The following is a 230,686-nucleotide window of genomic DNA, read 5'->3' as shown; positions in this document are numbered from 1 at the left end:
GCCGGATAAGACGCCCATCAAAATCGCGCTGGCCGTCTTGCCGCGCCCGGGGCCACCAACGAACAGGCACTTTTTGCGGGTAACAAAAGTCAGCAAGGGCAGCAGGATAAAGCTGGAATAACTTTGCGCCGATGGTAAAGTCAGGGTGCGCTTGCTGTCGCCCACTGCATAGGTCTGACTGGGCCCTTCGTTATATTCAATATCATAGTGTGGACTGATGATGGCGTTATTGACGATCCAAAAATAAGCCTGCCTTAACTTTTCATCAAGTGCCTGCTCACCCTCTGCCAATGCGGCCCCACTTTGTAACGGCCCTTGATACAGCGCTGCCACATCAAATTGCCGCGGCTTGACGACAGGCTTGGGATTGGTGGGTGCTTGTGAAATACGGTTGAAGATATTAAAAGGCGACATCAGGTATTTCCAGACATGGATTTAATGAATGAACAGCATGCATTTTTCCACACTAAGGATAGACTTGGAGAATATTCTGAGGACTTACCTGCAAACAATATGTATCAATATTGCATTTAAAGTAAGTAAATGAAAGCAAAGTTAAAGCTGCGACCTTGCTGAAGCAAATACCTGGCGTAGCAGGAATGAAAAATAGCAGATTAGTATCAATAAAGACCGAGGGATTGCGGATAGATGTTTTACACATTTTTGTTTCTGCAACCCGCAAAACCAGGATTGTCAGAAACAAAATTTCCGCCAGAAATTGAATCCAATAGCTGCCAGTTGCAGCTCTCAGCGAATTAATTAATAAGTCAGGGTAATGGTGACAGTGTCGCTATACACACCAACGCCTGCCAGTTGACCACTGGGTACACGACCATAGACACTGACAGATTGTGCGGCCCCAGTACCGGTGCCGGTAGCAGTATCAGTACCTATGCTATTGCCCCAGACTACGCTGCGCCCTGCATCTTTATACAAAGAGTAATTCAAGGTACCGGCGATCGAGCCCGTCATTTTCCTAACTGCTGTCGTTGCACCTGAACCACCACCGGCATCCAGTCCAATATTATAGGCAGTGCCATTAGTGCAAGTAATGCTGATGGACGCACTATTGTCTATCTGACTGCTAGCGTAAGTCCCAAAAGCAAGGGATGCGCCTGTCACCGCACAAGCAGACAAAACGGTGGAAGAAACCGCGAGCGTGCCAGTGGAAGTAGTGGCAAAACTGTTAACCGATGTGCACAGGCACAAGGCTGTCAGCAATTTGGCGATTTGGCGACGGTTATTAGCGTTGAACATGATATTTTCCTCTGGCGGTGTGGTCGTGCTTGGTATGTCATCAGTGTTGCTTGTTCATGAATCAGAATAACTCTGCTGCAATAGAACTTTATGCCTGGTCAGCCTGGCTTGATATCAGGGTAAACCTGAGTTTTGTTTTTTCCGACTAAGGGTTTTCCTGAGATGAAAAAATTGCATCACGTAAATATGTCAGATAATCGGGCTCAATAAGTCAGTAAGACTGTGACGGTATCCAGATAATTACCCGCCATGACATTTTGTCTGGCACTGATGCGTCCATACACAGAATAATTATGTACAACCGGGGTCAGTACATTGAGCAGATAGCCGTCATTCACAATGCTGGAGCCAGCCGTGCCATCGCCCCAGACCGTTGTTCGCCCTGAGTTTGTATACAGCTGATAAGCCAGTTGTGAACTACCACTGGTCATCAGGCGCGATGACATGCTGCCCGTCAAACCGGCATTGAGTTTGACACTGTAACTGACCAGTACCGACACTAGCTCAGTACAAGTCACCGTCACCGTACCGCTGATGTCAGAAGGTGTATTCGACTGCGGATCATAGGTACTGAATGTCACCGGCAAGGTCGATACCGTGCATGTCAGGGCATGCGCCTGAAAGCTGGCGCTCAAGATCAGGATAAGGAGTAATTTGCAAAGATGGCGCATGATTATTTACAGGTAAGTGGACCTATGACAGGGATGGTTTCTGTTTTGGGAATAGTGCCAGCGACAAGACGGCATACGGCACCACTAGCTGTCCTGATTTCCAGTGTGTCTTCAATCTGCAGCTCTGGGAAATAGGTTTCACCGTCGTAACCAACGATGGCCTTATGACCGCCTTGCCCGAGTTGCACTGTACTGCCTACTGCCAGGAATTTACCTTGACTGTCTTGCAGGATGACGCGCACGCCCAGCGTCTTGGCCATTTTGAAGTGGACCACGACACCATTGCGGTCTTGTGGCTTGACCGTGTATTCGCTAGCATCAACTTGCACGTCCATTGGCAAATCCCTGAGGTCCAGGGAAATTTTATTAGCTTCATAGGAACGTAAATCAGGGATCAGCAATTTCCCACGCCGGTCAGTCCGCCCAACCATGCGATTTTCAGCAAACACGGCAACATTGCTGATGCCATTGGTATCCACCACCGCAAAGCTGTCCTCCACCCAGTTGGACAGGAACAGGGAGCGGTCTGCCCAGACCAGTGCACCACGGGCATTGACGCGCTCACTAAGCAAATTGGCATTTTGGGATACTGCAAAACCGACACGCGCGGCGTCGGCACGGTAGGTAAATTCGGCCAGCCTTTGTGTATAGTCACCTTCATTGTCCTGCAATTGCCAGCCTATATCTCCTGCCAATATGGCGGGCCGGGCCGCCTGCAAGGAAAAATTACGCAAGCCGCTACCGCTTGTATAAGAGCTGCTGATACTGTCTTTGGTATCCAGGGCCATGAGGAAGCCTACGGTCAGGCCATAACTACGGTCAGTGCGGTTTTTGTATCCCGTCAGGAAAAAATTGGCACGATTGAAAATCGATTTGAAATAAGAAAAAGACAGGATATCCGCATCCAGCGGCCGTATTTCTGGCATGCTGTCCGTACCAGGCAAGATGGTTCTCGCCGAGGTATAAGCCAGGTTGAAGGAGCCGTATTTCTGTGAATACAAACCTATGCTGGCGGTCAGCAGCGACCTGGGCACAGGTGCGCCATAAATGGCACCGATATCGCGATAATTGCGGTCAGCCTGCGTCTTGGAAATAGAAAAACTGACGTCAGCAGCACGTCTTTCAAAGCCCAGCAAATATTGCCGTCCCAGGTTATCTGCTGTCGCACTACCACTGACTGCCGCACTGAGTACCCCCCATTCATGAAAATTCGTGGTCGCGCCAACACCGGCCTGGCGCAAGCCTGTAGTGGCCTCGGCATGCGCCTCTACTGTCAGCGTTGGCGACCAGCCATAGCGTATCGACGCAGATGCCACCCTGCCACCATAATCACTGCTCTGCAAGCCATAACTCTTGCGCAAGGCACCAGCTTCTATGGAATAGGATAGCAAGCCGTCGCTCAGCAATTTCTCGCTGGCATAAAACGGTATATTCCTGAAAGTCTGGCGACCCAAAGCATCGGTCACGGCAATGGAGACGGTGCCCGCCCCTGTGGCGATAGGGGGGCGGCGGATTTCAAAAGGTCCCGGCGGCACGTTCTCGGATAACTGGCGTATGCCATTGAGGAACAAATCCACATTCGACGCCACCACCGCTTCACCACGCAAATCTGGCGTAGGGAAAGTCACCAGGTCAGGGCGCAAGCTAAAGTCGGTAGAGAGTTGTATGCCCCCTATACGTATGGGGCGCGACCAGCTCAGGCCATTACTGATGAAATCTCCCAGGCGATAGCGCTGCAGGCTGGTGGGACTGGAATAGGTATAAGTTGTGTCGAGTCGCAAGGAGTTGCTCTTGCCCTCATGCTGATAACCCAGGCCGGTGTTGCTGAAAACATGGGGTCCGTAAAAAGCCCTGGCCTCGGCCAATGCACTGACAGCCTTGCTACTGCCAGTCTGGGTTGCCAGCACATCATAATTGAGCAAGGCCCCCGCATGTTGCTCCGTCAGCACAGACACTTCGCTTGATGCAGTCGTGCTCAATTTCGTCGTAGCCAGCAAATCCGGGCGTACCTGAATATTAATTTTCTGTGCTCCCATATCCAGCTGAAAATCTTCCGCAACGCTGGACAATTCGACGAGTTCTTTTTGCTGCCGGTTCAGGCGTATGCCCACAGCTTGCAGCTCATCCACGCTGACAAACAACTTGCCATCGCGCCGGCTAAATTGTAGTATCGACTGGGTTTGACGCCCGTTCACACTGACCTCCAGCAATAAGATATCTTCCGCTGGCACAGCCTGAAGCGGGCTTGCCAGACAAACAAACAGGATGCACACCGCCAGCCATCTCATGGCATAACGGTGGTTTCCACTTCAACAGGTCCGGTATCGGCTATCGCATATATTTTTACCGGCAGCCCTGCCTTGAGCGCAATATCTGTTTCAAACTCATACCGTCGTTTTGCGCCTGCCAGGGCATAGGGATTGGCTGCCGCTTTGGGTGCCACGCGTCGCCCGTCTGGCAAACCCAGGCTGATATTGAGCAGCTTGGTTCTTTGCCCGCCCAGGTTTTGCACGACAATGGCCTGCTTGTTGCCAGACTCGACACGCCAGTCTATTTTGGGAGCCTGTTTTTTTTCAGGTTGCAAGAAAACCGGCATGGAAATACGGAACTTGAATTTGACAGTAGTCTGATCACTGTCAGGAATTTCATCGATCAGCAGGCGATAGGCCAGCTCGCTGCTGCTGACTTGCGGTTGACGCGAAACCACACGTATGACTTGTGCCGCACCAGGTTGTATATTGAACATGGGGGGGCTGATCAGCAGGGCTTCGGTACTGTTGAGCTGGTCGTCATTACCCAGTTGCGTCCATTCATAGCCGCGTACTTGCAGGGTGATGGCGTGATCGTCTTTGTTGACGATGCGGATGACGCCTGCGCTGCGGTTCATGCCCAGTTCGAGCACAACGGGAGCAATTTCAAAATTGGAGGCATGGGCAGCAAAGCTGGCTGCCCAAAGACCTAAACCTAGAATTAAAACGCATGCATAAGGAAACATAGGTTTCCTCCATGGCGAGGTTTTACATCAATAGGTCAGGGTAATACTCACTACTTCATTCGAATTAAGAGGTGCTGCTACCTGACCAGCCGGGGTACGACCATATGCAGGCAGATTTTGCAGATTGCCATTACCAGTGCTGGTGATGGCGTGATAGTCCACGGTATTTCCCGACAGCTTGCTATGAGACTGGTCTTGCGCCAGAGCGTCACCCAATGTGATATTGGCCGCCCGCCTTTGTCCGGCATTGGCACCAGCTACCGTGCCAAAACTCAACACATAAGTTGTGCCTTGCGAGCAATTCACACCGATATCGCCATTTTGCTCCACCGCTGCAATTTCATATTTTGACAAAGAAACCGTGGCACCATTTACGGTGCAAGCTGGGACAACCACTGCAGATACTGCCAGGCTGGCAGTACGAGTCTCTGCCAACGCTGGATTTAGTATAGCAAATAAGCCAAGATAAATTGACAAGTTAATTATTGATTTTGGCAAAATTTTTATTTTGTTGAAAAAAATACACATATCCTGAGATAAAGATAGGGACAAAAATGCTTTCCGGTTTTCATGTCGCATACGTCACAGACAGCAGCAGCCTCGCCAGCAATTTTGTGTTTGCCAGTTTGAAAAATATCTATTTTGACAAAAAATTACAATTAATTCTATAATTATTGCTAATATCTAATTAACAATAAAGCTTTTAATTTCATCTTGCTGACTGGGTCACAGCTCGCCTCCAGCATTGATGCTAGATGCTGGAATATCGACATTATCCGTCATTAGCATACTAAATCGCTTTATTCAACAATATTTTTCCTTCTACACTGATACTGGAAGGTAAGACTCTCATGAGCATACCACTGCGTGTATTACTGGTTGAAGATGTCAGCGAAGATGCCGAATTGATCGTCCGGGAACTCAAGCGCGGCGGCTTTGCGCCTGACTGGCTAAGGGTGGACAATGCCCAGGCCATGCAGGACGCCCTCAAGGAAGCGAAATGGGATATCGTCATTTGCGACTATTCCATGCCAGCCTTCAGCGGCCTGAAGGCGCTGGATGTCCTCAAGCGCATGAAGATGCATATTCCCTTCATCATCACCTCAGGCACCATAGGTGAAAATACCGCCATCGAAGTCATGCGTGCCGGTGCTGACGATTTTTTCCTCAAGCAAAATATCACCCGCCTACCCCTGGCGATAGAAAGAGAATTGCGTGATTCTGCTTTGAGACGCAAGAAGCTGGCGAGCGAAACAGCCTTGCGGGAAATGCAGGTGCGCTTTCATGCTTTCATGAACAAGGCGCCCATGCCAGCCTGGATCAAGGACAAGGATTTTCGCTATGTGTATGTGAACGCCGCCCAGGCCAGTTTCTTTGGCATGGCCCCCGCAGAAATGATAGGTTGCAATGATTTTGACTTGATGTCCATAGGTGCGGCACAAAACTCGCGCCATCATGACGAGCAGGTATTGGCCAGCAACGACAGTCTCAGTACCCAGGAAACCATTGCAGATGAAAGTTTGACGGCCAAGATACTCGATATCACCCGCTTCCCTCTGGGTGCTGATGAAGGCGTGCCACTGGTAGCCGGGCTGGCGATAGATGTGACGGAGCAGGTGCATAACCAGGCCAGCCTGAAGGCCGCCAATCAGCGTCTGCAGCTTTTGTCCGGTAGCGTCATCGAAGTGCAGGAAAGAGAACGCCAGCATCTGGCACGCGGCCTGCATGACGATGTAGGGCAATCGCTGACTGCCTTGAAGATCATGCTGCAGGCGGCACAGAAACTCGATGGTGAAGAGCGCCATGTCAGGTTACAGGAAGGGGTGGAACTGGTTGCCAGTATCTTGTCACAGGTACGCACTCTGTCGCTGGAATTGCGCCCTCCTCAGCTGGATAACCTGGGTCTGGTATCAGCCCTGCGCTGGTATGTGGAGAGCAAGACTTCCAGCGATGGCTTGCGCGGCTGGTTTGAGTATGAAGGGCTGATCAGCAAACTGCATCCCGACATAGAAAACACCTGCTTCCGTATCGTCCAGGAAGCCATCACGAATATCCTGCGACATGCCCAGGCCAGGAATATCTGGGTCAGGCTGGACAAGAATGAAAGCAATCTGATCTTGCGCATACGTGATGATGGTAAGGGCTTTGACGTTGATCAGGCGCGCGAACATGCGGTACTTGGCAACAGCTTTGGTCTGTTGAATATGGAAGAGCGTGCACTGCTGGTCGGCGGCACGATGGACATCATTTCATCTCCCGGCGAGGGGGTGAATATTGATGTCGTGCTGCCTTTCACACCGCACATCAGGGGGCTGACATGATGAATATACGGGTTCTACTGGCAGATGACCATGCCCTGGTACGAAGCGGCATCCATTCGGTGCTCAAAACCATGCCGGGCATACAGGTAGTGGCAGAGGCAGCCGATGGTGCCGCGGCGCTGGCAGAAGCAGAAGTGCATAAACCGGATCTGGCGATACTGGATATCGCCATGAAGGGCATGAATGGCATAGAGGCTGTACGTCACTTCCGCGCCCGCTGCCCGGACGTCAAATTACTCATGCTCTCCATGTACAGCAGCGAAGAATACGTGATGCAGGCCCTGAATGCCGGTGCCAGTGGTTATCTCTTGAAAGATTCAGCGACATCAGAACTGGAGCAGGCAATACGCCAGGTCATGCAGGGCACGCGTTATCTGGATTCTTTCCTGTCACCGCAAGCACTGGAACAATACATGCGTCGCGTTGCGGAAAGAGGCAGCAACATGGAGATACTGACGCCCAGGCAAAGACAGATACTGCAACTCATCGCTGAAGGCGATAACACCAAGGAAATCGCCTATCGCCTCAACCTCAGTGGCAAGACGGTGGAAACCCACAGGGCACAATTGATGGAACGCCTGGATATCCATGATGTACCCGGCCTGGTGCGCTATGCCATACGGGTAGGTTTGACCACGGCAGAAAAATAAGCGCTGCCTATACCAGCAGGCGCGGTAGCGACCGCGCCGCCGCTCAGCCCGGGGCCTTGTTGGTCACTGTCCAGTACAGGCCAACCTGGGCTACCACGCTCATAAAGGAATCGAAATCCACAGGCTTGACCAAGTAACTGTTGACACCCAGTTTATAACTTTCGGTCACATCCGTGCATTCTGCCGAAGAGGTCAATATCACGACCGGTATCGACTTGGTTTTATCATCTGCCTTCAAATGTTTGAGTACCTCTATGCCATCCATCTTGGGCATTTTGACATCCAGTAGCACCAGCTTGGGGTTACCACTCCTGCGCTTGGTATAAGGCCCCGCATAGAACAGAAAATCCAGTGCTTCCGCACCATCCTTCACCCAGGTCAGCTGATTGCCAAAATTATGCTTTTTCAGAGCCCGCATGGTCATTTCCGCATCATCTTCACTATCTTCCACCAATAGAATTTCTGCTGCATCCATATCATCCATTCTGCTCTCCCGCTGGTAATGAAAAAAAGAAGCTGGCACCTTCATTCAAGCTGGATTGTGCCCAGATGCGCCCGCCATGTCGCTGCAAGACTCTTTGCGTGATCGCCAGGCCAACACCTGTTCCGGCAAATTCGCTGGCATGATGCAGGCGCTGGAATACCCCAAACAGCTTGTCGTAATATTCCATGTTGAAACCCACGCCATTGTCTTTTACGGTATACACGATTTGATCGCCATCGAGCGCGCCGCTGATCTGCACCACGGCTTGCTCGGTCTTGCTGCTGTACTTGATGGCGTTGGAGATCAGATTGAGCCAGGCTTGCTTTAATAAGGCGCGGTCAGCCTGTGCTGCTGGCAGCTCATCAAGCTTGATGTCCGGTGCTTTTTCTGCTTGTTGCAAGGACTCGTGGATGACTTCTTTGACCAGTGCCGTCATGTCCAGATTATATTTATGCACGTCCTGTCGCCCCAGGCGGGAAAAGGCCAGCAAGTCATCAATCAGCATGCCCATACGCTGGCTATTCTTGCGTATGACAGAAAGATAGCGCAGCGCATCACCATCGAGCTTGTTGCCATAATCTTCTTCCAGCATGCGACCAAAACCATCTATCGCTCGCAAGGGAGCACGTAAATCATGCGAGATGGAATAGCTGAAACTTTCCAGGTCAGCGGTGCGCTCGGCGACACGCTGCTCCAGCGTCGCATTGAATTCACTCAAGCTCTGGTTCACGCTGGCTAACTCATGCGTTCTTTCTTCCACTTTCAACTCCAGCCCCAGATTGGACTGCTGTAATGCCAGTTCCAGTTTTGTGCGGTGCGCATTCAATTTTTTCAATAACCAGAATGCATACAACAACATGGCAAAGCCCGTCATGTTGCCCAGGATGATAATCATGGTCGTGCTGGAAGTACTTTGATCCGACTCTTGTTTTCTTTGCACCAGTAATTGATTTTCAGTATTCTTGAATTGCTGCATCAACTGTATCAAGGGAGAAAATTCCATGGCGACTCTGGCCCGTGTTGGACCACTTATTGGACCACTTACTGAACCACTCAGTTGCCCTGTCTCTGCAGCCGTGGCAAGCGCCTGTCTGGCAGCGCCTATAGCAGGGGGCAAGAGTTTTTCCAGTGTCAGTATCCTGTCACGCTGCAAGACATTGTCACGGATAGCCTGCTTTAACTCATCCATCTTGAGTTGTATATTGCTGAGCATGCCATCCAAGTCATGCAAATCTGTGCTGCTGGCCGCGCGCGTCAGATAATTTGCCATTTCATCAGCCTTGATCCTGACCTCATAGGTATGCTCAACCCAGGTATTGCGTGCATCCATGGCCCGCAAGCTACCATAGGACACAAACATGGTAGTCACCAGCACCGTCACAGCGACACCCAGGAAGACATATAAATCCGACTCGCCTTTGGCCAGTGGGTCCAGCTCGGGGCGTTCCAGCATCAGGGCACAGGCGAACAGGCTCATGGCAAAGCCTGTCATAAAGGCCATGCGCGGAAAACCATACCAGGTGTAAGCCAGATCCAGCAGCAGCATGTAGCCCACCATACCCAGTACACTGATGGTCAGCATCACTCCAGCCACGGCCCGTGGCTTGATATAGAAGCTATTGCGGCTGCCCAGCAAACCTGCACCACCCGCGATTAAAGCCAGGGCGGTGTTGGGTGCCATACGACCAGGAAAAGGATTGGCATCGTCATGCCACTGGTGCAAAAAAGCCAGATCCACACCCAGGCTGATGGAAAAAAGATTCTCGATCAGCATCAGACTGGCAAGGACCAGAATAAGCATGCCGCAGGCATTACGTATCAAGAGCGTATACCTGGAAAAGTAAATGGGTAATAACAAGGCCAGGCCAGCCAGGAAAAAACAGAAGGCAGTGGGAAATACCATGGCGGTACTGCTGGAAAATACCTGCACCAGGTAACGATTCTGGCTTAACCAGGCTGCCATGGTGACCAAACCTATCAGCAGCAAGACCAGGGCAATTAATCCTACCGACTTGAGGCGCGTCATTTTCGACTCCAATCAGATACATATGTGGATGAATACAAATTCACCAGCAAGTTTCACTGTCGGCAGATCTATTGAAGCTGGCAACTCTGCATCTGTAGATACGAAAAAATGGCAGGGCCAGGTTTTTCACAAAAGAGCGCTACTGTCACAAGAGCCCTACTATCACAGCAGATTCAATGCAATTTCAATAATTGACAAAATGAGAATATCAGAAAATCCCGGCATTGCCAAATAATGTATTTACCCACTTAGTGCCCTATGGGAATAGTGTCGCGTCAGATGCTGGCAAGCAATGTTGCAAAGTCGCTGGCCACCAGTTGCAGCTCATCGTCGTCATGTCGGTATAAATAGATCTGCGGGTCGAGTTCAGAATCTTCCATGATTTGAAAACTCAGGCTGTCGCCGCAACCATTGCTGACAAATAAAACAAGCCTGACAGGCAAGCCATAATAGGCTCTTGCCTGCCTGGTTTCATGCACTATGCTGTTGCATGTTCTCTTGATACGCTTTTTATCTGTAGTGTCATAAAAAGGAAGTAAATCAAATACCTCATCAAGAACATGAATGGCGCCGCCATTCATCTGCATCATCTTATTGCGAAAAGATGCAGGAAAGCGCACGCCCAGCTCTGCCTCGGCTTGCTCTATGAATTTTTCATCCAGGGGGAAGGCCATAATTGAGGATTTCCAGCTATTGATGGAAATATGAGCTTAGCAGGGTGCTGCAAATGGATACTGCATCTTCGCCATAAAATGAATAGAAAGAAGCAGAGTTAAAAAATAATTTCGATAAAGAAAAAACCCACCGTTATTGCTAACGATGGGTTTTTAATTTGGTGCCGACTGCCGGAATCGAACTGGCCACCTGATGATTACAAGTCAACTGCTCTACCAAATGAGCTAAGTCGGCGAAACTTTTTTCGTTTTTGCTACGTTGCCGTTGCATTCCCGAAGACCAAGATTATAGGCTACTTTATTATTTTTAGCGAGGGCTTTTCTGATTTTTTTTCAGATTTTTTTGGTTCTTCTTCAGAAATCTGGTTTTCTACTGGGGCGGGCGCACTTTTTACTGATGCCAGGCCCAGTACAGGCTTGCTGATTTCTTCCACTTCGGCGCTAACTTCCTCACCTTCTTCTTCGGTGTCGCTGAGATCGACCTCAAAAGCCATGCCCTGGCCGTTTTCACTGGCATAGACTGCCAGCACATTTTCTACCGGCACGTAGATCTCGCGGGAAACGCCACCAAAACGGGCTTTGAAAACCACGGCATCATTGTCCATCTTCAGGCCGCTGGTTGCACCAAAACTGATATTGAGTACGATTTCACCATTCCTGACGAATTCCATGGGGACACGAGCGGCATGATTGACCTTGACCGCCATATAAGGCGTAAAGCCATTGTCGGTGCACCATTCATAGATGGCACGCATAAAATAAGGTTTGGTGGATATTTCTTGCATGTTTAAACTATCGCTGAAAATGTACTGTAAGAATAGGCGTAGTGCCCAAAAACAACAAGGCTGATATGCATCAGCCTTGTTATCTTATCCTGAAACCGTCTGGCTTATCTGCGCATGACTTTTTCAGAAGGTGTCAGTGCTTCAATGTAAGCAGGACGAGAGAAAATCCGTTCTGCATATTTCATCAAAGGCGCTGCTGTCTTCGACAATTCTATACCGTAGTGATCGAGGCGCCACAATAATGGGGCAACGGCCACGTCGAGCATCGAGAATTCATCACCGAGCATGTATTTGTTCTTGACGAACAAAGGGGCGAGCTGGGTCAGGCGGTCGCGGATTTCTGCGCGTGCCTTGTCCTGTACCTTGACCGACGCGGTGTTCTTGTCGTTTTCCAGGGTATGGACGTGGATGAACAATTCTTTTTCGAAATTGAACAACATCAAACGTGCACGGGCACGTTGCAGCGGGTCTGCTGGCATCAGTTGCGGATGCGGGAAGCGCTCATCGATGTATTCGTTGATGATATTGGATTCATACAATATCAATTCACGTTCAACCAGGATAGGCACCTGACCATAAGGATTCATGGTCGAGATATCTTCAGGTTTATTAAACAGATCAACATCGCGGATTTCAAAATCCATGCCTTTTTCGAACAGAACCAGGCGGCAACGTTGAGAGAATGGGCAGGTTGTACCCGAGTAGAGAACCATCATTTTTATAGTTCCTTAGAAACGATCAGGGCGAGGAGCCAGTTTTGCGCACCTCACCCCAGGGATTACACGTCCGCTTACGACGGAGAAAAACGGACGATCTCAAAAAATTCCTGGCTCATGCCTATAACAGCACGAGCCTGAAACCTAACATTTATTTTACTTCTTTCCAGTAGGATGCGTTCAAACGCCATGCCAGAGTTGCCAGAGTTGCCAGGAACAACAAGACCCAGACGCCCAGGCGTTTGCGTGTACTTTGTGCTGGCTCACCCATCCACTGCAGGTATGCAACCAGGTCGCCAACGGCATTGTCATACTCTATCTTGTTCATGGTGCCAGGCTTGACAGTTTCAAAGCCGGCGAACTTGTGAACCTTTTTCGATTCATCATGCGGATCGCTTTCTTCTACCATCTTGACTGTACGTGTACCTTGCAATTCCCACAGTACATGCGGCATGCCTACGTTAGGGAACACCATATTGTTCCAGCCTGTAGGGCGGGATTCATCCTTGTAGTAAGTACGCAGATAAGTATAAATCCAGTCAGCACCACTACCATCGCCAGACGCCTTGGCGCGGGCAATCACGGATAAATCAGGTGGTACTGCACCAAACCATTCCTTGGCATCCTTGGCAGCCAGAGTGGTTTTCATAAGATCACCTACTTTTTCGCCAGTGAACAAGAGGTTTTGCTTGATCTGTTCATCTGTCAAACCGATATCTTTCAAGCGGTTGTAACGCATGGCTGAAGCGGAGTGGCAATTCAGGCAATAGTTGACGAACAGCTTGGCACCGTTTTGCAATGCAGCCATGTCAGTAGAGCGATCGGGTGCATGGTCCAGTGGGAACGTGCCGCTATTCGCCAATACCATTGCAGGCGCAAATGCCAGCACAGCGATCAGTTTTTTAAGTAATTTCATGCTTATTCTTCCTCGCTTTTTCTCAGTGCGCTGCAAATGTTACGCGCTTGGGCACGGGCTTGAATGTACCCATTGCACTCCACCATGGCATCAGCAGGAAGAAGCCGTAGTAAATGATTGCGCAAACCTGGGAGATACGCTCACGAACTGGTGAAGGCGGTTCAACACCAAGGTAACCCAGGGCAACGAAGGCGATACCAAAGACGATGTACACATATTTGTGCCAGTCTGGGCGATAACGTATTGATTTAACTGGAGAAACATCCAGCCAAGGCAGGAAAGCCAGAATCACGACGGAACCGCCGAACAATACCACACCCCAGAATTTTGCATCGAGTGCGCCTGGCATCATGCCTGCAACAGCAATCAGCGCAATTGCTGCAATGGCAATCTTCAGCAATTGTGGCAATTTGGTCGTCAGCCAGATCAGGGCAACATAAGCAACCGCACCGGCTTGCACCACGAACAGGAACTCAGATGTAGTCGCACGCAAGATCGAATAGAAAGGCGTGAAATACCAGGTCGGCGCAATATGGGACGGCGTTTTCAGTGAATCAGCCGGGATGAAGTTATTGTACTCAAGGAAGTACCCACCCATTTCCGGTGCAAAGAATACGACTGCACTGAAAATAGTCAGGAACACAGTCACGCCAAAGATATCGTGGAAAGTGTAATAAGGATGAGAAGGCACGCCATCAACAGGGTGACCGTCAGGGCCGATATTGTCCTTGATTTCTATACCGTCAGGATTGTTGGAACCCACTTCATGCAAGGCGATCAAGTGAGCAACCACCAGCCCCAGCAAAACCAGAGGGATAGCAATGACGTGGAAAGAGAAGAAGCGGTTCAAAGTCGCATCAGACACCACATAGTCACCACGTATCCACAAAGACAGATCAGGGCCTATAAAAGGAATGGCACCAAACAGGTTAACGATAACCTGAGCACCCCAGTAAGACATCTGACCCCATGGCAGCAGGTAACCGAAGAAGGCTTCGGCCATCAGGCACAGGAAAATCGCAAAACCGAACAGCCAGATCAATTCACGTGGCTTGCGATAAGAACCATACAGGAAGGCACGGGTCATGTGCAGGTACACGACGATGAAGAATGCCGAAGCACCGGTCGAGTGCATATAGCGCACCAGCCAGCCCCAGGGCACATCACGCATGATGTATTCAACAGAAGCAAACGCCAGCGTTGCATCTGGTTTGTAATGCATGACCAGGAAAATACCGGTAACGATCTGGATAACCAGGACCAGCATGGCCAGGGAACCAAAGATGTACCAGAAATTGAAGTTCTTGGGCGCGTAGTACTTGCCCCATTGATCATTCCACAGCTTGGTCAGCGGAAAACGGGAATCAACCCAGTTCAAGGCCTTGTCCACGACAGGCGCGTCCGCCGGGAGTTTTTTCTCAACAAATGCCATGATCAGGCCTCGCCTTTCTCATCTTTACCGATGATGATTTTAGTATCTGATAAAAACATGTGACGAGGCACGTCCAGATTTTGAGGTGCTGGCTTGTTTTTATATACACGACCAGCCAGATCGAAGGTCGAACCGTGGCATGGGCAAAGGAAGCCACCTTTCCAGTCATCCGGCAGGGATGGCTGCGCGCCTTCCTGGAATTTGGAACTAGGGGAGCAACCCAGATGTGAGCAAATACCCACGGCAACCAGGATGTCGCTATGTTCTTTGCGTGAGCGGCTTTGCTTGTCACAGTACTCTGGCATATCCATGGTGTAAGGCTTTTCCGATTTTGGATCGGCGACCTTATCTTCAGTCTTTTTCAGACTTTCCATCATTTCTGGTGTGCGCTTCAGAATCCACACTGGTTTACCGCGCCATTCCGTGGTTTGCATTTCGCCTGGTTTCAGGGACGAAATGTCCACTTCCACCGGCGCACCTGCAGCCTTGGCACGCTCGGATGGCTGGAACGTACTTACCAGTGCACCTGCCGTTGCCAAGCCTGCCACACCGCCCGCCGCGCATGTGGCGACGAGCAAACCGCGACGGCCGGAATCGACCTGCTTTTCGATACTCATACCAACCCCAATCTGTCAATAATCAAAACTTGATGAAGCAAAACCCAGCTTCTAGCAACCTTAAATTATAAATGACACGGATATGGTTTTAAAGAAAAAGATATCCGAAACGCCAACTTGCTGGCTTTTTTCAACAATTCAAGTCCGATTTATATGTTCAAACTGCTTGAAATAGGGTATTTAGCACAGAATCGAATGTCATAATGCTTAATTGCGTGCTTAATTGCGTGCCTAATTGTGTACTTCATTGCTCACCTCATTGCTTACTTCATGACATGCTTCATTGCGCGAGCAGGGAAAAGAAAATTGACAAAAACTGCGAGTTTTTCATGCTCTTTGCGCATTAAAATCTTGCTACTTGAATGTTAGGCATGTGGCTCCCTGACTGGACTACATCTTTATCTAACCCTTAACCGGAGATTTTTATGGGTATGTTGCAAGAATTCAAAGCCTTTGTCAGCCGTGGCAATGTGGTTGATCTGGCCGTTGGTGTCATCATAGGCGCTGCTTTTGGCAAAATCGTGGATTCCCTGGTGGGCGATATCGTCATGCCGGTTATCGGGCGCATCGTTGGTGGACTGGATTTTTCCAATTACTATATTCCCTTGAATGGCCAGGGTACGCATCTGGTATTGGCGGAAGCCAAAAAGGCCGGTGGTGTAATCGCTTACGGCAATTTCATCACCGTCAGCGTGGGTTTCATTATCCTGGCCTTCGTGATTTTTCAGATGGTGAAACTGGTCAATGCATTGAAAAAGGCAGAACCAGCACCGGAACAGGCGCCAGAAGTCACGCCTGAAGATGTGCTGTTGTTGCGTGAGATCAGGGATGCCTTAAGGAAGTGATTGCCTCAAGGCTGAACTGAAAACCAGGGGGACGTGCATCAACGTTCCCCCTATACCCGTAGGAGCGGCTTTAGCCGCGAATGTGTGCTCCCGCCAGGTGATCGCAGCCAGGGCGGTTTTGCGTAAGTCCTCATCAAGCGAAACCCATCCCCTCCCTGCCCCTCCCCCTTGAAAGACAGGGAAATTCTCGCCTCACACCGGATTATCAATATCCACAAAACTATGCTGCACCCCAAACCTGTCGGCGATAAACGCACCCAGGCTTTGTACCCCAAAACGCTCGGTCGCATGATGGCCGCAGGCGATATAAGCCACGCCTGACTCGCGTGCCAGGTGCACGGTAGGTTCGGAAATTTCACCGCTCAGATAAACGCTGGCACCTGCAGCAATTGCCTGGTCCAGCATATTCTGGGCAGCGCCTGTACACCAGGCGACGCGACCCACGGGCGCTGCCGGATCACCAATCAGCAAGGGTTTGCGCCCCAGCTTTAACTCTATATGGAGTGCCAGGTCAGCCAGCGTAGCGACAGTTTCATCCACTACCTTACCCAGCCAGCCCAGGTCATTTTCACCAAAACGCCCGTCTGCACTCAAACCCAGCTGGCGAGCTAAACCTATGTTATTACCCAGCTCCGCATGATTATCCAGCGGCAAGTGATAGGCGAACAGGGAAATATCATTTTCCAGCAAGAGTTTCAGGCGGCGCTGCTTTTGTCCTATGACACGCATATCCTCACCGCGCCAGAAGTAACCATGGTGTACCAGAATCGCATCGGCTTGCATTTCCACGGCTTTTTCCAATAATGCTAAACTGGCTGTCACGCCGCTGACGATATGTTTAATGGTGTTGCGCCCTTCCACCTGTACGCCGTTTGGGCAATAATCACGAAAGCAAGTTACTTGCAATTCCTTTGCCAGGAATTGCGCTAATTCATCCCGATTCACTGATTTCATACTGATTCTTCCTATGCGTCGTCTTTGGTTATTGTTTGCCCAAACTGTTACTGTCGGTCTGGCGATCTGGTTTATTGTAACCACCTTGAAACCTGATTGGGTAAAAGCCGCTTACAACCCCAGGCAAACCCAGACACTGAACGCTGGTGCCATCGTCAAGGAGGCACCTGCCAATAGCGTCCCCGCGCAAAGCTCTTATGGAGCGGCCGCGAAGCGTGCCATGCCTTCCGTGGTGAATATTTTCACGTCGAAAGAAGTACGGCAACGTCGTACCCCGCTACTCAACGATCCCTTTCTGAGACGTTTTTTTGGTGACCAGCAAAATCCACAGACCGAGCGCTTGTCCAGCCTGGGCTCAGGTGTCATCGTCAGCTCGGAAGGCTATATCCTGACGAATAACCATGTGGTCGAATCTGCCGATGATATTGAAGTCGCCCTGACAGATGGCCGCAAGGCCAGTGCCAAGGTAGTAGGTACTGACCCGGAAACCGATCTGGCCGTCATCAAGATTGATTTGCCGGATTTGCCTGCCATCACCTTTGGCCGTTCTGACACAGCCAGTGTAGGCGATGTGGTACTCGCCATCGGCAATCCCTTCGGCGTAGGCCAGACTGTCACCATGGGCATTATCTCTGCCCTGGGACGCAATAACCTGACCGACAATGCCTTTGAAAACTTTATCCAGACAGATGCCGCCGTCAACCCAGGCAATTCTGGTGGTGCGCTGGTGGATGTGAACGGCAATCTGCTGGGTGTCAACACGGCGATTTATTCCCAGACCGGTGGTTCTGTAGGCATAGGCTTTGCAATACCAGTGTCCACCGTCAAGCAGGTGATGGAATCCATCATCACCAATGGCCATGTAGTACGTGGCTGGATAGGCGTGGAACCGCAAGATATCACGCCTGAGCTGGCCGACAGCTTTGGCTTGAAACAAAAATCCGGTGCCATTATCGCTGGCGTGATACGCGGCGGCCCGGCTGACAAGGCTGGCATGAAGCCTGGTGACATCCTGATCGCGATAGAAGGCAAACCAGTCGGCGACACCACCCAGATGCTGAACCTGGTGGCACAACTGAAACCCGGCAACAAGGCCAAGATCACGGTCTTGCGCGACACCAAGGAACCAACACTGGAAATCCTGATAGGCAAGCGCCCGGCGGCGCGTAAAGACGACACCAAGGAATAGAAATCCATGCATTTGATAGACTTGCAAGCTTATTTGTCTGAACTGGGCGACAACAATAACCGCGCCTGGTTCGTCATGAACAAACCGCGCTATGACATTTTGCGGGCAGAATTTTTGCAACTGGTGACTGAATTGATAGCCGAGATCAGCAAGTTTGATCCTGCCATCATAGGATTGGAACCAAAGAAAGCATTATTCCGTATCAATCGCGATGTGCGTTTTGCGCATGACAAATCGCCGTACAAGACTACCTTTTCGTCCTCCATCGTCCCCAGCGGACGCAAGAAACCCAGTGAAGGTGGCGGGCCAGCGTATTATTTCCAGATGGATGGTACAGGCCGTCTGTTTTACGCAGTCGGTGAATATATGCCCCCAGCTGACCGTTTGAAGGCCATCCGCAACCATATCGTGGCCGACCCGGATGGTTTTGCCAAGGTTTTGAAAGACAAGAAACTGAAAGCACAGTTTGGTACTTTGCAGGAAGAAGGCAAGCTGCAGCGCCCACCCAAGGGCTTTGACGCCGATCTGCCGCATATAGAGCAGATCAAGTTGAAGAACTTCATGGTGTGGACAGAATGCCCGCTCAAGGGTAAGCATACGGAAGAACTGAAAACCACCCTGCTGACAGCTTACAAGAGCACGATGCCGCTGGTAAGCTGGCTCAGGTCAGCTCCCGTTTGATTCTGTCGATTCTGGTGCCTGGGTTGCTCTCACAAACATGGGGGCAACCAGCAAACCAAGCTCATACAATATCCACATCGGTATAGCCAGTGAAAACTGGCTGACGATATCCGGCGGCGTGACTATGGCGGCAATCACAAAGGCACCAACGATGACATAAGGGCGTATGGCCTTGAGTTTTTCCAGTGGAACCAGTCCCATGCGTACCAGCACCACGACTACAACTGGCACTTCAAAAGTCACACCAAAAGCGAGACACATGGACATGATGAAGTCCAGATAATTTTCTATATCAGGCGAAACATTGATGGACGCCGGGGCAAATTCATTGATGAATTTGAAGACACGACCAAAAACCAGGAAATAGCAAAAGGCTACACCACACAGAAACAGCACCGATGAAGAAATTACCAGGGGTGCTACCAGGCGTTTTTCATGGGTGTACAGACCAGGCGCAATAAAGGCCCAGACCTGGTACAGTATCCATGGCAGAGCCAGCATAAAAGCCAGCAATAAAGTGACTTTCATTGGCACCAGAAATGGCGAGATGACACCCGTAGCGATCATCTTGGAACCGGGAGGCAGTGAGGCCAGCATAGGCTGCGCCAGAAAATCATAGATAGCTGATGGCCCCGGCCAGGCCATCAAGGCAGCACAAGCAATCACCAGGCCATACATGGCCTTGACCAGACGATCGCGCAACTCCACCAAATGGGAAATGAAGCTCTCTTCCGGAGCTTGTTCTGTGTGCTCGCTCATGCAAATACCGCCAGATTATAAAAACGCAAAGACATAAGCGAAAATTAAAAGAAACTACTGCCAGAACGGGGGGAAGCGCGGTGACGCGCCATTCTTGCCGATCCGGAAATAATATGCTGACGCTGACCATGGCGATTTTTATACCAGGCAGGCAGCGCAGAAGTACGGGCGAGCTTTTTACGGCGGAAGTTTTTTGCCTTGATCGCTAGTTGCTCAGGCGATGCCGTATGCAACATGGCGGTATCAGTCTCCTGCCCCAGATTGCGCAATTCCTGTTCGGTCTCAGACCAGGTCTGGTGTATGGACTGCTCTACGCCGTGAACAGCTTCCTGTACATCCTTTTGCATCTTGCGCAATTCTTCAAGCTCAATTTCACGGCTGACTTCAGACTTGACTTCGTTGATATAGCGCTGTGCCCGCCCCAGCAGGGTGCCGGCCATTCTTGCCACTTTGGGCAATTTCTCAGGGCCGATCACGATCAGAGCAACGACACCTATCAGAGCAAGTTTACTGATTCCCAAGTCTATCATGGGTGCAACCTACGCAAAAAATCCAGATTACCAGTCAACAAAGCAATCACAGCTTGGATTTTTCTTTTGCATCAACGTCAATAGAGGACTTATCTGCAACTTGTTGAGATCCAACAGGCTTTTCGTCGCGGTCTTTCATGCCTTCCTTGAAATCCCTGACGATTTTACTTGCATCAGTGCCAACATTACTCAATTTTTTGGTGCCAAAAACCACAATCACGACGACCAGCACGATCAGCCAATGCCAAATACTAAATGAACCCATTATTTACTCCTTGTGAGAGCTTCACTCTCGAAAATTAATTTGAAGGCTGCCGCAAAATAAGTGGCAGCAAGATCAGAGATTAACGCTGTCCACGCCAGGGTTTGGGACCACCTATCACATGCATATGCAGATGATACACCTCTTGCCCACCATCCGGCCCGGTGTTGATGAGGGTTTTGTAACCACCTGTCAAGCTGCCATCAGCCTCTTGCACAGGGGCACAACCTTGCTCTTGCGCCAACTTTGGTGCCAGCGCCAGCATTTTACCCAGCAAGACTGTATGTTCCGGCTGCACTGAAGACAAGGTCTCTATATGTACTTTAGGGATAATCAACAGGTGCACAGGGGCAGCCGGGTTGATATCTTTAAATACCAGCAATTCTTCATCTTCATAGACGCTGGTAGAAGGAATTTGTTTTGCTGCAATCTTACAAAAAATACAGTTATCCACGTTTTATCCATTCTTCAACAAGGCGTATGCTTATTTAATACCATTAATACCCGCTCAGACCGAAGCATTTGCGCCTCACGCATCCTTGCGTGCTGCTTTTTCTTCTATGCCTGAAATACCTTCACGCCTTGCCAGTTCATCCAGCACCTGCTGAGGGCTAAGATTATACTGGGCTAACATGACAAGCGAATGAAACCATAAATCAGCACATTCATATAAAAGCTTGCTGGTATCACCGGAAACCCGGGCATCCTTGGCGGCCATGACGGTTTCTGTTGATTCCTCACCAATTTTTTTCAAAATTGCATCATCACCTTTGGAAAACAGACGGGCCACATAGGATTTCTCCGGGTCGCCACCATTGACCAGTTTGCGGCTCTCTATGATCTCTGCCAGACGCTGCAAGATCTGTTCCTGGGTATTGCTCATGGTGTTACTCGCTGTGTTACTTACCGTGTCACTCATTAGATAGTACTCATTTGTAGATGCTTTCCGGATCTTTCAAGACCGGATCAACAGCTTGCCAGTCACCATCATTGAGGCTGCCTTCAAATTTCTGGAAGAAGCAAGAGTGGCGGCCAGTATGGCAGGCGATGCTGTCAGTCTGTTCTATCTTCAACAAGACCACGTCTTCGTCGCAATCGATGCGGATTTCCTTGACCTTTTGAATATGGCCGGACTCTTCACCCTTGTGCCAGAGTTTCTTGCGGGAACGGCTCCAGTAGACCGCTTCACCCAGTTCCACGGTTTTAGCCAGGGCATCGCGGTTCATCCAGGCGAACATCAGGATGTCATTGCTGCTGGCTTCTTGCGCGATGACAGGTACCAGGCCATGCTCGTCCCACTTGACCTTGTTCAACCACTTTGCCGCGCTCATGACAACCTCATGGGGATATGTTGTGCTGCCATAAATTGCTTTGCTTCGCCTACTGTATGTTGTCCATAATGAAAGATACTGGCAGCCAGTACCGCATCTGCCCCACCCACTTTGATGCCGTCAGCCAGGTCTTGCAGGCCGCCGACGCCGCCAGAAGCAATCACAGGTATCGATACTGCATCCGATACTGCGCGCGTCAGACCCAGGTCAAAACCGGAACGTGTACCATCCTTGTCCATGCTGGTCAGCAAGATTTCACCTGCGCCCAGTTTGGCCATATGCTGCGCCCATTCCACCGCATCCAGTCCTGTTGCATTGCGGCCACCGTGGGTGAATACTTCCCACTTGCCGGGCGCTACATTCTTGGCATCAATTGCCACGACTATGCATTGCGAACCATATTTATGCGCAGCATCGGCCACCAGTTGTGGGTTGGTCACGGCAGAAGTATTGATACCTACTTTATCAGCACCGGCATTCAGTAAACGGCGTACATCCGCCACCGTGCGCACCCCACCGCCTACAGTCAGCGGGATAAACACTTGCGAGGCCACGGCTTCGATAATCGGCAATATCAGGTCGCGGCCATCAGAGGACGCAGTGATATCGAGAAAAGTAATTTCATCTGCGCCCTGTCCGTCATAGCGACGGGCGATTTCTACCGGGTCACCGGCATCGCGCAGTTCCTGGAAATTGATGCCCTTGACGACGCGACCAGCGGTCACATCAAGACAAGGGATAATACGTTTGGCTAAGCTCATTCAGTTTCTTCTTCATCATCGAACTCACCGCTAAGTTCATCGGCACGATCTTGTGCAGACAACAAATCCAGCGTGCCTTCGTAAATCGAACGGCCACAGATCACACCTTCTATACCCTCGTCCTGCACAGCGCACAGGGCTTCAACGTCAGCCAGTACATGCACGCCGCCAGAAGCGATGACGGGGATGCTGACAGCCTGCGCCAGCTTGACGGTAGCTTCAATATTCACGCCGCCCATCATGCCGTCACGGCCTATGTCGGTATAGACGATGGCTTCAACGCCATAACCTTCAAATTTCTTGGCGAGGTCGATGACTTCATGGCCAGACAATTTGCTCCAGCCATCAGTGGCTACCTTGCCATCCTTGGCATCAATGCCAACGATGATCTGGCCGGGGAAAGCACTGCAGGCGTCTGCCAGAAAACCAGGGTTCTTGACTGCGGCTGTGCCGATGATGATGTAGGACAGACCATCGTCAAGATAGCGCTCTATGGTATCGAGATCACGGATGCCACCGCCGAGTTGCACCGGGATTTCCTCGGTATCGGTTTCTTCTGCGTAATCACGCACCGCCTGTATGATGGCTTTGACCGCCGCCTCGTTCTTGGGCTTGCCGGCAAACGCGCCGTTCAAATCCACCAGATGCAGACGACGCGCTCCCTGACGCAACCAGTGGCGCGCCATTTCGGCAGGGTCTTCAGAAAATACGGTGGCCTGGTCCATGTCGCCTTGTTTAAGGCGTACGCAGTGGCCATCTTTCAGGTCTATAGCAGGAATGAGCAGCATGATATGAGAAAAGTAGGAACGTCAATAAGACAATAAAAAAGACAATACCAGTTAAAAATCAGGGTAAACAATTTACATCAGACACTAATCAGACACTTATGGTTTCCAGTGTACAAAATTCTTATACAGTTGCAAGCCAGCTGTGGCGCTCTTTTCAGGGTGGAACTGGGTAGCAAAGATATTGTCACGTGCGACTGCACAGGCAAACAGGCTGCCGTAATCCGTCAGGCCCACTGCATGTTGCGCATCTGCTGGCTGGGCATAATAGCTATGCACAAAATAAAAATAGGCGTCGTCAGCAATGTCTTGCCACAGAGCATGTAACTGCGATTGCTGCACACGGTTCCAGCCCATTTGCGGCACTTTGTAACGCGAGCCATCGGCCTGCAATTGTCCGTCCAGTGCAAAACGCACTACCTTGCCCGGCAAGAGGCCCAGGCCAGGTGTGTCACCTTCTTCACTGACATCGAACAGCATTTGCTCCCCCACGCAAACACCAAAGAGAGGTTTGCTGCGGGCGGCTTCCAGCAAGGCATCTTGCAAGCCAGACTCACGCAGGCAGCTCATGCAGTCAGGCATGGCGCCCTGCCCTGGCAAAACGATACGATCGGCGCTGCGGATATCGGCAACTTCTCCAGAAATCAATACATTGGCTTCAGGTGCTACTGCACGCAGGGCTTGCGCTACCGAGCGCAAATTACCCATGCCGTAATCTACTACTACAATTTTATTCATAATGAATCACCAGCAAGCTGGTATCTCGTGTCTGCGATTTTTATCTGTATCGGTATTTGTATTACGATCAAAGGCTGCCTTTGGTCGAGGGTATGGTTCCTGCCGCACGCGCATCGAGCTCGGTCGCCATGCGCAGGGCGCGGCCAAAGGCCTTGAATACAGTTTCACATTGATGATGAGAATTGTCGCCGCGCAAGTTGTCGATATGCAAGCTGACTAAAGCATGATTGACGAAACCCTGGAAAAACTCACGGGTCAGATCGACATCAAAATTGCCTATCATGGCGCGGGTAAAGGGAATATGGTATTCCAGGCCTGGGCGGCCCGAGAAATCGATGACCACGCGTGACAATGCCTCATCCAGCGGCACATAGGCGTGACCATAACGGCGTATGCCTTTTTTATCACCAATTGCCTTGGCAAATGCCTGGCCCAGGGTAATACCAACGTCTTCTACCGTGTGATGGGCATCAATATGCAAGTCGCCGACGGCTTCTATGTCGAGATCAATCAGGCCGTGGCGGGCAATCTGATCCAGCATATGATCCAGGAAAGGAACGCCAGTATTGAGTTTTTGTTGGCCCGTGCCATCCAGATTGATGGCAACACGGATTTGTGTTTCATTGGTATTGCGGGTAACCGCCGCAATGCGTTCTATGGGCTTATTCATTTTGATGATAAAGATGCTGCCAGGGCAGCAAGAAAAAGAGCATTCTCTTCCCGGGTGCTGACTGTAATGCGCAGACAGTCGCCCAGCAGATTATGCATTTTACCTACATTTTTGACTAAAATTTTTTGTTCGCGTAATTTCACAAAGACTTGTTCGGCATTCGCAACACGTATCAGCACAAAATTGGCAGAAGATGGAAACACTTGTACCTCTGGCAAGCTTGCCAGAGCAGCCATTAATGCCGTACGTTGCTGGCGCAATTCTGCCGCCTGCGCATCCAGTACTTCTACCCTGTCCAGCACAAATTCTGCCGCTGCCTGTGTCAAGACGTTGATATTGTAAGGCGGGCGCACTTTTTCAAACTCATGCATGAGTGCATTATTGCCAGCCATATAACCCAGCCGTATACCTGCCAGGCCCAGCTTGGAGACGGTGCGCATGACGACCAAATTATCAAACTCTGCCAGGCGTAACATGAAGCTGGCCTGAGCAAACGGTTGATAGGCTTCATCAACGATGACGATGCCATTTTCACCAACTGCCTGCAGAATAGCGACCATGTCATCGGCATCGTAAAGCGTGCCAGTGGGGTTATTCGGATAAGCCAGATAAGTGATGGCTGGTTGATGCTCAGCAATCGCCGCCAGCATGGCTGCCTGGTTCAACGTGAAATCCGGGCTCAGGTCCACGCCCACGAATTCCAGTCCGGCAAACAGGGCGGACATGGCATACATGACAAAGCCGGGCACGGGCGCGAGCACCTTGGCACCCGGTTTGGCGCAGGCGATGGACACCATGCTGATGAGTTCATCCGAACCATTGCCGAGGACGATGTCATGGCCAGCAGGCACACCTAGTTTATCGGCAATCAATTGCTTGAGACTGGCATAGGCTGGTTGTGGATAACGATTCAGTGCCACGCCTGCCAGATGCTGAGCCAGTTCCTGCTGCATATCGGGCGGCAACAGGTAAGGGTTTTCCATCGCATCCAGCTTCACAAAACCGCTGGCGTCCGGCACATGATAAGCGGACAGGCTGGCGATTTCAGGGCGTATTAGTTTGGTGATGCTCAATTCTTTGCTCCATGTTCAGGCTTGTACTTGAAAATCGCGCAAACTCCAGCTCAACACAAATCAGGCAGTAAGTGCTTCAGTGTCGATCAAGGCCAGGCGATTTTCTATCATTGCGCAATAGTCGGGATTTAATTCAAATCCGACAAAATCACGCCCGCAACGTTTGGCAGCTACGGCGGTAGTGCCGCTGCCCATGAAGGGATCGAGTACAACACCGCCGGGTGGGCAGGAAGCCTTGATCATGCGCTCGATGATTTCGAGCGGTTTTTGTGTAGGATGTTCTTCGCGTTCGGCATGCTCTCTGTGCAGGCGCGAAACACTCCATACATCTTTGGGATTGAATCCCATTTCCAGCCACTTCGCACCCTCAAAAATCTTGCGGCTGCGGGCTTTCTTGGTGGCTGCATCGTACGGGATGCGTATTGCATCCAGGTCAAAATAATAATCTTTGGCTTTGACAAAAAAGCCTATGGTGTCATGCACCGATGAATATTTTCTTACCGTACCGCCCATCGACGGTACGCGTCTGTCCCAGATGATTTCATTCATCATGCTCATACGTTGCTTGAGCATGACAAAGACTTCCGGCGAATAACGCCAGGTCAGGAAGATATACAGGCTGCCATTGGCTTTCAGCTTGGGCATGGCCAGGTCTATCCACTGCGCCATCCATTCCAGATAGGCAGCCGACTCCATCTTGTCTGACTCATTGCCATAATCCTTACCCAGACCATAGGGCGGATCAGCCAGCAATAAGTCTATGCTGCCATCAGGCAGACGCGCCAGACCTTGCAGCGCATCTTCACAAAAAACCTGGTTACGCCATTCGGCCATCATATGCAGCGATTCATAACAGACAGCAATTTTGTTTTCATGACTTGAGCCGCAATTCTGCACTGCGGGCATGGGCTTGCAAGCCTTCACCATAGGCCAGTTCAGCGGCTACTTTGCCCAGGGTTTGTGCGCCCTGCTCACTGACGTAGATCATGGATGAACGCTTTTGGAAGTCATACACGCCCAGCGGTGAAGAAAAACGTGCTGTGCGTGATGTTGGCAAGACATGGTTGGGGCCAGCACAATAATCACCCAGGGATTCAGATGAATAACGCCCCAGGAACATGGCACCGGCATGACGTATCTTGTCGGCCCATTGCTGAGGATTTTCTGCAGAAATTTCCAGATGCTCAGCCGCGATGCTATTCGCGATTTCACAGGCTTCATCCATATCGCGCACTTTGATGAGCGCCCCGCGATTGGCAAGTGAAGTGTGTATCACTTCATGCCTGGGCATATCCGGCAGCAGCTTGACGATGCTGGCTTGCACGGCCTCGATATAGGCTTCATCCGGACACAATAAAATCGATTGCGCCAGTTCATCATGTTCAGCCTGCGAAAACAAATCCATGGCAACCCAGTCCGGGTCTGTCGTGCCATCGCACAAGACCAGAATCTCGGATGGACCGGCAATCATGTCTATGCCAACCACACCAAATACACGACGCTTGGCGGCAGCCACATAGGCATTGCCAGGGCCAACGATTTTATCAACGGGCGGTATCGTTGCCGTACCATAGGCCAAAGCACCAACTGCCTGGGCACCACCGATAGTGAAGACGCGATCGACACCAGCAATGGCGGCAGCCGCCAATACCAAAGGATTTTTTACGCCGTCTGGTGTAGGCACTACCATGATGATTTCTTTGACGCCTGCCACCTTGGCCGGTATCGCATTCATCAATACGGATGAAGGATAAGCAGCCTTGCCGCCCGGGACATAGATACCGACGCGATCCAGCGGTGTGACTTTTTGACCAAGTACGGTGCCGTCAGCTTCGGTATAGCTGAAACCGGCAGAGCCGCATTCTGTCTTTTGAATTTCATGATAGGCACGTACGCGTGCTGCTGCAGTTTCAAGTGCTGTACGACGCTCGACATTCAGAGATGCCAGTGCTGCCTGCATCTCCTCCTGCGTCAACTCCAGCGCAGCAACGCTGCTGGCATTCAGGCGGTCAAAACGATTGGTTGCTTCCAGCACGGCAGTGTCGCCACTGGTTTTGACGCTGGCCAGAATCTGCGCAGCGGCGCTGTCTATGGCTTCATCTTCACTCGCTTCAAAAGCCAGTAATGAACTCAGTTTCCTGGAAAAATCTGCATCTGTCGTATCAAGCCGGGTAATCAGGGATGCCATGCTGTTCTCTTGGTCAATTATGCATTTGCCTTGGAGGCACGATCAAATGCTTCCAGTATGGGTTGCAGGCGTTCACGTTTTAATTTCAGCGCAGCCTGGTTAACCACGAGGCGCGAAGAAATTTCCATGATGTGTTCAACCTCAACCAGATTATTCGCACGCAGGGTACTTCCGGTGCTGACCAGATCGACAATCGCATCTGACAAGCCGACCAGTGGTGCCAGTTCCATAGAGCCATACAGCTTGATCAAATCGACGTGCACACCCTTGGCAGCAAAATGCTGGCGCGCAGTTTCAGTGTACTTGGTGGCGACCCGCAATCGAGCTCCCTGGCGCACAGCGTTTTCATAATCAAAACCTACTGACACTGCAACCGACATACGGCATTTGGCAATGTTCAAATCGATAGGCTGGTACAGGCCAGCGCCACCATGCTCATGCAAGACATCCTTGCCTGCCACGCCAAAATCTGCCGCGCCATATTGCACATAGGTAGGCACGTCAGACGCTCGCACGATGATGACGCGCACATCAGGATCATTGGTCGCCAAAATCAGCTTGCGCGATTTTTCTGGATCTTCGGTCACGCGTATGCCTGCTGCTTCCAGCAAGGGCAGGGTTTCTTCAAAGATGCGGCCCTTGGACAAGGCCAGTGTCAATTGCGAATTTACTGAGGCAGACATTTATTTGACTCGCTGTATTTGTGCACCGACTGCTGAGAGTTTGACTTCCATACGGTCATAGCCGCGGTCCAGGTGATAGATACGATCGATCAGTGTTTCCCCCTCGGCCACCATGGCAGCGATCACCAGCGAGGCCGAAGCTCGCAAATCAGTGGCCATGACAGGTGCGCCAACGAGCTTGTCGACACCATTCACGATGGCCGTATGTCCATCGATTTCTATCTTTGCACCCAGGCGGTTCATTTCCTGTACATGCATGAAGCGGTTTTCAAAGATCGTTTCAGTAACGATACTGGTGCCCAGTGCGATACAGTTCAGCGCCATGAATTGCGCCTGCATGTCAGTCGGGAAGCCAGGATATTCCGTCGTGCGGAAACCAACTGCCTTGGGGCGGCCACTCATTTGCGCACGTATCCAGTCCGGGCCTGTCGTCAATATCACACCTGCTTCGCGCAACTTGTCGAGTGCAACGTCGAGGATGTCGCTACGCGTGTTTTTCAAGGTGATGTCGCCACCGGTGGCGGCTACTGCACAAAGGAAGGTTGCGGTTTCTATGCGGTCAGCGATGACGGTATGGGTAGCGCCATGCAAACTCTCTACTCCCTGAATAACCAGACGGTCTGTGCCTATGCCTTCTATCTTGGCGCCCATGGCGACCAGCAGGTTAGCCAGGTCAGTAACTTCCGGTTCGCGCGCGGCATTTTCCAGCACGGTTTCGCCTTCGGCCAGGGTCGCTGCCATCAGCAAATTCTCTGTGCCAGTCACGGTAATCATGTCTGTGACTATGCGTGCGCCTTTGAGTTTCTTGGCTTTGGCATGAATGTAACCGGCTTCAATATTGATCTCGGCACCCATGGCTTGCAAGCCCTTGATATGCTGATCGACAGGACGCGAGCCTATCGCGCAACCACCAGGCAGCGATACCTTAGCTTCGCCAAAACGTGCCAGCAAAGGGCCGAGCACGAGTATCGATGCGCGCATGGTTTTCACCAGGTCATACGGCGCTTCGAGTTTGTCTATGGCTGCGCCATTGAGCACAGTCACACCATTTTCCTGCGTGACTTGCAGGCCCATTTGGCGCAGCAATTTGAGCATGGTGTTGACATCTTGCAGCGAAGGCACGTTATGCAACTCGACGTTACCGGAAGTCAGCAAGCCTGCGCACAGGATAGGCAGGGCAGCGTTTTTCGCACCAGAGATCGTGATGTCACCATTCAGGCGATTACCGCCTGTGATCAATAATTTATCCATTATGCAGCGTACTCTTCAGGCGTCAGGGTTTTCATGGAAAGGGCATGGATTTCTTCACGCATGCGGTCACCGAGAACGGCATAGACAATTTGATGACGCTGTATCGGGCGCTTGCCAGCGAAGGCGGCAGAGACGATCACTGCTGTGAAATGCTGGCCGTCGCCTTCGACTTCCAGGTGCGTACATTCCAGACCGGCTGCAATGTAATTTTTAATTTGTTCGGGCGTAGGAAACACGGCTAACTCTCTTGATCAAAATGGTGAAGCAATTGTTGTACTGCGTATTGTTTTTTACTTGATACTTATTCAGTGTCTTACTTAGTTGCGCACTCAGTGACGTACTTAGTGTCTTACTCAGTGCCTTAACTTATATCCACGTTTCAGCATATTGATGGCTATCGTCGCCAGCAATAATGAGAACACGCAAACGATCATCAGGCTATGCAGGGGATCAACATCGGACTTGCCGAAGAAGCCAAAGCGGAAGCCATCTATCATGTAGAAAAATGGATTGAAACGCGAAATATTTTGCCAGATGCCAGGTAGGGAATGGATGGAATAAAACACGCCTGACAGGAAGGTGGCAGGCATGATCAAAAAGTTTTGAAAAGCCGCTAGCTGATCAAATTTTTCTGCCCAGATACCGGCGATCAAACCCATGGTGCCCAGCATGGCAGCACCAAGGAAAGCAAAAATCGCTATCCACCAAGGTGCAACAAAATGCAGGTCAGCAAACCAGGCCGTGACGATGAAGACACCGGCACCGACGGCAACGCCACGCAAAATCGCTGCAAGTACATAGGCACTGAAAATTTCCCAGTGCGACAGCGGTGGCAAGAGGATGAAGACCAGGTTGCCGGTGATCTTGGACTGTATCAGTGAAGAAGAAGAGTTCGCAAACGCATTTTGCAAGACACTCATCATGACCAGGCCAGGCACCAGGAAGGCCGTGTATTTGACGCCAGGATAAACCTGTACATGATCTTCCAGCACATGGCCGAAAATCAGCAAATACAGGATGGCTGTCATGATGGGCGCAGTGATGGTTTGCGTTGCCACTTTCCAGAAGCGCAAAACTTCTTTGTAAAACAGGGTATTGAAACCGGTCAAGCTACTCATTTGCTGCCCTCCATGATTTGCAGGAAGACATCTTCCAGATCAGCTTGCAATAAATGCATATCCTCGATGACACAACCATCAGCACGGAAAGCGGCCAGCATGCCCTCGACCTGGTTGTAGTCAGTCACACGCAGGGCGAACTGGCGTGGGTCTGCCTGGATTTCATGGCTGATGACTTTATCACGCAAGCTGGCAGGCAAAGTCACTACGCCACTGGCTGCCAGAGTGATGCGCAATTGCGAACCCGAGATGCGCTTGATGAGATTTGCCGTACTATCCAGCGCCACGACCTTGCCCAGCTTCAGCATGGCGATGCGGTTGCACAAAGCCTGGGCTTCTTCGAGGTAATGCGTGGTCAGAACGACAGTATGGCCTTCGCGATTCAGGCGGGCGATGAATTGCCACAGGGTCTGGCGCAATTCCACATCAACACCGGCGGTCGGTTCATCGAGAACGATGACGGGTGGTTTATGGACCAGCGCTTGCGCCACCAGTACCCGGCGTTTCATGCCACCGGACAGGGCACGCATATTAACGTCGGCCTTATTGGTCAGGTCGAGGTTTTCCATAACCTCGTCTATCCATTTATCGTTATTCTTCAGGCCAAAATAGCCCGACTGCATGCGCAGAGTTTCGCGCACGGTGAAAAATGGATCAAACACCAGTTCTTGCGGCACCACGCCCAGCTTCTTGCGGGCATTGCGGTAGTCTGTCACCACATCATGGCCTTGCACGGTGATATTACCGGCGTCGGCGCGGTTCAGACCTGCCAAAATGGAAATCAACGTGGTCTTACCAGCACCATTTGGCCCCAGCAAACCGAAAAACTCGCCCTCTTCTATCGTGAGTGAGACACCACCCAGCGCCTGTAGCGACTGGTAGCGTTTTTGTATGTTGCTAATTTGTATGGCTGCCATCTGGCGTGTTTGCACTAAGTGCTCATTAGGGAATTAAGAACCGGAAAACTCGGTTTCTGATCGCTACAGCGACGAAACCTTTGATTATAGGGGATTTTCGGGATTTGATCTGAGAACCTGTTCGGGATCTTACTGCGCGGACATGATCGGGTCTCATGTGCTGCTCAAAATGCTCATGTACTCAAGTACATTCCGCTTTTTGCGCTGCTCTTCAACCCGCTGACGCCCGCTCGCTACAGATTCCAAACAGGTTCTGAAATGACATGCGGGTATCAACACCAACATGCCTTTCAGGAAAGGAAATTCAGGATGCGATCAATGTCGCTCTGATGAATGAAGCTGGAATTGCTCGTTGAGTCCGTATAAGGTAAGCAAGCTAAGCAGATTGGCGGGATAGCCACTGAATTGCAATTGCACGCCCTTCTCAATCGCTTGACGTTGCCAGGCTATCAAGACGGCCACTGCACTTGAATCAATTTTAGTCAGCGCCGACAAATCGAAGGCTGACTGACCTGCAGCTATGGCAGACAAGCCCGCCGCGACCACGGCGTTGGCATTATCATGACTAAGCTCACCTGTTACTGTATACACAATACGTTCCCGGACTCATTTTACATTTTATTTTGCTGCAGATTTTGCCGCACCGGATGCCGCCAGTTTTTTATTCTTTTCAGACAGAGTCTTGATCAGGCCATCGATACCAGACTTGCTGATTTCTGCAGAAAAACTGCCTTTATAAGTTTCCACCAACCAGGCACCCAGAACATTGATGTCAAAGATTTTCCAGCCAGCTGGCAATTTTTCCAGGCGATAGTTCAGAACGATAGGCTCGCCGCGGCTTTGTATCACTTGGGAACGTACTTCCACTTCCGTATCTTCTGGGGCAGAACGCATAGGTTTGAACTCTACACGCTGATCCTTGACCTGTGAAATCGCGCCAGAATAAGTAAATACCAGCAGGGTACGGAACTCATTGGTCAATTGCTTTTGCTGTTCAGGCGTAGCTTCTTTCCAGCTCTTGCCTGCTGCCAGTGAAGTCATGCGTGGAAAATCGATGTAAGGCAGGATCTTGCTTTCCACCATGTCATAGACTTTCTTTTGATTGCCAGCTTGTATGTCTTTGTCATTCTTTGCCAGATCCAGAATTTCCTGGCTCAGGCGTTTGATGAGGACATCTGGCGCTTCCTGGGCTTGCGCCTGGGCTGCATTAGCCAGCATGGACAAGCCTAGCAGGCCAGCAAATACCAGTTTAAAAAATTTATTCACAGATCGTTTCATTTTTTGTTCCTATTTATGCAGTGTCTATACTGCCAGTTAACTTTGCAGGCACCAAACTGGTTGACGCCTCTTTACAATCCTTACAATTATTCACACCCGGAGTGGCGCTCCCCGAGTGGCGCTCCCGGAGAAGCGCTCCCCAAGCGGCGCCCTGCATGCCGCTCAATCCTCGTCAGGATTGATCTGACCAGCACGGCGCTGCAAATAGGCATCGCGGAAAAATACATACTTATCGAGTGCAGCTTCTTCCAGCAAACTACCGGCATCAAGTACCGATGCACGTTTATCAACCAGACGCACTACTGAACCTATGTTCTTGATATACATGGGGCGCTTGTAATACCACAAATCACCACGCATATCGACAGGTGTAGCCAGGGCATCACGCACGGTTGATGGCCCCAGTACGGGCAAGACCAGGTAAGGCCCAGACTTGACACCCCAGCGCCCTAAAGTCTGCCCAAAATCTTCATTATGCTTAGGCATGCCAGCCGCCGAACTTATGTCTATCAAACCACCTATACCTATGGTGGTGTTAATGGCAAAACGCATGACATCTGTGACACCATCATTGACCCTGCCTTGCAGCAGATTATTCACGGCATTCCAGACATCACCAATATTGCTAAAAAAATTACCCACACCAGTCTGTACAAAGCCAGGTGTAGCACTGCGATAAGCCTGGGCAACAGGCTTGACGACCGCCGTGTCGACCGTATCGTTGAAGCTGAACATGGTCCGGTTGAAGCCTTCGAGAGGATCACGCGGGTTCTTGCCTATATTGGTTTTCGTGCTCAAAACATCAAGTGTCTGATCAGCCTTGTCCTTGAATTTTTCTACTGTCACGGTACTGCAACCAGTCAGTAAAATACTGGCCAGTAAAAGGAACATGGCCAAGATCCTGCTATTGGCAGGAAATTTATCTGTTCGTGTCATTTTTTCTCTTCCGTATTGCCTTCTGCCGCCTTGCTGAACAAGAACTGACTAATCAGGTTTTCCAGCACGATGGCGTCTTGGGTAAATGTAATTCTGTCACCAGCAGCAAGTACTTCGTCTTTACTGCCTGCACTCAATCCTATGTATTGCTCACCGAGCAAACCCGCAGTCAAAATCTTGATTGATGAATCTTTAGGAAATTTGTAGCGTTTTTCCAATGCCAGGACGACAGTCGCCTGGTAAGTTTTGTCATCAAATTTGATTTCACTGACGCGGCCTATTACTACGCCAGCACTCTTCACTGCAGCTCTGGGCTTGAGTCCACCTATATTGTCAAAGCGCGCAGTTACAGTATAGGTCTGCTCAAACGATAAAGAACTTAAATTGCCTGCCTTGAGCGCCAGAAACAACAATGCCGCCGCACCCAGCAAAACAAACAGGCCCACCCAAAAGTCGAGAGATTTTTTTTGCATTTTTTTATCCGCCATTTCTTACAATTTTACCAAGCGCCCTGCTGCAGCACAGATCTTGGCAAATAATACATTTATACCGCCCATACGGCGCAAGCTGCGGGTCAGGACAGGATTATTGAAACATCCACGCAGTCAACAGGAAATCCAGCCACAACACCAGCAATGAAGAAATCACCACGGTTCTGGTGGTGGCACGCGCCACCCCCTCAGGAGTAGGCTGTGCTTCATAACCCTGGAACAATGCCACAAAGCTGACTGCAAAACCAAAGACTATGCTTTTGATGACGCCATTACCGATATCCTGGAACACTTCCACACCAGCCTGCATCTGCGACCAGAAAGCACCGTTGTCGACACCTATCAGTTTCACACCAACGACATAACCACCTATGATGCCCATGGCATTAAAGATGGAAGTCAGGACAGGCATGGCGATGATACCTGCCAGGAAACGCGGCGCCAGCACCCTTTGTATTGGATTGACTGCCATCATCTCCATCGCTGCCAGTTGTTCACCAGCCTTCATCAAGCCTATCTCTGCCGTCAGTGAAGTACCGGCACGGCCGGCAAACAGCAAGGCTGTTACTACCGGCCCCAGTTCACGCACCAGTGAGAGCGCGACCAGCAAACCCAGTGCTTCTTCAGAGCCATAACGGTTCAGGGTGTAATACCCCTGGTAAGCCAGCACGAAACCGACAAACAATCCCGATACGGCAATAATCACCATGGAGTAATTACCGATGAAATGGATCTGGTCTGTGACCAGGCGCGGCCTGCGCCACAAACCCAGGCAACTCGCCAGGATGGCAAAAAAACTGCGGGCTGCATAACCCACGTCATCCATGGTAGCCCTGACAAAACCGCCAATTTTTTCTACGATCATGGACGCTTCTCCAAACCCAGGTCCGCTTGCAGGGATGCACCAGGATAATGGAAAGGCACGGGGCCATCTGCCTCTGCATGCACGAATTGTTTTACATAAGGGTCTTCTGAGACCCGCATTTCTTCTGGTGTACCCTGCGCAACGATCTTGCCTTTGGACAGGAAGTAGACATAGTCAGCTATCGCAAAGGTTTCATTCACATCATGTGACACCAGGATGGAGGTAGACCCCAAAGCGTCGTTCAAGTTCCGTATCAAATTGGCAGCAACGCCCATGGAGATAGGATCAAGCCCGGCAAAAGGTTCGTCATACATGATTAATTCCGGGTCCAGCGCCACCGCACGGGCCAGGGCCACGCGTCTGGCCATACCACCCGATATTTCGGTAGGCATCAAACTGGCGGCATTGCGCAGGCCTACTGCCTGTAATTTCAGCAAGACCAGGTCACGTATCATGGCCTCGCTCAGATTGGTATGCTCGCGCATGGGGAAAGCCACATTATCAAAGACACTTAAGTCCGTGAACAGGGCCCCATGCTGGAACAGCATGCCCATTTTCCTGCGTATGGCATACAGGCCCTGGGTATCGAGCTCAGCAATTTCTTGCCCATTCACCTTGACGCTACCACGCTGGGCGCGGATTTGCCCGCCTATCAGGCGCAAGATCGTGGTCTTGCCCGAACCTGAACCACCCATGACGGCAATCAGCTTACCGCGTGGGAAATCCATACGGAGTTCAGACAGGATAGTCCGGTCTCCATATCCAAACTGGATATCGCGAATTTCTACAAGATTTGGCACAGCAATGGGAAGATAGTTTTATAAAAACTAGATTGTAATGCAGAAAGGCAAAGAGGGTTGTACAGACAACTATGACACAAAAACAACTAATTGACGAATATTCAGAATATTGGTTTTATTTCGATGAAAAAATGATAAAAGCCAATTTTTCAAAATTAAATTCAAATTCAAGCCTGGAAAATAAATTTTTTTAATGAACGGAAAGTCAGTTATTTAAAAATGCCTGGTCAGACTGATTTGTCATAGCCGATTTGCCTGCGATGTCACTCACAACAGCAAATCAGCCTGACATTAGCTCAGCCACCAAACCTATATACCTTCCACAGTAACTAGCGTGGCAAGACCGAATCCCCCATGAGGAAGGCATCGACTTCACGCGCGCATTGACGCCCTTCGCGTATTGCCCACACCACCAATGATTGACCGCGGCGCATGTCACCTGCGGCATAGACCTTGTCAACATTGGTCTTGTAGCAGCCAGCGCCATCTGTGGTCGCCCTGGCATTGCCGCGCGCATCTTTATCGACACCAAAAGCATCCAGCACTTGTTGTACCGGCGAGACAAAGCCCATGGCCAGCAAGACCAAGTCTGCTTTCATTTCAAATTCAGAATCTGGCACCTCTTGCATCTTGCCGTCTTTCCATTCCACGCGGCAGGCGATCAGTTTTTCTACTTTGCCAGCCTTGCCTTCCAGGCGCTTGGTTGCTACTGCCCAGTCACGGTCGCAACCTTCTTCATGCGAAGAAGAGGTGCGCAGTTTGGTTGGCCAGTAAGGCCAGACCATGGGTTTGTTTTCTTGCTCAGGCGGTTGCGGCATCAGTTCAAACTGGGCAACTGATTTGGCACCATGACGGTTGGAAGTACCTACGCAGTCAGAACCGGTATCACCACCACCAATGACAACAACATGCTTGCCACTGGCCATGATCTGGTCCTTGACCTTGTCACCGGCATTGACCTTGTTTTGCAGGGGCAAAAAGTCCATGGCGAAGTGCACACCTTTAAGCTCGCGTCCAGGCACAGGCAAGTCACGCGGGGTTTCTGCACCACCGGCGATGATGACGGCATCAAAGTCTTTTTGCAGCTGTTCAGGTGAAATGGTTTCCTTGGCCCAGTTGGTCACGGTTGCCGGGAAGTCCTTGCCGACGAATACGCTGGTGCGGAAAGTCACACCCTCTGCCACCATCTGATCGACGCGACGGTCGATGTGGGATTTTTCCATCTTGAAGTCAGGAATGCCATAACGCAGCAAGCCACCGACGCGGTCATTCTTTTCAAACACAGTCACATCATGGCCGACACGTGCCAGTTGCTGCGCCGCAGCCAGGCCCGCAGGGCCAGAACCAACCACGGCAATTTTTTTGCCTGTCTTGATGGATGGCACTTGCGGTAGGACCCAGCCGTTTTCCCAGCCTTTGTCGATGATGAAATGTTCTATCGACTTGATACCAACGGCATCGCTATTGATGCCGAGAGTACAGGCAGATTCACAAGGCGCAGGACAAATGCGACCTGTGAATTCAGGGAAGTTATTCGTTGAATGCAGGGTATCCAGCGCCAGTTTGTAATTGCCGTTGAACACCAGGTCATTCCAGTCGGGGATGATGTTGTTCACGGGGCAGCCGTTATTACAGAAAGGAATGCCGCAATCCATGCAGCGCGCTGCCTGTACTTTCGCCTGACCATCATCGAGATGTACCAGAAATTCCTTGTAATGCTTTTTGCGTGACTGTGGTGCTTCGCTTGCTTCCTGCAAACGCTGGTATTCCATGAAGCCGGTAACTTTACCCATTTTCTAACCTCAATTTTGTTGCGGGCATATGCCCTATCTGAATTTGAAATAAGCTGAAATAAGCTAAATAGTCTGGAAAACAAAGGAGGACGCGACCGCAGACTGACTGCGGCACGCTCACTCGACTATGCCGTGACTTTTTCCTTTTTCACAGCGAGCTGTTTGGCGGCATACATTTCACCCAGAGCGCGCTTGTATTCGGTAGGGAATACCTTGACGAACTTGGCACGGCTGCGGGCCCAGTCATCCAGCAAATTGCGCGCGCGGGTACTGCCTGTGTGTTTGAAATGACGCTCTATCAGATTGCGCAAGATGGCTTCATCGGTCTCACCCTCACCGCCACGCAGGCGGCTATGCCAGATCGACTTATCCAGGGTTGCCACTTGTACGTCACCAGCCAATACTGGCTCCAGTGTCACCATGGACATATTGCATTTGGCTTCGAATTCACCTTCAGGGTCATAGACATACGCGATACCGCCTGACATACCGGCAGCAAAGTTACGACCAGTGTTGCCCAACACGATGACCGTGCCGCCTGTCATGTATTCGCAGCCATGGTCGCCAGTACCTTCAACCACAGTCACCGCACCAGAATTACGTACCGCGAAACGTTCGCCGGCAACACCATTGATGAAGGCTTCACCAGAGATGGCACCGTACAGTACCGTGTTACCGCAGATGATGTTATCGACAGCCCAGCCGCGGAATTCTGTATTTGGGCGGATGATAATGCGACCACCGGACAAACCTTTGCCGACATAGTCATTACCTTCACCGACCAGGTCCAGCGTCACGCCATGCGCCAGGAAAGCACCGGCAGACTGGCCAGCCGTACCTTGCAACTGTATGTGGATAGTGTCATCCGGCAAACCGGCGTGACCATATTTTTTCGCTACTTCGCCAGACAACATCGTACCTACCGTGCGGTTCAGATTTTTGACTGGTGAAATGAAGGATACTTTTTCACCAGTGTCCAGGGCGATTTTTGCCTGGGCGATCAGCTTATTGTCGAGGGCTTTTTCCAGACCATGATCTTGCACATCAACATGGCGTATCGCTGCACCTTCTGCCAGTTCTGGCTGATAGAAGATGCGGCTAAAATCCAGCCCCTTGGCTTTCCAGTGCGATACGGCTTTGGATTTATCCAGCAGGTCAACACGGCCTATCAAATCGTCATAAGTGCGTATACCCAGCTGCGCCATGATCTGACGCAGCTCTTCAGCAACAAAGAAGAAGTAATTGACGACATATTCAGGTTTGCCAGAGAACTTGGCACGCAAGACCGGGTCTTGTGTTGCCACGCCTACCGGGCAAGTGTTCAGATGGCATTTGCGCATCATGATGCAGCCTTCGACCACCAGTGGTGCTGTCGCAAAACCAATTTCATCGGCACCCAGCATCGCTGCAATCGCGACGTCACGGCCAGTCTTCATCTGGCCATCAGCCTGCACACGCACGCGTCCACGCAAGCCATTCAAGACCAGGGTTTGCTGGGTTTCAGACAGGCCCAGTTCCCACGGTGTACCGGCATGCTTGATGGAAGACAAAGGTGAAGCACCAGTACCACCGTCATGACCGGCGATGACGACATGGTCAGCCTTGGCCTTGGAAACACCGGCAGCTACCGTGCCAACACCCACTTCAGACACCAGCTTGACCGAGATCGATGCTCTTGGATTGGCGTTTTTCAAGTCATGGATCAACTGCGCCAGATCTTCTATCGAATAAATATCATGATGCGGTGGTGGAGAAATCAAGCCCACACCTGGCACAGAGAAACGCAGCTTGGCGATGTATTCTGATACTTTGTGGCCTGGCAACTGGCCACCCTCGCCCGGCTTGGCACCTTGTGCCATCTTGATTTGTATCTGGTCGGCAGAGCTAAGATATTCAGCCGTGACGCCAAAGCGGCCCGATGCAACTTGCTTGATTTTCGAGCGCAGCGAATCACCATCCTGCAAAGGAATATCCACTTCTATCTGGTCCTTGCCTATGACAGAAGCCAGAGTCGCACCCTGCTTGATAGGGATGCCTTTCAGTTCTTGCTGGTAACGCGCAGGGTCTTCACCACCTTCACCAGTATTGGATTTACCACCTATGCGGTTCATGGCTACAGCCAGTGTCGCATGTGCTTCTGTACTGATGGAACCCAGAGACATCGCGCCAGTCGCGAAACGCTTGACGATTTCCTTCGCAGGTTCTACCTGGTCCAGTGCGATAGCTTTGCTTGGGTCTATCTTGAATTCAAACAAGCCACGCAAAGTCATATGACGCTTGCTTTGGTCATTGATGATCTGTGCGTATTCTTTATAAGAATTGTAGTTGTTGGCACGGGTGGAATGCTGCAGCTTGGCGATTGCATCCGGTGTCCACATATGATCTTCACCACGCACACGAAAGGCATATTCACCGCCAGCATCCAGGGAGTTTTCCAGTACCGGATCGGCACCAAAAGCAGCTTTATGCAAACGCAGGGCTTCCTCAGCAACTTCAAATACGCCTATGCCTTCTACATTCGATGCTGTGCCCTTAAAGTATTTATCAACCAGGGATTTGTTGAGACCAACTGCTTCAAAAATCTGCGCACCGCAATAAGACATATAGGTAGAGATACCCATTTTGGACATGACTTTCATCAAGCCCTTGCCGACTGCCTTGGTGTAGTTATAAACCGCTTTTTCTGCTGACAATTCACCCGACAAGTCCTTGGCCATATCGGCCAGTGTCTGCATCGCCAGGTAAGGATGGACAGCTTCTGCGCCATAACCTGCCAACAGGGCAAAGTGGTGAGTTTCGCGGGCAGAACCAGTCTCAACTACCAGACCAGTGGTGGTGCGCAAACCCTTGCTGACCAGATGCTGATGCACGGTAGAGGTGGCCAGCAAAGCCGGGATGGCAACATAGTTTGCATCCATCTTGCGGTCAGTGATGATCATGATGTTGTGGCCAGACTTGACCGCATCAACAACTTCCGCACAGATCGATGCCAGGCGTGCTTCGATACCGTCCTTTCCCCAGGCGATGGGATAGCAGATATCCAGCTCGTAAGACTTGAACTTGCCGCCAGTATTGGCGCTGATATTGCGCAGTTTGGCAATGTCAGCAAAATCCAGTATCGGTTGCGCTACTTCCAGACGCATGGGCGGGTTGATGTTATTGGTGTCCAGCAAATTCGGTTTCGGGCCGATGAAGGATACCAGCGACATCACCATCGCTTCGCGGATAGGGTCGATAGGTGGATTGGTCACCTGCGCAAACAATTGCTTGAAGTAGTTATACAGAGGCTTGAGCTTGTTCGACATGACGGCCAGCGAAGAATCATTGCCCATGGAGCCTATGGCTTCTTCACCTGCCAGTGCCATCGGTGCCATCAAGAACTTGAGGTCTTCCTGTGTATAACCAAAGGCTTGCTGCCTGTCCAGCAAAGTTGCTGAGTATTCTGTCTTGTCTTCTGCCGCCTTCAACTCATTGAGCTTGATACGGACGGACTTGATCCATTGTTTGTAAGGCTTGGCGTTGGCGTAAGTGTCCTTGATTTCCTTGTCATCAATGATGCGGCCAGCTTCCAGGTCGATGAGGAACATTTTGCCCGGTTGCAGACGCCATTTCTTGATGATCTTGGATTCTGGAATAGGCAAGACACCGGATTCAGATGCCATGACGACCAGGTCATCATCAGTGACGATATAGCGTGCCGGACGCAGGCCATTACGGTCCAGCGTGCCGCCGATCTGGCGGCCATCGGTAAAGGCCATGGCGGCTGGGCCGTCCCATGGTTCCATCATCGCTGCATGGTATTCATAGAAGGCGCGACGGTTTTCATCCATCATGGTGTGGTTTTCCCAGGCTTCCGGGATCATCATCATCATCGCTTGTGCAATTGGATAACCGGCCATGACCAGCAATTCCAGCGCATTGTCGAAACTTGCGGTGTCAGACTGGCCTTCAAATATCAGTGGATACAGTTTTTGCAGATCGTCGCCGAGTACTGCAGACTTCATGACGCCTTCACGGGCGCGCATCCAGTTGAAGTTGCCTTTAACGGTGTTGATTTCACCATTATGCGCAATCATGCGATAAGGGTGGGCCAGCGGCCATTCCGGGAAGGTATTGGTCGAGAAACGCTGATGCACCAGGGCCAGCGCAGAGACACAGCGCTCATCCTGCAAATCTTTATAGTAGACACCGACCTGGTCAGCCAGCAGCAAGCCCTTGTAGACGATGGTGCGGGCAGACATGGATGGCACGAAGTATTCTTTGCCATGCAAGAGATGCAGGGCTTCAATCGCATGCACGGCCGATTTGCGTATCACATACAGTTTGCGTTCCAGCGCGTCAGTCACCATGATGTCTGGGCCGCGACCGATGAAAATCTGGCGTATGACAGGTTCTTTTTCACGTACGGTAGGTGACATGGGCATGTCGCGGTCTACTGGCACGTCGCGCCAGCCCAGTACGACCTGGCCTTCTGCGCGCACGGCGCGTTCTATCTCTTGTTCGCAAGCCAGGCGGGATGCATGTTCCTTCGGCAGAAAGATCATGCCTACGCCATATTCACCCGGTGGCGGCAGATTGATACCCTGCTTGGCCATCTCTTCACGGTAGTACTGGTCTGGAATCTGGATCAGGATACCGGCACCATCGCCCATCAGGGCATCGGCACCGACCGCGCCCCTGTGGTCAAGATTTTTCAGAATCAACAAACCCTGGTCGACGATGGCATGTGTCTTCTTGCCTTTGATATGGGCAACAAAACCTACGCCACAGGCGTCATGTTCATTGGATGGGTCGTATAAACCTTGAGCGTGCATAGTGGATCTCCGGAGGACAATTTCAATATCAGGACTTACGTGAAACAGCTGTCGGCATGAATAGCTCTTTTGGCTATTCAGCAATTTTGCTGGCTGCGGATGGCAGCTTGATGACTTTGATTTGAAGGGTGATCAAACCGTGCTGGCCATGCTTCCGGGTAAGGGCATGGCGCTACGCTGGACAAATGTGCCAGGCATTCGTTGATGGTGAATACCGGCACGACAGTTTGGCGTAAATCCTGTCAGGACAAGACAGAGAATAGTGCACTGCAAAATATTGCGCAACTGGTTTAATTAGGGTCAGTGTCAAATTAAATAAACCATAATTTCAGGAATATTTAAATAGGGACATAGTAAAAATCAGCGTGCTTATTAGGTTTCTCAGTATTTGCATCAAGATTTTTCGGTATGGAAGCATCCTGCAGACCAGCTCATGTAAAAGAAAACTCAGACAATTCCCTGAGCTTTGCGGGGCCTGCCACGCTTGACTGGCTCTACCCGTCTCTCGGTCAGCTTACTCATTTCTGTCTTGAATTTGGCCGAGCCCAGCATCCAGGCCTTGGTGGTGGCCTGGGTAATTTCTGTAATTTGCTTGCTGGATAAACCATTTTCCAGGCTTTGCTTGTAGGCAGCTTCGCGCTGGAATGGGGTATTACCCAGGGCCCAATAGCAACTGTGGTCGGTAATCAGGGGATCTATCATCAACCCCACATGATGACAGTAACTGGACCAGGTGTAGTCGAGCAAATCCTGCACCAGACCAGCACGCTGAGGATTGCTTTCCAGATAAATACTGCAGGGGATGAAGTAAGTCGCAGACTCGATGACCGTGGCGCGGTAACGTCCCTGCCATAGCGTGCCTGTGCGCTGGTATTTGCGATTAAAATAAGGGACATAGTGCCGCCCCAGCCATTGCATCATCTTGCCCAGACCTGGCTCATCACCAGGTGTCAGCAGCAAATGCAAATGGTCAGGCATCAGCACATAGGCATGGATGGCGACATCAAACAGCTTGGCAGCTTGCTTGAGCCAGTCCAGAAAGCTGGCGTAATCCTCGGCATCCTGGAAAATCATGCTGCCAGCATTACCACGCTGGATAACATGATGTTGCTGATGCGGGATAACTAAACGGGCTAATCTGGCCATGTGTATGCAGGCAATCCAAAAGAGTCTGGATTGTGCTTGGCATCTGGCTATCTTGTCAAAACTTATCTATGCAAGCTCATTGGCAACAATATTGCTAATGACGCCATCAACAAATTAGACGCAGAACGACCAGCCATGCCCTCATCACAGGGCACGGGTCATGGTCTATATAGTCTTCTGGGAGGCGCTTCAGCTTTCCGGTATAGCCGGAAAGCCCGCAATCCCGCTTTATCAGGCCGCGATGAGTTCTTGAACCGGGCTTTTCAAGCGGAAAACTTTGAGTGCGCGGGATGCATCCGGCACTGCGACGATTTCTGGAGTACCAGTCATCAATTCAGAAATACGGCTTTTCAGGGCTTTTGCCTGGGTAGCCAGATTGAAATGCGCAGGACGTTGAGTCTGCACTATGCTCCAACGGGCTACAGGCGCATGGCCACTACCATCCAACAAGGATTTTTCACGCAACCAGTTCTCGAAAGAACGAGTAGTCATGTTGCTTTCTATCCAGATCAAATGATCGGAAGTCATTTTCTTGCTGTTGTCCGAAGGGCGAACCAGTATTTCGTAAATCATTTTCTGACTCCTTAAAGGGAAACTTTGCTTAAAGGAAGGTGTCAGCAAAGATTCTTTAGTCCAAAAACGCACTGATTCACGATTCAGTTGACATGCTAAGTTACAAAAACTGGGGTTTTTTCATATTTTTTTATGAAAAAATAATAAATAATGTGAAATTAAGCAGAAATTCCTGAATTTATTGTGTTTTTTTCAGCTATTTGTAACAAATTTGTAAGAGCGTGCTCAGGGATTGTAGCGAGCGTTAATGGAGTCTAAGCAACGTTCAGGACGACATTCAGGATAACAAGCGCTCAATGCAAAATGCTCATGTACCTTAGTACATGAGCATTTTGAACACTACGTGTATCCTGATTGCGCTCTCGCTTAAGATCGCAAACAGATTCTCAGCATCATTTAATGCGGGAAGCTTCCAGCACAAAACTCAGTTTGCCAAAGCGGGCACTGACTTCATCAAATTTCTTTTGTTTCTGTACATCAGTCAGGCTAGGGTTATTCAAGTTTTCACGCAAAAGACTGAACAATGTCAAATCAGCAATCGGTTTCAACTGAGCATCGGTAGAACGCTGGAAACCAGACAAATTCAGAATATCTTTCAGGACTGCGTGGGCTTGCTTTTGCTTGCCATAGTTCACAAAGAAATCTTCGACACGGGTTTTCAAGGCTGGTGACAAATCCTTGCGATACAAGATAGGATCATTTGGTATCAAAGGAGAAGTCCAGATGACACGTACTTTGCTGACCTGATCAGGTGCTTCCTTTTTCAGCCTGTCCATCTCTTCAGAGTTAAACGTGGCTACGTCAGCCTCACCATGCAAGATCGCCGCGAAATTGCTTTGATGGTTACCAACATTGACTTTCTTGAACAACTTGGCTGGTTCTATTTTATTTTTTGCAAACAAATAATAAGCAGGCACCAAATAACCAGAAGTTGATTTTTTATCGCCATCGGCAAAAACATAGACGCCAGGCTTGGCGGAAACATCATCAAAACTATTCAAACTGCTCTTGGCAGAAGCGATGAGCAGAGAGTTATAACCACGCGAGCCATCACTCTTGACCATTTGAGCAAATACAGTGGCCTTGCCATCTTCCACCGCATCCAGCGCCACTTTGCTGCTCAGCCAGGCGATTTGTATCTTGTTTTCTTTCAAGCCAGTGACGATGTCGCTGTAATTGGCTGAAATGGCAGCTGTCACTTCAGTGCCCGTACTTTTTGCCAGATCATCCAGCAAAGGCTGCCAGCGCTTGCGTGTGTCGTCTATGCTGGTGGTGGCAATCAAACCAACAGTGATTTTTTCTGCAGCTTGTGCAATAGAGAGAAGCATACTGCCCGCAAGCAGAGCCAGGCTAAGGATATTTTTGAACATAGGACCTCGATAGATAATACAAATACCCAAAGCATCAAGATGCTCATGACCGGTCAGACTTTGTATACGATAGCAGGCAAACAGGTGCCGTCAATGACGTACTTTGGGACAGGAATGGGGGCTGATTGGGTGCGCGCCAGATGAGTTCTGCACATCAATTAAGCAGAATTATAGCATCAGATGAATTAGGGCAACTATTTTCCATAAAGCAAGTTTTTTATTCGAGCCCGTTACCAAATGCTTATTTATTGCTGAAGAAATATGCAAAATCCCTCGTCGAGTTTGAAAGAGACGGCTGCAAAGCGTCTAAAAATAGAGTAAAACTAACTTACAAAATAAAACTCAAGCCATTGATTTTATTAAATATTTTATGAAATCAGCCAAACTTCCTGGCATTCAAGCGAGCACCATACAATGCTCATTCCACAGCAAACTTAGCCTTGTAGTTTTTGTTGTAATTTTACCCATTGAACAGCCGGAACTTGACAACTACTAGCGTAGTTGGAACGGCAGAACTCTTAAGATAATTGCAAGCATGCCCAAGCAATCTGCAATGCATACAGACAATTTACAGGGACAATTATTTATTTTGCGCAGCCAGTTCGCGTAACTTGTCTTTTTTGCTCTTGCGCTTGCCCTTGATACCGCCGCTTGGGGCTTCTGCCTCTTGCTCGATATTGTCATCTACAAGACTAGTCGGTTCAAAGCCGGGCATGGTTTCGCGCGCAACGCGCTTGTCCTGGCGTTTTTCTATCAGGCGGAAATGCATTTCCTGCTCAGCCAGGATAAAGCTGATCGCTGTACCACTGGCACCAGCACGGCCAGTACGACCTATGCGATGAATATAATCATCTGCCGAGCGCGGCAAATCATAGTTGACGACCGCAGGCAAGCCAGCCACGTCTATGCCGCGCGCAGCCAGATCGGTAGCAACCAGCACCTGTATGCGATTGGCTTTAAAATCGATCAGCATATGCTGGCGTGCACCCTGGCTGGCATCACCATTAAAAGCTTCAGCCTTGATACCGGCTTTTTTCAATTTATTGGAGACGGTATCGCTGGCGTATTTGGTGGCGACAAAGACCAGTACACGCTCCCATTGCTGCTCCTTGATCAGGTGCACCAGCAAACGGGTGCGCTTGTCAGCATCGACGGCGATTGCCCTTTGGGCAATGTCGGGCAGATTTTCGGTGAGATCAGCAATCGCGATACGCCTGGGTTCATGCAATAAAGCCAGGGCCAGTTTTTTTACTGCAGGTGAAAAGGTCGCCGAGAAAAACAGATTTTGTCGTTTAGCTGGCAATTGTTCCAGTATGCGCTTGATTTCATCGGCAAATCCCAGGTCCAGCAAGCGGTCTGCCTCATCCAGCACCACGGTCGTCACATCGCGCAATTGCAGCGCATTATTATCAAGCAAATCCAGCAAACGGCCAGGCGTGCTGATCACGATGTCAGCACCGCCACGCAAATGCATCATTTGCGGGTTGATAGAAGCACCACCATAAATCACGGCTATCTTCAGCTTCCTGGGTAAATGCTCGGCCAGGGCTTCCATGGTTTGTCCTACCTGCCCTGATAATTCACGCGTAGGTACCAGCACCAGCACTTTGACCTTGCGCTGCCTGCCACCCTCTTCCGCATCTTGCTGCAGGCGCTGTAATAGCGGCAAAGCAAAGGCTGCCGTTTTACCTGAACCGGTTTGCGCCAGCGCCATGACATCCTGATTTGCCAGCACGGCTGGTATGGCCTCAAGCTGCACCGCGGTTGGTGTTACGTACTGACGCGCGGCAATGGCTTGCAAGAGTTCGGGGATCAGGCCCAGGGAATCAAAATTCATGGATAAATATCAGGAAGAAAAATACAATCAGGATGGCAAGAGCAAGAATACAAATAACGCCAGGCCCAAAGAAAAGGAATTTTTATTTGGGAGTTATTCTATTAGCATGCCTGTATCAAAGCATGCAAGATCAAAGCATGCAGGCTGCAAGAATCCCCCCATTGTGTGAACATTGTAGTGCAAAACAGCTGGATGTCAGCATTTGCCTGGTTCAACAAGAGCTGCACCATATTTCCAGGAGTCCGTATTTTGACAACAATTACTTTGATACGGGCCGATCTGGCCCTTCAAAAACAAGTACTCATCGATCTCAATCTTGACTACATGGACTGGGTAGTAAAGCACGTAGAACAGCATTTTGGGCTCTCCACACAGGCCTTGCTAGGCATGACACTGGCAGAATATGTACCTGATGCGCTGGAGAAGATTTGCGGAAAAGATAACCCTGACAGCAGGTTTTATCTGTTCCAGGTAGATGGCCAGTTTGCCGCCATGGGGGGTATGCGCAGCCTTCCAGCTGGTGCAGGCAAGATAGCCGAGATCAAGCGCCTGTATGTCTTGCCCGCCTACCGCGGCTTGCATCTGGGTGAGCAACTATTGCAAGCCTTGCTGACCGATGCGCGCACGCTTGGCTATCAAACTGCATGCCTGGACAGCGCCCCTTTCATGCATGCCGCCCACCGCCTGTATGAAGCAGCAGGCTTTAAAGATTGCCCAGCTTACGAAGGTGCCGAAGTACCCGCAGCTTTGCATGCGGGCTGGCGCTTTATGGAGATGAGCTTATAAACTCACATCTATCGTCTTCGACTCAATTCCCCCTGCGTACCAGGACAGGATCAGGTCTGTATACTGCAGGCATGACACGCTTCAAGTTCTCAACCTTGGGAACATCGTTGATGGCGATATAGGGTTCAGTGGGATGCAGGGTCAGATAATTCTGGTGATAAGCCTCGGCTGGAAAAAATCCTGTGTCTGCTTCCAGGGTAGTCGCCAGCTTGCTGCGGAAGGCGTGCGAGGCATTCAGATGGGCGATGTATTTTTCTGCCACCTCTCGTTGTGCAGGCGTAGCCGGAAAAATCGCGGAACGGTATTGCGTGCCGCTATCCGGCCCCTGGCGGTTCAACTGGGTAGGGTCATGCGCGACTGAGAAAAATATCTGCAATAGCTTGCCATAGCTGATCTGGGATGGATCATAGCTCACCTGCACCGCTTCTGCATGGCCGGTTGCACCTGACCCCACCTGTTCATAATGCGCAGTCGCGGCCTTGCCACCGGCATAGCCCGAGACTGCATTGCTGACGCCTTTCACATGCTGGAATACACCCTGCACACCCCAGAAGCAGCCACCGGCAAAAATTGCAGTCTCGGTTTTGGCGTTTCCTGCTGGCGCGTCCACCGCTGGCGCAGCAATGACTACTGCAGCTTCGCCAGCGCGCACCTGGTCATTGAAAACCAGTGTTGCGGCGACACCGCCTATGCCCAGCACCAGGGCTGTGAATCTGTTTGCTAATTTCATGTCGTACTCCTCGTAGAAGGAAAATCAACCAAAAGTGAAGGCATATGCCTCTACTGCTGGATCAAGAAACTCTATACTGAAAGTGTGCTCGGCCACTTTGCCGGACTGCCGCAACAGTTGGTACAAGCGCTGAGCAGTCACCGTGCCAGTTCCATCTGCTGCTACGTCACTGCCATGCGCTGCACCAGGTGCTGCACCGTCGATAGTGACGCGAAAGCGCACGGGCTTGCCGTCCTTGCCTGGCCCCAGCACCAGATGCAGGTCACGGGCATGGAAGCGGTAAGTGATGCGCCCACCCTTTTGCGTCAGGGCTGCATGTTCTTCCTGCACCTTCCAGCTACCTGCCAGACCCCATTGATTCAGTGACAGTTGCGCTGGCAGGCTGTAATCGGCACTACTGTTTTTCTGTACGCCACCAGCTGAAACAAAGTTTTGCACGCGGCTGTAACCAAGGTAAGTTTCTGGCGATTTCACCTGGCTATCGTCCGCCGCCATTTGTGCACCAGCCGCCCCAGTCTCGATGACGACATCATTGGCGACATTTTTCTGGCCAGCTTCTTCCAGCAATTGCTGTATCACCTGCTCAGATTGCACATAGTCGCCTTCGCCAAAATGATGGTGGCGTATGCGGCCAGTGGCATCGATAAAATAATGCGCAGGCCAGTACTTGTTGCCAAATGCACGCCAGATTGCATAGTTATTATCGATGGCAACCGGGTAGCTGATACCAAGGTCACGAACGGCCTTGCTGACATTGGCTGGGTCACGCTCAAAGGCAAATTCAGGCGCGTGTACACCGATCACGACCAAACCCTGGTCACGGTATTTCTTGGCCCAGGCCTGCACATAGGGCAGGCTGCGCAGACAGTTGATGCAAGAGTAAGTCCAGAAATCGATGAGCACGACCTTGCCTTTGAGCTCTTGCGCAGTCAGTGGTTTGGAGTTGAGCCATTGTGTTGCACCATCCAACGCTGGCATGACCCCTTCTTCTGGCAAAGCGCCCGCTGTAGCTGCATTGCTACCATGGGCAGACATCATGGCATTCGATGGTGCCATGGTATTGGATGCCATTTGCTTGTTCGATGCCATCATGGCGTTGGATGCCATCATTGCATTCGAGGCCATCATCGCCCCCAGCTGAGGTGCGGTCTGTGTTGGTGCAGAATTGGCTTGTGCATCCGGTGAATTTGGCAAATCTGGTGAAAAGCGATCTATCAATTGCTGTTCCAGTCCTGAGGTAGCAACTGTGGACAGGCGTGTCAGCAAGCCAGTATCCAGGCCCAGCGCAATCGCAGCAACACCGGCTATCATGGCAAGGCCCAGGATACGGCGTATCCACTCACCAGCTCCCAGCGAGCGTTTCATCGCGGCAAATACCTTGCCACCTATCAGCAAGGCAACTGCCAATGAAGTCGCGGCACCAGCAGCGTAAGCCAGCAGCAAGAAAGTTGTCTGTGCACTGGCACCATTCAACGCAGCACCGGTAAGCAGCAGACCCAGTACAGGACCAGCGCAGGGTGCCCACAACAGGCCCGTCGCCACGCCCAGCAAGAGTGATGACCCAACGCCACCACCATCCGCCTGCGCGGAATTGGAAAGACGATCACCCGCAGCCACCAGCGGCTTGGTGAGCTTGTCTGCCAGATGCGGGAACAATAGCGTCAGACCAAAGAAAGCCAGCAAGGCCATCGCCAGCCAGCGGCCATACTGGTTAGTCTGCAATACCCAGTTACCTCCCACCGCAGCCAGCGTGGCCACGGCAGCAAAGGTCAGCGCCATGCCCACCAGCAAGGGCAAGCCACTGCGGCGGAAAGGCTGGCCGGTGCGTGCGAAGACAAAGGGCAACACCGGCAGGATGCAGGGGCTGAGTATGGTCAACACACCACCAAGATAAGAAATAAGTATCAACAACATGTTTGCTTTCTATATACCGTTCAGGCTCAATCAAACTTAATTACGCTTTACCTGGTGTGAATGTCATCGCTACGCCATTCATGCAATAGCGCAAGCCGGTAGGACGCGGGCCGTCATCAAATACATGGCCGAGATGACCGCCACAACGGCGGCACAATACTTCTGTACGCAGCATGCCGAAAGTAGTGTCGGTCACATTGCTGACGGCGCGTTCTAGCGGCGCATAAAAACTGGGCCAGCCAGTACCGCTGTCAAATTTGGTCTTGGATGAAAACAATGGCAGCTGGCAAGCAGCGCAATTGAACTGGCCACTACGGTGTTCATCATTGAGCGGGCTGGTGAAGGCGCGCTCAGTGGCACCACGGCGCAAGACTTCATATTGCATGCCAGTCAGCAGGCGACGCCATTCGGCATCGGTATGCTGCACTTCAAACACATTACCCACAGGGGCAGCTGACAGCATGCGGCTCATGGCCAGCAGACTGCCGGTCAGTAGAAATTGACGTCGGTTTTGCATATATCCTCCTTGGTGTTTGTACTGCATCTGCGCCATGGTTCTTATTGTGCGCTTCAATCGCTGTCCAAGTCTTCACGTAAAGTTAAACGATTTGTGATACTTTTTTATTCACAAATCCTGCACAATGAAGGCATTCAGCCAGCCGGAGACTATGTGGATACAGCTAAACATATATTGATCGTCGAAGATGACATGCCCATCGCCGACCTGCTGCGCCTGCACATGAAGGACGAGGGTTATCAGGTCACGCATTGCGCTGATGGCAGACAGGGTCTCGCACAATTGCGTGCTGGCAACTGGGACGCCCTCATCCTCGACATCATGCTGCCCGGTGTCGATGGGCTGGAAATCTGCCGCCAGGCGCGCGCCATGGAAAACTATGTTCCGATTATCATCATCAGCGCCCGTTCCAGCGAGGTGCACCGCATCCTGGGTCTGGAACTGGGGGCAGACGATTACCTGGCCAAACCCTTCTCGGTGCTGGAGCTGGTGGCCCGCGTCAAGGCCATGCTGCGGCGTGCCGATGCGATGGACAAAAGCCGCCGCATCGAAGCTGGTGATGTAGCCGTAGATGGCGTAGCCCTGTCACCAGTGACACGCATTGCCACTGCCGATGGCAAGTTGCTGGACCTGACACCGCGTGAATTTGACTTGCTCTATTTTTTTGTGCGCCACCCCGGCCAGGTCTATTCACGCCTGGATTTGCTCAACAAGGTCTGGGGTTATGAACATGAGGGGTATGAACACACCGTCAATACTCACATCAACCGCCTGCGCGCCAAGATAGAGAGCAACCCGGCAGAACCGCAGCGCATACTGACGGTATGGGGCAAGGGTTATCGTTATGCACTGCCGGGAGAGGCGACGTGAAGCTGACCTTGTCCCAGCGCCTGTCGCTGGTATTTTCTGTATTGCTGCTGGCCAGTTGCGGTGTATCTGCGTGGTTGCAGATACGCGCCAATGATATGCGCGAGATGGAAGTGGTGCAAGGCCTGTCACGCGGCCTGGCGGGCAGCATCGCTGTCAATGCGCAATTGACAGGTACAGAAGACATGGGGCCGGATTCTATACGCCGCCTGTTTGATCAGTTAATGACCGTCAACCCCAGTGTAGAAGTCTATCTGCTTGATGAGACCGGCAAGATCATCGGCAATGCAGCACCACCTGGCCGTGTGAAGCGCCAGCAGGTCGATCTTGCACCGGTACGTAAATTCCTGGATGGTCGCATGCTGCCTATACTCGGTGATGACCCGCGCAGCTCCATTGGGCGCAAAGTATTCAGCGCGGCGGCATTACGCAGCAACAGACCCGAGATGCATTACATCTATGTGATACTGCAAGGCGAAGAGCATGACCGCTATGTTGCGCATGCGGGCATCAATGCGGTATTGCGTGTCACCCTGTTCTCCATGGCGCTGGTGGCCTTGCTGACCCTGGTGGCAGGCTGGGCCGCACTGCGCTGGGTCACTCGCCCCCTGCACAAGCTGGCCGATACCATGCGCCGCTTTGATACCCAGGCTGAACAGCCCGTCGTACCGCCACCATCAGCACAGGCTGCCAACCAGCGCGATGAAATCGCCGTACTGGAAACCAGTTTTGGGCAAATGGCGACGCGCATCAATGAGCAATGGCATACATTGAAGCAGATGGATCATGACAGACGCGAAGTGGTGGCAAATATCTCACACGACCTGCGCACGCCACTGACATCCATCCACGGTTACCTGGAAACCCTGGCCGCCAGAGATGCGACGCTGGATGCAGCTGAGCGCCAGCGCTATCTGGCGATTGCACTGGGCCAGAGCCGCAAGGTCGGCCGTCTGGCGCAAGCCCTGTTTGATCTGGCAAAGCTAGAACATGGCGGCGTCGCACCTGAACCGGAAGCCTTCATGCTGAATGATCTGATACAGGATGTGTTTGAAAAGTTTGAACTGCAGGCGCAAACCGGCCAGGTCAGGCTGGCAGCAGAGCTGGCCGGTAATGCCATGGTGATGGCAGACCTAGGTATGATAGAGCGGGTGCTGACCAATCTGATCGACAATGCCATACGCCACACGCCTGCTGGCGGCACTGTGACTGTCATTATCGACAAACAGCCGCCAACGGTGGACATTTGCATCCGCGACACTGGCCCCGGCATCCCGGCGAATTTACTGGACCAGCTCTTCAAGCGCCCTTTTGCCCTCAGTGGCGGCAGCCATGGGGGTGGGCTCGGGCTGCTGATCGTACACCGCATCTTGCAACTGCATCATCGCAGTATAGAATTGCGTAGTGAGGCCGGAGGCGGTGCCTGCTTCTGCTTTGCATTACCATTGGCAGCATCAGTAAACGCGACAACCTGAGAAATCAACAATCAACGTGGGAGAATTGTCATGCAAATCATCAGCATCCTGGCCTTTGCTGGTCATAGTGAAGCCGCCATACAATTTTATGTCGAGGCACTAGGTGCAGAAGTCATCACCCTGATGCGCTGGAAAGACAGCCCCGACCCGGCAATGCACACTGTCTCATCCGACCCGAACAAGATCATGCATGCATCATTTCGCATCGGCGACACCATACTGATGGCAACGGACGGCATACAAACCCTGGCCCAGCCTGACATCAAGGGCGTCACACTGAATCTTGAAGCCAGGGATGATGCAGAAGCCAGGCAGTTATTCGCTGCCCTCAGCGAGGGCGGGCAAGTACAGATGCCTTTGGCAAAAACTTTCTGGACCTCATTGTCCGGTATGGTGACAGATCGCTTTGGTGTGTCGTGGATGGTGAATGTGGCGCAGGCATAGGGCTTGCAATAAATAGCCATGCGTTTGCTAAATCTGACAGAAAGAATTTTATGACTATCCATACGCTTGCAGGCCAATTATCACCAGACTCTGCGCTGGTCGATGTGAACCAGCTCATCGCTGCTTATTACCAACAAATCCCTGATGCACAGGTCGCTGCGCAAAGGGTGGCATTTGGCACATCCGGCCATCGCGGTTCATCGTTCCAGACCAGCTTCAATGAACATCATGTACTCGCCATCACCCAGGCGATTTGTGAATATCGCCAGCAGCAGGGTATCAGTGGCCCCTTGTTCCTTGGGATTGATACCCATGCATTGTCGGAACCGGCACGCATCAGCGCGATAGAAGTGCTTGCCGCCAATGGCGTCAACGTCATGCTGTCCGTCGGGGACGAATATACGCCTACACCCGCTGTATCGCTGGCCATACTGATGTATAACCGCGGTCGCCATACTGTTAATGGTATTGAGCAAAACACCGGCCTGGCCGATGGCATCGTCATTACACCCTCTCACAATCCACCCGACAATGGCGGCTTTAAATACAATGCCATCAATGGCGGCCCGGCAGATACGGCATGCACCGACTGGATAGGCAAGCGCGCCAATGAACTCATGGCAACCAATTTGCAGGGCGTGCAACGCATGCTCCTGGAGCGGGCGCTACATGCGGACACGACGCATCGTTACGACTTCATGAACACCTACGTGAGCGAGCTTGAACAGATCATTGATCTGGCCGCGATACGCCAATCTGGCATACGCCTGGGCGTCGACCCACTTGGTGGTGCTGGCGTGCATTACTGGGGCCGCATCGCCGAAAAATATCAGATAGACCTGACCGTAGTCAGTGATATCGTTGACCCGACTTTCCGTTTCATGCCGCTGGACTGGGACGGCAAGATACGCATGGACCCATCATCACCCTACGCCATGCGCCGCCTGCTGGACATACAAGCAGATTTTGATATTGCCTTTGCCTGCGACACCGATCATGACCGCCATGGCATCGTCACACCCGGCGCTGGCCTGATGACGCCAGACCACTATCTAGCCGTCGCCATTGACTACCTGTTCCAGCATCGCCCAGCCTGGGGTAGCACGCCCGGCATAGGCAAAACCGTGGTCAGCAGCCGCATGATAGAACATGTGAGCAAACGACTGGGACGCAAGCTATACGATATGCCAGTCGGCTTCAAATGGTTCGCCCCCGGCCTGTTTGATGGCAGCCTGGGTTTTGGTGGCGAAGAAAGCGCCGGCGCCAGCTTTGTACGCATGGACGGCAGCGCATGGACAACAGACAAAGACGGCATAGTCGCCGCCCTGCTGGCAGGCGAAATAAAAGCAAAAACCGGACGCGACCCCGGCCAGCTATATGAGCAGCTCACACAGGAATTTGGCAAACCCGTCAGCATACGCGTAGAAGCCCCCGCCACCCCGGCCCAGAAAAAAGCCCTGTCCAAGTTATCCCCAAAACAGATCACCAGCAAATTGCTGGCAGGCGACACCATCACAGACATACTCACCACTGCCCCCGGCAACATGACCGCCATAGGCGGCGTGAAAGTCATCACCAACAACGGCTGGTTCGCTGCCCGTCCATCAGGAACTGAGGAAATCTACAAGATCTATGCGGAGAGTTTCAAGGGTGAACAGCATTTGCATGAGATAGTGGCGGAGGCGCAGGGGATTGTGGATTTGGCGCTGACTTAAACAGGACAGGGAGGCGAAATTAATTTGCCTCCCGCTAAGTCCATAAAGCCCATCTCACCTTCACCAGACGTAGCAACATCTGCGTTTCTATCTCATAACTCTCTTGATCAGGAATATCCGGCTCACTGTAAGAAAGCCGCTTCTCATACAATTATTTAATTTCTTTCTTTGCGCAGCGAGGTCTTTCATCCACATAGAGATCTACATGTCCGAAGAGAAGCTGTTCTTTCTCTATGCAAGCCGTCGGAAACCCCTGGTTTAAAATATTTCTTGTGTACGCCAGCGCACGTCAGCGATCAAATTTCGGTGCTACATTGGTTATCCATATAAGCCTTGTATCCATCATGCCTATTACCCTACATTGCGATTTAAATGCCACAACGACGAGCCTGCGTCATCCGTGGCGCATATGCGTGGGTAGTGGCCATGCGACACTTGCACTGCGCGCTGACTGGCAGGCACAGCTACGGCAGGCTCATGACGATCTTGGTTTCCAATACATCCGCTTCCATGGTTTGCTTGACGACGATATGGGCACGCTGATTTGCCAGAGCAATCAATTCGTTTATTCTTTTTTCAATGCAGACCAGATCTTTGATTTTCTTGTTTCCATAGGCATGCGGCCGGTTGTTGAAATGTCGTTCATGCCGTCGACGTTGTCCTCGGGCGGCGATATTGTTTTTCATTACAAGGGCAATATCACGCCACCACGTCACCCTGAAGAATGGGGTGAACTCATGCGTCGTCTGACCGCCCATTGGGTAGACAGGTACGGTATCAACGAAGTCGCACAATGGTATTTCGAAGTGTGGAACGAACCTAACCTGCCCGCTTTCTGGACGGGAGGGCAGCAAGCCTATTTTGACCTGTATGAAACCACGGTCAAGGCGATTAAGGGAGTGGATACCCGTTTACGGGTTGGCGGGCCCGCCTCTGCAGGCAATGCGTGGATACCTGAGTTCCAGGAATTTTGCAAATCCCGTGATTTGCCTGCTGACTTCATCAGCACGCATTATTATCCGACCGATGCCTTTGGCGAGATAGGTGCTGATACGGTGACCCAGCTTGAACACGCGCCGCTGGATGTCATGCGTGAACACGCGTTGAGCGCAAGAGTCCAGGCTGAAGGCAAACCTTTGTTGTACACGGAATGGAATATCACGTCCAATCCGCGTGACCCACAGCATGATGGCTCTTTTGCCGCTGCGCTGGCGACCCGCATTGTCATGGGCGTTGATGATGTGGTCGATGCCTATAGCTACTGGACATTTTCCGATATTTTTGAAGAAAATTATTTTCCCAGCCAGCCTTTCCATGGTGGCTTTGGCCTGATGACCTTGCATGGCATAAAGAAGCCCATTTATCAGGCGCTGGCCATGGTCGCCAAGCTGGGCGAACACCATTATCCCGTGCCACAATCGCATCCCAGCGTCATGCTGTGGATAGGCGATGCGCATGTGTTGTGCATCAACCAGGCAATGCCACGTCATGACATCAAAGAAGAAACGATCACGCTGACGCTCCAGCTGCAGCCGGGCCAGCGGGCGCGCAAGGTGGACATTCATCGTATTGATGCAGACAATGCCAATCCCGCTGCTTTGTGGCGGCAGTGGGGGGAACCAGGTTATCTGTCGGCAGAACAGGTCAGCAGTCTGAAACAGGTTTCCGAGCCACAACCCAGCGACATCGAATTTACCTGCACGGCGGCGACCTTGAGCATGTCGTTTACCGTTGCAGCACAATCCGTCAATTTGCTCGCCATTGAGTGGGAGTCGGCCTGATCATGGACGATGCCAATTTACTGACTTCTCTGCAAAGAGATTCTTTCGATTATTTCATTCACGAAGTCAATCCTGCCAATGGGCTGATACGTGACAAGACCGCCGATAACTGGCCAGCCAGCATCGCCGCGGTCGGCATGGCGCTGACCGTCTATACGATAGGCGTGGAACGCGGTTTCATGTCGCGTGCACATGCCGCGCAACGCACTCTCACCACCTTGCAATTTTTTGCTGAAAGTGAGCAGGGTACCGGTGTAAATGCGACCGGCTATAAAGGTTTTTATTATCACTTCCTCGATATGGAAACCGGGCATCGCGCCTGGGATTGCGAATTGTCCAGCATTGATACCGGCCTGTTGCTGGGCGGCGTGCTGACATCCGCGCAATATTTCACGCAGGACAATGCAGTCGAGCAGAAAATCCGCGAACTTGCTGACATGCTTTATCGACGAGCTGACTGGCAATGGATGCTGGCCGGATCGCAACTGATCTGTCATGGTTGGAAACCAGACACCGGCTTCCTGCAATGGCACTGGGAAGGGTACGACGAGGCACTGATCCTGTATTTGCTGGCACTGGGTTCCCCGACATTTCCTATCGGACCGGAAAGTTATGCGGCCTGGACCACCAGTTATGAATGGAAATGTATTTACGATGTTGAGTACCTGTATGCCGGACCGCTTTTCATACACCAGATGTCCCATCTATGGGTAGATTTTCGCAATATCCGAGATGATTTCATGCGCACACATGACGCTGATTATTTTGAAAACAGCCGTCGTGCAACGTTGATACAACAGCAGTATGCGATCAAAAATCCTATGGGTTTCGAGCAATATAATGCACTGTGCTGGGGGGTGACCGCCAGTGACGGCCCTGGCAACCTGGTCAAGAAAATCCGTGGCGTTGAACGTGTGTTCTTTGATTATGTCGCACGTGGCGCACCTTTTGGCCCGGATGATGGCACGCTGGCACCATGGGCAGTGGCTGCCTGCCTGCCATTTGCGCCAGAAATCGTTTTGCCCAGCATTTCCCACTTCCAGCATCTGCGCCTGCGCGAAGTGAATCCTTATGGTTTCAAGGCTTCGTTCTCACCCACTTTCCAGGCAGAAGAACCACATAAGGCTGGTTGGGTGTCGCCCTACCATTTCGGCATCAATGAAGGCCCTACGGTCATCATGATAGAAAACCACCTGCATGATTTTCCGTGGAAAATGATGCGAGAAAATCCTTACATTCAAGCAGGCCTGATCAGCGCCGGTTTTGACGGTGGCTGGCTCGCCGCCGCGAGAAAAACATCTGTGCAGAATGGAAGCACTGCAAATACTGGACAAGCTTCAAACAATATAGAAAAGGCAAATCCATCAGTCTCATCTGAGGGCGAAAAAATATGAATATACGGCTTGATGGAAAAGTAGCCCTGGTCACAGGCGGCAGTGGTGGCATAGGCCAGGCGATTGCCCGCTCACTGGCGGCATCAGGCGCGGCTGTGGGCGTTAACTATATCGGTACTCGCGCATCTGCCGATGCAACAGTGAACGGTATTACAGATGCGGGTGGCAAGGCGATTGCACTGGAGGCTGATATTGCCGACATGGCCGCCGTCCAGGCCATGTTTGCGCAACTTGATACCACACTGGGTTCGCCCGACATACTCATCAATTGCGCTGGTATTGATGGCCACGGTGCGCTGAGCTGGGATATTGACCCTGTTGCATGGCGACGTGTCATCGAGGTCAATCTGTTTGGCAGTTTCTATTGCTCCCGGCAGGCACTGCAACGCATGGTGCCGCGCAAGAGCGGCGTCATACTGAATATCAGTTCAGTGCATGAAACCATCGCGTGGACAGGGTATAGCGCCTATACCTCAAGCAAGGCGGCCCTTTCAATGCTGACCAAGACCATGGCACAGGAAGCGGCCCCTTTCGGCATCCGCGTGTTGGCAGTAGCGCCCGGCGCCATACAGACTGATATCAACAAAAGCGTATGGAGTGACCCTGAACAAATGCGTGATCTTGCCGAAAAAATTCCTCTGGGCCGCATGGGCCAGGTACAGGAAATTGCCGGTCTTGTCACTTTTCTGGTATCCGATGGTGGCTCATACGTTACTGGCACAACCGTATTTGCTGATGGCGGCATGACTGACTATCCTGATTTCTCGCATGGTGGATAATTTATAAAGCACCTACCCAATCCAGCGCATCATCAGCAAACTAGCGCAGGGCGCACGACAAACCGCGCATGTCGAGTCATGCTGGCTAATGTGATGAGATTTCGATGAGTTCTAACCGGTCTCCGACTATGAACGCAGCAGATATTATCCGCAAGCATTGGCCTTTATACCTGATTGAAGCTGGTGGCCTTGGCGTATTCATGCTAGCGGCCGGGCTCGCCTGCTCTGCGCTGGAAGCACCTGCATCACCACTTCATCTCATGTTGACATCCGCCTTGTTGCGGCGCTTTCTGATGGGGCTGGCGATGGGCGGCACTGCTGTGGCATTAATCTATTCTCCCTGGGGTGCCCGATCAGGGGCGCATTTCAATCCCGCGTTGACGCTGAGCTTTGCCATCATGGGCAAGATAAGCCGCACTGACGCTGTAGGGTATGTCGTCGCGCAATTCCTTGGTGGCTTAAGCGGGGTGCTGCTGACACTGGCACTGGTTGGCACGCCGTTTGCCCAGCCACCTGTGTCGTTCGTGGTCACCACACCTGGGCAATATGGAGTAGCCATCGCCTTTGTGCTGGAAGTGCTGATTTCGGCAATGTTGATGGGCGTAAGCTTATACGCAAGCAACAAGGCCAGTTTGATGAAGTACACGGGTCTGCTATGCGGCATGCTGATCGTTCTGTTCGTGACCTTTGAGTCACCGTATTCAGGGATGAGCATGAATCCTGCGCGTACTGCAGCATCAGCCATCCCCAGCGGCATATGGACTGCAGGATGGCTTTATTTCATCGCGCCACCCTGCGGCATGTTCATTGCAGCGTGGATTTACCGCCGTTGTCATCCGCATCACCTGATCGCCTGCGCCAAACTCAATCATGATACTGAATCTTCTTGCCACTTCGATTGCTGTTTTGCTGCACAGGGCACCCATGTGCCAAGCTTGATGCGCCGTGCGCGCTCTTGCAATCTCCTTCGCGATACCCTTTAGGAAGCATCTTCAATATGGACAAGCACTACGACATTATCATCATCGGTACCGGCGCTGGCGGGGGCACGCTGGCCCATAGCCTAGCACCGACAGGCAAACGCATCCTGCTGATAGAGCGCGGTGATTTTCTGAAACGGGAACAGGACAACTGGAACCCTGACGCTGTTTTCGTCAAGGCCAAATACCAGGCGAAGGAAATCTGGCATGATCAGCATGGCAAGGCATTTCATCCTGGCATTCATTATTTCGTGGGTGGCAATACAAAATTCTATGGTGCTGCCTTATTCCGGTTGCGGGAATCCGATTTCGGTGAAATAAAACACCACGGCGGCATCTCACCAGCCTGGCCGATTTCTTATGCAAATCTGGAACCTTATTATTGTGCCGCAGAAAAACTGTATCAGGTACATGGGACCCGTGGTCTGGACCCGACAGAGCCACCAGCTTCTGCGCCATATCCTTATACTGCGGTAAGCCATGAACCAAGGGTCGCACAGTTATCTGAAGCGCTCAAGGCACAGGGGCTGCATCCCTTTCCTTTGCCACTCGGTATCATGCTGGACCAGGATGAACAGGGCCAGCCGACAAGGCATAGCAAGTGCATACGTTGCAGTGCTTTCGACGGCTTCCCCTGCATGCTTGATGCCAAGGCAGATGCGCATATCATCTGTGTTGAGCCTGCATTAAAATACCCCAATGTCACCTTGCTGACCAATGCCTATGCAGAAAAACTCGGCACTGATGCCAGCGGACGTATCGTCGATAGCGTCCATGTACGGCACGACGGCAAGGATGAAGTGTATAGCGCCGACATCGTCGTCGTGTCATGTGGCGCAATCAATTCTGCGGCCCTGCTGTTGCGCTCTGCTTCACCGCAACATCCAAATGGCCTGGCGAATGGCTCAGACGTCGTGGGGCGTCATTACATGCGGCATAATAATTCTGCCCTGATGGCAGTCAGCCTGAAACGTAATGAAACGGTATTCCAGAAGACCCTGGCGATCAATGATTTTTACGCCGGTGCACCTGACTGGGATTATCCGCTTGGACATATTCAAATGCTGGGCAAGTCACATGGCGATACCATCAAAGGCGAATTACCGGCCTGGCTGCCGTTCAAGCCGCATTTTGCGCTCGAAGAAATCGCTGAACATTCTGTCGATTTCTGGCTGACCTCAGAAGACTTGCCAGACCCTGGCAACCGCGTGACGCTTGATGAAAACGGCGGCATCGTATTGTCGCTGAATCCAAATAACATGGAAGCGCATCACAGGCTCAAGATCAAGCTGAAGGAAATGCTGACCCACATGGACTTGCACCCGCATTTATGGGAGCGCAGTTTATATCTGGGCCAGGATATTCCTATCGGTGGGACCGCGCATCAGAATGGTACGATACGCTTTGGCCATGATCCGGCAACATCAGCACTGGATGTCAATTGCAAGGCGCATGAGGTGGATAACCTGTATGTCGTCGATGCCAGTTTCTTTGTATCTTGCGGCGCAGTCAACCCTTCATTGACGATTATTGCCAATGCACTGCGTGTTGCGGACCATCTTCGAAATCGCCTGGGTTGATCGTCATTAATTCTCCTAGTCCGTAATAAGAATAAGGTACGCGACAGAGTGACCAGGGGATTCATTCAATGCCGCTATAAAGCTGTTCGAGAACTTTTCCAACGTACAGACTATGAGTAGATTTATAGGATGAGAAGGCATACCCAGGCGATATCAACCGAGAACAATTTGCAAAAAAATTGCTGCCAAGGGCAAGAAAAGACCAAGCCGCGTAAATTGGCCTTATGTGAAGTGTCTTGCGCGATCTTCTTCTTATTCAAAAGCAGCTGTCAGCGCAATATGATTCGCGCGGCCCGTAACAAACAGGATCGGAACGAACACAGCGGCCTAAGCATTGTGCAGCAAATATAATCGCATGATTATAGGTGGCAACAGTAAGACACTCACTATCTCCCAAATATTCCACTTGTTTACATTATTGATGCTTATTAGATAAGCATGCATATTAACTAATTTTTTTGTTCTAGTGTAAACAAAAAAATCCCACTTCTCATAGGAGAAGTGGGACAGATATTTACATTACAAAAAACTTAGGGCTTAAAACGGAATATCATCATCCATATCCGAGAAATTCGGTGCTGGGCGTGAGGCTGGGGCCTGGCGTTGTTGTGGTGGTGCTGCCTGCTGGCGTGGGGCTGGTGCACCTCCACCGCCGCCACCGCCGTAGCCGCCGCCATCATCCATGCCTGCGCCGCCGCCCATGCCCTGGCGGCTGCCCAGCATTTGCATGCTGTCGGCCTTGATGTCGGTCGCGTATTTTTCTACGCCGTCTTTGTCGGTGTACTTGCGGGTGCGCAGGCTGCCTTCAACGTAGACTTGGGAACCTTTCTTCAGGTATTGACCGGCGATTTCTGCCAGTTTGCCGAAGAAGGTGATGCGGTGCCATTCTGTCTGTTCTTTCTTTTCACCACTGGATTTGTCTTTCCAGCTATCGGTGGTTGCCACGGTGATGCTGGTCATTGCATCGCCTGATGGCATGTAACGGGTTTCCGGGTCTCTCCCAAGGTTGCCGACGATAATGACCTTGTTCACTGATGCCATGTATTTCTCCTAATTTTTTCCTGATACAAATTAATTTATGCCTTGACCGCAGGCACAGTTTTGCTGCGCTTGGGGATGTTGGGCATATTGATAGCGATTATAAGCCAGACCGCTGTCAGCACTGCACTTACGATGAACACCGAGTTCGATGCCATATTCTGTTTAATCCATCCCCCCAGCAAACCGCCGCAGAACAGGCCTAGGGCCTGCAAGGTGTTGTACACACCCAGTGCCGCACCTTTGGCGGCTGGCGGGGCGATACGTGACACCAGGGATGGCTGGCATGCCTCCAGGATATTGAAGGCGATAAAAAACGCAAACAGCAAGCCTACCAGCATGGCTGGGGATTGCAAGTATTGCCACAAACCAAGCTCAACCACCAGCAAGAGTGCGATTGCGGCAACAAAGACTTGTTTCATTTTGCCAAATTTTTCACCAATGAAAATCGCTGGCAGCATGGCGATGAAAGAGGCAAACATCACGGGTAGATAGACTTTCCAGTGCGCAGCCACCGGCAGGTCTGCATATTGCACCAGTGCGGCTGGCACGACGACGAACATGGCCATCTGCGTCATGTGCAGGGCAAACACGCCGTAATTGAGGCGCATGAGTTCAGTATTCTTCAAGACCACGGACAGGGGCACGGGCTTGTGGCGTATGGCCGGTGCTTCTGGTGTGATGAACAAGACAACAGCGATACCCACCAGTGACAAGACACCGGTCATGGCAAAGATGCCACTCATGCCTATGCTTTGATATAACAAGGGTGCGGCCACCAATGAAAACGCAAAGGTCAGGCCTATGGAACCACCTACCATGGCCATGGCCTTGGTACGGTGTTCTTCTCTGGTGGTATCGGCTATCAGGGCGGTGATGGCGGCGGAGATCGCGCCTGCACCCTGTATGCCACGACCTATGATGACGCCCACCACAGTGGTTGCAGATGCGGCAACAAAAGCGCCAATCGCGAATAGCAACAGGCCGATGACGATGATGCGCTTGCGGCCAAACTTGTCAGAGGCTATGCCAAACGGGATTTGCCCAAATGCCTGGCTCAGGCCATACATGCCCATGGCAAGACCAACCAGACTGGCATTATTACCATCCGGCAGGGTCTTGGCGTGTATCGCAAATACCGGCAGGATGAGGAACAGACCCAGCATGCGCAAGGCAAAGATGGAAGCGAGAGAGGCGCTGGAGCTGATTTCCTCGCGGCTCATGCCGGCAGGCTCTTGCTCACTCAGGGCGGATGCGTCGGAAGATGTTGCAATAGTCATATTCAAAAAACTCGTCTGATCAGTTTAGTTTGCGCAAAGCAAAGACGAGCCCGCGGTAATTTTCAAAACCCGTTATAGTATCAGGTTGCACGCCTACTTCCTCCAATTCGGCCCAAATTCAGCACAGAGACTATGACGACACGCACAAAAGCAGCAAAAGCGCCCAAACCGGCAGAAATCGAATTTGATGCCAGTGATGTTCAATTGGCACAAAAACGTGAATTGATACGCGTACGCGGCGCACGTACCCATAACCTGAAAAATATCAGCATAGACTTGCCACGCAATAAGCTGGTGGTCATCACTGGCCTGTCTGGTTCGGGCAAGTCTTCGCTGGCGTTTGATACCCTGTATGCAGAAGGCCAGCGTCGCTATGTAGAGTCGCTGTCAGCCTATGCGCGCCAGTTTTTGCAGTTGATGGAAAAACCGGATGTGGACCTGATCGAGGGTTTGTCACCGGCCATCTCCATCGAGCAAAAAGCCACTTCGCATAATCCGCGCTCTACCGTAGGCACGGTCACCGAAATTCATGATTACCTGCGTCTGCTGTATGCCCGCGTGGGTACACCGTATTGCCCGGATCATCCTGAAAACCCGCTGGCTGCACAATCGGTATCGCAAATGGTGGATGCCGTGCTGGCGATGCCGGAAGATACCAAACTGATGATACTCGCGCCTGTGGTTGCCAACCGCAAGGGTGAGCACATGGACTTGTTTGAGCAGATGCAGGCCCAGGGCTTTATACGTTTTCGTGTACAGAGTGGCACGCATGAAGCGAAGATTTATGAAGTCGATAATCTGCCGAAATTGAAGAAGACCGAGAAGCATACGATAGATGTGGTCATAGACCGCGTCAAGGTCAAGACAGATATCAAGCAGCGTCTGGCAGAATCATTTGAGACTTGCTTGCGCCTGGCGAATGGCCGCGCCCTGATTGTGGATATGGATAGCAATCATGAGCAATTATTCTCGAACAAATTTGCCTGCCCTATTTGCGGTTATTCATTGCAGGAGCTGGAACCGCGTCTGTTCTCTTTCAATAATCCCATGGGTGCCTGCCCTGAATGTGATGGTCTGGGGCATATAGAATTTTTTGATCCCAAGCGTATCGTCGCCTTCCCTAATTTGTCGCTGGCCAGTGGTGCGGTCAAGGGCTGGGACAGGCGCAATCAATTCTACTTCCAGATGCTGTCCAACCTGGCGGCTTACTATGAATTTGATATCGATACGCCTTACGAACAATTGCCGGAATCGGCACAGCAAATCATTTTGTATGGTTCAGGCAAACAGCAGATACCGTTTACCTATATCAATGAAAAAGGCCGTACCGTCATCAAGGAACACAGCTTTGAGGGCGTGGTCACGAATCTGCAACGCCGTTATCGCGAAACTGATTCCATGGCGGTCAAGGAAGAGCTGGCCAAGTTCATCAATGAAAAGCAATGCCCGTCTTGCGATGGCGCGCGCCTGCGTATAGAAGCGCGTTATGTCAAGGTCGGTACAGGCAAACAGGAGAAGGCGATTTACGATATCAGCGCCATGCCTTTGCGCGAGACCCTGCATTTCTTCGAACATTTGAAACTCACAGGTTCCAAGCGCGATATCGCTGACCGCATCATCAAGGAAATCACGGCGCGCCTGACTTTCCTGAATAACGTCGGTCTCGATTATCTGTCGCTGGAACGCAGTGCCGACACGCTCTCTGGTGGTGAAGCGCAGCGCATACGCCTGGCATCGCAAATTGGTTCTGGCCTGACAGGCGTCATGTATGTATTGGATGAACCATCTATCGGCCTGCATCAGCGCGACAATGACAGGCTCATCGATACGCTCAAACATTTGCGCGATATTGGTAATAGCGTGCTGGTGGTTGAGCATGATGAAGATGCCATACGCTGCGCCGACTTTGTGGTCGATATGGGTATAGGTGCAGGTGTACATGGTGGTGAAATTATTGCCCAGGGTACGCTGGAAGACATCATGAGCAACACGCGTTCGCTGACTGCGCAATACCTGAGTGGTGCGCTGGAAATTGCCGTGCCGAAGAAGCGCACGAAAGCAGACCCGGCCAAGCAATTGCTGATTGCTGGTGCGCGTGGCAATAACCTGAAAAAAGTCTCGATGAAATTACCAGTAGGCTTGCTGACTTGCGTGACCGGTGTTTCTGGTTCAGGCAAATCAACGCTGGTGAATGACACGCTCTATCATGTCGCAGCGCGTCACTTGTATGGTTCGCAAACTGAACCGGCAACCTTTGACCACGTCAGCGGCCTTGAGCATTTTGATAAAGTCATTTCTGTCGATCAGGCACCGATAGGTCGTACCCCACGTTCCAACCCTGCCACTTACACTGGCTTGTTCACGCCTATACGTGACCTATTCGCTACCGTGCCAACGGCAAAAGAACGTGGCTATAGCGCTGGCCGTTTCTCATTCAACGTCAAGGGTGGCCGTTGTGAAGCCTGCCAGGGTGATGGCGTCATCAAGGTGGAGATGCATTTCTTGCCGGACGTGTATGTGCCTTGCGATGTCTGCCACGGCAAGCGTTATAACCGCGAAACCCTGGAAGTGCATTACAAGGGCAAGAATATCAATGAAGTGCTGGGCATGACGGTAGAAGACGCATTTGAATTCTTCAAGGTTGTTCCCATCATCGCGCGCAAACTGCAAACCTTGCTGGATGTGGGCCTGGGTTATATACGCCTGGGGCAAAGTGCCACTACCCTGTCGGGTGGTGAAGCGCAGCGCGTCAAGCTGTCGCTGGAATTATCCAAGCGTGATACTGGCCGCACCCTGTACATCCTGGATGAACCTACTACAGGCTTGCATTTCCATGATATCGCGCTGCTGCTGAAAGTCATACACAGGCTGCGTGACCAGGGTAATACCGTGGTCATCATTGAGCATAATCTGGATGTCATCAAGACGGCTGACTGGCTCATCGATCTTGGTCCTGAAGGTGGTGCTGGTGGCGGCAAGATCATAGCAACAGGTACGCCGGAAGAAGTGGCGGCCAATCCTGAGAGTGTGACGGGCAAGTATTTACTGCCGCTATTGAAAAAATCCAAATAAGTTTTTGATATGCATTTGTAGCGCTGTTCCTGTAATGGGAACAGCGCTTTTTTATTTGGCCAGCCGTGTCCGTAAATGAACAATTGAACTTGTCCATTTGCGGACAATGTCACAAGAAATATACAGTAGACACTGGTTTTCAGGGGCGCAAGCATGACATCTCTACCTGGCATGGGCTTTGCAATAGGCATGGCGAGACAGCAAAAAAATCCAGAGATGAACAAGCCAAATGTACGCCCTGCCATCACCGGTGTGGCGATGGACAAAGTGATACCCAGAAAGTGCGGCCAGCGCTGGCTACAGGCTTGCTTTGCACTATTACTGCTAGGCGGTTTAGCCACTCTGGCCTGGTATATGCTGCCGCAAGGCTTGCTGGTGTCAGCAACTGAGCTGCGTATTGCCAGTGTAGAGCAAGGGATATATCTGGATGACCTGATGTTGCGTGCTACCGCAGAACCGCTCAATTCTGTGGTGCTCGATACTGTTGAATCTGGTCGCGTGGAAGAAGTGTTTGCCCAGGATGGCAGCATGGTCAGGCAGGGGCAGTTATTGTTCCGCCTGTCCAATCCCCAGCGCAATCTGGAGTTGCTGGCGCGCCAGGCGGAGCATACGCAGCAAATATCCAATCTGGCGAATTTGCGCGTGAATTTCCAGTTGGGCAATACCGATCACCAGCGCCGTTTGTCAGCACTGGAATTTGAACTGGCGCAAACAAAAAAGCAGCACGCCAGAAATGAAAAACTGGCAGAGCAAAATTTTATCTCTTTGGTGGCACTGGAAGAATCAGCAGATAAACTGGCACGTGCGCAATTTGCTGTCGATGAGGAAAAGAGCAGTCGCGATGCCGAGATAAAAGTGAAGCATGATGCGCAATTACAGATGGAAAATGGCATCAGGGGTTTACAGTCAGGCTTGCAACTGGTGAATGCGACGGTGGCGGCACTGGCAGTGCGCGCGCCAGTGGCAGGCAGATTGACTGACTTTCATTTGCAAGTCGGCGAAACCATGATAGCGGGAAAGCGCATAGGCCGCATCGATGACCCCAGGTTGGTAAAACTGGAGGCACAGATCGATGAATATTATTTGAACCGCATTGCCAATGGACGAAGTGGAGTCGCACATCTGGGTGATAAAACCCTGGCCATCGTGGTAGGCAAGGTCTTTCCGCAAATTAAGGATGGCCGCTTCAAGGTGGAACTGGAGTTTGCGCAAGGGCAGGATTATGCGATCAGCCCCGGGCAAAGCCTGGAAGCCAATATCACTTTGGGTGAGCCGGGGCAAGCCATGTTGCTTCCCAATACCAGCTTTATCACTGACACCGGCGGCAACTGGGTATTTGTTCTCAAACCCGATGGGACACAAGCCCTAAGGCGTGAAATAAAAATCGGCAGACGCAATAATCGCCAGATAGAAGTCTTGTCAGGCCTGGCAAAAGGAGACAAAGTGATCGTATCCAGCTATGCCAATTTTCTTAAAGCAAAACGCTTACAGATTAATAATTAAAACGGGAGACATAAGATGATAAAACTCAAAGCCGTCAGCAAGATTCATGTCACGGGCGAAGTGCAAACCACGGCACTGGACCAGATAGACCTGGATATTGATGCAGGTGAATATGTGGCCATCACCGGGCCATCTGGCTGCGGCAAATCCACCTTGCTGGGCTTGCTGGGCCTGTTGGATATACCTACCCATGGAAGCTATGTATTTGAAGGCCAGGACATCTCCAACTGGAGAGAAAACAAACTCAATCAATTACGTCGTGGCCGTATAGGTTTCATCTTCCAGAGCTTTAATCTGATAGAAGAATTGACTGTGGCCGAGAACGTGGAACTGGCACTGAAATATACCGCCACCCCGACAAAAGAAAGACGCGCGAGTGTCGCTGCCATGCTGGAAAAACTGGGCATCAGCCACAGGGCTAAGCACAGGCCCTCACAACTGTCTGGCGGTCAGCAGCAACGCGTTGCCATTGCCCGCGCCCTGATCGCTAATCCAGCAGTCTTGCTGGCCGACGAACCTACCGGCAACCTGGACAGTGCCCATGGTGATGAAGTCATGCGTTTGCTGCGCACCATCAATGCAGAAGGCACGACCGTGGTCATGGTCACGCATTCACCTTCGCATGCGGCACAGGCTTCACGCACCCTGCACTTGCTTGATGGCCGCATCGTCGTCGATGCCTTGCAAGCTGCCTGAGCCGGAGACCAAGATGAAAATAAGAGATTTCCGTATAGGCTGGCGCGTGCTGGCGCAAGAACCAGGATATTCAGCTACCAGCATTGTGATACTGGGCATAGGTATGGCTTTTTGCCTGCTGATGCTGGGCTTTGTGCGTTATGCCTTTGAATATGATAGCCAGATCCCGCATGCCGACGAAGTATATGTCATCAAGCACAAATACAATGTCGATCCGGCCGAAGCCAGGTTTGACCAGGCCCCCGCCCTGTTGCGCCTGCCTGGCAAGAAGATCCCTGGTGTCATTGATATCAGCGGTTATTTTCAAAAACCGGAAGCCACTATTCGCATAGCTGACAATCTCAGCAAGCTCAAGATTCTTCCCACCTTGCCAGGCTTTGCAGAAATGCTGGGCTTGCAGGCAATTGACGGAGATCTCAAGTTAGCACTGGAGCGCCCTGAAAATCTGGCAATGACCGAAAGTGCTGCCAGAAAAATATTTGGACTATCTTCAGCGCTTGGTCAATCCATAAAAATCGCGGAAAAAAGTCTGCGCGTCGCTGCCATCCTGCGTGACCCGGCAGACAATACCACGATACCCTTTGCCGCCCTGGTTGGCATCAATTCTGTACTGATACCTGATGATGCACGCGCCGAGGCATTGACGGGTGCCGATGGCGCAAATGCCAAACTGTTCATACGCATACAGCCAGGCAGTTCACTGACTGCGATCACAGCAGCTCTGCAAGATATCGTCAATCATGCCGGCAGCGTGCAAAATAATATGCTACCAGATGCCAAGGCACGTCTGGGCACACGCAAGGCCATGGATCTTAGTCTCCTGCCTTTGCGGGATGCCTATTTTGATCAGGAAATAGCAAAGAATCCCATCACCATGCCTGGCGATCGTGGCGATCCGGTCATCATCAAAGGATTGACTGCCATTGCCATCCTGATCCTGGTGCTGGCTGCCATCAATTATGTCAATCTGGCGACCGTGCGTACTCTGCGCAGGCAACGCGAGATAGGCATGCGCAAGGTGCTCGGTGCCAGCATTCCCCAAATCATCCTGCAATTCCTGGCTGAATCTTTATTGGTCTCCATGCTGGCAACCGGGCTGGGTTTATTGCTGGCTTACCTGGCCTTGCCACTGTTTGCAGAATTGATGAACCGCAAGCTTGATAGCATAGTCTCCATTGGCAATATTGCTGCTGCCATCGGCATAGGCATTTTTCTGGCTGTGTTGACGGCCATCTACCCCGCCTGGATTGCCATTCGCACCCGTCCTACCCAGGTCTTGGCAGGTCGCCCGGGTAGCGAATCGACGCAAGGCAGGCAATTGCGCAGGCTGATGACAGTCTTGCAGATCGCTACTGCCATGGGTCTGGCCAGTGTCACCCTGGCGATTGCCTGGCAAGCTGAATTTGCGATTAAAGCCTCACCTGGTTTTGACGCAGCGCCACTACTGGTCGTCGATTTGCCTGAGCCTGCCAGTGAAAGCAAAAATGCCCTGGGCCTGATGGCCGCACTCTCAAAAAAACCAGAGGTTGCCAGCATGGCGATTTCCACCGATGCAATAGGCCGCTACATCAATCCCTGGCTGATGGATGTCAAACTACCGGGTGGCGCATCTATCGCCCCCGACATGAAATCTGTCAGTGTCAATTTTTTTAATACTTACCAGATCAAGCCTGTCGCAGGACGTTTGTTCGATGCCAAGCTGGACAAGGAAGGTGATGCCGAGCCCATGATATTGAATGCAGTAGCGGCACGCCAGTTGGGTTTTGCTTCTCCAGAAGCAGCGTTAGGAAAAGTCCTGGTGTACACGCAATTCGACGGCAAGCAGGCCAGCAAGCACATCATAGGCATAGCCCCGGAATTGCGCTTCCATTCCCTGCATGAAGCACCACGTGCCATTGCTTATGAACTCTGGGTCGCAGGCACAGCACTCAGCATACGCAGCCGTGATTCAGTTGCAGCGACAGCCAGCACCCTGCAAAGCCTGTGGCCGGTCTACTTCCCCGGCAAACTGCTGGAAATGCATAGCGCCCAGCAAATTCTCGATGCCAATTATGAAGAGGACCAAAGACTGAGTCGTTTACTCACCATCTCCACCTTTATCGCCCTCGCCATCGCTGCATTTGGCACTTATGCCTTGTCCGCTTATACAGTGCAAAGAAGAGAAAAAGAAATCGCCCTGCGCAAGCTCTATGGCGCCGGAAAACGCCATATCGCCACACTGGTGATGCAAGAGATAGGCTTACTGACTTTACTGTCTGCCGCCATCTCCTTACCTGTCGCAGCCATCACCATAGAACGCTACCTGGCCAGCTATATAGAACGCGCACCCATCGCCTTGTGGACCCTGGCATTCTCCCTGCTCTGGTCCGGCCTCATCGCCGTCATCGCCGTCACCCTGCAAGCAAGAAAGGCAAGCCGCCAGCGGCTTGCGTTGTCCTTACATGCTTGAGTAAAGTCCATGCCTGCGGGATACACATCCTTTAGGTATGGGCGAAACAGGTCTGCACCCGTCCCTATTTATCCCGTGCACTCAACACTGTGTGTTCTTTGAATATGCAGGCACGGAAGTTTTTTTGAACAGGCTGTTCAATTATTCGCTGATAAAAATATGAATAAAGGTCGTGTTGACGTTGCCTTTGCCTTTGCCTTTGCCTTTGCTGTTGCTGTTGCTGTTGCTGTTGCTGTTGCTGTTGCTGTTGCTGTTGATTTTTCGCAGTTCCCATGTGTCGACGCCTTTGATGTAAGGCAGAAAATGGAAAAAGAAAGGCCGATGTTTGAGGTGTAGCAGGGGTTTCGGACAGCATGCTGTCCGCCTGCATAACGGCAATCGCTTGCAAGCGATTGTGCGCCCTGCAAGGGTAGCGAGTTTTCGGACTTTCCCATTTTTTGACTTACAGCAAAGGGAACCCCGCAGGGGCGGCGACGCCTGGGTCGCCTTTTTGGCCCACCTTTTTGGCGAAGCAAAAAGGCGGGTAGCCGCCGGTCTACCACCGGCCAGCGATCTTAAAATACGTGTGAAAAATATTTAAAATATCTAAATCGAAAATTTACACAAATATGAAGCTAATAAACTGCACGATATGCCTAGAACGCCGCTGGAGCGCCAGCCCGGTGGAATGACGTTAATAAGATTGCTCGGGATTGAGCGCCGAGCATATACGTGAAATGACAGGCAAGCAACAGACCACCTTAAGCTCTTCTCCCTATCCCGCTTTCGCTTTAATACCTTAGCGCATTCAGCTTAGTTATAATACCCCTCATTCCACAGGACAGCAGTCCTGCAATAACAAGATACCAACTTAGCAATGACCATACGCCTGATCGTCGGCCTGGGTAACCCCGGCCCTGAATATGAACAAACCCGCCACAATGCCGGCTTCTGGCTGGTAGAGCAATTGCCAGCCAGTCTGCAAAGGGACAAGAATTTCAATGCCCTGGTGGGCAAGACTCGCATTGCCAATCAAGAGGTGTGGCTGCTGGAGCCGCAAACCTTCATGAACCGCTCAGGGCAATCGGTAGGTGCTATCTGCCGCTTCTACAAAATCACACCAGACCAGGTGCTGGTGGTGCATGATGAACTGGATATCATGCCTGGCATTGCCAAGCTCAAACTGGGTGGCTCATCTGGTGGACATAATGGCCTGAAAGATATTACTGCCGCCCTGGGCACTCAGGATTACTGGCGTTTGCGCATAGGCATAGGCCACCCGCGCAGCCTGAATTTGACGCAGGGCGTGGCTGACTTTGTCTTGCACAGACCACGCAAGGAAGAACAGGGGCCGATCGATGAAGCCATCGCCAATAGCCTGGCCGTGTTACCCTTGCTGGTTGAAGGCAAATTTCCTGAAGCGATGATGCAACTCCATACGACAAAATGAGTTCAGCCATACAAATCCATGCCGGTCGCAAAGCCTACGCGCATCTGCGTGAGCATGGCTTGCGTGCGCAAGACGTTGCCATTATTCCGGCAGCGGCTGGCGGCCCCAAGGGTTTGATATTGCAGGCTTTGGATCAATGGCTATTTGGTACATGGTTGCCGACGGCACCGCGTGAACGCACGCTGATCGGTGCGTCTATCGGTGCCTGGCGTATGGCAGCAGCCAGTCATGCTGATCCGGTAGCGGCTTTCCAGCGCCTGGGTGATTTGTATTGCGAACAGCGTTATCCTGAAAAACCTTCTGCTCAGTATGTAACGCGGGAAATCCAGAATCTCTTGCATGACTTCATTGGTGGGCATGAAGCAGAAATCGTCAACCAGCCTTTGCACAGGTTGCATTTACTGGCAGTGCGTGGCCGCGGTTTGTTGAGCGCCCCCAGATCAGTGAACAAGGCCAAAGCTGGCTTTGTGGCAGCGACCTTTGCCAACCTGGCTTCGCGCTCACAACTGGCCAGACATATGGACCGCGTGATTGTTGGTGATACGCGCGACCCGCTATTCTGGCTGAAAGCCAAGTTCGATGGTTTTGATACGCATTTCTGCCCGCTGAAAACAGATAACCTGGGCTGGTCGCTACTGGCATCCGGCACCTTGCCGCTGATCATGGAGCCAGTCCCGCATATCCCGCATGCACCAGCTGGCACTTACTGGGATGGCGGCATCATCGATTATCACCTGGCCCTGCCCTATTCACGTGTGGCAGGCAGCAAGGATGGCGACCTGGTGCTCTACCCGCATTTTACCGATCACATCGTGCCCGGCTGGCTGGATAAACCCCTGCCCTGGCGCAGGGCTGGCATGGGTGCCAATCGCCAGTGGCTGGATAATGTGATCATGGTGTCACCGTCGCCATCTTTCCTGAAGAGGCTGACGCGTAGCAAGCTGCCAGACCGCAAGGATTTTTTCTATTACGGCACGAATCATGATTTCCGCATCCAGAACTGGAAGCTGGCGATCAGCGAAAGCGCACGCATGCGGGATGACTTTGCAGCGTTTGTCGATAAGCCAGATCTGGATCTGGTGCAGGCTTTGAATTTCTAATTTTGCAGAGGCTGCATTTGACCGCGTTGCGCAGTGACATACTGTCTAAGCTCAGGAAAAAATTCCTGGAAACCTTTGCTTAATGCATCGTAGTTGCTTTGCAAATCATCCAGACCTGCGCGCAACAAATCACCATTTTTTGACAACCTTTGCGAAGTGCGTTCTACCGCAATTCTGACGCCATCAAATTCATGATAAGACCCCAGCCAGTCCTGACTCAGCATACGCGGCAAGGCGGCCTGCAAGTTGTCGGGCAAGATTATTTTTGACTGTGCTTGCAGGGCGGTATAAAAGCTTCGTATCAGTTCCTGACGTGGAGTGGGGCTGTCTTCTGGCCAATACTGGCTCAGCACATGGTCATAAAAAATATCCAGCAAAATGCCGGCATAGCGGCGGTGCTGATCCTGGAACAAAGCTTTGGCCTGCAAGACGATGGGGTGGCTGTCGGTATAGCTATCGACCAGCCTGTGCATCTGGATATCGGCCTGGATCTCAGGATGATAAAGCACGGTGTCTTTCAATTTGACAAAGTCACCGAGCAAGGCACCCAGCATGGCGTGATCGCTATGCTGGGCCAGGTAAATGTGGGCGAGGTAATTCATAAGTGAAGCCAGTATAACGGGCTTTGTGCTTATCTGCTGCCAGCTGCTACCAACTTCAAATCTCTTCAGCTTTGCTCGTCTGGCGGATTGTCATCCTTATCTTCGGCATCTGTCACTGCCTTTGCCGAAGGTATATGTCGTCCTTGCTGTTTCAAGGCCTGCCTGAGCAGGTATTCAACCTGGGCATTGGCACTGCGCAGTTCCTGTGCCGCCATGCGTTCGATCTCGTTCCACAACAGAGGATCGATACGCAGGGGGAAGGATTTTTTTCCTGGGCTGGCCATTATCTGGCAGTCAAACGTGGCGTCAGATAACTGAGCAGGCGCTGTGGATCCTGGGTGCCCAGGCGTATGCTTCTTCCATTGCGCAAGACCACCAGTATTGCTGACTTGCCAGCGGCGTTATAAAGCATGCCCTTGCTGGTGAAGCGGATACCATGACCCTCCATCATGCTGGTCGTGGTCGCTTCTACCGAGGCAATATCTGACAAGGCAATTTTCCAGGAAGGAAAACCAATCAGACTAAAAGACCAGCGCAAGTGGCTGGCATCCACCACGGTCGTCAGGCACCCTAAAAATACCAAAGTCAGCAAGCTCACCAGAGGTAGTGCCAGTTTGATCGCTATCAGGCCCTGTCCCAGATATTTCATCTGTATCGCGAATAAAAGCACCGTGCCGACAGGCAAAATAATCCACAATAACTTCAGCCATTGTTTTTCTATGTAAACCGGATTAGGCATTATTTTTCTCCGCCATTAATTATATAAAGTGCCGGTATTGATGACGGGCTGAGTCTCTTTATCCGAGCACAGCACCACCAGCAAATTACTGACCATGGCAGCTTTTCTTTCATCATCGAGTTCGCATATCTTGCGCTCGGACAAACCTTGCAAGGCAGCTTCGACCATACTGACCGCGCCATGTACGATTTTCTTGCGGGCGCTGATGATGGCTTCTGCCTGCTGGCGGCGCAACATGACCTGGGCAATTTCCGGCGCATAAGCCAGGTGGGTGAGTTTAGCGTCTTCTACATCAATACCTGCTGCCGTGAAGCGATTATGCAATTCATCACGCATGGCACTGGCAACCACATCCATGCCTGCGCGCAGCGTAGTCTCGCCTTCGGCCAGGTCTTCGCCATCGTCATAGGCATACTGGGTGGCCAGATGGCGTATGGCAGCCTCTGCCTGTATCTGAACGAAGCGTTCAAAATCATCGACATTGTAAATCGCCAGCGCGGTATCCTGCACGCGCCAGACTATCGCTGCACCAATTTCCACGGGATTGCCGCGTTTGTCATTGACTTTCAAAGCTGCAGTATTGAGGGTGCGGGCGCGCAGGCTGAGTTTGCGCTTGGCATAAAAAGGATTGACCCAGCGCAGGCCTTCACTGCGGTCCGTACCCTTGTATTGTCCAAACAATGACAATAAAGCCGCTTCATTCGGTTGCAGCATGTACAGGCCCGTGAGGGTAAAAATACCCACCACCACCACAGCCAGGCGCGCCAATACTCCTGGAATATAAGGGTCGCCACTGTGACTGAGCAGGTCGATAAAGCTATACACACCACCTGCCACCAGCAGCAGGCCAACAATAATCATGAAATAACCGTCTAGCGATGGGCGGGAACGCTCTTGTATTAATTTTTTTGCATTCGCTGACACTGAGGTAGTACTCATACTTTCTCCTGATAGATGGCACTTTGAAATCAAAGTGATATCACTTTAGGGCGCAAATATGGAAATGTCAAGGAAATTGCATATGCACGGAATATGCAAAAACCGAAAAGGAAAAAGGCTGCCCTTTAGGGGCAGCCTAATAAAGACACTAGAGACACAAGAAAGAAATGGAACTCAGGACAAGGGAAACAATTTCTTGATGCGGTTTCCGGCGAGCTGCTGACTAGCCGCCAGGACAGGAGAGCTGGCCTGCGGCTTGCTGGCTTCTGGCAGCACTTCCGGCATGGCTGCTATTGTGGATATAGGCTCTTCCATAATTTGAGCAGGTTTGCCTGCTTTGCCAGCTTGACTATGAGTTCCGGCAAAATACATCAATACCCCCAGCAAGGCAGCCGAGATCAATACCCAGAACATGACATCGCTATGAAAATGCGCCAGCAAGAAACCGCAGATAACCGGATTCAGTGCGGCCCCAAACATGGCCAGGCTTTGTGCTCCATAGTAGCTACCGCGCTTGTCAGCTGGCGCTATCATGTCTATGAACATGTATTCGCAGGGAATGACTATCACTTCCCCCACCGTGAAAACCAGGGTTGCCACTACCCAGCTCAGCGCTGTGCTGGCATGCATGAAACCGAACAGGCCCACGGCATATAAGGTGGCACCCAGACTTACCCAGCGGAACAGGTATTTTTGCTGCATGAGTTTGCCCACAGGGTATTGCAAGAGCACTACTGTCACCGCATTGGTCATCAGTATAAAGGGCAGCAATTGTGCTGCGGCCTGCGTACCCTGACTGACGATCAGGTATTGCGATAAATAACCCGAGACAAAGCGGCCAAAGACGAAGGAAGTCAGCACACTGCCCATGCTGAACAAGACCAGGCGGCGGTCACTTCGCAATACTCGCATGGTCGCTTTAAAACCAGCCGGGCTGGATTTGATTTCTGAACTGCTCTTGCTGGTCACGGCTGGCTTGCCGAGTACCTGCGATGCCAGTAAGGAGAAACCTGCCGCCAGCCACAAGGGGCCAGTCAGCTTGATGGCAAACAGCCATGCCCCCAGCAATGGCCCCAATGAAAATGCCACATTGATGAGCATGTAATTAAACGAAAATGCCTTTGCCCTTTGCTCAGGTGGCAACAGGTCGGCCAGGGTGGCTTTCAGCGAAATGCCGCGCAAGGTCAGTGCAGATTCTATGCACATCAAGGCCAGCAAGACTGTCCAGGCATTGGGTGCGACCGTCAGCGATAAGGTAGAGATAGCGACCACCACACCCGCTGTTTTCATCAGAAAATTTTTACTGAGCCGGTCTGCCAGATAGCCAGCATACAAACTGAACAAGGTAGAAAAGAAAATACTGCCGCCCAATATCCAGCCTATGACTTGCGTGTCTAATGCCAGGTGCTCGGTCAGGTACAGGGCCATGAAAGGCAGCGCCACCGCACGACCCATGACAAATACAAAAGAACTGCATAAAAGCCGTATCACGGCATTGGGAAAGCGGACCATCATCTTCCTTTTGTGGGGCATACAACAACAGGGCTTACTGATGTTGGACAGTATGTTTAAAAAAGCAGAAAGGAAAAATGGATATAATAAAAAAAGTTTTTTCCCCTTTTATGAAGCTGATGCTTACCTGACCTGAGCTGACCTTGCCTGCATGAAATTACTGGATCAATACCGCAAGCTGCACAGCTTTTTGCAGCAGCATGAGCAACAACCCGGCCTGCCCGCCCTTGCACTGGCAATGCATTGCAGTGAGCGCAATATGCGCAACCTGCTGGCGAAGATGCAAGCGCAAGGCTGGCTAAACTGGCAAGCCGGGCGCGGGCGTGGCCATCATTCGCAACTGCAACTTTTGCAAAGCCCGGATAGTCTGGCGCTGGATCATTTGTCGCACTTGCTGGCACGTGGCGACCTGGAACAAGCCTTTGCCAGCCTGGATGGTAACCAGCGTCAGCAACTGGCCAGTCGCCTGCCTGATTATCTGGGCATGCCGGACAGCGCCAGCCGCAGCTTGCGCATGCCCTTGTTTCGCAGCGTAGAAAGCCTGGACCCTCTGAAAGTCCACGGCCGTCTTGAGGCACACCTTGCGCGGCAGATTTTTTCGCGGCTGATGACTTTTGATCACCAGCAAAATGCCTTGCGCCCTGCGATTGCCCATCATTGGGAAAGCGAGAAAAACGCAACGGTCTGGCATTTCTGGTTACGTCCCGGCCTGAGTTTTCATGATGGCCGCGAACTGGGCGTAGAAGATGTGAAAGCCAGTATTTTGCGTCTGCGCGATGAACCTGCAATTTACCAGCGCCTGTATCGCCATTTGCTGCATATAGAAACCGGGCCCAGCCTGCGTGTCAGTTTTTACCTGGCACATGCTGATCACTTATGGCCACATTGCCTGGCCACGGCAAATTCATCCATCGTGCCACGTCAGCGGGCTGCCGACTTTGCCCGCTTCCCGATAGGCAGCGGGGCTTTTCGCATCATACGCAATAATACCTACCAGCTTACCTTGCAGGCTTTCAAGGATTATTATCGCGAACGCCCCCTGCTCGATGAAATTGATTTGTGGATGCTGCCGCCGCCATCCGGGCCATCGGGATTTGATTTGCAGTTTGGCCATGCCCATCAAGATAGTACAAAAAAACACAGCATCGTCGGTGCAGAATCTGGCTGCACTTATATCATCTGTAATTCTGCCCGCAGTTTTTTCAAGACCGCCGAACAAAGGCTGGCACTGGCTGACTGGTTGGCGCCGGAAACTTTGTTTGATGTGGAAGAACGCAGAAGAAAACCAGCCTCAGGCTTACTAGTCATCTGGAAACATCGCGTCGCCAAAAAACCAAAATGCAGCAACTTCAAAGCTGGCCACAAATTACGCATGGTCAGTGGCCAGACCCAGGAAATACTGAGCCTGGCGCAAGCCGTCAAGCAAAGACTGGAAGCTGCTGGCTTCATCGTCAATTGGACCAGCCTGCCCTTTGACCAGTTGATGGCACGTGAATGGGTGAAAGATACTGATCTGGTGGTGGCACGCGAAGTCATGCATGATGACCAGGATTTTGGCTGCTTTGAATGGTTTGCTGCCGACAGCGTCTTTCGCCGCTGGATGCCTGCTGCTGCATTGAAATCCCTGGATGCCGATTTAATGAAAATCAAGGCGCAGGCGGATAGCAAACGTCGCATGACAGCCTATGCCCGCATAGGCAAGCGCCTGGTACAAGAAGGCTGGATGATCCCGATTTCGCATGAAAACCAATTGGTCAGCATTGCCCCGCACGTGGCCGGTGTCAGGATGACGCCGTTTGGTTTTGTATCGTTCAATGAATTATGGCTAAGGCACTAAAATCAGACACGACAATCGCCCTGAGGAAATCCCGTAGAAAGCAAAGGATTTGCTTTCTACGGTAAGATGCTGGTCCCATCCCTCTTTGTTTGCCCTGCATGAAAACCCGTATTCGCACTGAAGCCGCCGCCCTCTGGACCATTGCCTGGCCTGTCCTGATAGGACAACTCGCCACGGTAGGCATGAGCGTGGCTGACGTGGCCATGACTGGTCATCTCAGTGCCAACGACCTCGCCGCCGTGTCACTGGGGGCGAATGTCTGGGTGATCATCCTGGTCAGCGTGATGGGCATCATGATGGCGGTGAATACTGTCATTGCCCATGAAGTTGGCGCGGAAAACCATGAGCGTGTGCCACATATGGTGCGCCAGGCCCTGTGGCTGGGCCTGGGTGTAGGCCTGCTTGGATGTGTGCTGTTGAATATTGCCACCCTGGTTTTCAATTTTCTGCAACTGGACCCGGCCATCAATGCCAAGGCTTCGCAATTCGTACATGTCATCAGCCTGGGCATGCCCGCCTTTGCCATGTACCGCGCCCTGTATGGTTATACCACCAGCCTGAACCAGACCAAGCCTGTCATGATGATCGCGCTGGGTGGCCTGACTTACAATATAGTCATGAACTGGCTGTTTATTTATGGCCATCTGGGCTTCCCCAAACTGGGTTCCACTGGCTGTGCGCTGGCCACCGGCACAGGCCTGTGGCTGATGCTGGCTGCCATGATATTCTGGATGCGTCGCGCCGCTGCCTATAAAGAGACCTTCCCCTTTAGCCATTATGAAGCACCGAACTGGGCAGAAATCCGCTCCACCCTGCGCCTGGGTCTGCCTATAGGCGTCACTTATTTTGCCGAGGTCTCAGCCTTTGGCGCAGTCGGTTTGCTGATTGCCCGCTTTGGCGTGGTGCCGGTATCGGCCAACCAGATTGCCCTGAATTTTTCATCCCTGGTATTCATGGTGCCTTTGAGCCTGGGTATCGCCCTGACCACCCGGGTCGGGCAAACCCTGGGCGAAGGCGACCCGGAACGGGCACGCTTTATCTCCTGGACAGGTTATGCACTGTCAACCAGCTTTGCCGTCATATCTGCCCTGGGCATCATGATCTTCCGCGACCTGGTGGCAGCAGCCTATACCTCTGACCCGGCGGTACAGGCACTGGCATCTGAGCTGCTGTTATATGCGGCGATCTTCCAGTTATCAGATGCGGCCCAGGTCACGGCATCCTGCGCCATACGCGGCTATAAAGTCACACGCACACCTATGCTGATACATCTGATGGCCTTTTATGGCTTTGCCCTGCCCATAGGTTGCGTGCTGGGGCTGGCACCGGCATGGCTGCCCTGGCACCCTGAACAGCCCATGGCAGCACGCGGTTTCTGGATAGGACTGGTATTGGGCCTGACTATTGCCGGTATCATGCTGACATCCTTGCTGCATCAACTGAGCAAGCGCAGGATCAGGCAAGCTGCAAATATGACTCATACTCCGGGCTGAAATTATCACCAACTGAAGATGGCAATATCAAATTAACTACCGAATATCTATTATTTTGTGATTGCCTGCTGTATTTATCAGCAAGATTTACTGCAATTCAAGCCAGAATCAGTCTGGAGGGCGGGCTTTCCGGTAAAATAGCGGGTTAATCAAATCCAACTGGCAAAACATCATGAGTCTCAAATGCGGCATCGTCGGCCTGCCTAACGTCGGCAAATCCACACTGTTCAATGCGCTGACCAAAGCAGGCATACCGGCAGAAAATTATCCTTTCTGCACGATAGAGCCTAATGTTGGTGTGGTTGAGGTACCTGATCCGCGCCTGAAGCAACTGGCTGACATCGTCAAGCCTGAGCGCATTCAGAATGCCATCGTTGAATTTGTTGATATCGCTGGCCTGGTGGCTGGTGCGTCCAAGGGTGAAGGCCTGGGTAACCAGTTCCTCGCCCACATCCGCGAAACTGATGCCATCGTCAACGTCGTGCGCTGTTTTGAAGATGACAATGTCATCCACGTCGCTGGCAAGGTCAGCCCGCTGGACGATATCGAAGTCATCCAGACTGAATTGGCCCTGGCCGACATGGGCACAGTAGAAAAAGCCATACACCGCGAAAACAAGAAAGCCCGCTCTGGCGATAAAGATGCATTGAAACTGGTCACCGTGCTGGAACGCATCATGCCTGCGCTGAACGATGCCAAGCCTGTACGCGCCCTGGGCCTGGATGCAGAAGAAATGCTGCTCATCAAGCCACTGTGCCTGATCACCGCCAAGCCAGCCATGTATGTTGCCAACGTCTCTGACAGTGGCTTCACCAATAACCCATTGCTGGATCAATTGACTGCCTATGCAAATTCACAAAATGCCCCTATCGTGGCAATTTGCGCTTCCATAGAATCTGAAATCGCTGACCTCGACGACGCCGACAAAACCGAATTCCTGGCCGACATGGGCATGGAAGAGCCAGGCCTCGACCGCCTGATACGCGCCGGTTTCAAACTGCTGGGCCTGCAAACTTACTTCACCGCTGGCGTCAAGGAAGTCCGTGCCTGGACCATCCACGTAGGCGACACCGCCCCACAGGCAGCTGGCGTGATCCACACCGACTTCGAACGCGGCTTCATCCGCGCCCAGACCATAGCATTTGATGACTACATCAATTTCAAAGGTGAATCCGGTGCCAAGGAAGCAGGCAAAATGCGCGCCGAGGGCAAGGAATATGTCGTCAAGGATGGCGATGTATTGAATTTCTTGTTTAACGTGTAAGATTTTCATATCTCACAAAAAAGCCGCGAAATATCGCGGCTTTTTTGCATTTTGCCTGGCGTTTTACATCATTGAGTCCATGAACTCGTTTTTATAAACGCGGATTTCCAGCGATGTGGCAAAAAAACCGACACATCTGCTGCTAAGTAGTAGCGCCAATGGTCAAGGCCTTTGCCTACGATATAATGATTTGCACTTCAGCCGCATTCCATACAGCCTGACTCACCCGCACCTACTTCGTGGAGAGCATTTGCCTGACCAACATCGTCCCCTTGTCACCCATGCGAGCCAGACATGAAACTTGATGTCCGCACCATTATGCTGATGCTGAGCGGGATTAATCTGCTGGGTGCGGGCATGATGGCGCTTATCAGTTTTCATGCTGACAACATAAGAGGGGCGCGCCAGTGGGCGCTGGGGCATTGCTGCATGTGCCTGGGTATTTTTACCAGTACCCAGATGTCTCCTGAATGGCCAGTGTGGATCATTGCCGCCGTTCCTTTTTGCACAGGTTGTGGCATAGGCTTTATCTACAATGGTATTGAAGCTTTCCAGGGCAAGCGCTGTCATTACTGGGTGACGGCATGGCTGGGCATGCAAATGATGGTGCAAAGCCTGTGGCTGGGCATGCTGCATGATGATATCCGCATGCTGGTAATTGCCAATTCCCTGCTCTTCGCGATTGTTTTTGGTGCCTGTGCCGTGAGGCTGATGGTCAAAGCTGCGCAACCCTTGAAAACTGCCTACAACCTGGCGGCGACTTCTTTTTCTTTCATTGCGCTGATGAGTTTTTTACGGGCCTTGAATATGCTGTCAAAGCCTGCGGAAGGGGTCACGCTGTTTGCGCAAGGCGATGTCAATCCTGTGTTTCTGGTACTTGGCGGTTTATCGCAACTGTCCATTTCACTGTCGCTGGTGCTATTGATCACTTTTCGCCTGGTCAGCGATTTGCGCGAACAAGCCACGCATGACAGCCTGACCGGCGCGCTGAACCGGCGCAGCTTTGAAGATGAATCACGGCGCTTGCTGGCGCGTGCCACCCGCACTGGGGACGCCATGTCCATCATCATGATAGACGTGGACTTCTTTAAACGTATCAATGACAAATATGGTCACCAGGCTGGTGATGAAGTACTGCGTCGCCTTGCCGCATTATTGCAGACTGTCATCCGCAGTGAAGATTGCCTGGCGCGCTATGGAGGTGAAGAGTTTTGTATTTTGCTGGCAGGCATCAATGAACAGGGTGCGGCCTTGCTGGCCGAGAGGGTACGCCTGTTGTATGCCGACCTGCGCGTGCCCTGGAAAGGTGATAGCCTGCAATGCACACTCAGTGCTGGCGTGGCAGATTCATTACTGGTGGGGACAGACTTATCCACCCTGGTCGGCGCAGCAGACCAGGCACTCTACAGCGCAAAAAATGCAGGGCGCAATTGCATCGCCCTGCATTCTGACCCAGTCTGATCAGGCAGCCTTGCGCTGACGCCCTGCCAGATGTGATTCCAGTACATTGCTGACTGGCAGTGCCACGCCATTCCTGACTGCTGCCAGCCAGTTGTCAGTGGTAGCAACAGCAGCGAAATTGGAATGGAAGACCACGCTATAGGCGCGATGAATTTCTTCTGCGCTGACATAGCCAGCCGCATTGGCATAAGGCAGTGAACCTGTGGCGTCGCTCAGGGTTTCTACCTGATAGCCATTATGCGCAGCTTCATAGATAGTGCTGGCATTGCAGTTATGCGTCATATAACCAACGATGCTGAGAGTATTGATTTCATTTTTTTGCAACCAGGCGGCAGCATCAGTGCCGGTGAATACGCTGGCCATGTTTTTTTCTATATGGTGATCGGCATGGCGACTGGCGACTACATCATGCAATTCCCAGGTTTTGGAACCACGGGCAAAGATAGGTGAGCTTTCCGACGCAGAATGCTGCACCACCAGCACAGGGATGCCAGCGGCTTTTGCCGTATCCATGGCACGGCCTATGTTGTGCAGGGATACTTTTGGGTCAGGGTATTCAATCAGCATATTGCCGGTGAAGTACTCATTTTGTACATCGATGACGATCAGGGCGCGCTTTACAGTGTTTACAGTGTTGTTGGTGCTCATGGTGGTTTCCTTTTTGGGTGAGTGTTTGCATCAAATTTGTGCTGTTGATGGACTGTATTCTGGGCTATCAGACGCTGAAATATAAGTGACCCGATTGCCAATATTCGATACAATCAGGCCATGCAGATATCTCTCCCTGAAAAGATCGTGAATATTGCGGTGCTGGCCTTTGATGGCATCAGCCCCTTCCATTTGTCCGTGCCTTGCATGGTATTTGGCGAGCACCATGGCGGGATGGTCATGCCTGCCTTCAATCTCAAGGTTTGCCTCGATAGTACTGGGCGAGCGCAGCATGAGGTGCAGACCAATGCCGGTTTTGCCATACGTGTGCGGCATGGTTTGGCTACGCTTGCCAAGGCCGATATGGTGGTCGTGCCATCCTGGCATGATGACTTGCGCCCTGCCCCGCCTGCCTTGTTGAAAGCCTTGCGCCAGGCGCACCAGCGTGGCGCAAGACTGATAGGTTTATGCCTGGGCGCTTTTGTACTGGCTGAGGCTGGCTTACTCGATGGCCGCAGTGCCACTACCCACTGGGCATTGGCCAAGGCATTTTCTGAGCGTTATCCCCACATCAGCCTGGACCCGAATGTCTTGTATGTTGACCATGGCGATGTCATCACTTCGGCGGGTACGGCGGCAGGCATAGATTGTTGCCTGCATGTCTTGCGTACCAGTTATGGCGCGGATATCGCCGCCCATGTGGCCAGACGCCTGGTGGTGGCACCACACAGACAAGGCGGGCAGGCGCAATATATACAACAGCCGTTGCCGGTACTGGCAACCGATGACAGGCTGGCCAAGGTACTGGAATGGATGCTGGCGCACCTGGACCAAACACAGCAACTGGATCAGCTGGCGCAAAGAGCATTGATGAGCAGGCGCAGCTTTACCCGCCATTTCCAGCAGCAAACTGGTACGACGGTCGGTAAATGGCTCTTGAACCAGCGCCTGGCACTGGCCCAGCGGCAACTGGAAACCAGCAAGCGCAGCATCGACGATATTGCGGCCGATACCGGTTTTGGCACAGGTTTATTATTGCGGCGTTACTTCGCCCGTGAATTTGGCATATCCCCCTCAGCCTACCGCCGTGAATTCCAGGGAAATGCCTGAAAGCCCAGCGTGAATGCCTATTAGCTATTAAAATAGCTGCTACTGAATTTGCTCACTTATTTTGCATCATGCCCAGCATACTCTCTCTGACGATTTACCCCATCAAGTCCTGCGCCGGTATCGCTCTGGATGCGGCTACCCTGAATGAAACCGGCCTGAGCTTTGAAGGCATACATGACAGGGAGTGGATGCTGGTAGATCAGCAGGGTCTGTTCCTGACGCAAAGAGAATTCCCCAGAATGGCGCTGATACGCCCCGAGATACGCAGTGATGGCCTGTACATCCATGCGCCCGGCATGCCTGTATTGTCCTTGAATCCGCAAGAAGATAGCAGCACTGCCAGCGTCACTATCTGGGAAGAAAGTTTTAGTGCCATGGATTGCGGGCAAGCCATGGCTGACTGGTTCAGCAAGGCGCTGGATACGCCTTGCCGACTGGTGCGCAGCACAGCGCAAACCCAGCGTTATGCGAGTCAGAAATGGACGGGTGACAAGCAGGTAGCCACGCGCTTTTCTGATGGTTACCCGATCTTGCTAACCGCATCTGCCTCGCTTGATGACCTCAATCAGCGCCTGGAAAAACAAGGCCGCCAAGCCCTGCCCATGAACCGCTTCCGCCCGAATATCGTGCTGGATGGCATAGAAGCTTTTGAAGAAGACTATGCCGAGAATTTTGAGATCGGTAGCAAAATACAATTGCGCCCGGTCAAGCCTTGCCCGCGTTGCCCCATGCCGTCCGTAGACCAGAGTACCGGCGAGTTTGGCCCTGACCCTATGGATATCTTGCAAACCTATCGCGCCAATCCCCTGGTGGATGGTGGCATCACCTTCGGCATGAATATCATCGTTGAACGTGGCCTTGGCCAGTTATTACGGGTGGGCGATGTCATGGACATGAATATCGCCTTTTAAGCCAGAAACATTAAACAAATACCATAGACATGGAAAGCATGATGCCAGCACCTTTGGATGAAGAGCCAGATCAGGCTCAATCTGCGTTGCTGGAATTGCAAAGCGAAAATCAGGCTTTGCGGGCCAGGCTCGATAGCTTGCTGGAACTGGCACACCGCAATCAAAACATCATGGCGCGTCACCAGAGTTTTGATTTGAAAATCATCGGTGCGAATAGTTTTCGTGAGCTGATCACGAATATCTTCAGCGCCCTGGCGGTCACTTCTGAGCTGGATGTGGTGTCACTGGTGCTATTCGACAAACTGGGTGATTTGCAGCAAATGCTGACTGACCTGAAGATAGATTTGCAAGAATTCCCACACCTGATTTTCTTGCGCCATGAAGTAGAGCTCAGCCAGCCTGAGACCGCCTTGCGCAAACCCCAGCTGGGTTTATACCAAAGCTTAGCCTATGCATCTTACTTCAGCAGTTTCAATAAAAAACCGGCCAGCATAGCCATCATCCCCATGCGCAGGCAAGGCCGCCTGATCGGTTGCCTGAATCTGGGCAGTTTCAAGGCTGACCGTTTCCAGCCCAATATGGCGACGGATTTTATTGAGCGCCTGGGTTCCATCATTGCGATCTGCCTGGAAAACGTCATCAACAATGAGCGCCTGACTTACATAGGTCTGACCGATCCTTTGACCAATGTCAGCAACCGCCGCTATGTCGAACAACGCATGCTGGAAGAAATTGCCCGTGCACGCCGGCAAAGATACAGCATTGCCTGCATGTATCTGGACATCGATTTCTTCAAGCTCATCAATGACCGCTATGGCCATCAGGGTGGTGATGATGTGCTCAAGGAAGTTGCAAAAAGGATCAAGGATGAATTGCGCCTCAGCGATACCCTGGGCCGTTTTGGTGGGGAAGAATTCGTCGTGGTGCTGGTCAACACCAATCTGCATGATGCGATACAGGTGGCCGAGCGCATACGCAAGAGCATCGCTGGCCGGGAATTTGTCTTGAGTGAATCAGGCACTTGCCAGGCGACCATATCGATAGGCCTGACGACCATAGACGAGAATACCAATTACGACGATGCCAGCAGCATAGCCCGCGATCTGGTGCTGCGTGCCGACCGGGCTTTGTACCAGGCCAAGAATGGCGGGCGTAATCAGGTGCGCTGTTTTTGACGTATCGCACGCTGCTGTGCACGAAGCTATCGCCAGCTGAAAATTCCTGACACTGAGGTGCACTGACAATGCTGCGCACAGCGCACCCTAAAATTTTGCTCAGACCGCCCACGTTCGATACCGTACAGAGTTACGCGCTGATACGGTTTATTGTTACCTCGTTATTAAACCCCATAAATGACGAGGCCAGCATGACTACCCAAAACGACGCGTTGGAAAAAATCCGTGACTTGATCAAAGACATCAAATTTGGCATGTTCACTACCGTAGATGAAAACAATCACCTGAGCAGTCGCCCGCTGACCAGCCAGCAAGTTGATGCTGCTGGCAATATATGGTTCTTTATTTCAGACGAAGCGAATTACATCAACGCCGTGCAGCAACATCCCGAAATCAATCTGAGTTTTTCTGATGTGGATGACAGTGTGTATGTCTCCATCTCTGGTCGTGCAGAAGTCTTGCGTGACCGTCAGAAAGCAGAAGAATTATGGAATGCCATGGTCAAGCCCTGGTTCCCGGAAGGTGTAGATGACCCACACTTGCGCCTATTGAAAGTGCAGATACATGCGGCAGAATATTGGGACAGTGGTTCCAGCAAGATGATGCAATTATTTGCGATGGCCAAGGCAGCCATCACTGGCGAGCAACCTAAGGATATTGGGGAGCATGGAACATTGCGGCCTTAACACCTGTTGACGGCCTTCAGCGCGCGTGATCGTGGTTCACGCGCGTTGTGATTTTTATTGCTCTGGCTTTTTCTGCAGCACTTCGTATTTCGCCTGCAATTGCTCAGGCGTTTCACGCCACTCGGGATTAAAGGGGATGCAACTGACCGGGCACACCTGTTGACATTGTGGCTCTGTGTAATGGCCTACACATTCGGTGCATTTATGTGGATCGATTTCATAAATTTCCGGCCCCATGTAAATTGCATCATTGGGGCATTCGGGTTCGCAGACATCGCAATTGATGCAATCGTCCGTAATCATCAGGGCCATGTTGTCGCTTTCATGTACTACTTGATCCAGTACTTACTTTAAGACTTGCTCTCGGCCAGCAATGCGACCTTTTTCTTCAGCCAGCGGTCGACGGAAGGGAATACAAATTTTGATACATCACCACCAAACATGGCGATCTCACGCACTATGGTGCCTGAAATAAATTGATATTGATCAGAAGGTGTCAGGAACAGGGTTTCTACATCTGGCAGCAGATAACGGTTCATACCCGCCATCTGGAATTCATATTCAAAATCAGACACGGCACGCAAACCACGCACGATGACGCGCGCATCATTTTTGCGCACAAAGTCCTTCAGCAAACCTGAGAAACTCTCTACTTTGACATTTGGATAATGTCCTAGTACTTCATTGGCGATTTCCAGACGTTCATCCAGGGAGAAAAATGGATTCTTGCTTTTGCTATCCGCTACACCGACCACCAAAGTATCAAAAAGACCGGATGCGCGACGCACCAAATCTTCATGACCGCGTGTCAGCGGATCAAATGTTCCCGGATAAACGGCTGTGACCATCTTCACTCCCTTTTTTCGCAATCTGCATAAGGATATGCACCAAGTTGAGCAGGCATTATGCCTGATTTTCGTGCGCCTCATGCGGCAAAATGTTGCGTTGCAGTATATGGAAGTAAACGCTACCGGCTTTATCAGCGCGGATAACTTGCCATCCGCTTAATAATTTAACTAATTTTTCATCTGTCGCTGCATCACCAGAAGATACCTCCAGTGAGAATTCAGATTCAACATAGATGCAGCCTTTAGGGCTGAGCAATTGTGCACAGGCTGGCAAGATACGCTCCAGCCAATCCTGCTCGAATGGAGGGTCGAGGAAGATCACATCCATTTTTTGTGGCTGGTTTGCCATGCTTTCCACTGCCTTGAGTGCATCTGCCCTGAGCAATTTGCACTGACTGGCTTGCAATTTGTCCCTGACCTGCTCCAGTTGCTTGTAAGCTGGCGTGTGCGCCTCAACCATGATGACCTGGGCCGCACCGCGGCTGGCGGCTTCAAAACCCAGGGCACCACTACCTGCGAACAGATCCAGGCAATGTACACCGGTCCAGTTATTGTGCAGCAAATGATTTAGCCAGTTGAACAGGGTTTCGCGGACACGGTCTGGCGTAGGGCGCAAACCCTCGGCATCGACTACGCTGAGCAGGCTGCGTTTCCAGACGCCACCTATGATGCGGACTTGATGGTTTTGACGTTTTACCGGCGTGGCTTTTGCGCTCGCGCCTTTTGTTTTTTTATTACTATTTGTTTTCATTGCATGCTTGTTACGGCTAAATCAGTTTATCTTGCGCTGTCTGTTAAAATGGCAGCATTCTAATATCAGGGCTGGCTTTTTTTGCCGCCCGCACTCCAAAATATCCCGATGTTTAGTTTTTTCAAAAAGAAGCCCAAAGAAGAGGCGCCAGTTGTTGTGGCTGAGCCGGCACCTGTTATTACAGCGCCAGCTAGTCCTGCACCTGTTGTTGCTACGCCTGCCATCGTTACCGCTGTTACCACTCCTGCGCCTGTGGCTGTGGCTGAAGTCAAGCCAGCAGTGGCAGATGTTGTAGCCCCTCAAGCGCCTGAACCTGAGCAAAAACGTTCATGGTTAAGCCGCCTGAAGGCAGGATTGGCCAAAACTTCCTCGAATCTTACCACCCTCTTCATCGGTGCCCGCATAGATGATGATTTGTATGAAGAACTGGAAGCTGCCCTGCTGACCTCGGATGCCGGTGTCGAAGCCACCCAGTTCCTGCTCGATGGCTTGAAGAAAAAGGTCAAGGAAGAAAAGCTGATAGATGCCGAACAAGTCAAGGCGGCCCTGAAAGTCTTGCTGCTGGAGTTATTAACACCATTGCAAAAACCGCTGGAACTGGGTCGCTATCAGCCCCTGGTCATGATGATCACCGGCGTCAATGGTGCGGGCAAGACCACCACCATAGGCAAGCTGGCCAAGCATATGCAAAGCCATCAGCAATCGGTCTTGCTGGCAGCGGGCGATACTTTCCGTGCTGCGGCTCGTGAGCAATTGACGATCTGGGGTGAGCGTAATAATGTCACCGTTATCTCCCAGGAATCCGGCGACCCTGCAGCGGTGGCCTTTGATGCCGTAGCCTCGGCGCGCGCCCGTGGCACGGATGTAGTGATGGTGGATACCGCTGGCCGCCTGCCCACCCAGCTGCATCTGATGGAAGAGTTGAAAAAGATCAAACGCGTCATCGCCAAGGGCATGGATGGTGCACCGCAAGAAGTCTTGCTCATTATCGACGGCAATACTGGCCAGAATGCGTTAGCGCAGGTCAAGGCCTTTGATGATGCCCTGCAATTAACTGGCCTGGTCATTACCAAACTGGATGGCACAGCCAAGGGTGGCGTGCTGGCAGCAATCGCCAAGAACCGCCCTGTGCCTGTGTATTTCATCGGCATAGGTGAGCAGATTGAAGACTTGCAACCATTTAATGCCCAGGAATTTGTTGACGCCCTGCTTAATTGATTTAGCACGGGCAAAATTGCGTGCTATCCCACCTATAGCCACAAGGCCACAGCGACCATGATTGAATTTGAACACGTCAGCAAACAATATTCGCAAGATGCCTATGCGCTCAAAGATGTTTCCTTGTCGATCGCCGATGGTGAACTGATCTTCCTGGCTGGCCCCTCGGGCGCAGGCAAGTCTACTTTACTCAAAATGATTGCCGGTATAGAAAAACCAACTTCCGGCATGGTCAGAGTGAATGGCCAGGATATCAGCAAACTAAAAGCCAGCAGCCTGCCCTATCTGCGCCGCAGGCTGGGCTTGATTTTGCAAGATCAAAAACTATTGACTGACCGCCATGTGCTGGCCAATGTCATGCTGCCCATCATCGTCACCGGCGCCTCCCATGGCGAGGCTGAAACGCGTGCCCGCATCGCTCTGGAGAAAGTGGGCTTGCCAGACAAGGCTTACTCCATGCCGCTGGCTCTCTCAGGTGGTGAACAGCAAAGGGTGGCAATTGCCCGTGCGATTGTCAACCGGCCACAGATCATCCTGGCGGATGAACCTACCGCCTTTCTGGACAGAGACAATGCCAACAAGGTATTGAATGCGCTGAAAGCTTTCCAGAGTGCTGGCGTCACCTGCATTATCTCCAGCCATGATGAACAATTTCTTGATCAAGCCAGCCGTGTGATTTATTTGAGCCAGGGCCGGGTCGTCGATACCTGGAAATCCTCGCTGGCCGCTTGATGCCGCATGACAGAATAATAAGGAAAAATTCATGACCAACTGGTTACGTCAACACTGGTTTGCCATCAAGAGTGCTTTTGCGCATTTGCGCGGCAGCCCAGGCAATTTTCTGTTCAATGTCCTGGTCGTCGCCATTGCCCTGGCCTTGCCGATTGCAGGTTTGACCCTGATAGAAAACATACGGCCAATTTCTTCACAATTATCGATAGAGCCGGAAATCAGTATCTTTGTCAGCCCGGACACGCCCAGGGCAACCGCCACTGCCTTGTCGATACCGCTCAAGAAATTGCTGAAAGAGAAAAACATCACGGCAAATCTGAACTTCATCCCCAAGGATAAGGCGCTTGCCAATCTGGAGCAGTCATCCAATCTGGCAGAAGTCTTGTCCACTCTGGGTGGCAACCCCTTGCCAGATGCCTATGTCTTGTCCATGTCGAATAATGAGGCAGGCAAGATAGAAGCACTGGTGGAAGAAATCAAGCAAATGCCGGATGTCGATGTGGTGCAACTCGATTCTGCCTGGGTCAAGCGCCTGGCTGCCCTGGTACAAATCATGCAATTGGGTCTATTATTCCTGGCTGCCACGCTGGGTGTGGTTGTCGTAGTCGTGGTATTTAATGCTACCCGCCTGCAAGTCATTTCACACAGGGCAGAAATTGCCGTGACCCGTTTGCTGGGTGCCACCAATAGCTTCATTCACAAGCCTTATTACTATACCGGTGCCTTACTAGGGCTATTGGCAGGTGGACTGGCACTGGGCATGATTGCAGCGTCTTTACAACCCTTGAACAAGGCAATTGCCGAATTCGCTAAATTATATGCATCGGAATTCCACCTGGCTCCGTTGGGTATCGTACAGAGCGCCATACTCCTCGCTGTTAGCATGTTACTTGGGCTGGTAGGTGTTTTTCTATCGGTAAGAAGGCAGTTGGCGCGCGCAAGTTAAATTCTCAGCGCTTGTGCACAATAAATCTGCTCCTGTTTCGTCTTCATAGTGCTGATATGGCTGAACATCATTGTTTAGCATTCCAGCACCCTGACGGATGTTTGAGCATCTTGATTCTGCAACAGGCTCTTACAATTTAGCTGGGATTGATTGCAACTTTCAGCCTTGACGTCTATCTAAGTATTATAAAAGCCACAAATGAATGCTTGTTTTTCAATAGATTTATTTGATTAAGCTCATAGAATCTCAGTATTAGCACTCTTCTCAAGAGAGTGCTAATATAGGAACTTGAAAGTGCCGAAAAGAGTAATTGATACTCTTAAGGCAGCAATAAGGAGGAAAAATGGCAACTACATCGACACAATTGATCCCTGCAACCGACAGCACTGCACTGGCCCTGGGCTTTAGTGGCACGCTGGGTAATATTGATGCCTATATCTCTGCAGTCAACCGTCTGCCTATGCTCACGCATCAGGAAGAGATAGACTTTGCAAACAAATTACGTAATGACAATGACCTGGCTGCTGCGCAGCAACTGGTTATGTCGCATCTGCGCCTGGTAGTGTCTATCGCCCGCGGTTATCTCGGCTATGGCTTGCCCCATGCTGACTTGATCCAGGAAGGCAATATCGGCCTGATGAAAGCTGTTAAACGTTTTGATCCTGACCAGGGTGTACGTCTGGTGTCTTATGCCATGCACTGGATCAAGGCTGAGATGCATGAGTACATTTTGAAAAACTGGCGTCTGGTAAAAGTAGCTACGACCAAGGCCCAGCGCAAACTGTTCTTTAACCTGCGCAGCCATAAAGAAGGCCTGGACGCGATGACACCCAAGCAAATTGATGCCCTGGCATCAACGCTGGATGTCAAACGCGAAGAAGTCATCGAAATGGAAATGCGTTTGTCTGGCCACGATATCGCCCTGGATGCACCGACGGATGATGACGATGAGAAGTTTGCTCCTATCGCTTATCTGAAAACTGAGTCTGACGAGCCTACCCGTGTGCTGGAAACACGTCAGTATGATCGTCTGCAAAGCGAAGGACTGGAATCTGCCCTGTCCAAACTGGATGCACGCTCACGCCACATCATAGAATCACGCTGGTTGAAAAATGATGATGGCACTGGCTCTACCCTGCACGAGCTGGCCGATGAATACGGTGTTTCTGCCGAACGCATACGCCAGATAGAAAGCGCAGCCCTGAAGAAAATGAAGGGTAGCCTCAGCAGTTTTGCCTGATCAAAACACGCTGTAGCAATATCACAAAGGCACTCGCAAGAGTGCCTTTTGTTTTATCACGCCTGCAATACTGTGAGCTTATGCTCATTACCAGCATGAAAAATCAACAGGGAATTTGCTTTACCCAATAAAGTTGCCGTAAATAAATAGTGCAACTTAACTAATTTCTTTGGCGATGCTACATTCAATCTTGAGCAGCCAGGCAAAACTCGTACAAGCATGTCTTAACACCGGTTTTTGCAAAAAATAAGCCTGCTCACTGTATGGATTATCGATACTCACCAAAGAGAGGCTTTATGCTAACAATCAAACAAATTTCAGCACCCGGAAAAGTGTTGAACAAGAAAACATTCGCTGTGCTTATTGCGGCAATCCTGTCGCTTAATTGCAACGCACAAGTAAAATCACTTCCTGCCAATGTGAGCTTTGTCGGTGACTGGAGCGCCAAGACTGAGCGCCCTGGTCCTGGTGTATGGCGTGATTTGCAAGCTTGGGAAAAAGACCGCATTGCACCACGCGATAATGAGCGTTTTTCACCCAATATTGCAGTGGCAGAAATTCAGGTCAGACCTGGTGATCAATTCGGTGGATGGTCAGGTGAACGGGCTGAAGTCTCCACCATGCAGTCGCTCAAATCTACGCCTTTGTCAGTTAACGCCAGTTCAGGACATGAGTTTTATGGAATCTCGGTCAAATTGCCACTTAATTGGCAACCGCCCGTAGGCACTTCCATTGATCCCTACGCCTGGGGCATCATTTTCCAATTACATGGCCCGGATACTCTGAAAACAAATCCGGCGTTTGCTCTTTGTGCAGAAAAAGATTTTCATCTCAATCTGCAAACAGGTGACATTTATGAAGGCGGAACACGCACTACACCAAAAAATGCAGTAACAGCCACATTAGGCGATGGAAAACTGAACCAGGGGCAATGGGTCAAGTTCATGATAGAAGTCAAATGGGCAACAGATAGTAAAGGCTATCTGGCGATATCCAGACTTGATGAAGGGCCAAACGCACAATGGACTATGGTCTATGAAGCCAAGAGTATGCCTACGCTGCAATATGGCACCGGCCTAGCCGTCGAAGATCACTATTGGAAAACTGGCTACTATCGCAACCGTGGCCTGCCATTTACCAGCAGCCTCTTGCTAGGCCCAGTGGTGCGTGGAACAACTTTTGCCGACGTGGCGAAGGCAGCTTTCGGCGGTTAACACTGCGTCAGGGCAGAAGTCTCAGGATTCATCATCTGGTCTGGGTATGCTATCCAGACCAGAATCTGTATTCACTTTAATAAAATCTTCAGGTCATGCGCAACTGGTTCAGGGCCCTGACCATGACGCAGGAATAAGCGTACGCGCCCTTGCGGGTCATAGACATAGCTGCCAGCCGTATGGTCCATGGTATAGCTGCCTGGCGTCTTGCCTTCTACCTTTTGATAAAACACCTTGAATTCCTTGGCGACTTTGGCGGTCGCTGCGGCATCTCCATACAGGCCCAGGAAGCGCTGATCGAAATTGGGAACATAGCTGGCCAATAAGGCCTGGGTATCGCGCTCGGGGTCCAGGGTCACGAACAAAACTTGCACCTTGTCAGCATCCGGGCCCAGCAATTTCATGACCCCCGCCATCTCTGCCATGGTGGTTGGACAAACGTCAGGGCACTGGGTATAACCGAAAAAGATGACCACGGCCTTGCCCTTGAAATCTGCCAGGGTACGTGCCTTGCCATTGTGATCTGTCAGCGCAAAGTCCCTGGCATAATCGAGGCCGGTCAAATCAGTATTATTAAATTTTTCCGGTGCTTCAGTACAAGCCAGCAAGGCCATTGCCATCAGCATGCCAGCCAAATGCTTGAGAATTTTCATAGCTTGATATAGTGATCGATCAACAAGGCTGCAAACAGCAGGGACAGGTAGATGATGGAAAAGGTAAAGGTCTTGCGCGCCAGCACATCATCATAATGCTTGTAGATACGCCATGCATACCAGAGAAAAATCAGGCCCAGGATAATCGCACTGACGAGGTAGATCAGGCCACTCATATGCACGGCATAAGGCAGCATGGTGGTGGCAAACAGGGCAATGGTGTACAGCCAGATATGGAAGCGGGTGAATTCCAGGCCATGCGTAATCGGCAGCATGGGCAAGCCAGAACGCGCATAATCATCACGCCGGTACATGGCCAGTGCCCAGAAATGCGGTGGCGTCCAGACAAAGATGATCAATACCAGCAACCATGCCTGCATGGGCACATCATTGGCCACGGCAGCCCAGCCCAGGGCTGGTGGCATGGCACCAGACAAACCGCCGATAACGATGTTTTGCGGCGTCGCCGGCTTCAGGATGATGGTGTAAATGACAGCATAACCAACAAAGGTGGAAAAGGTCAGCCACATGGTCAGGGGATTGACCATGGTATACAAAACCCACATGCCCATGCCACCGATGACGCCAGAGAACACCAGGGTCTGCGGCACGGTGATTTCGCCCTGGGCAGTGGCACGGCGTGCCGTTCTGGCCATGCGGGCATCAATTTCTTTTTCTACCAGGCAATTCACGGCAAAAGCCGCACCGGCCAGTAACCAGATACCGACGGTGGCGGCAACCACGATGCGCCAGTTCGGCAATTCTGGTGTTGCCAGGAACATGCCGATGACGGCACAAAAAACGGCGAGCTGGGTGACACGGGGCTTGGTCAAAGCCCAGTACTGAGCCAGTCGGTTGGAGGGTAAACTTAAAGTGGTCATGATCTATCTTTGGCAGCGGCAAGGCTCACATGCCTTATGCGGTAGTTTAACATGGTGAGCAAGAGCACGAGCATGGCGGCCATCCCATTATGCAAAACTGCCAGCAGCAAAGGCCAGGAAAAAAAGACAGTAGAGATGCCAATGATGAATTGGGCAAGAATCGCCAGCAAGAGATTGCGGCCCAGCTTTTCCAGCCCGACTATCTTGCGTGCCCTCAGCGCAGCCCACAGGCAAGCAAGGACTACCAGCAAGGCAAAATTCCTGTGTACCCAGTGTATGGCAACCAGGGCATTGAAGGGCAGGTAATCGCCACTCATGGTTAGCCCCAGCTGGCGCCAGAGGCTAAAGCCGTGTTCAAAGTCCATTGCGGGTAGAGCCTGGCCATTGCACAGGGGATAATCATGACAAGCTAAAGCAGCATAGTTAGTACTCACCCAACCACCCAGGGCGATTTGTACAAAGACCAGTATTAAGGCCAGGCTGGCAGGCCACAACATACGCCTGCCATCTGCGGCAGCAATGCCGGCACTGCTCAGGGAAGAGCTTTGCTGCTCAAGGCTGGCACTGAGTAGCGCCAGCAAACCCATACCCAGTATCAAGTGCGTGGTCACTATGACAGGTTGCAACTTCAAGGTGACAGTCCAGGCACCAAAAGCACCTTGCAGGCAAACAAAAAACAGCAGGAAGGTCGATAACCAGGGGCTGGAATTGAGTTGGCGGCGGCGTGCCCAGGCTATGGCCATCTGGACAATGATCAAAATGCCCACACTCATGGCCAGATAGCGGTGTACCATTTCTATCCAGGCTTTTTGTAAAGTAACCGGGCCAGTAGGCATGGCAATTTCAGCCGCCTTGATGGCAGCATGGGATTGCAGGGGGTTGGCCTGGCCGTAGCAACCTGGCCAGTCCGGGCAACCCAGGCCGGAATCCGTCAGGCGCGTAAATGCACCGAACATGATGAGCTCAAAAGTCAGCGTCACTGTCACCGCAATGAGTTTGCGGTACTTATTCTTTTCCTTGGACAAGAAAATCATGGTCGCCGGTACTACGGCGACCATCAGTGCTGTCAATGCGATCTGCAACCACATGATTGTTGTTTACCCTATCGTTTAACCTATTGCTGAAGCACGCAATAATTTGCTGAGGTCTTTTTTAATCTTGTTGGCATCGGCATTTTTTGGATAACGCATCATCAGATTGCCACGCGGGTCTATCAGGTAAATATGATCACTGATCTGGGTTTCGCTCTCGGTCGGCAACCAGGCTTTCAAGGCCGCGGCATCCATCTTCAACATGCGTGCGCCATCATGCTGGCGTATCAGCATGGTATCGATAGGGGTATCATCGGTAATCAGCCAGACGCGTTCTATCCTGTCCATTTCCTTGCCCTGGGCCGTGCGCAACTGGCGTATGTCATACATTCTTTTCTGGCAGACATCGGCACAGGCACCGCTATCCACCTGCAGCATCAGCCACTTGCCTTGATAGGCTTCCAGGCCTGTCGCTGGATCTGACGCCGCTGCGCCCAGCAAATGCCCAGCCAGCCTGGGCATGGGATAAAGGCGTGGGTCGAGTATGGTGCCGTAATTGGTGCGGCCTTCAGGCTTGATGACATAGTAGGCCAGATAAGAAAAAATCATGGGGGCAGCGCAGACTGCCAGCACCAGGATTAATTTCCAGCGACCATGCGAAACTTGCTTTTCAGTTTTTTCCACGACGAAATCCAGTAACAACAAAAAATAAGAAGGCCATCAAGGCCAGTGCATACCATTGGAAGGCATAGCCTCTGTGCTTGTCCGCCCCAGCCGAGGGCATGGGCCAGTCGCGTGACAAGCCATCATTCACTACCGTAGTCTGTTCCAGCACAAAGGGATAAAAATCCCAGCCTGTCTGTTTTGCCAGGGCATCGACATCGATGTTTTGCAAGAGGCTGCCAGGTTTGACTAGGTCGGCCTGACCGAGTTGCATAACACGATCCAGCTTTTCCCTGAGCATGCCTTCCAGGACGACAGGACCGCTGGCGACAGGAATATCCGGCACATGCATTCTGTCACGCGCATCCCGCGGGTGCCAGCCACGAGCGATTAACACATATTTGTTGCTGTCTGCCAGCTTGAAAGGCAGTAGCACATATAAACCTGCCTTGCCCTGTAAGGGACGATTATCCAGGTAGAGCGGCCATTCGCGTATGAATTGCCCGCTGACTTGCAGCTTGCGAAAAGCCTGCAATTGCCCAGACGGTGTTTGCGCATTCAATATCAGGGCAGGCAAATGCTGGCGTTCTGTCATTTGTGCCGCCAGGTTTTCTTTTTCCTGCGCCCTGTGCGTCTGCCATTGCGCCAAAGCGATGCCCAGACTGGCCAGCAGCAGGCAGGCAATAAACGGGATCAGGCGGAAGCGGAAGGAAATAGGCATTCAGGTAGTAAGGTATTACAATGCGGGAGTCGATCAATTAAAGTATCAACAATAACCCAGTATGAAAATTCTTGTCGCCATCGCTTTTTTCCTTATTCTGTTCAGCCTGGGGTCTGCCCTGGTTTATCTGATGAAAGACAAAGGGAAAAGCAATCGCACGGTCAAGGCACTGGCCTTCAGGGTAGGATTTTCCATCACCCTGTTTTTGCTGATCTTGCTGGCCAATCATTTTGGCTTGATACAGCCGACTGGTATCAGGTAAGTACTGCTTCAGCGCCAGCAGTGCCCGGTATTATTCGCAATATTCCAGCGTTTCCATCTATGTAAAAAAGCCGCACTAAAGTGCGGCTTTTTTATGCTAGCGATTCTTGTTCACAGCCAGTAGACAACAACGTACAGGCCCAGCCAGACCACGTCAACAAAGTGCCAGTACCAGGCAGCGCCTTCAAATGCGAAGTGGTGCTCGGGAGTAAAGTGGCCTTTCATGACACGGTACAACACCACCGACAACATGATCGCGCCCATGGTCACGTGGAAACCGTGGAAACCAGTCAGCATGAAGAATGTGGAGCCATAGATACCAGAAGTCAGTTTCAGGTTCAGCTCGCTATATGCATGCATGTATTCGTAAGCCTGGAAGCCCATGAACACGGCACCCAGCAAGACTGTGGCAAACAACCAGATGGCTGTCTTGGCACGATGCCCTTCACGCAAAGCGTGATGCGCAATAGTCAGCGTCACGCCAGAAGTCAGCAACAAGGCAGTATTGATCGTGGGGATAGGGAAAGGCCCCATGGTCTTGAAGGCTTCAACTGTACCAGCGGGGCCTACATTACCCCAGTTGGCAGCAAAATCAGGCCACAAGACTTTGTGATCCAGATCAGCCAGCCAGGGCATGGAGATAGTACGTGCATAGAACAAGGCACCAAAGAAAGCAGCAAAGAACATCACTTCAGAGAAGATGAACCAGCTCATACTCCAGCGGAAAGAAACGTCGATACGGGCGCTGTATTTACCGCCTTCGGATTCAGCAATCGCTTCACCAAACCAGTTGTACAAGACCACCAGTGTCAGGATGATACCGGCGAAGTTCAGGTAAGAACCCCAGGCCAGGCCGTTGACCCAGGCAGAAGCACCTATCATGGTCAGCAATAAGGTCGTGCCACCCAATACCGGCCATTTGGATGGACCAGGTACAAAATAATAGGGCGCATTAGCGTGTTGAGAACTCATTTCCATCTCCCGATGCAATTTAATGTACGACTTGAATTGTTATTTTGCGACTACATGTTTGACTATCGCGATCAGCACTGAAATAAAGATCAGTGCACCTATGATACCGGCAATAATCACGTGAACAGGATTCAACTGCGCTGCATCCTGCTCATAATCTTTTTTCTTGCGTATTCCCAGAAACGACCAGAATACCGCTTTCATTGTTGCCAAAAACGAAGCCTTACGCTTGCTGGCTTCTTTTAACTCTGTCATGACTTGCCCTGCCCTTCTCCAACTGCAGCAGCTTGTGGCTTACCGCCCACTTCAAAAAAAGTATAGGACAAGGTAATTGTCTTTACTTCTCTGGGCAAGGCCGGGTCTATATAAAACACCACAGGCATTTGCCGCGCTTCATTTGGACCCAGGGTTTGCTGCTTGAAACAAAAGCATTCCATCTTCTTGAAGTAACCAGCAGCCTGTTGCGGAGCGTAGCTGGGTATCGCCTGCGCATCCATCTTGTAAGACTGTTTGTTGACTACTTCATAAACAATTTGCGTCATTTCACCAGGATGCACTTTCATGCTCGCCACGGTGGGCCGAAAACGCCACGGACCTTGCGTATTTGCATCAAACTCCACCGTCACTTCACGGCTTCTGTCTATCTGGGAATTGGATATCTCTTTGACCGAGATATCCTTGGGAGTCAGTATATTTACCCCGGTTAATTCACAAATTTGCTTGTAAATGGGCACCAGGGCATAACCAAATCCAAACATCAGCCCCGCAATCACCAGCAACTTGCCGAGCATTTTCGCATTCAGCTTATTCTTGCCTGCAACGCCGGATTCCTCTTGCGACATGAAGCTATCCTATCAGCGTAACCAGGTTTGTTTAATGAAGACCGCAACAAAAAACGCAAACGCCACAGAAAACAAAAGTATGGCTGTACGCAAATTATTCGGTTTTTTTCGATTACTCATTTTTTGTCTTGCTCCGGCAGAACCGGAGCAAGCCTAAGCCGTAAGACGATTATTTGAATTCTGGCGGTTCTTCAAAAGTGTGGAAAGGTGCAGGGCTAGGCACTGTCCATTCCAGACCTTCAGCACCATCCCATGGTTTTGCTGCCGCTGGTATGCCACCCTTGATGGATGGGATGACCACAGCCAGGATGAAATATACCTGCATCAGACCAAAACCAAACGCACCGACAGTGGCCAGCTGATTGAAATCGGTGAATTGCGCAGGATAATCAGCATAACGACGCGGCATACCGGCCAGGCCCAGGAAGTGCATAGGGAAGAAGGTAACGTTGAACAAAATCAGCGAACCCCAGAAGTGGATCTTGCCGCGTGTTTCGTTGTACATGAAACCTGTCCACTTTGGACCCCAGTAGTAGTAACCAGCGAACAGAGCAAACAAGGAACCCGCCACCAACACATAGTGGAAGTGGGCAACCACGTAGTAAGTATCTTGCAACTGGATATCAATCGGTGTTACCGCCAGGATCAGGCCTGTGAAACCACCCATGGTGAACACGAAGATAAAGCCGACTGCAAACAACATAGGCGTCTCGAAAGTCATCGAGCCTTTCCACATTGTTGCCACCCAGTTAAACACTTTCACGCCGGTAGGAACCGAGATCAGCATGGTGGCATACATGAAGAACAACTGTGCCGTCACTGGCATACCGGTTGTAAACATGTGATGCGCCCAGACGATGAAGGACAGGATCGCGATGGATGCTGTTGCATACACCATCGATGCATAACCAAACAAAGGCTTGCGGGCAAATGCAGGAACGATCTGGGAAACAATACCAAAGGCTGGCAAAATCATGATGTACACCTCTGGATGTCCGAAGAACCAGAAAATGTGTTGATACATGACAGGATCGCCGCCGCCTGCTGCATTGAAGAAGGATGTACCAAAATGACGATCAGTCAGGGTCATGGTGATCGCACCAGCCAGAACCGGCATCACAGCGATCAACAGGTAGGCAGTAATCAACCAGGTCCAGCAAAACATCGGCATCTTCATCAAGGTCATGCCAGGAGCGCGCATGTTCAGGATGGTGGTGATGATGTTGATGGAACCCATGATGGAAGACGCACCCATGATGTGGACAGCGAAAATCGCCATGTCCATGCCAGGGCCCATTTGCGTGGACAAGGGTGCATACAGCGTCCAGCCAGCAGCAGTTGCGCCGCCAGGTACCAGGAAAGAACCCATCAGCAACAGGGCTGCAGGAGGCATGAGCCAGAACGAGAAATTGTTCATACGGGCAAATGCCATATCGGACGCGCCGATTTGCAGAGGAATCATCCAGTTAGCGAAACCAACGAAAGCTGGCATGATCGCGCCGAAAACCATGACCAGGCCGTGCATGGTAGTCAACTGGTTGAAAAACTCCGGCTGCATGAGTTGCAGACCAGGCTGGAACAATTCACTGCGGATACCGAGAGCCATGACGCCACCAGCCAGCAACATCGTGAAAGCGAACCACAGATACAGGCTACCGATATCTTTATGGTTGGTTGCAAATAACCAACGCTGCCAACCATGAGGATGGTCATGCGCGTGGTCGTGAGAGTGATCGTGAGCGTGATCAACTGTAGTAGTGCTCATCTTTTCTCCTGTTCTTCCTGTTTATTACTTACGCGCAGCCAAAACTTCAGCTGGTTGGACGATGTTTTCAGCAGCCTTGTTAGACCAGTTATTACGTGTGTAAGTGATTACCGCTGCAATTTCTGTATCTGACAAGGTAGATTTCCAGGCTGGCATGGCAGCCTTACCATTCATGACTATTGCCAATTGTGCAGCTTTAGGACCAGTCACAACAGCAGAACCATCAAGTGCAGGGAATGCACCTGGCACACCTTTACCTGTGGCCTGGTGGCAGACTACGCAGTTTGCTGCATAGACTTTTTCGCCACGTTGTTTCAGCTCATCGACAGTCCAGACCTTGCTGGGATCGTCTGCCTTGGCAGCCATTTCTTTTTTCTTGCCATCTACCCATTTTTTGTAGTCTTCGTCAGAAACGACGTTGACAACGATAGGCATGAAGGCATGTTCTTTACCGCATAGCTCTACGCATTGACCGCGGTAAGTACCGATTTTCTCAGCCTTGAACCAGGTATCACGGACAAAACCAGGAATCGCATCTTGTTTGACGCCGAAAGCCGGGATAGTCCAGGCATGGATAACGTCATTTGCCGTGGTAATAATGCGGACTTTCTTGTTGACCGGTACCACGACTTCATTGTCAACTTCGATCAGGTAGTTATCGCCACGTTTTTCAGTTGGCTCTACGCCTGGCGCACCGACCTGAGTACGCGGGGTAGACAGGGTGGACAGGAAAGAAATCCCCTCGCCTTCGCCCTTGAGGTAGTCATAGCCCCATTTCCATTGCATGCCGGTGGCTTTAATGGTGATGTCGGCATTCGAGGTATCTTTCATTGCCACAACAGTTTTTGTTGCTGGCAAAGCCATGACGATAACGATGATGAAGGGGATGATGGTCCAGGCGATTTCAACTGTAGTACTTTCATGGAAAGTCGCAGCCTTATGACCAACAGATTTGCGGTGTTTCAGTATGGAGTAAAACATTACTCCAAAAACAATGACAAAAATACCCAGGCAGATATACAGCATCAGGTTATGGATGTCATAAATATCCTGAGCAATTTTTGTAACAGGTGGCTGCAGATTTAACTGCTTGACTGCCGGACCGCCCTTCATATCTACCGCTGGACCATTGACTACCGCCCAGGTTGGCAAGCTTGCAGCCAAGAGCGAAGCACCCAGCATGAACGACTTTAATCGCTTAGCATGTTTCATGAATATCCCCAAAACCCGATTAGAATTCTTTTAACAGAGCGCCAGGGACACAAATTCAAAATATTTTCAAATGCGTACCGGCAACTTCCACAACTGCGAGAGTATAAGGCGTAAAGCTGGACGATATCAAGCAGAATACATTTGCGCCAACTATGATTTAACGCAAATGTCACAAAGATTTAAGACAAAATTTTACAGTTTTTCTGTATTTTTTGATCTGGATTAAGTTGATTTTTTTGGTAGATCAAAACGTACTATAGCTTCACCGGCTGCAGTTTTACGATTTACGGGGCGGAAGGCATGGCCGTACACCACTTCCAATGTCAAACTGATACGCCCATCGGCATTTTTTTGCTTGTCCAATGCTGCCAGCAAGCGCGCATAGGCTTTCCGTCCCAATAAGCCTTGCCGGCGCGTCATCAGGGGGTTGCCGCCCAGAGCCCGCACGTCTTCCAGAAGCTTCCCGGCACTGCCATACGTCAGGGTAATTTTTTCCATATCCATGACAGGCGTGGAAAATCCGGCATTCACCAGCATGTCGCCAAAATCATGCATATCAACAAAGGGCAACACATGTGGCACTTCATCCACAGCTGCAAAGGCCTGGCGCAATTCTGTCAAGGTATCCGGACCAAAACAGGAAAACATCAGCAAACCCTCGGTGCGCAAGACCCGTCGCCATTCAGCAAACACCAGGTCAGGCTGGGGATGCCAGTGCAAGGCCAGATTGGACCAGATCAGGTCTACGCTGGCATTGCCCATGGGTAAACGGGCAAAATCAGCACACAGCAAGTGCTGGCCAGCATCCTGGCGCAAGGCCGTGGGTGTCCATTTTGCCAATAGACGCCCCATGGCACTTTTAGCCGCCATTTGCCTGAGCTTGCCCGACGCCAGCATGGGCAGGGAAGCATCGACACCATAGGCTAATGCCGCAGGATAAACTTTTTGCAACTCCGCAATATCATCAGCCTCACCACAACCTGCATCCAAAAAGGCCGCAGGCGTGATTTTGACCAGCTCCAGTTTTTCGCGCATACGTGTGGCAATTTCGCGACGCAAAAAGTCGGAAGCATGGATTTTTTCTGCATCGGCAAACAGGCGACGTACCAGTTGCAGATTAATGGGAGCGCTCAGCATAGGCAAAATTGCAAGAAACTGCGTTTTTAAGTTAAGCTGACAGTTTACACGTTTGTAACCATGCATGTACCCACGCTGACTATTCATGTTCACAGACAAACTCAAGCTGGTCTGGCAAAATGGCATTGCCGCCTTGATCCCCAATTCTTGCGCGCTATGCCGCCTGGATAGTGCCGAGGTAGTTTGCACATCTTGTCATGTGACTTATTTCCAGCCGGGGCCACAGCGTTGCATCCAGTGCGCCCTGCCCTTGCCACCTGGCAGCGCCAGCCCGCGTTGCGGTGATTGCCTCAGCAATCCTCCAGCGTTTGACAAAACCCTGACTGTTTGCGACTACGCAGCCCCGCAAGATCAATTACTCCTATCCTTGAAATTCGCCCATCAATTGGCGCTGGCTCCCTGGTTTGCCCGTATGCTGAGAGATAGCATCCTGCGTCAAGCAGGCAGTGAGTTACCAGATTTGCTCTGTGCCGTGCCCCTGGGAAAAGCCAGACTAGCGGAGCGTGGCTTTAACCAGGCCTGGGAAATCACCCGCCCGCTATCGAAACACCTGGGAATACCCGCCGATGCGCATCTCCTGCAACGCAGCCGGGAAACCGCCATGCAAAGCGGCCTGCCAACCGCAGACCGGGCCAGCAATGTCAAACATGCATTTTGTCTTGATGAAAATCATCTGGATAATGTCAGGGGTTTGCACCTGGGTGTTGTTGACGATGTCATGACTACTGGCATGACCCTGCATGAAATCGCTACAATGCTGAAGCGCCATGGTGCGGCCAAAATTACTGCTTATGTATTTGCCCGCACCCTTCCTCATATTCACTGAATCACTACGTCATTAAGGAATCACCTTGTTTCATGTCGTCCTGGTAGAACCAGAAATACCGCCAAATACTGGCAATATCATCCGTCTGTGTGCCAATACAGGGGTGCAACTGCATTTGATAGAACCGCTGGGCTTCCCTCTGGATGACAGCAAGATGAAGCGCGCCGGCCTCGATTATCATGATTATGCGACCATGAAAGTGCATAAAGACTGGGCAGCGTTTTGTGCCAGCGAACAACCTGACACCAGTCGCATGTTTGCCATGACTACGCATGGTTCCACGCCTTTCGCCAATATGGCTTTCCTGCCTGGTGACTATTTTGTGTTCGGCGCAGAAACCCGCGGCCTGGCACCTGAATTGCGTGAATCCTTCCCCACCAGCCAGCGCATACGCCTGCCTATGCGGCCAGATAACCGCAGCCTGAATTTGTCGAATACAGTGGCCGTTGTAGTTTATGAAGCCTGGCGGCAGAATGGTTTTGCTGGCGGTAGTTAAGCTTTACTGGGAGGTAATTTAATTTCCCTGGATCAATTATCTAAATTACCACACTGTAGTTGAAAATTTGCTGCATTTCCTGAAAAATCCTTTAGCATGCTCGCAGGAGCTTAGATTTCAAGGCCAGGACGAGATAGTGCAAAATCCGGTAAGCGAGCAATTTGAAGACGACCTTCAACAACTGCGGCATCTGATTGATGCCCTGCCCATCTGCATTTCTTATGTAGATGCAAATTATCGCTATCAATTCATCAACCAGGTGTATATAGACTGGTTTGGCATACCCCGCTCGGCCGTGATCAATAGACATATGGCTGATGTCATCGGTGAAGTCGCCTTTGCCCATGTGCGTTCTTATGTGGAGCAAGCCCTGGCCGGGAACTACATCGCCTATGAAACCACCGTGCCTTATCTGCATGGTGGCACGCGTACCATTGCTGCCCAAATCCTCCCCGTGCTGGAGCCGGATGGCAAGGTCAGAGGTTGCTATGCCATGATTATTGATATCAGCCAGCGCAAGCAAAGTGAAGAACAATTACATCTGCATGAGGAACGCTGGCAACTGGCCCTGGAGGGATCAGGGGATGGTGTCTGGGACTGGTATCCACAAACCGGCATAGAAATATTGTCTGATCGCCTGCGCGAAATCTATGGTTACGAAAAAGAAGAAATAGATGATTTGTCCGAAGAACTGGACAAACGCACCCATCCAGATGACCTGAGGCAAATGTACCAGGACAGGCAAGATCACTTTGATGGCAAGACGCCTATCTACATCAACGAACATCGTGTCCAGTGCAAGGATGGCAGCTGGAAATGGATACTGACACGTGGCACGGTGATACAACGCGACGCTCAGGGCAGGCCCACCCGCATGGTCGGCACCCATACTGATATTTCAGTAAGAAAACAGGCCGAAGTCGCGCTGCGTGAAAGCGAAGAGCGCCTGCGCATGGCACTGTCTGCCACCCATCAGGGCTTATATGATTTGAATGTGCGCACTGGCGACGCCATCGTCAGCCCAGAATATGCACTCATGCTGGGTTATGCGCACGACAGTTTCCAAGAAAATAAAAAGAACTGGACAGCCCGGGTACACCCGGAAGATTTCTCTGTTGCCGCACGCGCCTTTCGGGAACACCTGGAAGGCAAGACCGAGGAATACCGCGTTGAATTCCGGCAAAAGAAAGCCAGCGGGGAATGGGGCTGGATACTCTCGGTCGGTGCTGTGGTGGAATGGGACCGGGAGGGCCGCCCGCAACGCATGCTGGGTACCGTACTCGACATAACAGAAAAGAAGAAAACCGAGGCCCTGGTCTGGCAACAGGCAAATATTGATACCCTGACCGGCTTGCCTAACCGCCGCATGTTTTATGACAGGCTGGATCACGATATCAAACTCAGCAAACGCCATAAACTGAGTCTGGCGGTATTGTTCATCGATCTGGATTTTTTCAAGGAAGTGAATGACACCCTGGGCCATGCGACTGGTGATGCCTTGCTGGTAGAAGCCGCCCACCGTCTGCGTACCTGCGTCAGGGAGAGTGATACCGTGGCGCGCCTGGGTGGCGATGAATTCACCGTTTCACTGCCAGAGATGCATGAACCCAACCGGGCAGAATCCATAGCGCAAAACATCATACGCTGCATGTCCACGCCCTTCTTGCTCGCCGGTGAGGAAATCTATCTCTCTGCCAGCGTGGGCATCACCATGTACCCGCGCGATGCCGATAATCTCGATGATCTCATCAAGCATGCAGATCAGGCCATGTATGCTGCCAAGGCCCAGGGCCGTAACCGCTTCAGCTATTTCACACCCAGCCTGCAAACGGCGGCACTGGCACGCCTGCGCATGACGACGGATTTGCGGGCAGCGATCGCCGACCGTGGCCTGTGTGTGTATTTCCAGCCCATCATCGATATCCATACCGGGCTGATACAAAAAGCCGAAGCCCTGGTGCGCTGGCCCCATGCGCAACTGGGTTTTATCAGCCCCATGGAATTCATCCCCATCGCCGAGACCAGTGGTCTCATCGTCGCTATCGGTGACCTGGTGTTTTATGAAGCTGTGCGCTGGGTCAAGAAATGGCGTGAACTGTACCAGCCTGACTTCCAGATCAGTATTAATCAGTCGCCCATGGAGTTTCAGGCTGACCAGGAACGCTATGTCAAATGGATACATGATCTGGCTGCGCAAAACCTCCCTGGTCAGGCGATTTCGGTGGAAATCACCGAAGGCCTGTTGCTTGATGCCAGCCAGAAAATCACCAGCAAACTCTTGCAATTCCGCGATGCCGGCATACAAGTCGCGCTGGATGATTTTGGGACTGGCTATTCTTCACTTTCCTACCTGAAGAAATTTGATATCGACTATCTCAAGATAGATCAATCCTTCATCCGCAATCTGGCCGCTGATACCAGTGATATTGCCTTGTCAGAAGCCATCATCATGATGGCCCACAAGCTGGATTTGAAAGTGGTGGCCGAAGGCGTGGAAACACAGCAGCAACATGACTTGCTGAAGCAGGCCGGTTGCGACTTTGCCCAGGGCTATCTGTTTTCCAGACCGTTGCCGCCGGAAGACTTTGAAATCCTGCTACAGCAACAAAAAACTTAACTGCCTGAGCGTACCCTGGCCAGTAATTTACTGGTGGAACGGTCATGTTCAAAATCGATGGCCGCCACTGCACCACCATAAGCCAGCACTGCCTGGCCTTCTGGTATGGCTGTCATGTCATAGTCGCCACCCTTGACATACACATCCGGGTGCGCCGCCAGCACGGCTTGCAAAGCAGTATCTTCATCAAATTCCACCACCAGGCTGACCGCCTCCAGCGCCGCCAATACCGCCATGCGATCTTCACATGAATTGACAGGCCGGTCATCCCCCTTGCCCAAACGCTTGACCGAAGCATCCGTATTCACGGCAACCACCAGCGAAGCCCCCAATGCGCGTGCATCGGCAAGATAGCTGACATGGCCACGATGCAGGATGTCGAACACGCCATTGGTCATGACGACGGGTTTGGGTAAAGCACGCACACGCTCGCTCAGTTCGTCGCGTGTAGAGAGTTTTTTTTCGAATTCGGGCATAGGAAACTTTGTGGGATTTTTACGAAAACCGCTCACCACAGAGGCACGGAGACACAGAGAAATGCAAGAGGAAATAAACGCGAATGTTTGCAACTCGTAGGTTGGGCTACGAATTACCAGCCCAACACTGTGCCTTTGATAAACGAATACGCTATTTATACGCCGAGTGTTGGGCTGGTAAACCGTAGCCCAACCTACGAGAATTACGATTTCGTTTTTCCCTACGCTTTTCTCTGTGTCTCTGTGTCTCTGTGTTGAACGGTCTTGATTTATAAACAAAAACGCCGCTAATGATTAGCGGCGATTGTACAGGCTCGCACCAGGTTTATGCAGCGCTAGGCAAGCTGCCAGGCAAAATAACGAGTCTTTGTGCGACTTCCTTGCGATAACGGTTCAAGTCTTGCACGGTTTCGAAAGTGCGCTCAAACAGCAGCGACATATTATGCAAAATACGGTCGACGACTTTCTTTTCCCAAACACCATCGAACTTGATCTGGCCATCGAGCCAGCGTTCCAGCCAGTCGGGGTCAGGCAGGCGTGATTGTATGGTGTCGTTAGGGAACAGTGCCTGATTGACATGCAAGTTGGTAGGATGCAAAGGCTTTTCCGTACGTCTGGCCGATGCCATCAGGACGCCGATTTTGGAAAACGCAGCGCGGGCCACATCACCCGCTTCTGCCAGGGATTTTTTCATATAGCGCAGATAGGCCCCGCCATGGCGTGCCTCATCCTGGCTGATGATTTTGTAGATATGCTTGATGACAGGCTCGGTATGCCAGTCTGATGCGCAGCGATACCAGTGGTTCAAACGGATTTCACCGCAGAAATGCAGCATCAGGGTTTCCAGCGGAGGTGCTGGATCGAACTCAAAGCGTACATTGTCGAGTTCTTTCTCTGTCGGCACCAGTTCAGGGTGGAAACGACGCAGGTATTCCATCAAGACCAGGGAATGCTTTTGTTCTTCAAAAAACCAGACCGACATGAAGGCACAAAAATCACTGTCACCCCGGTTGTCACGCAAGAACATTTCTGTCGCTGGCAAGGCAGACCATTCAGTGATGGCATTCATCTTGATGGTTTGCGCCTGCTCAGGCGTCAATTTGCTGGCGTCATACTTATCCCAGGGGATGTCTGACTCCATATTCCAGCGTACTTGCTCCAAAGACTTAAACAATTCAGGGTAAAGCATGGTCAACCTCTGATAAAAATTGCGGAAATTAGAATGATTTCCCTAATTTTACCAGAGAGATGTGACGCCTTCACGACAGCGCCTGATTTGCCTAAAATTAAGGCAAATTCAGCTAATAAAGCAACAAGCCGCAGATATCTGGGTTAGCGCCACAGACTTTACAGGGTTTCTGCATCGCTGATGGCTTGTCTGACTTCATCCCTGTCCAGATTGGGCGCGAATTGTTGTATGAATTCATAAGTATAGGCGCGCAGATAGGCACCGCGACGCACGGCCAGGCGGGTGACATTGGAAGCAAACAAGTGGCTAGCAGAAATCGTCCTCAGGCCATGGGCGCGCTGCACTTCTATCGCCATCGATGCCACCAGGCCCACACCCAGGCCCAAAGCCACATATTGCTGGATAACGTCAGAATCCATGGCTGTCAGGACGATATCAGTACGCAAACCCGCCAGGCGGAAAGCATCATCAATATGGCCGCGACCAGTAAAACCGACATCATAGGTGATCAATGGATAATTCGACAAATCTTCCAGTGTCAGTTCTTCTTTGTTCAAGAGTGGATGGCCTTCTGGTACGACGACGACGTGATTCCATTCATAGCAGGCGAAAGAAGCCAGGTCCTTGAACTGCGACAGGCCTTCGGTAGCGATACCAATATCCGCCTTACCAGACAATACCCATTCAGCAATATGCTCAGGCGAACTTTGTTGCAAGGCAATGCGCACATCCGGGAAGGCCTGGCGGAAACCTTGCACTACCTTGGGCAAGACATAACGCGCCTGGGTATGGGTAGTGGCTATCGTCAGTGTACCCTTGGACTGGTCAGAATAGTCCTCGCCAGCCTGGCGCAGGTTTTCTGCTTCCAGCAACAGTCTTTCTATGATGGGTAAAATATCCTTGCCCGGCTCAGTCAGGCCAGTCAGGCGTTTGCCGTTGCGTTCGAAAATATCGACGCCCAGTTCTTCTTCAAGTTCACGGATCTGGCGGCTGACGCCAGGCTGGGAAGTGAACAAGACATTCGCCACTTCAGTCAGGTTATAACCGCGGCGGGAAGCTTCACGGATGGAGCGTAATTGCTGGAAATTCATAGGGCACCTTATTTTTATTTGTGAGTATCGACGAAAACGTGGAGACGCTTAGGGCGTACCACTAAAGCTTCACCGACTTTGAGTTTCAGTTGTTCATAGCGTTCTGTAGAAATCATGGCTTCGACCAGTGCGCCGTTATCATCTCTTTCCAGTTCCAGCTGGGCCAGCGGGCCTATGCTATGGACACGTCGTAATTGCACATTGAGACCTGCTGCACCTGGAGAATAACGGTCTATTTCCAGCTCATGGGGGCGTACATAACCAGTGCCAAATGCATCACGGGTATCGGCATGGCCTGGTGCTTCAAAAGGTACGCCATCGGCATCGAGTATGCCTTCATGGATACGACCACGGAACAGATTCACATTACCCAAAAAGCCATACACAAAAGGCGTAGCTGGATGATGGTAGACCTCAGCCGGTGCACCGACTTGTTCAACCTTGCCATGATTCATGAGTACGATCTTGTCAGCCACTTCCAGCGCTTCTTCCTGGTCATGCGTGACAAAGATACTGGTGACATGCAATTCATCATGCAGGCGACGCAACCAGCGGCGCAATTCCTTGCGCACCTTGGCATCCAGCGCACCAAAAGGTTCATCCAGCAAGAGTACGCGCGGCTCCACTGCCAGCGCACGGGCCAGGGCGATACGCTGGCGCTGACCGCCAGATAATTGTGGCGGATAGCGGTCAGCCAGCCAGTCCAGTTGTACCAGTTCCAGCAGCTTGGTGACCTTCTCCTTGATCTCACTTTCTGAAGGACGCAGATGGCGCGGCTTGACGCGCAAGCCAAAAGCGATGTTTTCAAATATCGTCATATGCTTGAACAAGGCATAGTGCTGGAATACAAAGCCAACCTGGCGTTCACGTACATGCTGGGCCGAGGCATCCTGGCCATCCAGCAAGACCTGACCGCTGTCTGCATATTCCAGACCAGCGATGATGCGCAGCAAGGTGGTCTTGCCACAGCCTGAAGGCCCCAGCAATGCCGTCAATTCCCCGTTTGGAAAATCCAGCGAGACATTGTCCAGAGCAGTGAAACTACCAAAGCGTTTTTGTAATTGATTGACAGCGATACTCACGGTAAACCCCTTCTCTTTTATTCCTGAGGCAATTGGCGGTTTTCATTGGTACGCCATTCGACTAATGTTTTCAGTGCGAGTGTCAGCAAAGCCAGCAGGGTCAGCAATGAAGCGACAGCAAAGGCAGCAGTGAAGTTGTACTCGTTATATAAAATCTCGACTTGCAAGGGCATGGTATTGGTCTCGCCGCGGATATGGCCAGAGACTACCGACACCGCGCCAAACTCACCCATGGCACGCGCATTACAGAGGATCACGCCATACAACAAACCCCATTTGATATTCGGCAAAGTCACGTACCAGAAGGTCTTCCAGCCGGATGCACCGAGTACCAGAGCCGCCTCTTCTTCTTCACTGCCCTGCGCCTGCATCAGTGGTATCAGTTCACGCGCAACAAATGGAAAAGTCACAAAGATGGTGGCCAGCACAATACCTGGTACAGCAAACAAAATCTTGATCTCATGCTCGCGCAACCATTCACCAAACCAGCCTTGCGCACCGAACAGCAAGACATAGATCAGGCCAGAAATCACCGGCGATACCGAGAATGGCAAATCGATCAGGGTCAGCAAAACATTCTTGCCGCGGAATTCAAACTTGGCGATAGTCCAGGCCGCAGCCACGCCAAAAACCAGGTTCAAAGGCACAGCAATACCTGCCGCTATCAGTGTCAGTTTAATGGCTGACAAGGCATCGGCTTCGACGATGGCAGCCAGATAAACTTCCCAGCCTTTTTTCAGTGCCTCGGCAAAAACCGCTGCCAGCGGGATGAATAAAAACAGGGTCAGGAAAGCCAGTGCCAGCACTGATAAAACGATACGTACCCACAGCGGTTCCATGGTCGCTGCTGGTGTGATCACAGGCTCATGTCGGCGCGCAGCCAATGGTGGGTTGAGAGTCGCGGTAGTCATTAATCTCTCCCTGCATTTTGACGGCTGCGTGTCCAGGCTTGCAGGGCATTAATCGCCAGCAAGAGACTGAATGACAGCAAGAGCATGACTACGGCAATCGCGGTTGCCCCGGCATAATCGTATTGTTCGAGTTTGGTAATCATGAATAGCGGTGTAATCTCAGAAATCATGGGCATGTTGCCAGCGATAAAAATCACTGAGCCATATTCACCAGTGGCGCGCGCAAAAGCCAGTGCAAAGCCAGTCAGCAGGGCTGGCAAGATACTCGGCAAGATCACGCGCAAGAAAGTTTGCAGATGGCTGGCACCCAGGCTGGCTGCGGCTTCTTCCAGTTCTTTTTCTGCCTCTTCAAGCACGGGTTGTACAGTGCGTACAACAAAAGGCAAGCCTATGAAAGTCAGGGCCACCAGGATGCCCAGCGGGGTATAGGCAACCTTGATACCCAGCGGTGTGAGCAGTTTTCCTATCCAGCCATTCGGTGCATACAGGGTCGCCAGGGTAATACCTGCCACTGCAGTAGGCAGGGCAAACGGCAAATCCACCAGCGCATCAATAAGGCGTTTGCCAGGAAACTTGTAGCGCACCAGCACCCAGGCAACGATGCCGCCAAAAAAGACATTGATCAGCGCACCCAGCAGGGAAGCACCGAAAGTCAGGCGGTAAGAAGCCATGACACGGTCAGAAGTAACGGTATTCCAGAACGCTTCCCAGGTCATGGTAAAGGTTTTCAGGAAAACAGCAGAAAGCGGTATCAGGACGATCAAGCCCAGATAAAACAGGGTAAAACCCAGGGAAAGATGAAAACCCGGTATCACCCGTCTCGCCCTTTTATTTGATCCTAGAAACTGCGCCATGCTCAGCCTTTATTACAGATTTGACTATCGATGAGCAATCTTCTCAGCATTTTGTTATATAGAAAACGAATTTTTTATTATGCCTAAATGCATTTTTCATATATAGATCGCTGTCCTGGATGTAAATATAGGTAAGGATTATTGAAACAGCAATAAATTAGTGGTTAATTTGCTCATTTTTTATCAACCCTCGTCAGTAAACAGCATCTAGCCCCTTATGCAGTATCCGCATAAGGGGCCAAATACATAAATCGTTTATTTTTTTCAGCCTGGCCAGGCCAGCAAAAAACTCAGGCCAGCTTGAACTCTTCCTGATAATCGAATACCAGGTGAGCTTCATCGCGGCTCAACAAGGCTGCCTTGGGTAAATCAAACAAAAAGCCCTGCAACAGATACGGGCTGGCCGTCTGATTGCCTGCGCGCAGTGCCTGCAGGCGTTTCTGGTTTTCTATACGTCTGAAGATGATATGGCACTGACCACGATCGGCCTGTTCCAGCAAGCGTACCTGGGCTTGCTCATCATTGGCCAGACTGATGTCGACCTTGATGGAAGCCGGACGTATGCGTTCCAGCAAGTCTGCTGCCTGCTCCAGGCTGCTGGCATGCAAACCTATGCGAAAACCATTGCGCCGATAATTCTCTGCCACATGGGTCAAGACCCAGCGCTGGCTAGGCGTGATCAAGGGTAATTGCAAGACGATGTCCTGGTGAGGTAATTCCAGCACATCGAGGATGCGGCGAAATGCCATGCCATGATTGCCTTCCACCGCCGCCAGCAGGCGACTATGCACACTGAGGTACAAATCCAGCTTGGCACTTTCTGGCTGCCGGTAAAAATTCAGGGTATGCAAGAGCCGGCACAAGCGGTCAAGCTCTACCGATTCATCATCATTGGCGGCATTTTCCAGCAACTTCCAGATATTCAAGCCCTGGTCATCACTGGCATAGCTGCGGGCGTAAGCTTCATAGGCAACAATACGCCCATCATCACCAGCGCGTATGGCCTGGAAGGCGCTGGTCAGAGTGGAATTAAAATAACGTCCGCGTGCCCGCCCTTGTTCATCCAGCCACAAATTGGTGGTAGCCAGTGTACTTTGCAGACGACTCAGGTAGTTTTGCAATGCAAGAGAATGCATGTCTGCCTCAGCGTAAAAATTCTATCTATAACTTGGCGATAGAAACTTCTGTCGCTTTCACCAGTGCCACAACTTCTGAACCGATGACCAGGTTCAAGTCCTTGATGGAACGTGTAGTGATGACAGAAGTCACTATGCCTGCGGGTGTCTCGACATCGACTTCAGACACAACAGATCCTTCTATGATGGCCTTGATCTTGCCGCGAAACTGATTACGTACATTGATAGCTTGTATGCTCATGATAATTCCTTAAATGAGTGAATAATCAGATTGCCCATGCAACCTGACTGACAGTCCTCAGCAGCGATACATCACCGAGTTCGGTATCTGGTGCTGCTGAAGGTTTTTGTAAAACGCGCTGCAAGATACACTCTTCCAGCTCGGCAAATCTTGGATTGCCACGCGCACGTGGACGGGGTAAATCGATACGGGTATCCAGTGTGATCTGGCCATCTTCTATCAGGATCACTCTATCCGCCAGGGCGATGGCTTCCTGCACATCGTGGGTCACCAGCACGGCAGTGAAACCACGCTGCTGCCACAGGTTTTCAATCAGGTTTTGCATTTCTATGCGGGTCAGTGCATCGAGTGCGCCCAAAGGTTCATCGAGTAATAACAAGGCAGGTTCATGTACCAGCGCCCTTGCCAGCGCAACACGCTGACGCTGGCCACCGGACAAGACCGATGGCCACTCGTCAGCGCGCTCTGCCAGCGCGACTTTTTCCAGGGCCTGACGGGCCGGGGCTTGCCCGCCTGTCAAACCCAGCGCCACATTGGCGATAACGGTTTTCCAGGGCAGCAAACGTGAATCTTGAAACATCACCCGTGTATCCGGTTTTTGTCTGGAATTTCCTGTGCCAAATTCCAGCTTGCCCCTGTCTGCCTGTTCGAGACCGGCAATTAATCTGAGCAAAGTACTTTTACCGCAACCACTGCGGCCAATGACGGCCACAAACTCACCTGCCGCCACCTGCAGATTCAAGGACTTGAGTACCTGGCGACCCTGATAGGATTTTTGTATGCCACGTAAATTCAGGGCTGTGCCACGGCTCTCTTGTTTCTCAGCTATACCCCAGCCATCTATGGGCGTCTGCGCCCAGTCGCCATCAAGCTCTTCACGCAGGGCAATGATGTCTTGCACAGCACTGATGGGAAACTCTGGAAATTGACGCATCATGCAGCCCTCCCCTGATAAGCAGGATGCCAGCGCAGGAAATACTGTTCCACCAGCTTGGACAAGACATCCGCCAGCTTGCCCAGCAAGGCATATAAGAGTATGCCTACCAGCACCACATCCGTTTGCAGAAATTCACGCGCATTCATGGTCATATAACCTATGCCAGCCTGGGCAGAAATGGTCTCAGCAACGATCAGCAAGACCCACACCAGGCCCAGGGAAAAACGCACACCTACCAGTATCGAAGGCAGGGCACCCGGCAAGATCACATCGCGGTACAAAGCCCAGCCAGACAGACCATAGCTTTGTGCCATTTCTATCAAGCCTTTATCGACGGTGCGTATGCCATGAAAGGTGTTCAGGTAGACCGGGAAGAACACGCCTACCGAGACCAGGAATAATTTTGCTGCCTCATCAATGCCAAACCATAAGATCACCAGCGGTATCAGGGCCAGGGCTGGGATATTCCTGATCATTTGCAGGGTAGTATCCAGCAAGGTTTCAGCAAAACGGAAACTGCCAGTCAGCAAACCCAGCAAAAGTCCCAGTCCGCCGCCCACAGCAAAACCTGAAATCGCGCGCCATAAACTGGTCTTCGCATGCACCCAGATTTCACCTGAGACCGTCAGTGTCCAGAACGCCTTTAATACCGCCAGTGGTTCGGGCAAAATGCGGCTGGATAACCAGCCTGACTGTGCTGCCACTTGCCAGATCAGTATCAAGGTGACCGGCACCAGCCAGGGCAGACCACGCTTCAGCAGACGCACACTGGCCTGGCGAAAGACATCTGGTTTGCCAGCGGCAAACTGCGCCTCATAGGCAGAACCGCCCTGCGCATAAGTGGCGGCGAATTCGCTGACTTCTGTAATCATGGGTCCCATACTGCCTCCCTAGCTTTGCGATACCTTGGGGACGATGCCATTGGCCATGACTTCACCAAACGGGCCGGTCAGGCTGCTGGCAACACCAGGTACTTCCTTGCCTATCAGGGGGAAGACCAGTTCAGAAAAACGGTAAGACTCTTCCAGATGCGGATAACCAGAAAAGATAAAGGTATCTATGCCCAGTGCCTGGTATTCCTTGATGCGTGCAGCGACTGTTTCAGGGTCGCCCACCAGGGCAGTACCGGCACCACCACGCACCAGGCCGACACCAGCCCACAAATTGGGGGACACTTCCAGCTTGTCGCGCTTGCCACCGTGCAGGGCTATCATGCGTTGCTGGCCGACGGAATCCATTTTGGCAAAGGCTTTTTGCGCACGGGCGATGACTTCATCATCGACATAGCGGATCAGGTCTTCTGCGGCTTTCCAGGCTTCCTCATTGGTTTCGCGCACGATGACGTGCAGACGTATGCCAAAGCGCAAAGTCCGGCCATGCCTTGCGGCGCGTTCACGCATGTCAGCGATCTTGGCGGCTACGGCTGCCGGTGGTTCACCCCAGGTCAGGTAGACATCCACCTGCTCTGCCGCCAGCTCATGTGCGGGTTCAGACGAGCCACCAAAGTACAAGGGAGGATAGGGTTTTTGCACAGCCGGGTACAGGGTCTTGGCACCCTTGACGCTGATATGCTTGCCTTCGAAATCATAACCTGCATCGCCACCTTCGCCTGCCAGCGAAGCGCGCCAGACGCGCAAGAATTCATCGGTGATTTCATAGCGTTTTTCATGATCAGCAAATACACCGTCGGCTTCCAGTTCACCCTGGTCACCACCGGTAACGATATTGATCAGCAAACGTCCCTTGGACAAACGATCAAAGGTCGCGGCCATGCGTACTGCCAGACCCGGGCTGCTCAAACCAGGTCGTATCGCCACCAGGAATTTTAACTTGCTGGTGGCACCGATGAGACTGGAGGCAACCACCCAGGCATCTTCGCATGAGCGACCTGTAGGCAAGAGCACACCGTCATAGCCCTGGGTATCGGCAGCAACTGCAATCTGCTTCAGGTAATCGTAATTGACCTGGCGTGCACCTTGTGTAGTCCCGAGGTAGCGGCTGTCACCATGGGTAGGGATGAACCAGAATATATTCAAACTCATTTTTTGCTCCTGTGTTTTTTGCCAGACTTATAGCTTTGTGCCTGGTGGCAGCCATACTGCATCACGCACATTGACTGCTTTGGGTATCAGTTTCTGTTGATAAAAATTGTCAGCCACTCTTTGCTGTTCATCGATAATGTTCTGGGTCAGATAGACGACGGGTGAACGTGGCCTGCGTTCCAGGAAACTGGCGATAGTTGGCTTATCCAGACTTGTACTGGCGGCAATGATGGCGACCGCTTCATCACGGTTCTTTTGTACGAAGGTATCGCTGCGCGTCAATTCTTCAAACAGGACTTGTATGACTTTGGGATATTTGTCAGCAAAGCTGCGTGCTGATAAATAGTGCGAAAGATTGTTGACCAAGCCTTTGCCTGTTACCAGTATTCTTGGTGCTGCACTTTGTTCAATCGCCGCCCAGTACGGGTCCCAGATGGCCCAGACATCGACACTCCCGCGCTCGAATGCTGCCCTAGCATCTGCTGGAGCCAGGTAGACTGGCGTGATGTCTGACCATTGCAGGCCAGCTTGCTGTACGGCGCGCAAGACATGGTAATGGGCGCTAGAGCCTTTTTGTATGGCGATCTTCTTGCCCTTCAAATCTGCCAGCGTGCGTATAGGCGAATCCTGCTTGACCAGGATAGCGCTGACACCAGGCTTGGCCGGTTCGGCACCGACATACACCAGGTTACTGCCTGCCGCCTGGGCAAATATCGGTGGCGGTTCACCTGTGGTGGCAAAGTCTATGCTGCCTACCGATAAGGCTTCCAGCATTTGCGGGCCAGCAGTAAATTCAAACCAGCTGACTTTGACACCTTTCAATTGTTGTTCCAGCGCCTGCCTGTGCTTCAGTAAAGTCAGATTGACTGAGCTCTTTTGAAAGCCTATGCGTAATTCCTTGGGTAAGTCTTTCGACAAGTCAGCGCTTGCAGCAAGGCTGGCTACAGACAATATGTTCAAAGAAAATGCCAGTAACAGGCGGCGTATGGAAAACAATCTCATCATGCGCCTCAGGTCTTGGCCGCAAATACGGCATCACGGATATTGATACGCTTGGGTATCAGCTTCAAATCAGCAAAGGTGTCGGCGATGCTTTGCTGTTCCTTGATGACTTGTTCTGTCAGTGGCTTGACGCCAAAGCCAAAACGGGAAGTCGACAATTCCACGATGCTGGTTTCCAGCCCGGTTTGCGTTGCCAGTATGCTGGCAACTTCCTTATGATTTTTTGCACCCCATTCATCAACCTTGGCCAATTCTTCGAGGACGATACGCAAGACTTCAGGATTTTTTTGCGCATAAGGCCGTGCCGCCAGATAGAACTGGTGATTGCTGACCGCGCCTTTACCATCCACCAGTATCCTGGCACCCAATTGCTTTTCAGCCGCCGCCAGGAAAGGGTCCCAGATCGCCCAGGCATCTACGCTGCCACGCTCAAATGCCGCACGGGCATCGGCAGGCGGCAAGAAAATAACCTCGACATCCTTGTAATTCAGGCCTGCTTTTTCCAGCACCTTGACCAGCAAATAATGGACATTGGAACCCTTGTTCAAAACGATTTTTTTACCCTTGAGGTCGGCTGCTGATTTCAAGGGAGAATTCTTGGGTACGATGACGGCTTCACCGCCGGGGGCTGGCGGCTCATTGCCTACATACAGCAAATCTGCACCGGCAGCCTGAGCAAAGATAGGAGGTGCTTCACCCGTTGTGCCAAAATCGATGCTGCCTACATTCAAGCCTTCCAGCAATTGCGGGCCTGCCGGGAACTCTGTCCATTTAACATCCACACCCAAGCCTGCCAGACGCTTATCCAGCGCCCCTGTGCCTTTGAGCACGGTCAGGGTTCCATATTTCTGATAGCCTATGCGCAGACTGCTCTTGTTCTGGGCAAAAGCTTTCGGCAAGACCACGCTCAATGCGGCGGCTGTCAATGCCGACAAGCGGCTCAGGGTAAGACGTTTTTCCTTGCTGGCGATTTGAAATTTGCGGCTCATCTTCTGCTTTCATATTTTGGACAAGACTTCCCCCTGCCAGGCTTGGTCTGCCAGCACAAGAAAAATGCAAGTGAGGTTTATATATCTGTTTAGTGTGTCAGCAAGGCAGCACCAGCTCAGGTACGGCATGCAAGGGATTACGTAAAATACTTAAGCTGTCGAGCAAGAGTTGAACGCCATCTTCAACCCGTTCTTGTATCGCCGCATCGAGTTGCAAACCTTGCAAATCAGACCAGGTGACCTGCGCATCCGTCGCATAAATACTGGGCAGGATGTGGCGTGCCGACAAGGATGCCAGCACCGGGCGCAAGCCATAGTCAAGTGCCAGCATGTGTGACTGACTACCACCGGTTGCCAGCGGCAACACCAGCTTGCCAGCCAGACCATCTTGCGGCAGGATATCCAGGAAGCTTTTCAGCAAACCGCTATAAGCGGCTTTGTAGATAGGCGTTGCAATCACGATGGCTTCGGCTTTCGCCAGCAGGCTTTTTGCAGCAGCCAGTTCAGGATCAGAAAAATCGGCATGCATCAAAGCCTGGGCAGGCAAGTCCCTGACATGCAGGCTGCTGGTACGCTGTCCCAAGGCATTGAGCTGGTTCCCCACGTGGTGCAGCAGGCGGGCTGAGCGTGAAGGGGAAGACGGGCTTCCCGATAGCAGTAAGATGCGCATATTCTTGCCTCCGGTTTTCCTGAATACTGAAAATTACTTTTTACCTGGTTGATAAATTTGGTCGAAAATCCCGCCATCAGCAAAATGCTCTTTTTGCGCCTTGGTCCAGCCACCGAAAGTGTCATCGATAGTGAACAGTTTCACTTTAGGGAATTGTGCTGCATATTTTTTCGAGGCTTTTTCTGTGGTCGGACGATAGTAGTGCTTGGCTATGGTGTCCTGACCTTCGTCTGTGTACAGATAGTTCAGATAGGCCTCTGCCACTTTGCGGGTACCGCGACGGTCGGCCACTTTATCAACCACGGCGACTGAAGGTTCAGCCAGGATACTGGTGGATGGGGCAACGATTTCCACCTTGTCCGGGCCCAGTTCCTTGATAGCCAGCAGGGCTTCATTTTCCCAGGCCAGCAAGACATCGCCTATGCCGCGCTCAACAAAGGTGGTGGTGGCACCGCGTGCGCCGGAGTCGAGCACTGGCACGTTTTTATATAGCTTGGACAAAAACTCTTTTGCCGTGGCTTCGCTACCGCCTGGCAATTTCAGGGCATAGCCCCAGGCTGCCAAGTGGTTCCAGCGCGCGCCACCTGAAGTTTTTGGGTTTGGCGTAATCACGGCCACACCAGGTTTAACGATGTCAGCCCAATCCTTGATACCCTTGGGATTACCCTTGCGGACCAGAAAGACGATGGTGGAAGAATAAGGTGAAGCATTGTGTGGCAAGCGTTTTTGCCAGGCTTTGTCGACCAGGCCTTTTTCTGCCAGGGCATCAGTATCATAGGCCAGCGCCAGGGTGACTACATCAGCATCGAGGCCATCAATCACGGCACGCGCCTGCTTGCCAGAACCACCGTGGGATTGCTTGATGGTGACATTGTCACCGGTCTTGGCTTTCCATTGCCTGACGAAAGCCTGGTTCACATCCTGGTATAACTCACGGGTAGGGTCATAGGACACATTGAGCAGGTTAATATCTGCCGCCAATGCAGCAGAGGAAAATACAGTGGCAAAACTGATTGCCAGGCTAGCTGTCAGGCTTATCTTTTTGATCGTCATCTCTAAGTCCGGGTAATAATAATTTTTATGAGGAGTACAGGATAAAACGGCTCTATATAAATTAAAACGAAGTGTTTCGATGTTTTATATATGTTTTTGGCATATGGTTGCAAGCGATGATAAAACCGAAAAACTCACCACAGAGGCACAGAGACACAGAGGAGCACCGAGGTAAATGGGAATTCAGTGTGAACTTAAGCTAGATAAATTGCCTGTTGCGCCTATCTTTAGTAAAACGCCAATATCTGAATTCCATAAAGCAGTTAGCCTTCAATCTACATATTTTCTCAAGACTGCGCTAAGATGACATTCTCTTCTTCAGGAGTTTAACCATGTTGCGACGCACACCAATTCAAGTTGCTGTTTTCCTGGGTTTGATCAGTGGCTCTATGGGAGCATGGGCAGATACAGCAGATGCTTGCCCGGCTGTGCTGGACCATAAATTCAAGCGCCTGCAAGATGAAACACCACAAGATCTCTGCCAATATAAGGGTAAGGTGGCGCTGGTCGTGAATACGGCCAGTTATTGCGGATTTACCAAGCAATATGTAGGTCTGGAAGCCATGTATGCCAAATATGCGGACAAAGGCTTGGTAGTGCTGGGGTTTCCATCGAATGATTTTGGCAAGCAGGAACCTGGCAATGACAAGCAAATTGCCGATTTTTGTTTTAATACTTATGGCGTGAAATTCCCCATGTTCACCAAGTCTGCCGTCATGGGCAAAGATGTCAATCCCATGTATGCCCAGATGATCAAGGCAACAGGCACAACGCCGAAGTGGAATTTTTACAAATACCTGATAGACCGCAAAGGCAATGTGCTTGCCGCCTATTCCAGCGTGACAACACCGGATGACAAAAAACTGGTGGCTGATGTAGAAAAGGCGCTGGCAGAGCAATAAACCTGACTGGCTATTTGGGCATATAACCCAGTTGATGCGACAAGGAACTGGCGCTGGCACGCAAAGCCTTTGCCAGTGCACCATCCCAGTCGGTATCAAAACTGCCCTTGGGGCCAGTCGCCGTGATGACCAGGCTCAATGCCTGGGCATGATTGAATACTGGTGCGCTGAGGGCGTTAATGCCGGGTATGGGCAGACCCTGCGCCCGCGCCAAACCTCGCTCACGTACTTCTGCCAAGACTTTGGCAATATCTCGGGCAGCCATCTGCACCCCGGCCTGCCCTATCACCAGCTCATCTTTGACTTCCCTGGCAATCACCTTGTCGACCAGAGCTTGCGGCAGGAAGGCTGAAAATACCAGCCCTGTTGCCGTACCCAGCATGGACATGACCGAGCCTGCATGCATATTGACATGGATAGGACGACTGGATTCTGCGATATATACAACTGTGGGGCCATGACTGCCCCATACCGCCAGCGCCAGGGTTTGGTCGGTAATGGCTGCCAGACGGGTGATTTCAGGGATTGCCAGTTTGACCGGCGACATTTGCTGCAAGCTGACCAGGCCCATCTGCAAGGCAAAGGGGCCAAGCTGGTAAGCACCGGTGGCCGCATCCTGCTCCACCAGACCTAATTTACCAAAGCTGACCAGATAGGCATGTGCCTTGGAGGCTGGCATGCCACTCTCACGCGCCAGATCACCCAAAGACATTGCACGACCAGAGCTGACCAGGGCATTCAGGATCAGGCCGCCGACTTCTATTGCGCCTATGCCGCGTCTTTCCTTGTTTTTTTCTGTCATGGCTGCCCCCTGATTAACATGAATTCATTTTACTATTAACAAATGCATTTACAAATAACGAATTAATGCTTATTCTTATCCGATAGCATTTCCTCTATCTTGAGTACTACACATCTCAAAGGTTATCCCCATGAGCACCAAGCAATTTGCCTCCCACGCTGACCTGGAAGAAAAGAAAGTCAGCTTCCAGCAATTATCCGAACATGCCTACGCCTATACCGCCGAGGGTGACCCGAATACCGGCATCATCATTGGTGATGATGCTGTCATGGTCATCGATACCCAGGCCACCCCCATCATGGCGCAGGATGTGGTGCGCCGCATTCGTGAAGTCACAGACAAGCCCATCAAATATGTCGTGATGTCGCATTACCATGCGGTACGCGTACTCGGTGCCAGCGGCTATGTAGCCGAAGGTCTGGAGCACATCATCGCCAGCCGCGATACTTATGACCTGATCGTCGAACGTGGTGAGGCCGATATGAAGAGCGAAATAGGCCGCTTCCCGCGCCTGTTCCGCAATGTTGAGAGCGTACCCGGCCTGACCTGGCCGACGATTACCTTCAAAGGTGAAATGTCGATCTGGCTGGGCAAGCTGGAAGTCAAGCTCATGCAGGTAGGCCGAGGTCATACCAAGGGCGACACCATCGTCTGGCTACCGCAAGAAAAAGTCTTGTTCTCTGGTGACCTGGTGGAGTTTGGTGCGACACCGTATGCGGGCGATGCCTATTATTCAGACTGGCCGCAAACCCTCTCCAATCTGGAAGCGATGCAAGCTGAAAAACTGGTGCCAGGCCGCGGTTCCGCCCTGACTACCCCAGAACTGGTGGCAGCGGGGCTCAGCGAAACCCGTTCTTTCATCAGCGATTTGTTCACCAGCGTCAAGGCCGGGCAACAACAACAGCATGACTTGAATACCATCTACAAAAATACTTATGCCACTTTGAAACCCAAGTATGGCCACTGGGTGATCTTTGATCATTGCCTGCCATTTGATGTGACGCGGGCTTTTGATGAAGCATCGGGACATGTTGATCCGCGGGTGTGGACGGCGGAGCGGGATGTGGAAATGTGGAAGAGTTTGGAGGGGTAATTTACCAACGTCAAGACCTCTCAACACAGAGGCACAGAGACACAGAGCACAGCAAGAGAAATCCTTTTCTCATCATCAATCATGCTTCTCTGTGTCTTTTGCTTTCGCTCTAATCGCGTCTCAGGAGCTGCATTTTGCTTAGCACTTATCAATATCAAAAATTCCCTTTCGTGACTCCAGCGGAGTTGCAGACAAGGGAAATCACGCGCCGCAAAGTTGTCATCGTTGGTGCGGGTCCCGTGGGTCTAGCAGCGGCGATAGATTGCCAATTGCAGGGGCTGGATGTGCTGGTGCTGGATGATGATGATACCGTGTCAGTAGGTTCACGCGGGCTGTGCTATGCCAAGCGTACTCTGGAGATACTCGACAGGCTGGGCGTAGCAGCGGCAGTGCGTGACAAGGGTGTGGAGTGGAATGTAGGGCGCACTTTTTTTCGCAAGGATGAGGTATTCAATTTCAATCTCTTGCCTGCGCCTGATCACAAGCACCCTGGCATGGTGAATTTGCAGCAATATTATCTGGAAGATTTTCTGGTACAGCGGGCGACTGAGCTGGGCGTTGAGCTACGCTGGAAAAGCCGTGTCACTGCCATTGAGCAAAGTGAAGAATTTTCCACCTTGCAGATAGCAACGCCAGAAGGTGATTACAGTTTGCAAGCCGACTGGCTGATCGCCTGCGATGGTGCGCGCAGCCCTTTACGCCAGATGCTGGGGCTGGAAGTGGAAGGCAAGGTGTTCATGGACAGATTCCTGATTGCCGACGTTGTCATGAAGGCTGATTTTCCGGCAGAACGCTGGTTCTGGTTTGACCCACCTTTCCATCCCAATCAATCGGTGCTGCTGCACCGCGAAGCCGACAATGTCTGGCGCATCGATTTTCAACTGGGCTGGGATGCCGACCCGGTGGAAGAACGCAAACCCGAAAACGTCATTCCACGCATCAAGGCCATGCTCGGCGATGACAGGGAATTCGAGCTCGAATGGGTCAGCGTATATACCTTCCAGTGTCGGCGCATGGAAAAATTCCGCCATGGCCGTGTATTGTTTGCGGGCGATGCCGCACACCAGGTATCGCCCTTTGGGGCGCGTGGTGCCAATTCCGGCATACAGGATGCGGATAATCTGGTGTGGAAACTCAAGCTGGTCGCTGATGGCAAAGCGCCTGCCAGTTTGCTCAATAGTTATTCTGATGAGCGCGTTTTTGCAGCAGATGAAAATTTGCTCAATTCTACCCGCTCTACTGATTTCATCACACCCAAGAGTGCGATCAGCAAATGCTTTCGCAATGCCGTATTGAGCCTGGCACAAGAGCACGCATTTGCCCGCAAACTGGTGAATTCCGGGCGCTTGTCAGTACCGAGTATTTTGTCTGCCTCGACTTTGAATACCTCAGACGATGGCAGCTTTGATACGGTTCTGCAAATTGGTGCGCCGTTTGAAGATGGACCTGTTTGTTGTCATGGTAAAGCGGGGTTCCTGATTGATTATTTGCAGCCAGTTTTTCATGGCCTGTATTTTTGCGATGCTGTATCTGACATTCCTGCGACACATTTGACGGCGCTGAAAGCTATGGAACAGGATGCAATTCAGGTATCCACGCTTATCATCAGCAAACAGGACGAGACGTTGGCTGGCCACCTGGTTTTGAACGACATCAAGGGCTTGCTACATCAACGCTATGCCGCAGGTAAGGACAGCTATCATTTGCTCAGACCCGACCAGCATCTAACGGCACGCTGGCAGCAATTTGCATTGGATCAAATCCGCCATGCAGTTGACACTGCCACTGGCAATTCATCAGGAGTGGCATGATGCCTTTGAACCTGCAAGCCAATTTCCATTACCCTGATCAATCAGCACAACGTGATTACAGTGCGGGTGATGATTTTTATCAGCTATTGATAGACAGCCACCGCGAACTCAGCGATGAAGCCAGCACCGCCCTGAATGCCAGGCTGATCTTGCTGCTCGCAAATCACATCGGTGATATCAGCATCTTGCAGGAAGCCCTGCGCCTGGCTGGGGAAAATAAAGATACAGCCTAAGTCCCTCAAGAAACCACGGACGTTGATTTTGCAGGAGCGGATTTAGCCGCGAACAACTGGCGGTGTCTGCATTTACGGTTGTTTTAGCATTCGCGGCTGAAGCCGCTCCTACAAGAAGGAAACACCGAACTGATTAGGTACATCCTTAAATCTTCCTCGCCTCATTCGACAAAAAACCACCTATGGTCGCATGTACCATGGCGTCAACGATTTGCTCATGCGTCAGTCGCTTATCACGCAATAGAAATTCCATGGTCGGATCGCAGGCGCGTGAATACAGGGTGTAGACCAGCACATCATCCGGCACCAGTGGCGTCAATGCACCCTGCTTTCTGGCCTCTGCTACCAGCGCATAAAAACGCTTGTTGACGCGCAAGGCCACCATCACATAATCAAGATTCAGCATCAGGCTGCGCTGCAGTGCCAGGCTGGTGGAAGGTAGATGCGGCACGCCGCCCTGCAGGCGCAAACGCAAAGACCAGGCCAGGATATGCCTGATCTTGTCTATCGCTGGCATGTCTGCTGCCAGGGTATCGAGTTCAGCCTGGGTCGCCTTTAAAAGCCGCGTCATGGCAGCACCCGCAAGTTTTTCCTTGGATGAAAAATGCTTGTACAAACTACCCTTGGCGATGCCCACCGCTTCGGCGACATCGTCCATTGTCATTAAGTCATAACCTTTTTCTGATAAAAGACGGTTGACGGCATCAATGATGGCAACTTCACGCGCATCAAACTGTTGCTTTTTAAAAGGAATCCGGATTTCCATTATTTTTTCTGCACAAGTAAAAACTTTGTAGTATATTTTGTGACCAATGAGTCACAAAATGAAGGCGATGGTCATATTCTACTCCAGCACAGCTTTTTTGCTAGAGAAATCAGCATGGCAATACATGGCCGTGGCAAGCATCGCTGAATCCAAATGCCAGTGTTGCACGTATGTAGAGATAAGGGATGCTGTAACGGAAGTCATACAAAAGCCGCATCAAAGTATTAAATTTACAACAAATGTATTTTTAATCATTTTTATTAGCCATTTATCAGCATAATTACATAATGAAAATCGCTGTCATCGGTTCCGGCATCTCCGGCCTGTCTTGCGCATACGAGCTTTCTAAAGCAGGGCATGAAATCAGCCTGTTTGAAGCCAATGATTATTTTGGCGGGCATACGCATACGGTTGATGTCAGCCTGGAAGGCCAGACCTATGGTGTCGATACCGGTTTCCTGGTGTTTAACCACAAGACTTACCCCAATCTGGTCAGGCTGTTCCAGGAACTGGATATTGCTACCGCTGCGACCGACATGTCTTTCTCGGTCAAGATACCCAGAGATAACACCAGTGGCCGCATGCTGGAATGGGCCGGTGCCAACCTGGATACGGTTTTCGCCCAGCGCCGCAATATCCTGAGCCCGGCCTTCCTGCGCATGTTGCGCGATATCTTGCGCTTTAACAAACAAACCACGGCGCTGGCCAGCACTCAGGAGCATAAGGATTTCCAGCAACCCCTGGGCAGCTTTCTGGCACAACATGGCTATGGCAAGGAATTCCGTCAGTGGTATTTGCTACCCATGGCAGCCTGCATCTGGTCTTGCCCTACCGAAACCATGCTGGCCTTCCCCTTGTCTTCTTTCGTGAATTTTTGCCATAACCACGGTTTGCTGCAAGTCAATGACAGGCCGCAATGGCAAACCGTCAAAGGGGGGGCCAGGCAATATGTAGAAAAAATCCTGCCACTGATTACGCACAAACACTTGCAAACCCCGGTGCTGAGTGTGCGCGAAAAAACGCCAGGTGCAATCACTGTACAAACTGAACATGGTACGCAGACATTTGAGCATGTGATTATGGCCAGCCATAGTGACCAAAGCCTGAAACTGCTGGCAGATGCCGACCTGGCAGAGCGGCAGGTCTTGTCGTCCGTCAAATACCAGCCAAATCGCGCAGTCCTGCATACCGATGCCAGTGTCTTGCCACAAAATAAAAAAGCCTGGTCGGCCTGGAATTATCAAAGTGAAAGCGGCAAGGAACCACGTGTCTGCGTGCATTACCTGATCAATCAATTGCAGCCTTTACCTTTCAAGACACCGGTCATCGTCACGCTCAATCCCATCGAGGAGCCAGCAGCAGCCAGCATTATCGACAGCTTTGATTATGCACATCCGGTTTTTGATGCGATGGCAATCAATGCACAACAACAGTTAAAGAATATTCAGGGCAGGAGGAATATCTGGTTTGCCGGTGCCTGGACCGGTTATGGTTTCCATGAAGATGGTTTGAAATCCGGCCTGCGCGTTGCAGAAACCATACTTGCCCGCGCGGAAGCAGCTCACGAACAACAGATACGTGCCGCCTGAAGCCATGAACACATCGTCCTCAAAAGCTGCCGTCGTTTTATGTACTGGCGTAGTCATGCATAAACGACTGCGGCCGGTAAAAAATGCCTTTCGCTATGGCGTATTTTTTATACGCGTGCCTGTACGTGACATCAATTGCATGAGCATGCCAGGCTTGTTTTCTGTGAACCGCTTCAATGTCCTGTCCTTTCACGAGCGCGACCATGGCGACGCCAAGTTGCCGATGGCTCTATGGATAGATGCTTTGCTGAAAAACCAGGGTATTAGCGATGCAGATGGTGATATCTGCTTGCAATGCTTTCCGCGTGTGTTTGGGTACGTCTTTAATCCTGTGTCTTTCTGGTTTTGTCATCGTCAGGATGGCAGCTTGCGCGCGATTGTTTGCGAAGTACGCAATACCTTTGGCGAAAAACATTTATACCTGCTGGAAAATGGCGGCAAACTGTCCAACGGTGAAGAATTGCAGGCGAAGAAAATCTTTCATGTCTCGCCTTTCTGTCAGGTCGAAGGCAGTTACCGCTTCCATTTCATGCAAGCACAGCAAGACATCGTCGGGCAGACCGCAGAACATACACAAAAAAAACATTTGGCGCGTATTGACTACGCCGATGCACAAGGCCCACTACTGCTCACCAGCATTTCTGGCCGCGAGCAGGACATGAGTAATCTGAGCATAGCCAGAGTCATGCTGCGCTACCCCTTCATGACCATTGGTGTAGTACTGCGCATTCACATACAAGCCCTGCGCCTGTGGATCAAGCGCGTGCCCTTTATTTCGAAACCTATTCCTCCTACTGAAGAGTTAAGCCGATGAGCAGCCTACATCCCACCTTTGCCTCTGGCGCTGCCAGTAATGATAACGATGCTGGCAGTGTCACAGCGAGCGCCCAACTCAATAGCAGGCACTTTCCAGCGCAGGCCAGATTTGTATTGAGCCTGCTGAATAAACTTGAGCATGGTTGCCTGACCATACAATTCCCGGATGGACAAACTGCCAGCTTTGGCCGCGCTTATGAAGGCTGGCAACATATCAGCCTGCATTTGAAAGACTGGGAATTATGTCGTGCCGTACTCAAGTCAGGTGATATAGGCTTTGCCGAAAGTTATATCGCGGGCCACTGGACCACCAGCAGCCTGACCGGTTTGGTAGAACTGATTTCTCATAATCGCCAACAACTGGAAAGTGTGATTTACGGCAGTTGGTGGGGCAATCTTGTCTATAGGTTCAAACATCTGCTGAACCGCAATTCACGCACAGGCAGCAAAAAAAATATTCATGCTCATTACGACATAGGCAATGAATTCTACAAACTGTGGCTGGACCCGTCTATGACGTACTCCAGCGCGATTTATTCTGACGAGCAAGAACAGAGCCTGGAAGAAGCCCAACAAGAAAAATACCGCCGCATCCTGTATCAACTCGCATTGCCGGACAATGCCCAGGTATTGGAGATAGGTTGTGGCTGGGGTGGTTTTGCCGAAATGGCGATACGGGATGCCGGTGCGCACGTCACTGGCCTGACACTGTCTACCGAACAATTGCAATATGCCCACGCTCGCCTGCACAACGCGGGATTACATGCAAACAGTGATTTACGGATACAGGATTATCGCGATGTCAACGGCAGCTATGATGCCATCGCTTCGATAGAAATGTTTGAAGCTGTCGGTGAAGCATACTGGCCTGGCTATTTCGAATGCCTGCAACGCAATCTGAAACAAGGTGGCCATGCCTGCGTCCAAAGCATTGTCATTGCCGATGAATTATTTGAACGCTATCGCAAGGGGACGGACTTCATCCAGCAATATATCTTCCCTGGTGGCATGCTGCCATCGATAGAAAAATTCCATGCCATGGCTGAGGCTTATGGCATGGAGATACTCGATACCTATAATTTTGGCCTTGACTATGCGCGCACCCTGCTGCACTGGCGTCATGCCTTCATGGAAAAACTGGCGCAGGTCAAGACCCAGGGCTTTGATGACGAATTCTTGCGTACCTGGGAATTTTATCTGGCGTATTGCGAAGCTGGTTTCCGCGCCGGCAGTATCAATGTCACGCAATTCACCTTGAGAAAAAAATGACTATCCTGCCAGTCATGCGTGGTTTGAGTTTTTCGCTCCTGCTTGCAGCGACAGCGATGGCTGTGCACGCAGAAGAGAAAACTGCTACTCCGCCACTTGTACCTGCACATATCAGCGTAGAAATCCCGCAAGCCAGTCTGCAGGGCACAGGTAGTTTTCGCTGGTTTGGCCTGCATATTTATGATGCGAGTTTATGGAGTGCACCTGAAGGGTATAAACCCGACAGTGATAAACCACAAAAATTTGCGCTGGACCTGGCTTATGCCCGCACTTTATATGGCGGCAAGATCGCTGATGCCAGCATAGAAGAAATAGAAAAACTCAAACTGGGCACCCCGGAAAAGCGGGAGCGCTGGCAGGCCCAGATGAAAAAAATTTTCCCCGATGTAAAACAGGGTACGCATATCACCGGCATCCATATACCGAATGAAGCAGCCAGGTTTTATCTGAATGGGAAATTATTGGGCGAGATACACGATGCTGAATTTGCCCATGCTTTTTTTGCGATCTGGCTGGACAAGAATACCTCTGCACAAGGCTTGCGCAGCAAACTGCTGGGCAGCAAAGGCCAGGGTAATTAAGTTTTTTGATGTCTCACCAATCACGACAGGCAAGCATATGTTTAGAAAAAACTACCGATTATTTTTCTGCAGCCTGATCTGCAGCTTTAGTCTGCTGCTGACATCCTGTGCCAGCCAATATGAACCCGGCCGCTATCGCAATGAGACGCCACAGCTGGATATGCAAAGCTACTTCAATGGCAAGCTGGATGCCTGGGGCATGTTCCAGGACAGATCAGGGGCGATAGTCAAACGCTTTACCGTGGTCATGGATTGCCAGTGGTCAGGTGATATTGGTACGCTCAATGAAGACTTCACTTACTCAGATGGCAGCAAGCAAAAGCGTATCTGGACCTTGAAAAAAACAGGCAATGATCAATTTACCGGTACCGCAGCGGACGTCATAGGCGAAGCCAGAGGGCAGGTATCTGGCAATACCCTGCACTGGAATTATGTATTGGCCTTGCCGGTAGATGGCAACATCTACAACGTGGATTTCGACGACACCATGGTCTTGATGGATGACAAGGTCATGCTGAACCGCGCCATCATGCGCAAATTTGGGGTGGAGCTTGGCAGTGTCACTTTATCTTTCACCAAACGCAGTAATACCACACCATGAATCCCGCCATCCATGACTGGCAGGGAAAACGCATCTGGGTCATCGGCGCCTCCAGCGGCATAGGTGAAGAAACTGCCAGGCTGCTATTGACGCGTGGCGCGCAGGTCGCACTGTCTGCGCGCACACTGGTACAGCTGGAAAAAATCGCTGCAGATTATCCGCTGGCCGAGGCCATGGCAGTGGATATCTGCGACCATGCCAGCATCATCGCCTGCCATGCCAGTCTCATACAAAAATGGGGGGGCATAGACCTGGTGCTGATTGTGGCAGGTAGCTACAATGAAATGCGGGCAGACAGTATTGATATGGTGGCGATCAACCGCTTGATCGATATTAATTTGCGTGGCGTCTATCAATGCCTGGATGTGATCTTGCCTGCACTGCTGCAACAAGGTAGCGGTGGCATAGGCATTGTTGGCTCAGTTGCCGGTCTGTCTGGTTTACCCAAGGCCCTGATTTATGGCCCGACCAAGGCCGCGCTCATCAATTTGTGTGAATCCCTGTACCTGGACGTGCGTCCTAAAAACATTGCGGTGTACATGATCAATCCCGGTTTTGTGGAAACACCGATGACGCATGGGAATAGTTTCAAGATGCCCGCCCTGATCAGTGCACCTGAAGCAGCATTGGCCATCGTCAAGGGAATGCAAAGGGGGGACTTTCATATTCACTTCCCCCATCGTTTTACGAACTGGCTAAGGCTGGCGCGCCTGCTGCCTTATCGCAGCTATTTTTATCTGGTTCATAAAGTCACAGGTTTATAAATGCCCACCACCCCATTGCCAGCAACGATCGATCACCAGGCCAGCCTGGACAGGCTTATCGTATTCTTTGAAAGTATTTCGCTGGCAGCTTGCCAGGACTTGTCAGGCATCTATACCGAAGATGCCTGTTTCAAAGACCCCTTCAATGAGCTGCGCGGCCTGCCAGCCATCAACCAGGTATTCCAGCATATGTTTGTGCAAGTCCATGAGCCACGCTTTCGCATTACTTCATCGGTCTTGCAAGGTGACACGGCTTTTCTGGTCTGGGATTTTTTATTTACGATGAAAAACTTCAATGCAAAACCGCAGTGCATACGTGGTGCCACGCATATACGCTTTGCTACTGACGGCAGGGTAAGCTTGCACCGCGACTATTGGGATGCAGCTGAAGAATTATATGAAAAGCTGCCCGTGCTGGGCAGCTTCATGCGCTTTTTGAAGAAGCAGGCGCGTAAGTAAGAGTATTTGGAGGTTTACTCAGTTTCTTATTTAGATGCTTATTTAGACGCTTATTTAGACGCTTTATAGGCTGGCAAATATTGCGCCAGCCTCGCGCCCATTTCCTGCCCCAGCGCCTGTAAGCCACTCATGGGTCTGACCATGACTTCAAAATCGACGATCTTGCCATCGGCATCAAAACGTATCATGTCTATGCCCTTAAGTTGCTTGTCACCGACACTGGCACTGAATTCCAGCACGATATTGAGACCATCATCCGACGACAACTCGCGGTGATAAGTGAAATTCTCGAATACCTGAACTACCGTACTCAGTATCAACACGACCGCCTGGGCACTGGCATAAGGCTGATGCGCCATGGGTGAACGAAATACGGCATCAGCATGCACGATGGAAGGCAAGGCACTCAGGTCTTTATTGGCAATCATGGCATGCCAGGTTTGCAGGGAAGCGGCGACTGCTGTTGGTACATTGTTCATCATCATCCTTTCAGTATGGTCTTACTACGCAATCAATTCAGAATGTCTTTGTATAAGCCAGGGTGTAATGATTCTTGTGCTCGCGTGTCATCTCATCTTTTTCCAGGCGGATGATGACAAACATATAAACGTTCAGTGTGCGGTCATCCAGTTCTATGATGATGGTGGGCGCGCTCCCAGACACTGGTTCGGGTTTGTAGAAACGTGCCTCGTCTTCGGTATGCAAGACTTTGCGGTCTTTGAATACTTCATCCAGGTCCAGGGCATAGCTATGATCAGTACCATCCTGTGATTTCCATGCTATATCGACTGGTCCGGCAAATGTGATATAGGTGCCAGAACCAAAGTTGGGGAAGCGCTTTTCATCTGCTGCCGTTTTGGCGCGCATGAGCTTGCCTGCACTGAGTCTGTGTGGTGAGCCCGCATACACAATATTGACATCACTGACGCTGAAAATATTGATGCTGAGTGTATGCTTGTTGAACGTCAAGCCTTGCGTATCTGCCATCGCGCTCTACCCCGTCATTTGCAATATGCCTGCAATGAAGAATCCAAAAAAGTGCCGTCTGGAGTATTCATTGCTGGCCCATGCTTAATCAAAAAAACGACTTTATATCGTCGCTGCCAGGCGCGTACCCTGATTGATGGCGCGTTTGGCATCCAGCTCAGCCGCTACATCTGCACCACCAATCAGATGCACAGGCTTGCCTGCCGCTTCCAGCATGGCTTGCAGATCACGCCTTGGCTCCTGGCCAGCGCACAAGATGACATTATCAACTGGCAGCAGTTTTTGCTCGCCACCGATAGTGACATGTAAACCCGCATCATCTATCTTGTCATAGCTGACACCGGCGATCATTTGTACTTCACGGTTTTTCAGACCTGTGCGGTGTATCCAGCCTGTGGTTTTACCGAGGCCATCACCGACCTTGGATGTCTTGCGTTGCAGCAGGAAAATCAGGCGTTCTGATTTTTCCAGATGCGCAGGGCGCAAGCCGCCGACATTTTTATAGTCAGTATCTATACCCCATTCTGCATAGAATTTTTCTGGGTCCAAACTGGGGCTGGTGCCGCTATGGCTCAGGTATTCGGCCACGTCGAAACCTATGCCACCGGCACCTATGATGGCGACAGATTTACCGACAGGCTTCTTGTCACGCAAGACATCGAGATAACTGAGGACTTTGGCATGTTCCACACCTTCAATAGGAGGAACACGTGGGGTGATGCCTGTTGCCAGTACGACTTCATCAAAGTCTGCCAGGTCTGCCGCATCAACCTTGGTATTGAGTTTGAGCGTGACGCCGGTCAATTCGATTTGCTTGCCGAAGTAACGCAGGGTCTCATAAAACTCTTCCTTGCCGGGCACTTGCTTGGCGATATTGAACTGGCCGCCGATTTCAGAACCAGCATCAAACAAGGTAACGGCATGACCGCGATTTGCTGCGGTCGTGGCAAAACTCAGACCGGCAGGGCCAGCACCAACTACCGCAATGCGCTTGGCTTTTTCCAGCGGTGCATCGACCAGTTCTGTCTCGTGGCAGGCGCGTGGATTGACCAGGCAGGACGTAACCTTACCGCCAAAAGTATGATCCAGACAAGCCTGGTTGCAACCTATGCAGGTATTGATTTCATCGGCCCTGCCCTGTTCTGCCTTGCGCATGAACAGCGGGTCTGCCAGCAGTGGGCGTGCCATCGACACCATGTCGCAATAGTCTTCTGCCAGCAATTGTTCGGCAATCTCAGGCGTATTGATACGGTTGGTGGCGATCAGGGGGATATTTACCTGGCCTTTGAGCTTCTTGGTGACCCAGGCAAACGCGGCGCGCGGCACCTTGGTGGCAATGGTAGGGATACGTGCCTCATGCCAGCCTATGCCGGTATTGATAATCGTCGCACCAGCTGCTTCTATGGCCTTGGCCAGCTGTATCACTTCATCCAGCGTGGAACCACCGTCAACCAGATCCAGCATGGACAGGCGGTAAATGATAATGAAATTGCTGCCTACCTTTTCGCGTATGCGGCGCACGATTTCTATAGGAAAGCGGATGCGGTTTTCATAAGCACCACCCCATTCATCATCGCGCTGATTGGTGCAGGCGGCGATAAACTCATTGAGCAGATAACCTTCTGAACCCATGACTTCAACACCATCATAGCCTGCTGACTGTGCCAGCGCGGCACAGCGAACGAAGTCAGAAATGGTTTCTTCCACTTCTTCAGTAGTCAGTGCATGCGGTTTGAATGGGTTGATCGGTGCCTTGATGGCACTCGGTGCGACCAGGGTAGGCTGGTAAGAATAACGGCCAAAATGCAAAATCTGCATGGCGATCTTGCCACCAGCATCATGCACGGCCTTGGTGACTATCTTATGGTGTTCTGCTTCTGCTTCTGTGGTCAGCATGGCACCGCCATGCATGGGGCGCGCTCTTTCATTCGGGGCGATACCACCAGTCACGATGAGGCCTACGCCACCACGGGCGCGCTCTGCGTAAAACGCTGCCATGCGCTCAAAGCCATGATCGACTTCTTCCAGCCCCACGTGCATGGACCCCATCAAGAGGCGATTAGGCAGGGTAGTGAAACCCAGATCGAGTGGCTTTGTCAGGTGAGGATAAAAAGACATGGCGTATTCCTAAATAAAGAAGGGTTCAATCAAGCAGCAGGTGCAGGAAACAAATACTATGCAACTAATTGCATAAGAATATAGCGAAATCGCTTTATTTATGCAACCAGTTGCATATAAAATACCTGAAAACCACACCGACTAATTACTCTAAAACATGTCTCTGCCTCACGCCCTGCTGACCTCAATCTCTGAAAAACCGAGTTCCGGCTATGATCTGGCACGACGTTTTGACAAATCCATAGGCTATTTTTGGCATGCAACTCACCAGCAGATTTACAGGGAGCTGGCGCGTATGGAAGAGCAAGGCTGGGTAGAGTCAAGCGAAGTGGAAGGAGGTCGGGCAGGTAAGAAACAGTTCAAGGTACTCCCCAACGGCACGGAAGAATTGCGTCGCTGGGCCAGAGAAAGTAGCGAACCCAATCGACAGCGTGACGAGATGATGGTCAAATTGCGCGCCGATGCTGCCATAGGCCCATTGGGCCTGGCAGCAGAATTCGAGCGCCGCCTGCAATTGCATGAGCAAGAACTACAGACCTATCGTGATATAGAAAAACGCGACTTCAGTTCATCCTTGTTATCGCGTGAAGACAAATTGCGTTACCTGATACTGAAGGCAGGCATCACCTTTGAAGAAAGCAAGATACAGTGGACCAGAGAGGCCCTACAAATTTTGCGTGAGTGAATGGGCCTGGGATGACAGCCAGTTTCCCTGAAGATGCCGGACTACGATAATCGTCGGGATGATTTTGCAGCAAATCTAGCGCTTACTGGTAACCAAGGCCTGACATGGCTTAGCTACTCAAAAGTCAAAATGCGCAACATGACCGGCATAGGCCGGATTCAGGGAACCGTCTCTGTAAGCACGCAGCGCGTCCTTCAGATCGTCCAAGATGAGATCATGATGGATATCGAAAACATGGCTGGCATCCGGCCCGGGATCACGCATGCCTAGCCAGGTCCAGCTGGCACACCATTGCTCACCATCCAGACTTTGCCTCTCGCTAGCCAGACTAAGACGAAATAAACTGTCTTTCCAGAAAAAACTGAAATTCTTGTGCGAAGGCTGTTCGCGCTCATACGTCATATAACGCAAGTAAATATGGCGTTCGCGATCTATCGCCCACCTGGAAGCCACTGCCATGGGGAATTGCTGGTCAATTTCGCGCAGTCCGTAGCTGGCAATATCATGCTCAAGAATTCTTTCATATATAAAAGCCAAAGCTGTCACTCCTGAATATTTATGCTGCCAGTCATCATTTTATCAATGCAATGCAGTAGCAAAGTCTGATCCTCAGCACAAGCCTGCTTACACATTGTTGCGCATTCATATAAAACACACAATTACTTGATTGACATGCTTAGTCTCGTCATGCAAGATCGAATGACATTAATGCATCATCTTTCATTGCCGTCGCTGGAGATACGTCCTGCTTTCGGCAGGCCCCACTCACTTTCACCATAGCATCCATGAAAAAATCAACACTTCTTACCTTCCCCAGCCTGTTACCCTTGTGTCTGGCCATGTCCAGTCTGATTACCAGCGCCCATGCTGCTGACTACAGCCCTTACCCTTTACCAGGCGTGTATGAAGCCAGTGACAGCAAGTTCGAGCGTTTGCTGACGATCAAGGCAAATGGCAAATTTCTGCTTGAAGTCGAAGAAAAAGGCAAACCAGGCAATCTGCATACCGGTGCTGGCGAAGGCCAGTTCAGCGATGCGCCTGGTGGCTGGACGTATACAGAAGGCCGCTGCACCGTCAGTCTGAAACGCGCAGTTGCTGGCATGAAATTGCAGGCAGAAACCTGCGCCAGCGCCTGGGGCGATGTCCCCTTCGACGGCGTCTACAAAAAATCCAGCGAACCGGTAGCAGCGATGCCAGCTGCCAAGCCTGCAGTACCAACAGCGGCAGCACCGGCGGCTCAGGCAATGCCAGCGGCAAAAGCCGCAACACCAGCAGCGGCCATGCCAGTACCAGTTGCTCCACAGGCAGGTCTGCCATCGCGTAAGGAGTTACGACAAGGCTGGGGCACAGTGTCAACCGGCAAGGCCGGTGGCAAACTGATGGCGGTGATGACCAAATTCACAGGCAGAGAAGCGCAAGAGATGACAGAGAGCCGTCCAGCAGCGGCAGCATTTATCATCGACAGCAACCTCTATTACAACGAGATGTCACCTGCCGAACTGGCCAAATCGCCATTGAAAATGGTGGAGATACCTTTGCCGCCGCCCGTCCCCAAGCAAGGTATATCATTGGATGGTAACTGTATTTTTGGTAAACAAAACAATCTGGCGGTCGTGAATGCCGTCACGCTAGGTAAAGGCAACCGCATAATAGAAAAGCCAGTCAGTGCCTGGGCACTGGATGCCAATATGCAGGCAGTAGAGATCAAGCCGGCAAACAAGGTCAAATGCTCTAAAGAAGATACCGGGATTTGATTGCTGAGTAAAATCCAGCAAAATTCAGCGAAGTAAAAAATGGCACCCTGGGGTGCCATTTTTTTTACTGCCCGAGCTAGGCTATTTTGTCGCCTTACCTGGTTTGCCAGTGGCTTTTGTCACCGGCTTGGCTGGTGATTTGCTGGCTGGCTTGCCGGTAGTTTTTGTGGTGACTTTAGGCACGACCTTGTTAGTCGCTGTAGCACCCGCTTTAGTGTCGGTTTTAGTGCCGGTTTTTATGCCTGTTTTAGTGGTGCTGGCGACCTTGGGTTTGGTAGCGCTCTTGTTTGTCGCCGCCGATTTTTTCTCAGCAGTCTTTTTCACATCTGTCTCTGCGCTTGTACTGACAGTCTGTTCAGTTTCCATGGCCTTGCTGACGGCTTGCTTGAACTGTTCCTGCAGCAAACCCCACCAGGCAGCCGGGTTGGCAAACGGGGCACTGGCATCACTGGCCCTGGCCTGTTCTGGCGCATCGGCAGATGCATCGCTGTTATTGGGATGGACTTCGGATTTTGGTTCCGCCTTGACTTCACTGGCATCTGGCGGCATATCTTCATCTTCATCAACTTCGGTATCAGGGTCTGGTTCAGGTATCTTGCCAGCAGCGGATTCCGGTTTGTCAGTCGATGGATGCATAGGCCAGTTGGCATTGCTATGCGCTTCTTCCGTTGTCGCAGGTCTGGCAGAAAATGGTGTAGCTGCCTGTTCTGCCATGGCACCTGCCTGCTGTGCATGTTGGGCAAAACTTTCACCCAGGGATTGCAGGGCAGCCAGGGTGGCACGCTGCACTTCGAGGGCCTGTATGGTACCACGCAGCATGTTCATGTTGACGGTCAGCCAGGATTCTACTGTTTTCAAATCCTGAATTTTTTTATCCAGCTCATCCACCGACATGGGTGGAGCCACCATGCCTGGCACTTGCATATTGCCCCAGAGTTTCTTGACGAAAGACAGGGTGTCGCCCATGGCATTCATGCCAGGGATCTCAGAACCAGAAAATGGATTACTCATACTAGGCTTCCTTTATATTTTCAGGGTTACAGATTATTTCAATTTAAGCATCTTGCATGAGCTGGGCAAAGCAGTCAATCCGGCATCGAAATAACGCTCGGTTTTAAAGCCATAGCCACTACCCTCATTATCAAAGCGCACCCCGTTCTCGCCCTTCTTTTGCATGACCGAGACATACAGTGGCTGTATCAATTGATGGTCTTCTGCGCGCATGACAGCATCATGGAAGGCATTCTTGAAATGTGCACCTTCCAGGGCACGGGCAACTGCTGCCGCTTCGGTGGTTTTTGCTTTTTCTATCGCCGTCGCCAGCATCTCTATCATGACTTGCATGCGCAGATGCACATAGTCATCGCGGGGATCAGGGTAACGCTGGCGGAATTGCTGGTAAAACGCATCGCTGTCGGCACCACCGACATTGGGATGCCATTCAGCCACGGCACGTACCCTGCCCAGGCCAGCGTCACCCAGTGCTGCCGGTGCGCCCAGGCCATTGCCATAGAAGGTGTAGAACTTGGTCGTCATGCCCGCATCCCTGGCAGCCTTGACCAGCAAGCTCAGGTCATTACCCCAGTTGCCAGTAATGACGGTATCGGCACCACTGGCCTTGATCTTGGCAGCATAAGGTGCGAAGTCCTTGATCTTGCCTATGGGGTGCAGGTCTTCACCGACGATGCTGATATCTGGCCGTTTGCTGGCCAGCATGGTGCGTGCTGACTGATTGACCTGGCGGCCAAAACTATAGTCCTGCCCTATCAGGTAAATCTTCTTGGCGCGGCTGTCGGCCTTGATGACTTCGGTCAGGGCATGCATGCGCATGTCGGCATGGGCATCAAAACGGAAATGCCAGTAACTGCACTTTTCATTGGTCAGGGTGGTATCCACTGCAGAATAATTCAGAAACAGCACACGATGATCGGGCACACGCTGATTATGCTTGTTGATGGCATCTACCAGTGCCAGGGCGACTGCAGAGCTATTGCCTTGCACGACGAAGGGAATTTGCTGGTCAGTCAGATGCTTGAGCGCCGTCAGCGATTCTTCCACGCCCTGTTTATTATCAAAACTCGTTAATGACAGAAGGTGTAGTCCATCTGGCAATCGCACTCCGCCACGGGCATTGATACGTTCTATGGCGATTTGCAGGTTTCGCTGCACTGCCTCGCCAGCATTGCTGAAAGCTCCGCTCAAACCATCTATCATGCCTATGCGTATGGGTGCGGCTGTAAGTGCGGCTGCAGGTGTGGCTGCGGTTGCGACTGTGGGTGCAGCAGCCTGGGCACTATTGGCCAGACATAGCAACAGGCACATGCCAGCTTGTTGCCAGCGCCTTATTATTGTCGTTAACATTATTTAATGTCTTGCCTGTGAGACAAAGTTTGCAATGAAAATCTTATTTTACTCCCTCACAAATTTAGCCTGGTCATCCAAAATCGGCTGACTGCGTTTACACTAGCAAGATGAACACGATCGCTCCTCCATTTGAGATACGCTTATTCACGCGCCAGAACCTGCTGTTTTTGACACTGGCGGTATTGCTACATCTATTGGCCCTGCATGGGCTGGACCTGGATACTACGCCTGTCAGGGCCAAAACACAGGAAAATCCTATCGCCGTGCAATTCAAGGATATACCTGAGCAAAGTGAGCAAAAAGCCACGAGCAGCCAAGCCAAGCCCGGCCCTTTGGCCGCACCGAAAACCCAGGCTGTAGCACCACCCAAGGCCACCAGGACGGTAGAAACAGTAGAAACAGCGCCAGCCGAACCTGCGCCTGAGAAAAATCCCCCGCCTGCTGAAGTCCAGGAAAATCTCCCTGTCGCACCCGCAGAAAACAAAGCGGAAATCCAGGCAGAGCTGGCCACTGCCCCCAACAACACCGTCAGCAAAGATAGTGAAAACAAGGACGGCCCGCAAACTTATCCGATACGTATCCCACAGCCGGGGAAAATCAGTATGCGCATCGTGCGCACAGAACCCAATCGCAATCCTGTCTATGGAGATGGTGAAATCAACTGGGAATTTAATAATTCCAGCTACAAGATGAGCATAGTGGCTTCACTGGATTTATTGCTGACTTCCATCAATCTTTACCAGATCAGCAGCGAAGGTACGATAGAGAGCTATGGCATCACGCCGACCACCAGTACAGAAAAAAGGCGCAATCGCAGCGAGACTGCGACGCATTTTGATCATGCGAATAAATCTGTCAGTTTCTCATCTTCGAATAAAAATGAATCCATACAGGATGGGGCTCAAGATAAGGCCAGCTTCATCATGCAACTGGCGGGCATAGGTAATGCCGAACCTGAAAAATTCCAGGCAGGGCGTGAAATCCGCCTGCAAGTGGCCGAAGAACGTGACATCAGCACCTTTGTTTTTACCGTAACCGGGCTGGAAGAGCTTGATACCAAGGCAGGCAAAATCATGGCCTGGCATGTAGTACGACCACCGCGCCCCGGTTCGTATAACTCCAGGCTGGAAATCTGGCTGGCACCTGCCATGCAATGGTATCCGGTACAGATACGTAATACTGAAAGCAATGGTGCTGTCACAACGCAAACGGCGACTAAAGTCACCATTACTCCAAAAAGGGAAAATTAAGCATGCGCAAGCCTTACACTTTATGCCTGCCTTTGCTGCTGGCATTCACTCTGAACATGTCTGCCACGGCGCAGGCGAATGAAGCCGCCAAACAGGCAACCAAACTGCCCCCTTCAGCCGAACTGCAATACAGCATCAAGGCCAAGCAAAGTGGCTTGCCCTTGAGTGGTTCGGCCTCAGTCAAATGGCAAAGCAGCGAACAAAAATACAGCATAGTCACCGAGACCCGGGCCATGCTGGTTGGCAAAATCCTCGATGCCAGCAGCCACGGCAGCATCGATGACTATGGCCTGGCACCCGACAAATTTGTCGAAAAACGGTTTGGCAAACCCGCCACCACCACCAGTTTTGAGCGTGACAGCAAGACCTTGCGCTTCAGTGCCTCTGCTGAAACCTATGCCCTGAAAGGCGGCGAACAGGACAGAACCAGCGCCAGCTGGCAATTGATCGCAATTGCCCGTGCCGCTGGCGAGAACTTCAAGGCAGGCTCGGAATGGAAAATGCTGGTGGCAGGTCGCCGTGACGCCGACCCCTGGACCTTCAAAGTGCTGGGGCTGGAAAATATCAAGACCCCGATGGGAGACATGCAGGCCATCCACGTCAGCAAGGCACCACCTGCCGACTCCAAGGACCAGCAACTGGATTTATGGCTGGCCCCGAGTCTGGAATGGTATCCGGTACGCCTGAAGTTCAGCGATGCTGATGGCGATTTTGTCGATCAGGTATTGGAAAGCGTGAAGAAGTAGACTTACTTGTCGCTGGCTTTCACGACTGTCACGGTACATTCTGCCTCAGCCACGACTTGCGCCGAAACACTGCCCAGATAGCGGCGCAAGGCCGAGCTGCCGCGTGAACCTATGATGATGTGGTCGACCCGGTTGCTATGGGCATAGTCGATGATGGCAGCTGCCGCATCTGGTGCTTCCAGTACATGGAAGGTGATTTTATCGGGATTGACCTGCAAGGGCCTGGCCCAGTGTTTCAGGTCTACCAGTTGTTTGACATGGATGTTTTCACCCTGCTGTATCAGGCTGTCATCCATGCCCAGGCGGCTGACCTTGCGTATGGTCAGGCAGGCCAGGCGTGCGCCCGGCTCTGTCTGCAACATGCGTCTGGTGATCGTGCGCAAGCTTTCTGCCAGAGCCACGGAACCACTACTCAAGTCCAGCGCAGCGACGATGATGGGGGCTTTGGATAATTGATCCGAGGCGCTCTGCATCAGTACCGGCTCGGCCCCAGCTGCCTGGAAGCGTCGCTTGAGTACTGCCATATACCCATCCTGCCCCTGTTTTTCTGCTCTCGCCGTCAATTGCAATTGATCTGGATGTTGCAATAAAAAAGCCAGTTGTGCCGCAGTGTCAAAACGTGCACCTGGCTCGACTTCCAGACAGCGTAAAATGATTTCCTGTAACCAGGCTGGCATGTCGCTACGGTGCTTGCGCGGTGGTATGGGGTCGCGATACAGGCGCTTCTTCAAACCAGAGATGGAAGTCGGATGACCAAAGGGCCGCTGCCCAGTGGCCAGATGATAGAGCAAGACCCCAAGCGAGAACAGGTCGCTGCGCGGCTCATTACGCAGGCCCATGACCTGTTCCGGTGAAATATAGGGGCCGGTGCCCATGGGCAGGCGGAATTCTTCATCCAGCAAGTCTGGCAGGCGGTCATGCCGCGACAAACCAAAGTCGATGAGCACGGCAGTGCCATCCGGGCGGAACATGATATTGCTGGGCTTGATATCAAGATGGATAACATGTTGCTTGTGCAGGTCTTGCAAGGCATGGGCGACCTTGATGCCGATATCGACCACTTCAGCAATCGGTAAAGGTGCTTGCTCAAAACGGCTGCGCAGGGATGCCCCGGCAATTTGCTCCATGACGATATATGGCTGGGCATCAAAATCACCTGCCCCAAAATACCGCGGCACATGGTCACCCTTGAGTTTGGGCATGATCATTTGCTCGACTTCAAAGGCGACGATGGCAGTCGGGTCATCTGTAGAATACAGCAGCGGCACTTTCATGATCAGGGATGTTGGCTGCTGTGGATGTCGCTCACGCAAATCAGTGACCCGCCACAAGGCCGCCATGCCACCGGTATGCAATTTTTCTTCCAGGCGATAGCCATCGAATTCCATACCGCTTTGCAGCTTGTGATGTGCGGGGCTGCTCATGTCTTACCCTGGGCTAATTGCCGTGCAGCAGTCTGTGCCCCAGGCTGGCAGGCAAACCGGCAGCGATGATTTTCTGGCAAGCGGTTTCAGCATCATAGGGGACCCGGTAATACGTCAAGACCTGGCTTTCGGTATCAAAAGTCGCATAACAGGCTGCCGGGTCACCATCCCGCGGCTGGCCTGCAGAGCCGGGGATGACCAGCCAGCGCCTTTGCCTGCTGAGGGGGATACCTTCTTCAGGCATGGGAGTAAATTCCCCGGTCTTGCCAGTCAGGCTGATATGGTAGAGACCAGGCATATGCACATGGCCGCAAAACGTGATGCTGGCCTTGGTGGCATGCATGCTGCGCGTGGCTTCCATGACGCCATCTATATATTCCCAATTCTCGGGTGCCCAGGCATTGGCATGCACGAACAGAATGTCTTGCCATTCTATGCGGTAAGGCAATTGGGCAATGAAATCCAGTTGTTCAGCCTTGAGTTGGGCACGTGTCCAGTCCACCACTTTTCTGGCGACCGGGTTCATGCCCTGGCGCTCACCCTGCAGCAAGCCAGCATCATGGTTACCCATCAGCGCCCAGGCTCCCTGACTGACATATTCCATGACTTGATCAAGCACCCAGCCTGGATCCGCGCCATAGCCCACCAGATCACCGAGGAAGGCATACTGCGTGACCTTGTGCTGCTTCGCATGTGCCAGACAAGCCTGCAGGGCTTCACGATTGGCGTGCAAGTCGGTGATGACAGCAATCAGCATGGGCTAGGTTTTATCATGATTTGTCGCTCCAGTTTATGTGGCTAAGCTAACGCCATGCTTACAATTCGAAATTACCTGCACGATAATGCGCATAGCCGCGCGCCCGCAAGGCGCAAGCCGGGCAAGTGCCGCAGCCATGACCCCAGGGATGCAGGTCGCCACGCTGGCCGAGATAGCAGGTATGAGTATCCTCACGTATCAGGTCTACCAGCGCAGCGCCGCCCAGTTGTTCTGCCAGCAACCAGGTTTCTGCCTTGTTGATCCACATCAGCGGTGTTTCCAGCTTGAGGCGGGTATTCATGCCCAGATTGAGCGCCACTTGCAGAGCTTTCATGGTGTCGTCACGACAATCCGGGTAGCCAGAAAAATCGGTCTCGCACATGCCGCCAACGAGCACATTCAAACCGCGGCGATAAGCCAGGGTTGCGGCCGTCATCATGAACATCAGGTTGCGGCCAGGGACAAAGGTATTTGGCAAGCCATTTTCCTGCATCTCTATGGCGATGTCTTCTGTCATCGCCGTATGCGAGAGCTGGGAAATCAGTGATAAATCTATCATGTGGTCTTCACCCAGGCGACTTTGCCATTCAGGTGAAAACTGACGCATTTTTTCTATCAGCGTCGGCCTGACACTGAGTTCTATGGCATGACGCTGGCCATAGGCAAAGCCTATGGTTTCTACATGGGCATAACGGGATAAGGCCCAGGCCAGGCAAGTGGCAGAATCCTGGCCGCCACTGAACAGCACCAGAGCCCGGTCTTTAGTGGTTAAATTATTCATAAATGATGAAAAATAAAGGTAAAGTCATAGTAAAAGAATGAAATACTTTGTGTATCAAGCAGTCTTGATGTTATGTTTCTGTTGCAAAATATGCTGAGGCTAACCGTCGCATTGCAATCCCGCATCATAAGCCAGGACCACCTCGTGCAAGCTCATGAGTTTTTATAAAAAATTTCTTTCTTCTTCCATCTTGTCGGTCATTGATCAGGGCATGCTCAGCGCCCTGAATTTTGTCATTGGCATTTTGCTCATGAACCTGGTGGCCAAAGAAGATTATGGCCTGTATGGGCAATTGTACGCTGGTGGCTTGCTGGTCGGACTTATCGTAGACTCCTGGATAGCCGGGCCACTGACCACGGTCGCCCCCTCGGTCCAGGGCGATACCCGCAAATCGCTCTTGCGTCATTACTGGTATAAGCAAGTGTTTTGGACCCTGGCGATGGGTTCGCTGGCTTTTGTGATCGTGGAATTTGTACCTGCAGCGACGCATTACAGCAACAAGAGCTGGATACTGGCGGCGGTGTTTGCCACCTATCTGTTTGGCAATGGCATACGCGAATATGGCCGTACCGTAGGCTTTATCCAGTCCGATATCATCTCTGTACTGCGGCAAGATATATTATATGTGAGCCTGGTTGGCCTGGGGCTGGCATTCCTGTATTTCAGCAAGCATTTCGATCTGGTGACCGTGTTTGTGCTGCTGGCCTTGTCATCCTTCCTGTGTACCCTGGCCAGTCGCCAGCATTTTCTGGCACACACCACCGCAGATGTAGAAGCACATGCCAGGGAAGAGATCACACTCGCCATCAATGCCCACCAGGAAACCATCGCAGGACACGGGCGCTGGGCAGTGTCGGGCGTGATCGTTGGCTGGCTCTCTAACTACAGTTATGTGTATCTGTCCGGTGCCTGGCTGGGGGTGGCAGCGATTGCCGATTTGAATGCTTCACGCCTGATGCTCATGCCCATACCACTGGCCGTGGCAGCCTGGTCCAGAGTTGCGCGACCCGAGGCCAGCCGCCTGATGGCGGGCAAAGACTGGCGTGGCCTCAAGCGCCTGACCCTGTTTTCCATCGCTGGCATAGAAATGGTGGTGCTGGCCTATGTCGCCCTGTTGTTACTGGGCTTGCCGTGGCTGGAAAGCCATGTCATCAGCGCCAAGTACAGCGGGCTTGATCCCCTGGTCATGATGTGGGGCGCTTATTTCGCCATCAATGCGGCACGCTGGGTGGGCACGTCATGGTTATCCAGTGGTGGCGCCTACAAACAAATGTTTTTCCTGGGCAGCGTGACACTCAGCATGGTGTTACTGATTACCGCTTTCAGCATCCCGCGCATGGGCGCACCAGGGGCTATCCTGGCACTCATCGTAGTGGAAATATTTGAACTGATCGTGGTCTGGCGTTTTATTTTGCCACGTCTGCAGCGGCAGGCTTAGCTATATGCTCAGCAGCGTCAAAACGCTGGAGAGCAGCGATAGGCGCGGTCACAGTCTGGTCTTGCTGGCGATGGCTAAAACGATGCAGCAAATGCTTGCTGATGAAATCCACCAGGGCCAATTGTGACCAGCGCGGGGTAAAGGTATGGTCTGCCCCTCTGAAAAATTTCAGGCAGATGCGTTCACTCTGCCCCAATAATTTGGCATGCCTGCCAAATTGCTCGGTCATGACATCCACCGCAGTATCACTGGTTTCATAAATCATCAGCAGCTCAGTCCCCCTGCCTTCCAGGTTTTTAAAATTGCGTGCCACCTGCCCCAGGAAAAGATTATTGTGCATCAGATAGGTCGTCAGCAGCTGCCACTGCGTGCGCAGGCGCTTGCCTGTACGGCGCAGCAAATTACCACCTATCTGGCGAAAATCCACCTGGCCCTTGAGTACCCGTTTCCAGGTATCCCCTTTGGCCAGTGCATGTACATAAAAATGGGTGGATTTGATGGTGGCTTTTTTGCGTGCCTCGATAGTATCGCCTTCACGCCAGCGGTAAGTCAGTTGATTCATCAAGACCAGGCCACTGACGCGCTCATCCCTGAGCGCACTCAGATAAGCCATGTAGGCACCTGAACACAGGCCCGCCAGGACAAAAGAGGGACTATGGTATTTGCCCTGCATGAAATACATGGCACTGCTGAGATCATCAACACTGGAAGCCGCATGCACATCGTTTTCTTTATCGTCTGGCGTAGTCTTGCTATAGCCTATGCCTGACTTGTCAAAACGCAGTACATGAAAACCGTGACTGGCCAGGTTGCGTGCCAGAGTGACATACAGACGGTGATTGCCTACCCTGTGATTAGCGCCTATATTGCACAAAATCACAGTAGGCAGGGCCTTGATATTTGCACCTGCTTGCCGGCTGACTATGCCGGACATGCCTTCCAGCTCCACCAATTCTTCTTCCACCACGACATGGCCAAAAACTATATTGGCCACCGGATTGGTGATGGGCAAATCACGGCTGCTCACTTCATTCAAGGGAAAATAACGTCCCAGCCAGGCCTGCATCTCTTGCCAGATCGCTGTCGGCACCACGGTGTCATGGGCATCCTCGCACATCATGGCGGCATAGCCAGGCAACTCTGACAAGTGCAGGGCGTGGTCATGATGATGCCAGGCTTGCACCAGCTTGCTTTCCTGGCCGCTGATGTCATCGCGCGCCTGTACAAAAACCGGCATGGCTGGCGCAGGCAGTTTGCTTAAATCCAGCTTCCCCAAACTGCTGCCGGTTGCTGCAGTAAACTCATAGCCAGTCAGCTCATCATCCGTCTGCACATGATTGGGGTCTATGGTGCGGTCAGGGTCGACTTCTGCCTGCAGCGAACTCATGCTGCGCAAAACCAGCATTTCACGCGCATAGGCACGACCAGAGATAACTGGAGCCATCAAGAGCAAGGCCCTGGCATCAATGGCTGCGGCCACACTCCCCGCCAGCAAACCACCAAGGCGCAAACCAAACAGGGCAATATGTTCAATACCAGCCAGTTGACGTAATTGCGTCGCCGCCTGGCTGATATTTTTTTGCCATAACGCGACCCTGTCACCTTCAGCATCAGCCGCATCACCACTATTGTTATAGTCAAAAAAACAGACATCAAACCCGGCTTTTGCCAGATGCATGGCCAGATGCTTATAGGCCAGATAAGACACCATGTATTCATGGCCAAACGGTGGGCAAAGCACCACCCCGCATTGGCGGCTGCCGCCAGCATCCCTCACCCTTGCCGGGTGGTACCAGCCCAGCATGGGGCTGGCAACATCACCAAACCAGAAGGCTTGCGGCGTATACAGAATGTCTTTGCTAGGATACTGTTGAGTTGCCAAATCTGCCCCGCTAAGTTGCCATACTAGTTGCCACAGCCACCCTGATACTGCCCAGCGCATTTTGCACCTGTACATGGCCGGGCTTGATGGACTTGCCCTCCACGGCCATCAGCCGAATTTGTTTGCTGCTGCCGGGGGCCAGGTGAAAATAATTATCGTCCGGCAACAGACCAGGAACTTGTATCACGACCGCCTGGGCCAGTTTTTGTGTACTCAAATGCAGGAGATGATTGCCATCCGCATCCATACTGCAATGTGCCTGCAAACCCAGATCTGCCTGCGGAGGAAATTGCTGCCCCGACGGAAAATGAAAATCTGTCGCGCATGCCTGCTCTTCGCCGGTTCGGTACAAGGCCGCTTGCACCACATCATGTCCGGCTGGCCCAAAACGATAGGCGTAACTGGTATCGACAAAATGCGGCAAGAGCGCATAGTCCGACACTTTGATTGCGGCATGCGCCGCCACTTGCACGGCAATACGGCCATGGGCTACACGGGTCTCGGCGTGACGATACAGATTCAGTTCCAGTTCGCCTTCGAATTCCAGCGGGCCGTCATTGATGACATGCAGTGCCAGGCCATTCAAACCTTCATCGGTGATGAACACCGTCAGCGCAGCCATGGCGCGCTTCAGATAATAATAGGCCGCCTTGGGTTTGCCATGAGCATCAATAATGCCCCAGCCCGCACCTGGTCTTAAATCGCGCCAGAACCAGATCAGGGCACCATGGCAAGTCGAACCTGCCCTGCGCCATTCAGCCATGGTGCTGGCCATGACTACACCAGTCGTAGTACGTGCTAAAGCCAGATAGCGCTCACGGTCGGCATAACGCAGGCTGGCAGGGTTCACTTTATAGAGCTCAGCCATATAGTGATCGCGGACATCTTCAAAATCCCAGCCTGTGCCATTGTCACGCGGTATACCCTGCTTCCACGCCGGATAGGAGCCTGGTGTTTCGCCATTCTTCAACATGCCATCGATCAGATCGTCGTCAGGCATATTCGAGAAACCCAGGCATTCCGAAGTAAAGCGTATAGCGCTGCGGCGCGCATCATCGAGTGGCCGTAAATAAGCACCAACACCAAAATAATGGGCGACACCTGTATCAAGCTGGAAAGGCATGACACCGCCACTGGGGCTGGATGGCCAGTACTGCACATCGGGTCTGTATTGTTCACATAGCGCAGGCAGTGTCTCGGCAAAAAATGTATTGCGCCACAGTTCAGCAGGCTGGCCCAGCATGGCGGCCTGCTGCTCGACTTCGCTATTCCCGCAGACGACGGCGATGCAGGGCGAGGCTTGAGTACGCTGCAGGAATTGCTGCACTTCTGTCGTTATGCTGGCAGTAAATACAGCATCGGTGACAGGGTAATCCATATTCGCGAACATGCAGTCCTGCCAGAGCAGGATGCCGAGTTCATCGCATAGCTGATAAAACGCATCAGTCTCATACACCATGGTGCCGACAACCCGCAGCATATTCATGCCAGCGTCGCGCGCCAGCGTCAGCATCTGGCGTAAATCCTTGCCCTCATTTTGCAATGAGATCATGTCTACCGGTGTCCAGCAAGCGCCGCGGCAAAATACGGGTACATTATTCACATGCAAATTGAAATCGCCATCGCGCTGATCGACTTTTACTTGTCGAAAACCGGTATGACCAAGATTGATAGTTTGCACGCCATCACTAGAACTGACCTTCAATTCCAGCGCATACAAGGCCGCATCACCATGGGTATGCGGCCACCATTTCCTGACGTCAGGCAGCTGGCACAGACCATGAATACGATATTGCTGCTCGCCCAGGTCTTGCCAATCCAGGGCAGATTCCTGTTCACCAATATTGATGGTACAGGCGGTCAATGCCTGCGTACTTTGCACCAGCAATTCGATTTTGCACTGTCCATCTTCACCATCCAGTTTGCTGCTGATGTTCCTGCTGCTGATACGCAGAGGGCTTTGCAATTCCAGCAGGATGGGTCTATATGGTCCCACCGGCGCTACTGGTGGTGACCAGCCTGGCATGCGGCCCAGCAAACTGGTGCGTACCCAGCGCAATTGCTGTTGTTCGACCAGACGGGTTTTCCAGCGCGGGCGGGGGCGGCGTTGTGCCAGTACGGTATTCAATGCCAGGAAACGCAGACTCAAGCGCCCCTTGCCAATGACAGCAAGTGCAGCCAGATCCAGACTATGGGCGATGAACATATTCTCGCTTTGCAGGATGAGGCTGTCATTCCAGTAAACTTCAGCATGGGTAGCGAGGCCTTCAAAATGCAGCCAGGCTGCATCCGCAGGTAAATCCAGATCGCAAAAATACCAGACATCAAGCGCATCGAAATTATCTTTGCCATATTCAAACTGCCCGGCAGCGCGCAAGCCACTGGCAATGGTGCCTGGCACTTGCGCTGGTAATGTAGATAACAACGCAGATGACAATGTAGATGGCAAGGAAAATGGTAATAAGACACTGCCACTGGCAACTTGAGTGACTTGCCAGTCAGTAGTCAGCGGGATGAGTATTTTTTCAGCCATGGATGCAATATCACCCGACAGCCAGGCTGGCGTCCAGCGCCGCCATGCCTTGCTGCCAGTGCGCAGCCAGTTGTTCCAGCAACGGTGCCAGGTCCACGGCTTTTTTGCCCATGACGGCCCTGGCGGTTTTCAGTAGCAAGGTCTTGGTGATTTCGGAAATGCTGTCAAATTCTATCGCTGCCTGTTCAAACTGCAAGGGCTGGTGTTGCTGCAGCCAGCGCAGGTAATGCGCACCCAGGCTAAAGCCCGCACCGAGTTGGCGCAGACAGGCAAAAGCATAGGCATGATAGGCCACCATGCCCTCTTCTTTCAATTGCTCTACATCGCTGATAAAGACAGCCTGGAACAGGCTGACAGGATTGCTGCGCGGGCGTCTGGCCAGGTATTTGCGCAAGAGTGGCAAAGAAATCGCTGCCAGTTCTGCATCTGTTTTTTTCTGCACATGATCGAGACGCACGAACTCGGCAAACAGCGGCATGAACGTCGCATCATGCGGCTTGCCTATCCTGAAGGTTTCGACAAAATCTTCGCCCTGCAATTCGTGATAGCTGCTGTTATGGAAGTAACCGAGCTTTTGCTGCTCGAGGTCAATTTCCTGTATGGCGATGGTGGTCTTGACGTGGTTCGCGCGATAATCTGTGCCTGCCGTATCCGGCAGGTAAAATGAATCTGTCTCTGTCAGCACCAGGCGGCCACGACCTAGCTGTACTGTGGCATTGCTGAGCAAGCCACGCCAGACATTGAGTTCTTGTACGTCTATGCCATACAGGGCAAACAAGTCTTCATGCGGTGGTTTGTAAAACGTCCATTGATCACCATCAAAATCATTGGCAAACACCATGGGCAGGCAGGCCAGCGGGTTGAGGCCCTGGGCATGCAAGACTTCTATCCAGACATCGATATAACAATTGGTTTCTGCCCAGGCCCTGTCAGCACCATGCAGGGCATGTGGCTGATAGTCGCTGGCAATAATCGGGCTTAACGCGTGCAAGCTCATGAGCACATCATGACCACAATAAATCGCGGGTTGCCTGCGGCCAGTGCTCGGTTTGCATGCCATGGGTCTTGAACAGGGCCATGACGATGCGCTCGAGACCAAAGCCCAGGCAGGCGGTATGAGCAAGCTCGCCATTTTGCTGGTAAATCTCAAACAGCTTGCCGAAATGGTCCTGGTGATAATTAAAGGAGCAAACCGCCGTGGGTTTGGCTTCAGAGATCACGGGCACCAGCACTTCAAACTTCAATTGCTGCTCACGCTGATTGGCGGCCAGCATGCGGCCACCGCGCCCAAAGAAGGGGTCAGAAGCAACATCAGAATGTGCAGGCAAACCCAGGGATTTTAAAATATCCAGGCCGCGCTGCAACCAGGTGTCACGCCAGACCACCACCATGTCGGGCGTACCGACACGGACAAATTCACGCACGCGGAAAGATTGCATGCGGGTAGGTTCTGGTGAAGGCTCATTCCTGAATACCCAGTTTTGCATATCCACCAGACGGCCCTCAGCAGGAATAGTACCAGTAAAGCTGGGGTAGACCGGATAGCAGGCAGCTGGCGTCAAACAGACTGCCGTCATGGTTTGCAGATGGGTCCAGGGACGACCTTCATGGACATTTTCTATGAGCTCCTTGTGCTGGGCTTCATTGCCGGTAAAACTGAAGATGGTGCCCGCCAGTTGCGGAAAGGAATCCAGGTATTCGCTACGCTCCAGCACCTTGCGGTCCAGGCAGGGCGGGAAAGACATTTTGACCGCGCCATCATTGGCAGCCACGCGACTGACATAATCATCGAAGCGGCGTAACACGTCTTCAAATACCGGGCCACGACCAAAAATGCCTTGCACACCTACGGGGATGATGTGGCCAGCAGCAACCAGGTCATCGGTCAGGCCTTCTGGAGAAAAATCGATGGACATGTTCAACCCTTCCTAGTCGTCTTTGAGTACCAGCAGCAAATTGGCATTGGTGGCCAGGATGCGGTCATTGCCCACCATGATGGCGGCTGAATGTGCATCACGCAGATGGCGACTCATGCTGAACTTGCTATCATTTTTATAGCCCAGTATGCCGCAAATGGACAAGGCCTTGGTCACAATTTGTGGCAGGGCCTGGGTTGCATCTATCTTGAGATTATTCATCTTCAGCGAATAGCCCATGGAAGTCAGGATACCGACTGCTGCATCATCGGCAACTGACAAGGCTTCATATTCAGTCAGACAGGCTTGCACTGAGGTGCGCAGGCTTTGCATCATGCTGACCAGTTCTGCCAGGCGCAAAGCTGTCGGTGGCACGGTGCCGGGATTGGCACGTGCCTGCCCACGCACAAAGGCCCTGGCCTTGTTGACTGCTGCGGCGGCGCAGCCCATCCAGCAACCACCCCATAACAGATGCGATACCGGCACCACGGTTTGTGCCGACATATCGCCAAATGGCACATCGATAATCTGTGCGACGTCACCAGCAGCGGTCATGAGGAAGGGCGGGCTGCAAGTGCCGCGCATGCCCATGGTGTCCCAGCCACCTTTTTGTTCCAGCGTGTAATCGGCCTTGCGCACCAGTACCAGTGACTGGTCGCTATGAGCGGCATCGGGGTTCCGTCTGGCTGTCACCAGCAAATCATCGGCCTGGGCACCGTAGGAAATCGTGGTGGCATCCTTGATCAGTTTGAAGCGCTGGCCATCCACTTCGACCGCACAATGACTGCGACGCATTTCACCACCCACGCCTACCTCGGAAGTCACCGAGGCAATCAGGTATTGATGTTCTACCAGCTCGCGCAAATAATTCTGATACCAGGCATTATCCTGGGCATGCCTGACTATGCTGATAACCTGTATCTGGTGCATGGCATAGATCATCGCTGTGGCTGCGCATTCACGTGCCAGGATTTCCACGATCTCCACCAGCTCTGTCAAACTCAGACCCGCCCCACCCAGCGCCACTGGTACATAGGCACTTAAGAGTTTCTCTCGCTTGAGCGCCGTGACAGCTTCCAGCGGGAAACGCGCTTCCTGATCAACGGCATTGGCGTGCGGAGCGGCAAATTCTTTGGCGACCAGCCTGGCCGCCAGTATCATGGCTGAGGGGGCTGAGGTATCCATATCAGGCCGTCAATTCTTCTATGGCTGCGTGAATGGCATTAATGCTTTCAAACACACTGCGCTTGAGCATGCGGTCAGGGAACTCCAGGTCAAAAGCATCTTCCAGAGCCAGCATGACATTCACGCTGGCATGCGATGTCATGCCAGCTTCATACAGGTCGGCATCATCAGCCAGGCTATCGATATCGGCAGAAAATTTGCCATGTTCCTTCAATACCTGACGTATCTGTTCTTTGCTCATAATGACCTTTCTTATGGATTTTTTTGACCGACAAATGCTTGTTCAAGAACACGGACGCACAGGCATAGCAATGCCATCCGGGCAGGCAGATAACTTCATGCTTTAAGATTAACAGCATAGCCGAATGCCAACAAAAGCGAAGTTAAATTTGGTTAAGTTTGTTTGCGTTGCAGCAAGCAGAAAGTACTGGAGAAATGCGCAGGAAATGTTGCCCCCAGGCCAGTGAATCTGGTCCTGAGGGCAAATGCATGAGGTGGCCTGACAGGCGAAAAAGAGGGTCTTACTTGGTACGTACGATCAAGCCACTATTGGCATCTTCCTTATACGCATAGGCTACCTTGCCGCGCCGGATTTCCCCTATGAAAAGCATGTTCCTGGCAATGGCTTCATGGTCGTTTTTGGAGAATGGTTTCTTATAGCGCGAGATGACGGTAGAGGTAGTGTCATACTTCATGTCTTCCAGCGCCAGTTTGATCTTGTCGCCATCCGTGGTATTGGCCTGCATCAGGGCCAAAGTCAGTATCCTGAGGGCGTCATAAGTCTGCGCCGCAGCCACCGCCGAGGGAATGGATTTAACATTATTTATGCGGAAGTAATTGAGTACGAAATCATTGCTGCGGTTGCTGGCATCATTTTCTATGAAAGTCACAGGCATGCGTACACCTTCGGCATTATTGCCAGCCAGTTCGGCAAAGCTGCGCTGCGACAAGGTCCAGGAACCTGCCATAGGTACATTGAGTTTAATCTTGCTCATGCTGTTGGCGACCATGGCACCTTCTGAACCCAGACAATACACCACCACCACCTGCGCCCCACCCTGCTTGGCCTTGGCCAGTTGCGCGGTCATATCCTGATCACCGACCTTAAAACTTTCCAGTGCCACAGGGGTTATTTTGCGACGCTGCAATTCTGCCATCAGGTTTTCTTTACCATACATGCCGTAGGGGCTGTCATCATGCAAGATGGCGATTTGCGTCAGTTTGCGTTTGTCGATGACATCGCTCAGGATGACCGAAGGCTGCAGATTGTCGCTGGCCGCCAGGCGGAACACATAACTCTCGGGAATTGCCGGTGGCATATATTGCTTGGTGATGGCTGCCCCGGTGGCAGCTGTGATGATGAGGGGTTTTTTACTATCCTGGAATACCTTGGCGGCTTGCAAGGCCACGCCCGTATTGGCAAAACCAATGACGGCGACGACTTTTTCCTTATCCACCAGTTCTTTGGCCATCGCCACGCCCAGCTCGGGCTTGGCCTGGTCATCACGCTCTACCAGTTCTATGCGCCTGCCCATGACACCACCGATCTGGTTAATGTCCTGCAAGAACACCCTGGCCCCACCACGGATGCTCTCGCCCATATCAATAGAAGATTTGCCAGTGAATGGCCCTATGATGCCTATACGTATCGTTCCCTCTTCTGCATACGAAGAAAGGGGTAGCGTCAACGCCAATAAGAGCCCGGTCAAGAGTCGGGGAAGGGCTTGCATGAATTTGTCTCCAGAATATATTGTTAATAAGCAATAGTTTGCACCAGCTTTAGGCATTTGATATGAGATTTTCACGCTTACTTACACTTTACTTACACTTTTATTACATATTAATTGTATTTTTCATAGCAGACTTGCCTGAAATTACGAGAAATGGCACAGTAATGCTGGCTGCGCGCTGTCTGCCCCCTCATGCTTTCTAAAAGGATGCCCTCGTGTTCCCTGCTCATCTCCTTCATCAGGCGGCAGAACTGATCACCCAGGCTGACAGCCTGGTGATTGCTGCTGGCGCTGGCATGGGCGTAGATTCGGGCTTGCCTGATTTTCGTGGCAGCGAGGGTTTCTGGCAGGCTTATCCGGCACTGGGCCAGCAAGCCATCCCTTTTTATGAAATTGCCAATCCAGCCGCTTTTCGTCGCCGCCCACAACAGGCCTGGGGTTTCTATGGGCACAGGCTGGCGCTTTATCGTCAAATACGGCCACATGCAGGTTTTGACATCCTCAGACAATGGGGGGCCGCCAAGAGCCATGGCCTGAGTGTCTACACCAGCAATGTCGATGGGCATTTCCAGCAAGCGGGCATGCAGGACACACAAGTCCATGAATGCCATGGCTCCATCCATTATCTACAATGCCTGTTACCCTGCCGTGACAGTATCTGGCAAGCAGATCAGTTTAGTCCGCAAGTCGATGAAGTCAATTGCCAGTTATTGAATGCCCTGCCTACCTGCCCGCATTGCGGTGGCATGGCCAGGCCCAATATCCTGATGTTTGATGATGCAGACTGGAATGCCCACAGGCAGCAGCAACAGGCGGCACGTCAGAACAGCTGGTTTGGCCAGATACGCCAGCCCCTGGTGATAGAACTGGGTGCAGGTACTGCCATACCCAGCGTGCGCAATTTCAGCCAGCGCGTGATTGCGCATTTTGGCGGACGCTTGCTGCGTATCAATTTACGCGAGTCACAAGTGCCGTATGTCCAGGATGTGGGCCTGGCCATGGGAGCGCTGGAAGCACTGACAGCAATCCAGGCCGTGCTGGAAACTTAGTTTCAGGCGATTTGCCTGCCATCTCGCCATGCCGCAATCACCACAGGCAACTGCCCCAGCATGCGCACGCGTATGAAATCCGCTTTCAAACCGACTGCAATTTCTCCCCTGTCCTCCAGCCCCAGGGCCCTGGCCGGTGTGCGGCTGACGGTGGCAATCGCCTTGGGCAAGTCATAGCCATCTTCCTGCAACAGGAAAGCGGCTTGTAACAGGCTGGCCGGTACATAGTCGGAAGACAGGATATCGAGCAAATCATGCCTGGCCAATTCACCCGCAGAGACATTGCCCGAGTGTGAGCCGCCGCGCACGCGATTGGGTGCGCCCATGACGATGGCCAGGCCTTGCTGCCTGGCAGTTTGCGCTGCCAGCAAGCTGGTAGGGAATTCTGAAATACTGACCCCCTCTGCCACGCCTTCATGCACATGCTCAGCGGTCGTATCATCATGCGAAGCCAAAGGAATGGGGTGGGCATGCTGCTGGCAAGCCTGTATCACCAGCCAACGGTTTTCAGCCACATGACGCTGCTGGCGTTCCAGCAAAAGGCCCAGCATCTTATCGACCTTCTGTTCACTCCAGCCGCGCTTGCCCGTCACATACACGCGATAATGACTAAGATCGGTCCACTGGCGCTGGCCAGGCGTATGGTCCATCAGGGAAACCAGCTTCAGTCTGTCATCCTGCAAGAAGGGGCTGAACATGGCCAGCAAATCCGGCTCGGCCAGCTCCAGGCGCATATGCAATAAGTGCTGGGCACGCAATAAACCTGCCTGTTCTGCCTTGCGCAAACCAGCAACGCAGGGCTGCAGGGTTTGCATGCGCACACTGTCAGGGTCAATATCCCCGACAGCAATGGCATCGAGCACCGTGGTGATACCTGCAGCAACGATCTGCGCATCATGCGCCAGTATGGCTGGCATGACAGGCCAGTGCACCTTGGGACGTGGCATCAAGTGCTTTTCCAGGTTATCGGTATGCACTTCCACCAGGCCAGGCAATAAATAGTCACCTTGCCAGTCTTCTCCAGCCAATCCGGCAACACCCTCGCCCAATTCTGTGATCCTGCCCTGGCTGACCTGCATGGAGCCCGTCAAGACCTCATCGGCACGGACTATGCGGGCGTTGCGTATTGTTAACAAGCTATCTGGAATTGTAGAGGCGTCAGATGAGAAATTCATGATGATGAAAAAACGGTAGGGATGTCGTCACCTTAGCATGTTTTGCCCATGAACCAGCAAGCTCCAAGACCCTGCGGGACGTTCCAGCAAACATGACAAGAAAACAGCTGACTATCTTAAATAATGTTATTGAGCAATATAATTTTACATTTTTTACTAAATCTTGTTTTGCCGGGAAGCTTGAATTTCATACTTTGTCTTGTACCATGACTGTTAGAGTCGATTAGCAAAAAGCATAAACTCAGAATGTAAATCACATAATAACGGGTGGAAAATATGATGCGAAAAGCAATTGGTGGCATGGCTGCCGCGATGTGCCTGACCCTGCCCCTGCTGGCAGAAGCAGGCGATACTTTAGGCAAGATACGTAAAACCCAGACCCTGGTGATAGGCATACGCGAAACCGCGCCTTTTTCTTATACCGATGAAAACAAGCAGCCTCTCGGCTACTCGGTAGATCTGTGCCTGAAAGTGGCAGAGGCCATCAAAAAAGAACTCAAAATGCCCGCCATGAAAGTACAGTTCTTCCCCGTCGATTCTGCCACACGCTTCAGCGCCTTGCTGGACGACAAGATAGATCTGGAATGCGGCAGTACCACCAATAATGCAGAAAGACGCAAGAAGGTCGCGTTCACCATACCGCATTTCTTTTCCAGCGTACGCGCCCTGGTCAAAGCAGACAGCGGCATCAAGAACTGGCCACAATTGCGCAACCGCACTGTCGTGACGACCAAGAGCACTACCACCGTCAAATTGCTGACCGACAGGAATGACACCAGCTCACTGAACATCAAACTGACAGAAGGTAATAGCGATCAGGATTCATTCAGGATGGTGGAAGAAGGCAAGGCTGATGCCTTCCCCATGGATGATGTCTTGCTGTACAGCTTGCGCGCTGAAGCCAAGTCACCGGCCGCCTTTGCCATCGTCGGCGACCCTTTGTCGATAGAACCCTATTCCATCATGATGCGCAAGGATGATCCCGGCTTCAAGAAAGTCGTCGATACCGAAATGCTGAGGATGATACATGAGGGTGAAATCTATCGTATCTACGAAAAATGGTTTACCAAACCAATACCACCGAAGAACATCAACATGAATATGTCCATGGGCTTCTTGCTCAGGGATTCCTTGCGCTTCCCTACGGATCAGGTTGCTGACTGATCTACGGTAAAAACAGGCATGACAAGATATGCCCTGTATTTTGCGCCCGAAGCCAGATGGTGGCAGCGAGGCAGTAACTGGCTGGGGCATGATGCAGCCAGCGGCCAGTTACTAGCACAGCCCGCTATTGCAAGCCTGGATGCAGGCTTGCAGCTGCAACTGACCAGCGACGCACGTCGCTATGGTTTTCATGCCACGCTGAAAGCACCTTTCCAGCTTGCTGATGGTATGAGCGAGGCTGACTTGCGCCAGGCCCTGCAAGAATTTTGCGTACAGCAAAGCGTCATCCAGATAAACGCGCCAGAGGTGCAATGGATGGGTAAATTCCTGGCCTTGCGAGCTACTGGCGACCAGACTGCGCTGAACGATTTTGCCTTTGCCTGCGTGCGCCACTTCGATCATTTTCGTGCGCCCATGAGTGAGGCTGAACTGGCACGCCGTCAAAAAATGCCATTGTCCGCCCGACAAAATGAATTGCTGCTGGAATGGGCTTATCCGTATACGGCAGAAGAATTCCGCTTCCATATGACACTGACTGACAGGATGGATGCAGGAGCAATTGCAGACAGTCTGCATGCTGCCGCCATCCAGTATTTCAGTCTGCCAGAACCCTTGGTCATTGATGGCATTGCCCTGTTTATAGAGCCTGAAGCTGGCGCAGATTTTGAGCTAGTGGCGCGCTTTCCATTTGGCTAAATCGCGAATATCTCCTTCACATTGCGTATCTGGCGACATGCTCTGCCAATAAGGCCAGCGCATGGCGTACCTTGGCAGGCTGCTCATCACGACGCGGCGTAATCGCATGCATCACCAGGTCAGGCAATTTCCAATCCGGTAAAACCGCTACCAGGCTGCCATTCGCCAAAGCCTGGTGGTCATCTTCACTGACTGCAATGCTGATCCCCCAGCCAGCTACACACAGCGCATGCAGAGCAGTGACCTGGGTAGCCCTGATTCTGACTGGCAGCTTCATTTCGATTTTGGATTTATCTGGCCCGGACAATTGCAAATGACGGGTAGGTGCGCCACCCAGCCAGACATGTTGCTCCAGGTCCTGAGGATGCTGCGGCCAGCCATGCTCATTCAAATAAGAAGGCGCTGCGCATAACTGGGCAGGCATGCTGCCCAGCTTGCGCGCGACCAGGCTGGAATCAGGCAAATTACCTACCCTCAGCGCGATGTCTATACGTTCATCAATCAGATCGACCACGGCATCATCCACCAGCAAACACAAACTCAGCTTCGGATATTTTTGCAGCGGTGCCAGCGCTTGCGCCAGCATGCCACCAAAGCCTATCGGTGCGGCGATACGCAATTCCCCCTGCGGCTCATCCCTGTGGCGGGCCAGCGCTTGCTCGGCAGAACGGGCAGCAGCCACCATGGCGGCGCAGCCTTCAAAGTAGCGCGCACCCGCTTCTGTCAGCGTCAGCTTGCGGGTTGAACGATGTAGTAGCGACAAACCGAGTTCAGCCTCCAGCGCCCGCAAATGCTGGCTGACTGCAGACGGTGTCATACCCAGCTTGCGGGCGGCACTGGTCAGCGAACCTGCGGTAACGACCTCGGCAAACAGGGCCATGCGTTTGTACTGTTCCATCTCCACTCCAGATAAATCATTGATTTGTTAGCATAGCTTCACAGTGTTATTGAATTTTACTATCTATTCAAGAAATCATTAAGTATTCACACTATTTATCACAAACTAAACATACACACAAAGGAGTTTCAAATGAAAATCGCATTAATTGGCGGCACCGGTTTTGTAGGCACACCTGTTTTGGCAGAATTGCTGAGCCGCGGTCATGCAGTCACCCTGCTGGCACGTACCCCATCCAAAGTAGCAGCGCAAGCCGGTCTTACCGTAGTAAAGGCGGACATACTGGATGCAGCACAGGTGACACAGGCGGTAGCGGGGCAAGATGCCGTAGTCAGCGCCTACAACCCTGGCTGGGGCGAAGCGCAAATCCATGATCTGTTCTTGCAGGGCACGCAAGCCATCTTTACTGGCATCAAACAGGCAGGCGTCAAGCGTTTGCTGGTGGTGGGTGGTGCAGGCAGCCTGTTCGTGGCACCTGGCGTGCAACTAGTGGATGTGCCTGAATTCCCGGCGGAATACAAACAAGGCGCACTGGCCGCGCGAGAAGCCCTGAACCTCATCAAGAAAGAAGACACGCTGGAATGGAGCTTCCTGTCACCACCGATAGGCCTGGCACCTGGCGAGCGTAGCGGGCAATACCGGGTAGGTGCTGACAATCTGCTGCCGGGCGTTGCCGGTGCACATGCAGGTATTTCTGTACAAGACCTGGCTGTCGCTATCGCGGATGAACTGGAAACACCGAAACATATACAGAAGCGCTTCACCGTCGCCAATTAATTTTCTTTTGATTGCCTATCATGCCCATCATACCCAACGCCATGTCGACTACACCAGCATCAGTGAGTGCCAAAGTTGCTGACAACACTCAGCGCAAATTTTTATATGCCGTCACTGCGCTGGGGCTCGGTGCATTCGCGATAGGCACTGGTGAATTCGCCATGATGGGCTTGCTACCAGAAGTAGCTAAAGACCTGGCAGTATCCATACCAAAGGCTGGCCATGTCGTCAGTGCCTATGCCTTTGGTGTGGTCATCGGCGCCCCTATGTTTGCCGTGCTGACAGCCAGCTGGCCACGCCGGACTTTGCTGATCGCCCTCATATTGTTGTTCGCAGCAGGTAATTTTGCCGTGACGCTGACTAACGACTTCCTCTCGCTGAATATCCTGCGCTTTATCGCAGGCCTGCCGCACGGAGCCTACTTTGGTGTCGCCACGCTAGTTGCCGCCAATATGGTAACGCCAGACAAACGTGCGACTGCAGTGGGGCTGGTCATCCTGGGCCTGACTAGTTCTACCCTGCTTGGCGTACCCGCAGCAACCTGGCTGGGGCAGGCATGGGGCTGGCAGGCTGCTTATGTTTTTGTCGCCTCGCTGGCGGTAATCAGCAGCGTGGCTGTGTATTTCGCCGTACCGGATGTGGCCGCAGCGAAAAACGCAAATCCCGGAAGTGAGCTTGCTGCGCTGGCCAACAAGCAGGTCTGGTTGACGCTGGGTATAGGCGCGGTCGGATTTGGTGGCATGTTTGCTGTGTTCAGCTATATCAAACCCATACTTACAGAAGTAACGAAACTGTCTGCTGGCGTCATCCCTTTGATACTGTCACTGTTTGGCGTTGGTATGGTGGTGGGCAGCATGCTGGGAGCACGTCTGGCAGACAAAAATCTGCTGCGTTCTATTGCTGTCCTGCTGCTGTGGAATGCTGTGGTTTTAGGTGGTGTTTCTTTCGCGATGAGCTACACAATATCAGCAATCATCTGGGTATTTTTGCTCGGTACCCTGGTCGCTATCGGCCCTGCCTTGCAGATACGATTGATGGACGTGGCAGGTGAAGCGCAAACCCTGGCTGCGGCCCTGAATCATTCTGCTTTCAATGTCGCCAATGCACTTGGCGCATGGCTGGGTGGTGCAGTCATCACGATGGGATACGGCTGGACCTCCACCGGCTGGCTGGGTGCATTGCTGGCGCTGGGTGGGCTGGCTGTCTTTGGATTGTCGATCAAAAATTGAGATGAGAAAATAAGCGCAGTATTCAGCCACCTCAAAAGCAGTCTACAATGAGAACAGAGAAATGGCATACAGTCCGGCTCGCTATTTTCAAGGAGAGTGCACATGTCCATCACACCAGAGCAATTACAGGATTTAATGAGGGAAGTAGAGAAGGAAGATCCCATCGATTTTGCTGACCTGCCCTTCGAAGAAGATGAGCTGCGCGCCATCACTGCTCAGCATTTGTGTGACATGGCAGATGCGATGGAAAACTTCAGCAATGAAGACAGACAAGTCACCTTGCTGGCAGTTGCGGCAAAGCTGGTGCTGGAAAACCTGGTCTTGCATGTGCAGTTATTGCGCCAGCATGACATACCGCTGAGCCAGCAAGTCAGCAGTCTTTTGCAAAACATCAAAAAGAAATAAAACCACCCATCATTAAACCGCATGCCAGAATCCACACTCGCTGATACCAGACCAGCACGCCAGTTCCTGCTCATCCCCGGCTTCATGTGTGATGCCAGTTTATGGAAATTCATGTTGCCCGGGTTGGAGCAACTGGGACAGGTGCATTTCGCCGATTTGAATGAGGGAAACAGCATAGAGGATATGGCGGCACGCCTGCTCCCGGCATTGCCTGACAAGGCCATCATTATCGGTTTTTCTCTGGGGGGCTATGTAGCGCGTCATCTGACATGGTTGGCGCTTCAGCAAGACAAAGCGATAAGTGGCATGGTTTTACTGAACACCTCAGGACGCGCCAGCACAGCAGATGAAGACAATAAAAACCGTCAGCAAATCAAGCTGCTGGAACACTATCCCTACAAGGGCCAGACCATGACAGCCCTGCGCCGCGCCCTGCACCCTGAGCGTCAGGATGATGCTGTCATGCTGGCACATTTGCAGGCCATGTCACTGGCGCTTGGCAAGCAGGTCTTTTTGCAGCAACTGTCCATAGTTCGTGTAGATGGTCATCATGAACTCACTGAAATTGCCTGCCCTGCCCTCGTCGTCGCCAGCAGGAATGACCAGATGCGCAGTCTTGCAGAATCAGAAAAACTGGCGCATGGATTACCAGATGCCACACTGCATATCGTCGAAGATTGCGGCCACATGTCGCCACTGGAAAAAGCACCAGAACTCATCACCACATTGCATGGCTGGCTGCAGCAGCATGCAATTTGAGTCTCAATTATGGCAGCCAGACTGGCGCATGTTGCCCAAGTGTAGGTGCGGGCAATGCAAAATGCGCGGGTGTCAGGCTCATTTTTTCTACCGGCGCAATCGCCTGCATCTCGCCAAAACCTGAACTGGATGTCTGCAAGAACACAGCGATTTCTTCTGGCCGTAGTTCTGCAGCATCTTCCTGTAAACCACGTCTTGGCATGGCTTGCAACCAGCGGCCAGTCTGTGCCAGCGATACCCTGACTTGCCAGCTGCCGCCTTCAACAGCACGTTTTTGAAGGGCCAGCATGGTCGCATACGCCAGCAAATAAGCAGTTGCATGATCAAGTGCCTGGAAGGGTAGCTTGCCTGGCGCTGCATTGCCTGCCGCCTGGCCTTCGGCATCGGCAATGCCGCTGGTAGATTGCACCAGGCTGTCAAAACCACGCCGGTTTGCCCAGGGGCCGACATGGCCATAGGCAGACAAGCTGACGTAGATCAAGCCAGGCTTGAGTGCACACAGTTCTTCAACAGAACAACCTAGCTGTGACAAGGCCCCGGGTCGATAAGCCTGTATGAAAACGTCTGCACCACGTATCAGCTCATGCAATTTTTGTCGCCCCTCAACATTACGCAAATCCAATTGCGCCGAGCGTTTGCCACGGCCAGTATCCATCACCAGGGGCATGATATTGGGCAGGTGTGCGGCACTAATCGCGAGCACATCCGCTCCATGTTGTGCCAGCGTACGTGCCCCTACAGGCGCTGCAATGACTCTGGATAAATCCAGCACACGTACACCGCTTAGTGGGCGCAAGGAGGTTTGTCCACCAACTTGCTCCAATGGTATGACAGGACCATCGGCTATCTTCCTGACTTCAAACAGCGGCAATTCAGCAATGGCCTGGGCCTGTGGATGCGCCTGCCACTCCTGCCCGGTACGTATCATGGCAGCACACATATCGGCATCGGCCAGCACCTGCTCCAGCTCTGCCGCCTGCCAGCCAGCAATGGCCCTGGCAACTGCGGCGCGCTCTTCTGTGCATTGCAAGATGGCCAGTACGCCATCGCGGTGATGCGGGAAGTTGGTATGCAATTGTATCCAGCGACCATCGCCCGCCTGATAATAACCGGCGATCTTGCTCCAGGGGTCATCGGCTGCTTTGCCATTGATACTGAGGTAACGGTCGCTTTTGAACATGGCCAGAGCATGACGCCTGTCCACAGTGATTTCTTGCGCAGCACCACCGCGGGCCTGCCATAGTTGCGCAGCCATCAGGGCTTGCACGGCTATGCTGGCCGATGCCACATCACCGACCGCAAAAGTAGATGGTAATTGTGCATTGTCGCCAGTGAATCTCAATTGCTGTAAAGCCTCAGGCTCACCACCACCCGCATGCCATAAAGACGCCAATAAAGTTTCTGCCGACATCATGCTCTCCCCAAAAATTTCAAACTGGCGCACAATGCGCTGATCTGACTTTCTACGATTGCAGTCTAGGATCTGCATTGCCCTGTGGTCAATCTTGATTCTGCCTATCAATATAAATTTATCGTGAATTTATCGTGAATAACACCCTCACTGCCAGAGAAGCAGCCGCTTTGCTAGGCATCAGCCTGCCTACCTTGTATTCCTATGTCAGCCGTGGCTTGCTGCAATCGCAGCAGCATCCGGGGCAAAAGGCGAAGCGTTATGCGAAAGAAGAAGTCTTGCGCCTGCTGGCGCGCGCTAGCGACAACAAGCGGGCCGGTAGTGCTGCCGAATCGGCGATAGACTGGGGCTTGCCTGTACTCGAATCAAAAATTACTCAGGTTGCAAATGGCAAGCTGTATTACCGTGCTCATGCCGTCGATGAACTCGCAGTGACACATACGCTGGAACAGACTGCATGGGTTTTATGGGATAGCGAGGCAGGCCCTGATCTGCCCCAGACCTGTCTGACTGCATTGACCAGGCTATGGCCCACGCTGCCGGGCTTGACTGCGCATCTGTCGCCTTATGAAAGAGCCATCAGTATCTTGCCCCTGCTCGCCAGAACGGTGGAAGAAATACAGTACATCCATGCACATCAAAAAGCCATGCTGTGGATGCATCTGAGCGCCGCAGCACTCCTGGGTATAGCACCTGACTATCAGGCATTTCACCAAAAGCTCGCTGCTGCGTGGCAGTTAAATGCAGAACAAGCAGAACTGGTGCGCGCAGCCCTGGTCGTCAGCGCAGATCATGAATTGAATGTCTCCACTTTTACTGTGCGTTGTGTCGCTTCTGCCGGTGCCAACATGGGCATGGCTCTGGTGGCTGGACTGGCCGCGCTCTCCGGCCCCAAGCATGGCGGTGAGAGTTTGCGCGTCAGCCGGCTGTTGCGCGCTGCTTTGGCTGTTCCAGAAAATGATATCTCCAGTTTCCTGGCCAGGCATTTACGCAGTCATGATGCCAGCCATCATTTTTCACCGAGATTACCGGGCTTTGCTCATCCGCTTTATCCCGATGGTGACCCACGTGGTGCACTGTTGATGAAGATGCTGGATAGAGAAAAGCATGCGTCCTTGTTTGTCGTGGCCGAGATAGCAGAAGACCTGACAAGCCAAAAACTGAACATAGACTTTGGCCTGGTCGCCGTGGAAATCGCTTGTCAATTGCCGCCGGGTGCAGCCCAGATCCTGTTTGCACTGGGCCGCACAGCGGGCTGGCTAGCCCATGCCATGGAACAACTGGAAACTGGCCAGTTGATACGCCCACGGGCCAGGTATGTGGGCAAGTTTCCTGACACGGCAACAGATTGAATCAGCTTTCTACACTGGCTACATCTGGCTCATCTGGTGCATAAGCCAGGATATCGCCGGGCTGGCAAGCCAGCACTTGGCAGATTTTTTCCAGGGTATCAAAGCGTATCGCCTTGGCCTTGCCGGTCTTTAATACGGATAAATTTTGTGGTGTGATATCGACCAGTTCAGCCAGGGTATTCAAGCGCATCTTGCGCTGGGCCAGGACGACATCGAGATTGACAGTAATAGGCATAGCGTCCTCAGATGGTCAGTTCAGCTTCTTCATTGAGGTCTACACCAATTTCTAGAGACCAGAGCAGCAACAGGCAGATACATAGCCAGACAATTTGATCAAATGATTTAAAGAAAAAACCTTCGAGATTGCCTGTCATTCCATTCCAGGGATAGACATAACTCACAGCAGTCGACAACAATTCCACCAGGAACATGATAGCGACAAAGGCAAAGTTGATGTTAAAAGCTCTTTTTGCATGAAACACCGCCTGTTTGTTAAATATCTCTCCTTGCTGGAAACAAGTCAGTAGCTGTTTGATATGCATGAGCACCATTTCTATCATGCCAAAAAAGAATATGCAGCCAAGTACAGCAAGTACTTTTAACTCCACACTCAAGCCATCCATCAGGAAAGGGGCGATTCTACTACCGAGCGCCGCTGCCTTTGCGAGATAAGCAGGCACTGTCAAATCGCCAGTGCTTGAGCACACAATAATGGCAGTCAGGGTGATGCCACCCACCGCGACCAGGGCCATGGCGAGCACGGTGAGAAAGAGAAAGTATTTGCTGAGCTTACGAATATTGGTGATCCTGGCATGCTTCTGAACTTGCATTTGCAACTCCTTAGTGAATGAACTGATGGATATGAATCGATGTAGATTTTAAAGCATTTACATCGAAATACAATATTTATTTACTGTTTATCGATAAATAAATATCGCTTTTAGGTTAATAATATCAAAACCAGACACAAAAAAAGGGCTGCAAAAGCAGCCCTTAACAAAAAATACAAGTTCAAATCATATGCTTACCAGGCGTAAGCAGCTTTCGCATAGTAGTAACGGCCATTGAAGCCATAAGGTGAAAACGTGCTGTAAGGCAGAGTTCCGCCAGAATTCAAATTACCTGCTGTAGTCACCTGATCCGGGTATTTGTCAGTCAGATTATCGACACCGGCACTGATGGTCCATTTACCGAGTTTGACGCTGGCTGCCAGGTCCAGTACCACATTGGCGCTATAAGTCTGATCCAGGGTGACATTATTTTGCGGTGAGACAAAGCTGCCATAGCGTGTCGCCAGGCCATGGATATTCCAGTTACTGTAGGCATAGTCAGCCGCGATGCTGAATTTGTCTTTGGGTGTTGCCTCTGTGGCGCGGTTGATGGTTTGCCTGTCTATCAGCAAGAGATTGTTTTGCGTCAGAATTGCCGGATTGGCGGCGACATTTTTTACCGTCGTATCATTGTGATTATAGGCCAGGGTAAAGCCCAGTTTGTCAGTAGACGACAGGGGGATTTGATAAGAGCCAACCACGTCTACGCCGCGGGTCTTGGTATCCAGCGCATTGGTGAAATAGCGTGCCGCACCGACCAGGACGCCTTGCTTGGCCAGCACACTTTGCAGTGCAGTAGGCAAGACCAGATTGCCAGAATACAGGATGCGATTATCAATATCGATTTGATAGGCATCTATACTCAGGGTGGCATTCTTGCTCGGCTGCAGTACTGCACCCAGGCTGTAGTTACGCGATTTTTCTGCTTGCAGTGGTACTGCCCCCAGGGCTTTGGCAGCCGCCGTGGCAACACCAAATGTACCCGTATCCACCAGTTGCGATGTGCCATTGATGGTCAGCAGATTTGTCGTGGAGATGGTGTAATTCTGTTGCGCAAGTGAAGGTGCGCGGAAACCATTCGATGCAGCAGCGCGCAAGGCAAATTCTTTAGTGAATTCAAAACGGCCAGACAATTTGCCGGAAGTGACACTGCCAAAGTCGCTATAGTTCTCATGACGCAAGGCCAGCGAAGCACTGAGTTGCTTGGTCAGTTCAGCTTCTATATTGGCATAGATAGATGCGCTATGACGGCTGAAACTACCTGCATTGCTGGGCTGGAAACCAGAGAAGCCCTGGGCACCGCTACCAAAATAAGAATTCGCTTCACCCGCACCGATCTCGTATTGATCACGGCGGTATTCTGCACCTAGCGCCAGTGTCAATGGATTAGCCAAACCGGCAAATTCTATCTCCCTGGCTGCATCAAAATTTGCCAGGGTCTGGGTGTTTTTCAGCTTGCCTGCATAAAACCTGGTCGGGCTGGTGGCACCCAGACTGAGATTGACGGTATTGGTCACATCCAGGCTGAATTCACTGGAACCATAATTGAGGCTGGCATCCCAGCGCCAGCCATCGGTGCGGCCTTTGACGCCGCCGACTACCGACACATCCGTATTCACTGCCGCTTCATTGGGCAAGAAACCATTTGGATACAGCGGTGTGCGTAAAGTCGTGCCTGTGGTGTAGGCAGTACGCCAGGTTGCAGCAGCATCAGTATTGCGGCGGCTGTAATTGGCAAAGCCATACAGCTCTATGTCTGTGGTCAGCGCCAGCGCGGCATTCACACCCAGATTAGTCTGTTGCAGCTTGGGATCTCCCTGCACCTGATTGACTTTACCGTACAGAGGTTCTGCAGGATTACGGAAATCGGCACCGGCACGATTGGTTTCATTCTGGTTGCGCTGCTCTGCGGTAAAGCGCGCCCAGCCCTTGTCACCCAAGCTCGTGCCAAAGTTGGCGCTCAGGCTGGCCTGAGTACCATCACGTTTACTGTATTGACCTGTACCAGCTTGCACTTCACCGCCATCAGCACCTTTTTTGAGGATGATGTTGATAACACCAGCTATCGCATCTGAACCATATTGCGCTGCTGCGCCATCACGCAAGACTTCTATTTTTTCTATGGAACTAATGGGTATGGTATTCAAGTCAGCCGGTGAAGAACCACGCCCTGCCGTGCCATTCACATTCACCACAGCCGAGGTATGCCAGCGCTTGCCATTAACCAGCACCAGGGTCTGGTCAGGTGAGAGGCCACGCAATTGTGCCGGGCGGCTGGCTGATGTGCCATCTGCCACGGCTGGACGCGGGAAGTTCAAAGATGGCAGCAAACGGCTCAAGACCGCTGCCAGTTCACCAGAGCCCGTCGATTGCAGGTCTTTGGAAGTCAGAATATCAACCGGTGCTTCAGAATCAGACACGGTGCGCTTGATGCTGCGCGTACCCGTCACGATCACGGTATCAGACTGTGGCGGGATAATTTCCTGTGCCTGTGCAGACAGGGTAGATAAGGCAGACAGCAAGGCTGCCACCAGCAAGGCATTACGCCTTTTTGGCAAAAATAACGATGTTGTGGAATGCGTTGCGATGCTCATGCGGAATCTCTTTCTATGCTAATGAATTTCAGGTTAAACCGATATTACTTCTTTGCGCATAGACGACAAACGATTGTTTTCAGCTTAAAACATGAAAAAATCATATAAGGGACATCTGCGCCACTCATCCTGCAAAACGCACAGGTATCCTTTCCAGCAAACCACTGCCATACACTTCATGCGATTTCATGGCATCCAGATGAATGTAACCTATATGGCAGTGGCAAGTCGCTTTGTTGCACACTTCTTTCCTGAGCATGCTGGCCAGTGGGTCGGTAAAGATATTACCTTTACGGGTTTTGATGAAATGGCAGCGGAACAGGTCGCCATTGCCTTCTATGGAGACCACTTCATGACCTGCCTTGCAGTCTTTGCCCATGCTTTCATACCAGGGCAGGTTTAACCTGAACAAATAATCGATGTCTTCCAGGAAAGCGATTTCTTCTTCCGAGTAATAATCCACTTCTCGCTTATACGCATTGATCCACATATACACATCCTGCGGCAGGCGCTGGCGCAATGCGGCGATTTGTGGAAAATGCTGTTTCAGTCCGACTACGCCTACGCTATGGCGTACCTGCAAGGCAGCCAGCTCCTGGCATTTGCCGACAAACTTTTCTTCTGTCACAAAGTCGGGATGATAAGTCGTCCACAAAGCCGTGGTCTGGGAATTGCAGCGAGACAGCCATTGCGTATTCCAGGCCAGATTGGTTTGTGCCGCCACTTTGCTGACGTGAGGCAGATGCGACAAACGTATCACCGCTTCCTGATACCATTTACGCACCAGGGCTTCACCATAGGGCGTAATAAAGACTTCCATGGGTTGAGCTGCACTGCTGTTTTTTTCTACCCAGTCTACGAACCTGTCCAGGTCTTTTTTATCCAGTGCCTGCAATTCACGGCTGTTTTTTTCCTTGGCAAAGGGGCAGTATTCGCAACTGTAATTGCAATCTGTCAGGTGGCCACGATAAATGACTTTCAGGCTCATTTGTTGACATACTCCTGCATCTTTTGTTTGACAGCCGGTGAAATAAACCAGTGGCCGATGAGATCAGAATAAGCCATGCCTTCACCTTGCAGCTGCATGCGCCCGCCACTCTCTTGCGCCAGATTCATTTCCAGCAGGATTTGCAGTTCAGGAAAATCAGCATACACATCCGTGCCATAAATGCTTTGATAATGCGCAGCATCCAGACCTTGCGCTTTCAGCAAAGACTTGATGAGGTAACGCCGTTTCCTGTCATCTTCCGACAGGCGTATGCCATAACTGGCCATCATGAAATCACCACGCTCTTTAGCCACATAGTCATCGATGATCGCTGCCACATTGGCTTTAGACACTGCATATTCTGTCGAATAATGCACATCGGTGGTGTAAGACCTCGCATTCGTTCCCAGACCTATCATGCCATCTTCCTGGCATGAATATTCTGAGCTTTCACTCAGGCCAACAACTGGCTTGCGGAACAAGCGCATGGAGTCTTGCACATAACCCTGACTTTGCAAGAAGTCCCGCCCTATACGATACAAGCTAGTGCGTATATCTTCATGCTGGGCGATTTGTATGCTGCCATGTTTCTTGAAGAGCGAAGTCAGTGGGCGTACATATAGCGGGTAGAGGAAAATCTCTGTCGGTTGGAATTGCACCGCTTTTTGTAGAGAGGCCAGCCAGGTTTCCGGTGTTTGTCCTGGAATACCATAAATCAGATCCAGATTAAAGATCGGGAATTGATAGCTGCTTATTTTCTCGAGCAAAGGTTCCATCATGGTTTCTGGCTGCACACGGCCTACCGAGCGTGCTTCAGATTCGATGAAACTTTGTATGCCTATACTAAGTCTTTGCACACCGTGTTGTGACAAGAAGCTCAGCTTTCCATCATTGATGGTGTCAGGTGAAATCTCGAAGGAACCTGGCGTGTTTTGTAAATCGACACCCAGCGTATTGGTGTAGACAGAGAATAATTGTTCCAATTGCTTGATATCCAGATGGCTGGGCGTACCACCACCTATGGCATAACCGGCAAAGTTGAAATCACCCAGGCTATCCCTGACGACTTCAGCCTCCAGCTGTATCTTTTTCAGATACAGATTGACCAGGTCTTCCCTGGGATGCGAGACAGTAAACAAATTACAGAATGCGCATTTCATGCGGCAAAAAGGTATGTGCGTGTAGAGATACAGCGCATGCTTTTTCTCTGTTGCCCAGAGTTCTTTTAAATCCAGCTTTTCTGCAAAAGCCCTGTACGCAGTTTTGTGCGGGTAAGAATACAGATAGCTTTGAAAACGATTGGTCTCTTCCAGATAGCGGCGGAATGCGTCAGCGATCTCTGTCATGCCAGGCTCCCACGCGTCATATGAAAATCAGCATAGGGAATAGTCCAGACCTTTTCATGCCCCAGGCGGTGGCCAGTATAACCGTCTTCGCCATAGGTCGTACCATGATCAGAACTGATAATCACGAAGGTGTCGCCCATTTGATTGAGAGTTTGAAACAAGGGTGGCAACTGGCTATCTATATAACGCAAGGCCGCAGCATGGCTGTCCAGGCTATCGCCAGCGGTGCCATCGACACCAGGCAGGTAATGACAATTGGGTTGATGTAGTGCAGATAAATTCATAAATAAAAAAACTTGTTGATCCGGTTTTTCTTGCAACAGCTTGATGGCAAATTCGACCTGATGCCGGGTCGATTCAGGATCGGTCACGCCAAACTCTGGCTGCCAGTAACTTTCCTGGAACAGATTGGGCAAGACACAGGACAGAGGGTTTTGTTTTTTAAAAAAACCGACCCCGCCTATACAGATAGTGCGGTAGCCTATGTCAGAAAAACCACTGACGATATCCGGTGTATCAAAGCAATAGCTGGATGTACCCGTGGTTTCACTGCCCGCAAACTTCAATGAAAATAGACGTTCATGCACACCAGGCCTGGCTGGCGTAGGCAAAAAACCAGCAAAGAAAGCGCAGTGTGATGCATAGGTAAAAGAACCGGGTGCATGACGCTCTTCCCAGCCGGACAGCAATAGGCTGGCAAGAAAAGGCGTGCCTCCAGCTGCCAACTCTTGTTGCGCCACGTCATAGCGCAGGGTATCAAGAGTAATGAAGAGGATATTGCTCTTGCCAACGATCTGATTCATATCATGCATGCCAGAACCTCCTCAAGATCATTGATACTGGATAAGTCATGGTCTGGCCTGATAGTGAAGTTTTCATTTGCAGGATTGATGAAGACCGTAGTTAATTTCATGGCCATGGCTGGCTGTATATCATTGATGTAGTCGTCACCTATCATGACCACACTGTCATGCTGACTATGGCTTAAGGCATGCGAAAACAAACGATGATCAGGTTTGGCATAACCGACTTCAGCAGAAATAAAGATATGTTCAAAATAGTTCGTCAGCCCTGCACGCTGCAATTTACGACGCTGCATATTTGCCGAGCCATTGGAAATAATCATGAGTTGATAATCCGCAGATAAACGCTGCAGCATCTGATTGATTACCTGATCTGGCTTCACGAATTCTGGCAATGAGCTATGATCTTGCCACAAGCTCTCTGCGGTGTAAGGAAGATCAGGGTAACGTTGCAATAATTCATGGCAAAAGAGCTCGCGATCTTTTCTGCCATGGCAGTCCCGCGCCATTATCTCTTCATGAACGACAGACATATCTTCACCAGAAAATGCTGTCTGATTCCTGCTGATGAAATTTCTTAAGTAAGCATGGAAAGCAGCATCCCTGTTGACCAGGGTATTGTCTATATCAAAAAGCAGGCTGGCTTTCCTGGTATTAAACATGAGCCTGCCTCTGTCTTTCCAGGACTGCATTGATTTCTGCGAGATAGGTATTCTCGCCATTGTGCAGCAAGTTAGGCAGCAAATCGCCAAAGGCATTGGCTTCCAGCAGCACGGGTGACTTACCATTCCTGGGCATGAGGATATCCAGCCCGGCATACAGGGAACGAGGAAAAGCCTGCATGGTTTTTGCTACCAGAGTATTAATCTCTTGCCAGGTCGATGAGGACAATTCCAGCTCATCAACAGCACAGCGCTGGTTACCCAGGTGCAGATTGGTCATGGGACCGCGGCTAAGTCTGGCGATGGCGTGTCTGCGCTGGCCAGCGATACCGACCACCCGCAAATCATAAGAGCTGTCTTCATGCCTGGCCTTGGGTATCCAGCTTTCTGCCATGGCACCCTGGGCAAATAAAAAATCCAGGATATTTCGTATTGTCTCAGGCTCGCTATATTTTTTGATTTTCAGTGAATTGTAATAACGCTCACCATCTGTGCCATGCACTAGCTCTACCGTAGAATAAGCCTGTTGTTTGCCATTACTTTTATTGTATTCATAGGCAACGATGCCTGATGCAGATGAACTCGAATTCAATTTGATGAAGAAGCGACTATAGGCCTGCTTTTCTGCATACGCAAAAAACTCCTCATAACAAGAAAAAATGGGCAAGCTGGGTAGCGTATAGGCCTGCAGCATTTGTTTGCACAAAGGCTTGTTGAACATGCTGACAATATCGTCAGGATGATTGAACCAGCTCACATTTCCCGCCTGCTGTCTTATCGAGGCCATCAATCTGGAAAAGCCCTGGAACCATAGTCGCGGGTGATAAATTCTGCCGCGTTCATCTGCCAGTTGCTCAGCATTTTCCAGTCCGGCCAGGGCGAGTATCTTTTTTTCCACGGCAAAGTTTTCACCAGGCGACTCCACCCTGACAATATCGCCATCTCTTATTTTTTCACCAAGCACGCACTCACCATGCAAGATACTCAGGTAAGGAATGACCAGGGCAGCATCCTGCCCTGCTTGCTGCAATGCTTCCTGAAAAAAATGTACGCGTCGGTTTTCAGGATTGCCTATCAGTACAAAGCGAGATTTCTTTTGCATCTGTCTTTATTCTGTCACCGCCGGATAACGCCAGCCCTCTCCATCTTCATCCTCGTCTTCAGCTTCTTGCTGGTCCGTGACGTCGACCAGGATAGAGAGTTTTTTGAATTCCTTGATCATCTCATTCGACAAATAGTGATAATGCAAGTCCAGCTTTTTCAAGCCTGCTATCTTGCTGCTATCAAGTAAGGCACGACCGCCTGCATCGGTGAGTGTACCCAGGGACAAGTCCAGGGTGTCCAGTTGTTCCAGCACGGATGCCTGGGCAATTTCAATTGCGATTTCATTGGCGATTTCACTATCGACCAGGCCCAGATACTTCAATTTGGGGAACAGCCCCTTTTGCATGAAAGGGCGCAGATCATCAAGCGTGCCATCAAAACCATATTCATCGACACCAATATACAGTTGCAGATAGTCGAGATTGGGTAAATGGGCAGTCGCAATTTTTTCTATGGCTGCTTTAGGCAAGCCACCACATTCTATGGTCAGTGCTTTGAGGTGCTCATGCTTTAATGGCAGGGAAGACAAGATCAGGTCTTTGGAACCTTTAATATGCAGACGTTCCAGAGCAGGGAAGGCGGCAAACAGTTGGGTGTAATCTGCCTGGGTGATCCAGGAGATTTCGCATTCTTCTGAATCCATGTCACCAACAAACAATTCTTTCAATTGTGGCAACTTGCCTGGATTGGCGATAATCAGGTCAAGAGATGCTTGCGGGCCGTTGTCATATGCTTCTTCCCAGGCGGCAATCACCAGTGATTCCACTTCAGTTGCCTGTGTGGTTTCCAGGAAAGCCGTGACTTTTTCCAGCAAAGTCTTACCCTCTTCTGCCTCATCGTAACTGACGCCTATACGGCGCGCTGTTTTCTTCGCGCTGGCGTCGGCTTTTTCTACATAGCCTTTCTTGGTCTTTTCACTGATCAGCTTTTCCATTTCTTTTTGCGCTTTTTCTGGCGTATCAAAGCTGCTGATTTTTTCTTGCCCTGCAGTGCCTATCTTGCCGTACTTCACATTCAGCGTATTCGCTTCAATTTCTACCTGCCAAAATTTATAAGACTTGGAATCCTGGTATTCAAAATAATGTTTCATTGCCTGCTACCTTCATGTATGCGGTTGATGTAGAACTGCAAAATATCTTGTCTTTCACACTAGATAATCGGTTTCACCCTGCGCCTTGTCAAGCAAGAAAATCAATTGTTACATCGGGCAGTTTTACTATTTGTTTTCCTATGAGGGATGATGCAATTTGCCAGACACAATGCTTTGCAAGCGCGGTCTTTTCGACATTGAAAAAGCCATAGTAATTAAATGCCAGTCAAACACCCGCATGAATAGCGTCTCAAAATATTTTTAAAAAGAATTAGGCACTTACAAAGTAAACGTGTATATTCCGTCCTGTACTTGCATCAAGTCCTTAATTTGTTGGTCCCAATTCCGCATAGCTTTATCTCTCTGGCTGTTCTGTCTTTTTTCCACTGGTTTTATCACTTGCTTACAAGTCCATTTTGGGCGATTTTGCCCATGGTTTTATCAAAAGGAAAAAAACATGAGTACTCAAACAGGTATAGTTAAATGGTTCAACGATGCTAAGGGCTTCGGCTTTATCGCTCCTGATGCAGGTGGTGCAGATTTGTTCGCCCACTTCCAGGACATACAGTCCAGCGGTTTCAAAAGCCTGAGCGAAAACCAGCGTGTGTCTTTCGAGCGCACAGCCGGTCCTAAAGGCGACAAAGCCAGCAACATCCAGATTCTGTCTTAATAAAGTCTCCTTGCAGGGTAAATTCATTTTACCCAGTCGTAGCGCTCTTTGACTAATTCAGTAATACCGGCCAGTGACACCATGCAGATAGCATGGGTTGCTGGGGATTAGTCGGGCGCATGGCGACACCCCTTCATCTGTCAGTGTTTTCGTCTTGTACAAAATGCTGATGCGCAGAATGATACTTACCGGCTCTTGATACCACGCAGATAGCATGGATTGAGAGAAAATGGTATTGTCGTTAAAGGATGCATAGTGCATCCTGTGAACAAGACCGCAGAGTAAGCTCAGCCTACTCCAAAGCGCCTTCATTCTCACCGGCTGGTTTTTGCATGTATATGTGTATATATATGCGAACCGGGAAATGGTGTAGTGAAGTGTTGAAGGATCTCATTCGTGGTACACCCTGTCATGGACCGAACTATAGCGGACCAGCAGGTGCAGGCAAACACCACCACATTACACCGCGCAGATAGCACGGGTAATGCACCAGTCAGTGCCACCATGCAGATAGCATGGGTTGTTGATAGTTTGCCCGAATGAATGGAATGCCCACCCCTGGTGGGCTTTTTGCGTTTACGTACAACATTTACGTCCAGCAGTTATTTCAAAAATTCTTTCACCGCTGCCACCGTTGCTGCCGGATCTTCTTCATGCGGCACATGGCCCAGCTTATCGAACATCACCAGCTTGCTGCCTGCTATATCTTCATTAAATCTTTTGGCATTTTCTGGTGGTATCAACCGGTCTTGCCCACCCCAGATGATGAGTGTGGGGATGCGTATGCTTTTGATGCTGGCGGCCTGGGCACCTGGATCAGTTTGCTGGAAACGCTGGCCCAGCGCATGGCGATTACCGGCACGCAGGGTCATGGCGGTATATCTTTCCACCAGTGCAGGTGTGACTTTTTCAGGATCGCCATAGACATTCCTGACGCTGGCTTCCATCATATGATGTGGCAGGGTATGTTCAGTGATCCATGACAATTGCTGCATGCGGGCAAGACGAAAACCCAGGGGCATGGAAACAGGTTTGAAGGCATAGCCACCAGCATCCACCAGTATCAATCGCTCCACTCTTTGTGGCGCAGCTACTGCCACTTGCCAGGCCACTTCACCACCCAGGGAATTGCCGCCTATGATGAAATGCCCGACTTTCATGGTATCGAGCAAATCGAGCATGAACCTGGCATAGGCAGGGCTATGGTAATCCGCATCCGGCCTGGGGCCAGTCAAGCCAAATGCCGGGATATCCATGCTGATGACGCGGTGCTGTCCTTTCAGTGCTGCTACCCAGGCTTCCCAGGTATGCAGGCTGGCAGATGTGCCATGTATCAGGACGATGGGAGCAGGATCATCGCGCAAACCCTCATCGCGTACATGCACGGATATACCATTCACTGTGATGAACTGTGAAGGTGCAGGCGCCCAAAGAGCGGTTAACTCTTCCACTGACTTATCGGGGGCCCAGAATACCGCCAGGGCCAGGCCTGCCACACAAACTATGGCCAGGCAGAGGCCCGCCAATAATACAAATAGTCGCTTCCCTGGATGCGAACGATTTTGCATGCCTTCCCCTTATGAGCGGGGGCCGCAAGATATTCAGTCAGGGCATGCAAGCTGGAATATCAGGGCCCACCAACATCAATCAACTAAGTCCAATATGGATTAACCCAGCTCTTTTGCCACCACAGCAACTGATCCCGCATCCGGCAAATGCGAGATTTGCGCCAGCATGTGATCTTTGATGGCTTCATTGATTTCATCAAAACGTGTGGATGCCAAATTCAAAGCGGCGGCGATATCGCGCACGGCCTGGGTTTCTGCATCGCTGAAGGTGCCATCGGCAAAGCCGGTCATGACGCTCAATGCCACGACCATTTCACGCTCCTGCTCGTTCGCGAAATCGTTTGCAGATAGTGCGTAGGTGTCAGCAGCAGCCAGCAATTCATCGAAGGAAGGATGGCTAGCCGTGCTGATACTGCCTTCATAAAAGCTTTTGATCAAGGTAACTTCTGCAGGATGTATGCCATCGGTTTTTGCTACCTGCAACATGATTTTGCTGGCGGCGATAATGGAACTATCACTCAGGGATTGCGGTGCGAAAAATGGAAACATGATTTTCTCCTGGATATAGATAAAATTTAAATCGCATTGCGCAAGACTTGCAATTGCTGCTGCACTTCTTGCGGTGTCATATTCTTGAAGCGGTCCGGCAACATGGAGCGGCGTGAAGTTTCAAACACGGCCAGCATTTCCATGAAGGCAATCATTTGTGTTTCTTGTGGCGGCATGAAATCGGCCACGGCCATCTCAAAAATCGCCGAAGTAATTTCACCATCGCCGCGCTTGGCAAACTCCAGCGCCAGCAGAGCTACTGCTTCCAGGTCGGCATTTGAATAACCGCGCAAGACATCAAACACCGGCAAGGTATTGGCCCAGTCTATCGAACATTTAACGTCATAACGACTCAGTATGGCCTTGACGATGTCGGCGCGTTCAGTGGCAGTATCGGCATAGAAGAAAGGGATTTTCCTGTCGAGACGGCCGGGGCGTTTGATATCAGTATCGAGCTTGTCGGGGCGGTTGGTCATGAGGATGAACAAGACCTTGCCGCGGTTCTCGGTATCGGACATGAATTCTTTGAGGCGGGCAATCACACGTGAACTGGTGCCGCCGTCAGAATCGTCGCCCTGTTTGCCAAAGCTGCGGTCACCTTCATCAATGACCACGGCGATAGGGCCCATGGCCTTGACTGCGTTCAAGACACGCTCAAGATTGGCCTCGGTAGAACCCACCCATTTCGAGCGAAAGTTTTTCAGGCTCACGCCTGACAAACCCGCCTCTTTCAAGAAAGCCTTGATGACAAAAGTCTTGCCTGCGCCCATCGCGCCCACTGCCAGCAAACCCATGGGTGAACGTGCCTTGTCGCCGGACTTAATGGCCTTGGCAATTTCCATCAATTCTGTCTTGATGTTTTCATTGCCACCGACGGCGCTGAGGTCATGCTTGGGTTCGATGAATTCGATGAGGCCAGCGCATTCTTTTTCTATCAGCTCACGCTTGCGCTTGCGTACTATTTCCATCATTTCGGAGTAAGGATCAATATCCACGCCCTTAGACAAAGTCTTACCCGGGTCTATCAGGTGGGCGATTTCTTCCGGTGTCATGCCAGCAGTGATGGCCGATAGTTTTACTGCCCGCTCTTCTGCATTGGCCTGGCCTTGCAAGAGGCTGGCGATGAGCTTGGTGCGTTCTGCTTCGCGCAAGCCTTGTGGGCCTTCTGCCGCAACGATGCTGCTCAGTTGTATCACGCGCAGGCCCGCAGTTTGCTTGGCCAGCAATTTAACTTGCTGCTCTTCCATCTTGGGGGCGTAATGCCTGACCGCCATTTCACGTTCAGCTTCTTGCGGGATAGGCACTTCTACTGCTGCCACCTTGGGATTGGACATGATGGCTTGATTGATCTCGGCCACAGACTCACACAGCAGGATGACGACATTGTCCTTTTGCGCCAGTGCATCATCGAGTGACCAGCGATGCAGGGTAGTGAAGGCAATGCGGTCTTCCAGCGACATCATTTGCGGATCGCCATTCGGGAAGATCGTGCCCGCATAAGGAAAGATCACGGCATTCGACGCATGTTCACGCATGCGGCGTTCTACCGATTCAAAGATGCCCGGCAAACCCTTGTCAGCCAGGTAGCCGTACAAGACTTCTTTCTCTTCTGTCGTTGCGCCTTGCAGGAAACGTACACCGCGGTCAAGGCTGATTTCCATGATGCGGTTTTTGTTTTCCTTCAACAGCACCTGGGACAAAAATTCAGACATGCCGTGGGCGACGCCATCGACCAGGTAGCGGTCAAATACATTGCCATACAAGACGAAGACAGAAGCTTCGCCCGCCAGATATTTCTGTCTCAGCTGTTCTGCCCAGACGGGCAGCGTGCGCTTGCTAGTGCCAGTTTCGCTCATGGATGTTTGCTCTGTCTCTTTGCTGTAATTATTCACTGGTAACAAGGGATGTTGACACACCTTGCCAAAACCAATTACATGGTCTTGCCACCGCTGTTAGCTTCGGCCTGGCCAGCTCTGGCTTTTTTCATGTCTTCCAGTTGCTGTTTGGCTGTCACTGCGCCACTGCTCTGGCGCAGTTTTGCCAGACGCACGTCGAGATCAGAGCTGCGCAATTCCTGACCCAGGTTGGCCTCGGCCACGGTGTTTTTGATATGGTCGCGTACATTGCTGAGCGCCTTGACTTCGGCATCGACAGACAAGCCTTCGAGCTGGTTCTGTATCGATACCCGTGCTTGTGCGCTGTGCATTTGTGCCAGCATGCGGTCTTTTTCTGCCTTGAGTTTGTCGATCTCGCCTTTGACTTGCAGCAGCGAATCCTTGGCATCGTCGGCATCGGTCTGGGCGACTTTCATATCATCCTGCAGGGCTGCAACGCTGGCATCCAGGGCATTTTTCTTTTGTATCAGCACGACTGCCAGATCATCCTGGTTGGTGGCGATGGCACCTTCCAAATCAGCAGTAATGGATGCCAGCTCAGCCTGTTCAGACTTAAGGCGCGCTTCCACGTCCTGACGGCGGCGGATGATGGCGGCAGTGGCAGACTTGAGCTTGGTGTACTTGCTGATCATGGAATCGATGGAATTCTGGTAGGCGATTTCCGGGTGGCGTTTTTCCACATCGGTAATCCACAATGAGACGAAGCCTGACCAAAGATTGGATAAGCGGGCGATGAAATTGCTGTCAGACATATTGATCCTCTTTTAGGTAAATAACTAAGTGTGAACTGAGCGTGAATTGACTATAAATTGATCATGAGTTGATCATGAGTTGATCGTGTTATCGAACTATCGCTTCGAAGAAAGTTTTGTGATGCTTGGCAAAAGTCTGGAAGCCATGATCAAGGCTGGCACGCATGGCTGCATGCTCTTTTTTGGGACTATAGGTAAACGCCAGTTCGGCACCTTTGGTGGCCCATGCAAAATGGTCAGCCTCGGCTGCGCCGCCATGGCCGCTATGTATCTGCAACCATTGATAACATGGATGGCTTTGACCAGCGATTTCCTGCTTGGCCTTTTTCAGGAAACGGGTAACTTCTTTTTGTTCTTTGCGCAGGTATTCATCTATCATCGAGAACTCGCGGTCAGCCAGGATTTCTGAGCCCAGATGATAGCCTATCGCTGTCATGATGGCATCCCTGTTGTCTTCACTGCCATTGCCATAACCCTGCGCCACCTTGGCATTCAGGGTTTTCAGCCAGGCGGGTTCATTGAGCATTTTATTCAGTTCTGCAGTGGAGGCTGCATAACCCTGCTGACGTGCGTAACGCAATAAGCCAGCCAGGGTTGCCTGCGCCAGACAGCGATGGGTATCGCGGTATTCTGTATCGCGGTCATCGAATTCATCACGCGCAGCATCAAAGAAAAAACTCGCTATAAAAACACTGCGGTCATTGAGCAAACGTTCAGCCACGGTCTGGTCAACAAACATGGTGCGCGAACGGCCTATCTTGCCGGATAGTGAAGCTACGCCAGAACCGAAAAAGCCATTCCAGCTGGTGTAACGGGCAAAGAAGCGCAGCAAACCTACCGCACCTTCCGCGCCAGCGAGATTCAGCGCATTTTTTACCCTAGCCTGTGCCAGCTCGAAATCTGCCAGTTCCTGCAAGTCTTGCTCGGTGATGATGCTGTATTCCATAAAATGCCTTTCGGTATTTACTGCGTATTTTTTTGTGCCTGTGGCTGTACTTTTACTCCGGCTGCAATGCGACTTTGCTTGCGGTTTTCCAGCTCTTGCGAGATGACAGGCATGGTATCGCGCAAAGCACCTTCGAGTTCGGCTTCCAGATCTTCTTCCAGCCCCAGCTTGGCGATCGATTCTGCCAGTTTGGAATCAACATCGGATGAAGTCGGTGCAGTCATGATGGTTTGGTAAATCTCATCCATCTGGTCGGGCATGGAAATGATGGCGGCTTCTATTGCTGCCTTGCGACTGAGCATTCGACGCTGGCGCGTGATGAGGGAAAGATAATCATTGCGCGCTTTTTGCAATTGCAACTGGTCCATGCCTGGTTTGATATCCTGTAAATCCTGATCGATGCGTTCCAGGCGTGTTTCCACTTCTTTCATATTGACCGAATTGGCGCGCTCTTCTATCACCGTCAGGGCCAGCCACATGCTCAGGTAATCAAGGGTGGCATCATCAAGTTTTTCCACATCGTTCATGGACAGGCTGGTGCGGCTGTCACTGGCATACTGGTAAAGCGAGGCAACATGTTGCAACATGCGCTGGTAGGCATCCATGGAACCAAATACCTTGAAGGCGATGCCTTCGCGTTTGTGGATTTCATCCAGGAAGTGCTGTCTGGAAGCGGCTCTTTCCTGCTCCCTGTATTTCTTGTCGACCGCAGCGCGAAAATTTTCTGAATACGGGATAAACATGGCGGCGATGGTTTCCCCGGCCACCAGGCCTATCAGGGGAAGCAGCGCGGCATTGAAGCCATAGGGTATGGATATCAAGACGCTGGCGGCGAGCGTGCCCAGCACGGCAACCATATTGCCCTGGCTGTACAGCATTTCCTTCACATATGAAACTTGTTTGATCTGCACGTTTTTATTTCAATTCTTTATTTCAATTCTTTATTTCAATTCTTTATTTCAAATAGTGACTCTGAGCGTACCGCGTCCGGGACTGAGTTTGTGTAACTGTGTCAATACACGTTCCTGCATGGTGACTGCTTCGGTAGAACGCTGCCATATGGTTGAACGCGGGCGGCTCTCGGTGATTTCAAAGTCGTCCGCGATCTTGGCTGGCTGAGTAGAGAGTACGATGACGCGGTCACCCAGCAGCAAAGCCTCAGTCACATCATGCGTGACGAAAACGATCAGGCAGGGGCTGGTTTTGTGCAGGGTAATCAGTAGTTGCTGCATTTCTTCGCGGGTCTGTGCATCCAGCGCACCGAAAGGTTCATCCATGAGCAGGATACGTGGTCGCAACACCAGCGCCCGTGCCAAAGCAACGCGCTGGTTTTGGCCGCCGGATAATTGCGCAGATGACAGATTTTTTTTATCTGTCAGCCCTACTGCTTCGAGCATATCGTCTACCCGTTTTTTCCATTCAGCTTCAGGGAATTTTTTCTTCCATAAACCCAGGCGAAACGGGAATGCGACATTTTCATAAACGGTCAGGTCGGGCCGGTTGGCATAGCGCTGAAACACCATGACAGCATCATCATGCGGGCCATCACAGACTTCGCCATTGATATGCACGGAGCCAGATGTCGGTGACTGTACGCCAAAAGGACGTACGCCTCCCATCATGTGCAATAAGGTGCTTTTGCCACAGCCTGATGGGCCCAGCAGCATATTGATGGTGGGCTTGTCGAAAGACAGGCTGATACCATCAATCACGCGGGTGACCGGGCCATCTGCATTGGCATATTCCTGCACGATTTCATTGAGTTGCAGGCTGATGTCGGTGGTCGTCATTGTGCTTGTCGGGCTGCTGTCTGCCATAGTATCCGTCTTGGTATCCGTCTTGATATCCATATTCACTGCGAAGTTTCCCATGGATAGAGTTTTCTTTTCAACAGGCGCATGGACTGGTAAGTCACCAGGGCCAGCGCAATGATGACGATGATGCCAGCAAACACCTGATCCATGGCGCTAAAGCGGCGTGCATTTTGTATCAACTGGCCCAGGCCTTCGCGGGCATTGACGTACTCAGCGACGGTAATATAAGTCCACATGACCGAGATACTGACGACGACAGCGTCAGCAATACGCGGCATGGCCATGGGCAACACGGCTTTTTGTATGCATTCCCACGGTGTGGCACCGAGGTCACGGGCGCTGATGTAATAGCTTTGTGGCACCGCCTGTATGGCATCGCGCACCATGGGCACCAGATACACTACCGCACCGATGAACAGGAAGGCGATTTTCATGACCTCGCCTATGCCTAGCCACATGACAAGGATGGGCAGCAAGGCGACTACCGGTGCCGAACGGAAAGGATCGATCAGCGGCGACAGCAAGGCATTCAAACGCGGTGCTGCGCCCATCATGACACCGACCGGTATGCCGATGGCGATGACCAGCAGGCCAGCCGCCAATACCCGGCCAGCCGACCACAGTGTGGCATTGAACAACATGCTGCTACCCTCGTTCCATGACAGGTAGAGCATGGCCTGCGCTACTGCCCCGGGCGATGGCAACCTGGTGGGGCTGACCATGCCGGATGCCGCAATCGCAGCCCACAGTACCAGTACCGCGGCCACGGATGCTATGCCCAACTGGCGTCGCAAGCCAGGCGACATGGGTGAGTAGGGATTCCAGAATGTCGTCATGATGCTTAACGTGCAAACACGCCTATGCGGGTTGTACGGTTCAGACCACGGCAATCTTCCAGTGCCAGGCCATCCGCTGCCGGATTGCCTTCATTACACAATGGTTTATCCGGGCCATTACCAACGATTTTGAAACGTGCTTTAGGGAATTCCCATTGCTCATTCAGATACTTCACCACCGCCGCAGCACGGGCTTGCGACAGACGCAGGTTGGAGTCACGTGCACCAACGCCATCACTATTGCCGCTGACTTCAAAATAAGCGCTGCCATTGTTTTCTATGAAAGGCACCATCTCGGTATCGACGACGCGCTGGGCTTTTTTGGTCAACTCAGCGCTGCCCGTAGCAAAACCGACTGTGACTGGCTTGGTGACGCTGGCTGCCTGTTGGGTAGCCACTTTTTGTGCAGTTTCAGTAAATTGATATTGTGGCTTGGCAGCAGCCGTTTCCACTGCCGTATTCCTGGCCAGCATGGCCTTGATGAAACGGTAGTCAAAGCTTTCTTGCGGATTGACGACCGGCGATTTTGGATTCGCCAATGCGCCTGCGGCACGGTAGATACCATCAAAACGGCGATATACGCGGTCATAGTGATTTGTACCGCCCACCAGACCCAGGATACGGGCATTGTCTTCCAGACCTGTCCATACCAGGTTGCTGAACAGGGATTTGATGAAAGGCTTGCCTTCCTGCTTGGCCAGCAGTTTAAAGAATTCTTCGGTATTGACCAGGGCATCGACGGCATTGTCAGGTTTTGCTCTTGCCTGTGTTACGCCTTCCATCCAGCCTTCTACAAATTTCTGGATAACCGGAATGTTTTCTTCTTTTGCCAGTACGCGGCTGTCACACACCATGATGTCAAAAATCAGGTTGGTGGCAGTCTTGGTCGAATACACGACATGGCCACCTTTGACATTACGCAGGGCCAATGACAGATCAGGGTCCCACAGAGCTGCCGCATCGACGTTGCCGGATTCCAGTGCAGCGCGTACACCCGCCGTGCCTTCGTCAGCATTGATGAAGACGAATTTGACGCTTTCTTTCTTGCGCGCCGTCATCGAAGAATTTTCTATCGCATCGATCAGCATGCCATGCGAAGGGGTAAACTGCAGTACGGCGACCGAGTGTCCTGCCAGGTCTTCTATCGTGCGTATGCCACCATCTTTGGCGATGACAGCATCGGCACCCTGGGTATTATCGACGACCATCACGGCACGCGCATCCAGACCGGCATTGCGCAGATTAGGTTGTTCCTGCGCCCATGAGTCAGAAGTACGCCATGCACATTGCGCCGCGCCCGATTCAAACACGGTTGCCAGCGCCGGGATGTCATCCTGGATGACGAATTGCATATTCACGCCCTTGGCTGCATACACAGAATTGGGCTGGGTAGTCAGGCTGTTGCCATTGGCAACCAGCGCAGGCGCATAACCATGGAAGCTGACTATGCTGACTTTCAAGGGGTTGCCGCCAGAACCGAGTGGCCCTGTGCCCGACACTACAGCAGGAGCAGGTTTGCCAGAAGGCTTCACACCATTGGCTTTGCTCGTTGCCGATGCACTGGCTGCCACTGTCGTACCGGATTTTGCGTCAGCCCGGTTGGCCCACCAGTCCTTGAGTGCCAGATTCCAGGCCGCAGAGCCCGCGGCTCCGAGGATAATCACTGCAATAAGTCCTTTAGCAAGAGGGCTAGCTGTAGCCATGGTCATTCCTTGATGATGTGTTGTTAGTCAGTGTGAGTTCGGTGTAAATTCGGTCTGGATTGTTCCGAACTCAGTGTGAAAATTGCGCAGGGATTTCGCGCAATCTTTCTACTTCGGTCTGCAAGCGCTTTACTTCACGCTCACAGTTTTCCTGGGCAGCTTTTTGCCCACCTTCCAGATTGGTGATCTGTTCTGCTGTTTTTTGTATTTCGCGCGCCAGCAGGCGCTCCATTTCCGCGATCTGCTTGCGGATTTCCGTGACGGCTCTTTCTTCCGCCTGTTTCAAATCAGCGACTTCGCTAATCACTTGCTGCTGGTTGGCCGTGAGCTGGGATTGCAGTGCTTTTTGATAGTCTTCCAGCGCGGCGATTTTTCTTTGTGCGTCGATGATGGAATCATCGATGGTCCAGTTATCGTCAGCGGCATCCATGGCGTGCACTGCGGCTTTGCGGGTGGTTTCGTCCATGGTGCGCAAGCCGTCCAGCAGTCTGAGCAGGCGTTCTGCCGGGAAAGAAGAATCTGGTATCTGGGCGCTTTTGAAGATTTCTTCAAAAGATTTGCCAGCGGCAGCATTGGTAACATCGGCAACCGCATAGCTTGTGGACGGCGGCAGAGAGGCGTTGAAATTGGTATTGCCTGGCAAGGGTGGCGGATTTAAGCTGCTCAATTCGGGGGCCGCTTCGCTGGCAGTTTCTGTAGCAATGAGTTCGTCAGCCGGTGTCACACCGTGCAGCTTCATTTTTTCTTCGTCAGATAGTTCGACCAGCTTGGCAGCAGCAAGAAACTTCAGGATACCTTTCACGCGACTTACCTCTTCAGAAAAGACTATGTGTGCGACAAGATACAACAGGCTGGCATAAATTGCCACTTTGATTGCATGCGTACGGTGCTTGAAAACCCGGTTTTTGTCTCTGGGAGAACACAGTATTGTCGGTCCATGGTGCGTGTCAACCCGCATGTGTGGGAGTATCGGGAAAAATCAATAGGCATTCAATAATATACTTTTCCTGCGCGCCCTTTCATTTCCTTATAGCAAGTATCTCAAACTATTTGCTTGCGCATGCGACATAATGGTGCAAACACGCCACCAGGTAAATCCAGACCAAAGCGCTCAAATACCGCAAACCCGCAGGCCAGATAGAGCGGCTCGCCTGGCATGGTGGCGGCCAGTTCCAATACCGTGAATCCTGCTGCCTGGGCCTGGGCGCTGCAATGTTCCAGTAAAAGTCGCCCCAGGCCACGGCGCGCTGCCTTTGGTTCTACAAAAAATGCCCGTATGCGTGCTGCATCTGTGGCTGGATCAAGCAAGTTATCCACGCCCTGCTTGGCCTGGTCACCACCAAACAGGGTTTTGCGCTTGCTCCAGCCACCGCAGGCCAGCATCTTGCCCTGCTCTTCAATCACAAAATAAGTCTGGTCATGGATGAGCTGGGTATCAACACCAAACACATGCGTGAGCAAAGCCTGCGCCTGCTCCGGCGTATAAAAGCTGGCACTGAGCTGTATCGCCGAGCGGGCGATCAGTGCTTGCATGGTGCCGATGTCGGCCTCCGTGGCGCAACGTATCGTCAGGTTTGTGTTCATCATAGTACCCTTCCGGCTTAAGTCCGCAAGATTTGTCAAATCCTCTCATGTTAAGGTGAGCACCTCGCTGACTAGTGCACCTTTATCATGGAAAAGCTGGATTTGAAGAAACAACTGAAATCAGTCTATCAGGCCTCAGCTACCAGCGTGACTGAGGTGAATGTCCCGGCATTTAATTTTCTCATGATAGACGGCCAGGGTGATCCGAATTCATCCAGCCATTATGCTGCAGCAGTAGAAGCGCTTTTCACAGTAGCTTACACCCTGAAATTCATGCTCAAAAAAAGCAGTGCAGCGATTGATTATGCAGTCATGCCTCTGGAAGGCCTGTGGTGGGCTGAGGACATGGCCGCTTTTACCGCAGACCGCAAAAACGAATGGTGCTGGACCATGATGATCATGCAGCCTGACTTTATCACGGCAGACATGTTGACAGAGGCCATTGCCGCAGCGGAAAAGAAAAAGTCATTAGCAGCTTTACAGCAATTGCGTTTTGAAAGTTTCAAAGAAGGCTTGTGTGCACAAATCCTGCACAAAGGCCCTTTTAGTGAAGAAGGACCTACCATAGACCGCCTGCATGAGTACATTGATAAGCACGGCAAACTGACAGGCAGGCACCATGAGATTTATCTGAGTGATATACGCAAGGCAGCACCAGCAAACTGGAAGACCATCATACGTCAACCCATGCAGAAGTAAAAAAACCCATCATTATTTTTTAGAACAGGATAAAAACCATGCAGACAAAATTCGTAAACATCAGCAATTTCCAGATCAGTGGCCTGCAAGTACGTACCCGCAATGCCGATGAAACTGATAATGCCACTGGCAAGATAGGTCCTCTATGGGTACAATTCTTTGCCAAAAATTTGCCTGAGACCTTGCCAGCAAAAACCGGTGATGGAAAAATCTATGGTGTGTATTCCAATTATGAGAGTGATGCGAGTGGCTTGTTTGATGTGACTGCCGGTGTCGCCGTCACGGCTGCCTCAGCAGAATTCGCCAATGTCACTATCGCTGCGGGTCGCTATATGGTGTTTAACTGTGAAGGTGAAATGCCTGCCGCCATCATCAAAGGCTGGGGCGAGGTCTGGTCTTATTTTGCCAATGCTGGCGAACATGAGCGTCGCTACCTGACTGATTTTGAAGAATATCAGGGACCTGCACAAGCTGCCATCTACATAGGTATAAAATAAGCGATAACTACATTTTTTTACAAGGCCAGCATGTCCGCATTGTCTAGCAATCCAGCCCTGCAAATCAGTTATGAACGACGCCTCTCGCGTGTCACCAATTACCTGCATACGCATCTTGATGAAGACCTGGATTTGAACAAGCTGGCCGACATCGCCTGCATGTCGCCCTATCACTGGCACCGCATCTATCGCGCTATTCACGGCGAAAGCGTGGTGGCGACGGTCAAGCGCCTGCGCCTGCAAAGAGCCGCGACCCTGCTGGCACGCAGTGATATGACGATAGATAAAATCGCAGAATTTTCTGGCTACCCCAACCTGCAATCTTTCACCCGCATTTTTGCTTCTGTGTATGGACAACCACCTGCGCGCTATCGCAAGGAAGGCAGTCACCAGCAAATCCCACTGCCAGATGAACTCAGCGCCGACCTGCATTTCCCGGTCAGCATCACCAGCATAGACCCGGTGCAATTACTGAGCATAGACAATACCGGCAGTTATATGAGTATCAGCAAGACTTTTGATATTCTGGTTGGCTGTGCCGCCTCGCGGCAATTATTCAGGGAAGATACTCGCTGGATAGGGATTTACTACGATGATGCCATGACGGTGGATGAAGACAAGCTGCGCTCAAAAGCCTGTATCAGTGCACCTCAGCCCCTGCCTGAGCAGGCCTTGCAAGCGCCCTTGTCCTTGACGGAGCTACGTGGTGGCAAATATGCGGTGCTGACTTACAAAGGCCCTTACTCGGACATGCAGCCAGTGTATCGCTGGTTCTTTGGTGTCTGGCTACCGGCATCAGGGCAAGAAATCGATGATGCGCCGCCGTTTGAAGAATATTTGAACAACCCGCGCGATACTGCACCTGCAGACTTATTAAGCAATATCTACATGCCCCTGCGCTAGTTTTTTTGTAACCTGACAGCCGTCAGTAAATATGCAATGAAGACGAAATGAAGATGAACTGATATCGCGGGCAAACAGAATCCTATGTTTGCCCTCTGCGATGACGTTGATGCCAGCCTAGCCTGGCATATCACCCTTGCGCGTCACCTTGCCAGAACCGTGTATGGATTTACTGAGTTTGGGGTCACCGTAATAACTGACGTCGCCAGAACCACCTATGCTGACATCCAGTTTTTCCTTGGCCCAGACTTGTGCTATGCCAGAGCCACCTATCTTGATTTTGACATTACTGGCTTCCAGTTTGCCAACCTGGATATCACCATAACCACCTATCTTGCCATTAAATTCGGCAGCAGTACCAGCAGCCATGAAGTTGCCGTTTCCGCCTATTGCCACGCTCAGGCTATCCGCCTGCAGGGCCTTGATTTGTATATCGCCCGAACCACCTATCTTGGTTTGCAATTCTTTTGCTGCCAACTTGTCTGTCCAGATTTTGCCAGAACCGCTGACAGCGATCTTGTCGAGATTTTTGCAATAGACAATGATGTTCAGGGTTTTGGTCTTGGGGTAAGTATTTTTTTCCGCATTGCGGATTTTTAGATGACCGCTCTCTACCACTGTCTCGACCAGGGCCAGCAAATTATCGTCAGTCTCTACTTGCACGCCTTCCTTGTCGCCCTGGCGCAGCTCCAGTTTGGCAGGCAACGCCAGGTCAACGCTGGAATATCCTGTGACATTGCGGTCTTGTTTCTGGATATTGCCAGAACCTTCGATACCTTTGCCCTTGCTCCAGCCCCAACCTCCACTCCAGTCGGCAGCGGCAGGCAGGCTTACCAGTGCCAGCAAGCTGGCCAGAACATAGCGGCGGGAATTCTGATTTTTCAACATAGTCTCCTGAAGTATTGTGTATCTTCAGACTATAGTGAATAAGACAAGTTCCCGCAAAGAGAATTTATCCTTAAGGCAATATCGTGCCCGTCATTTATTTGGTCTTGCCGTCAGTATTATTTGGTACGCCGGATTTCAGGGGTTTGACCTTCACCACAGTCCCCTTGCCTTTGCATGGTTTATCTGACCACGTAACGCGTCCATCAACTTCACATCGGAAGACGGGAGTTTGCGCCTGTGCCAGCAAGGGCAATAGCAAGGACACCGCCAAAGGCAACAAAAACAGGGATGATTTTTTCATGATATCAATTCAAAAATAGGCTCACACAGCATGATGCAAACCGCAGCTCTATGAGCGCTTGCACATGAATGGGAGCCTAGTCTGAGGCTTTAGGCTATCCCACGCAAGCATACCAAGGTCGGTAAGGCATTTTTTTCATTTGAAGGCTTGAACAAAACTGCAGTAAGCCCCCTGCACATCGTCTCTTTCCAATAAACCATCATGCCCACCGCCCGCGCTGACAAACAAGCGCTTATTGCCTTGCGGAATCGCAGCATAGACCTTTTGACCCAGCTCCAGCGGCGTTACCTTGTCTTTATCACCCATCACCAGCAGGCTATTGCCAGTATAGGCGGCCAGGGCACTAACATTGTCAATATTCTTTAAAGCCGGGCTTAATTCTATGCTGACAAAAGGACGGGCATACCAGGGTATATTGGCGCTGGCCCAGGCATAGGCATTATTTGCCGTCGATTCCATGACCAGGCCATCAGGCTGACGTTGTTGGGCGACATGGGCAGCCATGAAGCTACCCAGCGATTGTCCGTGGACAATGAGCTTGCCCTGGCTATGCTGACGCACGTAATCGTAAATCTGCAAGGCATCGCTGCGCATGGTGTCGACACTGGGTTCACCCGAGCTGCGGCCATAGCCACGGTAATCAAATATAAACAAATTGAGCTTGCACTGTCCCAGTGCTGCGGCAATCTGTCCAGCGTGACGGTCAAGATGAAACATATTCCCACCAAAGTACAATACTGTCACACCTGCCCCGGCTTGCAGCATGCTGACGCCACGCAAAGTCTGGCCATCTGCCGTGGTGATGCTGTGTTCTTGCAAGCTGGTATTGCTGGCAACACGCTGCAAGGCTGCCTGGTCAAAATGCTCTTGCTGCTTATAACCAGACTTGCTATCTGGATGTATAAAATTTCTTTCACCGATCTGCATAGTCATACAGGCACTCAGGCTGAGCACGAGGCAAGCAGGCAAGACCAGGGACCATACTGGTTTCAATACAACTTTTAATATTTTGTGCATCATCTCTCTCCTGGCAGGTAATTCACGCAAACTTCTATTACAATCAAACTATAACAGAAATAAATTATCGTAAAACAATAATTTATAATTATAGGACAATCATTAATGAAAATAAAAAATCAATCCCGCCTGGTCCGCGGCCTGCTTTTAATCTGTGCATCGGTCCAGGTCTTGTACTTTGTGCTGGCCTGGACTGGCCTGACACCTCATCTGGGTACATGGCATATGCAAGTCAGTGTCCGAGGTATGGGCTGGGAAGAATCGCAGCAATTGTCTGCTGCGCAATGGAGTGCAGGCATAGCCCTGGGCTTGCCAGCATTGCTATGCATTTTGTTTGGATTGATGAAGCTGAACCGCTTACTGCAAGCCTTGCAATTGCCTGATGCACAAAAAAACATGTTCTCACTCGGCAATATTGCCTGCCTGCATAGTTTTGCCGGTGCACTGGCGCTATCCACCCTGTTTGGCATTGTGGAAGTGCCACTGCGTCATCTGGTATTCACGCTATTGCCGGATGTCTATGCGCATCGCTTGTCAGTCTCGGTGAATGCGGAAGAACTGATGCTCTTGCTGGTCTGCCTGGTGTTTTATCTGGTGACCGGCATGCTGCATGAAGGACGCAGGCTGGCTGAAGAAAATGAGGGTTTTATCTGATGTCCATCCTGATCAATCTCGATGTTATGCTCGCCAGGCGCAAGGTCAAATCCAAGGAGCTGGCACAGTTTGTTGGCATCACGGAACAAAATCTTTCTTTGCTGAAGTCCGGCAAGGTCAAGGGCATACGTTTTTCCACCCTTGAAAAAATCTGCGAGCGCCTGGACTGTCAGCCCGGCGATATCATGGAATGGGTGAACGATGGCAAAAGCAGCGATGATGCGGGGGATGACTGAGTAGCTCAAAAAGCTTTATGATGCGCTGCACGATCAAAGCTTGCCATCTGCGTGGAACGTTTATGTCTACCCGCAGTCATATGTTTTTTCCTTAGGAGAGTTTGCATGAAACAATTTCTGCTCGCCGTGAGCCTGCTCACTGGTATAGGTGCCAGCCAGGTCGCCATGGCGGATGATGCCTTGAAAGCTGCTATTGCAGGACAACAACGCACGCCTGCCAATGCAGTTCGTGACAGTGCCCGCCACCCTTATGAAACCCTGAGTTTTTTTGGCATCAAGCCGAATATGACGGTGGTTGAACTGTCACCTGGTGGTGGCTGGTATACCGAAATCCTGGCGCCGTATCTGCGCGACAATGGCAAAATGGTAGCGGCCCTGGGTGACCCGGCAACCAGTAAGGGCGCAGCCAGCTTCAAGCAAAAACTGGATGCCACGCCAGCTGTCTATGGCAAGGTACAGATGGGTGTCTTTGCACCACCCGCCAAGCTTGATTATGTCGCCAAGGGCAGTGCAGACATGGTGTTGACGTTCAGAAATATCCATAACTGGATAGGCAATGGCGAACCTGCCATGAAAGCCCTGTTCCAAAGCGCCTATGACAGCCTGAAACCAGGGGGAGTATTTGGCGTGGTTGAGCATCGCCTGCCAACCAGCAAAACCCAGGATGACAAAGCCAGCACAGGCTATGTGCATGAAAGCTATGTCATCAAACTGGCAGAAAGCGTGGGCTTCAAACTGGCCGCTAAATCCGAGGTCAATGCCAACCCCAAAGACATGAGCGATCATGAAAACGGGGTCTGGGCCCTGCCACCTACTTATGCCAACAAGGATAAGGATAAAGCCAAATACGAAGCCATAGGTGAAAGCGACAGGATGACGCTGAAGTTCGTCAAACCATAAAAGACGCGTTTCTGGCAAGTCGGGCAGTAACAGCTTATGATGGCTGTTACTGCCTTTTTAATTTGGAGCGGCCATGTTGAAAAAATGCCTGCTGCTGTTATTGTCTGGCGCTTGCCTGACCGCAGTTGCTGCAGATAAATATCTGGTCGACCAAGAGCATACATTCAGCAGCTTTGAATACAGGCACTGGGGACTGTCATTGCAACGCGGCCGTTTTGACAAGAATAGCGGCAGCATAGAACTCGATATGGAAAACAAGACTGGCAGTCTGCAAATTAACATCGATGCCGACTCCATCAATACCGGTTCTGACAAGTTCAACCAGATCTTGCGTTCGGAGAGTTTTTTCCATGCCGAGAAGTATCCAAAAATCTCTTTCCTGTCAGACAAAATGATCTTCAATGAAGACAAGCTGGTACAGGTGGAAGGCGATCTGACCATCAAGGATGTGACACGCAAAGTGATCGTCGACATCACGCAATTTGAATGCCGTTTCATGATCCTCTACCTCAAGCGCGCCTGCGGTGCCAATGGCAATACCAGGATACTGCGCAGCGACTATGGCGTAGGCCGCTATGTACCTTTTGTCAGTGATGAAGTGACTTTGTCTTTCAGTGTAGAAGCAATCAGGGAATAAGCTCAGGTATAGCGAATCAGGATAGCACCCGCCACCGCCAGAAAAATTGCCGCAAGACGTCTGACAGAAATTTTTTCGTGCAAGACCCAGGCTGCAATCGCCGTAGCGAACAGGATGGAGGTTTCACGCAAGGCAGCTATCGCCGCCACTGGTGCCAGTGTCATGGCCCATAAAGCCAGGCCATACGAAGCGACAGAAGCTGTACCGCCAGCGATGCCCAGCAGATATTTGCCCTTGGTGTAAGTCAAGAAAGCCTGCCTGTCCCTGAACATCAGCACGCTCAACAGCACCAGCGCCGTCAGCAAGAATATCCACATGGTATAGGCAGCCGGGGCAGCTGATTTGCGCACACCTATGCCATCTACTACGGTATAAGCGGCAATGAAGCAGGCATTCAGCAAGGCAAAGCCACGGCTGGAGCGACTTGTTAAAACCTGCTTTTCGCCCTCTGTTTTTGCATGCCCGAACAGGCTCAAACCAAGTATGCCTGTCACCAGCAATCCCAGCCCCAGCCAGCGCAAAGCGGGCACAGTTTCACCGATGACAGCACCACTGACCAGCGCCACCAGTAAAGGGGCCGTGCCCCGCATGATGGGATAAGCCTCGCTCATGTCACCATGCCGGTAAGCAGCTGCCAGCAAATAAAAATACCCGACTTGCAAAGCCACTGAAGCCAGCATGAATACCCAACTGCCCACATCGGGCTGGCGCACAAAAGGCAGGGCGATTGCGCAAACCAGGCCAGCACCAGAAGTCACCAAAACAGTATTGAAATATTTGTTGCTACCTACCTTGATGGCCGCATTCCAGGCGGCATGCAGAAAGGCAGCAAACAAGACAGTGGCCACGACTAGCGTTGACATAGGTACTCAGTCACAACAAGGTACAGGCTTGGATTGCAAGACATTTACTGATTCCATATTGGCGAAGGATAGTCGGTAATACAGGCAGCACTGCATTTCAAATCGATCACCCACCATGGCAAGAATGAAACGGCGCTGGCAAAGTATATAGCCGCAGTCGGCTTGCATCAAAGAAGCCGGTGCAGATAATGAATATCCCTATACCCTAGACAAATTTAAATTATAAAATAGCTGCTACTCACTTGTTCACACCTGAGTGTGACAAGCAGATGTTTCACTTCCCATCGATAAAAAATGTCGCCAAGCTTACGTCCTGCACTCGCCACAGATTATGCCGTCATCGCCACCTGGATACCGAATGCCACAGCCTGTGCCCGCTGGGCTGGCCCGCAATTAGTCTATCCTTTTGCCAGCGCCGACTTGCCTGCCCTGCTGGCTAAACCGCATGCACAAGCCCTGGTCATGGTGGATGCCAATCAGGAAGTCGTGGCATTTGCCCAGTTCTGGCGGCGCGACGAGCAACGCGTGCATCTGGGTCGTATCATCGTCTCGCCAGCGGCACGTGGCCTGGGCTATGGCAAGCTGCTATGCGAGCAATTGATGCAGCATGCTATTGCCGGGACCGGCTTGTCTGTCGTCAGCCTGCGTGTCTATAGGGATAATCCCGCAGCACTGCATTTGTATCGCCAGCTGGGTTTTGTAGAAGTAGAAAGTGATTCCAATGCAGAAGTCGCGGCGATGGAATACTGCCACGACTGAGCCAGCTCATCATGCTGCGGGCCGCTTGTTCGTTAGCAGCACACCTGCTACCACAAAGACAGCACCCAGCAATTGACTGCTCTCGAGTTGCTGTCCCAGGGCGACGCCGACCAGGCTGGCAAATACCGGCACCAGGTTCATGTAGACACCGGCTTTGGCTGGCCCCATCTCTTGCACACTGCGGTTCCACCACAGATAGGGCAGTACAGTGCCAAACAGACCCAGGAATAACATGGCCAGCAGGGTAGACATAGGCGGCATGACAAAGATATCCGGGGCTTCGGCAAAGGCCAGCAGCATCAGCATGACGGCGGCCATGCTGACAGTCATGCTGCTCAGGATGGCGCTAGGTACCTGGCTGGCATAACGCCTGGGCAATACGCAATACACAGACCAGCACAGGCTGGCCAAGGTCACCAGCATATCCCCCTGAGAGATATGCAGATTCAGCAGAGCTTGCAGGGAGCCATGGGCCACCACGATCAGCACGCCCAGCAAACCCAATCCCAAGCCCAGGGCTTGCAAGCCGCGTATTTTTTCCCGGTTCAGCAAGGCATTCAGCAAAACGATCAGTGCCGGATTGAACGCCATGATCAGCGCTGCATTCACCGAACTGGTAGAGCGCAGGCCATAAAACATGAACAGGCTGAAACCCAGCACACCAAACATCGCCAGTATCAACAAAATACCCAGATGGGCACGGATAGCCAGCCAATGCGTGCGCAAGGCTGGCAGGGTCAGGCCCGTCAGTACCAGACCGGCTATGGCATTGCGCCAGCTGACGACCGCCAGGGGAGAAAACTGCTGCATGGCGAATTTGCCGACATGGAATACTGTTGCCCATAAAAATGTTGCGCCAAACAGGCGGGCAGTCATCATATTCATGGTTTACTTTCTGGCAGAGTTGATTGCGTTACTATAGTCATCCAATTTTGAAAAATATATAGCAAAAAATGGCAAACCATTTTCCAGAAATAGAAAGCCGGGATTTTGACTGGAATGACCTTAAATATGCCCTGGCCGTCGCCAGGCATGGCGGACTGAGTCAGGCTGCCAAGGTATTGGGCAGCAGTGCCTCTACCGTTGCCAGGCATATACAGCAATTGGAAGCGGCACTGGGCCACACGCTATTCTTGCGCCAGCAAAGCGGTTATCTGCTGACTGATGAAGGCAAGGAAGTATTGGATCTCATCGTCAATGTCGAAGATGCCTTGCTGGCCCTGGAGCGGCGCGATGCCAGCTCAGGCTCTTGCCGCCAGGTCAGTGGCTATGTGCGCCTGGCTTGCGCCGAGATGATGGCCGTGCACTTGATCACCCCCAACCTGCCCAGGCTGTATGCACTGCATCCTAAGCTGCAAGTGGAGCTGGCGGTAGATATCAAGCTGGTTGATCTTAACCGGCGTGAAGCAGATGTCGCTTTACGCCTGACCAATCCTGGTGAAAAACCGGGCGAGCAAGACTATATCGCCCACGCCATAGGCAAGGTGTATTTCTCTGCCTATCGCAGCAGGCATCATGAGGATAACAGTCAGTATGTGAGCTGGGGCAAGGACTGGGAGCATTTACCCATGGCGCAATGGTTGAAGCACTATTTTAAAACCCAGCACCCCAGGCTGCTCAGCAACAACGCCAATGTGCAATTGCAGGCTGCCAGGGCTGGTGTCGGTCTGGCTGTGCTGCCGCGCTTTATCGGTGATGCAGATCCTGACTTGATCGAAGTCAGCATCAGCAAGTCAGAATTGTCGCGCAATCTCTGGCTGGTCTATCACCGGGATTTGAAAGCCAGTACCAGGGTGCTGGCGATCAGGGATTTTTTGAGCAACTGCATACAAGATCATTTGGGGAAATGATCTTGTTGCCACTGGCGGAAAACTGAATTTTATCCAGCGTAAGTGAAGGCATCCACGCTGGTAGTATAGCTGGAACTGGTGACGGTGCTGACATACACATACTCACCCTTGGCCGTTGTGGGCGTCACGGTGATCAGCATATAACCGCGACGGGATGTGTCTATGTAGTTGATGTCATCCACCAGTGCCTTGATGGTGCCTGCCAGGGTTGCAGGTGGCACCAGGGCAGGCGGGAAGATGCTTTCAAAACCCGAAGAAGTCACCGACATGCCCGCAAATTCTGCCCCGACTTGCGTGCCATCCGGCAGCGTCAGTTTATTGAACCAGGCATTGTGGCTGTCACCTGACAAGACCAGGAACTTCTTGCCTGCCGTTTTCAATTTCGCAGCCGAATTGAAAACAGTATCGCGGGCATTTGGATAACCTTCCCAGTTATCGAAGGTATAGGAAATTTTTGGATTCTTGAGTGGATCAAGCAAATCTTTTTGTGTCTGCGTTTGTACTGCTGCTGGCGTAGCCTTGGCAGTCAGGTAAGCAGTTACGGAATCTGCACTCAGATTGGCTTTCAGCACGGATGCTGGCAATTGCACACGCCCCATGACCGTCTGGTTGCCCAATACCTGCCAGGTCGCCTTGGAGGAACTCATTTGCGTATCCAGCCAGGCTTGCTGGGTCACACCCAGTAATTGCTTGTTCTTGTTGAAGGCATACGGCAAGAATGCCGGATCAGCCACGTCGCGACCTTGCGCATCGAGCATGCGGTCAGGCGCTTGTTCACGACCTATCATGCGAGTATCGAGCATGTGCAGTGACAACAGATTGCCGAAATCAAAAGACCGATAAATCTTCAGCAAATTGCTGGTATCTGGTGAACGTATCGGCATCCACTCATGATAAACCTGGCTGGCCGCTGCCTTGCGCGCTGCCCATGGGCCTTGCGTTGCGGGATTATGATTTTCTGCCGCATCCATCCAGGCATTATTGGCAAATTCATGATCATCCCAAATGGTGATCATGGGCATGCGGGCATGCAGGGCTTTCAGGTAAGGGTCAGCCTTGTGCAGGGCATGGCGGGCGCGGTAATCAGCCACCGTGACGATCTCATTGGCAGGCGCAGAAACGCGGCCAGCGACTTGCGATGCAGCAGGCGGATAAACACCGTCCTTGTATTCATAAATATAATCACCCAGGTGCAGGGCGAATTGTGCACCGGAAGAGATTGCGCTGTCATAGGCATTGAAATAGCCGGCAGGATAATCACTGCATGAGAACACCGCCAGCTTGACCTGATCTACATTGCCGACAGGCAGGGTGCGAGTACGACCGACAGGAGAAATACTATTATTCGGTGCTATAAAGCGATAGTAATATTCAGTGTTGGCAGTCAGGCCTGTAGCATCGACCTTGGCAGTAAAACCCGTAGCCGCGCTGGTCGTCACTTTGCCTGTGAACAGCACGCTGGCAAAACTCGCATCCGCCGCCATTTGCCAGGTCAGGTCGACACTGGCATCGGTCGATATCTTGGCATGGGTCCACAAAATAATGCGATCAGATAAAGGATCACCGCTGGCGACACCATAATTGAAAGCTGCCATCTCACCATTCAAGACTGGGGCTGGGACTGTGGGTGAGACTGTGGATGAACCACCGCAAGCAGTCAGCACACCACCTGATGCCATGACGGCAGCAACGGAGGACATCTTGATGAAAAAGCCGCGACGGCCAATATTGGCCGACTGCACTTGTTTGTCTTGTTGGTCTTTTTTCTGATCGTTTTGCATCTGGCTACTCCACTGGAAATCACAGATAGTAGGGCCGCCTTGTGTCAGGAATGTGACGCCAATGGCAATTCCGACAGGAAACTCTAGAGGCTTAACTCTAGTGCCGCAACACAGCAAGCCGCACACTCATCAAAAACTGGGCATAATGAGTTTTTGCGATTTACTAATTCCCCCACACCGCGAGGCTGCCATGATAGAACTCCACCACTTAAAAGAATCACGCTCACGCCGTATCACCTGGTTGCTTGAAGAGCTGGGCCTGGATTACACCGTCATTTCTTATGACCGTGATCCTCAGACCCGCCTGGCCCCTCCCGAGCTGCAAAAGATACACCCGCTGGGCAAGGCCCCTGTGCTGCGTGATAAAGACCAGACGCTGATCGAATCCGGTGCCATCATCGATTACCTGATACGCACTTATGGCAATGGTCGTCTGGCCCCTGCCGTGGGCACTTCCGACTACAACCGCTATGTACAATTCCTGCACTACGCAGAGGGCTCTGCCATGTTGCCACTGCTGCTGAAGTTGTATGTAGGGCGTCTGGGTGAAGCTGGTGCACCTTTGCACCCGCGTATCAACGGCGAGGTGGCAAACCATTTTGGTTACCTGAATAGCGAACTCGAGGGCCGTGATTATTTCGTCGGTGACAGCCTGACGGGGGCAGACATACAATTGTCGTTTGCCGTACAGTCCGCCGTGCGTGGTGCTGGCCGCGAGGCATTCCCCAACCTGACCCGCTTTGTTGACATGGTGGCGGCACGTCCTGCCTATCAACAAGCCGTCGCAAAATATAGTGAATAGACCAGGGAAATTACCTGCTTGAGATTGACAGCCAGACTTGCATAGCCTATCTTCGCAAGGCGGCGTACCCTGCAAGCTGGCGTTCAAACGCAAGTCCATAACGCCTCTGCGGGGTTACCCCGCGGGATAAATTGACCTGGTATTTCATCGCGTGAGCCGCCCTGCACTTCATGCAGATTGGCTCACACTTGACGAGACTGGTTGCAGGCTCTGCGCCGCCCCGCTGCCCCCCAATAATACCTCGATACCTGACAGCCTCATATTCATGGACACACCCAAGCAGGTCGCCTTAGCTATCGCCGATGCCTTACTGGCAGGTGAATGTAGTCATATCGCCCTGATGAAAAACATGAGTTGGGTATTGGGCCGGAAATGGCCGTGGATACCAGCGCTATGTCAAAAAATTGAACAACATGCTGGCCCGCATTTTTATCATTACAGCCGCCATGAAATGGCTGCATTGATACTGGATGACCATGGCTACGACAATGCCTGGCGTGACGGGGAAAAACCGCAAATCAAACAGTATTGTCTGCAGCCAGCGATCGCCCCTGAAAAACCGGCATGGCTGCAAACACAGGGCTTGCCTGAGTTCAGCAACTCCGCTGATCTGGCCAGACACCTGAACCTGACCATCAATGAACTGGCCTGGTTTGCCGATCAATGGCGGCAGGATGCGCAGGCAGCGCCCCAACTCGGACACTACCATTACCGCTGGCTGGAAAAAGCGACGGGCGGCTGGCGTTTGCTGGAAATACCCAAGTCACGTCTGCGCAATATTCAAAGAAAAATTTTGCAACAGATATTGAACCGGGTTCCGCCACATGCAGCGGCGCAGGCTTTCCAACGGGGTCGCTCCAGCCTCAGCCATGCGGCACAGCATACGGGCAAGCGCGTTGTAGTCAGGCTGGACTTAAAAGATTTTTTTTGCAGCATCCCTGGTTCACGCCTGCATGCACTATTTAGCAAACTGGCTTATCCGGAAAAAGTAGCCGGTACACTGGCAAGACTATGCAGCAATCGCACGCCTGGCGCTATCTTCAGGAATAAAACTGACAAGCCGCAGGCTTCTATCAGCGCCGCACATCTCTTACGTAGCCCGCATCTGCCACAAGGTGCGCCAACCTCCCCTGCCCTCGCCAATCTATGTGCTTACCGTCTCGATATGCGCCTGCAAGCTTTGGCGGACAGCATGCAAGCCAGTTATAGCCGTTATGCAGATGACCTGACGTTTTCTGGAAATGAGCAATTCGAGCAAAGCCTGCAAAGATTTATCCCGCAGGTGGCGGCCATCGTGCTGGAAGAAGGTTTTGTATTGAATTATAAGAAGACCCGCATCATGCGCGCTGCAACCAGACAGCAAGTCACAGGTATCGTCGTCAACAGCCATTGCAATATCAAGCGCGCTGAGTACGATACTTTGAAAGCGATACTGACTAACTGCCTGCGCCACAATCCCGCTTCACAAAACCGCGCAGGACATGCAGATTTTCGCGCCCATCTGGCAGGCAAGCTTGCCTATATGCGCATGATCAACCCGGTACGCACGGCAAAACTGCAAGCTCTGTTTGAGCAGATCAACTGGACAGATACGCCAGTGATGACTTGACTCTGGCTTAGCGACGGATCGCCGCCCACGCCAGCATCGCCCAACCCGCCAAAAAGGCCACGCCACCTATCGGCGTAATCGCCCCCAATATGCGCACGCCAGTAAGTGCCAATGCATACAGGCTGCCACTGAAAATAATGACCCCGGCCAGCATCGCCCAGGCTGCCTTGCGCAACAAGGCGCTATCCTGTTGCTGCAACATGATGCCCAGCACCAGCATGCCCAGGCCATGCACCATCTGGTAAGTCACTGCCGTTTGCCAGACCACCAGCATGTCGGCACTCAGCATTTGCTTCAAGCCATGTGCACCAAAGGCACCGGCAGTAACGCCTATGAACATAAGGATGGCGGCGGTAGCGATGAAAGAACGTGCTTGCATGATGGATTCCAAGTGGCAGAGAAACGCTATTTTAAAGCCTTGTGGCTTTATTGCTTAAGCAGATAGTCAGGCATAAAAAAAACCGCCATGCAAAACATGGCGGTTTCAGTAGGAGCAATCGATCTGATTACGCAGCTTTTTGCGCAGACTGTGCCGTATTGAATTCAGCAATCAGTGTCGCTTCCTTGGCCTTGGCGGCCTTGAAATGCCTTTCCTTGACATGACCATAACCGCGTATGTCTTCAGGAATGCTGGCAATGGCGACTGCCTTGGACAAATTATCGGCGTTCAGCAAAGGCAGCAGCTTGTTCAGTGTCTGCTTGTACTCTACCGGCAAGGCACGCTCCATCCTGCGTTCTTCGGTATAACCGAAGATATCAAAAGTGCCGCCACGCAGAGATTTGAACTTGGCCAGTACGCCAAATGCCTTCATCATCCATGGGCCAAACTGTTGCTTGATCAAATGGCCTTTGTCATCACGCTTGGCCAGCAATGGCGGTGCGAGGTGGAAGTTGATGGCGTAGTCACCTTCAAACATGTCGGCAATTTTCTTTTGGAATTTGCCGTCAGTGTACAGGCGTGCGACTTCATATTCGTCTTTGTAGGCCATCAGTTTGAACAGGTATTTGGCTACCGCTTCTGTCAGGCGCAAAGGCTTGTTGCCATCGACCAGTTTGCTTTCTGCGGCTTTGACTTGCGCCACAAAGTCGCTGTACTGGCTGGCATAAGCCGCATCCTGGTAATCCGTCAGGAAAGTCACGCGCTTGTTGATGGTGTCATCCAGTGTCGGTGCACGTTTCAGTTCTATGACTTGTGCCGGTGTCACCAGGCGTTGTACTGCTGCCAGGTCATGCGCAGCCAGGCGACCCCAGTTGAATGCCTGCTTGTTGAAGTCTATCGATACGCCATTGAGTTCAATCGCACGCATCAGGGCGACTTCTTCCAGCGGCACCCAGCCTTTTTGCCAGGAATAGCCGAGGATGAACATATTCGTCGCAATATTGTCACCCATCAAGGCCGTGGCTATCGAGGCAGCATCGATCAGGTCGACACGGTCAGCGCCGCAGGCTTTGCGGATATCACCTTCGGCTGATTCAGCCGGGAATTGCCAGTTAGGATTCTTGATGAAGGTAGAAGTTGGCGAACCATTGGCATTGATAGCGGCATGGGTACGGCCTTCACCCATACGTGACAATGCATCCTTGCCTGCCGTCACGATCAGATCACAGCCTATGACCAGATCGGCCATGCCTGTGCCTACGCGTGTCGATTGTATGTCGTCGGCCTTGTCAGCCAGGCGTACGTGTGACATCACCGCGCCACCCTTTTGCGCCAGACCTGTCATGTCCAGTACAGAACAGGCTTTGCCTTGCAAATGCGCCGCCATCGCCATGATCTGACCGATGGTGATAACGCCAGTACCACCGACACCGGTAACCAGTACACCGAAAGGTGTCTTGGTATCAGGCAGGGCTGGATAAGGCAGTGCATTTACATCGAGTGCATTGCCTGGTTCAATTTTTGTTTTTGCCGGCTTCTTGAGTTTGCCGCCTTCGACGGTGACAAAGCTGGGGCAGAAACCGGTGACGCAGGAAAAATCCTTATTACAGGAAGACTGGTTAATCTGGCGCTTGCGACCGAATTCGGTTTCCAGCGGCTCGACTGACAGGCAGTTGGATTGCACTGAGCAATCGCCACAACCTTCACAGACTGCTTCATTGATGACCGCACGTTTGGCAGGGTCAGGGAAGCCAGGTTTGCCATCCTTGTCTATCTTTTTCCTGCGGCGACGTTTTTCAGACGCGCAGGTCTGGTCGTAAATCATTGCAGAGACTCCCTTGGCAACGCGCAGTTCACGTTGCACGGCATCGAGTTCACTACGGTGGCGCACTGTCACACCGGCAGCCCAGGGATAGCCTGCACCATATTTTTCTGGCTCGTCAGTAACGACGATGATAGGGCTGACACCTTCAGCGGCAATCTGGCGCGAAATCATGCCAGGGTCCAGCGGGCCATCGAATTCCTGGCCACCCGTCATGGCGACGGCATCATTGAACAGGATTTTATAAGTGATATTGACTTCACCGGATACCGCGGCACGGATAGCCAGCAAACCCGAGTGATAGTAAGTACCATCACCGAGATTACAGAACACATGGTTCTCGGTAGTGAATGGTGCCTGGCCTACCCAGGTCACGCCTTCTGCGCCCATGTGGGTGAAGGTGGAGGTTTCGCGGTCCATCCAGGTCACCATGTAATGGCAACCGATACCGGCCAGGGCACGGCTGCCCTCAGGTACTTTGGTAGAGGTATTATGCGGGCAACCGGAACAGAAATGCGGTACGCGGTCTTTATTAGGATCAGGCTTGGAAATCACATTCAGCATGGCTTCCTTGGCTTCCAGATAGGCCACACGTTCTTTCACGCGCTGCTCTACCGGGTGACCAGCGAAGTAACGGCTGATGCGGGAAGCGATCGCGCGGGCGATCTGTGCCGGGCTCAGCTCATAAGTCGCAGGCAGCAGCCATTCGCCATGGCCGGAGCCATGCAGATTACTCCACTCACCACTGTCATCAAACTTGCCAACTACGCGTGGGCGAACTTTGTCTTCCCAGTTGTACAGTTCTTCTTTTAAAGCATATTCAAGGATCTGGCGTTTTTCTTCAACCACCAGGATTTCTTCCAGTCCGGTAGCGAATTCGCGCACGCCTTCAGATTCCAGCGGCCAGGTCAGGCCTATCTTGTACAGACGTATGCCTATGTCTTTGGCGACTTGTTCATCTATGCCCAGGTCGGCCAGTGCCTGACGGGTATCGAGGTAGGATTTACCGGCGGTGATGATACCGATCTTGGCAACCGGGCTGTCCCAGATGATTTTATTAAGTTTGTTGGCACGCGCATAGGCCAGCGCCGCATACCATTTGTAGTTATTCATGCGGATTTCTTGCGCCAGCACCGGGTCTGGTGTGCGGATGTTCACGCCATCGGCAGGCAAGACAAAATCTTCAGGAATCACTGGTTTGACTCGATCTGGGTCGATATCAACGACAGCACCGGATTCCACGATGTCCGTTACGCATTTCATCGATACCCACAGGCCGGTATAGCGCGACATGGCGATGCCATGCAGGCCATAGTCGAGATACTCTTGCACGGTAGATGGATACAACACCGGGATACCACAGGCCTTGAGGATATGTTCACTCTGATGCGCTGCAGTAGAAGACTTGGCGGCATGGTCATCACCGGCTACGACCAGTACACCACCATGTTTTGAGGTACCCGCCAGATTGGCATGCTTGAACACGTCACCGCAACGATCTACGCCCGGGCCCTTGCCATACCACATGGCAAACACACCATCATATTTAGCACCAGGAAACATATTCACCTGTTGCGTACCCCAGACTGTCGTGGCCGCCAGGTCTTCATTCACGCCAGGGTGAAATTTCACATGGTGCTTGGCCAGGTGTTTTTTCGCCTTGGCAGCAGTCAGATCGACATTACCCAGAGGTGAGCCGCGATAGCCGCTGATATAGCCGCCAGTATTCAAGCCCGCTTTTTCATCGGCCTGGCGCTGCAACATCATCAGACGTATCAGGGCCTGGGTGCCGGTCATGAAGGCGCGGCCGCGCTCCAGCGTGAATTTATCGTCCAGGGAAATATTGTTGTCGATCAGCGCCTGCTGCTCAACTTTGAGGGGTGCGTTCATGGGGTCTCCGTGCTTTTTTATCGTGTGGCAATGGTGTGCGCAACAAAACAGAATCACCTTGTGAGTGAATCATATACTTTTTAAGCTAGCTTGAATTGTGAAAGGCGAACTACTTCAATCTAGTATTTATGGATCGCACATTAACATGCTGTATTGCCCCCCCCAATGGACAGTGCCTCACAAAAAGACCAGTACAGTATGACTGACACTTAACTAAAGTGTACTGGTCGCACTTACTTTACGCTTACTTTATGCTCACTTTACGAATAGAAAATTTGTTTTTTATACATGCAATTTCTATCGTATCAATAACAATAATCTGGGAGAATAGCTTATATCCAAGAGCAGGCTCCGTATAGGTGATGATGCATTAAAGCGAGGATTTGTATGTCCGGGAATAAAGCCAGTCTGACCGATAAAATCATGCACCCCTGTACAGTGCTGATGAGCAAACTGAGTTTGCGCAGCAAATTACTGGGTATCTTTATTCTTTTGCTACTGCCTCTGTTGTTTTTTGCCAGCCTGGCCCTCAGGCATATCCATGTAGAAGCCAGCAAAGCGCATACGGGTGTACTGGGGATGGAAGCCAATGGCCTGCTCATGAAAGTCGTCATACAGACACAAAAACACCGTGGCCAGGTAAATCTCAAACTATCAGGCCAAAATCTGGATGAAGACTTGCTTAAAACCCGGTCTGAGTTAAAAACCGGCCTCGACCAGCTTGATCTGTTCCTCAGTAACAACAGCTCGCTGGCTTTGCAAGCGCCATGGAAAGCCAGCGCCGATGAACTCAGGCAACTCGCAGCAGGCCAGATCGCTGCCAATGTGAAAGACAATGTCACCCAGCATAGCCGTTTGATCAGGCAAAGCTTGCAGTTTTCTGCCTTGCTCAATGAAAAAACGGGCTTGCTGACGAATAGCGACAGCGCGAATTTTATTTTGCTGGATGTCTCCATGCGCAAGCTGCCAGTCTGGATAGAGCATCTGGCCTTGTTACGCGGCCTGGGGGCCAGCTATATCCAGACCGGGACTATGGAATTCCCGGAAAAAGCAGGCATAGTCTCGCGGCTGGATGCCTTGCAGGCAGCCATGCATGGTGTCACCGATATGGATGAGGCAATGCAACGCGCCGGTTTGTACCTGCCTGCAGCAGAACAGGCCGCTTTCGAAGCATCGCAGGCATTTACTGCGCTGGCCAGGAAAAACCTGCTGGCAGACAGCATCAACGGCGAGGCCAATGCCTATTTTGCGCAAGGCACACTCGCTATAGAAAAAGCCCTGGCACTGCAAACCCAGATGCAGGGCAAGCTGAGCAGGATGCTGGCGGACAATAGCAGGCAGATGGATCTGTATCAAAACCTGCTGGGCCTGGGCATAGTGCTGATCATCATTCTCAGTTGCTATCTGGGGCTGGGCTTTTACCGCGATTTCATCTCGGCGCTGAACCAGGTCAGGCGGGCTGCCCATGCAGTTGCTGCTGGTGACCTGACCAATCATATACGTATCATAGGCAAGGACGAGCTGGCAAAAACCGGTAATTTGCTGGAAGCCATGAATGGTAATTTGTCACGCCTGGTCGCCAATGTACGCAGCAATGCCAGCATGGTGGCGCAACTGGGCGAAGGTCTGGCCAGCAATATCAGTGACCTGACTGTCAGGACTGAGCAACAGGCATCGAGCCTGGAACAGACATCAGCCAGCGTCGACGACCTGGCTGATACGGTGAAAAAGAATGCCGAGAGCGCCAGAGCAGTCGACAACCTGGCAGCAAACCTGCGCCTGATTACTGAATCCACAGGCGACGACATGCGTGCCGCCGTCGAATCCATGAATGGCATACACCAGAGCGCCCGCAAGGTGCAGGAAATCGTCAGCCTCATCGATGGCATTTCTTTCCAGACCGATATCCTGGCCCTGAATGCAGCAGTCGAGGCTTCACGTGCTGGCGAACATGGGCGTGGATTTGCCGTGGTGGCCAGTGAAGTGCGCAGCCTGGCACAACGCAGTGCCGACTCTGCCCGTCAGATCAGACGTCTGATTGATGATTCTGTGCATAGAGTCGATCAGGGCGTCAACCAGATCGGCAATGTCAACCTGACCCTGACTGATATCGTCGGCGGCATCCGTGACCTGGCGAATAATATCAATGCCATCTCGGTCGCCTCCAGCGAACAAAGCAATGGTTTGTCGCAAATCTCAGAAGCCTTGCGCCATCTGGATGAAATTACCCAAAGCAATGCGCAGATGGCGGAACAGGCAAAACACGCCTCCATTAGCCTGGAAGACAAGGCTCGCGCCCTGACCAGAGCCACATCGGCCTTCAAATTATTGCAGGGTACGGCGGATGAAGCCTATGTGCTGGTCAAGAAAGCTGTTGCCGCATACCAGTCCAGGGGCAGGCCTGCCCTGCAAATCATTACTGCCAATGCCGACAAACTGTTTGCCGACCGCGACATGTATGTATTTGCCTTTGACCGCAATGGCCAATACCTGGCTTTTGCAGGTAATGCCGCCAAACTCAAGGTCAATCTCTTCCATGTCGATGGCCTGGATGGCCGCAAACTGGTCAGGGAAGCTTTTGAATTGCCAGCAAGCGGCGGCTGGGTCAATTACACGATAGTCAATCCAGTCTCGAAAAAGACCGAAGCAAAAACTTCTTATATAGAAGCAGTCGATAACAATCTGGTATTGGGTTGCGGGGTCTATCAGCTTGAGTGAGATGAAAACGCCAGAAGCACATGGGCTGTGCCGACTGAGGATATAATCACAGCATGAAACTCAAATTCACCAAAATGCATGGTGCGGGTAATGATTTTGTCGTTATCGACGCGATTAACCAGCACATCAATTTCACTCCTGCGCAGTGGCGGTTGATTGCCGACCGCCGCTTTGGCATAGGTGCTGACCAGATCCTGGTGGTTGAACGCCCGGAAAGCCAGGATGTTGACTTCCGCTATCGCATCTATAACGCTGATGGTGGCGAAGTTGAGCAATGCGGCAATGGCTCACGTGCCTTTGTGCAGTTTGTCATAGAAAAAGGCTTGACCAGCAAATCCAGCATACGGGTAGAAACCATGTCCGGCATCATAGAGCCGCGCATGGGAGATGATGGCAATATCACCGTCAATATGGGCGCGCCTATACTGGCAGCGGCTCAGGTGCCATTCAATACCGAAGGTCTGGAGTCCAGGACCGAGGAAAATGACAGCTTGTGGCCGCTGGACATCAATGGCAAGCAGGTCTGGATTTCTGCTGTATCGATGGGCAATCCGCATGCGGTGCAAGTCGTGGCTCATGTCGAAGACTTCCCGGTTGCCCTGGATGGCCCGCTGATAGAACATCACCCGCGTTTCCCGCGCCGGGTGAATGCCGGTTTCATGGAAATAGTGGCACGTCAGCATATACGTCTGCGCGTGTTTGAACGCGGTGCCGGTGAAACCCTGGCTTGCGGCACGGGTGCCTGTGCAGCAGCCGTGGCTGGCATACGTCGTGGCTTGCTCGATAGCCCGGTACGTGTCAGCATGCGTGGCGGTGAACTCTCTATTGCCTGGGCGGGCGAAGGCCAGCCAGTTTTCCTCAGCGGCCCCGCTGTCACCGTCTTTGAAGGCGAAATTAATTTAACAGAAACACAATGAATTCTACCGATATCGCCACCTACCTGATACAGCATCCGCATTTTTTTGAAGAACATGCCGAATTGCTGGGTTCCATCAAACTCACCAGCCCGGTCATGGGACGTGCCATCTCGCTGCAGGAAAGGCAGATGGAAGTGGTACGCGAAAAATATCGCGGCCTGGAATTGCGCATGGCAGACTTACTGCGTATTGCTGAAGAAAACCACGATATCAGCCAAAAATTCCAGCAATGGACCCGCGCGCTCCTGTTGGCGCGCAATGATGTTGATTTGCCGTATGCCCTGACCCAGGGTTTGCAGGACATTTTTGAGCTCCCGCATGCCACCTTGCGCTTATGGAATGTCGCTGAAGACTTTACCCATACCTGGTTTGCCAGCCCCACCAGCGATGATGCGCAATTGTTTGCCAAGGGTTTGAGCACGCCCTACTGTGGCAAGAACCATGATTTTGAGGCAGCAGCCTGGCTGGAAACTGAGCAGGCGATTGAATCCCTGGCGATGCTGCCTTTGCGCCTGTCCGGAACTGGGCCTACCTTTGGCTTGCTGGTATTGGGCTCCCCTGATCCCAATCGCTACACCAAAGAGATGGCCACAGATTTCCTCAGCAAGATCGCCGATACCAGCAGTGCGGCACTGAGCTGCATGGTAGATATCTAAGTCATCACCCCGATTCTCAGTTCTCATCCATGGAAGGCCGGTATGAATACGCAAGATCAGTATCTGGCCAGCTATCTGGAAGTCTTGCGCAGCCAGAGGCAATTGTCCCAGCACACGCTGGACAGTTACCTGCTGGATTTGCATGAACTGATCAAGCTCGCCGGTAAGGCCGAGTTGCTTGGCCTGACGACCCACCATATACGTCGCTTTGCCACCCAAATGCATGCCAGCGGCCAAAATGCCCGTAGCATCGCCCGCAAACTGTCGAGCTGGCGTGGCTTTTATCGCTGGCTATTGGAAGAGCATGATCTGGCCGCCAACCCGGTAGAAGGCGTGCGCGCTCCCAGGAAAGGCAAGCCCCTGCCCAAGGCTTTGGGAGCTGATGATGCAGTGCGCCTGGTTGCCCACAAAGGTGCCGACCAGCCGACGGCTCGCGCCAACCGGGCCATGTTTGAGCTCTTGTACTCCAGTGGTTTGCGGATATCTGAACTAGCCAGCCTGGATGTGGCGGCGGTCAATGAATCCGGCTATAGCTCGGCAGGCTGGGTCGATATACAGGAAGGCGAAGTCCATGTCACCGGCAAAGGTGGCAAACAACGCATAGTCCCCGTAGGCAAACCCGCACTGGCAGCATTGCAAGACTGGCTGGCAATACGGCCTGCACTGCTCAAAGCTGATCCACACCCCTTGTTTTTAACCGAGCGCGGCACCCGCATTTCTGTTCGCCTGATACAACTGCGCCTGAAGGCACATGCGCAAACTCTGGATATACCGGCCAATGTGCATCCGCATATGCTGCGCCACTCCTTCGCCTCGCATGTCTTGCAATCTTCCGGCGATTTGCGCGCTGTACAGGAAATGCTGGGCCACAGTTCTATTGCGGCAACCCAGGTCTATACTTCGCTGGACTTCCAGCATCTGGCCAAAGTGTATGACCAGACGCATCCACGTGCAAAAAAGTAAGTCGCTACTGGTGTAGAACCTGTTTACGGTCTGTAGCGAGCGTCAGCGGGGTCAGGGTAACAAAAACGCAGCGCAAAAAGCGGAATGTACTTGAGTACATGAGCATTTTGAGCAGCACATGAGCCCCGCATGGACTCACGTTGCGCCCGCGCTTAAGATCGTAAGCAGGTTCTTAGCGCAAGACCATTTCCACACGCCTGTTCTTGGAACGACCGGCCTCAGCAGCATTGGAAGCACGCGGTGCCAGTGGGCCTACACCCTTGGCGATCAGGCGGGCATCGGCAATGCCATAGCCTTTCAAGGCATCCACCACGGCCTGGGCCCGTTTGCCTGATAAAGTCATATTGTAGTCAAGCACGCCCTGGGTATCGGTATGGCCGACGATATAAACAGCCGCGCTATTGGCTTTCAGGTATTTCGCCATCTCATCAAGCTGTGGCTTGGATTCTGGTTTGATGACCGCTTTATCGGTATCAAAATACAGACCATAAAAGCTGACTGCACCATTGGCTGCCAATTCCTTGCTGATGGCATCGGCATCCACGGTGACAATATTCTGCTCCATGGCTTTTGGTTCCAGCACTTCTACCAGTACCGCAACGTGGTCACTCATGCTGTCTGTGATATCACCCATGGTGCCGCCAGAATTCATGGCTGCGTATACACCTACATAGGTCGCAGCAGCACCAGTCCCTTTTTGCAGCAAAGCGTAACGTATCTCCTTGGCACCATCAAACACGGCGGAAACAAAGCGATTACGGTTGTTATCGTACCCTTCTCCTTGAACATGGGTACGTTTTTCATTCCAGTTGTATTTCAGACTTTTGAAAGAAGGGCCGCAACTATCGTTATCACACTGGAATGCCGGCTTGAAGCCTTTGCTGGCCAGGCTGTCAGTGAAATTGCGGAAGACTTCCAGTGAAGAGCGGCCTTTGGGTGCGACATAAACGGTACGCGTCAGCGTTCCCTCGGCATGCTGCACTTTGGAAAACTTCTTGTTGCTGCTGTAGTCTGGCTCGGTGGCCGGGCCCGCCGGGAAGTTGATCTCATCAAAGGCTTTTTGTGTCTGTAACAAAATACTGGAACCCTGGTAACGTCCGGTCAGGGGATGATCCTTGGCATTCGGCGCATCCGAGTTCAAGACTTTTTCATAGGCGGGATTGCTGGCAGCATGAACAAACTGACTGGCAGCCAGCACCAGTCCAAACAAAAGTGGTTTCAGCATTTTTTGCATGATTTCGGAAACTCCCGGTAAAAATAAAAATATGTAGATTTTTACAACGACTACTAATGTAGCACAAGCCTAAGCCCCTCTTGCTGATTTTCAGACTTGCCTTCCTTTGCCAATAACGTTGCAATCGCCTTTCGGTGGACTGCCATCTGTCATTATCGCCCTTGCTTTGGATAGATGGCCTATCCGAACTGGTATGCATTGCAGCAGAGCATCACTGAAGGCGTCATCCTTATGTAACAAAATATAGCTATATTCCTTGCTTTTAATCAAGCAGGATAGCCAACAATGAAACGCCATTATTTCTCCGTTGCTGCGATCAGCGCAGCAATCACCTTGTTAGTTGCAGGATGCAGCAGCAATTCAACTACCCCGCTTGATGCACCTCCCGTTGTGGACGCACCTAAGAATGTTATTTTCTTTTTAGGCGATGGCATGGGCATGACCACCATGACCGCTGCACGCATTTATTCTGTCGGTGAAGATGGTGAACTGACTATGGATACTTTGCCAGAAACAGCATTCGTCAAAACATTTTCCAATGACGCCCAGGTCACCGATAGCGCCCCCTCCATGTCTGCGTACATGACGGGTGTGAAGATGAATAACGAAGTCATCGCCATGTCATCCGATACCTTGGCGATAGACCCGGTAGCCGACGCCAATGGCAACAAACTGAGCAATAATTGCGGCACAAAAAATGGCACACCAGCGACAACGCTGCTGGAACTGGCCAAAGCCAAAGGATTATCGGCAGGTGTAGTGACGACTACGCGTGTCACTCACGCCACCCCGGCTGCAACGTATTCACATATTTGCCATCGCGATCTGGAAAATGATATTGCCGCCGCAGCAGTACCTGGAGGTGCAGGTTATAACAACGCATTGGGGACGACAGGTCTGGATGTCTTGATGGGTGGTGGCAAGCAATTCTTCGTCCCGGTCAAAGATGGCGGTAAGCGTTCCGATGGACGTGACCTGATCGCCGAGATGAAAGCAAAAAATTATGCTTTCGCAAGCAATAGTAAAGAATTCAATGCTATTGATGGAACCAAAACGGACCGCCTGTTTGGTATCTTCACATCCAGTCACATGAGCTATGACCTTGATCGCGACCCTGCACTGGAACCTAGCCTGGCAGAAATGACGACCAAGGCGATGGATGTATTGTCAAAAAATAGCAAGGGTTATTTCCTCATGGTTGAAGGCGGTCGCATCGACCATGCCCTGCATGAAACCACCGCTAAAAAAGCCTTGCAGGATACAGTTGCTTTTGACAATGCCATCAAGGCCGCCATTGCCAAAGCCAAGCTCTCCGATCCTGATTTGAAAAATACCCTGATCGTCGTAACTGCTGATCATGACCACACTCTGGTATTGAATGGTTACGCCAAACGTACTGGTAAAACAGCTGCCGGTAATCCAGGCGTGCTGGGTGTAGTCAAAAATTACGTGACTGGTACGGTAGAAAAAGATCTGGACGGCGCGCCGTATTCCATTATCGGTTTTGGTAATGGTGAAAATCGTACACAAGGCAATCGCACCAGCATGATCAGCCTGGATGAAAATACGACGAGTGCCAATACTTATCATCAGGAATCGGTAGTGCGTGTCGCCGCTGGCAGTGAAACCCATGGCGGTACTGATGTGTTTCTGGGAGCGATCGGTAAAGGTGCTGACACCTTCCTGGGCACGATAGACAACACAAAAGTATTCAGCCTGGTTAAGACCGCTGCTGGCCTGTGATTATTTGACCTTGTTGAGAACGGATAAACGATTATGAAACAAACATTTTTAGCTGCAGCACTGGCACTGAGTTTTGCAAATTCTGCCTACGCTGCAGGCGAAGCAAAAAACATCATTTTTTTCCTTGGCGATGGCATGGGCCCATCCACAGTGACTGCATCCCGTATTTTTAAATACGGTGAGGATGGCAGCCTGAACATGGATAAGCTGGAGCGCACTGCACGTATCAAGACGTATTCCAATGATGCCCAGACTACTGATAGTGCACCGTCGATGGCCGCCTACATGACGGGCGTCAAGATGAATAATGAAGTCATTTCCATGAGCCCGGAAACTGTCGCGACACCACCAGGTAAAGATGCCAATGGCAATCTTGGTATCAATAATTGCGCAGCAACAGGCAATGGTGCGTCTGTAGCGACCATACTGGAACTCGCGAAAGCCAAAGGAAAAGCCATTGGTTCCATCACCACGACAGAATTAACACACGCAACACCTGCGGCTACTTTCTCTCACATCTGCAACAGAAATGCTCAGTATGCAATTGCTGCCCAACTGGTGCCAGGTGGTGCAGGCTATAACAGCGCCTTGCTGGATGGCGTGGATGTCTTGATGGGCGGCGGCCGCAATCATTTCCTGCCTTATGATGCCAGCTCCAGCGCAGGTAAATTGGGACGTGCCGATGGCCGCAACTTATTGACTGAACTTGGCGCCAAGGGCTATACCGTCTCGGCAAACAAAGCAGACATGATCGCGGCACCGACCAACAAGAAATTTATCGGCCTGTACAGCAGTAAAAGTCATCTGGAATATGAATTGGATCGTACCGCAACGCCACCAGTAGGTGAAGGTGCCACCCAGCCTAGCCTCTCTGAAATGACAACCAAGGCGATGGATATTCTTTCACAAAATGCCAACGGCTATTTCCTGATGGTAGAAGGCGGCCGTATTGATCATGCTTTGCACGGCACCAATGCCAAACGCGCACTGACAGATACAATTGCGTTTGATGATGCCATCAAGGCAGCACTGGACAAGGCAAAATTGACTGATCCTACTTTGGCCAACACCTTGATCGTCGTCACTGCAGACCATGATCATACATTGGCCTTCAATGGTTATGGCAAGCGTGGCAATCCTATCCTCGATATCAACCGTGACTACAAAACGGGCCAGGCGACTAAAGATGCCGACGGTAACACTTACACCACCTTGGTTTTCGGAAATGGACCGAACCGTCCTGACCTGCGTACCAACCTCGATAGCGCAACTGTTCTGGCTGATAATTATTTGCAGGAAACCGGTGTACGTCTTGCCAGTGAAACGCATGGCGGTGGCGACGTAAAATTGTTTGCAACTGGCGCTGGCGCCAAATCTTTCAAAGGCACACTGGACAACACCAAAGTATTCGGTTTGTTGAAATCTGCATTTGGCTTTTGATTGAACCTGCTTATTTAGTATAGGCACACCAGAGCGTGATGACACGCTCTGGTTTTTTGTATTTCTGCTCAGTATTGCTGTCCTTGCCCCATATCGTCATGAAAAATCTTTCACTTTTATTCGCCGCCTGTACCCTCATCGCTGCTACAACAGGCACTGTCAGTGCTGGAACAATATCTAGCGCAGTGCCTGACCTGAATCTGCGCATACAGTATTTCAGCAAAGTGCTGACACCAGAAGGAGTCACTCGCGAAGCACGTTATGAAGAAGCGATGTTACGTCGCCCCGGGCATGTGTGGGTCACCCGTAGCTTGCCTGAAAATATTGGTGCATTGCAGGATGATCATCAGGATCAGGGGAAAGACAAAAAGAAAGTATCCTTAAACGCGAAAGAAGAACAGCATAAGCATTTCAATCATGTGCTCATACCCCGCCATATTTTCATGGATGGCAACAAGCCACGTATAGAATTCATTAACGCACCAGAAAAAGAAGTCATTGCAATTCCCCCTTCAGAATATGCCAACGTCAATTTTGACGGTTCCTGGGAAAATGCTTTCTACCTGCTTGACCCTGTGCTGGTCAAGGCCATACCCGTCTCAAACAGAGTATCCACCGTCAGCGGCGCACGCTGGAGGGAGCGTGAAAAAAATGGCGTGTTCCAGCGCGTACTGTGGGATGAACAAAAGCAAATCCCCTGGGTTATTGAGAGCGGCGACAATGCGGGGACGTTTTATCGTCGTGTCGATGTAAAACTGCAAGCTGCTACCAACCGTGAATTGCCATGGCAAAACATCAAGGGCTATGCGCATAAAGAATACGCTGATTTTCTTGATTGACACCATGGGCGCGGGTTAACAGCTCAAATTAAAGATCAAATTACAAATCAAAAGCACAGCAAGCTGCACATCAACTACCCTGAACGATCATATGCGTTCAGGGCGATGTGCCCGCAAGGTGTTGTTACTCGATACCAGGCACGAAAATACGATAGCTTTCATCATAGACAGAACTTACGCAAAACCAGTCCAGCTGCGTAGCAGCCTTGGGCCTGCGTTCCTGCCGTCGCTGACAATGCAATAGGGATTTCCGACTATATATTGCCTGCCGACGCTCATCCATCGCAAGATGGGGCGTTTAAAGGCTTAACCTTGCGGGGACGATGTGGCCTAAGGGCGAATAAAATTCAGTTTTGCAACTGAATTGCAATTTCAGGCATAATGTAGTTTGAAACCTGAGATTTGTTATGAAATCCTCCCCTTCTTTACAGACACCAAGCATGGTATCGAGCTTATTGCGAGACGCGGGCATACGTGCCACGGATGCCCGCCGCAGTGTGCTGTCTGAGCTGCTGACGAGTCGGCGCGCCTTATCGCATCTGGAGTTGCAAGATGCATTTCCGACAATGGACAGGGTGACGCTCTATCGCGCACTCGATTGTCTGACCGAAGCCGATCTGGTGCACAAAATACCTGGCGATGATCGTGTATTTCGCTACAGCACGGGCAATGACCACGATACTGCCAGTAAACATACCAAAGGCCATCATCATGGCCATTTTAAATGCACACGCTGCACCCGAGTGTTCTGCCTGGATGAAACTCAGGAACCGGGCTCCCTGAAAGAACAATTACAAATGAGCTTGGAAGCATCGCTGGGCCGTGGCTTTCAAAGTCACGACATAGAATTGACTATCAAGGGCTGGTGCGCTGACTGCTCCAAATAACTTGTCTAACCTGTTTCAGAGAAAATCATGGCATTAATCCCTACTACTATCCTCACCGGCTTTTTGGGCGCGGGCAAGACCACGCTGCTGAACCGCATTTTGCAAGAAGATCATGGCCACAAGATTGCTGTCATCGAAAATGAATTCGGCCAGGAAAACATAGACAATGAGATCCTGGTGCAGGACAGTAATGAACAAATCGTGGAAATGAATAATGGCTGTGTCTGCTGCACGGTGCGTGGCGATCTTATCCTTGCGCTGAGCAAACTGGTACAACAGAAGAATGAGGGCAAGCTGCATTTTGACCGCGTCATCATAGAAACCACGGGCCTGGCCAATCCCGGCCCGGTGGCACAGACGTTTTTTGTCGATGAAGAAGTCGGCACTTATTACATGCTCGATGCGGTGGTCACCGTGGTGGATGCCCGCCATGGCATGCAGCAGCTCGATGAACATGAAGAAGCGCAGCGCCAGGTTGGTTTTGCCGACAAGATCCTGTTATCGAAAACTGATCTGGTCGATGCAGAGACCGTCGCTACCCTGCGCACCCGCCTGGCGCGCATGAACCCGCGTGCGCCCATCAGCGCGGTCGACTTTGGCAAGATTGCCATCAGCGAAGTGCTGGACCTGAAAGGCTTCAATCTGAATGCCAAGCTGGACCTGGACCCCGACTTCCTGCGTGCGGAAGAAGCCGAACATGAGCACGACCATAAACATGAAGACGAAGCCTGCGATGCAGATTGCACACATGAACACCACCACCATAAAGAGCATGGTGACCATGAGCAGCATATGCATAACCACCATCACGCCCATCATTCCGACGATATCGCCGCCTTTGTCTTCAAGAGTACGCGCCCCTTCAATACTGGGCAACTCGATGAATTCCTGGGTGGCTTGGTGCAAGTCTTTGGTCCACGCATGTTGCGCTATAAAGGTGTCTTGCTGATGGATGGGGCAGACCGCAAAGTCATCTTCCAGGGTGTGCATCAAATCATGGGGACGGACGTCGGTGCCAAGTGGGGGGAAGACGAGTTGCGTGAAAGTAAGATGGTGTTTATTGGCAAAAATCTACCTAAAGACATATTTATTCAAGGTTTGGAGCATTGTTTGGTATAAACTAGCGGGCTATTGAAGACAGGCGTTGTCTGTCGTGCAAGTGGCTTTCATGCAAATGTCATTTACTTTATCAATAAGGGGAGGATAATTGTCTGGAGCAAACTTGTTTCAGATTTGTTCTATGTATTAACCCGTCGTATCGAAAGTAAGCGAAGTGGCAACTAAATCACCTAAATCGACTGCTACAGTCAGCGCACCCGAAGCTCTGCTCACAGAGGAAGAAATCCTCAAGATGGGCGAGAAGGACTATATGAACGCTGCACAACTGGCATTTTTCAAGGCCCGTTTGCAGCAGCTTGAGAAGGATTTATTGAAGAACGCCGACGAAACCACCGAGCATCTTCGTGAAACCGTATTAGTACCAGACCCGGCAGACCGTGCCACGATAGAGGAAGAACATGCGCTGGAATTGCGCACCCGCGATCGTGAACGCAAATTGCTGAAGAAAGTACAGCAATCCATCAATAGTATTGATGAAGGCGATTACGGCTGGTGCGAAGAAACCGGTGAACCCATTGGTGTTCCACGCCTGCTGGCGCGTCCTACAGCGACTTTGTCACTGGAAGCACAGCAAAGACGTGAAATGAAGCAAAAGTTGTACGGCGACTGAGCTAGGTCCTGTTTTTCTGACGCTTCTGGCTCACAAAAGCGTGCGGTGGCAACTGCGCGCTTTTTTATTTCAAAGAAATGCAACCATGTTGCAATCGACGGAACTTTTGCGCGATAATTCACTCTTATCTCATGCTGCATAAGCTGGCGGCGGGGTATTTGCCTGTCGCGCTTGCATGAAATGTCGGTTTTTTACTACATATTTGCTAGTATTTTTATGGCCTGTTGTAGAGCCTGGCCATTTTTGTAAGCCGATATATTGGTTTTTTTACTTCTGCGGTTGAAGCATCGTTTTGAGCAGCAGTTTGCATCATATTTGTTTTACAGTTTTATCTATATAAATCAGAAATTCAGCCTGAAAATGCCACGCGCCTTTAAGATCAATAAGCAAAACAGCAAACGATGGTTGCTGTGTCTGCTATTGCCTGCGCTGTTATTTACTCAGTGGCTGGGGCTGGCGCATAAGATTTCGCATGCAGGCTGGGCAGGTAATCCAGCAAATGCTGGTGTCGTCGTAGCGCAAACTGCGCCGCAAGCTGCACAGGCAGGCTCTTTCCTGTTTGGCAGCCAGGATGAGAATGCCCTGCATTCTTGTGCCCTGTATGACGCCGTCAGTGCTGCCGACTTTCTACACCAGGTGCAGGATGCACCGCAACTCCAGACCGGCAAGGCTCTGGTCACTACCAGCACGGCCATACTGAGCTGGCTGGCAGCACTGCAAGTCCCCTTTTCTTCCCGCGCCCCACCTTCCCTGTTTGCCTGATAAGCGCCACGGCATCTTTACAGATGCCGGGCAATTTTATTTTCAGACGCGCATCGCGTCTGAAGCTGCTCTATTTCGCAAACAGGAAACATCATGGTTTTTCAACGTACTTTGATCACCAGCGCCGTGCTGGCTTTTTTGGCTAGCATTACCCAGGCTCAGGCCGAAACCGGCCCCGTCAGTACCGTTATAGTCACCTCCAATCCCATCAGCAATGATGAGAATATGCAAGTACTCACCCCCGCCAAAATCCTTTCCGGACCTGAACTCAAGGCTAAAGTTGGCACCTCCCTGGGCGACACCCTGGGGAGTGAACTTGGTGTCTCGGCATCTGGTTTTGGTGCCGGGGCTTCGCGCCCCATCATCCGTGGCCTGGAAGGTCCCAGGGTCAAGATTTTGCAAAATGGCATGGGTGTGGCGGATGTATCGAGTTTATCGAATGATCATGCGGTGGCCAGTGAAAGTGCCACCGCTCAGCAAATCGAAGTCTTGCGTGGCCCTGCTGCCCTGCTATATGGCAGTGGTGCTATTGGTGGCCTGGTGAATGTCATCGACAATCGCATTCCCAATGTCTTGAACAGGAAAATGACGGGTGAAGCCGAGGTGCGCCTGGGCTCAGTCAATCAGGAAAAGAGTTTGTCTTTCGCTCTGGATGGTTCCAGTGGCGTGATAGGTTTGCATGTGGATGGCAGCAGCCGGGATACCGGCAACTACAAAATCCCGGGCAGCATAGAATTAAATAATCCAGCTTCAGGCAGCGGCCGCATGCCATCCAGCTTCACCCGCGAATCGACGCTGGCGGTCGGTGCCTCGGTCATACAGTCCTGGGGTTATGTCGGTGCTGCGGTACAAACCCTGGATGACCATTACGGCATACCAACGGCAGAACGCTCTTTCATCGACCTGAAACAAAATCGCCTGGACATCGATGGCCTCTTGAATGCGCCATTGAATGGTTTTGACAACCTGAAGTACAAATTCAGTGCCACCGACTATAGCCATACCGAGAAATCAGAAAACGGCGCAGCGATTACCAATTTCAAAAACCAGATGCTGGAAAGCCGCATACAACTCTCCCACCCTTCCTGGGCTGGCTGGCAAGGTAGCTGGGGCATACAAACTGAACAGGTGAAATTTTCTGCTCTGTCCGCCACCACCGGTCGTGCCGATACCGTGCCCAGCACCAAATCCAATTCTGTTGCTGCTTTCTTTGTAGAGCAAAAGCAAATAGCCGATGTCATGGCCAGCGCCGGCATGCGCTTTGAAAATGTGAAGCGTACGCCAGATGCCAGCACGGGCCTGGCCGCACGTGAATTCAATCTGTTCTCGGCTTCGCTGGGTGGCCTGTGGCAATTCGATAAGTCTTACGGTGCCGGAATCAGCTTGTCCTGGGCACAGCGCGCACCAGCAACGGAAGAATTGTATTCAGCTGGCCCGCATGAATCGACGGCCACTTTTGACATAGGCAATATCAATATGAAAAAAGAGGCTTCGCGCAATCTGGAACTCAGCCTGCAAAAAACCCATGGCTTGCTGCGCTGGAAAATCAATGCCTTCCTGAACAAGGTCAATAACTATATTTATGGCCACAGCGATGGCAGCAAGGTCGATGAAGCTGGCACCCCTGATCCAGATGCAGAATTCACACTGCGCAACTGGTCACAGGCGGCCGCCACCATACGCGGCGGTGAAGCCGAAATCAGTTACAACTTGCTGGGTGAAGGCTGGTCTGGCCGTGCCTTTGCCGATCACTCACGTGGCAGCCTGGACAATCAAGGCAGTCTGCCCCTGCAACCAGCTACCCGCACCGGCTTTGATATAGGCTACAAAATAGATGGCTGGCGTGGCGGTGTGAATGTACTGCATGCCCTGCGCCAGGACAGACTGGCCAGTTTTGAAAACTTTGTCACCCCTGCATACACCAAGGTGGACGCCAGCCTGACCTATACTCACCCGTATCAAAACATGCAGCTGACCTGGTTCCTGATGGCGAAGAATTTGCTGAACCAGGATATACGCCTGTCTACTTCTGTCTTGAAGGAAACTCTTCCTCAACCAGGCCGAAATCTCATGGCAGGCTTGAGAGCCAGCTTTTAATGTAAAAAAATCAGCTAAGAATTGCAAGAAAAATGTAAGCAGATGTAATTGACGTTTAGGTTATTAATTCATAAGCTGTAGGTATAGGAGGCGGTATCCGCCTCCATTTTCTGCAAAAAAGCTGCTTTTTTGCAAGGTTTTCGACGATCATGCACTGGAATTAAAAGAACATTTGATGAAAAACTCTTTTCAGTAGTTGAGCCCAGTCAACCATTCAAGTGGAATTCAGAATATACTAAGCACTCGTCAAATTCGCTACCGGGTGGTCAGCGCTTCTATTCTTATTCGGGAACAAAGTGGGGATTTTTTCTCTTTTCGGTAAAAAAGGTGTCAAGCAGGAAGATCGCTCCACCGAGAAATCTTCTTCGAGAAAGACGCGCTCCAAGAATGGTAATACCGTCATTGGCGGTTTCCAGGATAGTGAGATCTTTAGCAATTCAATTATTGCTCAGCGCCATATCGCCCGTGCTACCGAAAGAAAAATCGACGCCATAGAATTTGAAATGTCGCGTGACATCGTCAAGACCCGTCCGCCTACCATTACCAAGACCGAGCTGGGTGCGCCTACTGAGCCGCTGGAAAGAAAATCACCTCCAGTAGAATTTCAGACTACCTTGCCGATGATGATGCCCACTGATTATCTGCTGGGTCAGAATTCGGAAATGTCAGCATCAGCACTCGCCTATAGCGAATCAGTCCCCGTTCTCGAAGAAGCTGCCATCCTGTTTGCCAGTGGCCAGAATGAAGTCGCCGAGCAAATGCTGGTAGCCGCCGTGCAACACCAGGAACTCGGTGGAGCGACCGAGATAGGCTGGCAAATGCTGTTTGACCTGTACCGTATCAGTAATGACCAGCACAAGTTTGAAAGCCTGTCGCTGGATTACGCCAATAAGTTTGAAACCTCGCCGCCTTTGTGGCCAGAAAATCAAACTGGTAACGACAATGATGCAGAACCTCAGGGCGACACAACGGTCGCCAATGTCAGCTTCCCGGCAAAACTGGATAGCGGCACGATCAAGGTTTTAGAAAAACTGCAAGTTTCTGCGTCCAAGAGCAAGAGCCTGCGTCTGGACTTTGCGCGCGTCAAGGAAGTTGACCCCATAGGTTGCGGCCTGTTATTGCGCGCCCTCAAGGGTTTGAAAAAATCCGGCCATGATCTTTTACTGGTTGGCGCCAAGGACCTGGCGGATAAAATCCGCGCCATCCTGCTGGTTGGCCGCCGTGATGAAACCGAAGCCCCCTGGTTATTATTGCTGGAAATCTTGCAATTATTGCATTTCGAGCAAGCCTTCGAAGAAGTCAGTATGGATTACTGCATTACTTTCGAAGTATCGCCACCGTCTTTCGAAGCACCAAAGAACAATATCACCAGCGCCATGCCTGAAGTCCAGGAGCAGGAAGAAGCGACTGACCGCTACATGATGCCAAAAGTAGTAGAAGGTAAAACAGAATTCCTGATTTCCAATATCGCCATGCAGGCAGAACAGCATAATCCGCTGATTCTTGATTGTACGCGCCTGGAACGTGTGGAATTTGGTGCCTCAGCACAATTGCTGAATGGCCTGGCACCTATAGCCAGCAAAGCTGGCATGAATATACGCTTTGAAGGCGTCAATTATCTGGTCATGATGCTGTTCAATGCCATGGGCTTGAAAAACATCGCCAGCATCATCCCCCGCAAGCATTAAACTGTATAGCAAGGTTGGCTTTTGCCATCACTTTGACGGTATCTAGACGGTATCCAGATGGTATCTACTTAGCCAGTTTGTTCACGCTTGCAATTCAGAAAAAACACCCCATTTTCTAGCAATCAGGCAATTTGGCCTGCTTATACTGCCCGCCATGGCCTTAGGTCGCGTGCAGGAATGGCACTATTTTTTGAGGTTCAATATGGAACAATTTCACGGCACCACCATTTTGACGGTGCGACGCGGCAACCTGGTTGCCCTCGGTGGCGACGGCCAGGTCACACTGGGTAATATCGTCATGAAGGGCACGGCCCGCAAGGTACGCAAGCTGTATCACAACAAGGTATTGGCTGGTTTTGCTGGCGGCACTGCCGACGCCTTCACCCTGATAGAACGTTTTGAATCCAAACTGGAAAAACACCAGGGCCACTTGATGCGCGCCTCGGTAGAACTGGCCAAGGACTGGCGTACTGACCGCATGCTGCGCCGCCTGGAAGCCATGTTACTGGTGGCGGACAAGGATACCACCCTGGTCATCACCGGCAATGGCGATGTGCTGGAACCCAACCAGGGTATAGGCGCAATCGGTTCGGGCGGCACCTTTGCCCAGTCTGCTGCGATTGCCCTGTTTGAAAATACCGATCTGTCGCCTGTCGACATCGTCAAGAAATCCCTGACTATCGCTGGTGAGTTGTGCATTTATACCAACTTGTCGCACACCATAGAAACACTGGAATAGATTGGAATATGCAATGAACATGACCCCGCAAGAGATCGTCTCTGAACTCGATAAACATGTCGTCGGCCAGTCCAAGGCCAAGCGTGCCGTTGCCATCGCCCTGCGTAACCGCTGGCGTCGTCAACAGGTGCAAGAACCGCTGCGCCATGAAATCACCCCTAAGAATATTCTGATGATAGGGCCTACCGGTGTCGGTAAAACCGAGATCGCCCGTCGCCTGGCCAAACTGGCTGATGCGCCCTTCATCAAGATAGAAGCCACCAAATTCACTGAAGTGGGCTATGTGGGCCGCGATGTCGACACCATCATCCGCGACCTGGTTGATATAGGTATCAAGCAAACCCGTGAATCTGCTACCCGCAAAGTGCGTGCCCGTGCCGAAGATGCGGCAGAAGACCGGGTACTCGATATCCTGTTGCCACCTGCCCGCGATTTTGGTTTTCAGCCGCATGAAAATGAAGCAGCAACACCTGACAATACCACCCGCCAGACTTTCCGCAAGCGCCTGCGCGAAGGTGCGCTGGATGATAAGGAAATTGAAATCGAGGTTTCCGAAGGCGTAGCCCATATGGAAATCATGGCGCCACCGGGCATGGAAGAAATGACCGAGCAAATCAAGACCATGTTTTCTGGCATGGGCAATAACCGCAAGAAGTCTCGCAAGCTGAAAATCAAGGAAGCCATGAAGTTCCTGATCGAAGAAGAAGCGGGCAAGCTGGTCAATGAAGAAGAATTGAAGCAAGAGGCGATACGCAATGTAGAGCAAAACGGCATCGTCTTCCTCGATGAAATCGACAAGATCGCCTCGCGCTCAGAAACTGGCGGCGCAGAAGTCTCACGCGCTGGTGTGCAGCGAGATTTGCTGCCCCTGGTAGAAGGCACGACTGTCAATACCAAGTACGGCATGATCAAGACTGACCATATCCTGTTCATTGCGTCTGGCGCTTTCCATCTGGCCAAGCCATCTGACCTGATCCCTGAATTGCAGGGCCGTTTCCCTATCCGGGTGGAACTGGAATCCTTGTCGATCGCAGATTTTGAACGTATTCTGACAGGCACCGATGCCTGCCTGACACGTCAATACCAGGCCTTGCTGGCAACCGAGGACGTGCAGA

At 51.6% G+C, this 230,686-nt stretch carries 229 protein-coding genes and 1 tRNA gene (2 of these 230 only partly in view); 93 read left to right on the top strand and 137 right to left on the bottom strand.

Translation table 11 applies throughout. From position 1 onward, the window contains the following. The 6 genes from ACO0LF_RS09055 to ACO0LF_RS09030 all read right to left on the bottom strand — a co-directional run. Window positions 1–414 carry the start of an AAA family ATPase gene (locus ACO0LF_RS09055; RefSeq protein WP_423013776.1) on the bottom strand. It extends 1,167 nt beyond the left edge of the window, so the window shows 414 of its 1,581 coding nt (coding positions 1–414); it begins with the start codon at window positions 412–414; its stop codon lies off the left edge, out of view. Between the two features lie 345 nt (window positions 415–759). Beyond that, a complete protein-coding gene (locus tag ACO0LF_RS09050; RefSeq protein WP_423013775.1) occupies window positions 760–1,257 on the bottom strand; it encodes a Csu type fimbrial protein in 498 nt (165 codons plus the stop codon). A gap of 203 nt (window positions 1,258–1,460) precedes the next feature. Next, window positions 1,461–1,928, bottom strand: coding sequence for a Csu type fimbrial protein (locus ACO0LF_RS09045; RefSeq protein ID WP_423013774.1), 468 nt, complete (start codon window positions 1,926–1,928; stop codon window positions 1,461–1,463). A 2-nt stretch (window positions 1,929–1,930) separates the two neighbouring features. Beyond that, window positions 1,931–4,123, bottom strand: a complete 2,193-nt coding sequence (locus ACO0LF_RS09040; RefSeq protein WP_423013773.1) for a fimbria/pilus outer membrane usher protein — start codon at window positions 4,121–4,123, stop codon at window positions 1,931–1,933. Window positions 4,124–4,212: 89 nt separating this feature from the next. Further along, a complete protein-coding gene (locus ACO0LF_RS09035; RefSeq protein WP_423013772.1) occupies window positions 4,213–4,923 on the bottom strand; it encodes a fimbrial biogenesis chaperone in 711 nt (236 codons plus the stop codon). 27 nt (window positions 4,924–4,950) lie between these two features. Then, entirely contained in the window at window positions 4,951–5,358 is a 408-nt protein-coding gene (locus ACO0LF_RS09030) for a spore coat protein U domain-containing protein (RefSeq protein WP_423013771.1), read from the bottom strand. 416 nt (window positions 5,359–5,774) lie between these two features. On the opposite strand from ACO0LF_RS09030, the gene ACO0LF_RS09025 reads away from it, so the two are divergent. Continuing rightward, complete coding sequence (locus ACO0LF_RS09025) at window positions 5,775–7,244, top strand: response regulator (RefSeq protein WP_423013770.1); 1,470 nt, start codon at window positions 5,775–5,777, stop codon at window positions 7,242–7,244. Next, the gene (locus ACO0LF_RS09020; RefSeq protein WP_423013896.1) at window positions 7,244–7,894 is read left to right on the top strand and encodes a response regulator; all 651 of its coding nucleotides are present in this window, start codon (window positions 7,244–7,246) and stop codon (window positions 7,892–7,894) included. The genes ACO0LF_RS09025 and ACO0LF_RS09020 overlap by 1 nt, the downstream gene beginning before the upstream one ends. Before the next feature lie 43 nt (window positions 7,895–7,937). Here the strand turns inward: ACO0LF_RS09020 and ACO0LF_RS09015 are convergent, their stop codons facing one another. The 9 genes from ACO0LF_RS09015 to petA form a co-directional block, all read right to left on the bottom strand. After that, complete coding sequence (locus ACO0LF_RS09015; protein WP_423013769.1) at window positions 7,938–8,378, bottom strand: response regulator; 441 nt, start codon at window positions 8,376–8,378, stop codon at window positions 7,938–7,940. Next, window positions 8,371–10,404 (bottom strand): sensor histidine kinase, encoded by a 2,034-nt coding sequence (locus ACO0LF_RS09010; RefSeq protein WP_423013768.1) that lies wholly within the window; start codon window positions 10,402–10,404, stop codon window positions 8,371–8,373. Before ACO0LF_RS09010 ends, ACO0LF_RS09015 begins: the two co-directional genes overlap by 8 nt. A gap of 275 nt (window positions 10,405–10,679) precedes the next feature. Beyond that, window positions 10,680–11,078 (bottom strand): SMI1/KNR4 family protein, encoded by a 399-nt coding sequence (locus ACO0LF_RS09005; RefSeq protein WP_423013767.1) that lies wholly within the window; start codon window positions 11,076–11,078, stop codon window positions 10,680–10,682. Between the two features lie 159 nt (window positions 11,079–11,237). After that, window positions 11,238–11,313, bottom strand: a tRNA-Thr gene (locus tag ACO0LF_RS09000). Window positions 11,314–11,371: 58 nt separating this feature from the next. Beyond that, the gene (locus ACO0LF_RS08995) at window positions 11,372–11,863 is read right to left on the bottom strand and encodes a ClpXP protease specificity-enhancing factor (protein WP_423013766.1); all 492 of its coding nucleotides are present in this window, start codon (window positions 11,861–11,863) and stop codon (window positions 11,372–11,374) included. Window positions 11,864–11,967: 104 nt separating this feature from the next. Then, window positions 11,968–12,579: a glutathione S-transferase N-terminal domain-containing protein gene (locus ACO0LF_RS08990; protein ID WP_423005258.1), complete on the bottom strand. Its 612-nt coding sequence runs from the start codon at window positions 12,577–12,579 to the stop codon at window positions 11,968–11,970. A 151-nt stretch (window positions 12,580–12,730) separates the two neighbouring features. Then, window positions 12,731–13,495, bottom strand: a complete 765-nt coding sequence (locus ACO0LF_RS08985) for a cytochrome c1 (protein WP_423013765.1) — start codon at window positions 13,493–13,495, stop codon at window positions 12,731–12,733. A gap of 22 nt (window positions 13,496–13,517) precedes the next feature. Continuing rightward, complete coding sequence (locus ACO0LF_RS08980; protein ID WP_423013895.1) at window positions 13,518–14,930, bottom strand: cytochrome b; 1,413 nt, start codon at window positions 14,928–14,930, stop codon at window positions 13,518–13,520. Next, a complete protein-coding gene (gene petA / locus ACO0LF_RS08975; RefSeq protein ID WP_423013764.1) occupies window positions 14,930–15,544 on the bottom strand; it encodes a ubiquinol-cytochrome c reductase iron-sulfur subunit in 615 nt (204 codons plus the stop codon). The genes ACO0LF_RS08980 and petA overlap by 1 nt, the downstream gene beginning before the upstream one ends. Window positions 15,545–15,969: 425 nt before the next feature. Between petA and mscL the strand changes: the two genes are divergently transcribed. Beyond that, window positions 15,970–16,389, top strand: a complete 420-nt coding sequence (mscL, locus tag ACO0LF_RS08970; protein ID WP_423013763.1) for a large conductance mechanosensitive channel protein MscL — start codon at window positions 15,970–15,972, stop codon at window positions 16,387–16,389. Between the two features lie 192 nt (window positions 16,390–16,581). Here the strand turns inward: mscL and ACO0LF_RS08965 are convergent, their stop codons facing one another. Next, on the bottom strand, window positions 16,582–17,343 hold the full coding sequence (locus ACO0LF_RS08965; RefSeq protein ID WP_423013762.1) for a Nif3-like dinuclear metal center hexameric protein: 762 nt from the start codon (window positions 17,341–17,343) through the stop codon (window positions 16,582–16,584). A gap of 13 nt (window positions 17,344–17,356) precedes the next feature. Between ACO0LF_RS08965 and ACO0LF_RS08960 the strand changes: the two genes are divergently transcribed. Beyond that, the gene (locus ACO0LF_RS08960) at window positions 17,357–18,532 is read left to right on the top strand and encodes a Do family serine endopeptidase (protein WP_423013761.1); all 1,176 of its coding nucleotides are present in this window, start codon (window positions 17,357–17,359) and stop codon (window positions 18,530–18,532) included. 6 nt (window positions 18,533–18,538) lie between these two features. Beyond that, window positions 18,539–19,213, top strand: a complete 675-nt coding sequence (locus ACO0LF_RS08955) for a DUF2461 domain-containing protein (protein ID WP_423013760.1) — start codon at window positions 18,539–18,541, stop codon at window positions 19,211–19,213. On the opposite strand, the gene tatC is transcribed toward ACO0LF_RS08955, so the two are convergent. From tatC to ACO0LF_RS08805, 30 genes are all read right to left on the bottom strand, one after another. Beyond that, the gene (gene tatC, locus ACO0LF_RS08950) at window positions 19,199–19,972 is read right to left on the bottom strand and encodes a twin-arginine translocase subunit TatC (RefSeq protein ID WP_423013759.1); all 774 of its coding nucleotides are present in this window, start codon (window positions 19,970–19,972) and stop codon (window positions 19,199–19,201) included. The genes ACO0LF_RS08955 and tatC overlap by 15 nt on opposite strands. A gap of 44 nt (window positions 19,973–20,016) precedes the next feature. Further along, window positions 20,017–20,502: a Sec-independent protein translocase protein TatB gene (gene tatB, locus ACO0LF_RS08945; protein ID WP_423013758.1), complete on the bottom strand. Its 486-nt coding sequence runs from the start codon at window positions 20,500–20,502 to the stop codon at window positions 20,017–20,019. Between the two features lie 46 nt (window positions 20,503–20,548). Next, a complete protein-coding gene (gene tatA, locus ACO0LF_RS08940) occupies window positions 20,549–20,767 on the bottom strand; it encodes a Sec-independent protein translocase subunit TatA (protein WP_423013757.1) in 219 nt (72 codons plus the stop codon). Window positions 20,768–20,846: 79 nt separating this feature from the next. Further along, window positions 20,847–21,218, bottom strand: coding sequence for a histidine triad nucleotide-binding protein (locus ACO0LF_RS08935; RefSeq protein ID WP_423013756.1), 372 nt, complete (start codon window positions 21,216–21,218; stop codon window positions 20,847–20,849). 75 nt (window positions 21,219–21,293) lie between these two features. After that, window positions 21,294–21,683 (bottom strand): phosphoribosyl-ATP diphosphatase, encoded by a 390-nt coding sequence (locus ACO0LF_RS08930; protein ID WP_423013755.1) that lies wholly within the window; start codon window positions 21,681–21,683, stop codon window positions 21,294–21,296. A gap of 10 nt (window positions 21,684–21,693) precedes the next feature. Next, window positions 21,694–22,095, bottom strand: coding sequence for a phosphoribosyl-AMP cyclohydrolase (gene hisI / locus ACO0LF_RS08925; RefSeq protein ID WP_423013754.1), 402 nt, complete (start codon window positions 22,093–22,095; stop codon window positions 21,694–21,696). Beyond that, window positions 22,092–22,856 (bottom strand): imidazole glycerol phosphate synthase subunit HisF, encoded by a 765-nt coding sequence (gene hisF, locus ACO0LF_RS08920; RefSeq protein WP_186947693.1) that lies wholly within the window; start codon window positions 22,854–22,856, stop codon window positions 22,092–22,094. The genes hisI and hisF overlap by 4 nt, the downstream gene beginning before the upstream one ends. Then, a complete protein-coding gene (hisA, locus tag ACO0LF_RS08915) occupies window positions 22,853–23,644 on the bottom strand; it encodes a 1-(5-phosphoribosyl)-5-[(5-phosphoribosylamino)methylideneamino]imidazole-4-carboxamide isomerase (RefSeq protein ID WP_110256502.1) in 792 nt (263 codons plus the stop codon). The genes hisF and hisA overlap by 4 nt, the downstream gene beginning before the upstream one ends. Before the next feature lie 96 nt (window positions 23,645–23,740). Further along, a complete protein-coding gene (hisH, locus tag ACO0LF_RS08910; RefSeq protein ID WP_423013753.1) occupies window positions 23,741–24,379 on the bottom strand; it encodes an imidazole glycerol phosphate synthase subunit HisH in 639 nt (212 codons plus the stop codon). Window positions 24,380–24,446: 67 nt separating this feature from the next. Beyond that, window positions 24,447–25,049, bottom strand: coding sequence for an imidazoleglycerol-phosphate dehydratase HisB (hisB, locus tag ACO0LF_RS08905; RefSeq protein WP_110256500.1), 603 nt, complete (start codon window positions 25,047–25,049; stop codon window positions 24,447–24,449). Beyond that, on the bottom strand, window positions 25,046–26,122 hold the full coding sequence (gene hisC, locus ACO0LF_RS08900) for a histidinol-phosphate transaminase (protein WP_423013752.1): 1,077 nt from the start codon (window positions 26,120–26,122) through the stop codon (window positions 25,046–25,048). The genes hisB and hisC overlap by 4 nt, the downstream gene beginning before the upstream one ends. A gap of 60 nt (window positions 26,123–26,182) precedes the next feature. Then, window positions 26,183–26,956 carry a DNA-methyltransferase gene (locus ACO0LF_RS08895; protein ID WP_423013894.1) on the bottom strand — a complete coding sequence of 258 codons (774 nt, stop codon included), beginning with the start codon at window positions 26,954–26,956 and terminating at the stop codon, window positions 26,183–26,185. A gap of 37 nt (window positions 26,957–26,993) precedes the next feature. Next, on the bottom strand, window positions 26,994–28,310 hold the full coding sequence (hisD, locus tag ACO0LF_RS08890; protein ID WP_423013751.1) for a histidinol dehydrogenase: 1,317 nt from the start codon (window positions 28,308–28,310) through the stop codon (window positions 26,994–26,996). Window positions 28,311–28,327: 17 nt separating this feature from the next. Continuing rightward, window positions 28,328–28,993 (bottom strand): ATP phosphoribosyltransferase, encoded by a 666-nt coding sequence (gene hisG, locus ACO0LF_RS08885; protein WP_423013750.1) that lies wholly within the window; start codon window positions 28,991–28,993, stop codon window positions 28,328–28,330. Beyond that, a complete protein-coding gene (gene murA, locus ACO0LF_RS08880; RefSeq protein WP_423013749.1) occupies window positions 28,994–30,244 on the bottom strand; it encodes a UDP-N-acetylglucosamine 1-carboxyvinyltransferase in 1,251 nt (416 codons plus the stop codon). Continuing rightward, a complete protein-coding gene (locus ACO0LF_RS08875) occupies window positions 30,244–30,480 on the bottom strand; it encodes a BolA family protein (protein ID WP_110256495.1) in 237 nt (78 codons plus the stop codon). The genes murA and ACO0LF_RS08875 overlap by 1 nt, the downstream gene beginning before the upstream one ends. A gap of 117 nt (window positions 30,481–30,597) precedes the next feature. After that, the gene (locus tag ACO0LF_RS08870) at window positions 30,598–31,353 is read right to left on the bottom strand and encodes an ABC transporter permease (protein ID WP_423013893.1); all 756 of its coding nucleotides are present in this window, start codon (window positions 31,351–31,353) and stop codon (window positions 30,598–30,600) included. Between the two features lie 5 nt (window positions 31,354–31,358). After that, window positions 31,359–32,279 carry an ABC transporter ATP-binding protein gene (locus tag ACO0LF_RS08865; protein ID WP_422979055.1) on the bottom strand — a complete coding sequence of 307 codons (921 nt, stop codon included), beginning with the start codon at window positions 32,277–32,279 and terminating at the stop codon, window positions 31,359–31,361. A gap of 315 nt (window positions 32,280–32,594) precedes the next feature. Continuing rightward, complete coding sequence (locus ACO0LF_RS08860) at window positions 32,595–32,870, bottom strand: STAS domain-containing protein (protein ID WP_423013748.1); 276 nt, start codon at window positions 32,868–32,870, stop codon at window positions 32,595–32,597. Window positions 32,871–32,897: 27 nt separating this feature from the next. Then, window positions 32,898–33,545: an MlaC/ttg2D family ABC transporter substrate-binding protein gene (locus ACO0LF_RS08855; protein ID WP_423013747.1), complete on the bottom strand. Its 648-nt coding sequence runs from the start codon at window positions 33,543–33,545 to the stop codon at window positions 32,898–32,900. A 174-nt stretch (window positions 33,546–33,719) separates the two neighbouring features. Next, complete coding sequence (locus ACO0LF_RS08850) at window positions 33,720–34,448, bottom strand: MlaA family lipoprotein (RefSeq protein ID WP_423013892.1); 729 nt, start codon at window positions 34,446–34,448, stop codon at window positions 33,720–33,722. Between the two features lie 41 nt (window positions 34,449–34,489). Continuing rightward, entirely contained in the window at window positions 34,490–34,966 is a 477-nt protein-coding gene (mlaD, locus tag ACO0LF_RS08845; protein ID WP_423013746.1) for an outer membrane lipid asymmetry maintenance protein MlaD, read from the bottom strand. A 112-nt stretch (window positions 34,967–35,078) separates the two neighbouring features. Next, a complete protein-coding gene (gene mlaE, locus ACO0LF_RS08840; protein ID WP_423013745.1) occupies window positions 35,079–35,849 on the bottom strand; it encodes a lipid asymmetry maintenance ABC transporter permease subunit MlaE in 771 nt (256 codons plus the stop codon). Next, window positions 35,846–36,649: an ABC transporter ATP-binding protein gene (locus tag ACO0LF_RS08835; RefSeq protein WP_423013744.1), complete on the bottom strand. Its 804-nt coding sequence runs from the start codon at window positions 36,647–36,649 to the stop codon at window positions 35,846–35,848. The genes mlaE and ACO0LF_RS08835 overlap by 4 nt, the downstream gene beginning before the upstream one ends. A gap of 329 nt (window positions 36,650–36,978) precedes the next feature. Continuing rightward, window positions 36,979–38,442 (bottom strand): glutamate synthase subunit beta, encoded by a 1,464-nt coding sequence (locus ACO0LF_RS08830; protein WP_423013743.1) that lies wholly within the window; start codon window positions 38,440–38,442, stop codon window positions 36,979–36,981. 125 nt (window positions 38,443–38,567) lie between these two features. Then, window positions 38,568–43,256, bottom strand: a complete 4,689-nt coding sequence (locus ACO0LF_RS08825; RefSeq protein WP_423013742.1) for a glutamate synthase-related protein — start codon at window positions 43,254–43,256, stop codon at window positions 38,568–38,570. A gap of 447 nt (window positions 43,257–43,703) precedes the next feature. After that, window positions 43,704–44,402: a transposase gene (locus tag ACO0LF_RS08820; protein ID WP_423013741.1), complete on the bottom strand. Its 699-nt coding sequence runs from the start codon at window positions 44,400–44,402 to the stop codon at window positions 43,704–43,706. Between the two features lie 231 nt (window positions 44,403–44,633). Then, a complete protein-coding gene (locus ACO0LF_RS08815) occupies window positions 44,634–44,975 on the bottom strand; it encodes a hypothetical protein (protein WP_423013740.1) in 342 nt (113 codons plus the stop codon). A 392-nt stretch (window positions 44,976–45,367) separates the two neighbouring features. After that, window positions 45,368–46,345, bottom strand: a complete 978-nt coding sequence (phnD, locus tag ACO0LF_RS08810) for a phosphate/phosphite/phosphonate ABC transporter substrate-binding protein (protein ID WP_423013739.1) — start codon at window positions 46,343–46,345, stop codon at window positions 45,368–45,370. 580 nt (window positions 46,346–46,925) lie between these two features. Beyond that, window positions 46,926–48,182, bottom strand: a complete 1,257-nt coding sequence (locus ACO0LF_RS08805) for a DEAD/DEAH box helicase (RefSeq protein WP_423013738.1) — start codon at window positions 48,180–48,182, stop codon at window positions 46,926–46,928. Here ACO0LF_RS08805 and ACO0LF_RS08800 point away from each other — a divergent pair. Beyond that, window positions 48,181–48,351: a hypothetical protein gene (locus ACO0LF_RS08800; protein WP_423013737.1), complete on the top strand. Its 171-nt coding sequence runs from the start codon at window positions 48,181–48,183 to the stop codon at window positions 48,349–48,351. The genes ACO0LF_RS08805 and ACO0LF_RS08800 overlap by 2 nt on opposite strands. 80 nt (window positions 48,352–48,431) lie before the next feature. Continuing rightward, window positions 48,432–48,968, top strand: coding sequence for a GNAT family N-acetyltransferase (locus tag ACO0LF_RS08795; protein WP_423013736.1), 537 nt, complete (start codon window positions 48,432–48,434; stop codon window positions 48,966–48,968). Window positions 48,969–48,990: 22 nt separating this feature from the next. On the opposite strand, the gene msrA is transcribed toward ACO0LF_RS08795, so the two are convergent. The 3 genes from msrA to msrB are packed head-to-tail and all read right to left on the bottom strand — an operon-like array spanning window position 48,991 to window position 52,129. Then, window positions 48,991–49,698 carry a peptide-methionine (S)-S-oxide reductase MsrA gene (gene msrA / locus ACO0LF_RS08790; protein WP_423013735.1) on the bottom strand — a complete coding sequence of 236 codons (708 nt, stop codon included), beginning with the start codon at window positions 49,696–49,698 and terminating at the stop codon, window positions 48,991–48,993. 24 nt (window positions 49,699–49,722) lie between these two features. Next, window positions 49,723–51,612, bottom strand: a complete 1,890-nt coding sequence (locus tag ACO0LF_RS08785; RefSeq protein WP_423013734.1) for a cytochrome c biogenesis protein DipZ — start codon at window positions 51,610–51,612, stop codon at window positions 49,723–49,725. A gap of 40 nt (window positions 51,613–51,652) precedes the next feature. Further along, window positions 51,653–52,129, bottom strand: coding sequence for a peptide-methionine (R)-S-oxide reductase MsrB (gene msrB / locus ACO0LF_RS08780; RefSeq protein WP_423013733.1), 477 nt, complete (start codon window positions 52,127–52,129; stop codon window positions 51,653–51,655). A 153-nt stretch (window positions 52,130–52,282) separates the two neighbouring features. On the opposite strand from msrB, the gene ACO0LF_RS08775 reads away from it, so the two are divergent. The 9 genes from ACO0LF_RS08775 (at window position 52,283) to ACO0LF_RS08735 (ending at window position 63,144) form a co-directional block, all read left to right on the top strand. Continuing rightward, window positions 52,283–52,999, top strand: coding sequence for a response regulator transcription factor (locus tag ACO0LF_RS08775; RefSeq protein ID WP_423013732.1), 717 nt, complete (start codon window positions 52,283–52,285; stop codon window positions 52,997–52,999). Further along, on the top strand, window positions 52,996–54,471 hold the full coding sequence (locus ACO0LF_RS08770) for a HAMP domain-containing sensor histidine kinase (protein ID WP_423013731.1): 1,476 nt from the start codon (window positions 52,996–52,998) through the stop codon (window positions 54,469–54,471). The genes ACO0LF_RS08775 and ACO0LF_RS08770 overlap by 4 nt, the downstream gene beginning before the upstream one ends. Before the next feature lie 30 nt (window positions 54,472–54,501). Beyond that, window positions 54,502–54,915, top strand: coding sequence for a VOC family protein (locus tag ACO0LF_RS08765; RefSeq protein ID WP_423013730.1), 414 nt, complete (start codon window positions 54,502–54,504; stop codon window positions 54,913–54,915). 50 nt (window positions 54,916–54,965) lie between these two features. Further along, a complete protein-coding gene (gene pgm / locus ACO0LF_RS08760) occupies window positions 54,966–56,630 on the top strand; it encodes a phosphoglucomutase (alpha-D-glucose-1,6-bisphosphate-dependent) (protein ID WP_423013729.1) in 1,665 nt (554 codons plus the stop codon). Between the two features lie 344 nt (window positions 56,631–56,974). After that, window positions 56,975–58,411, top strand: a complete 1,437-nt coding sequence (locus tag ACO0LF_RS08755; protein ID WP_423013728.1) for a GH39 family glycosyl hydrolase — start codon at window positions 56,975–56,977, stop codon at window positions 58,409–58,411. Between the two features lie 2 nt (window positions 58,412–58,413). Then, on the top strand, window positions 58,414–59,805 hold the full coding sequence (locus ACO0LF_RS08750) for a glucoamylase family protein (RefSeq protein ID WP_423013727.1): 1,392 nt from the start codon (window positions 58,414–58,416) through the stop codon (window positions 59,803–59,805). Further along, window positions 59,802–60,584: a glucose 1-dehydrogenase gene (locus ACO0LF_RS08745; RefSeq protein WP_423013726.1), complete on the top strand. Its 783-nt coding sequence runs from the start codon at window positions 59,802–59,804 to the stop codon at window positions 60,582–60,584. Before ACO0LF_RS08750 ends, ACO0LF_RS08745 begins: the two co-directional genes overlap by 4 nt. 128 nt (window positions 60,585–60,712) lie before the next feature. After that, the gene (locus ACO0LF_RS08740) at window positions 60,713–61,567 is read left to right on the top strand and encodes an MIP/aquaporin family protein (RefSeq protein WP_423013725.1); all 855 of its coding nucleotides are present in this window, start codon (window positions 60,713–60,715) and stop codon (window positions 61,565–61,567) included. 14 nt (window positions 61,568–61,581) lie between these two features. Beyond that, window positions 61,582–63,144: a GMC oxidoreductase gene (locus tag ACO0LF_RS08735; RefSeq protein ID WP_423013724.1), complete on the top strand. Its 1,563-nt coding sequence runs from the start codon at window positions 61,582–61,584 to the stop codon at window positions 63,142–63,144. Between the two features lie 537 nt (window positions 63,145–63,681). On the opposite strand, the gene ssb is transcribed toward ACO0LF_RS08735, so the two are convergent. Beyond that, window positions 63,682–64,185: a single-stranded DNA-binding protein gene (ssb, locus tag ACO0LF_RS08730; protein ID WP_423013723.1), complete on the bottom strand. Its 504-nt coding sequence runs from the start codon at window positions 64,183–64,185 to the stop codon at window positions 63,682–63,684. Between the two features lie 35 nt (window positions 64,186–64,220). Next, window positions 64,221–65,405: an MFS transporter gene (locus tag ACO0LF_RS08725; protein ID WP_423013891.1), complete on the bottom strand. Its 1,185-nt coding sequence runs from the start codon at window positions 65,403–65,405 to the stop codon at window positions 64,221–64,223. Between the two features lie 189 nt (window positions 65,406–65,594). On the opposite strand from ACO0LF_RS08725, the gene uvrA reads away from it, so the two are divergent. The 7 genes from uvrA to ACO0LF_RS08690 all read left to right on the top strand — a co-directional run bounded on the left by uvrA (window position 65,595) and on the right by ACO0LF_RS08690 (window position 75,711). After that, complete coding sequence (gene uvrA / locus ACO0LF_RS08720) at window positions 65,595–68,534, top strand: excinuclease ABC subunit UvrA (protein ID WP_423013722.1); 2,940 nt, start codon at window positions 65,595–65,597, stop codon at window positions 68,532–68,534. 153 nt (window positions 68,535–68,687) lie between these two features. Then, a complete protein-coding gene (locus ACO0LF_RS08715; protein WP_423013721.1) occupies window positions 68,688–70,037 on the top strand; it encodes an efflux RND transporter periplasmic adaptor subunit in 1,350 nt (449 codons plus the stop codon). Window positions 70,038–70,052: 15 nt separating this feature from the next. Next, on the top strand, window positions 70,053–70,733 hold the full coding sequence (locus ACO0LF_RS08710) for an ABC transporter ATP-binding protein (protein ID WP_423013720.1): 681 nt from the start codon (window positions 70,053–70,055) through the stop codon (window positions 70,731–70,733). 13 nt (window positions 70,734–70,746) lie between these two features. After that, on the top strand, window positions 70,747–73,182 hold the full coding sequence (locus ACO0LF_RS08705) for an FtsX-like permease family protein (RefSeq protein WP_423013719.1): 2,436 nt from the start codon (window positions 70,747–70,749) through the stop codon (window positions 73,180–73,182). 159 nt (window positions 73,183–73,341) lie between these two features. Next, window positions 73,342–73,518, top strand: a complete 177-nt coding sequence (locus ACO0LF_RS08700) for a hypothetical protein (RefSeq protein WP_423013718.1) — start codon at window positions 73,342–73,344, stop codon at window positions 73,516–73,518. A 520-nt stretch (window positions 73,519–74,038) separates the two neighbouring features. Continuing rightward, complete coding sequence (gene pth / locus ACO0LF_RS08695) at window positions 74,039–74,611, top strand: aminoacyl-tRNA hydrolase (RefSeq protein ID WP_423013717.1); 573 nt, start codon at window positions 74,039–74,041, stop codon at window positions 74,609–74,611. After that, window positions 74,608–75,711 carry a patatin-like phospholipase family protein gene (locus ACO0LF_RS08690; protein WP_423013716.1) on the top strand — a complete coding sequence of 368 codons (1,104 nt, stop codon included), beginning with the start codon at window positions 74,608–74,610 and terminating at the stop codon, window positions 75,709–75,711. The genes pth and ACO0LF_RS08690 overlap by 4 nt, the downstream gene beginning before the upstream one ends. On the opposite strand, the gene ACO0LF_RS08685 is transcribed toward ACO0LF_RS08690, so the two are convergent. The 5 genes from ACO0LF_RS08685 to ACO0LF_RS08665 form a co-directional block, all read right to left on the bottom strand. Beyond that, a complete protein-coding gene (locus ACO0LF_RS08685) occupies window positions 75,708–76,313 on the bottom strand; it encodes an ACP phosphodiesterase (RefSeq protein ID WP_423013715.1) in 606 nt (201 codons plus the stop codon). The two genes, ACO0LF_RS08690 and ACO0LF_RS08685, sit on opposite strands and share 4 nt — an antisense overlap. Window positions 76,314–76,378: 65 nt before the next feature. Continuing rightward, on the bottom strand, window positions 76,379–76,597 hold the full coding sequence (locus ACO0LF_RS08680; protein ID WP_423013714.1) for a hypothetical protein: 219 nt from the start codon (window positions 76,595–76,597) through the stop codon (window positions 76,379–76,381). Beyond that, window positions 76,597–77,052: a hypothetical protein gene (locus ACO0LF_RS08675; RefSeq protein WP_423013713.1), complete on the bottom strand. Its 456-nt coding sequence runs from the start codon at window positions 77,050–77,052 to the stop codon at window positions 76,597–76,599. Before ACO0LF_RS08675 ends, ACO0LF_RS08680 begins: the two co-directional genes overlap by 1 nt. 15 nt (window positions 77,053–77,067) lie before the next feature. Then, window positions 77,068–77,991, bottom strand: coding sequence for an SPFH domain-containing protein (locus ACO0LF_RS08670; RefSeq protein ID WP_423013712.1), 924 nt, complete (start codon window positions 77,989–77,991; stop codon window positions 77,068–77,070). A 174-nt stretch (window positions 77,992–78,165) separates the two neighbouring features. Beyond that, the gene (locus tag ACO0LF_RS08665; protein WP_423013711.1) at window positions 78,166–79,419 is read right to left on the bottom strand and encodes an MFS transporter; all 1,254 of its coding nucleotides are present in this window, start codon (window positions 79,417–79,419) and stop codon (window positions 78,166–78,168) included. Between ACO0LF_RS08665 and ACO0LF_RS08660 the strand changes: the two genes are divergently transcribed. The 5 genes from ACO0LF_RS08660 to ACO0LF_RS08640 all read left to right on the top strand — a co-directional run bounded on the left by ACO0LF_RS08660 (window position 79,418) and on the right by ACO0LF_RS08640 (window position 85,558). After that, window positions 79,418–79,639 carry a hypothetical protein gene (locus tag ACO0LF_RS08660; protein ID WP_423013710.1) on the top strand — a complete coding sequence of 74 codons (222 nt, stop codon included), beginning with the start codon at window positions 79,418–79,420 and terminating at the stop codon, window positions 79,637–79,639. The two genes, ACO0LF_RS08665 and ACO0LF_RS08660, sit on opposite strands and share 2 nt — an antisense overlap. A 15-nt stretch (window positions 79,640–79,654) precedes the next feature. Beyond that, on the top strand, window positions 79,655–81,340 hold the full coding sequence (locus tag ACO0LF_RS08655) for an SgrR family transcriptional regulator (protein WP_423013709.1): 1,686 nt from the start codon (window positions 79,655–79,657) through the stop codon (window positions 81,338–81,340). 98 nt (window positions 81,341–81,438) lie between these two features. Further along, entirely contained in the window at window positions 81,439–82,833 is a 1,395-nt protein-coding gene (locus ACO0LF_RS08650; protein ID WP_423013708.1) for an MATE family efflux transporter, read from the top strand. Between the two features lie 172 nt (window positions 82,834–83,005). Further along, window positions 83,006–84,097 carry a redox-regulated ATPase YchF gene (gene ychF / locus ACO0LF_RS08645; protein WP_422950272.1) on the top strand — a complete coding sequence of 364 codons (1,092 nt, stop codon included), beginning with the start codon at window positions 83,006–83,008 and terminating at the stop codon, window positions 84,095–84,097. A 294-nt stretch (window positions 84,098–84,391) separates the two neighbouring features. Further along, window positions 84,392–85,558: a GGDEF domain-containing protein gene (locus tag ACO0LF_RS08640; protein ID WP_423013707.1), complete on the top strand. Its 1,167-nt coding sequence runs from the start codon at window positions 84,392–84,394 to the stop codon at window positions 85,556–85,558. Here ACO0LF_RS08640 and ACO0LF_RS08635 read toward each other — a convergent pair whose 3' ends face one another. After that, entirely contained in the window at window positions 85,559–86,206 is a 648-nt protein-coding gene (locus ACO0LF_RS08635) for a cysteine hydrolase family protein (protein WP_423013706.1), read from the bottom strand. Between the two features lie 120 nt (window positions 86,207–86,326). On the opposite strand from ACO0LF_RS08635, the gene ACO0LF_RS08630 reads away from it, so the two are divergent. The 4 genes from ACO0LF_RS08630 to ACO0LF_RS08615 all read left to right on the top strand — a co-directional run bounded on the left by ACO0LF_RS08630 (window position 86,327) and on the right by ACO0LF_RS08615 (window position 90,088). Beyond that, on the top strand, window positions 86,327–87,316 hold the full coding sequence (locus ACO0LF_RS08630; protein WP_423013705.1) for a GlxA family transcriptional regulator: 990 nt from the start codon (window positions 86,327–86,329) through the stop codon (window positions 87,314–87,316). 68 nt (window positions 87,317–87,384) lie between these two features. Next, window positions 87,385–88,227, top strand: coding sequence for an MOSC domain-containing protein (locus ACO0LF_RS08625; protein ID WP_423013704.1), 843 nt, complete (start codon window positions 87,385–87,387; stop codon window positions 88,225–88,227). Window positions 88,228–88,265: 38 nt separating this feature from the next. Continuing rightward, complete coding sequence (locus ACO0LF_RS08620; protein WP_423013703.1) at window positions 88,266–89,402, top strand: DUF484 family protein; 1,137 nt, start codon at window positions 88,266–88,268, stop codon at window positions 89,400–89,402. Between the two features lie 191 nt (window positions 89,403–89,593). Next, entirely contained in the window at window positions 89,594–90,088 is a 495-nt protein-coding gene (locus ACO0LF_RS08615) for a pyridoxamine 5'-phosphate oxidase family protein (protein WP_423013702.1), read from the top strand. A 54-nt stretch (window positions 90,089–90,142) separates the two neighbouring features. Here ACO0LF_RS08615 and ACO0LF_RS08610 read toward each other — a convergent pair whose 3' ends face one another. Genes ACO0LF_RS08610 through rsmD form a run of 3 tightly spaced genes read right to left on the bottom strand, consistent with a single transcriptional unit; the run spans window position 90,143 to window position 91,687 of the window. Further along, window positions 90,143–90,400: a YfhL family 4Fe-4S dicluster ferredoxin gene (locus tag ACO0LF_RS08610; RefSeq protein ID WP_423013701.1), complete on the bottom strand. Its 258-nt coding sequence runs from the start codon at window positions 90,398–90,400 to the stop codon at window positions 90,143–90,145. 38 nt (window positions 90,401–90,438) lie between these two features. Then, window positions 90,439–90,936 carry a pantetheine-phosphate adenylyltransferase gene (gene coaD / locus ACO0LF_RS08605; RefSeq protein WP_422950259.1) on the bottom strand — a complete coding sequence of 166 codons (498 nt, stop codon included), beginning with the start codon at window positions 90,934–90,936 and terminating at the stop codon, window positions 90,439–90,441. Window positions 90,937–90,991: 55 nt separating this feature from the next. After that, window positions 90,992–91,687: a 16S rRNA (guanine(966)-N(2))-methyltransferase RsmD gene (gene rsmD, locus ACO0LF_RS08600; RefSeq protein WP_423013700.1), complete on the bottom strand. Its 696-nt coding sequence runs from the start codon at window positions 91,685–91,687 to the stop codon at window positions 90,992–90,994. A 108-nt stretch (window positions 91,688–91,795) separates the two neighbouring features. Between rsmD and ftsY the strand changes: the two genes are divergently transcribed. The 5 genes from ftsY (at window position 91,796) to ACO0LF_RS08575 (ending at window position 97,037) form a co-directional block, all read left to right on the top strand. Then, window positions 91,796–92,905 (top strand): signal recognition particle-docking protein FtsY, encoded by a 1,110-nt coding sequence (gene ftsY / locus ACO0LF_RS08595; RefSeq protein WP_423013699.1) that lies wholly within the window; start codon window positions 91,796–91,798, stop codon window positions 92,903–92,905. 57 nt (window positions 92,906–92,962) lie between these two features. Next, window positions 92,963–93,637 (top strand): cell division ATP-binding protein FtsE, encoded by a 675-nt coding sequence (locus tag ACO0LF_RS08590; protein WP_423005134.1) that lies wholly within the window; start codon window positions 92,963–92,965, stop codon window positions 93,635–93,637. Between the two features lie 31 nt (window positions 93,638–93,668). After that, complete coding sequence (locus ACO0LF_RS08585) at window positions 93,669–94,583, top strand: cell division protein FtsX (RefSeq protein ID WP_423013698.1); 915 nt, start codon at window positions 93,669–93,671, stop codon at window positions 94,581–94,583. A 343-nt stretch (window positions 94,584–94,926) separates the two neighbouring features. Next, window positions 94,927–95,823: an RNA polymerase sigma factor RpoH gene (rpoH, locus tag ACO0LF_RS08580; RefSeq protein WP_422950255.1), complete on the top strand. Its 897-nt coding sequence runs from the start codon at window positions 94,927–94,929 to the stop codon at window positions 95,821–95,823. Window positions 95,824–96,158: 335 nt separating this feature from the next. Further along, the gene (locus ACO0LF_RS08575) at window positions 96,159–97,037 is read left to right on the top strand and encodes a heparin lyase I family protein (protein WP_423013697.1); all 879 of its coding nucleotides are present in this window, start codon (window positions 96,159–96,161) and stop codon (window positions 97,035–97,037) included. A gap of 71 nt (window positions 97,038–97,108) precedes the next feature. Here the strand turns inward: ACO0LF_RS08575 and ACO0LF_RS08570 are convergent, their stop codons facing one another. From ACO0LF_RS08570 to ACO0LF_RS08550, 5 genes are read right to left on the bottom strand one after another with little or no spacing between them, the layout of a single operon-like run. Then, on the bottom strand, window positions 97,109–97,690 hold the full coding sequence (locus tag ACO0LF_RS08570; RefSeq protein WP_423013696.1) for an SCO family protein: 582 nt from the start codon (window positions 97,688–97,690) through the stop codon (window positions 97,109–97,111). Next, complete coding sequence (cyoE, locus tag ACO0LF_RS08565; protein WP_423013695.1) at window positions 97,687–98,571, bottom strand: heme o synthase; 885 nt, start codon at window positions 98,569–98,571, stop codon at window positions 97,687–97,689. The genes ACO0LF_RS08570 and cyoE overlap by 4 nt, the downstream gene beginning before the upstream one ends. Next, window positions 98,568–99,659, bottom strand: coding sequence for a COX15/CtaA family protein (locus tag ACO0LF_RS08560; RefSeq protein ID WP_423013694.1), 1,092 nt, complete (start codon window positions 99,657–99,659; stop codon window positions 98,568–98,570). The genes cyoE and ACO0LF_RS08560 overlap by 4 nt, the downstream gene beginning before the upstream one ends. A 21-nt stretch (window positions 99,660–99,680) precedes the next feature. Next, window positions 99,681–100,286 (bottom strand): SCO family protein, encoded by a 606-nt coding sequence (locus tag ACO0LF_RS08555; protein WP_423013693.1) that lies wholly within the window; start codon window positions 100,284–100,286, stop codon window positions 99,681–99,683. Then, a complete protein-coding gene (locus ACO0LF_RS08550; RefSeq protein WP_423013692.1) occupies window positions 100,273–100,986 on the bottom strand; it encodes an SURF1 family protein in 714 nt (237 codons plus the stop codon). The genes ACO0LF_RS08555 and ACO0LF_RS08550 overlap by 14 nt, the downstream gene beginning before the upstream one ends. Window positions 100,987–101,047: 61 nt before the next feature. Here ACO0LF_RS08550 and ACO0LF_RS08545 point away from each other — a divergent pair, with 61 nt between their 5' ends. Further along, window positions 101,048–101,248 carry a twin transmembrane helix small protein gene (locus tag ACO0LF_RS08545; protein ID WP_110256438.1) on the top strand — a complete coding sequence of 67 codons (201 nt, stop codon included), beginning with the start codon at window positions 101,048–101,050 and terminating at the stop codon, window positions 101,246–101,248. Between the two features lie 110 nt (window positions 101,249–101,358). Here ACO0LF_RS08545 and ACO0LF_RS08540 read toward each other — a convergent pair whose 3' ends face one another. The 7 genes from ACO0LF_RS08540 to ACO0LF_RS08510 all read right to left on the bottom strand — a co-directional run bounded on the left by ACO0LF_RS08540 (window position 101,359) and on the right by ACO0LF_RS08510 (window position 107,175). After that, window positions 101,359–102,219, bottom strand: coding sequence for a cytochrome c oxidase subunit 3 (locus ACO0LF_RS08540; protein ID WP_423005116.1), 861 nt, complete (start codon window positions 102,217–102,219; stop codon window positions 101,359–101,361). 39 nt (window positions 102,220–102,258) lie between these two features. Then, window positions 102,259–102,474, bottom strand: a complete 216-nt coding sequence (locus ACO0LF_RS08535) for a DUF2970 domain-containing protein (protein WP_423013691.1) — start codon at window positions 102,472–102,474, stop codon at window positions 102,259–102,261. Beyond that, window positions 102,471–103,061, bottom strand: coding sequence for a cytochrome c oxidase assembly protein (locus ACO0LF_RS08530; protein ID WP_423013690.1), 591 nt, complete (start codon window positions 103,059–103,061; stop codon window positions 102,471–102,473). Before ACO0LF_RS08530 ends, ACO0LF_RS08535 begins: the two co-directional genes overlap by 4 nt. A 12-nt stretch (window positions 103,062–103,073) precedes the next feature. Then, window positions 103,074–103,181 (bottom strand): cytochrome oxidase small assembly protein, encoded by a 108-nt coding sequence (locus tag ACO0LF_RS08525; RefSeq protein ID WP_423013689.1) that lies wholly within the window; start codon window positions 103,179–103,181, stop codon window positions 103,074–103,076. A 49-nt stretch (window positions 103,182–103,230) separates the two neighbouring features. Then, window positions 103,231–104,826, bottom strand: a complete 1,596-nt coding sequence (gene ctaD, locus ACO0LF_RS08520) for a cytochrome c oxidase subunit I (protein WP_423013688.1) — start codon at window positions 104,824–104,826, stop codon at window positions 103,231–103,233. A gap of 24 nt (window positions 104,827–104,850) precedes the next feature. Beyond that, entirely contained in the window at window positions 104,851–106,038 is a 1,188-nt protein-coding gene (gene coxB / locus ACO0LF_RS08515) for a cytochrome c oxidase subunit II (RefSeq protein WP_423013687.1), read from the bottom strand. 222 nt (window positions 106,039–106,260) lie between these two features. Then, window positions 106,261–107,175: a methyltransferase domain-containing protein gene (locus tag ACO0LF_RS08510; RefSeq protein ID WP_423013686.1), complete on the bottom strand. Its 915-nt coding sequence runs from the start codon at window positions 107,173–107,175 to the stop codon at window positions 106,261–106,263. Between the two features lie 85 nt (window positions 107,176–107,260). Here ACO0LF_RS08510 and ACO0LF_RS08505 point away from each other — a divergent pair, with 85 nt between their 5' ends. The 3 genes from ACO0LF_RS08505 to ACO0LF_RS08495 all read left to right on the top strand — a co-directional run bounded on the left by ACO0LF_RS08505 (window position 107,261) and on the right by ACO0LF_RS08495 (window position 111,114). Further along, the gene (locus tag ACO0LF_RS08505) at window positions 107,261–108,001 is read left to right on the top strand and encodes a phosphoribosyltransferase family protein (protein ID WP_423013685.1); all 741 of its coding nucleotides are present in this window, start codon (window positions 107,261–107,263) and stop codon (window positions 107,999–108,001) included. A gap of 25 nt (window positions 108,002–108,026) precedes the next feature. Continuing rightward, complete coding sequence (gene trmL / locus ACO0LF_RS08500; RefSeq protein ID WP_423013684.1) at window positions 108,027–108,497, top strand: tRNA (uridine(34)/cytosine(34)/5-carboxymethylaminomethyluridine(34)-2'-O)-methyltransferase TrmL; 471 nt, start codon at window positions 108,027–108,029, stop codon at window positions 108,495–108,497. A gap of 136 nt (window positions 108,498–108,633) precedes the next feature. After that, a complete protein-coding gene (locus ACO0LF_RS08495) occupies window positions 108,634–111,114 on the top strand; it encodes a sensor domain-containing protein (protein WP_423013683.1) in 2,481 nt (826 codons plus the stop codon). Here the strand turns inward: ACO0LF_RS08495 and rfaE2 are convergent. The 15 genes from rfaE2 to ACO0LF_RS08420 form a co-directional block, all read right to left on the bottom strand. Then, the gene (gene rfaE2, locus ACO0LF_RS08490; protein WP_423013682.1) at window positions 111,111–111,590 is read right to left on the bottom strand and encodes a D-glycero-beta-D-manno-heptose 1-phosphate adenylyltransferase; all 480 of its coding nucleotides are present in this window, start codon (window positions 111,588–111,590) and stop codon (window positions 111,111–111,113) included. The genes ACO0LF_RS08495 and rfaE2 overlap by 4 nt on opposite strands. A 325-nt stretch (window positions 111,591–111,915) precedes the next feature. Next, window positions 111,916–112,779 carry a ferritin-like domain-containing protein gene (locus ACO0LF_RS08485; protein WP_423013681.1) on the bottom strand — a complete coding sequence of 288 codons (864 nt, stop codon included), beginning with the start codon at window positions 112,777–112,779 and terminating at the stop codon, window positions 111,916–111,918. 158 nt (window positions 112,780–112,937) lie between these two features. Next, window positions 112,938–113,870: a CysB family HTH-type transcriptional regulator gene (locus tag ACO0LF_RS08480; protein WP_423005092.1), complete on the bottom strand. Its 933-nt coding sequence runs from the start codon at window positions 113,868–113,870 to the stop codon at window positions 112,938–112,940. A 14-nt stretch (window positions 113,871–113,884) separates the two neighbouring features. Continuing rightward, window positions 113,885–114,952 (bottom strand): sulfate/molybdate ABC transporter ATP-binding protein, encoded by a 1,068-nt coding sequence (locus tag ACO0LF_RS08475; protein ID WP_423013680.1) that lies wholly within the window; start codon window positions 114,950–114,952, stop codon window positions 113,885–113,887. Window positions 114,953–114,969: 17 nt separating this feature from the next. Then, on the bottom strand, window positions 114,970–115,863 hold the full coding sequence (cysW, locus tag ACO0LF_RS08470) for a sulfate ABC transporter permease subunit CysW (RefSeq protein WP_423013679.1): 894 nt from the start codon (window positions 115,861–115,863) through the stop codon (window positions 114,970–114,972). Further along, the gene (gene cysT, locus ACO0LF_RS08465; RefSeq protein WP_423013678.1) at window positions 115,863–116,717 is read right to left on the bottom strand and encodes a sulfate ABC transporter permease subunit CysT; all 855 of its coding nucleotides are present in this window, start codon (window positions 116,715–116,717) and stop codon (window positions 115,863–115,865) included. The genes cysW and cysT overlap by 1 nt, the downstream gene beginning before the upstream one ends. A 290-nt stretch (window positions 116,718–117,007) precedes the next feature. Next, window positions 117,008–117,853: an EAL domain-containing protein gene (locus ACO0LF_RS08460; protein ID WP_423013677.1), complete on the bottom strand. Its 846-nt coding sequence runs from the start codon at window positions 117,851–117,853 to the stop codon at window positions 117,008–117,010. 25 nt (window positions 117,854–117,878) lie between these two features. Continuing rightward, window positions 117,879–118,094 carry a TOBE domain-containing protein gene (locus ACO0LF_RS08455; RefSeq protein ID WP_110256421.1) on the bottom strand — a complete coding sequence of 72 codons (216 nt, stop codon included), beginning with the start codon at window positions 118,092–118,094 and terminating at the stop codon, window positions 117,879–117,881. A 25-nt stretch (window positions 118,095–118,119) separates the two neighbouring features. After that, window positions 118,120–119,031: an ATP-binding cassette domain-containing protein gene (locus ACO0LF_RS08450; protein WP_423013676.1), complete on the bottom strand. Its 912-nt coding sequence runs from the start codon at window positions 119,029–119,031 to the stop codon at window positions 118,120–118,122. Next, entirely contained in the window at window positions 119,028–119,912 is an 885-nt protein-coding gene (gene ssuC / locus ACO0LF_RS08445; RefSeq protein WP_423013675.1) for an aliphatic sulfonate ABC transporter permease SsuC, read from the bottom strand. The genes ACO0LF_RS08450 and ssuC overlap by 4 nt, the downstream gene beginning before the upstream one ends. Window positions 119,913–119,921: 9 nt before the next feature. After that, a complete protein-coding gene (gene ssuD / locus ACO0LF_RS08440) occupies window positions 119,922–121,067 on the bottom strand; it encodes an FMNH2-dependent alkanesulfonate monooxygenase (protein WP_423013890.1) in 1,146 nt (381 codons plus the stop codon). A 33-nt stretch (window positions 121,068–121,100) separates the two neighbouring features. Further along, on the bottom strand, window positions 121,101–122,078 hold the full coding sequence (locus tag ACO0LF_RS08435) for a sulfonate ABC transporter substrate-binding protein (protein ID WP_423013674.1): 978 nt from the start codon (window positions 122,076–122,078) through the stop codon (window positions 121,101–121,103). Between the two features lie 5 nt (window positions 122,079–122,083). Continuing rightward, window positions 122,084–123,064 (bottom strand): sulfonate ABC transporter substrate-binding protein, encoded by a 981-nt coding sequence (locus tag ACO0LF_RS08430; protein ID WP_423013673.1) that lies wholly within the window; start codon window positions 123,062–123,064, stop codon window positions 122,084–122,086. 97 nt (window positions 123,065–123,161) lie between these two features. Beyond that, window positions 123,162–123,734, bottom strand: coding sequence for an NADPH-dependent FMN reductase (gene ssuE / locus ACO0LF_RS08425; RefSeq protein WP_423013672.1), 573 nt, complete (start codon window positions 123,732–123,734; stop codon window positions 123,162–123,164). A 33-nt stretch (window positions 123,735–123,767) separates the two neighbouring features. Beyond that, window positions 123,768–124,787 carry a sulfate ABC transporter substrate-binding protein gene (locus ACO0LF_RS08420; protein WP_423013671.1) on the bottom strand — a complete coding sequence of 340 codons (1,020 nt, stop codon included), beginning with the start codon at window positions 124,785–124,787 and terminating at the stop codon, window positions 123,768–123,770. A gap of 389 nt (window positions 124,788–125,176) precedes the next feature. On the opposite strand from ACO0LF_RS08420, the gene ACO0LF_RS08415 reads away from it, so the two are divergent. Next, window positions 125,177–125,689: a glutathione peroxidase gene (locus tag ACO0LF_RS08415; protein ID WP_423013889.1), complete on the top strand. Its 513-nt coding sequence runs from the start codon at window positions 125,177–125,179 to the stop codon at window positions 125,687–125,689. A 10-nt stretch (window positions 125,690–125,699) separates the two neighbouring features. Here ACO0LF_RS08415 and ACO0LF_RS08410 read toward each other — a convergent pair whose 3' ends face one another. Then, the gene (locus ACO0LF_RS08410) at window positions 125,700–126,491 is read right to left on the bottom strand and encodes an IclR family transcriptional regulator (RefSeq protein ID WP_423013670.1); all 792 of its coding nucleotides are present in this window, start codon (window positions 126,489–126,491) and stop codon (window positions 125,700–125,702) included. A 130-nt stretch (window positions 126,492–126,621) separates the two neighbouring features. Here ACO0LF_RS08410 and ACO0LF_RS08405 point away from each other — a divergent pair, with 130 nt between their 5' ends. The 3 genes from ACO0LF_RS08405 (at window position 126,622) to ACO0LF_RS08395 (ending at window position 129,628) form a co-directional block, all read left to right on the top strand. Further along, entirely contained in the window at window positions 126,622–127,584 is a 963-nt protein-coding gene (locus tag ACO0LF_RS08405) for an MBL fold metallo-hydrolase (RefSeq protein WP_423013669.1), read from the top strand. A 134-nt stretch (window positions 127,585–127,718) separates the two neighbouring features. Continuing rightward, a complete protein-coding gene (locus ACO0LF_RS08400; protein ID WP_423013668.1) occupies window positions 127,719–129,395 on the top strand; it encodes an FAD-dependent oxidoreductase in 1,677 nt (558 codons plus the stop codon). Continuing rightward, on the top strand, window positions 129,395–129,628 hold the full coding sequence (locus ACO0LF_RS08395; protein ID WP_423013888.1) for a DUF2783 domain-containing protein: 234 nt from the start codon (window positions 129,395–129,397) through the stop codon (window positions 129,626–129,628). Before ACO0LF_RS08400 ends, ACO0LF_RS08395 begins: the two co-directional genes overlap by 1 nt. A 145-nt stretch (window positions 129,629–129,773) precedes the next feature. Here the strand turns inward: ACO0LF_RS08395 and ACO0LF_RS08390 are convergent, their stop codons facing one another. Continuing rightward, window positions 129,774–130,394 (bottom strand): TetR/AcrR family transcriptional regulator, encoded by a 621-nt coding sequence (locus tag ACO0LF_RS08390; protein WP_423013667.1) that lies wholly within the window; start codon window positions 130,392–130,394, stop codon window positions 129,774–129,776. A gap of 287 nt (window positions 130,395–130,681) precedes the next feature. Here ACO0LF_RS08390 and ACO0LF_RS08385 point away from each other — a divergent pair, with 287 nt between their 5' ends. The 7 genes from ACO0LF_RS08385 to ACO0LF_RS08355 are packed head-to-tail and all read left to right on the top strand — an operon-like array spanning window position 130,682 to window position 136,473. After that, a complete protein-coding gene (locus ACO0LF_RS08385) occupies window positions 130,682–131,983 on the top strand; it encodes an NAD(P)/FAD-dependent oxidoreductase (protein ID WP_423013666.1) in 1,302 nt (433 codons plus the stop codon). Window positions 131,984–131,987: 4 nt separating this feature from the next. Then, window positions 131,988–132,797 (top strand): DUF1365 domain-containing protein, encoded by an 810-nt coding sequence (locus ACO0LF_RS08380; protein WP_423013665.1) that lies wholly within the window; start codon window positions 131,988–131,990, stop codon window positions 132,795–132,797. Then, the gene (locus ACO0LF_RS08375) at window positions 132,794–134,068 is read left to right on the top strand and encodes a class I SAM-dependent methyltransferase (protein ID WP_423013664.1); all 1,275 of its coding nucleotides are present in this window, start codon (window positions 132,794–132,796) and stop codon (window positions 134,066–134,068) included. The genes ACO0LF_RS08380 and ACO0LF_RS08375 overlap by 4 nt, the downstream gene beginning before the upstream one ends. Further along, window positions 134,065–134,649 (top strand): chalcone isomerase family protein, encoded by a 585-nt coding sequence (locus ACO0LF_RS08370; RefSeq protein ID WP_423013663.1) that lies wholly within the window; start codon window positions 134,065–134,067, stop codon window positions 134,647–134,649. Before ACO0LF_RS08375 ends, ACO0LF_RS08370 begins: the two co-directional genes overlap by 4 nt. Window positions 134,650–134,686: 37 nt before the next feature. After that, window positions 134,687–135,250, top strand: a complete 564-nt coding sequence (locus ACO0LF_RS08365; protein WP_423013662.1) for a DUF3833 domain-containing protein — start codon at window positions 134,687–134,689, stop codon at window positions 135,248–135,250. After that, window positions 135,247–136,014: an SDR family NAD(P)-dependent oxidoreductase gene (locus ACO0LF_RS08360; RefSeq protein ID WP_423013661.1), complete on the top strand. Its 768-nt coding sequence runs from the start codon at window positions 135,247–135,249 to the stop codon at window positions 136,012–136,014. Before ACO0LF_RS08365 ends, ACO0LF_RS08360 begins: the two co-directional genes overlap by 4 nt. After that, window positions 136,015–136,473: a nuclear transport factor 2 family protein gene (locus ACO0LF_RS08355; RefSeq protein WP_423013660.1), complete on the top strand. Its 459-nt coding sequence runs from the start codon at window positions 136,015–136,017 to the stop codon at window positions 136,471–136,473. Between the two features lie 50 nt (window positions 136,474–136,523). On the opposite strand, the gene ACO0LF_RS08350 is transcribed toward ACO0LF_RS08355, so the two are convergent. From ACO0LF_RS08350 to ACO0LF_RS08340, 3 genes are all read right to left on the bottom strand, one after another. Beyond that, window positions 136,524–136,952: a nuclear transport factor 2 family protein gene (locus ACO0LF_RS08350; protein WP_423013887.1), complete on the bottom strand. Its 429-nt coding sequence runs from the start codon at window positions 136,950–136,952 to the stop codon at window positions 136,524–136,526. Window positions 136,953–136,989: 37 nt separating this feature from the next. Continuing rightward, the gene (locus ACO0LF_RS08345) at window positions 136,990–137,460 is read right to left on the bottom strand and encodes a hypothetical protein (RefSeq protein WP_423013659.1); all 471 of its coding nucleotides are present in this window, start codon (window positions 137,458–137,460) and stop codon (window positions 136,990–136,992) included. A 102-nt stretch (window positions 137,461–137,562) separates the two neighbouring features. Then, window positions 137,563–139,578, bottom strand: coding sequence for an FAD-dependent oxidoreductase (locus tag ACO0LF_RS08340; protein ID WP_423013658.1), 2,016 nt, complete (start codon window positions 139,576–139,578; stop codon window positions 137,563–137,565). A 157-nt stretch (window positions 139,579–139,735) separates the two neighbouring features. Between ACO0LF_RS08340 and ACO0LF_RS08335 the strand changes: the two genes are divergently transcribed. Then, a complete protein-coding gene (locus ACO0LF_RS08335; RefSeq protein WP_423013657.1) occupies window positions 139,736–140,263 on the top strand; it encodes a PadR family transcriptional regulator in 528 nt (175 codons plus the stop codon). Window positions 140,264–140,380: 117 nt separating this feature from the next. Here ACO0LF_RS08335 and ACO0LF_RS08330 read toward each other — a convergent pair whose 3' ends face one another. Continuing rightward, window positions 140,381–140,800: a hypothetical protein gene (locus tag ACO0LF_RS08330; protein ID WP_423013656.1), complete on the bottom strand. Its 420-nt coding sequence runs from the start codon at window positions 140,798–140,800 to the stop codon at window positions 140,381–140,383. A 248-nt stretch (window positions 140,801–141,048) separates the two neighbouring features. Here ACO0LF_RS08330 and ACO0LF_RS08325 point away from each other — a divergent pair, with 248 nt between their 5' ends. Next, window positions 141,049–142,017: a hypothetical protein gene (locus ACO0LF_RS08325; RefSeq protein ID WP_423013655.1), complete on the top strand. Its 969-nt coding sequence runs from the start codon at window positions 141,049–141,051 to the stop codon at window positions 142,015–142,017. An 81-nt stretch (window positions 142,018–142,098) separates the two neighbouring features. Here the strand turns inward: ACO0LF_RS08325 and ACO0LF_RS08320 are convergent, their stop codons facing one another. Both ACO0LF_RS08320 and ACO0LF_RS08315 read right to left on the bottom strand, forming a co-directional pair. Beyond that, a complete protein-coding gene (locus ACO0LF_RS08320; protein WP_423013654.1) occupies window positions 142,099–143,028 on the bottom strand; it encodes a PhaM family polyhydroxyalkanoate granule multifunctional regulatory protein in 930 nt (309 codons plus the stop codon). A 33-nt stretch (window positions 143,029–143,061) separates the two neighbouring features. Beyond that, window positions 143,062–144,339: a branched-chain amino acid ABC transporter substrate-binding protein gene (locus tag ACO0LF_RS08315; protein ID WP_423013886.1), complete on the bottom strand. Its 1,278-nt coding sequence runs from the start codon at window positions 144,337–144,339 to the stop codon at window positions 143,062–143,064. 149 nt (window positions 144,340–144,488) lie between these two features. Between ACO0LF_RS08315 and ACO0LF_RS08310 the strand changes: the two genes are divergently transcribed. Both ACO0LF_RS08310 and ACO0LF_RS08305 read left to right on the top strand, forming a co-directional pair. Then, window positions 144,489–145,631 (top strand): DUF3108 domain-containing protein, encoded by a 1,143-nt coding sequence (locus ACO0LF_RS08310; protein WP_423013653.1) that lies wholly within the window; start codon window positions 144,489–144,491, stop codon window positions 145,629–145,631. Window positions 145,632–145,633: 2 nt separating this feature from the next. Then, a complete protein-coding gene (locus ACO0LF_RS08305; RefSeq protein WP_423013652.1) occupies window positions 145,634–146,377 on the top strand; it encodes a DUF3108 domain-containing protein in 744 nt (247 codons plus the stop codon). A 2-nt stretch (window positions 146,378–146,379) separates the two neighbouring features. On the opposite strand, the gene ACO0LF_RS08300 is transcribed toward ACO0LF_RS08305, so the two are convergent. From ACO0LF_RS08300 to queC, 3 genes are read right to left on the bottom strand one after another with little or no spacing between them, the layout of a single operon-like run. Beyond that, window positions 146,380–147,801: a protein kinase domain-containing protein gene (locus ACO0LF_RS08300; protein WP_423013651.1), complete on the bottom strand. Its 1,422-nt coding sequence runs from the start codon at window positions 147,799–147,801 to the stop codon at window positions 146,380–146,382. Between the two features lie 13 nt (window positions 147,802–147,814). Further along, window positions 147,815–148,558: a metallophosphoesterase family protein gene (locus ACO0LF_RS08295; protein ID WP_423013650.1), complete on the bottom strand. Its 744-nt coding sequence runs from the start codon at window positions 148,556–148,558 to the stop codon at window positions 147,815–147,817. Window positions 148,559–148,616: 58 nt separating this feature from the next. Next, window positions 148,617–149,339 (bottom strand): 7-cyano-7-deazaguanine synthase QueC, encoded by a 723-nt coding sequence (gene queC / locus ACO0LF_RS08290; RefSeq protein ID WP_423013649.1) that lies wholly within the window; start codon window positions 149,337–149,339, stop codon window positions 148,617–148,619. A 154-nt stretch (window positions 149,340–149,493) separates the two neighbouring features. Here queC and ACO0LF_RS08285 point away from each other — a divergent pair, with 154 nt between their 5' ends. After that, the gene (locus tag ACO0LF_RS08285; protein ID WP_423013648.1) at window positions 149,494–150,777 is read left to right on the top strand and encodes a lipopolysaccharide biosynthesis protein; all 1,284 of its coding nucleotides are present in this window, start codon (window positions 149,494–149,496) and stop codon (window positions 150,775–150,777) included. Here the strand turns inward: ACO0LF_RS08285 and ACO0LF_RS08280 are convergent. From ACO0LF_RS08280 to ACO0LF_RS08250, 7 genes are all read right to left on the bottom strand, one after another. After that, entirely contained in the window at window positions 150,746–152,659 is a 1,914-nt protein-coding gene (locus ACO0LF_RS08280) for an alpha/beta fold hydrolase (protein ID WP_423013647.1), read from the bottom strand. The genes ACO0LF_RS08285 and ACO0LF_RS08280 overlap by 32 nt on opposite strands. 10 nt (window positions 152,660–152,669) lie before the next feature. Next, on the bottom strand, window positions 152,670–155,192 hold the full coding sequence (locus ACO0LF_RS08275) for a glycoside hydrolase family 2 protein (protein WP_423013646.1): 2,523 nt from the start codon (window positions 155,190–155,192) through the stop codon (window positions 152,670–152,672). 10 nt (window positions 155,193–155,202) lie between these two features. Next, window positions 155,203–156,189, bottom strand: a complete 987-nt coding sequence (locus ACO0LF_RS08270; RefSeq protein ID WP_423013645.1) for a DUF1839 family protein — start codon at window positions 156,187–156,189, stop codon at window positions 155,203–155,205. 7 nt (window positions 156,190–156,196) lie between these two features. Continuing rightward, on the bottom strand, window positions 156,197–157,108 hold the full coding sequence (locus tag ACO0LF_RS08265) for an amino acid--[acyl-carrier-protein] ligase (protein WP_423005018.1): 912 nt from the start codon (window positions 157,106–157,108) through the stop codon (window positions 156,197–156,199). A 12-nt stretch (window positions 157,109–157,120) separates the two neighbouring features. Beyond that, on the bottom strand, window positions 157,121–158,293 hold the full coding sequence (locus ACO0LF_RS08260) for an acyl-CoA dehydrogenase family protein (protein WP_423013644.1): 1,173 nt from the start codon (window positions 158,291–158,293) through the stop codon (window positions 157,121–157,123). 1 nt (window position 158,294) lies between these two features. Next, the gene (locus ACO0LF_RS08255) at window positions 158,295–158,534 is read right to left on the bottom strand and encodes an acyl carrier protein (protein WP_423013643.1); all 240 of its coding nucleotides are present in this window, start codon (window positions 158,532–158,534) and stop codon (window positions 158,295–158,297) included. A 280-nt stretch (window positions 158,535–158,814) separates the two neighbouring features. Continuing rightward, complete coding sequence (locus ACO0LF_RS08250) at window positions 158,815–160,023, bottom strand: ABC transporter substrate-binding protein (RefSeq protein WP_423013642.1); 1,209 nt, start codon at window positions 160,021–160,023, stop codon at window positions 158,815–158,817. A gap of 215 nt (window positions 160,024–160,238) precedes the next feature. On the opposite strand from ACO0LF_RS08250, the gene ACO0LF_RS08245 reads away from it, so the two are divergent. Continuing rightward, window positions 160,239–161,072, top strand: a complete 834-nt coding sequence (locus ACO0LF_RS08245) for an SIR2 family NAD-dependent protein deacylase (protein WP_423013641.1) — start codon at window positions 160,239–160,241, stop codon at window positions 161,070–161,072. 2 nt (window positions 161,073–161,074) lie between these two features. Here ACO0LF_RS08245 and ACO0LF_RS08240 read toward each other — a convergent pair whose 3' ends face one another. Further along, window positions 161,075–162,208 (bottom strand): alpha-D-ribose 1-methylphosphonate 5-triphosphate diphosphatase, encoded by a 1,134-nt coding sequence (locus tag ACO0LF_RS08240; RefSeq protein WP_423013640.1) that lies wholly within the window; start codon window positions 162,206–162,208, stop codon window positions 161,075–161,077. Between the two features lie 315 nt (window positions 162,209–162,523). Here ACO0LF_RS08240 and ACO0LF_RS08235 point away from each other — a divergent pair, with 315 nt between their 5' ends. Beyond that, window positions 162,524–163,411: an amino acid ABC transporter substrate-binding protein gene (locus ACO0LF_RS08235; protein WP_423013639.1), complete on the top strand. Its 888-nt coding sequence runs from the start codon at window positions 162,524–162,526 to the stop codon at window positions 163,409–163,411. Window positions 163,412–163,429: 18 nt separating this feature from the next. Then, window positions 163,430–164,107 carry a DUF1045 domain-containing protein gene (locus tag ACO0LF_RS08230; protein WP_423013638.1) on the top strand — a complete coding sequence of 226 codons (678 nt, stop codon included), beginning with the start codon at window positions 163,430–163,432 and terminating at the stop codon, window positions 164,105–164,107. A 16-nt stretch (window positions 164,108–164,123) separates the two neighbouring features. On the opposite strand, the gene ACO0LF_RS08225 is transcribed toward ACO0LF_RS08230, so the two are convergent. Next, window positions 164,124–165,005 (bottom strand): LysR family transcriptional regulator, encoded by an 882-nt coding sequence (locus tag ACO0LF_RS08225; RefSeq protein ID WP_423013637.1) that lies wholly within the window; start codon window positions 165,003–165,005, stop codon window positions 164,124–164,126. Between the two features lie 132 nt (window positions 165,006–165,137). Between ACO0LF_RS08225 and ACO0LF_RS08220 the strand changes: the two genes are divergently transcribed. The 4 genes from ACO0LF_RS08220 (at window position 165,138) to ACO0LF_RS08205 (ending at window position 168,175) form a co-directional block, all read left to right on the top strand. Continuing rightward, a complete protein-coding gene (locus ACO0LF_RS08220; protein ID WP_423013636.1) occupies window positions 165,138–165,782 on the top strand; it encodes an NAD(P)-dependent oxidoreductase in 645 nt (214 codons plus the stop codon). A gap of 20 nt (window positions 165,783–165,802) precedes the next feature. Beyond that, a complete protein-coding gene (locus ACO0LF_RS08215) occupies window positions 165,803–167,011 on the top strand; it encodes an MFS transporter (RefSeq protein ID WP_423013635.1) in 1,209 nt (402 codons plus the stop codon). A 102-nt stretch (window positions 167,012–167,113) separates the two neighbouring features. After that, on the top strand, window positions 167,114–167,416 hold the full coding sequence (locus tag ACO0LF_RS08210) for a hypothetical protein (RefSeq protein ID WP_423013634.1): 303 nt from the start codon (window positions 167,114–167,116) through the stop codon (window positions 167,414–167,416). A 21-nt stretch (window positions 167,417–167,437) separates the two neighbouring features. Beyond that, window positions 167,438–168,175 carry an alpha/beta fold hydrolase gene (locus ACO0LF_RS08205; protein ID WP_423013633.1) on the top strand — a complete coding sequence of 246 codons (738 nt, stop codon included), beginning with the start codon at window positions 167,438–167,440 and terminating at the stop codon, window positions 168,173–168,175. 7 nt (window positions 168,176–168,182) lie between these two features. Here ACO0LF_RS08205 and ACO0LF_RS08200 read toward each other — a convergent pair whose 3' ends face one another. Beyond that, the gene (locus ACO0LF_RS08200) at window positions 168,183–169,589 is read right to left on the bottom strand and encodes a CoA transferase (protein WP_423013632.1); all 1,407 of its coding nucleotides are present in this window, start codon (window positions 169,587–169,589) and stop codon (window positions 168,183–168,185) included. A 131-nt stretch (window positions 169,590–169,720) separates the two neighbouring features. Between ACO0LF_RS08200 and ACO0LF_RS08195 the strand changes: the two genes are divergently transcribed. Continuing rightward, a complete protein-coding gene (locus tag ACO0LF_RS08195; RefSeq protein ID WP_423013631.1) occupies window positions 169,721–170,938 on the top strand; it encodes a citrate/2-methylcitrate synthase in 1,218 nt (405 codons plus the stop codon). Window position 170,939: 1 nt separating this feature from the next. Here ACO0LF_RS08195 and ACO0LF_RS08190 read toward each other — a convergent pair whose 3' ends face one another. The 9 genes from ACO0LF_RS08190 to ACO0LF_RS08150 all read right to left on the bottom strand — a co-directional run bounded on the left by ACO0LF_RS08190 (window position 170,940) and on the right by ACO0LF_RS08150 (window position 180,355). Further along, window positions 170,940–171,173 carry a helix-turn-helix domain-containing protein gene (locus ACO0LF_RS08190; protein ID WP_423013630.1) on the bottom strand — a complete coding sequence of 78 codons (234 nt, stop codon included), beginning with the start codon at window positions 171,171–171,173 and terminating at the stop codon, window positions 170,940–170,942. 7 nt (window positions 171,174–171,180) lie between these two features. Further along, window positions 171,181–171,768: a DUF2975 domain-containing protein gene (locus tag ACO0LF_RS08185; protein WP_423013629.1), complete on the bottom strand. Its 588-nt coding sequence runs from the start codon at window positions 171,766–171,768 to the stop codon at window positions 171,181–171,183. Between the two features lie 194 nt (window positions 171,769–171,962). Beyond that, entirely contained in the window at window positions 171,963–174,362 is a 2,400-nt protein-coding gene (locus ACO0LF_RS08180) for a TonB-dependent receptor plug domain-containing protein (protein WP_423013628.1), read from the bottom strand. 124 nt (window positions 174,363–174,486) lie between these two features. Beyond that, window positions 174,487–175,350, bottom strand: coding sequence for an STM4011 family radical SAM protein (locus ACO0LF_RS08175; protein ID WP_423013627.1), 864 nt, complete (start codon window positions 175,348–175,350; stop codon window positions 174,487–174,489). Then, entirely contained in the window at window positions 175,347–176,696 is a 1,350-nt protein-coding gene (locus ACO0LF_RS08170) for an STM4012 family radical SAM protein (RefSeq protein ID WP_423013626.1), read from the bottom strand. The genes ACO0LF_RS08175 and ACO0LF_RS08170 overlap by 4 nt, the downstream gene beginning before the upstream one ends. Next, entirely contained in the window at window positions 176,693–177,508 is an 816-nt protein-coding gene (locus tag ACO0LF_RS08165; protein WP_423013625.1) for an STM4013/SEN3800 family hydrolase, read from the bottom strand. Before ACO0LF_RS08165 ends, ACO0LF_RS08170 begins: the two co-directional genes overlap by 4 nt. Beyond that, window positions 177,496–178,161, bottom strand: coding sequence for an HAD family hydrolase (locus tag ACO0LF_RS08160; RefSeq protein ID WP_423013624.1), 666 nt, complete (start codon window positions 178,159–178,161; stop codon window positions 177,496–177,498). Before ACO0LF_RS08160 ends, ACO0LF_RS08165 begins: the two co-directional genes overlap by 13 nt. Continuing rightward, window positions 178,154–179,263, bottom strand: a complete 1,110-nt coding sequence (locus tag ACO0LF_RS08155) for an STM4014 family protein (RefSeq protein WP_423013623.1) — start codon at window positions 179,261–179,263, stop codon at window positions 178,154–178,156. Before ACO0LF_RS08155 ends, ACO0LF_RS08160 begins: the two co-directional genes overlap by 8 nt. Before the next feature lie 6 nt (window positions 179,264–179,269). Then, entirely contained in the window at window positions 179,270–180,355 is a 1,086-nt protein-coding gene (locus ACO0LF_RS08150; RefSeq protein WP_423013622.1) for an STM4015 family protein, read from the bottom strand. Window positions 180,356–180,812: 457 nt separating this feature from the next. On the opposite strand from ACO0LF_RS08150, the gene ACO0LF_RS08145 reads away from it, so the two are divergent. After that, window positions 180,813–181,025, top strand: coding sequence for a cold-shock protein (locus tag ACO0LF_RS08145; RefSeq protein WP_110256361.1), 213 nt, complete (start codon window positions 180,813–180,815; stop codon window positions 181,023–181,025). Window positions 181,026–181,436: 411 nt separating this feature from the next. Next, complete coding sequence (locus ACO0LF_RS08140; protein ID WP_423004966.1) at window positions 181,437–181,568, top strand: hypothetical protein; 132 nt, start codon at window positions 181,437–181,439, stop codon at window positions 181,566–181,568. A 59-nt stretch (window positions 181,569–181,627) separates the two neighbouring features. On the opposite strand, the gene ACO0LF_RS08135 is transcribed toward ACO0LF_RS08140, so the two are convergent. From ACO0LF_RS08135 to ACO0LF_RS08085, 11 genes are all read right to left on the bottom strand, one after another. Next, on the bottom strand, window positions 181,628–182,593 hold the full coding sequence (locus ACO0LF_RS08135; RefSeq protein ID WP_423013621.1) for an alpha/beta fold hydrolase: 966 nt from the start codon (window positions 182,591–182,593) through the stop codon (window positions 181,628–181,630). Between the two features lie 99 nt (window positions 182,594–182,692). Continuing rightward, window positions 182,693–183,142, bottom strand: a complete 450-nt coding sequence (locus ACO0LF_RS08130) for a TerB family tellurite resistance protein (protein ID WP_423013620.1) — start codon at window positions 183,140–183,142, stop codon at window positions 182,693–182,695. Window positions 183,143–183,168: 26 nt separating this feature from the next. Then, window positions 183,169–184,998 (bottom strand): ATP-binding protein, encoded by a 1,830-nt coding sequence (locus ACO0LF_RS08125; protein ID WP_423013619.1) that lies wholly within the window; start codon window positions 184,996–184,998, stop codon window positions 183,169–183,171. Between the two features lie 74 nt (window positions 184,999–185,072). Then, on the bottom strand, window positions 185,073–185,789 hold the full coding sequence (locus ACO0LF_RS08120) for a PspA/IM30 family protein (protein WP_423013618.1): 717 nt from the start codon (window positions 185,787–185,789) through the stop codon (window positions 185,073–185,075). Window positions 185,790–185,877: 88 nt separating this feature from the next. Next, window positions 185,878–186,735: a hypothetical protein gene (locus tag ACO0LF_RS08115; RefSeq protein WP_423013617.1), complete on the bottom strand. Its 858-nt coding sequence runs from the start codon at window positions 186,733–186,735 to the stop codon at window positions 185,878–185,880. Between the two features lie 17 nt (window positions 186,736–186,752). Beyond that, window positions 186,753–187,646 carry a hypothetical protein gene (locus ACO0LF_RS08110; protein ID WP_423013616.1) on the bottom strand — a complete coding sequence of 298 codons (894 nt, stop codon included), beginning with the start codon at window positions 187,644–187,646 and terminating at the stop codon, window positions 186,753–186,755. A 48-nt stretch (window positions 187,647–187,694) separates the two neighbouring features. After that, complete coding sequence (locus tag ACO0LF_RS08105; RefSeq protein ID WP_423013615.1) at window positions 187,695–188,606, bottom strand: ABC transporter ATP-binding protein; 912 nt, start codon at window positions 188,604–188,606, stop codon at window positions 187,695–187,697. Further along, the gene (locus tag ACO0LF_RS08100) at window positions 188,588–189,385 is read right to left on the bottom strand and encodes an ABC transporter permease (protein WP_423013614.1); all 798 of its coding nucleotides are present in this window, start codon (window positions 189,383–189,385) and stop codon (window positions 188,588–188,590) included. Before ACO0LF_RS08100 ends, ACO0LF_RS08105 begins: the two co-directional genes overlap by 19 nt. A gap of 5 nt (window positions 189,386–189,390) precedes the next feature. Then, complete coding sequence (locus ACO0LF_RS08095) at window positions 189,391–191,088, bottom strand: phosphate ABC transporter substrate-binding/OmpA family protein (protein ID WP_423013613.1); 1,698 nt, start codon at window positions 191,086–191,088, stop codon at window positions 189,391–189,393. A 70-nt stretch (window positions 191,089–191,158) separates the two neighbouring features. Beyond that, complete coding sequence (locus ACO0LF_RS08090; RefSeq protein ID WP_423013612.1) at window positions 191,159–191,890, bottom strand: hypothetical protein; 732 nt, start codon at window positions 191,888–191,890, stop codon at window positions 191,159–191,161. Between the two features lie 239 nt (window positions 191,891–192,129). After that, window positions 192,130–192,675 carry a GNAT family N-acetyltransferase gene (locus ACO0LF_RS08085; RefSeq protein WP_423013611.1) on the bottom strand — a complete coding sequence of 182 codons (546 nt, stop codon included), beginning with the start codon at window positions 192,673–192,675 and terminating at the stop codon, window positions 192,130–192,132. A gap of 84 nt (window positions 192,676–192,759) precedes the next feature. Between ACO0LF_RS08085 and ACO0LF_RS08080 the strand changes: the two genes are divergently transcribed. Genes ACO0LF_RS08080 through ACO0LF_RS08070 form a run of 3 tightly spaced genes read left to right on the top strand, consistent with a single transcriptional unit; the run spans window position 192,760 to window position 194,771 of the window. After that, entirely contained in the window at window positions 192,760–193,371 is a 612-nt protein-coding gene (locus ACO0LF_RS08080; protein WP_423013610.1) for a GyrI-like domain-containing protein, read from the top strand. Between the two features lie 38 nt (window positions 193,372–193,409). After that, complete coding sequence (locus tag ACO0LF_RS08075) at window positions 193,410–193,868, top strand: GyrI-like domain-containing protein (RefSeq protein WP_423013609.1); 459 nt, start codon at window positions 193,410–193,412, stop codon at window positions 193,866–193,868. 30 nt (window positions 193,869–193,898) lie between these two features. Next, window positions 193,899–194,771 carry an AraC family transcriptional regulator gene (locus tag ACO0LF_RS08070; RefSeq protein ID WP_423013608.1) on the top strand — a complete coding sequence of 291 codons (873 nt, stop codon included), beginning with the start codon at window positions 193,899–193,901 and terminating at the stop codon, window positions 194,769–194,771. A 117-nt stretch (window positions 194,772–194,888) separates the two neighbouring features. Here ACO0LF_RS08070 and ACO0LF_RS08065 read toward each other — a convergent pair whose 3' ends face one another. The 3 genes from ACO0LF_RS08065 to ACO0LF_RS08055 form a co-directional block, all read right to left on the bottom strand. Then, a complete protein-coding gene (locus tag ACO0LF_RS08065) occupies window positions 194,889–195,659 on the bottom strand; it encodes a head GIN domain-containing protein (protein ID WP_423013607.1) in 771 nt (256 codons plus the stop codon). Between the two features lie 94 nt (window positions 195,660–195,753). After that, window positions 195,754–195,960 (bottom strand): hypothetical protein, encoded by a 207-nt coding sequence (locus tag ACO0LF_RS08060; RefSeq protein WP_423013606.1) that lies wholly within the window; start codon window positions 195,958–195,960, stop codon window positions 195,754–195,756. A gap of 135 nt (window positions 195,961–196,095) precedes the next feature. Next, window positions 196,096–196,980 (bottom strand): alpha/beta hydrolase, encoded by an 885-nt coding sequence (locus ACO0LF_RS08055; protein WP_423013605.1) that lies wholly within the window; start codon window positions 196,978–196,980, stop codon window positions 196,096–196,098. Window positions 196,981–197,082: 102 nt separating this feature from the next. On the opposite strand from ACO0LF_RS08055, the gene ACO0LF_RS08050 reads away from it, so the two are divergent. From ACO0LF_RS08050 to ACO0LF_RS08035, 4 genes are all read left to right on the top strand, one after another. After that, window positions 197,083–197,631, top strand: a complete 549-nt coding sequence (locus tag ACO0LF_RS08050; protein WP_423013604.1) for a DUF2975 domain-containing protein — start codon at window positions 197,083–197,085, stop codon at window positions 197,629–197,631. Continuing rightward, window positions 197,631–197,867 (top strand): helix-turn-helix domain-containing protein, encoded by a 237-nt coding sequence (locus tag ACO0LF_RS08045; protein ID WP_423013603.1) that lies wholly within the window; start codon window positions 197,631–197,633, stop codon window positions 197,865–197,867. Before ACO0LF_RS08050 ends, ACO0LF_RS08045 begins: the two co-directional genes overlap by 1 nt. A 105-nt stretch (window positions 197,868–197,972) precedes the next feature. Beyond that, entirely contained in the window at window positions 197,973–198,767 is a 795-nt protein-coding gene (locus ACO0LF_RS08040; RefSeq protein WP_423013602.1) for a class I SAM-dependent methyltransferase, read from the top strand. A gap of 73 nt (window positions 198,768–198,840) precedes the next feature. Continuing rightward, a complete protein-coding gene (locus ACO0LF_RS08035; protein ID WP_423013601.1) occupies window positions 198,841–199,404 on the top strand; it encodes a YceI family protein in 564 nt (187 codons plus the stop codon). A gap of 2 nt (window positions 199,405–199,406) precedes the next feature. Here ACO0LF_RS08035 and ACO0LF_RS08030 read toward each other — a convergent pair whose 3' ends face one another. Then, window positions 199,407–200,267 (bottom strand): EamA family transporter, encoded by an 861-nt coding sequence (locus tag ACO0LF_RS08030; protein ID WP_423013600.1) that lies wholly within the window; start codon window positions 200,265–200,267, stop codon window positions 199,407–199,409. Window positions 200,268–200,561: 294 nt separating this feature from the next. Between ACO0LF_RS08030 and ACO0LF_RS08025 the strand changes: the two genes are divergently transcribed. Next, window positions 200,562–201,026 (top strand): GNAT family N-acetyltransferase, encoded by a 465-nt coding sequence (locus ACO0LF_RS08025; RefSeq protein ID WP_423013599.1) that lies wholly within the window; start codon window positions 200,562–200,564, stop codon window positions 201,024–201,026. 9 nt (window positions 201,027–201,035) lie between these two features. Here ACO0LF_RS08025 and ACO0LF_RS08020 read toward each other — a convergent pair whose 3' ends face one another. Further along, window positions 201,036–201,911, bottom strand: coding sequence for a DMT family transporter (locus tag ACO0LF_RS08020; protein WP_423013598.1), 876 nt, complete (start codon window positions 201,909–201,911; stop codon window positions 201,036–201,038). Window positions 201,912–201,979: 68 nt separating this feature from the next. On the opposite strand from ACO0LF_RS08020, the gene ACO0LF_RS08015 reads away from it, so the two are divergent. Beyond that, window positions 201,980–202,876 carry a LysR family transcriptional regulator gene (locus ACO0LF_RS08015; RefSeq protein ID WP_423013597.1) on the top strand — a complete coding sequence of 299 codons (897 nt, stop codon included), beginning with the start codon at window positions 201,980–201,982 and terminating at the stop codon, window positions 202,874–202,876. Window positions 202,877–202,905: 29 nt separating this feature from the next. Here the strand turns inward: ACO0LF_RS08015 and ACO0LF_RS08010 are convergent, their stop codons facing one another. Continuing rightward, a complete protein-coding gene (locus tag ACO0LF_RS08010; protein WP_423013596.1) occupies window positions 202,906–204,657 on the bottom strand; it encodes an alkaline phosphatase D family protein in 1,752 nt (583 codons plus the stop codon). Between the two features lie 190 nt (window positions 204,658–204,847). Between ACO0LF_RS08010 and ACO0LF_RS08005 the strand changes: the two genes are divergently transcribed. Together ACO0LF_RS08005 and ACO0LF_RS08000 are read left to right on the top strand one after the other, a co-directional pair. Next, a complete protein-coding gene (locus ACO0LF_RS08005; protein ID WP_423013595.1) occupies window positions 204,848–205,459 on the top strand; it encodes a glutathione S-transferase family protein in 612 nt (203 codons plus the stop codon). A 265-nt stretch (window positions 205,460–205,724) separates the two neighbouring features. Beyond that, window positions 205,725–207,068 (top strand): reverse transcriptase family protein, encoded by a 1,344-nt coding sequence (locus tag ACO0LF_RS08000; RefSeq protein ID WP_423013594.1) that lies wholly within the window; start codon window positions 205,725–205,727, stop codon window positions 207,066–207,068. A 7-nt stretch (window positions 207,069–207,075) separates the two neighbouring features. Here the strand turns inward: ACO0LF_RS08000 and ACO0LF_RS07995 are convergent, their stop codons facing one another. Both ACO0LF_RS07995 and ACO0LF_RS07990 read right to left on the bottom strand, forming a co-directional pair. Continuing rightward, the gene (locus ACO0LF_RS07995; protein WP_423013593.1) at window positions 207,076–207,447 is read right to left on the bottom strand and encodes a DUF423 domain-containing protein; all 372 of its coding nucleotides are present in this window, start codon (window positions 207,445–207,447) and stop codon (window positions 207,076–207,078) included. A 127-nt stretch (window positions 207,448–207,574) separates the two neighbouring features. Next, window positions 207,575–211,159, bottom strand: a complete 3,585-nt coding sequence (locus ACO0LF_RS07990) for an indolepyruvate ferredoxin oxidoreductase family protein (RefSeq protein WP_423013592.1) — start codon at window positions 211,157–211,159, stop codon at window positions 207,575–207,577. Between the two features lie 387 nt (window positions 211,160–211,546). On the opposite strand from ACO0LF_RS07990, the gene ACO0LF_RS07985 reads away from it, so the two are divergent. Genes ACO0LF_RS07985 through xerC form a run of 4 tightly spaced genes read left to right on the top strand, consistent with a single transcriptional unit; the run spans window position 211,547 to window position 216,413 of the window. Then, window positions 211,547–213,877 (top strand): methyl-accepting chemotaxis protein, encoded by a 2,331-nt coding sequence (locus ACO0LF_RS07985; RefSeq protein WP_423013591.1) that lies wholly within the window; start codon window positions 211,547–211,549, stop codon window positions 213,875–213,877. Between the two features lie 53 nt (window positions 213,878–213,930). Further along, window positions 213,931–214,794 (top strand): diaminopimelate epimerase, encoded by an 864-nt coding sequence (gene dapF, locus ACO0LF_RS07980; RefSeq protein WP_423013590.1) that lies wholly within the window; start codon window positions 213,931–213,933, stop codon window positions 214,792–214,794. Beyond that, window positions 214,791–215,450 (top strand): DUF484 family protein, encoded by a 660-nt coding sequence (locus ACO0LF_RS07975; protein ID WP_423013589.1) that lies wholly within the window; start codon window positions 214,791–214,793, stop codon window positions 215,448–215,450. The genes dapF and ACO0LF_RS07975 overlap by 4 nt, the downstream gene beginning before the upstream one ends. A 42-nt stretch (window positions 215,451–215,492) precedes the next feature. Continuing rightward, the gene (gene xerC, locus ACO0LF_RS07970; RefSeq protein ID WP_423013588.1) at window positions 215,493–216,413 is read left to right on the top strand and encodes a tyrosine recombinase XerC; all 921 of its coding nucleotides are present in this window, start codon (window positions 215,493–215,495) and stop codon (window positions 216,411–216,413) included. 172 nt (window positions 216,414–216,585) lie between these two features. On the opposite strand, the gene ACO0LF_RS07965 is transcribed toward xerC, so the two are convergent. Further along, window positions 216,586–217,638: an OmpA family protein gene (locus ACO0LF_RS07965; protein WP_423013587.1), complete on the bottom strand. Its 1,053-nt coding sequence runs from the start codon at window positions 217,636–217,638 to the stop codon at window positions 216,586–216,588. Between the two features lie 294 nt (window positions 217,639–217,932). Here ACO0LF_RS07965 and ACO0LF_RS07960 point away from each other — a divergent pair, with 294 nt between their 5' ends. From ACO0LF_RS07960 to hslU, 11 genes are all read left to right on the top strand, one after another. Beyond that, the gene (locus ACO0LF_RS07960) at window positions 217,933–219,390 is read left to right on the top strand and encodes an alkaline phosphatase (RefSeq protein WP_423013586.1); all 1,458 of its coding nucleotides are present in this window, start codon (window positions 217,933–217,935) and stop codon (window positions 219,388–219,390) included. Between the two features lie 33 nt (window positions 219,391–219,423). Next, a complete protein-coding gene (locus tag ACO0LF_RS07955; protein ID WP_423013585.1) occupies window positions 219,424–220,830 on the top strand; it encodes an alkaline phosphatase in 1,407 nt (468 codons plus the stop codon). A 38-nt stretch (window positions 220,831–220,868) separates the two neighbouring features. After that, window positions 220,869–221,669: a hypothetical protein gene (locus ACO0LF_RS07950; protein ID WP_423013885.1), complete on the top strand. Its 801-nt coding sequence runs from the start codon at window positions 220,869–220,871 to the stop codon at window positions 221,667–221,669. A 407-nt stretch (window positions 221,670–222,076) separates the two neighbouring features. Continuing rightward, complete coding sequence (locus tag ACO0LF_RS07945; RefSeq protein WP_423013584.1) at window positions 222,077–222,556, top strand: Fur family transcriptional regulator; 480 nt, start codon at window positions 222,077–222,079, stop codon at window positions 222,554–222,556. Window positions 222,557–222,583: 27 nt separating this feature from the next. Beyond that, a complete protein-coding gene (locus ACO0LF_RS07940) occupies window positions 222,584–223,675 on the top strand; it encodes a CobW family GTP-binding protein (RefSeq protein WP_423013583.1) in 1,092 nt (363 codons plus the stop codon). A gap of 205 nt (window positions 223,676–223,880) precedes the next feature. Continuing rightward, on the top strand, window positions 223,881–224,285 hold the full coding sequence (gene dksA / locus ACO0LF_RS07935) for an RNA polymerase-binding protein DksA (protein ID WP_110256573.1): 405 nt from the start codon (window positions 223,881–223,883) through the stop codon (window positions 224,283–224,285). A gap of 360 nt (window positions 224,286–224,645) precedes the next feature. Continuing rightward, a complete protein-coding gene (locus ACO0LF_RS07930; protein ID WP_423013582.1) occupies window positions 224,646–225,047 on the top strand; it encodes a hypothetical protein in 402 nt (133 codons plus the stop codon). 93 nt (window positions 225,048–225,140) lie between these two features. After that, on the top strand, window positions 225,141–227,144 hold the full coding sequence (locus ACO0LF_RS07925) for a TonB-dependent receptor (RefSeq protein ID WP_423013581.1): 2,004 nt from the start codon (window positions 225,141–225,143) through the stop codon (window positions 227,142–227,144). A 296-nt stretch (window positions 227,145–227,440) separates the two neighbouring features. After that, window positions 227,441–228,832: a hypothetical protein gene (locus tag ACO0LF_RS07920; RefSeq protein WP_423013580.1), complete on the top strand. Its 1,392-nt coding sequence runs from the start codon at window positions 227,441–227,443 to the stop codon at window positions 228,830–228,832. Between the two features lie 202 nt (window positions 228,833–229,034). Continuing rightward, a complete protein-coding gene (hslV, locus tag ACO0LF_RS07915) occupies window positions 229,035–229,571 on the top strand; it encodes an ATP-dependent protease subunit HslV (RefSeq protein ID WP_162043733.1) in 537 nt (178 codons plus the stop codon). A gap of 13 nt (window positions 229,572–229,584) precedes the next feature. Continuing rightward, on the top strand, window positions 229,585–230,686 hold the 5' portion of the coding sequence (gene hslU, locus ACO0LF_RS07910; protein ID WP_423013579.1) for an ATP-dependent protease ATPase subunit HslU. Its footprint extends 236 nt past the window's final position; 1,102 of the gene's 1,338 nt are visible here — the first part of the coding sequence; its start codon is at window positions 229,585–229,587; its stop codon lies off the right edge, out of view.

This window comes from Undibacterium sp. Di27W, assembly GCF_049340345.1.
GTDB lineage: Bacteria > Pseudomonadota > Gammaproteobacteria > Burkholderiales > Burkholderiaceae_D > Undibacterium.
Note: the sequence above shows the minus strand (reverse complement) of the source record. Positions and strands in the feature narration are given on the sequence as shown.

Bases quoted from the DNA above. Each gene is read 5' to 3' on its own strand.
- ACO0LF_RS09050 (WP_423013775.1), bottom strand. From the start codon at position 1,257: ATGTTCAACGCTAATAACCGTCGCCAAATCGCCAAATTGCTGACAGCC.
- ACO0LF_RS09045 (WP_423013774.1), bottom strand. From the start codon at position 1,928: ATGCGCCATCTTTGCAAATTACTCCTTATCCTGATCTTGAGCGCCAGC.
- ACO0LF_RS09035 (WP_423013772.1), bottom strand. From the start codon at position 4,923: ATGTTTCCTTATGCATGCGTTTTAATTCTAGGTTTAGGTCTTTGGGCA.
- ACO0LF_RS09025 (WP_423013770.1), top strand. From the start codon at position 5,775: ATGAGCATACCACTGCGTGTATTACTGGTTGAAGATGTCAGCGAAGAT.
- ACO0LF_RS09020 (WP_423013896.1), top strand. From the start codon at position 7,244: ATGAATATACGGGTTCTACTGGCAGATGACCATGCCCTGGTACGAAGC.
- ACO0LF_RS09015 (WP_423013769.1), bottom strand. From the start codon at position 8,378: ATGGATGATATGGATGCAGCAGAAATTCTATTGGTGGAAGATAGTGAA.
- ACO0LF_RS09010 (WP_423013768.1), bottom strand. From the start codon at position 10,404: ATGACGCGCCTCAAGTCGGTAGGATTAATTGCCCTGGTCTTGCTGCTG.
- ACO0LF_RS09005 (WP_423013767.1), bottom strand. From the start codon at position 11,078: ATGGCCTTCCCCCTGGATGAAAAATTCATAGAGCAAGCCGAGGCAGAG.
- ACO0LF_RS08995 (WP_423013766.1), bottom strand. From the start codon at position 11,863: ATGCAAGAAATATCCACCAAACCTTATTTTATGCGTGCCATCTATGAA.
- ACO0LF_RS08990 (WP_423005258.1), bottom strand. From the start codon at position 12,579: ATGATGGTTCTCTACTCGGGTACAACCTGCCCATTCTCTCAACGTTGC.
- ACO0LF_RS08985 (WP_423013765.1), bottom strand. From the start codon at position 13,495: ATGAAATTACTTAAAAAACTGATCGCTGTGCTGGCATTTGCGCCTGCA.
- petA (WP_423013764.1), bottom strand. From the start codon at position 15,544: ATGAGTATCGAAAAGCAGGTCGATTCCGGCCGTCGCGGTTTGCTCGTC.
- mscL (WP_423013763.1), top strand. From the start codon at position 15,970: ATGGGTATGTTGCAAGAATTCAAAGCCTTTGTCAGCCGTGGCAATGTG.
- ACO0LF_RS08965 (WP_423013762.1), bottom strand. From the start codon at position 17,343: ATGAAATCAGTGAATCGGGATGAATTAGCGCAATTCCTGGCAAAGGAA.
- ACO0LF_RS08960 (WP_423013761.1), top strand. From the start codon at position 17,357: ATGCGTCGTCTTTGGTTATTGTTTGCCCAAACTGTTACTGTCGGTCTG.
- ACO0LF_RS08955 (WP_423013760.1), top strand. From the start codon at position 18,539: ATGCATTTGATAGACTTGCAAGCTTATTTGTCTGAACTGGGCGACAAC.
- tatC (WP_423013759.1), bottom strand. From the start codon at position 19,972: ATGAGCGAGCACACAGAACAAGCTCCGGAAGAGAGCTTCATTTCCCAT.
- tatB (WP_423013758.1), bottom strand. From the start codon at position 20,502: ATGATAGACTTGGGAATCAGTAAACTTGCTCTGATAGGTGTCGTTGCT.
- tatA (WP_423013757.1), bottom strand. From the start codon at position 20,767: ATGGGTTCATTTAGTATTTGGCATTGGCTGATCGTGCTGGTCGTCGTG.
- ACO0LF_RS08930 (WP_423013755.1), bottom strand. From the start codon at position 21,683: ATGAGTGACACGGTAAGTAACACAGCGAGTAACACCATGAGCAATACC.
- hisI (WP_423013754.1), bottom strand. From the start codon at position 22,095: ATGAGCGCGGCAAAGTGGTTGAACAAGGTCAAGTGGGACGAGCATGGC.
- hisF (WP_186947693.1), bottom strand. From the start codon at position 22,856: ATGAGCTTAGCCAAACGTATTATCCCTTGTCTTGATGTGACCGCTGGT.
- hisA (WP_110256502.1), bottom strand. From the start codon at position 23,644: ATGCTGCTCATTCCTGCTATAGACCTGAAAGATGGCCACTGCGTACGC.
- hisH (WP_423013753.1), bottom strand. From the start codon at position 24,379: ATGAATAAAATTGTAGTAGTAGATTACGGCATGGGTAATTTGCGCTCG.
- hisB (WP_110256500.1), bottom strand. From the start codon at position 25,049: ATGAATAAGCCCATAGAACGCATTGCGGCGGTTACCCGCAATACCAAT.
- ACO0LF_RS08895 (WP_423013894.1), bottom strand. From the start codon at position 26,956: ATGGCCGAATGGCGTAACCAGGTTTTTTGTGAAGATGCGCTGCAAGGT.
- hisD (WP_423013751.1), bottom strand. From the start codon at position 28,310: ATGGCATCCCTGATTACCCGGCTTGATACGACAGATGCAGATTTTTCC.
- hisG (WP_423013750.1), bottom strand. From the start codon at position 28,993: ATGTCTGCCTCAGTAAATTCGCAATTGACACTGGCCTTGTCCAAGGGC.
- murA (WP_423013749.1), bottom strand. From the start codon at position 30,244: ATGGATAAATTATTGATCACAGGCGGTAATCGCCTGAATGGTGACATC.
- ACO0LF_RS08865 (WP_422979055.1), bottom strand. From the start codon at position 32,279: ATGGCAGCCATACAAATTAGCAACATACAAAAACGCTACCAGTCGCTA.
- ACO0LF_RS08850 (WP_423013892.1), bottom strand. From the start codon at position 34,448: ATGTTCCTTTTACTGGCCAGTATTTTACTGACTGGTTGCAGTACCGTG.
- mlaD (WP_423013746.1), bottom strand. From the start codon at position 34,966: ATGCAAAAAAAATCTCTCGACTTTTGGGTGGGCCTGTTTGTTTTGCTG.
- mlaE (WP_423013745.1), bottom strand. From the start codon at position 35,849: ATGATCGTAGAAAAAATTGGCGGTTTTGTCAGGGCTACCATGGATGAC.
- ACO0LF_RS08830 (WP_423013743.1), bottom strand. From the start codon at position 38,442: ATGGGTAAAGTTACCGGCTTCATGGAATACCAGCGTTTGCAGGAAGCA.
- ACO0LF_RS08825 (WP_423013742.1), bottom strand. From the start codon at position 43,256: ATGCACGCTCAAGGTTTATACGACCCATCCAATGAACATGACGCCTGT.
- ACO0LF_RS08820 (WP_423013741.1), bottom strand. From the start codon at position 44,402: ATGGCCAGATTAGCCCGTTTAGTTATCCCGCATCAGCAACATCATGTT.
- ACO0LF_RS08815 (WP_423013740.1), bottom strand. From the start codon at position 44,975: ATGATTTACGAAATACTGGTTCGCCCTTCGGACAACAGCAAGAAAATG.
- phnD (WP_423013739.1), bottom strand. From the start codon at position 46,345: ATGTTCAAAAATATCCTTAGCCTGGCTCTGCTTGCGGGCAGTATGCTT.
- ACO0LF_RS08800 (WP_423013737.1), top strand. From the start codon at position 48,181: ATGGATAAATATCAGGAAGAAAAATACAATCAGGATGGCAAGAGCAAG.
- ACO0LF_RS08805 (WP_423013738.1), bottom strand. From the start codon at position 48,182: ATGAATTTTGATTCCCTGGGCCTGATCCCCGAACTCTTGCAAGCCATT.
- msrA (WP_423013735.1), bottom strand. From the start codon at position 49,698: ATGAAATTAGCAAACAGATTCACAGCCCTGGTGCTGGGCATAGGCGGT.
- ACO0LF_RS08785 (WP_423013734.1), bottom strand. From the start codon at position 51,612: ATGTTGTTGATACTTATTTCTTATCTTGGTGGTGTGTTGACCATACTC.
- msrB (WP_423013733.1), bottom strand. From the start codon at position 52,129: ATGCAAAACCGACGTCAATTTCTACTGACCGGCAGTCTGCTGGCCATG.
- ACO0LF_RS08765 (WP_423013730.1), top strand. From the start codon at position 54,502: ATGCAAATCATCAGCATCCTGGCCTTTGCTGGTCATAGTGAAGCCGCC.
- pgm (WP_423013729.1), top strand. From the start codon at position 54,966: ATGACTATCCATACGCTTGCAGGCCAATTATCACCAGACTCTGCGCTG.
- ACO0LF_RS08755 (WP_423013728.1), top strand. From the start codon at position 56,975: ATGCCTATTACCCTACATTGCGATTTAAATGCCACAACGACGAGCCTG.
- ACO0LF_RS08750 (WP_423013727.1), top strand. From the start codon at position 58,414: ATGGACGATGCCAATTTACTGACTTCTCTGCAAAGAGATTCTTTCGAT.
- ACO0LF_RS08745 (WP_423013726.1), top strand. From the start codon at position 59,802: ATGAATATACGGCTTGATGGAAAAGTAGCCCTGGTCACAGGCGGCAGT.
- ACO0LF_RS08740 (WP_423013725.1), top strand. From the start codon at position 60,713: ATGAACGCAGCAGATATTATCCGCAAGCATTGGCCTTTATACCTGATT.
- ACO0LF_RS08735 (WP_423013724.1), top strand. From the start codon at position 61,582: ATGGACAAGCACTACGACATTATCATCATCGGTACCGGCGCTGGCGGG.
- ssb (WP_423013723.1), bottom strand. From the start codon at position 64,185: ATGGCATCAGTGAACAAGGTCATTATCGTCGGCAACCTTGGGAGAGAC.
- ACO0LF_RS08725 (WP_423013891.1), bottom strand. From the start codon at position 65,405: ATGAGCCGCGAGGAAATCAGCTCCAGCGCCTCTCTCGCTTCCATCTTT.
- uvrA (WP_423013722.1), top strand. From the start codon at position 65,595: ATGACGACACGCACAAAAGCAGCAAAAGCGCCCAAACCGGCAGAAATC.
- ACO0LF_RS08715 (WP_423013721.1), top strand. From the start codon at position 68,688: ATGACATCTCTACCTGGCATGGGCTTTGCAATAGGCATGGCGAGACAG.
- ACO0LF_RS08710 (WP_423013720.1), top strand. From the start codon at position 70,053: ATGATAAAACTCAAAGCCGTCAGCAAGATTCATGTCACGGGCGAAGTG.
- ACO0LF_RS08705 (WP_423013719.1), top strand. From the start codon at position 70,747: ATGAAAATAAGAGATTTCCGTATAGGCTGGCGCGTGCTGGCGCAAGAA.
- ACO0LF_RS08700 (WP_423013718.1), top strand. From the start codon at position 73,342: ATGAATAAAGGTCGTGTTGACGTTGCCTTTGCCTTTGCCTTTGCCTTT.
- pth (WP_423013717.1), top strand. From the start codon at position 74,039: ATGACCATACGCCTGATCGTCGGCCTGGGTAACCCCGGCCCTGAATAT.
- ACO0LF_RS08690 (WP_423013716.1), top strand. From the start codon at position 74,608: ATGAGTTCAGCCATACAAATCCATGCCGGTCGCAAAGCCTACGCGCAT.
- ACO0LF_RS08685 (WP_423013715.1), bottom strand. From the start codon at position 76,313: ATGAATTACCTCGCCCACATTTACCTGGCCCAGCATAGCGATCACGCC.
- ACO0LF_RS08680 (WP_423013714.1), bottom strand. From the start codon at position 76,597: ATGGCCAGCCCAGGAAAAAAATCCTTCCCCCTGCGTATCGATCCTCTG.
- ACO0LF_RS08675 (WP_423013713.1), bottom strand. From the start codon at position 77,052: ATGCCTAATCCGGTTTACATAGAAAAACAATGGCTGAAGTTATTGTGG.
- ACO0LF_RS08670 (WP_423013712.1), bottom strand. From the start codon at position 77,991: ATGAGTACTACCTCAGTGTCAGCGAATGCAAAAAAATTAATACAAGAG.
- ACO0LF_RS08660 (WP_423013710.1), top strand. From the start codon at position 79,418: ATGAAAGGCAGCGCCACCGCACGACCCATGACAAATACAAAAGAACTG.
- ACO0LF_RS08665 (WP_423013711.1), bottom strand. From the start codon at position 79,419: ATGGCCCTGTACCTGACCGAGCACCTGGCATTAGACACGCAAGTCATA.
- ACO0LF_RS08655 (WP_423013709.1), top strand. From the start codon at position 79,655: ATGAAATTACTGGATCAATACCGCAAGCTGCACAGCTTTTTGCAGCAG.
- ACO0LF_RS08650 (WP_423013708.1), top strand. From the start codon at position 81,439: ATGAAAACCCGTATTCGCACTGAAGCCGCCGCCCTCTGGACCATTGCC.
- ychF (WP_422950272.1), top strand. From the start codon at position 83,006: ATGAGTCTCAAATGCGGCATCGTCGGCCTGCCTAACGTCGGCAAATCC.
- ACO0LF_RS08640 (WP_423013707.1), top strand. From the start codon at position 84,392: ATGAAACTTGATGTCCGCACCATTATGCTGATGCTGAGCGGGATTAAT.
- ACO0LF_RS08635 (WP_423013706.1), bottom strand. From the start codon at position 86,206: ATGAGCACCAACAACACTGTAAACACTGTAAAGCGCGCCCTGATCGTC.
- ACO0LF_RS08630 (WP_423013705.1), top strand. From the start codon at position 86,327: ATGCAGATATCTCTCCCTGAAAAGATCGTGAATATTGCGGTGCTGGCC.
- ACO0LF_RS08625 (WP_423013704.1), top strand. From the start codon at position 87,385: ATGCCCAGCATACTCTCTCTGACGATTTACCCCATCAAGTCCTGCGCC.
- ACO0LF_RS08620 (WP_423013703.1), top strand. From the start codon at position 88,266: ATGATGCCAGCACCTTTGGATGAAGAGCCAGATCAGGCTCAATCTGCG.
- ACO0LF_RS08615 (WP_423013702.1), top strand. From the start codon at position 89,594: ATGACTACCCAAAACGACGCGTTGGAAAAAATCCGTGACTTGATCAAA.
- ACO0LF_RS08610 (WP_423013701.1), bottom strand. From the start codon at position 90,400: ATGGCCCTGATGATTACGGACGATTGCATCAATTGCGATGTCTGCGAA.
- coaD (WP_422950259.1), bottom strand. From the start codon at position 90,936: ATGGTCACAGCCGTTTATCCGGGAACATTTGATCCGCTGACACGCGGT.
- rsmD (WP_423013700.1), bottom strand. From the start codon at position 91,687: ATGAAAACAAATAGTAATAAAAAAACAAAAGGCGCGAGCGCAAAAGCC.
- ftsY (WP_423013699.1), top strand. From the start codon at position 91,796: ATGTTTAGTTTTTTCAAAAAGAAGCCCAAAGAAGAGGCGCCAGTTGTT.
- ACO0LF_RS08590 (WP_423005134.1), top strand. From the start codon at position 92,963: ATGATTGAATTTGAACACGTCAGCAAACAATATTCGCAAGATGCCTAT.
- ACO0LF_RS08585 (WP_423013698.1), top strand. From the start codon at position 93,669: ATGACCAACTGGTTACGTCAACACTGGTTTGCCATCAAGAGTGCTTTT.
- rpoH (WP_422950255.1), top strand. From the start codon at position 94,927: ATGGCAACTACATCGACACAATTGATCCCTGCAACCGACAGCACTGCA.
- ACO0LF_RS08570 (WP_423013696.1), bottom strand. From the start codon at position 97,690: ATGAAAATTCTCAAGCATTTGGCTGGCATGCTGATGGCAATGGCCTTG.
- cyoE (WP_423013695.1), bottom strand. From the start codon at position 98,571: ATGACCACTTTAAGTTTACCCTCCAACCGACTGGCTCAGTACTGGGCT.
- ACO0LF_RS08560 (WP_423013694.1), bottom strand. From the start codon at position 99,659: ATGTGGTTGCAGATCGCATTGACAGCACTGATGGTCGCCGTAGTACCG.
- ACO0LF_RS08550 (WP_423013692.1), bottom strand. From the start codon at position 100,986: ATGCCTATTTCCTTCCGCTTCCGCCTGATCCCGTTTATTGCCTGCCTG.
- ACO0LF_RS08545 (WP_110256438.1), top strand. From the start codon at position 101,048: ATGAAAATTCTTGTCGCCATCGCTTTTTTCCTTATTCTGTTCAGCCTG.
- ACO0LF_RS08540 (WP_423005116.1), bottom strand. From the start codon at position 102,219: ATGAGTTCTCAACACGCTAATGCGCCCTATTATTTTGTACCTGGTCCA.
- ACO0LF_RS08535 (WP_423013691.1), bottom strand. From the start codon at position 102,474: ATGACAGAGTTAAAAGAAGCCAGCAAGCGTAAGGCTTCGTTTTTGGCA.
- ACO0LF_RS08530 (WP_423013690.1), bottom strand. From the start codon at position 103,061: ATGTCGCAAGAGGAATCCGGCGTTGCAGGCAAGAATAAGCTGAATGCG.
- ACO0LF_RS08525 (WP_423013689.1), bottom strand. From the start codon at position 103,181: ATGAGTAATCGAAAAAAACCGAATAATTTGCGTACAGCCATACTTTTG.
- ctaD (WP_423013688.1), bottom strand. From the start codon at position 104,826: ATGAGCACTACTACAGTTGATCACGCTCACGATCACTCTCACGACCAC.
- coxB (WP_423013687.1), bottom strand. From the start codon at position 106,038: ATGAAACATGCTAAGCGATTAAAGTCGTTCATGCTGGGTGCTTCGCTC.
- ACO0LF_RS08510 (WP_423013686.1), bottom strand. From the start codon at position 107,175: ATGCTGAGCGCTCCCATTAATCTGCAACTGGTACGTCGCCTGTTTGCC.
- ACO0LF_RS08505 (WP_423013685.1), top strand. From the start codon at position 107,261: ATGTTCACAGACAAACTCAAGCTGGTCTGGCAAAATGGCATTGCCGCC.
- rfaE2 (WP_423013682.1), bottom strand. From the start codon at position 111,590: ATGCCCGAATTCGAAAAAAAACTCTCTACACGCGACGAACTGAGCGAG.
- ACO0LF_RS08485 (WP_423013681.1), bottom strand. From the start codon at position 112,779: ATGCTTTACCCTGAATTGTTTAAGTCTTTGGAGCAAGTACGCTGGAAT.
- ACO0LF_RS08480 (WP_423005092.1), bottom strand. From the start codon at position 113,870: ATGAATTTCCAGCAATTACGCTCCATCCGTGAAGCTTCCCGCCGCGGT.
- cysW (WP_423013679.1), bottom strand. From the start codon at position 115,863: ATGACTACCGCGACTCTCAACCCACCATTGGCTGCGCGCCGACATGAG.
- cysT (WP_423013678.1), bottom strand. From the start codon at position 116,717: ATGGCGCAGTTTCTAGGATCAAATAAAAGGGCGAGACGGGTGATACCG.
- ACO0LF_RS08460 (WP_423013677.1), bottom strand. From the start codon at position 117,853: ATGCATTCTCTTGCATTGCAAAACTACCTGAGTCGTCTGCAAAGTACA.
- ACO0LF_RS08455 (WP_110256421.1), bottom strand. From the start codon at position 118,094: ATGAGCATACAAGCTATCAATGTACGTAATCAGTTTCGCGGCAAGATC.
- ACO0LF_RS08450 (WP_423013676.1), bottom strand. From the start codon at position 119,031: ATGATGCGTCAATTTCCAGAGTTTCCCATCAGTGCTGTGCAAGACATC.
- ssuC (WP_423013675.1), bottom strand. From the start codon at position 119,912: ATGGGACCCATGATTACAGAAGTCAGCGAATTCGCCGCCACTTATGCG.
- ACO0LF_RS08435 (WP_423013674.1), bottom strand. From the start codon at position 122,078: ATGATGAGATTGTTTTCCATACGCCGCCTGTTACTGGCATTTTCTTTG.
- ACO0LF_RS08430 (WP_423013673.1), bottom strand. From the start codon at position 123,064: ATGAGCCGCAAATTTCAAATCGCCAGCAAGGAAAAACGTCTTACCCTG.
- ssuE (WP_423013672.1), bottom strand. From the start codon at position 123,734: ATGCGCATCTTACTGCTATCGGGAAGCCCGTCTTCCCCTTCACGCTCA.
- ACO0LF_RS08420 (WP_423013671.1), bottom strand. From the start codon at position 124,787: ATGACGATCAAAAAGATAAGCCTGACAGCTAGCCTGGCAATCAGTTTT.
- ACO0LF_RS08415 (WP_423013889.1), top strand. From the start codon at position 125,177: ATGGGAGCATGGGCAGATACAGCAGATGCTTGCCCGGCTGTGCTGGAC.
- ACO0LF_RS08410 (WP_423013670.1), bottom strand. From the start codon at position 126,491: ATGACAGAAAAAAACAAGGAAAGACGCGGCATAGGCGCAATAGAAGTC.
- ACO0LF_RS08405 (WP_423013669.1), top strand. From the start codon at position 126,622: ATGAGCACCAAGCAATTTGCCTCCCACGCTGACCTGGAAGAAAAGAAA.
- ACO0LF_RS08395 (WP_423013888.1), top strand. From the start codon at position 129,395: ATGCCTTTGAACCTGCAAGCCAATTTCCATTACCCTGATCAATCAGCA.
- ACO0LF_RS08390 (WP_423013667.1), bottom strand. From the start codon at position 130,394: ATGGAAATCCGGATTCCTTTTAAAAAGCAACAGTTTGATGCGCGTGAA.
- ACO0LF_RS08385 (WP_423013666.1), top strand. From the start codon at position 130,682: ATGAAAATCGCTGTCATCGGTTCCGGCATCTCCGGCCTGTCTTGCGCA.
- ACO0LF_RS08380 (WP_423013665.1), top strand. From the start codon at position 131,988: ATGAACACATCGTCCTCAAAAGCTGCCGTCGTTTTATGTACTGGCGTA.
- ACO0LF_RS08375 (WP_423013664.1), top strand. From the start codon at position 132,794: ATGAGCAGCCTACATCCCACCTTTGCCTCTGGCGCTGCCAGTAATGAT.
- ACO0LF_RS08370 (WP_423013663.1), top strand. From the start codon at position 134,065: ATGACTATCCTGCCAGTCATGCGTGGTTTGAGTTTTTCGCTCCTGCTT.
- ACO0LF_RS08365 (WP_423013662.1), top strand. From the start codon at position 134,687: ATGTTTAGAAAAAACTACCGATTATTTTTCTGCAGCCTGATCTGCAGC.
- ACO0LF_RS08360 (WP_423013661.1), top strand. From the start codon at position 135,247: ATGAATCCCGCCATCCATGACTGGCAGGGAAAACGCATCTGGGTCATC.
- ACO0LF_RS08355 (WP_423013660.1), top strand. From the start codon at position 136,015: ATGCCCACCACCCCATTGCCAGCAACGATCGATCACCAGGCCAGCCTG.
- ACO0LF_RS08350 (WP_423013887.1), bottom strand. From the start codon at position 136,952: ATGAACAATGTACCAACAGCAGTCGCCGCTTCCCTGCAAACCTGGCAT.
- ACO0LF_RS08345 (WP_423013659.1), bottom strand. From the start codon at position 137,460: ATGGCAGATACGCAAGGCTTGACGTTCAACAAGCATACACTCAGCATC.
- ACO0LF_RS08340 (WP_423013658.1), bottom strand. From the start codon at position 139,578: ATGTCTTTTTATCCTCACCTGACAAAGCCACTCGATCTGGGTTTCACT.
- ACO0LF_RS08335 (WP_423013657.1), top strand. From the start codon at position 139,736: ATGTCTCTGCCTCACGCCCTGCTGACCTCAATCTCTGAAAAACCGAGT.
- ACO0LF_RS08325 (WP_423013655.1), top strand. From the start codon at position 141,049: ATGAAAAAATCAACACTTCTTACCTTCCCCAGCCTGTTACCCTTGTGT.
- ACO0LF_RS08320 (WP_423013654.1), bottom strand. From the start codon at position 143,028: ATGAGTAATCCATTTTCTGGTTCTGAGATCCCTGGCATGAATGCCATG.
- ACO0LF_RS08315 (WP_423013886.1), bottom strand. From the start codon at position 144,339: ATGTGCCTGTTGCTATGTCTGGCCAATAGTGCCCAGGCTGCTGCACCC.
- ACO0LF_RS08310 (WP_423013653.1), top strand. From the start codon at position 144,489: ATGAACACGATCGCTCCTCCATTTGAGATACGCTTATTCACGCGCCAG.
- ACO0LF_RS08305 (WP_423013652.1), top strand. From the start codon at position 145,634: ATGCGCAAGCCTTACACTTTATGCCTGCCTTTGCTGCTGGCATTCACT.
- ACO0LF_RS08300 (WP_423013651.1), bottom strand. From the start codon at position 147,801: ATGAGCAGCCCCGCACATCACAAGCTGCAAAGCGGTATGGAATTCGAT.
- ACO0LF_RS08295 (WP_423013650.1), bottom strand. From the start codon at position 148,558: ATGCTGATTGCTGTCATCACCGACTTGCACGCCAATCGTGAAGCCCTG.
- queC (WP_423013649.1), bottom strand. From the start codon at position 149,339: ATGAATAATTTAACCACTAAAGACCGGGCTCTGGTGCTGTTCAGTGGC.
- ACO0LF_RS08285 (WP_423013648.1), top strand. From the start codon at position 149,494: ATGAGTTTTTATAAAAAATTTCTTTCTTCTTCCATCTTGTCGGTCATT.
- ACO0LF_RS08275 (WP_423013646.1), bottom strand. From the start codon at position 155,192: ATGGCTGAAAAAATACTCATCCCGCTGACTACTGACTGGCAAGTCACT.
- ACO0LF_RS08270 (WP_423013645.1), bottom strand. From the start codon at position 156,189: ATGAGCTTGCACGCGTTAAGCCCGATTATTGCCAGCGACTATCAGCCA.
- ACO0LF_RS08265 (WP_423005018.1), bottom strand. From the start codon at position 157,108: ATGTCCATCGATTTTTCTCCAGAAGGCCTGACCGATGACCTGGTTGCT.
- ACO0LF_RS08260 (WP_423013644.1), bottom strand. From the start codon at position 158,293: ATGGATACCTCAGCCCCCTCAGCCATGATACTGGCGGCCAGGCTGGTC.
- ACO0LF_RS08255 (WP_423013643.1), bottom strand. From the start codon at position 158,534: ATGAGCAAAGAACAGATACGTCAGGTATTGAAGGAACATGGCAAATTT.
- ACO0LF_RS08250 (WP_423013642.1), bottom strand. From the start codon at position 160,023: ATGCAAGCCCTTCCCCGACTCTTGACCGGGCTCTTATTGGCGTTGACG.
- ACO0LF_RS08235 (WP_423013639.1), top strand. From the start codon at position 162,524: ATGATGCGAAAAGCAATTGGTGGCATGGCTGCCGCGATGTGCCTGACC.
- ACO0LF_RS08230 (WP_423013638.1), top strand. From the start codon at position 163,430: ATGACAAGATATGCCCTGTATTTTGCGCCCGAAGCCAGATGGTGGCAG.
- ACO0LF_RS08225 (WP_423013637.1), bottom strand. From the start codon at position 165,005: ATGGAACAGTACAAACGCATGGCCCTGTTTGCCGAGGTCGTTACCGCA.
- ACO0LF_RS08220 (WP_423013636.1), top strand. From the start codon at position 165,138: ATGAAAATCGCATTAATTGGCGGCACCGGTTTTGTAGGCACACCTGTT.
- ACO0LF_RS08215 (WP_423013635.1), top strand. From the start codon at position 165,803: ATGCCCATCATACCCAACGCCATGTCGACTACACCAGCATCAGTGAGT.
- ACO0LF_RS08210 (WP_423013634.1), top strand. From the start codon at position 167,114: ATGTCCATCACACCAGAGCAATTACAGGATTTAATGAGGGAAGTAGAG.
- ACO0LF_RS08205 (WP_423013633.1), top strand. From the start codon at position 167,438: ATGCCAGAATCCACACTCGCTGATACCAGACCAGCACGCCAGTTCCTG.
- ACO0LF_RS08200 (WP_423013632.1), bottom strand. From the start codon at position 169,589: ATGATGTCGGCAGAAACTTTATTGGCGTCTTTATGGCATGCGGGTGGT.
- ACO0LF_RS08190 (WP_423013630.1), bottom strand. From the start codon at position 171,173: ATGCCTATTACTGTCAATCTCGATGTCGTCCTGGCCCAGCGCAAGATG.
- ACO0LF_RS08185 (WP_423013629.1), bottom strand. From the start codon at position 171,768: ATGCAAGTTCAGAAGCATGCCAGGATCACCAATATTCGTAAGCTCAGC.
- ACO0LF_RS08180 (WP_423013628.1), bottom strand. From the start codon at position 174,362: ATGAGCATCGCAACGCATTCCACAACATCGTTATTTTTGCCAAAAAGG.
- ACO0LF_RS08175 (WP_423013627.1), bottom strand. From the start codon at position 175,350: ATGAGCCTGAAAGTCATTTATCGTGGCCACCTGACAGATTGCAATTAC.
- ACO0LF_RS08170 (WP_423013626.1), bottom strand. From the start codon at position 176,696: ATGACAGAGATCGCTGACGCATTCCGCCGCTATCTGGAAGAGACCAAT.
- ACO0LF_RS08165 (WP_423013625.1), bottom strand. From the start codon at position 177,508: ATGCATGATATGAATCAGATCGTTGGCAAGAGCAATATCCTCTTCATT.
- ACO0LF_RS08160 (WP_423013624.1), bottom strand. From the start codon at position 178,161: ATGTTTAATACCAGGAAAGCCAGCCTGCTTTTTGATATAGACAATACC.
- ACO0LF_RS08155 (WP_423013623.1), bottom strand. From the start codon at position 179,263: ATGCAAAAGAAATCTCGCTTTGTACTGATAGGCAATCCTGAAAACCGA.
- ACO0LF_RS08150 (WP_423013622.1), bottom strand. From the start codon at position 180,355: ATGAAACATTATTTTGAATACCAGGATTCCAAGTCTTATAAATTTTGG.
- ACO0LF_RS08145 (WP_110256361.1), top strand. From the start codon at position 180,813: ATGAGTACTCAAACAGGTATAGTTAAATGGTTCAACGATGCTAAGGGC.
- ACO0LF_RS08140 (WP_423004966.1), top strand. From the start codon at position 181,437: ATGGACCGAACTATAGCGGACCAGCAGGTGCAGGCAAACACCACCACA.
- ACO0LF_RS08135 (WP_423013621.1), bottom strand. From the start codon at position 182,593: ATGCAAAATCGTTCGCATCCAGGGAAGCGACTATTTGTATTATTGGCG.
- ACO0LF_RS08130 (WP_423013620.1), bottom strand. From the start codon at position 183,142: ATGTTTCCATTTTTCGCACCGCAATCCCTGAGTGATAGTTCCATTATC.
- ACO0LF_RS08125 (WP_423013619.1), bottom strand. From the start codon at position 184,998: ATGAGCGAAACTGGCACTAGCAAGCGCACGCTGCCCGTCTGGGCAGAA.
- ACO0LF_RS08120 (WP_423013618.1), bottom strand. From the start codon at position 185,789: ATGTCTGACAGCAATTTCATCGCCCGCTTATCCAATCTTTGGTCAGGC.
- ACO0LF_RS08115 (WP_423013617.1), bottom strand. From the start codon at position 186,735: ATGGAATACAGCATCATCACCGAGCAAGACTTGCAGGAACTGGCAGAT.
- ACO0LF_RS08105 (WP_423013615.1), bottom strand. From the start codon at position 188,606: ATGGGAAACTTCGCAGTGAATATGGATATCAAGACGGATACCAAGACG.
- ACO0LF_RS08100 (WP_423013614.1), bottom strand. From the start codon at position 189,385: ATGACGACATTCTGGAATCCCTACTCACCCATGTCGCCTGGCTTGCGA.
- ACO0LF_RS08095 (WP_423013613.1), bottom strand. From the start codon at position 191,088: ATGGCTACAGCTAGCCCTCTTGCTAAAGGACTTATTGCAGTGATTATC.
- ACO0LF_RS08085 (WP_423013611.1), bottom strand. From the start codon at position 192,675: ATGATGAACACAAACCTGACGATACGTTGCGCCACGGAGGCCGACATC.
- ACO0LF_RS08080 (WP_423013610.1), top strand. From the start codon at position 192,760: ATGGAAAAGCTGGATTTGAAGAAACAACTGAAATCAGTCTATCAGGCC.
- ACO0LF_RS08075 (WP_423013609.1), top strand. From the start codon at position 193,410: ATGCAGACAAAATTCGTAAACATCAGCAATTTCCAGATCAGTGGCCTG.
- ACO0LF_RS08070 (WP_423013608.1), top strand. From the start codon at position 193,899: ATGTCCGCATTGTCTAGCAATCCAGCCCTGCAAATCAGTTATGAACGA.
- ACO0LF_RS08065 (WP_423013607.1), bottom strand. From the start codon at position 195,659: ATGTTGAAAAATCAGAATTCCCGCCGCTATGTTCTGGCCAGCTTGCTG.
- ACO0LF_RS08060 (WP_423013606.1), bottom strand. From the start codon at position 195,960: ATGAAAAAATCATCCCTGTTTTTGTTGCCTTTGGCGGTGTCCTTGCTA.
- ACO0LF_RS08055 (WP_423013605.1), bottom strand. From the start codon at position 196,980: ATGATGCACAAAATATTAAAAGTTGTATTGAAACCAGTATGGTCCCTG.
- ACO0LF_RS08050 (WP_423013604.1), top strand. From the start codon at position 197,083: ATGAAAATAAAAAATCAATCCCGCCTGGTCCGCGGCCTGCTTTTAATC.
- ACO0LF_RS08045 (WP_423013603.1), top strand. From the start codon at position 197,631: ATGTCCATCCTGATCAATCTCGATGTTATGCTCGCCAGGCGCAAGGTC.
- ACO0LF_RS08040 (WP_423013602.1), top strand. From the start codon at position 197,973: ATGAAACAATTTCTGCTCGCCGTGAGCCTGCTCACTGGTATAGGTGCC.
- ACO0LF_RS08035 (WP_423013601.1), top strand. From the start codon at position 198,841: ATGTTGAAAAAATGCCTGCTGCTGTTATTGTCTGGCGCTTGCCTGACC.
- ACO0LF_RS08030 (WP_423013600.1), bottom strand. From the start codon at position 200,267: ATGTCAACGCTAGTCGTGGCCACTGTCTTGTTTGCTGCCTTTCTGCAT.
- ACO0LF_RS08025 (WP_423013599.1), top strand. From the start codon at position 200,562: ATGTCGCCAAGCTTACGTCCTGCACTCGCCACAGATTATGCCGTCATC.
- ACO0LF_RS08020 (WP_423013598.1), bottom strand. From the start codon at position 201,911: ATGAATATGATGACTGCCCGCCTGTTTGGCGCAACATTTTTATGGGCA.
- ACO0LF_RS08015 (WP_423013597.1), top strand. From the start codon at position 201,980: ATGGCAAACCATTTTCCAGAAATAGAAAGCCGGGATTTTGACTGGAAT.
- ACO0LF_RS08010 (WP_423013596.1), bottom strand. From the start codon at position 204,657: ATGCAAAACGATCAGAAAAAAGACCAACAAGACAAACAAGTGCAGTCG.
- ACO0LF_RS08005 (WP_423013595.1), top strand. From the start codon at position 204,848: ATGATAGAACTCCACCACTTAAAAGAATCACGCTCACGCCGTATCACC.
- ACO0LF_RS08000 (WP_423013594.1), top strand. From the start codon at position 205,725: ATGGACACACCCAAGCAGGTCGCCTTAGCTATCGCCGATGCCTTACTG.
- ACO0LF_RS07995 (WP_423013593.1), bottom strand. From the start codon at position 207,447: ATGCAAGCACGTTCTTTCATCGCTACCGCCGCCATCCTTATGTTCATA.
- ACO0LF_RS07990 (WP_423013592.1), bottom strand. From the start codon at position 211,159: ATGAACGCACCCCTCAAAGTTGAGCAGCAGGCGCTGATCGACAACAAT.
- ACO0LF_RS07985 (WP_423013591.1), top strand. From the start codon at position 211,547: ATGTCCGGGAATAAAGCCAGTCTGACCGATAAAATCATGCACCCCTGT.
- dapF (WP_423013590.1), top strand. From the start codon at position 213,931: ATGAAACTCAAATTCACCAAAATGCATGGTGCGGGTAATGATTTTGTC.
- ACO0LF_RS07975 (WP_423013589.1), top strand. From the start codon at position 214,791: ATGAATTCTACCGATATCGCCACCTACCTGATACAGCATCCGCATTTT.
- xerC (WP_423013588.1), top strand. From the start codon at position 215,493: ATGAATACGCAAGATCAGTATCTGGCCAGCTATCTGGAAGTCTTGCGC.
- ACO0LF_RS07965 (WP_423013587.1), bottom strand. From the start codon at position 217,638: ATGCTGAAACCACTTTTGTTTGGACTGGTGCTGGCTGCCAGTCAGTTT.
- ACO0LF_RS07960 (WP_423013586.1), top strand. From the start codon at position 217,933: ATGAAACGCCATTATTTCTCCGTTGCTGCGATCAGCGCAGCAATCACC.
- ACO0LF_RS07955 (WP_423013585.1), top strand. From the start codon at position 219,424: ATGAAACAAACATTTTTAGCTGCAGCACTGGCACTGAGTTTTGCAAAT.
- ACO0LF_RS07950 (WP_423013885.1), top strand. From the start codon at position 220,869: ATGACACGCTCTGGTTTTTTGTATTTCTGCTCAGTATTGCTGTCCTTG.
- ACO0LF_RS07945 (WP_423013584.1), top strand. From the start codon at position 222,077: ATGAAATCCTCCCCTTCTTTACAGACACCAAGCATGGTATCGAGCTTA.
- ACO0LF_RS07940 (WP_423013583.1), top strand. From the start codon at position 222,584: ATGGCATTAATCCCTACTACTATCCTCACCGGCTTTTTGGGCGCGGGC.
- ACO0LF_RS07930 (WP_423013582.1), top strand. From the start codon at position 224,646: ATGCCACGCGCCTTTAAGATCAATAAGCAAAACAGCAAACGATGGTTG.
- ACO0LF_RS07925 (WP_423013581.1), top strand. From the start codon at position 225,141: ATGGTTTTTCAACGTACTTTGATCACCAGCGCCGTGCTGGCTTTTTTG.
- hslV (WP_162043733.1), top strand. From the start codon at position 229,035: ATGGAACAATTTCACGGCACCACCATTTTGACGGTGCGACGCGGCAAC.